The sequence below is a fragment of the Campylobacter upsaliensis genome (assembly GCF_900637395.1).
Taxonomy (GTDB): Bacteria; Campylobacterota; Campylobacteria; order Campylobacterales; family Campylobacteraceae; genus Campylobacter_D; species Campylobacter_D upsaliensis.
Genome location: NZ_LR134372.1, coordinates 979108 through 1209793 on the forward strand (window position 1 = coordinate 979108; position 230686 = coordinate 1209793).

Annotated in this window: 210 protein-coding genes, 1 tRNA gene, 2 rRNA genes and 5 pseudogenes (2 of these 218 running past the window's edge); 68 read left to right on the plus strand and 150 right to left on the minus strand. The window is 34.6% G+C overall.

The features are described 5' to 3' along the window. The 3 genes in view from hypF to EL158_RS05010 are tightly spaced (at most 13 nt apart) and all read right to left on the minus strand, a layout consistent with a single transcriptional unit that may run on beyond the window. Positions 1-1125, minus strand: the 5' portion of a protein-coding gene (gene hypF, locus EL158_RS05000; RefSeq protein WP_027303769.1) for a carbamoyltransferase HypF. Its footprint begins 1059 nt before the window's first position; 1125 of the gene's 2184 nt are visible here — the first part of the coding sequence; the start codon lies at positions 1123-1125; the stop codon falls past the left edge of the window. Next, positions 1106-2617, minus strand: a complete 1512-nt coding sequence (locus EL158_RS05005; RefSeq protein WP_027303770.1) for a hypothetical protein — start codon at positions 2615-2617, stop codon at positions 1106-1108. Before EL158_RS05005 ends, hypF begins: the two co-directional genes overlap by 20 nt. Before the next feature lie 13 nt (positions 2618-2630). Continuing rightward, positions 2631-3392: a thiazole synthase gene (locus EL158_RS05010; protein ID WP_027303771.1), complete on the minus strand. Its 762-nt coding sequence runs from the start codon at positions 3390-3392 to the stop codon at positions 2631-2633. Positions 3393-3508: 116 nt separating this feature from the next. Between EL158_RS05010 and pheS the strand changes: the two genes are divergently transcribed. From pheS to abc-f, 12 genes are all read left to right on the plus strand, one after another. After that, the gene (gene pheS, locus EL158_RS05015; RefSeq protein ID WP_027303772.1) at positions 3509-4501 is read left to right on the plus strand and encodes a phenylalanine--tRNA ligase subunit alpha; all 993 of its coding nucleotides are present in this window, start codon (positions 3509-3511) and stop codon (positions 4499-4501) included. Then, complete coding sequence (gene pheT / locus EL158_RS05020) at positions 4498-6819, plus strand: phenylalanine--tRNA ligase subunit beta (protein WP_027303773.1); 2322 nt, start codon at positions 4498-4500, stop codon at positions 6817-6819. Before pheS ends, pheT begins: the two co-directional genes overlap by 4 nt. Next, a complete protein-coding gene (gene aroA / locus EL158_RS05025) occupies positions 6816-8093 on the plus strand; it encodes a 3-phosphoshikimate 1-carboxyvinyltransferase (RefSeq protein ID WP_027303774.1) in 1278 nt (425 codons plus the stop codon). Before pheT ends, aroA begins: the two co-directional genes overlap by 4 nt. Continuing rightward, positions 8083-8937, plus strand: a complete 855-nt coding sequence (locus tag EL158_RS05030; RefSeq protein ID WP_034955725.1) for a 4-hydroxy-3-methylbut-2-enyl diphosphate reductase — start codon at positions 8083-8085, stop codon at positions 8935-8937. Before aroA ends, EL158_RS05030 begins: the two co-directional genes overlap by 11 nt. Then, positions 8928-9833, plus strand: a complete 906-nt coding sequence (locus EL158_RS05035; protein ID WP_081788086.1) for a choline kinase family protein — start codon at positions 8928-8930, stop codon at positions 9831-9833. The genes EL158_RS05030 and EL158_RS05035 overlap by 10 nt, the downstream gene beginning before the upstream one ends. Beyond that, positions 9830-10690 carry an EamA family transporter gene (locus EL158_RS05040; RefSeq protein WP_027303776.1) on the plus strand — a complete coding sequence of 287 codons (861 nt, stop codon included), beginning with the start codon at positions 9830-9832 and terminating at the stop codon, positions 10688-10690. The genes EL158_RS05035 and EL158_RS05040 overlap by 4 nt, the downstream gene beginning before the upstream one ends. Continuing rightward, positions 10687-11367, plus strand: coding sequence for an NTP transferase domain-containing protein (locus EL158_RS05045; protein ID WP_197718615.1), 681 nt, complete (start codon positions 10687-10689; stop codon positions 11365-11367). Before EL158_RS05040 ends, EL158_RS05045 begins: the two co-directional genes overlap by 4 nt. Further along, positions 11355-12140, plus strand: a complete 786-nt coding sequence (locus tag EL158_RS05050; protein ID WP_027303778.1) for a LicD family protein — start codon at positions 11355-11357, stop codon at positions 12138-12140. The genes EL158_RS05045 and EL158_RS05050 overlap by 13 nt, the downstream gene beginning before the upstream one ends. Before the next feature lie 102 nt (positions 12141-12242). Next, on the plus strand, positions 12243-13916 hold the full coding sequence (locus EL158_RS05055; RefSeq protein WP_027303779.1) for a 30S ribosomal protein S1: 1674 nt from the start codon (positions 12243-12245) through the stop codon (positions 13914-13916). Between the two features lie 4 nt (positions 13917-13920). Then, a complete protein-coding gene (locus tag EL158_RS05060) occupies positions 13921-14403 on the plus strand; it encodes a hypothetical protein (RefSeq protein ID WP_004275021.1) in 483 nt (160 codons plus the stop codon). Then, positions 14400-15983 carry a phosphoglycerate dehydrogenase gene (gene serA, locus EL158_RS05065; RefSeq protein WP_027303780.1) on the plus strand — a complete coding sequence of 528 codons (1584 nt, stop codon included), beginning with the start codon at positions 14400-14402 and terminating at the stop codon, positions 15981-15983. Before EL158_RS05060 ends, serA begins: the two co-directional genes overlap by 4 nt. 22 nt (positions 15984-16005) lie before the next feature. Continuing rightward, positions 16006-17925 carry a ribosomal protection-like ABC-F family protein gene (gene abc-f / locus EL158_RS05070; protein WP_027303781.1) on the plus strand — a complete coding sequence of 640 codons (1920 nt, stop codon included), beginning with the start codon at positions 16006-16008 and terminating at the stop codon, positions 17923-17925. Positions 17926-17941: 16 nt separating this feature from the next. Here the strand turns inward: abc-f and EL158_RS05075 are convergent, their stop codons facing one another. The 4 genes from EL158_RS05075 to pgp2 form a co-directional block, all read right to left on the minus strand. Continuing rightward, entirely contained in the window at positions 17942-19405 is a 1464-nt protein-coding gene (locus tag EL158_RS05075; RefSeq protein ID WP_034955728.1) for an alanine/glycine:cation symporter family protein, read from the minus strand. Positions 19406-19503: 98 nt separating this feature from the next. Then, entirely contained in the window at positions 19504-19968 is a 465-nt protein-coding gene (locus EL158_RS05080; RefSeq protein ID WP_027303783.1) for a tRNA (cytidine(34)-2'-O)-methyltransferase, read from the minus strand. Further along, complete coding sequence (locus EL158_RS05085; RefSeq protein WP_027303784.1) at positions 19968-20951, minus strand: alanine racemase; 984 nt, start codon at positions 20949-20951, stop codon at positions 19968-19970. Before EL158_RS05085 ends, EL158_RS05080 begins: the two co-directional genes overlap by 1 nt. Further along, complete coding sequence (pgp2, locus tag EL158_RS05090; RefSeq protein ID WP_027303785.1) at positions 20951-21901, minus strand: cell shape-determining L,D-carboxypeptidase Pgp2; 951 nt, start codon at positions 21899-21901, stop codon at positions 20951-20953. Before pgp2 ends, EL158_RS05085 begins: the two co-directional genes overlap by 1 nt. Positions 21902-22056: 155 nt before the next feature. Between pgp2 and EL158_RS05095 the strand changes: the two genes are divergently transcribed. Genes EL158_RS05095 through EL158_RS05105 form a run of 3 tightly spaced genes read left to right on the plus strand, consistent with a single transcriptional unit; the run spans position 22057 to position 23468 of the window. Continuing rightward, the gene (locus EL158_RS05095; protein WP_027303786.1) at positions 22057-22476 is read left to right on the plus strand and encodes a copper chaperone PCu(A)C; all 420 of its coding nucleotides are present in this window, start codon (positions 22057-22059) and stop codon (positions 22474-22476) included. Positions 22477-22479: 3 nt separating this feature from the next. Beyond that, a complete protein-coding gene (locus EL158_RS05100; RefSeq protein ID WP_027303787.1) occupies positions 22480-22920 on the plus strand; it encodes a hypothetical protein in 441 nt (146 codons plus the stop codon). After that, positions 22917-23468: an SCO family protein gene (locus EL158_RS05105; protein WP_027303788.1), complete on the plus strand. Its 552-nt coding sequence runs from the start codon at positions 22917-22919 to the stop codon at positions 23466-23468. Before EL158_RS05100 ends, EL158_RS05105 begins: the two co-directional genes overlap by 4 nt. A gap of 38 nt (positions 23469-23506) precedes the next feature. Here EL158_RS05105 and EL158_RS05110 read toward each other — a convergent pair whose 3' ends face one another. Next, positions 23507-23803, minus strand: a complete 297-nt coding sequence (locus tag EL158_RS05110; RefSeq protein WP_027303789.1) for an HU family DNA-binding protein — start codon at positions 23801-23803, stop codon at positions 23507-23509. A gap of 78 nt (positions 23804-23881) precedes the next feature. Then, positions 23882-25741 (minus strand): invasion protein CiaB, encoded by a 1860-nt coding sequence (ciaB, locus tag EL158_RS05115; RefSeq protein ID WP_027303790.1) that lies wholly within the window; start codon positions 25739-25741, stop codon positions 23882-23884. Positions 25742-25806: 65 nt separating this feature from the next. On the opposite strand from ciaB, the gene EL158_RS05120 reads away from it, so the two are divergent. Then, the gene (locus tag EL158_RS05120; protein ID WP_004277459.1) at positions 25807-26220 is read left to right on the plus strand and encodes an acyl-CoA thioesterase; all 414 of its coding nucleotides are present in this window, start codon (positions 25807-25809) and stop codon (positions 26218-26220) included. A 31-nt stretch (positions 26221-26251) separates the two neighbouring features. Here the strand turns inward: EL158_RS05120 and kcuS are convergent, their stop codons facing one another. Together kcuS and EL158_RS05130 are read right to left on the minus strand one after the other, a co-directional pair. Then, positions 26252-26461 carry a KCU-star family selenoprotein gene (gene kcuS / locus EL158_RS05125; RefSeq protein WP_269470920.1) on the minus strand — a complete coding sequence of 70 codons (210 nt, stop codon included), beginning with the start codon at positions 26459-26461 and terminating at the stop codon, positions 26252-26254. Then, entirely contained in the window at positions 26439-28550 is a 2112-nt protein-coding gene (locus tag EL158_RS05130; protein ID WP_027303792.1) for a carbon starvation CstA family protein, read from the minus strand. The genes kcuS and EL158_RS05130 overlap by 23 nt, the downstream gene beginning before the upstream one ends. 157 nt (positions 28551-28707) lie before the next feature. Here EL158_RS05130 and EL158_RS05135 point away from each other — a divergent pair, with 157 nt between their 5' ends. Both EL158_RS05135 and EL158_RS05140 read left to right on the plus strand, forming a co-directional pair. Beyond that, entirely contained in the window at positions 28708-29304 is a 597-nt protein-coding gene (locus EL158_RS05135) for an MBL fold metallo-hydrolase (protein WP_027303793.1), read from the plus strand. Beyond that, entirely contained in the window at positions 29304-29597 is a 294-nt protein-coding gene (locus EL158_RS05140; protein ID WP_027303794.1) for a hypothetical protein, read from the plus strand. The genes EL158_RS05135 and EL158_RS05140 overlap by 1 nt, the downstream gene beginning before the upstream one ends. Here EL158_RS05140 and EL158_RS05145 read toward each other — a convergent pair. The 9 genes and pseudogenes from EL158_RS05145 to EL158_RS05185 form a co-directional block, all read right to left on the minus strand. After that, positions 29584-30774, minus strand: a complete 1191-nt coding sequence (locus EL158_RS05145) for a DUF2920 family protein (RefSeq protein WP_126361521.1) — start codon at positions 30772-30774, stop codon at positions 29584-29586. The two genes, EL158_RS05140 and EL158_RS05145, sit on opposite strands and share 14 nt — an antisense overlap. Further along, positions 30764-32002 carry a DUF2920 family protein gene (locus tag EL158_RS05150; protein ID WP_027303796.1) on the minus strand — a complete coding sequence of 413 codons (1239 nt, stop codon included), beginning with the start codon at positions 32000-32002 and terminating at the stop codon, positions 30764-30766. Before EL158_RS05150 ends, EL158_RS05145 begins: the two co-directional genes overlap by 11 nt. Further along, entirely contained in the window at positions 31999-32511 is a 513-nt protein-coding gene (locus tag EL158_RS05155; RefSeq protein WP_027303797.1) for a prepilin-type N-terminal cleavage/methylation domain-containing protein, read from the minus strand. The genes EL158_RS05150 and EL158_RS05155 overlap by 4 nt, the downstream gene beginning before the upstream one ends. Before the next feature lie 8 nt (positions 32512-32519). Continuing rightward, positions 32520-33527: a tRNA (adenosine(37)-N6)-threonylcarbamoyltransferase complex transferase subunit TsaD gene (tsaD, locus tag EL158_RS05160; RefSeq protein WP_027303798.1), complete on the minus strand. Its 1008-nt coding sequence runs from the start codon at positions 33525-33527 to the stop codon at positions 32520-32522. Further along, positions 33524-34911: pseudogene (gene pgp1 / locus EL158_RS05165) on the minus strand (peptidoglycan D,L-carboxypeptidase Pgp1). The gene tsaD and the pseudogene pgp1 overlap by 4 nt, the downstream one beginning before the upstream one ends. Then, a complete protein-coding gene (gene dxr, locus EL158_RS05170; protein WP_027303800.1) occupies positions 34886-35971 on the minus strand; it encodes a 1-deoxy-D-xylulose-5-phosphate reductoisomerase in 1086 nt (361 codons plus the stop codon). Before dxr ends, pgp1 begins: the two are co-directional and overlap by 26 nt. Then, positions 35968-36696: a phosphatidate cytidylyltransferase gene (locus EL158_RS05175; RefSeq protein WP_027303801.1), complete on the minus strand. Its 729-nt coding sequence runs from the start codon at positions 36694-36696 to the stop codon at positions 35968-35970. Before EL158_RS05175 ends, dxr begins: the two co-directional genes overlap by 4 nt. Before the next feature lie 11 nt (positions 36697-36707). Continuing rightward, the gene (locus EL158_RS05180; protein ID WP_027303802.1) at positions 36708-37085 is read right to left on the minus strand and encodes a hypothetical protein; all 378 of its coding nucleotides are present in this window, start codon (positions 37083-37085) and stop codon (positions 36708-36710) included. Positions 37086-37087: 2 nt separating this feature from the next. Continuing rightward, on the minus strand, positions 37088-38398 hold the full coding sequence (locus tag EL158_RS05185) for an NFACT family protein (RefSeq protein ID WP_027303803.1): 1311 nt from the start codon (positions 38396-38398) through the stop codon (positions 37088-37090). A gap of 64 nt (positions 38399-38462) precedes the next feature. Between EL158_RS05185 and EL158_RS05190 the strand changes: the two genes are divergently transcribed. From EL158_RS05190 to EL158_RS05200, 3 genes are read left to right on the plus strand one after another with little or no spacing between them, the layout of a single operon-like run. After that, on the plus strand, positions 38463-39035 hold the full coding sequence (locus EL158_RS05190; protein WP_034955734.1) for a molybdenum cofactor guanylyltransferase: 573 nt from the start codon (positions 38463-38465) through the stop codon (positions 39033-39035). Further along, positions 39032-40003 carry a phospholipase A gene (locus EL158_RS05195; protein WP_027303805.1) on the plus strand — a complete coding sequence of 324 codons (972 nt, stop codon included), beginning with the start codon at positions 39032-39034 and terminating at the stop codon, positions 40001-40003. Before EL158_RS05190 ends, EL158_RS05195 begins: the two co-directional genes overlap by 4 nt. Continuing rightward, positions 40003-41802, plus strand: a complete 1800-nt coding sequence (locus EL158_RS05200) for a motility associated factor glycosyltransferase family protein (RefSeq protein ID WP_126361524.1) — start codon at positions 40003-40005, stop codon at positions 41800-41802. Before EL158_RS05195 ends, EL158_RS05200 begins: the two co-directional genes overlap by 1 nt. Here EL158_RS05200 and EL158_RS05205 read toward each other — a convergent pair. From EL158_RS05205 to EL158_RS05225, 5 genes are all read right to left on the minus strand, one after another. Continuing rightward, entirely contained in the window at positions 41791-43944 is a 2154-nt protein-coding gene (locus EL158_RS05205; RefSeq protein WP_027303806.1) for a polyribonucleotide nucleotidyltransferase, read from the minus strand. The genes EL158_RS05200 and EL158_RS05205 overlap by 12 nt on opposite strands. A 66-nt stretch (positions 43945-44010) precedes the next feature. Further along, entirely contained in the window at positions 44011-46056 is a 2046-nt protein-coding gene (locus tag EL158_RS05210; RefSeq protein WP_027303807.1) for an LPS-assembly protein LptD, read from the minus strand. After that, positions 46046-46498, minus strand: a complete 453-nt coding sequence (locus EL158_RS05215; protein ID WP_027303808.1) for an RDD family protein — start codon at positions 46496-46498, stop codon at positions 46046-46048. Before EL158_RS05215 ends, EL158_RS05210 begins: the two co-directional genes overlap by 11 nt. After that, a complete protein-coding gene (purD, locus tag EL158_RS05220) occupies positions 46498-47745 on the minus strand; it encodes a phosphoribosylamine--glycine ligase (protein WP_027303809.1) in 1248 nt (415 codons plus the stop codon). The genes EL158_RS05215 and purD overlap by 1 nt, the downstream gene beginning before the upstream one ends. Positions 47746-47975: 230 nt before the next feature. Continuing rightward, positions 47976-49391, minus strand: a complete 1416-nt coding sequence (locus EL158_RS05225) for a hypothetical protein (protein ID WP_027303810.1) — start codon at positions 49389-49391, stop codon at positions 47976-47978. Positions 49392-49548: 157 nt separating this feature from the next. Here EL158_RS05225 and EL158_RS05230 point away from each other — a divergent pair, with 157 nt between their 5' ends. Both EL158_RS05230 and EL158_RS05235 read left to right on the plus strand, forming a co-directional pair. Next, positions 49549-50478 carry a DNA adenine methylase gene (locus tag EL158_RS05230; protein ID WP_027303811.1) on the plus strand — a complete coding sequence of 310 codons (930 nt, stop codon included), beginning with the start codon at positions 49549-49551 and terminating at the stop codon, positions 50476-50478. A gap of 2 nt (positions 50479-50480) precedes the next feature. After that, a pseudogene (locus tag EL158_RS05235) lies at positions 50481-51080 on the plus strand (GIY-YIG nuclease family protein). Positions 51081-51118: 38 nt separating this feature from the next. On the opposite strand, the gene pheA reads toward EL158_RS05235, so the two are convergent. The 4 genes from pheA to gpmI are packed head-to-tail and all read right to left on the minus strand — an operon-like array spanning position 51119 to position 55215. After that, positions 51119-52180 carry a prephenate dehydratase gene (gene pheA, locus EL158_RS05240; protein ID WP_027303814.1) on the minus strand — a complete coding sequence of 354 codons (1062 nt, stop codon included), beginning with the start codon at positions 52178-52180 and terminating at the stop codon, positions 51119-51121. Continuing rightward, positions 52168-52935 (minus strand): HAD-IIA family hydrolase, encoded by a 768-nt coding sequence (locus EL158_RS05245; RefSeq protein ID WP_027303815.1) that lies wholly within the window; start codon positions 52933-52935, stop codon positions 52168-52170. The genes pheA and EL158_RS05245 overlap by 13 nt, the downstream gene beginning before the upstream one ends. 8 nt (positions 52936-52943) lie before the next feature. Continuing rightward, complete coding sequence (gene fabG / locus EL158_RS05250) at positions 52944-53687, minus strand: 3-oxoacyl-ACP reductase FabG (protein WP_027303816.1); 744 nt, start codon at positions 53685-53687, stop codon at positions 52944-52946. A gap of 49 nt (positions 53688-53736) precedes the next feature. Further along, complete coding sequence (gpmI, locus tag EL158_RS05255) at positions 53737-55215, minus strand: 2,3-bisphosphoglycerate-independent phosphoglycerate mutase (RefSeq protein ID WP_027303817.1); 1479 nt, start codon at positions 55213-55215, stop codon at positions 53737-53739. Between the two features lie 76 nt (positions 55216-55291). Between gpmI and mraY the strand changes: the two genes are divergently transcribed. Beyond that, a complete protein-coding gene (gene mraY, locus EL158_RS05260) occupies positions 55292-56353 on the plus strand; it encodes a phospho-N-acetylmuramoyl-pentapeptide-transferase (protein ID WP_027303818.1) in 1062 nt (353 codons plus the stop codon). Between the two features lie 110 nt (positions 56354-56463). Further along, complete coding sequence (locus EL158_RS05265) at positions 56464-57831, plus strand: SLC13 family permease (protein ID WP_027303819.1); 1368 nt, start codon at positions 56464-56466, stop codon at positions 57829-57831. Between the two features lie 27 nt (positions 57832-57858). On the opposite strand, the gene lepA is transcribed toward EL158_RS05265, so the two are convergent. From lepA to lgt, 10 genes are all read right to left on the minus strand, one after another. Then, the gene (lepA, locus tag EL158_RS05270) at positions 57859-59649 is read right to left on the minus strand and encodes a translation elongation factor 4 (protein ID WP_027303820.1); all 1791 of its coding nucleotides are present in this window, start codon (positions 59647-59649) and stop codon (positions 57859-57861) included. A gap of 1360 nt (positions 59650-61009) precedes the next feature. Beyond that, positions 61010-61126 (minus strand): 5S ribosomal RNA (gene rrf / locus EL158_RS05275). Between the two features lie 241 nt (positions 61127-61367). Then, positions 61368-64455 (minus strand): 23S ribosomal RNA (locus EL158_RS05280). Between the two features lie 497 nt (positions 64456-64952). Then, positions 64953-65657 carry a tetratricopeptide repeat protein gene (locus tag EL158_RS05285; RefSeq protein WP_027304588.1) on the minus strand — a complete coding sequence of 235 codons (705 nt, stop codon included), beginning with the start codon at positions 65655-65657 and terminating at the stop codon, positions 64953-64955. Further along, positions 65654-67483 (minus strand): dynamin family protein, encoded by a 1830-nt coding sequence (locus tag EL158_RS05290; protein WP_027304587.1) that lies wholly within the window; start codon positions 67481-67483, stop codon positions 65654-65656. The genes EL158_RS05285 and EL158_RS05290 overlap by 4 nt, the downstream gene beginning before the upstream one ends. Next, entirely contained in the window at positions 67473-69656 is a 2184-nt protein-coding gene (locus tag EL158_RS05295) for a dynamin family protein (RefSeq protein ID WP_027304586.1), read from the minus strand. Before EL158_RS05295 ends, EL158_RS05290 begins: the two co-directional genes overlap by 11 nt. Before the next feature lie 30 nt (positions 69657-69686). Beyond that, on the minus strand, positions 69687-70412 hold the full coding sequence (locus EL158_RS05300; RefSeq protein WP_004276551.1) for a fumarate reductase iron-sulfur subunit: 726 nt from the start codon (positions 70410-70412) through the stop codon (positions 69687-69689). Beyond that, positions 70405-72396 carry a fumarate reductase flavoprotein subunit gene (locus tag EL158_RS05305; protein WP_004276550.1) on the minus strand — a complete coding sequence of 664 codons (1992 nt, stop codon included), beginning with the start codon at positions 72394-72396 and terminating at the stop codon, positions 70405-70407. Before EL158_RS05305 ends, EL158_RS05300 begins: the two co-directional genes overlap by 8 nt. Continuing rightward, positions 72380-73159, minus strand: a complete 780-nt coding sequence (locus EL158_RS05310; protein WP_004277497.1) for a fumarate reductase cytochrome b subunit — start codon at positions 73157-73159, stop codon at positions 72380-72382. Before EL158_RS05310 ends, EL158_RS05305 begins: the two co-directional genes overlap by 17 nt. Before the next feature lie 45 nt (positions 73160-73204). After that, positions 73205-74029: a prolipoprotein diacylglyceryl transferase gene (lgt, locus tag EL158_RS05315; protein WP_027304585.1), complete on the minus strand. Its 825-nt coding sequence runs from the start codon at positions 74027-74029 to the stop codon at positions 73205-73207. 84 nt (positions 74030-74113) lie between these two features. On the opposite strand from lgt, the gene EL158_RS05320 reads away from it, so the two are divergent. Beyond that, entirely contained in the window at positions 74114-74965 is an 852-nt protein-coding gene (locus EL158_RS05320; RefSeq protein WP_027304584.1) for a hypothetical protein, read from the plus strand. A gap of 4 nt (positions 74966-74969) precedes the next feature. Here EL158_RS05320 and pyk read toward each other — a convergent pair whose 3' ends face one another. From pyk to EL158_RS05350, 6 genes are all read right to left on the minus strand, one after another. Then, on the minus strand, positions 74970-76412 hold the full coding sequence (gene pyk / locus EL158_RS05325; protein WP_027304583.1) for a pyruvate kinase: 1443 nt from the start codon (positions 76410-76412) through the stop codon (positions 74970-74972). A gap of 7 nt (positions 76413-76419) precedes the next feature. Next, on the minus strand, positions 76420-77766 hold the full coding sequence (locus tag EL158_RS05330; protein WP_027304582.1) for an FAD-dependent oxidoreductase: 1347 nt from the start codon (positions 77764-77766) through the stop codon (positions 76420-76422). Positions 77767-77879: 113 nt separating this feature from the next. Further along, positions 77880-78512: a type III pantothenate kinase gene (locus EL158_RS05335; RefSeq protein ID WP_027304581.1), complete on the minus strand. Its 633-nt coding sequence runs from the start codon at positions 78510-78512 to the stop codon at positions 77880-77882. After that, positions 78499-78753 carry a hypothetical protein gene (locus EL158_RS05340; protein WP_027304580.1) on the minus strand — a complete coding sequence of 85 codons (255 nt, stop codon included), beginning with the start codon at positions 78751-78753 and terminating at the stop codon, positions 78499-78501. Before EL158_RS05340 ends, EL158_RS05335 begins: the two co-directional genes overlap by 14 nt. A 7-nt stretch (positions 78754-78760) precedes the next feature. Continuing rightward, complete coding sequence (locus tag EL158_RS05345) at positions 78761-79765, minus strand: hypothetical protein (protein ID WP_027304579.1); 1005 nt, start codon at positions 79763-79765, stop codon at positions 78761-78763. Continuing rightward, positions 79762-80340, minus strand: a complete 579-nt coding sequence (locus tag EL158_RS05350; RefSeq protein ID WP_027304578.1) for a hypothetical protein — start codon at positions 80338-80340, stop codon at positions 79762-79764. The genes EL158_RS05345 and EL158_RS05350 overlap by 4 nt, the downstream gene beginning before the upstream one ends. A 117-nt stretch (positions 80341-80457) precedes the next feature. Between EL158_RS05350 and gatC the strand changes: the two genes are divergently transcribed. The 8 genes from gatC (at position 80458) to EL158_RS05390 (ending at position 86736) form a co-directional block, all read left to right on the plus strand. Continuing rightward, positions 80458-80745: an Asp-tRNA(Asn)/Glu-tRNA(Gln) amidotransferase subunit GatC gene (gene gatC, locus EL158_RS05355; RefSeq protein WP_027304577.1), complete on the plus strand. Its 288-nt coding sequence runs from the start codon at positions 80458-80460 to the stop codon at positions 80743-80745. 70 nt (positions 80746-80815) lie between these two features. Then, positions 80816-81379 carry a CvpA family protein gene (locus EL158_RS05360; protein WP_004277507.1) on the plus strand — a complete coding sequence of 188 codons (564 nt, stop codon included), beginning with the start codon at positions 80816-80818 and terminating at the stop codon, positions 81377-81379. Continuing rightward, positions 81380-81850 (plus strand): Fur family transcriptional regulator, encoded by a 471-nt coding sequence (locus EL158_RS05365; RefSeq protein ID WP_004276395.1) that lies wholly within the window; start codon positions 81380-81382, stop codon positions 81848-81850. Then, positions 81851-83359 (plus strand): lysine--tRNA ligase, encoded by a 1509-nt coding sequence (gene lysS / locus EL158_RS05370; RefSeq protein ID WP_027304576.1) that lies wholly within the window; start codon positions 81851-81853, stop codon positions 83357-83359. Further along, complete coding sequence (locus EL158_RS05375) at positions 83356-84600, plus strand: serine hydroxymethyltransferase (protein ID WP_027304575.1); 1245 nt, start codon at positions 83356-83358, stop codon at positions 84598-84600. Before lysS ends, EL158_RS05375 begins: the two co-directional genes overlap by 4 nt. Further along, positions 84597-85142 carry a DUF1882 domain-containing protein gene (locus EL158_RS05380; RefSeq protein ID WP_027304574.1) on the plus strand — a complete coding sequence of 182 codons (546 nt, stop codon included), beginning with the start codon at positions 84597-84599 and terminating at the stop codon, positions 85140-85142. The genes EL158_RS05375 and EL158_RS05380 overlap by 4 nt, the downstream gene beginning before the upstream one ends. A gap of 11 nt (positions 85143-85153) precedes the next feature. Next, a complete protein-coding gene (locus EL158_RS05385; protein WP_027304573.1) occupies positions 85154-85957 on the plus strand; it encodes an SPOR domain-containing protein in 804 nt (267 codons plus the stop codon). After that, entirely contained in the window at positions 85954-86736 is a 783-nt protein-coding gene (locus EL158_RS05390) for a shikimate dehydrogenase (RefSeq protein WP_027304572.1), read from the plus strand. The genes EL158_RS05385 and EL158_RS05390 overlap by 4 nt, the downstream gene beginning before the upstream one ends. On the opposite strand, the gene murC is transcribed toward EL158_RS05390, so the two are convergent. The 18 genes and pseudogenes from murC to rho form a co-directional block, all read right to left on the minus strand. Further along, on the minus strand, positions 86733-88025 hold the full coding sequence (gene murC, locus EL158_RS05395; protein ID WP_081788102.1) for a UDP-N-acetylmuramate--L-alanine ligase: 1293 nt from the start codon (positions 88023-88025) through the stop codon (positions 86733-86735). The two genes, EL158_RS05390 and murC, sit on opposite strands and share 4 nt — an antisense overlap. A gap of 95 nt (positions 88026-88120) precedes the next feature. Next, positions 88121-91063 (minus strand): type I restriction endonuclease subunit R, encoded by a 2943-nt coding sequence (locus tag EL158_RS05400; RefSeq protein WP_027304570.1) that lies wholly within the window; start codon positions 91061-91063, stop codon positions 88121-88123. Position 91064: 1 nt separating this feature from the next. After that, on the minus strand, positions 91065-92411 hold the full coding sequence (locus tag EL158_RS05405; protein WP_027304569.1) for a restriction endonuclease subunit S: 1347 nt from the start codon (positions 92409-92411) through the stop codon (positions 91065-91067). Then, positions 92411-94330: a type I restriction-modification system subunit M gene (locus EL158_RS05410; RefSeq protein ID WP_027304568.1), complete on the minus strand. Its 1920-nt coding sequence runs from the start codon at positions 94328-94330 to the stop codon at positions 92411-92413. The genes EL158_RS05405 and EL158_RS05410 overlap by 1 nt, the downstream gene beginning before the upstream one ends. A 107-nt stretch (positions 94331-94437) precedes the next feature. Further along, positions 94438-94527: transfer RNA gene (locus EL158_RS05415), tRNA-Ser, on the minus strand. Between the two features lie 58 nt (positions 94528-94585). After that, positions 94586-95158, minus strand: a complete 573-nt coding sequence (locus EL158_RS05420; protein WP_027304567.1) for a membrane protein — start codon at positions 95156-95158, stop codon at positions 94586-94588. 89 nt (positions 95159-95247) lie between these two features. Continuing rightward, on the minus strand, positions 95248-97071 hold the full coding sequence (locus EL158_RS05425; RefSeq protein WP_027304566.1) for an ammonia-forming cytochrome c nitrite reductase subunit c552: 1824 nt from the start codon (positions 97069-97071) through the stop codon (positions 95248-95250). A 14-nt stretch (positions 97072-97085) separates the two neighbouring features. Further along, complete coding sequence (gene nrfH, locus EL158_RS05430; RefSeq protein WP_027304565.1) at positions 97086-97586, minus strand: cytochrome c nitrite reductase small subunit; 501 nt, start codon at positions 97584-97586, stop codon at positions 97086-97088. Positions 97587-97844: 258 nt separating this feature from the next. Beyond that, positions 97845-98314 (minus strand): annotated as a pseudogene (locus EL158_RS08960) (TIGR00366 family protein). Beyond that, entirely contained in the window at positions 98259-98750 is a 492-nt protein-coding gene (locus EL158_RS08965; RefSeq protein WP_027304564.1) for a TIGR00366 family protein, read from the minus strand. Before EL158_RS08965 ends, EL158_RS08960 begins: the two are co-directional and overlap by 56 nt. Beyond that, complete coding sequence (locus tag EL158_RS08970) at positions 98729-98950, minus strand: TIGR00366 family protein (RefSeq protein WP_027304563.1); 222 nt, start codon at positions 98948-98950, stop codon at positions 98729-98731. The genes EL158_RS08965 and EL158_RS08970 overlap by 22 nt, the downstream gene beginning before the upstream one ends. Next, positions 98950-99565 (minus strand): annotated as a pseudogene (locus EL158_RS05440) (CoA-transferase). The gene EL158_RS08970 and the pseudogene EL158_RS05440 overlap by 1 nt, the downstream one beginning before the upstream one ends. 2 nt (positions 99566-99567) lie before the next feature. After that, positions 99568-100254, minus strand: a complete 687-nt coding sequence (locus tag EL158_RS05445; RefSeq protein WP_027304561.1) for a CoA transferase subunit A — start codon at positions 100252-100254, stop codon at positions 99568-99570. A gap of 3 nt (positions 100255-100257) precedes the next feature. Continuing rightward, entirely contained in the window at positions 100258-100668 is a 411-nt protein-coding gene (locus EL158_RS08975; protein WP_404842018.1) for a hypothetical protein, read from the minus strand. 39 nt (positions 100669-100707) lie between these two features. Then, positions 100708-101019, minus strand: a pseudogene (locus EL158_RS08980) (thiolase family protein); the annotation flags it as partial. Between the two features lie 22 nt (positions 101020-101041). Beyond that, the gene (locus EL158_RS08985; RefSeq protein WP_404842004.1) at positions 101042-101314 is read right to left on the minus strand and encodes a thiolase family protein; all 273 of its coding nucleotides are present in this window, start codon (positions 101312-101314) and stop codon (positions 101042-101044) included. A 282-nt stretch (positions 101315-101596) separates the two neighbouring features. Next, a complete protein-coding gene (locus tag EL158_RS05455) occupies positions 101597-103114 on the minus strand; it encodes a DNA polymerase III subunit gamma/tau (protein ID WP_027304560.1) in 1518 nt (505 codons plus the stop codon). Between the two features lie 3 nt (positions 103115-103117). After that, positions 103118-104413, minus strand: coding sequence for a transcription termination factor Rho (rho, locus tag EL158_RS05460; RefSeq protein ID WP_027304559.1), 1296 nt, complete (start codon positions 104411-104413; stop codon positions 103118-103120). A gap of 105 nt (positions 104414-104518) precedes the next feature. Here rho and EL158_RS05465 point away from each other — a divergent pair, with 105 nt between their 5' ends. Together EL158_RS05465 and ccoS are read left to right on the plus strand one after the other, a co-directional pair. Continuing rightward, positions 104519-106873 carry a heavy metal translocating P-type ATPase gene (locus tag EL158_RS05465; protein WP_027304558.1) on the plus strand — a complete coding sequence of 785 codons (2355 nt, stop codon included), beginning with the start codon at positions 104519-104521 and terminating at the stop codon, positions 106871-106873. Then, the gene (gene ccoS, locus EL158_RS05470; RefSeq protein ID WP_027304557.1) at positions 106870-107082 is read left to right on the plus strand and encodes a cbb3-type cytochrome oxidase assembly protein CcoS; all 213 of its coding nucleotides are present in this window, start codon (positions 106870-106872) and stop codon (positions 107080-107082) included. The genes EL158_RS05465 and ccoS overlap by 4 nt, the downstream gene beginning before the upstream one ends. Here ccoS and EL158_RS05475 read toward each other — a convergent pair whose 3' ends face one another. Then, positions 107083-107382, minus strand: a complete 300-nt coding sequence (locus tag EL158_RS05475) for a c-type cytochrome (RefSeq protein ID WP_027304556.1) — start codon at positions 107380-107382, stop codon at positions 107083-107085. Positions 107383-107479: 97 nt separating this feature from the next. Between EL158_RS05475 and EL158_RS05480 the strand changes: the two genes are divergently transcribed. Genes EL158_RS05480 through EL158_RS05495 form a run of 4 tightly spaced genes read left to right on the plus strand, consistent with a single transcriptional unit; the run spans position 107480 to position 111051 of the window. Then, the gene (locus EL158_RS05480) at positions 107480-107998 is read left to right on the plus strand and encodes a D-glycero-alpha-D-manno-heptose-1,7-bisphosphate 7-phosphatase (RefSeq protein ID WP_034956108.1); all 519 of its coding nucleotides are present in this window, start codon (positions 107480-107482) and stop codon (positions 107996-107998) included. Further along, positions 107989-108936 carry an ADP-glyceromanno-heptose 6-epimerase gene (gene rfaD / locus EL158_RS05485; RefSeq protein WP_027304554.1) on the plus strand — a complete coding sequence of 316 codons (948 nt, stop codon included), beginning with the start codon at positions 107989-107991 and terminating at the stop codon, positions 108934-108936. The genes EL158_RS05480 and rfaD overlap by 10 nt, the downstream gene beginning before the upstream one ends. Further along, on the plus strand, positions 108929-110311 hold the full coding sequence (gene rfaE1 / locus EL158_RS05490; RefSeq protein WP_027304553.1) for a D-glycero-beta-D-manno-heptose-7-phosphate kinase: 1383 nt from the start codon (positions 108929-108931) through the stop codon (positions 110309-110311). Before rfaD ends, rfaE1 begins: the two co-directional genes overlap by 8 nt. After that, positions 110308-111051 (plus strand): glycosyltransferase family 25 protein, encoded by a 744-nt coding sequence (locus tag EL158_RS05495; RefSeq protein ID WP_027304552.1) that lies wholly within the window; start codon positions 110308-110310, stop codon positions 111049-111051. Before rfaE1 ends, EL158_RS05495 begins: the two co-directional genes overlap by 4 nt. On the opposite strand, the gene lpxD is transcribed toward EL158_RS05495, so the two are convergent. The 5 genes from lpxD to EL158_RS05520 all read right to left on the minus strand — a co-directional run bounded on the left by lpxD (position 111028) and on the right by EL158_RS05520 (position 118466). Continuing rightward, on the minus strand, positions 111028-111981 hold the full coding sequence (gene lpxD / locus EL158_RS05500; protein WP_027304551.1) for a UDP-3-O-(3-hydroxymyristoyl)glucosamine N-acyltransferase: 954 nt from the start codon (positions 111979-111981) through the stop codon (positions 111028-111030). The genes EL158_RS05495 and lpxD overlap by 24 nt on opposite strands. Before the next feature lie 9 nt (positions 111982-111990). After that, positions 111991-113373 carry a replicative DNA helicase gene (locus EL158_RS05505; RefSeq protein ID WP_027304550.1) on the minus strand — a complete coding sequence of 461 codons (1383 nt, stop codon included), beginning with the start codon at positions 113371-113373 and terminating at the stop codon, positions 111991-111993. 194 nt (positions 113374-113567) lie between these two features. Then, positions 113568-116249 carry a hypothetical protein gene (locus EL158_RS05510; protein WP_126361527.1) on the minus strand — a complete coding sequence of 894 codons (2682 nt, stop codon included), beginning with the start codon at positions 116247-116249 and terminating at the stop codon, positions 113568-113570. Between the two features lie 271 nt (positions 116250-116520). Continuing rightward, on the minus strand, positions 116521-117582 hold the full coding sequence (gene ispG, locus EL158_RS05515; RefSeq protein WP_027303497.1) for a flavodoxin-dependent (E)-4-hydroxy-3-methylbut-2-enyl-diphosphate synthase: 1062 nt from the start codon (positions 117580-117582) through the stop codon (positions 116521-116523). Between the two features lie 50 nt (positions 117583-117632). Continuing rightward, the gene (locus EL158_RS05520; RefSeq protein ID WP_027303498.1) at positions 117633-118466 is read right to left on the minus strand and encodes a cysteine ABC transporter substrate-binding protein; all 834 of its coding nucleotides are present in this window, start codon (positions 118464-118466) and stop codon (positions 117633-117635) included. A 128-nt stretch (positions 118467-118594) separates the two neighbouring features. Here EL158_RS05520 and EL158_RS05525 point away from each other — a divergent pair, with 128 nt between their 5' ends. Beyond that, positions 118595-119713: a JlpA family lipoprotein adhesin gene (locus EL158_RS05525; RefSeq protein ID WP_027303499.1), complete on the plus strand. Its 1119-nt coding sequence runs from the start codon at positions 118595-118597 to the stop codon at positions 119711-119713. Further along, positions 119710-120444: a YaaA family protein gene (locus EL158_RS05530; protein WP_027303500.1), complete on the plus strand. Its 735-nt coding sequence runs from the start codon at positions 119710-119712 to the stop codon at positions 120442-120444. Before EL158_RS05525 ends, EL158_RS05530 begins: the two co-directional genes overlap by 4 nt. Here the strand turns inward: EL158_RS05530 and flhB are convergent. Beyond that, a complete protein-coding gene (gene flhB / locus EL158_RS05535; protein WP_027303501.1) occupies positions 120441-121511 on the minus strand; it encodes a flagellar biosynthesis protein FlhB in 1071 nt (356 codons plus the stop codon). The two genes, EL158_RS05530 and flhB, sit on opposite strands and share 4 nt — an antisense overlap. Positions 121512-121996: 485 nt before the next feature. Beyond that, positions 121997-122593, minus strand: a complete 597-nt coding sequence (locus EL158_RS05540) for a peroxiredoxin (protein WP_027303502.1) — start codon at positions 122591-122593, stop codon at positions 121997-121999. Between the two features lie 210 nt (positions 122594-122803). Between EL158_RS05540 and EL158_RS05545 the strand changes: the two genes are divergently transcribed. The 6 genes from EL158_RS05545 to EL158_RS05570 all read left to right on the plus strand — a co-directional run bounded on the left by EL158_RS05545 (position 122804) and on the right by EL158_RS05570 (position 126086). Continuing rightward, positions 122804-123088, plus strand: a complete 285-nt coding sequence (locus EL158_RS05545) for a DUF362 domain-containing protein (RefSeq protein ID WP_004277548.1) — start codon at positions 122804-122806, stop codon at positions 123086-123088. Between the two features lie 105 nt (positions 123089-123193). Then, the gene (gene ndk / locus EL158_RS05550) at positions 123194-123607 is read left to right on the plus strand and encodes a nucleoside-diphosphate kinase (RefSeq protein WP_027303503.1); all 414 of its coding nucleotides are present in this window, start codon (positions 123194-123196) and stop codon (positions 123605-123607) included. Beyond that, complete coding sequence (locus EL158_RS05555; protein WP_004276364.1) at positions 123607-123960, plus strand: DUF177 domain-containing protein; 354 nt, start codon at positions 123607-123609, stop codon at positions 123958-123960. Before ndk ends, EL158_RS05555 begins: the two co-directional genes overlap by 1 nt. 26 nt (positions 123961-123986) lie before the next feature. Continuing rightward, the gene (rpmF, locus tag EL158_RS05560; protein ID WP_004276400.1) at positions 123987-124133 is read left to right on the plus strand and encodes a 50S ribosomal protein L32; all 147 of its coding nucleotides are present in this window, start codon (positions 123987-123989) and stop codon (positions 124131-124133) included. Positions 124134-124138: 5 nt separating this feature from the next. Further along, positions 124139-125119 (plus strand): phosphate acyltransferase PlsX, encoded by a 981-nt coding sequence (gene plsX / locus EL158_RS05565; RefSeq protein WP_027303504.1) that lies wholly within the window; start codon positions 124139-124141, stop codon positions 125117-125119. After that, positions 125100-126086, plus strand: coding sequence for a beta-ketoacyl-ACP synthase III (locus EL158_RS05570; protein ID WP_027303505.1), 987 nt, complete (start codon positions 125100-125102; stop codon positions 126084-126086). The genes plsX and EL158_RS05570 overlap by 20 nt, the downstream gene beginning before the upstream one ends. A 27-nt stretch (positions 126087-126113) precedes the next feature. Here the strand turns inward: EL158_RS05570 and serC are convergent, their stop codons facing one another. The 10 genes from serC to hisC form a co-directional block, all read right to left on the minus strand. Further along, a complete protein-coding gene (gene serC / locus EL158_RS05575; protein ID WP_027303506.1) occupies positions 126114-127187 on the minus strand; it encodes a phosphoserine transaminase in 1074 nt (357 codons plus the stop codon). Positions 127188-127199: 12 nt separating this feature from the next. Next, the gene (xseA, locus tag EL158_RS05580; RefSeq protein ID WP_027303507.1) at positions 127200-128363 is read right to left on the minus strand and encodes an exodeoxyribonuclease VII large subunit; all 1164 of its coding nucleotides are present in this window, start codon (positions 128361-128363) and stop codon (positions 127200-127202) included. Continuing rightward, positions 128353-129066 (minus strand): bifunctional demethylmenaquinone methyltransferase/2-methoxy-6-polyprenyl-1,4-benzoquinol methylase UbiE, encoded by a 714-nt coding sequence (ubiE, locus tag EL158_RS05585; protein WP_027303508.1) that lies wholly within the window; start codon positions 129064-129066, stop codon positions 128353-128355. The genes xseA and ubiE overlap by 11 nt, the downstream gene beginning before the upstream one ends. A gap of 5 nt (positions 129067-129071) precedes the next feature. Further along, entirely contained in the window at positions 129072-130169 is a 1098-nt protein-coding gene (locus EL158_RS05590; RefSeq protein ID WP_027303509.1) for a hypothetical protein, read from the minus strand. A gap of 47 nt (positions 130170-130216) precedes the next feature. Further along, positions 130217-130627 (minus strand): peroxide-responsive transcriptional repressor PerR, encoded by a 411-nt coding sequence (perR, locus tag EL158_RS05595; RefSeq protein ID WP_004277556.1) that lies wholly within the window; start codon positions 130625-130627, stop codon positions 130217-130219. 81 nt (positions 130628-130708) lie between these two features. Continuing rightward, complete coding sequence (gene dxs / locus EL158_RS05600; protein WP_126361532.1) at positions 130709-132547, minus strand: 1-deoxy-D-xylulose-5-phosphate synthase; 1839 nt, start codon at positions 132545-132547, stop codon at positions 130709-130711. Further along, positions 132537-133352: a flagellar assembly protein FliH gene (gene fliH, locus EL158_RS05605; RefSeq protein ID WP_004277558.1), complete on the minus strand. Its 816-nt coding sequence runs from the start codon at positions 133350-133352 to the stop codon at positions 132537-132539. Before fliH ends, dxs begins: the two co-directional genes overlap by 11 nt. Before the next feature lie 8 nt (positions 133353-133360). Further along, on the minus strand, positions 133361-134389 hold the full coding sequence (gene fliG / locus EL158_RS05610) for a flagellar motor switch protein FliG (RefSeq protein ID WP_004277559.1): 1029 nt from the start codon (positions 134387-134389) through the stop codon (positions 133361-133363). Continuing rightward, a complete protein-coding gene (fliF, locus tag EL158_RS05615) occupies positions 134389-136071 on the minus strand; it encodes a flagellar basal-body MS-ring/collar protein FliF (protein ID WP_027303511.1) in 1683 nt (560 codons plus the stop codon). The genes fliG and fliF overlap by 1 nt, the downstream gene beginning before the upstream one ends. A 72-nt stretch (positions 136072-136143) precedes the next feature. Then, positions 136144-137244: a histidinol-phosphate transaminase gene (gene hisC / locus EL158_RS05620; protein ID WP_027303512.1), complete on the minus strand. Its 1101-nt coding sequence runs from the start codon at positions 137242-137244 to the stop codon at positions 136144-136146. Between the two features lie 100 nt (positions 137245-137344). On the opposite strand from hisC, the gene EL158_RS05625 reads away from it, so the two are divergent. From EL158_RS05625 to EL158_RS05635, 3 genes are read left to right on the plus strand one after another with little or no spacing between them, the layout of a single operon-like run. After that, complete coding sequence (locus EL158_RS05625) at positions 137345-137731, plus strand: HAD-IIIC family phosphatase (RefSeq protein WP_027303513.1); 387 nt, start codon at positions 137345-137347, stop codon at positions 137729-137731. Next, entirely contained in the window at positions 137722-139227 is a 1506-nt protein-coding gene (locus EL158_RS05630; protein WP_027303514.1) for a hypothetical protein, read from the plus strand. The genes EL158_RS05625 and EL158_RS05630 overlap by 10 nt, the downstream gene beginning before the upstream one ends. Further along, the gene (locus tag EL158_RS05635; RefSeq protein WP_027303515.1) at positions 139224-139967 is read left to right on the plus strand and encodes a glycosyltransferase family 2 protein; all 744 of its coding nucleotides are present in this window, start codon (positions 139224-139226) and stop codon (positions 139965-139967) included. The genes EL158_RS05630 and EL158_RS05635 overlap by 4 nt, the downstream gene beginning before the upstream one ends. Here EL158_RS05635 and EL158_RS05640 read toward each other — a convergent pair. Further along, entirely contained in the window at positions 139942-140571 is a 630-nt protein-coding gene (locus EL158_RS05640) for a MarC family protein (RefSeq protein ID WP_126361647.1), read from the minus strand. The genes EL158_RS05635 and EL158_RS05640 overlap by 26 nt on opposite strands. A gap of 11 nt (positions 140572-140582) precedes the next feature. After that, complete coding sequence (locus EL158_RS05645; RefSeq protein WP_027303517.1) at positions 140583-140930, minus strand: methionine-R-sulfoxide reductase; 348 nt, start codon at positions 140928-140930, stop codon at positions 140583-140585. Positions 140931-141185: 255 nt separating this feature from the next. Here EL158_RS05645 and EL158_RS05650 point away from each other — a divergent pair, with 255 nt between their 5' ends. Next, entirely contained in the window at positions 141186-141983 is a 798-nt protein-coding gene (locus EL158_RS05650) for a ferritin-like domain-containing protein (protein ID WP_027303518.1), read from the plus strand. On the opposite strand, the gene pssA is transcribed toward EL158_RS05650, so the two are convergent. The 14 genes from pssA to EL158_RS05720 all read right to left on the minus strand — a co-directional run bounded on the left by pssA (position 141980) and on the right by EL158_RS05720 (position 158929). Next, the gene (gene pssA / locus EL158_RS05655) at positions 141980-142702 is read right to left on the minus strand and encodes a CDP-diacylglycerol--serine O-phosphatidyltransferase (RefSeq protein ID WP_004276345.1); all 723 of its coding nucleotides are present in this window, start codon (positions 142700-142702) and stop codon (positions 141980-141982) included. The two genes, EL158_RS05650 and pssA, sit on opposite strands and share 4 nt — an antisense overlap. A gap of 9 nt (positions 142703-142711) precedes the next feature. Beyond that, positions 142712-143326: a phosphatidylserine decarboxylase gene (locus tag EL158_RS05660; protein ID WP_027303519.1), complete on the minus strand. Its 615-nt coding sequence runs from the start codon at positions 143324-143326 to the stop codon at positions 142712-142714. Next, entirely contained in the window at positions 143323-145245 is a 1923-nt protein-coding gene (gene ftsH / locus EL158_RS05665) for an ATP-dependent zinc metalloprotease FtsH (protein WP_027303520.1), read from the minus strand. Before ftsH ends, EL158_RS05660 begins: the two co-directional genes overlap by 4 nt. Beyond that, a complete protein-coding gene (locus EL158_RS05670; protein WP_027303521.1) occupies positions 145232-146077 on the minus strand; it encodes a 50S ribosomal protein L11 methyltransferase in 846 nt (281 codons plus the stop codon). Before EL158_RS05670 ends, ftsH begins: the two co-directional genes overlap by 14 nt. 17 nt (positions 146078-146094) lie before the next feature. Continuing rightward, on the minus strand, positions 146095-146484 hold the full coding sequence (locus tag EL158_RS05675) for a chemotaxis response regulator CheY (protein WP_004277573.1): 390 nt from the start codon (positions 146482-146484) through the stop codon (positions 146095-146097). 81 nt (positions 146485-146565) lie between these two features. Further along, on the minus strand, positions 146566-147471 hold the full coding sequence (locus EL158_RS05680) for a PDC sensor domain-containing protein (protein WP_027303522.1): 906 nt from the start codon (positions 147469-147471) through the stop codon (positions 146566-146568). Continuing rightward, a complete protein-coding gene (gene pglF / locus EL158_RS05685) occupies positions 147465-149252 on the minus strand; it encodes a UDP-N-acetylglucosamine 4,6-dehydratase (configuration-retaining) (protein ID WP_027303523.1) in 1788 nt (595 codons plus the stop codon). The genes EL158_RS05680 and pglF overlap by 7 nt, the downstream gene beginning before the upstream one ends. Continuing rightward, on the minus strand, positions 149249-150406 hold the full coding sequence (gene pglE, locus EL158_RS05690; RefSeq protein ID WP_027303524.1) for a UDP-N-acetylbacillosamine transaminase: 1158 nt from the start codon (positions 150404-150406) through the stop codon (positions 149249-149251). Before pglE ends, pglF begins: the two co-directional genes overlap by 4 nt. Positions 150407-150449: 43 nt before the next feature. Further along, a complete protein-coding gene (recG, locus tag EL158_RS05695) occupies positions 150450-152261 on the minus strand; it encodes an ATP-dependent DNA helicase RecG (protein ID WP_027303525.1) in 1812 nt (603 codons plus the stop codon). Continuing rightward, positions 152251-153468, minus strand: a complete 1218-nt coding sequence (locus EL158_RS05700; RefSeq protein ID WP_027303526.1) for a M16 family metallopeptidase — start codon at positions 153466-153468, stop codon at positions 152251-152253. Before EL158_RS05700 ends, recG begins: the two co-directional genes overlap by 11 nt. Next, positions 153468-154514, minus strand: a complete 1047-nt coding sequence (locus EL158_RS05705; RefSeq protein WP_027303527.1) for a dehypoxanthine futalosine cyclase — start codon at positions 154512-154514, stop codon at positions 153468-153470. Before EL158_RS05705 ends, EL158_RS05700 begins: the two co-directional genes overlap by 1 nt. Before the next feature lie 61 nt (positions 154515-154575). Then, positions 154576-155862, minus strand: a complete 1287-nt coding sequence (locus EL158_RS05710; RefSeq protein WP_027303528.1) for a restriction endonuclease subunit S — start codon at positions 155860-155862, stop codon at positions 154576-154578. Further along, positions 155855-158131 carry a type I restriction-modification system subunit M gene (locus EL158_RS05715; RefSeq protein ID WP_034955640.1) on the minus strand — a complete coding sequence of 759 codons (2277 nt, stop codon included), beginning with the start codon at positions 158129-158131 and terminating at the stop codon, positions 155855-155857. Before EL158_RS05715 ends, EL158_RS05710 begins: the two co-directional genes overlap by 8 nt. Positions 158132-158173: 42 nt before the next feature. Next, complete coding sequence (locus EL158_RS05720; RefSeq protein ID WP_027303530.1) at positions 158174-158929, minus strand: HugZ family heme oxygenase; 756 nt, start codon at positions 158927-158929, stop codon at positions 158174-158176. Between the two features lie 190 nt (positions 158930-159119). On the opposite strand from EL158_RS05720, the gene EL158_RS05725 reads away from it, so the two are divergent. The 4 genes from EL158_RS05725 to EL158_RS05740 are packed head-to-tail and all read left to right on the plus strand — an operon-like array spanning position 159120 to position 163789. Next, entirely contained in the window at positions 159120-161249 is a 2130-nt protein-coding gene (locus EL158_RS05725) for a TonB-dependent receptor (RefSeq protein WP_027303531.1), read from the plus strand. Beyond that, positions 161224-162207 (plus strand): FecCD family ABC transporter permease, encoded by a 984-nt coding sequence (locus EL158_RS05730; RefSeq protein WP_027303532.1) that lies wholly within the window; start codon positions 161224-161226, stop codon positions 162205-162207. Before EL158_RS05725 ends, EL158_RS05730 begins: the two co-directional genes overlap by 26 nt. Further along, positions 162207-162983 (plus strand): ABC transporter ATP-binding protein, encoded by a 777-nt coding sequence (locus EL158_RS05735; RefSeq protein ID WP_027303533.1) that lies wholly within the window; start codon positions 162207-162209, stop codon positions 162981-162983. Before EL158_RS05730 ends, EL158_RS05735 begins: the two co-directional genes overlap by 1 nt. Continuing rightward, positions 162980-163789 (plus strand): ABC transporter substrate-binding protein, encoded by an 810-nt coding sequence (locus tag EL158_RS05740; RefSeq protein ID WP_027303534.1) that lies wholly within the window; start codon positions 162980-162982, stop codon positions 163787-163789. The genes EL158_RS05735 and EL158_RS05740 overlap by 4 nt, the downstream gene beginning before the upstream one ends. On the opposite strand, the gene EL158_RS05745 is transcribed toward EL158_RS05740, so the two are convergent. From EL158_RS05745 to exbB, 3 genes are read right to left on the minus strand one after another with little or no spacing between them, the layout of a single operon-like run. Next, entirely contained in the window at positions 163776-164402 is a 627-nt protein-coding gene (locus EL158_RS05745) for an energy transducer TonB (RefSeq protein ID WP_027303535.1), read from the minus strand. The two genes, EL158_RS05740 and EL158_RS05745, sit on opposite strands and share 14 nt — an antisense overlap. Further along, complete coding sequence (gene exbD / locus EL158_RS05750; RefSeq protein ID WP_027303536.1) at positions 164399-164788, minus strand: TonB system transport protein ExbD; 390 nt, start codon at positions 164786-164788, stop codon at positions 164399-164401. Before exbD ends, EL158_RS05745 begins: the two co-directional genes overlap by 4 nt. Further along, positions 164781-165206: a TonB-system energizer ExbB gene (gene exbB / locus EL158_RS05755; protein ID WP_004277589.1), complete on the minus strand. Its 426-nt coding sequence runs from the start codon at positions 165204-165206 to the stop codon at positions 164781-164783. Before exbB ends, exbD begins: the two co-directional genes overlap by 8 nt. Before the next feature lie 142 nt (positions 165207-165348). Between exbB and EL158_RS05760 the strand changes: the two genes are divergently transcribed. Further along, entirely contained in the window at positions 165349-166539 is a 1191-nt protein-coding gene (locus EL158_RS05760) for an MFS transporter (protein WP_027303537.1), read from the plus strand. Here EL158_RS05760 and EL158_RS05765 read toward each other — a convergent pair. The 17 genes from EL158_RS05765 to EL158_RS05845 are packed head-to-tail and all read right to left on the minus strand — an operon-like array spanning position 166536 to position 183823. Then, entirely contained in the window at positions 166536-166826 is a 291-nt protein-coding gene (locus EL158_RS05765; RefSeq protein ID WP_004275830.1) for a FlhB-like flagellar biosynthesis protein, read from the minus strand. The two genes, EL158_RS05760 and EL158_RS05765, sit on opposite strands and share 4 nt — an antisense overlap. After that, complete coding sequence (gene fliK, locus EL158_RS05770; RefSeq protein ID WP_027303538.1) at positions 166823-169057, minus strand: flagellar hook-length control protein FliK; 2235 nt, start codon at positions 169055-169057, stop codon at positions 166823-166825. The genes EL158_RS05765 and fliK overlap by 4 nt, the downstream gene beginning before the upstream one ends. Further along, the gene (locus tag EL158_RS05775; protein ID WP_034955647.1) at positions 169050-170240 is read right to left on the minus strand and encodes an MFS transporter; all 1191 of its coding nucleotides are present in this window, start codon (positions 170238-170240) and stop codon (positions 169050-169052) included. The genes fliK and EL158_RS05775 overlap by 8 nt, the downstream gene beginning before the upstream one ends. Beyond that, complete coding sequence (locus tag EL158_RS05780; protein WP_027303540.1) at positions 170233-170715, minus strand: hypothetical protein; 483 nt, start codon at positions 170713-170715, stop codon at positions 170233-170235. Before EL158_RS05780 ends, EL158_RS05775 begins: the two co-directional genes overlap by 8 nt. Positions 170716-170717: 2 nt before the next feature. Further along, on the minus strand, positions 170718-170981 hold the full coding sequence (locus tag EL158_RS05785; protein WP_027303541.1) for an AtpZ/AtpI family protein: 264 nt from the start codon (positions 170979-170981) through the stop codon (positions 170718-170720). Next, positions 170978-172255, minus strand: coding sequence for a glutamate-1-semialdehyde 2,1-aminomutase (hemL, locus tag EL158_RS05790; protein ID WP_027303542.1), 1278 nt, complete (start codon positions 172253-172255; stop codon positions 170978-170980). The genes EL158_RS05785 and hemL overlap by 4 nt, the downstream gene beginning before the upstream one ends. Beyond that, a complete protein-coding gene (locus EL158_RS05795) occupies positions 172255-172599 on the minus strand; it encodes a c-type cytochrome (protein ID WP_027303543.1) in 345 nt (114 codons plus the stop codon). Before EL158_RS05795 ends, hemL begins: the two co-directional genes overlap by 1 nt. Further along, positions 172596-173186 carry a UDP-N-acetylbacillosamine N-acetyltransferase gene (pglD, locus tag EL158_RS05800; RefSeq protein ID WP_027303544.1) on the minus strand — a complete coding sequence of 197 codons (591 nt, stop codon included), beginning with the start codon at positions 173184-173186 and terminating at the stop codon, positions 172596-172598. The genes EL158_RS05795 and pglD overlap by 4 nt, the downstream gene beginning before the upstream one ends. Further along, positions 173173-173775, minus strand: coding sequence for an undecaprenyl phosphate N,N'-diacetylbacillosamine 1-phosphate transferase (gene pglC, locus EL158_RS05805; RefSeq protein WP_027303545.1), 603 nt, complete (start codon positions 173773-173775; stop codon positions 173173-173175). The genes pglD and pglC overlap by 14 nt, the downstream gene beginning before the upstream one ends. Further along, positions 173768-174898, minus strand: a complete 1131-nt coding sequence (pglA, locus tag EL158_RS05810; RefSeq protein ID WP_027303546.1) for a N,N'-diacetylbacillosaminyl-diphospho-undecaprenol alpha-1,3-N-acetylgalactosaminyltransferase — start codon at positions 174896-174898, stop codon at positions 173768-173770. Before pglA ends, pglC begins: the two co-directional genes overlap by 8 nt. Continuing rightward, positions 174895-177252 (minus strand): STT3 domain-containing protein, encoded by a 2358-nt coding sequence (locus EL158_RS05815; protein WP_027303547.1) that lies wholly within the window; start codon positions 177250-177252, stop codon positions 174895-174897. Before EL158_RS05815 ends, pglA begins: the two co-directional genes overlap by 4 nt. After that, on the minus strand, positions 177249-178352 hold the full coding sequence (gene pglJ, locus EL158_RS05820) for an N-acetylgalactosamine-N,N'-diacetylbacillosaminyl-diphospho-undecaprenol 4-alpha-N-acetylgalactosaminyltransferase (RefSeq protein ID WP_027303548.1): 1104 nt from the start codon (positions 178350-178352) through the stop codon (positions 177249-177251). Before pglJ ends, EL158_RS05815 begins: the two co-directional genes overlap by 4 nt. After that, positions 178340-179260: a GalNAc(5)-diNAcBac-PP-undecaprenol beta-1,3-glucosyltransferase gene (gene pglI / locus EL158_RS05825; RefSeq protein ID WP_027303549.1), complete on the minus strand. Its 921-nt coding sequence runs from the start codon at positions 179258-179260 to the stop codon at positions 178340-178342. The genes pglJ and pglI overlap by 13 nt, the downstream gene beginning before the upstream one ends. Next, positions 179257-180321, minus strand: coding sequence for a GalNAc-alpha-(1->4)-GalNAc-alpha-(1->3)-diNAcBac-PP-undecaprenol alpha-1,4-N-acetyl-D-galactosaminyltransferase (gene pglH / locus EL158_RS05830; protein ID WP_027303550.1), 1065 nt, complete (start codon positions 180319-180321; stop codon positions 179257-179259). The genes pglI and pglH overlap by 4 nt, the downstream gene beginning before the upstream one ends. Next, positions 180318-182018 (minus strand): BC-type lipopolysaccharide transporter PglK, encoded by a 1701-nt coding sequence (gene pglK, locus EL158_RS05835; protein WP_027303551.1) that lies wholly within the window; start codon positions 182016-182018, stop codon positions 180318-180320. Before pglK ends, pglH begins: the two co-directional genes overlap by 4 nt. Then, a complete protein-coding gene (galE, locus tag EL158_RS05840; RefSeq protein ID WP_027303552.1) occupies positions 182012-182998 on the minus strand; it encodes a UDP-glucose 4-epimerase GalE in 987 nt (328 codons plus the stop codon). The genes pglK and galE overlap by 7 nt, the downstream gene beginning before the upstream one ends. A 45-nt stretch (positions 182999-183043) precedes the next feature. Beyond that, a complete protein-coding gene (locus EL158_RS05845) occupies positions 183044-183823 on the minus strand; it encodes a 3'-5' exonuclease (protein WP_027303553.1) in 780 nt (259 codons plus the stop codon). A 65-nt stretch (positions 183824-183888) separates the two neighbouring features. Between EL158_RS05845 and waaC the strand changes: the two genes are divergently transcribed. Genes waaC through EL158_RS05865 form a run of 4 tightly spaced genes read left to right on the plus strand, consistent with a single transcriptional unit; the run spans position 183889 to position 188309 of the window. Further along, complete coding sequence (waaC, locus tag EL158_RS05850) at positions 183889-184911, plus strand: lipopolysaccharide heptosyltransferase I (RefSeq protein ID WP_027303554.1); 1023 nt, start codon at positions 183889-183891, stop codon at positions 184909-184911. Further along, positions 184901-185782, plus strand: coding sequence for a lipid A biosynthesis lauroyl acyltransferase (locus EL158_RS05855; RefSeq protein ID WP_027303555.1), 882 nt, complete (start codon positions 184901-184903; stop codon positions 185780-185782). The genes waaC and EL158_RS05855 overlap by 11 nt, the downstream gene beginning before the upstream one ends. After that, a complete protein-coding gene (locus EL158_RS05860; RefSeq protein WP_027303556.1) occupies positions 185779-187299 on the plus strand; it encodes a glycosyltransferase family 2 protein in 1521 nt (506 codons plus the stop codon). The genes EL158_RS05855 and EL158_RS05860 overlap by 4 nt, the downstream gene beginning before the upstream one ends. Before the next feature lie 23 nt (positions 187300-187322). Beyond that, on the plus strand, positions 187323-188309 hold the full coding sequence (locus tag EL158_RS05865; RefSeq protein WP_225532233.1) for a glycosyltransferase: 987 nt from the start codon (positions 187323-187325) through the stop codon (positions 188307-188309). A 60-nt stretch (positions 188310-188369) separates the two neighbouring features. Here EL158_RS05865 and EL158_RS05870 read toward each other — a convergent pair whose 3' ends face one another. The 5 genes from EL158_RS05870 to mapA are packed head-to-tail and all read right to left on the minus strand — an operon-like array spanning position 188370 to position 193183. Continuing rightward, complete coding sequence (locus tag EL158_RS05870; protein ID WP_027303557.1) at positions 188370-188816, minus strand: hypothetical protein; 447 nt, start codon at positions 188814-188816, stop codon at positions 188370-188372. Further along, the gene (gene flgP, locus EL158_RS05875; RefSeq protein ID WP_004275808.1) at positions 188792-189313 is read right to left on the minus strand and encodes a flagellar assembly lipoprotein FlgP; all 522 of its coding nucleotides are present in this window, start codon (positions 189311-189313) and stop codon (positions 188792-188794) included. Before flgP ends, EL158_RS05870 begins: the two co-directional genes overlap by 25 nt. 57 nt (positions 189314-189370) lie before the next feature. Beyond that, entirely contained in the window at positions 189371-191929 is a 2559-nt protein-coding gene (gene gyrA, locus EL158_RS05880; protein ID WP_027303558.1) for a DNA gyrase subunit A, read from the minus strand. A gap of 37 nt (positions 191930-191966) precedes the next feature. After that, positions 191967-192542: a ComF family protein gene (locus EL158_RS05885; RefSeq protein ID WP_027303559.1), complete on the minus strand. Its 576-nt coding sequence runs from the start codon at positions 192540-192542 to the stop codon at positions 191967-191969. Next, positions 192539-193183: an outer membrane lipoprotein MapA gene (gene mapA, locus EL158_RS05890; protein ID WP_027303560.1), complete on the minus strand. Its 645-nt coding sequence runs from the start codon at positions 193181-193183 to the stop codon at positions 192539-192541. Before mapA ends, EL158_RS05885 begins: the two co-directional genes overlap by 4 nt. A 129-nt stretch (positions 193184-193312) precedes the next feature. Between mapA and murD the strand changes: the two genes are divergently transcribed. Genes murD through EL158_RS05910 form a run of 4 tightly spaced genes read left to right on the plus strand, consistent with a single transcriptional unit; the run spans position 193313 to position 198575 of the window. Further along, entirely contained in the window at positions 193313-194521 is a 1209-nt protein-coding gene (gene murD / locus EL158_RS05895) for a UDP-N-acetylmuramoyl-L-alanine--D-glutamate ligase (RefSeq protein ID WP_027303561.1), read from the plus strand. Between the two features lie 8 nt (positions 194522-194529). Next, complete coding sequence (locus EL158_RS05900; RefSeq protein WP_027303562.1) at positions 194530-195054, plus strand: adenylyl-sulfate kinase; 525 nt, start codon at positions 194530-194532, stop codon at positions 195052-195054. Between the two features lies 1 nt (position 195055). After that, on the plus strand, positions 195056-196429 hold the full coding sequence (locus EL158_RS05905; RefSeq protein WP_027303563.1) for a DUF2972 domain-containing protein: 1374 nt from the start codon (positions 195056-195058) through the stop codon (positions 196427-196429). Between the two features lie 55 nt (positions 196430-196484). Further along, on the plus strand, positions 196485-198575 hold the full coding sequence (locus EL158_RS05910) for an RNA degradosome polyphosphate kinase (protein WP_027303564.1): 2091 nt from the start codon (positions 196485-196487) through the stop codon (positions 198573-198575). Here the strand turns inward: EL158_RS05910 and EL158_RS05915 are convergent. Continuing rightward, positions 198572-199021 carry a low molecular weight protein-tyrosine-phosphatase gene (locus EL158_RS05915; protein ID WP_027303565.1) on the minus strand — a complete coding sequence of 150 codons (450 nt, stop codon included), beginning with the start codon at positions 199019-199021 and terminating at the stop codon, positions 198572-198574. The two genes, EL158_RS05910 and EL158_RS05915, sit on opposite strands and share 4 nt — an antisense overlap. A gap of 107 nt (positions 199022-199128) precedes the next feature. Between EL158_RS05915 and EL158_RS05920 the strand changes: the two genes are divergently transcribed. Continuing rightward, positions 199129-199701 (plus strand): hypothetical protein, encoded by a 573-nt coding sequence (locus EL158_RS05920; protein ID WP_027303566.1) that lies wholly within the window; start codon positions 199129-199131, stop codon positions 199699-199701. Here the strand turns inward: EL158_RS05920 and EL158_RS05925 are convergent. Together EL158_RS05925 and EL158_RS05930 are read right to left on the minus strand one after the other, a co-directional pair. Then, positions 199687-199875 carry a hypothetical protein gene (locus EL158_RS05925; protein ID WP_004277621.1) on the minus strand — a complete coding sequence of 63 codons (189 nt, stop codon included), beginning with the start codon at positions 199873-199875 and terminating at the stop codon, positions 199687-199689. The two genes, EL158_RS05920 and EL158_RS05925, sit on opposite strands and share 15 nt — an antisense overlap. Before the next feature lie 8 nt (positions 199876-199883). After that, a complete protein-coding gene (locus EL158_RS05930) occupies positions 199884-200321 on the minus strand; it encodes a thermonuclease family protein (protein WP_232008199.1) in 438 nt (145 codons plus the stop codon). A 138-nt stretch (positions 200322-200459) separates the two neighbouring features. Between EL158_RS05930 and EL158_RS05935 the strand changes: the two genes are divergently transcribed. Then, positions 200460-201728 (plus strand): M20/M25/M40 family metallo-hydrolase, encoded by a 1269-nt coding sequence (locus tag EL158_RS05935; protein ID WP_027303568.1) that lies wholly within the window; start codon positions 200460-200462, stop codon positions 201726-201728. Positions 201729-201740: 12 nt separating this feature from the next. On the opposite strand, the gene EL158_RS05940 is transcribed toward EL158_RS05935, so the two are convergent. The 9 genes from EL158_RS05940 to EL158_RS05980 are packed head-to-tail and all read right to left on the minus strand — an operon-like array spanning position 201741 to position 212397. Further along, a complete protein-coding gene (locus EL158_RS05940) occupies positions 201741-202520 on the minus strand; it encodes an enoyl-ACP reductase (protein ID WP_027303569.1) in 780 nt (259 codons plus the stop codon). Beyond that, positions 202520-203416 (minus strand): 4-hydroxy-tetrahydrodipicolinate synthase, encoded by an 897-nt coding sequence (gene dapA / locus EL158_RS05945; protein ID WP_027303570.1) that lies wholly within the window; start codon positions 203414-203416, stop codon positions 202520-202522. Before dapA ends, EL158_RS05940 begins: the two co-directional genes overlap by 1 nt. Then, positions 203409-204659 carry a M16 family metallopeptidase gene (locus tag EL158_RS05950; protein ID WP_027303571.1) on the minus strand — a complete coding sequence of 417 codons (1251 nt, stop codon included), beginning with the start codon at positions 204657-204659 and terminating at the stop codon, positions 203409-203411. The genes dapA and EL158_RS05950 overlap by 8 nt, the downstream gene beginning before the upstream one ends. Then, the gene (locus EL158_RS05955) at positions 204656-205711 is read right to left on the minus strand and encodes a quinone-dependent dihydroorotate dehydrogenase (protein ID WP_034955653.1); all 1056 of its coding nucleotides are present in this window, start codon (positions 205709-205711) and stop codon (positions 204656-204658) included. Before EL158_RS05955 ends, EL158_RS05950 begins: the two co-directional genes overlap by 4 nt. Positions 205712-205749: 38 nt before the next feature. Further along, positions 205750-207468 carry an ABC transporter ATP-binding protein gene (locus tag EL158_RS05960; RefSeq protein WP_027303573.1) on the minus strand — a complete coding sequence of 573 codons (1719 nt, stop codon included), beginning with the start codon at positions 207466-207468 and terminating at the stop codon, positions 205750-205752. After that, the gene (gene cysS, locus EL158_RS05965; RefSeq protein WP_027303574.1) at positions 207468-208832 is read right to left on the minus strand and encodes a cysteine--tRNA ligase; all 1365 of its coding nucleotides are present in this window, start codon (positions 208830-208832) and stop codon (positions 207468-207470) included. Before cysS ends, EL158_RS05960 begins: the two co-directional genes overlap by 1 nt. Beyond that, positions 208819-210273 (minus strand): murein biosynthesis integral membrane protein MurJ, encoded by a 1455-nt coding sequence (murJ, locus tag EL158_RS05970; protein WP_027303575.1) that lies wholly within the window; start codon positions 210271-210273, stop codon positions 208819-208821. The genes cysS and murJ overlap by 14 nt, the downstream gene beginning before the upstream one ends. A gap of 57 nt (positions 210274-210330) precedes the next feature. Further along, positions 210331-211518: a glycosyltransferase family 8 protein gene (locus tag EL158_RS05975; protein ID WP_027303576.1), complete on the minus strand. Its 1188-nt coding sequence runs from the start codon at positions 211516-211518 to the stop codon at positions 210331-210333. Positions 211519-211545: 27 nt separating this feature from the next. Further along, entirely contained in the window at positions 211546-212397 is an 852-nt protein-coding gene (locus EL158_RS05980; protein ID WP_027303577.1) for a glycosyltransferase family 2 protein, read from the minus strand. Positions 212398-212446: 49 nt separating this feature from the next. On the opposite strand from EL158_RS05980, the gene EL158_RS05985 reads away from it, so the two are divergent. Then, the gene (locus EL158_RS05985; protein ID WP_027303578.1) at positions 212447-213388 is read left to right on the plus strand and encodes a glycosyltransferase family 9 protein; all 942 of its coding nucleotides are present in this window, start codon (positions 212447-212449) and stop codon (positions 213386-213388) included. Here the strand turns inward: EL158_RS05985 and EL158_RS05990 are convergent. The 16 genes from EL158_RS05990 to EL158_RS06065 all read right to left on the minus strand — a co-directional run. Then, positions 213378-213911, minus strand: a complete 534-nt coding sequence (locus EL158_RS05990; RefSeq protein ID WP_027303579.1) for a HyaD/HybD family hydrogenase maturation endopeptidase — start codon at positions 213909-213911, stop codon at positions 213378-213380. The genes EL158_RS05985 and EL158_RS05990 overlap by 11 nt on opposite strands. Beyond that, the gene (cybH, locus tag EL158_RS05995; protein ID WP_027303580.1) at positions 213908-214600 is read right to left on the minus strand and encodes a Ni/Fe-hydrogenase, b-type cytochrome subunit; all 693 of its coding nucleotides are present in this window, start codon (positions 214598-214600) and stop codon (positions 213908-213910) included. The genes EL158_RS05990 and cybH overlap by 4 nt, the downstream gene beginning before the upstream one ends. 9 nt (positions 214601-214609) lie before the next feature. Further along, positions 214610-216325, minus strand: coding sequence for a nickel-dependent hydrogenase large subunit (locus EL158_RS06000; protein ID WP_027303581.1), 1716 nt, complete (start codon positions 216323-216325; stop codon positions 214610-214612). A gap of 2 nt (positions 216326-216327) precedes the next feature. Next, positions 216328-217467, minus strand: coding sequence for a hydrogenase small subunit (locus EL158_RS06005; protein ID WP_027303582.1), 1140 nt, complete (start codon positions 217465-217467; stop codon positions 216328-216330). 104 nt (positions 217468-217571) lie between these two features. Then, positions 217572-219413 carry a bifunctional tRNA (5-methylaminomethyl-2-thiouridine)(34)-methyltransferase MnmC2/FAD-dependent 5-carboxymethylaminomethyl-2-thiouridine(34) oxidoreductase MnmC1 gene (mnmC, locus tag EL158_RS06010; protein ID WP_027303583.1) on the minus strand — a complete coding sequence of 614 codons (1842 nt, stop codon included), beginning with the start codon at positions 219411-219413 and terminating at the stop codon, positions 217572-217574. Beyond that, positions 219410-221296: an N-acetylmuramoyl-L-alanine amidase family protein gene (locus tag EL158_RS06015; RefSeq protein ID WP_027303584.1), complete on the minus strand. Its 1887-nt coding sequence runs from the start codon at positions 221294-221296 to the stop codon at positions 219410-219412. Before EL158_RS06015 ends, mnmC begins: the two co-directional genes overlap by 4 nt. Next, positions 221293-222384 carry a nitronate monooxygenase gene (locus tag EL158_RS06020; RefSeq protein ID WP_027303585.1) on the minus strand — a complete coding sequence of 364 codons (1092 nt, stop codon included), beginning with the start codon at positions 222382-222384 and terminating at the stop codon, positions 221293-221295. Before EL158_RS06020 ends, EL158_RS06015 begins: the two co-directional genes overlap by 4 nt. Next, positions 222381-223589 carry a tyrosine--tRNA ligase gene (tyrS, locus tag EL158_RS06025; protein ID WP_027303586.1) on the minus strand — a complete coding sequence of 403 codons (1209 nt, stop codon included), beginning with the start codon at positions 223587-223589 and terminating at the stop codon, positions 222381-222383. The genes EL158_RS06020 and tyrS overlap by 4 nt, the downstream gene beginning before the upstream one ends. A gap of 12 nt (positions 223590-223601) precedes the next feature. Continuing rightward, positions 223602-225794: a RelA/SpoT family protein gene (locus EL158_RS06030; RefSeq protein WP_027303587.1), complete on the minus strand. Its 2193-nt coding sequence runs from the start codon at positions 225792-225794 to the stop codon at positions 223602-223604. Beyond that, complete coding sequence (locus EL158_RS06035; protein WP_004275777.1) at positions 225778-225999, minus strand: DNA-directed RNA polymerase subunit omega; 222 nt, start codon at positions 225997-225999, stop codon at positions 225778-225780. Before EL158_RS06035 ends, EL158_RS06030 begins: the two co-directional genes overlap by 17 nt. A gap of 16 nt (positions 226000-226015) precedes the next feature. Next, the gene (gene pyrH / locus EL158_RS06040; RefSeq protein ID WP_027303588.1) at positions 226016-226732 is read right to left on the minus strand and encodes a UMP kinase; all 717 of its coding nucleotides are present in this window, start codon (positions 226730-226732) and stop codon (positions 226016-226018) included. Between the two features lie 50 nt (positions 226733-226782). Next, positions 226783-227967: a murein hydrolase activator EnvC family protein gene (locus EL158_RS06045; RefSeq protein WP_027303589.1), complete on the minus strand. Its 1185-nt coding sequence runs from the start codon at positions 227965-227967 to the stop codon at positions 226783-226785. Continuing rightward, positions 227964-228770, minus strand: a complete 807-nt coding sequence (locus EL158_RS06050; RefSeq protein ID WP_027303590.1) for an FtsX-like permease family protein — start codon at positions 228768-228770, stop codon at positions 227964-227966. Before EL158_RS06050 ends, EL158_RS06045 begins: the two co-directional genes overlap by 4 nt. Continuing rightward, a complete protein-coding gene (locus EL158_RS06055; RefSeq protein WP_004275773.1) occupies positions 228757-229422 on the minus strand; it encodes a cell division ATP-binding protein FtsE in 666 nt (221 codons plus the stop codon). The genes EL158_RS06050 and EL158_RS06055 overlap by 14 nt, the downstream gene beginning before the upstream one ends. A 48-nt stretch (positions 229423-229470) precedes the next feature. Next, positions 229471-230643, minus strand: a complete 1173-nt coding sequence (gene trmB / locus EL158_RS06060; protein ID WP_027303591.1) for a tRNA (guanosine(46)-N7)-methyltransferase TrmB — start codon at positions 230641-230643, stop codon at positions 229471-229473. After that, positions 230643-230686, minus strand: partial view of a fibronectin type III domain-containing protein gene (locus EL158_RS06065; protein WP_027303592.1) — the 3' portion only. The gene runs 1177 nt beyond the window's last position; only the last 44 of its 1221 coding nucleotides appear in the window; the start codon falls outside the window, past its right edge; it ends in the stop codon at positions 230643-230645. The genes trmB and EL158_RS06065 overlap by 1 nt, the downstream gene beginning before the upstream one ends.

The following is a 230686-nucleotide window of genomic DNA, read 5'->3' on the forward strand; positions in this document are numbered from 1 at the left end:
TGTTTTACCATTAATTACTTGCGCTATGCTATCATCGCTTGAATTTATAATCTCTCTTTCATAATCTAAATAACAATCAAAAACATCACCAAGTTTTTGTAATAAATTTTTCTCCTCATAAATAATACTTTCTCCGCTTAAATTCGCGCTTGTAGCCACTAAAATTCCATCAAAATATTCAAACAATAAAAGATGTAGGGGAGTGTAAGCTAAGAAAATGCCTATTTTATCAACATTTGGTGCGATTAAAGGAAAGTTTTTTTTAGCCTTTAAAAGCACTATGGGAGCAACTCTACTTTCAAGCAAATTTGCCTCATTTTCATCGATATAAGCCAAATTTTGAGCTTCTTCTAAATTTTTACACATTAAGGCAAAGGGCTTTAAGGGACGATTCTTCCGCATTCTTAGAGCTTTTAAGGCGTTTTCGTTTAAGGCATCACACATAAGGTGAAAGCCTCCTAAGCCCTTAATTACTATAATTTTTCCCTCTTTTAATAGCTTGGCACAAAGCTTAAAAGCCTCATTTTGATAGGCTAAAAAATTGCCATTTTTATCCTTTAAAAAAACATTAATCGCACATTTAGGACAGCTTATAGGCTGGGCGTGAAAGCGTCTATTGGACGGGTTTTCGTATTCATTTTGACAAGACGCACACATCTCAAAATGACACATTGAAGTGTTTTTTCTATCATAAGGTAAATTGTTAATTATAGAAAATCTAGGACCACAATGCGTGCAAGTGATAAAAGGATAAAGATAACGCGGATTTGTAACATCATAAAATTCTTTTTTACACTCCAAGCAAAGACTAAAATCGCTTAAAAGCGGGGATTTTTTAGGGCTTTGCTTAGAATTTATAATGCGAAATTCACTAAAATTTTCAGTATCTTGCTGACTAATTTTAAGTGTATCTATCCTAGCAAGTGGCGGTAAATCCTGCCTTAAAAGCTTCAAAAAACTCTCAAGGGTATTTTCACTGGCATTGAGTTTAATTTGCACACCAAAGCCATCATTAAAAACCTCGCCCTTAAGCCCAAGTTTAAGAGCAAGAGTGTAGATAAAAGGACGCATACCTACACCTTGAACGAGTCCTAAAAGCTCTATTTTATATGTAAAGTGGCACATCGCTTAAATTTGAGTTTTTAAGGTGTTTTAGAGTGATTTTAAGTAAGGATTTATGAGAAAAAAGCGAACCGCTAATAAGAGCTTCATCCACTTGCTTTTTATCTCTTAAATCATCGTAAGTATCGCGTAAAAAATAGCCCAAACTCTCCACAGCTCCGTAAGCAATATTATTTTTCTCAACCCCTGCTAACATAAAACTCATCGCACTTCTTAGTGTTCTTGTATAATCAAATTCCTTATTTTCCTTTAAACGATAATCTATCTTAACCCCACGCGGAATTTTAGCATTATCAGCCAAAGCTAAAAGTGCGAAAGCCGCTTCTTTTAAGTTAGAATTTAAACCCAAAATACGCCCTAAAATTCCAAAAAGTGAGAAAAAATTATTTTGTGTTTCTAAGGCTTCATCAAGCAAGGCAAATTCCTTTTGAAAATTTGTCAAAAGTCTAGCACCCGTTTCATCTTTTCTTATTTCTTCATAAAGTTCTTTAGTGTGTTTTGGCAATTTTAATTGAAGCAAATTAAGCTCCCTATTCAAAAGCAAAATATCCTCATAATCTTCACTAAGCTCTAAAATCAAAGCTCTTTCACCTCTTAAACTCGCAAGATAAGAAAGCCTTGCCATATTTTTATCTTCTTTAGAAAAAATAAGCTCTTTAGCCCTCTTAGCTATAAAATCAAAACCTCGCAAAACCACAAGCCTATCTTCGAAATTTAAAAGCTCAAATTCTTCATTAAAGCTTTGCAACTTTTTAAAACTTAAAAAGTGGCTATCCTCAAATTTAAGCCCCAAAGCATATAAAAAAAGATCATCGGCTAATTTGACCTTAAATTCATTAAAATTTAAAGCGTGTTTTTGTCTAAAAATAGCACTAATTTTAAGACTTAAAAGAGGCTTTTCCACACTTGCCAAAAGCTTTAAAATTTGGTCATTACACACAAAAATGGAGCGTAAAAAATCTGCCTTTAAGGGCATTAAAAAATCCCCATTAAATTCTCCACAAAAAGGGCTAATCTCATAAATTCCTCTATGATTTTTAAGATAAATCGCCTCATTATTTTTTAATTTTTTTAAACTTTCTTCCAAAAAGGTATTGAAATTTTCCTTAGTGATTTTGACAAAAATATCATTTATTTTTAGCTCACTTTCGCAGAAAATACCCCATTCATTTTCTATCAAAATGGAATTTTCTTGATAAGCCTTAGCATTTAAGTGCGTTAAAAGCGGATATTTTTCATATTCCCTTTCCTCACTTTTTAAAAAGTTTAAATCACTTGCTGCTTTGATCTCAAAATCCTTTAAAAACACACTATAACTCATCTTAGATAAAGTGTTGCAAAATTCCTTTAATTCCTCTTCTTCGCCACTTATTTTAAGCGTATAATTTTCCCTTTCTTTTTTAAATTCAAAATGATAATTTTTCGCATAAAAACACAAAAGATACTCAAAAATTTCATTATTTGCTAAATAAGTAAAATTAAATTCTAAAATCAAATTTTATCCTTTATCAATCTCTCAAAAATCCAGTCAGCGGTGAACTAGCCCTAGCCTCACTTTCCTTAGCCAAACCAGCCAAATATCCAGCTCTACCAGCCTCCACAGCCAAAGCAAAAGCTCTTGCCATAAGAGGTATATTTTTCGCCTCTGCTAAAGCCGTATTTAACATCACAGCCGCAACGCCCATTTGCATTGCCTCACACGCTTGAGCAGGAGTGCCAAGCCCTGCATCAATGATGATAGGTAGGTTTATTTCATTAAGCAAAATTTGGATAAATTCCCTAGCACATAAGCCCTTATTACTCCCTATGGGTGCGGCTAAAGGCATAATAGCCGCAGCTCCTGCATCACACATCGCCCTAGCTACATACAAATCCGCACTCATATAAGGTAAAGGCGTAAAGCCGTCCTTTGCTAAAAGCTCAACCGCCTTAATGCTCTCATAATTATCAGGAAGCAAATATTTACTATCTCTAATCACCTCGATTTTAATCAACTCCGCCCCGCAAAGCTCCCTAGCAAGTCTTGCTATGCGTAAAGCTTCCTCTGCGTTTCTAGCGCCTGAAGTATTAGGCAAAAGAGTGATATTTTTAGGGATAAAATCTAAAATATTTTCTATGCCATTTGCATTAACCCTACGCAAAGCAAGGGTAATCATCTCCGCCCTAGCCTCCTTAATCGCACTATTAATCAGCTCTAAAGAATATTTTCCCGAACCCAAAATAAAACGACTTTGAAATTCAAAACGACCGATTTTTAAAAAATCTTGCATTTTTAACTCCGTTTTTGTAAATCATAGCAAATTTTGACTTAATTCATAGGCTTAAAAGAAAGTTTTAAATTTACTTTTGTAAAATTAAGGCTTTAAATTGTGGTTAAGGAAAAAAATTGCAAAAATTCATCGATGAAATACAAAAGGCTAAAACGCTAAATGAACTGGAAAATCTTAGAATTTCCGTGCTTGGAAAAAAAGGTGTCCTAACGGCAGAATTTGCCAAACTTAAAGATTTAGAAGGAGAAGCAAAAAAAGAATTTGCGGCTAAAATTAACAATTTAAAGGAAGATTTTAATAAAGCTTTTGATGAAAAATTAAAAATTCTGCAAAATCTTGAAGTCAATGAAAAAATGCAAAAAGATGCCCTTCATTTTAGCTATTTTGATGAAAATACCCAAAAAGGGGCATTACATCCCGTTTTAAGCACTATGGATAAGATTATAGAATATTTTGTGGCACTGAATTTTAGCGTTGAAAAAGGACCATTGATTGAAGATGATTTTCACAATTTTGAAGCACTAAATTTACCCAAATCTCACCCCGCAAGAGATATGCAAGATACTTTTTATTTTAATGACGAAAGACTTTTACGCACACATACATCTCCTGTGCAAATTCGCACTATGCTTTCGCAAAAACCACCTATTAGAATGATAGCACCTGGGGCTGTTTTTAGAAGAGATTTTGACCTTACACATACGCCTATGTTTCACCAAATCGAAGGCTTAGTGGTAGAAAATGGTCAAAAAGTGAGTTTTGCGAATTTAAAAAGCGTTTTGGAGGATTTTTTGCGTTATATGTTTGGTGAGGTTAAAGTGCGTTTTCGTCCTAGTTTTTTTCCCTTCACTGAACCTTCTGCTGAAGTAGATATTAGCTGTGTTTTTTGTAAGGGCTGTGGATGTAGAGTATGCAAAAACACAACTTGGCTTGAAGTGATGGGCTGTGGGGTGGTCGATCCTAATGTCTATCATTTTGTTGATTATAAAAATGTTAGCGGTTATGCTTTTGGACTTGGAGTAGAGCGTTTTGCTATGCTTTTACACCAAATCCCAGATTTACGCTCTTTATATGAGGGCGACTTAAGATTATTGGAGCAATTTCGATGATAATTACAAGAACTTGGTTGAGCGAGTGGGTTAATATTGACGATAAAAACTTAGAGCTTTTAGTCAAAACCCTAAATTCCATAGGTTTAGAAGTCGATAAAGCTTATAGTCTAAAAGCTCCAAATAATGTAGTCGTGGGTCAAGTCATAGAAAAATTCAAGCACGAAAATGCCGAAAAATTAAGCGTTTGTAAGGTCGATATTGGCACAGAAATTTTACAAATCGTCTGTGGGGCGGCTAATGTCGCACAAAATCAATTTGTCGCCGTAGCTTTAAATGGTGCTAAAATGCCAAATGGCTTAGAAATTAAAAAGGCAAAATTAAGAGGCGTAGAATCTAATGGTATGCTTTGCTCTAGCGTTGAGCTTGGCTTTGGCAAAACAAATGATGGAATTTTGGTTTTAGATGAGAGCATAGGTGAGCTTGAGCTAGGTAGAGAATTAAATAGCTATGATATTTTTAACGATGAATTCATAGAAATCGAACTAACGCCAAATAGAGGCGATTGCCTTAGTGTTTATGGTGTGGCTAGAGATTTAGCCGTAGCTTTAGAACTTGACCTAAATGAAAAAAAAGAATTTAAAGAAAGCGAAAATGCACTCGGCATAGGACGCATTTTAAGACTTGGTGTAACTAGAGATCTTAATAGCCTCCTTATGTATAGAGCTTTCGAGCTTAAGGAGGAATTACATAATAAACTCTTAATCAATCTAAGGCTCGCACAAGCCGAACTTTTAAGCCAAAATTCCATAGAAAATTTACTCAATTACGCCACTCACTCAACGGGAGTTTTATTTAATGCTTATGATTTTGATAAGCTTAAGAAAAACAATGATGAGTTAAATTTCACCCTTAGCAAAGAAGAACAAGGCGAAAGTAAAATCAGCTGTCAAGAAGAGTTTTTAAGCATTAGCGGAATTTATCAAAATGCAAATTTAAAATGCGATGAAAAAACAAAAATAGTCATCCTAGAAGCACATTACACAGACCCTAGCATTATCGCACAAAGCAAAGGAAAATATCAAAAAGTCGATGAAAAAACTTTTTATAGAAGTTTTAGAGGAAGTGAGCCTAAACTAAATATTGGAATGGACTTTTTATTACAACAAATAGCAACAATCCAAGATGTTATGATTTACAGCTCTTCACAGCAAGTTTTAGACTACAAAAAAGAACAAATCATAACCATAAGTATAGAAACCATCAATAACACCATAGGACAAAATATAGATAAAGATGAAATTTTAAAAATTCTTAAGAAACTAGGCTTTGAGCTTTTGCTTTCAAATGACAGCTTAATTAATATTAAAGTGCCATTGCATCGCAATGATATTAAAAATATTTTTGATATTTGCGAAGAGATTGTGCGTATTGTAGGGATTGATAATATCATCTCAAAAGGCTTAGAATTTGTAGAAAAAAATCATCTTAATCAAACTTATAAAGACTACAAAGAACTTCTCAATTTGCGTCAAAATGCTGTTAATAATGGCTATTTTGAAAGCCTACATTATGTCTTAGATAATGAAAAAGAGCTTGAAATTTTTGGCTTTGACAAATTAGGCTTAAAACTAATCAATCCTATCACAGAAGAATTAAATACCTTACGCTCCACGCTTTTAAATCAGCTTTTAAACGCCGCAAGTCTCAATGCAAAAAATTCGCAAAAAATCATTAAACTCTTTCAAAGCGGAGCTGTTTTTAACGCTAAAAATGAAGAATTGCATCACATAGCCTTTATCCATAGCGGCTTCAAAGAAGAAGCAAAAATTTCTAATAAAGCAAAACCTGCCTTAGTCAATTTTTACGATTTTCTTTTAGATATGAGAAATATTTTGGGAGAATTTGAGCTAAAGGCTTCAAATTTTCACTTTTTAAGTCCGTATGAGCAAGCCTACATTTATAAAAATAATCAAAAAATAGGCTTCTTGGGTCGAGTGCATTTAAATCTAGAAACACAAAAAGATTTATCTAAAAGCTATGTTTGTGAGCTTGATTTAACACTCTTAAAAAACGAAGTGAAGGTCGCCAAAGCCTACTCCAAATTTCCAAAGGTTAGCAGAGATTTAAGCATACTTGTGCCTAAAAATTTCCCTTATGAAAACATCAAAGAAGCAATTCAAAAGCTCAAACTTGACCTTTTAGAGAATTTTAGACTAATCGATCTTTATAGTGATGAAAATTTGAAAGATTTATACAGCTTAACCTTAAGTTTTAACTTCAAATCTTTTGAAAAAACCTTAGAGGATAAAGAAGTCAATGCGTGTTTAGATACCATTTTAAAAGCACTCCAAGAACTAGGACTGAAACTAAGATGAAAATAAAAGCTCTTAACAAAGGCTTTAAAGCGGAGTTAGAGGACATCGCCACAGATAAGAGCATTAGCCACAGATTTGCCATTTTTGCACTTTTAAGCGATAAAACTAGTAGAGCGAAAAATTATCTTTTAGCAGAAGATACGCTAAATACACTCAAAATCATTGAAAATTTAGGCGCTAAAGTCGAAAGAAATGGCAGTGAAGTTTGCATTAGTCCTAGTGCTAAAATCAATGAACCTCCTTGCATTTTAGAGTGTGGAAATTCTGGCACAGCTATGCGTTTAATGATAGGTTTTTTAGCTGGGATTGAGGGATTTTTCGTTTTAAGTGGAGATAAGTATCTAAACAAAAGACCTATGAAACGCATTTGTGAGCCTTTAAAAAAAATAGGAGCTAAAATTATGGGAAGAGAGGAGGCAAATTTTGCTCCGCTTTGCATTGAAGGACAGAAGCTCAAAAGTTTTAATTATACTAGCGAAATTTCCTCAGCTCAAGTTAAAACAGCGATGATTTTAGCGGGCTTTAGAGCTGATAAGGTAAGTTTTTTTAAAGAAAGCTTTTTAAGTCGCAATCACAGCGAAAATATGCTGACTTTTATGGAAGCACCACTAAAAATTCAAGGGACAAGCCTTGAAATTTCTCCTCTTCAAAAGCCTTTAAAGCCACTTAATATCACCATACCAAACGATCCTTCTTCGGTATTTTATTTTATTCTTGCCGCACTTATCTTGCCTAATTCGCAAATTTGTATCAAAAATGTGCTTTTAAACCCTACAAGAATCGAGGCTTATAAGATTTTGGAAAAAATGGGAGCAAACATTTCTTACCATTTTGACGAAGAAAATTTTGAAAAAATAGGGACAATTTACGCCTCAAGTAGCAAATTACAGGCAGTGGAAGTGAGCGAAAACATCTCTTGGCTTATCGATGAAGCTCCAGCTCTTGCCATAGCTTTTGCTCTTGCAAATGGCACAAGTTTATTAAAAAATGCCAAAGAACTTCGCGTTAAAGAAAGCGATAGAATCAAAGCTATGGTTACAAATTTACAAAAATGCGGCATCAAAGCAGAAGAGCTAGAAGATGGTTTTAAAATCACAGGTGGCACACCAAAATCTGCTTACATAGAAAGCTTTGGCGATCACCGTATTGCTATGAGTTTTGCGATTTTGGGTTTAGTTTGCTCTATGGAGATAGATGATTATTCTTGCATTGCCACTTCTTTTCCTAATTTTACAACCATACTCGAAAATTTGGGGGTGCAAATTGATTATTGAATTGGCAAAAAATTATGGCTTTTGTTTTGGTGTAAAAAGAGCCATTAAAAAAGCTGAACAAATTAAAAACGCCGCTAGTATAGGTCCTCTTATTCACAATAATGAAGAAATTTCACGCTTACAAAATGATTTTAATGTCAAAACTCTTCAAAGTATCAATGACCTAAGTGATGAAAAAAAGGCTATTATAAGAACTCACGGCATTACTAAACAAGATTTAGCCCTACTTAAGAGAAAAAATATAGAAATTTATGATGCCACCTGCCCCTTTGTAACAAAACCTCAACAACTTTGCGAAAAAATGAGCGATGAGGGCTATGAGGTCGTTATTTTTGGTGATGAAAATCATCCTGAAGTTAAGGGTGTAAAAAGCTATGTTAGCACGAAAGCTTATGTGATTTTAGATGAAAAAGAATTATACAACATCAAACTACCTAATAAAATCGCTGTCGTTTCTCAAACCACAAAAAAAGTGGAAAATTTTATGAAAATCGTCAATTATTTAATGCTTAAATGCAAAGAAGTTAGGGTATTTAACACCATTTGTGATGCAACTTTTAAAAATCAAGAAGCCATTTTAGAACTCTCTCAAAAAAGTGATGTGATGGTAGTTGTAGGAGGCAAAAACTCAGCCAACACCAAGCAACTTTTTCTCATCGCTAAACAACATTGCGAAAATAGCTATTTAATCGAAACTCAAGAAGAATTAAAAGCGGAGTGGTTTAAGGACAAAAAGCATTGTGGAGTAAGTGCTGGAGCTAGCACACCTGATTGGATTATCAAAAAAGTGCTTGAAAAATTAGAAGAAATTGCTAACGAATCTAAAGGCATAAAATGTCCGTAAATACACAAAAAATAGAAAATATCTTCACTCAAATTTTTAAAATCTCAAAAAAAGAGATATTTAGCATAGAAAAAATCGGCGGTATGACAAATCAAAATTATCTAGTCAAAATTGCTAAAATGGGGGGGGGGGGGGGTATAAATAGCTATTGTATAAGGCTTACAAATGATACGACAAACAAGCTTATACAAAGAAATGATGAAAAACTTAACGACCATTTAGCAAGTAAAGCTAAATTTAGTGTGGAAAGTGTTTATTTTGATGAAAAAAGTGGGATTAAAATTACCAAATTTTTAAATAATTCTCATACGCTCAATCACAAAAATATACAAGATAAAAATATCTTACAACAAATCGCCTTAAAGCTTAAAGAACTACATCAAAGCAAATTAGAATTTAAAAACATTTTTAATATTTTTGATATTTATAAAAGATATTTTTCTTTGCTAAAACAAAAAGATATTTTTTATAAATATCACGAAAATATGGACTATATTTTAAAAGCTTTTGATAAGATTGATTTATATTTTCAACAAGAAAATATCAAGCTTTGCCCCTGTCATAACGACCTTGTTCCTGAAAACATTTTGATTAAAGATAGAATTTATTTGATTGATTGGGAGTATTCTGGTAAAAGTGATGCTTTATGGGAACTTGCTAATTTTATGATAGAAAGCAGGTTAAGTGCTGATTTAAAAGAGATATTTTTACAAAGCTATTTTAAGCGTCAAATTAGTGCAAAAGAAACATTGCATCTTAGTTATTATGCCTTTTGTTGTGATGTTTTATGGACTCTTTGGACAGCTTTAAAAGAAGAAAATGGTGAGTTTTATGGAAATTATGGCTTTATGAGAATAAATAGAGCATATAAACAATTAAAAAGCTTAAAATTATGAATAATTTAGGCTTAATTACGGGCATTTTATCAGGTCTTTTTTGGACACTTAGTGGAATTTTTTATGTTAAAATTAACGAATTTAATAATGCTTCTCATCTCATCTTTATACTACTTTTTTGTATAGAATTTACCCCTTGGCTCTTTTTAACTTTTTCACTTTTATTTTTGAAAAAATATTTCGTTTTTGACATAAAGCTTATCTTAGCTTTCATCGCGGGCTTTATCGCAGGACCTGTGGCGATGTATTGTTATCTTAATTCTATTGTGTTGATAGGATTGAGTCTTAGTGCTTCCATTACAAGTTTATATCCTATATTTGCTACCTTTTTAGCGCTTATATTCTTAAAAGAAAGGTTAAATTTATTGGGTTTTTTGGGTATATTTTTAGCTTTTGGTGCTTTATTTTTACTTTTTTTTGAAAAATTTCATTCTCATCTTTTAGGATTAAGCCTAGCTTTTATTTGTGCTTTATCTTGGGGAACAGAGCTAATTTTAAGCTCACTTGTTTTAAAAAAAATACCAACAGCAAGTGTTTATTACGCAAGGCAAAGCGGCTCTAGCTTTGGTTATATTGCATTAATCTTAATTCAAAAACCAAATTTTATTTTACAAGATTTTATTTCTTTCAATTTTTTATTTGTATTATTTTTTCTCATTTTTTTCTGGGCTATGTCGTATTTTTTATACTATTTTACCATTGCAAAAATAGGAATCATCAAGGCTATGATGCTAAATGTTTCTTATGTGATATGGCTTGTTTTATTCGAACAAGAAATTGAATTTAAGCAAATGATTTTAACTTTTTTTATTTTTATTGGCATTAATTTAGTTTTATTTTCAAAAAGGAACAAATGATGAATGCGATTATTTTGGCGGCTGGTCTTGGGAGTAGGTTTAAAGAACTTTCAAAAAAAACCCACAAAGCTTTGTTAAAAATACAAGGTATGGCTAACATAGAGCGAACCATCCTTTATCTTAGGGAAGCTAGGATTAATGAAATTTACATAGTTGTAGGACACTTAAAAGAGCAGTTTGAATATTTGAAAGAAAAATACGATGTGAAGTTAATTTTTAATGAAAATTATGAAAAATATAATAGCATTTATTCTTTTTACAAAATCAACGAATTTTTTAACGATAGCTTTGTGATTGATTGTGATGTGGTTTTAAATGAAAATATTTTTTTACAAAAGCAAAATTTTAGCACCTATTATTGCATATTAAGAAATGCTAAGGGTGAATGGTATGTAAAATTAGAAAAAAATTTCATCATAAGCATCGATACTTCTTTATCAAATGGTTTAGCCTTGCTTGGAGTTTCTTATTTTTGTATGAGCGATTGCTTAAAAATAAGAGAAAATTTAAAGAAATTTCTAAAACCCATCTACTTGCTAAACAAAAAATTGTATTGGGATAATATCATTTTAGATATGCTTTCTAGCCTAAAAATACAAGCAAAAGAGGTTAAAAATTGCTACGAAATGGATAATTTAAAAGAATATAAGGAGATTTTAAAACAATGCAAGAAATAACTTTAGACGAGTATAAAAAAGCCTTGCTTCATTTGCTTGATTATTTTGATACATTTTGCAAAAAGCATCAAATTAGCTATTCTTTAGGTGGTGGCACATTAATAGGAGCGGTAAGACACAAGGGCTTTATCCCTTGGGACGATGATATTGATATTTATATGTATCACAGCGAATATGAAAAATTTGTAAAACACTGGAAAGATACGCAAAACATTACTCTAGCGGGTTTATACGATAAAAATTATAGATGTTTTTGCTGTTTTGACAAAATTTACGATTCTAATTTTATATTTGAAGATTACACTCATCAATTTGGAAATCTCTTTTTAGATATTTTCATTTATGATTTTGTGCCTGATAATCCCAAATTTATCTACAAAAATATTCAAAAAATAAAATTTTTCAAAAAGCTTACTAGATCTTTTGTTAAACTCTCTCATAAATATGGCTTGATGAGGGGCATTTTTCTCTCTTGTGCCAAACTATTAGAAAAGAAGACCTTAAGTTTATTAGAAAAATGGCGTTTAACATACACCGATGCAAACTGCGAAAATATCGCTATTTTTATGAGTGAATATGCAAAATCAGAGCATTTTATTATGCCTAAGCAGTATTTTAGCAATGTCGTTTATCTCCCTTTTGAAGATAGAAAGTATCCTTGTATGAATAATTATGATGAGCATTTGAAAAAATATTATGGTGATTATATGAAATTACCTCCTATAAACGAAAGAGTTGCTCCCCATAGTTTCAAATATTATAAAGCAAATTGAAAAGGTGTTTAAAATTTGCGAAAAAATACGCAAAATTAACCCTTATTAACAAATTTTTAGATAAAATTTAGCATTTATTTAAATCAAAAAAAAAGGACCACGATGAACGAGGCGAACAAAAAAGTTCAAAATAATATAGAAGATCTTTTTGAGGAAGAAGAAGATTTTGGAAAGCTTTTGGATGCTTATGATAAATCCAAAGAAGAGGCGATTTTCGAAGGTAAAATAGTCGCCATTAAAAACGATGAAGTCTATGTAGATATAGGCAAAAAATCGGAAGGCTTGTTGGCTCTTGAAGAAATTCAAGATGACAAAGGAAATTTAATTTTTAATGTAGGCGATAGCATTAAGGTCGCTACTATGGGTTCTCGTGGTGGTAGAATTGTTGTTTCTCACAAAAAAGCTTTGAGAAAAGAGAAAGTTGTTGAATTCATTAAAAACTATAATGAAGAAAATGAAAACATTTTTGATGTCAAAATAATAAGCAAAAACAAAGGCGGACTTGTCGCTGTTGATAATGATGGCGTGGAATTTTTCATCCCTAAATCCCAATACGGCTTTAAAGACTCAAATAATCCTATTGGTAAAAATTTTAAAGTCAAAATAATCAAAGTTGATAAAGAAGAGCAAAGCATTGTGGCTTCTAGAAAAAGGGTTTTAGAAGATGAAAGAAAAAAACGCAAAGAAATCATTAGCGAAATTTTAGACAAAAATGAACTCATTGAAGGACTTGTGAAAAAAATCACCACTTATGGTATGTTTGTTGATGTAGGTGGTATAGACGGGCTTGTGCATTATAGTGAAATTTCATATAAGGGTCCTGTAAATCCTAGCTCTCTCTACAAAGAGGGCGATAAAGTGCCGGTTAAGATCATTAAATATGATAAGGACAAAAAACACCTCTCCTTATCGATAAAAGCAGCCTTGCCAGATCCTTGGAGCGAGATAAAAGATAGTTTGGAGGTTGGAGATACGATTAAGGTTGTCGTTTCAAATATCGAGCCTTATGGGGCTTTTGTCGATTTGGGTAATGACATTGAGGGCTTTTTGCATATTAGTGAAATTTCTTGGAATAAAAATATAAAAAATCCAAAAGATTATATTAGCAAAGGTGAAGAAATTGATGTTGAAGTCATAGAAATTAATTCAGATGAAAGAAGATTGAGGGTTTCTCTTAGAAATTTACTTTCAAAACCTTTTGATGAATTTAGTAAAACGCATAAAGTTGGTGATATGACTCAAGGAATTGTTACCTCCATTACCGCTTTTGGTGCTTTTGTAAAAATTGACAATGTTGAAGGGCTTTTACACAATGAGGATGCCTCTTGGGATAGAAACGATAAATGCAAAGAACTTTTTAAAATCGGCGATGAAATTAAAGTAAAAATTATCAAAATTGACGAAGATAATCAAAAAATTTCACTCAGCACGAAAGAATTAAAAAATAGCCCCATTCAAGAATATGCCAAAATTCACAAAGTCGGTGATGTAGTCAAAGGTATAATTCGAGACATAAAAGACTTTGGAATATTTGTGGAGCTTAGCGAAAATGTAGATGCGTTGATTCACAAAGAAGATATTAGTTCGGCTATGCTAGAAACTTTAAAAATTGACGATGAAATAGAAGCAGCTATTGCCTTTATTGATGAAAAGAAAAATAGAATTCGTCTAAGTGTCAAAAATTTATTAAGACTTAAAGAAAGAGAAGTTTTAAATGAAATCAATGGCGATGATAAAATGACTTTAGGCGATATCATCAAAGAACAGCTATCGTAAAAATATGAAAAAATACGCCCTCATAGGCATTTTAAGCGTTTTAACGCTTATTTTGCTTATTGTTATTTTTGTTTTATTGTGGAATTTTAAATCAGATTCTGATTTTTTTCCGCAATTCATAAAAGAAAATAACACCACAAAAGCCGTTTTAGACAAAACTAAAACTTGGCAACAAGAACTTGCAATGTGGCCTGTAAAGGACTTTACTCCAGCAGCGGAACAATTTCGCTTATATTTTGATGCGGATACAAGTGAGCTTAAAGAAAAAAATAAATATTATCAGCTCATTATCAATAAATACGACATTTACTCTATGTTTTGCTTAAGACAAACACTTGATTCTTTTAAGGTTAAATACTTTTTACTAAAATCCATAGAAAGCCCCGAAATTTTCTTAGATACAGACAATCAAAAACTTATAGAAGAAATCATAAATGAACTTAAAAAATATAAAATTAACACTCAAGCAAAGGAGATTTGGTTATGAAAAAAAAAATTATAGTATGCGATGCTATCTTAGATAAAGGTGTGCAACTTTTAAGAGAAGCAGAAGACATAGAGCTAATTGAAGCAGCTAAAGTTCCTAAAGATAAGCTTTTGGCTATGCTAGAAGATGTTGAAGTTGCTATTACAAGAAGCTCAACAGATGTTGATGATGCTTTTCTTAAACACGCCAAAAAGCTTAAAGCTCTCGTTCGAGCTGGTGTTGGGGTTGATAATGTCGATATTCCAAACTGCTCCAAACAAGGCGTTATAGTTATGAATGTCCCAACAGCCAACACCATAGCAGCCGTAGAGCTGACTATGGCACATCTTATCACCTCAGCAAGATCCTTTGTAAATGCACATAATTTCCTTAAAATCGAAAGAAAATGGGAGAGAGAAAAATGGTATGGCATAGAACTTAAGGGCAAAACTTTGGGCATTATAGGCTTTGGTAATATAGGCTCAAGAGTTGCTATTCGCGCTAAGGCTTTTGGTATGAAAATTTTAGCTTATGACCCTTACATTGGTGCTTCCAAAATCACAGATTTAGGTATGAAGCAAGCAAAACATTTAGATGAAATTCTTACCCAAAGTGATTTCATTACAATTCATACTCCAAAAACAAAAAAAACAAATGGTATGATAGGCAGCAAAGAAATCGCAAAAATGAAAGATAAGGTTAGATTAATCAATTGTGCAAGAGGGGGTTTATATACAGAAGATGCGTTATGCGAAGGGCTTAAAAGTGGTAAAATCGCTTGGCTTGGAATTGATGTATTTGACAAAGAGCCAGCCATAAATCACCCTCTTTTGGACTTTGAAAATGTCTCCGTTACCTCTCATCTTGGTGCAAATACCTTAGAAAGTCAAGAAAATATAGCCATAGAGGCGTGTGAACAAGCCTTAAATGCCGCTAGAGGTGTGGCTTATCCAAATGCTTTAAATTTGCCTATTAAAACGGAAGATTTGCCACCTTTTGTTGAGCCTTACATCGAGCTTATATCCAAAATGGCATTTTTAGCCGTGCAAATTGACAAAAGTCCCGTTAAATCCATAAAAATCGAAGCTGAGGGCAATATAAGTGATTATGCAAATTCTATGCTAACTTTTGCAACAGTTGGTACATTAAGTGGAATTTTGGGAGAGAATATTAATTATGTTAATGCTGAATTTGTTGCTAAAGAAAAAGGCATAGAGCTTTCTTGCGAAACCCTACCAAATAGCGGTTATAACAATAAGCTTAGCGTCAAAATAGCAACGGACAATTCAAGCATTACCGTTTCTGGCACGGTTTTTAACGAAAATGAGCAAAGAATAGTGGGCTTAAATGGCTTTAAAACAGATTTTAAGCCAAAGGGCAAAATGCTTATTTTTAAAAATAAAGATATTCCGGGAGTTATTTCAAAAATAAGCTCCACGCTCGCAGCACAAAACATTAATATAGCAGATTTTAGACTGGGACGCGATGGCTTTGGCTATGCTTTAGCTGTTGTTTTGGTCGATGAAGTGATTTCCAAAGAAGTTTTAGATGAGCTTAATAAACTCGAAGTTTGCGTCTTTGTTCAATATGTAGAAATTTAATTTATGTGCGTATAGGACGCAAATGGCACTCATTGACATTATTGAAGCGAGTAAAAAATTTGGCGAAAAGACTATTTTAGACAATGTTAGCTTTAGCGTTAATGAAAATGAGAAAATTGCTATTATAGGTAAAAATGGCGAGGGAAAATCAACCCTACTCAAAACACTTTTAGGCGTTCTCAATTTAGATAGCGGTAGAATTATAAGGCAAAATCATAAAAGCATTGCCCTACTTTCACAAAATGTGAATTTTGATAGCAATTTAAGCGTAAAAGAAGCGATAGAAAAAGCACTTGACGAAATTTATGAAGCCTTAAAAAAATATGAAAAACTGCAAAGCGTTTTAGAAAAAAGTCAAAATTCTACCTTGCTGAGAGAAATAGATGATATTATTAATTTTATAGAAAGTAAAGACGCGTGGAATATAGATCATAAAATATCGCGTTTTCTTAAAGAATTTAAATTAGACAGCTATCAAAATAGAAGCCTCTCAACACTAAGTGGCGGAGAAATACGACGCGTTGGACTTTGCATACTCTTACTGCAAAATCCAGACATCCTACTTCTTGATGAGCCTACAAATCATTTAGATGTTTATATGTGTTCTTTTTTAGAAAATTTATTAAAAAATTCCAAAATGTGCGTCATTTTCATCTCGCACGATCGATACTTTATCGACGAAGTGGCTGAAAAATGCTTAGAGATAGAAAATGGAAAAATACGCATTTTTAGAGGTGGCTATACGCATTATTTAGAGAAAAAAGCCGAACTTTTAGCTTCACTTTCTAAAAGCCACGAAACTCTACTCAAACAGCTTAAAAGCGAAGAAGAGTGGCTAAGAAGAGGGGTAAAGGCGCGTTTAAAACGCAATGAGGGTCGCAAAGAAAGACTTTTTAAAATGCGAGAACTTGCTAAGAAAAATCCAAGTGAAATAAGAAAAATAAGACTTGAAATAGAAAGAGCAAATCTAAATTTCAATCAAACTCAAAGCACAAATCGTAAAAAAATGCTTTTTGAGCTTAAAAATCTTAATTTGAGTTTTGGTGCAAAAAAGCTTTTTTCAAATTTTAGTGCAAGAATTTTACAGGGCGAAAGAATAGGAATAGTAGGACGCAATGGTAGTGGAAAATCAAGTTTTTTAAAACTTCTTTTAGGTGAGATTAAGGCTGATGCGGGAGAGCTTAAAAGGGGAGATTTACAAATAGGCTATTTTGATCAAGCTAGAAATTTAATCGATGAAAATAAAAGCTTGATGGAAATTTTTTGCCCAAATGGAGGCGATAGGGTGGAGGTAAGAGGAAAAAATATACATATCTTTGGCTACCTTAAAAGCTTTTTATTTCCTAAAGAATACTTAGATAAAAGTGTCGCTTTGCTAAGTGGAGGTGAAAAAAATCGCCTCGCTTTAGCCTTACTTTTTACTAAAGAATATGATGTTTTAATACTTGATGAACCTACAAATGACCTTGATATAGCAACAATTAATATTTTGGAAGAATATTTGCAAAATTATGAAGGGGCTATTTTGCTAGTCAGTCACGATCGCTATTTTGTTGATAAAATTTCTACAAAAATTTACGCCTTTGAAAATGAAAGCATTAATGTGCTTCATATACCTTATACGCAGTATTTAGAAAACGAGAAGGAATTAAAAGAATTTGACGAATTTTTAAAACTTAATGAGAAAAATTATGCCGCAAAAGAAAAAACAAACAAAAAACTAAGCTATAAAGAAAATGAAATTCTACAAAAACACCCCGAAAAAATAGAACAATTAGAATATGAAATTAAAGAATTACAAAACGCTCTTTCTAATCCGCAAATTTATGAAAAGCTTGGAATTGATAATCTTTACAAACAGCTTGAAGAGGTTCAAAAAACACTAGAAATTTTAGAAAATGAATACTTTCTTGTTTTGGAAAAAAGCGAAAGGGAAGCTTAAGCTCCCCTCTCTTCTATCAATCCCAACATTCAGCATTTTTAATGCCAAGTTTTGAAGCACTAAAGCTAGGATCAAGTCCTGCTCTTTTTTGTATCGTATAATCATTAAGCACTTTTGAAACAATACCACCTAAAAGTAGTAAGGATATAATATTAGTTGTAGCCATAAAAGCCATCGTTAAATCCGCCAAACTCCAAGCGAGCTTTAAGTCCATTTGTGCGCCAATGAAAATCATCGCCACAGCAGTGATTCTAAATAAATTCATTACAAATTTAGAATCTGTGAGGTATTTAACATTGGCTTGTGCGTAATAATAATTTCCTATCAAAGAAGTAATCGCAAAAAGCACAATGGCAATACTTACAAAATGAATTCCAAAACTACCATAATACTCCCTCATCGCTTCTTGCACTAAAGGCATAGCAGTAAGCAAAGGCTTTCCATCTGCTCCTACATTAAAATATGCCATAGAAAAAAGAACCAAAAAGCCTGAAGCCGTGCAGATAATAAGGTCAATTAATACAGCAAAAGCTTGAATTATCCCTTGTTTGGCAGGGTGATTTGTAAGCGCAGAGGCGGCAGCATTTGGAGCTGAACCCATACCTGCTTCATTTGAAAAAAGTCCTCTTTTAATCCCTATAACCAAAGCTGAACCTGCAAAACCACCAAAAATCGCCTTAAAATCAAAGGCACTTTCAAAAATAAGGCTCAAAACGGAAGGAATTTTCTCCAAGTTCATAAACACAGCAATTAAAGAAAGTCCTATATAAGCTAAAGCCATAAAAGGCACGATGACTGAACTTACCTTGCCTATTTTAGTGTGATGAGAAAAAAACATCCAAAGACCAAATAAAGCTAAAACTGTCCCTATAATAACGGGCCAAGAGCTTTGTGCAAAAGTTTGAGTGGCGTTTGGATTAAACATATTATAATAAATTTCAAAAGAAGAAGTCATCGTTTGACTTTGAAGACCATTAAAGCCGTAAGCATAAGTGATGATTAAAATAATGGCAAAAAACGCTCCAAGCCATTTAAGTCCTAATGCTTTTTTTATGTAATAAGCAGGACCACCCTTATAGCCTCCTCTTGAATCTTTTGATTTATAAACCTGTGCCAAAGTGCTTTCCGCAAAAGCTGAAGCTCCTCCAAAAAACGCCATAGCCCACATCCAAAATATAGCCCCAGCCCCACCTAAGGTTAGTGCAGTCGCTATACCTGCGATATTTCCTATGCCTACTCTTGAAGCCGTTGAAATCATTAGAGCTTGAAAGGGTGAGATGTGTTCTTTAGTGTGTTCGTCATTTTTTTCCGTTAAAATGCTAAAAACTGAGCCCAGCATTCTAAACTGCACGAAGCCTGTCAAAAAGCTATAATAAATCCCACATACTATCAAAATGACAACCATCATTGTGTCAGTATAAGGGATAATATGCGTTGTTGCGCTTGATAAAAAATCAAGCAAAGGCTTTAAAATATCCATTAAAACTCCTTTAATAAAGATAAAATTAATTTTAACATTAAGATTTAAAAAAATGGCTTATTTTCCAAATTTAAATAATTCGCTGTGTCAATTTGAAACTATTTGAAAATGTGAAAATTCTGCCTCAAAGCCTCATAAGCAATAATTCCAACACTTGTAGCCAAATTTAAACTTCTACCATAAGGCTTCATCGGTATGGTTATTTGATGTGCCTCATTAAGATTCATCAACTCATTTGGCAGCCCAAAACTCTCACTTCCAAAAAATAAAAAATCCCCAGCCCTAAATTTCATACTAAAATAAGGCTTTTTGCTTTTAGTTGTCGCAAAGAAAAAACGCTCTTTACATTGCAAATTTGATCCCAAAAATTCCTCCAAACTCTCCCAAATTATAGGTTCAAGCTTGTCCCAATAATCAAGCCCCGCTCTTTTCACTGCCTTCTCACTCAAATCAAAAACGCAAGGTTTAATAATGTGAAGCTTAAAGCCTGCATTAAAGCACATTCTGCCTATACTGCCAGTATTTTGCGGAATTCTAGGATGAACTAGGACGATATGAAACATTAAACAAGCACTCTTTTAATATTAGCGTTAAGCTTCACTAAAATTTCATAGTTTATAGTATGAAAAAAATCAGCCCATAAATTCGCATCATCAAGCACACAAATTTCCTCTCCACTATCTTCACAAGAAAAGCTATCCATAGACATTTTGCCCAACATTTCCTTGCCATTAGCAAGCTTTAATTGCCCTTTGCCATCGTAACGAAAAAGCCCATCCGCATAGCCCAAATCATAAGTAGCTATTTGAAGTGGCTCGTTTGCCACATAAGCTCCACCATAACCCACACTTTGCCCTTTTTCAAGCACTCTTGAGCTTAATTTGTGTGCGTAAAGTCTTAAAACTTTTTTAAGTCCCTTATCTCCGTAACCAAATTGCACAAGTCCCACTCTACACATTTCATCTTGTGGCATTTTTCCTCTAAAAAGTGCGGAGGAATTGAAAGAGTGAAAAATTAAAGTTTCTTGCGTAAAATTTTTAATGATTTTTTTAGCTTTTTGAAAATTGTATTTTTGTGTAAAATAGCTAGCATCAAGCTCGTCAGCCGACATAAAGTGCGTAAAAGCGCCCTCTAAATTCAAATGGCAAAGCTCTTTTAAAAATTTTTCCAAGCCATTTACATCTATACCATTTCTATGCATATTTGTGTCTATTTTAAGGTGAATGCGTGTATTTTTTTTAAATTTTGCAAAACTAGAAGGCTCATTTAAAGCATAAATAAAATTAAGATTTTCATTTCCTGTGGGTCTGTGTGAAAGAATTAGTATATTATCAAAATATTTTTCTAGTAAATATGCTTCATTTTCATCTTTTACAGCTACAAAATTCACCCCACAAGCTTTAGCCACAGGGGCTAAGAGACAAATTCCATGCCCATAGGCATTATCCTTAAAAACACAAATAAGTTTATCATAGCCACCAGCTCTAGTAGCTATGTAGGAGAGATTATGTTTGTAAGCATTTGAATCTAATGTGATTAAAGACATTATTGTTCTGCTAAAATTTTCATTTTACCTTTTTTATCAAGCTTAACATAAAGAATTTTATTGCCCTTAAATTGATAATTTTTTGTATAATAATCCTCGTAAAAAGAAATTCTATACATTTTTTCATCTTTCAAATTTGGATAAGGACTAATATCAATATTAGAAAATTTAATGATCTTATGCTCTTTTCTTGCAAAAATAATCTTTTTCATTGAAGCAAATTGTGAAAAACTACTTTTATCAAAACGCTTAAAATCTTTTTCATCATAAAAAGCTAAGTATGTATTGACATCACTCACTGTCCAAGCATATTTCCAAGCAAATAAATCAGCCATTAATGAGGCAATTTCTTCTTTTTTAGCTCTAACACTATCTTTTTCCTCTGTCAAAACATAGACTTTTTTACCTGCCACAACCTTAGCAAAGTCTTCTAATTTATCATTAAATAAAGCAATGCAACCTCTTGTTTTAAACTCATCTAATCTCGTCCCATCAAGAGGATAGCCGTGTATCCAAATGCCTCCTCCCGTTTTATCTTGCACTTTGTCAAGTAGATTAGGATAACTTGTAGCAAAGGCAAAAGGTCCATAATATTGATCTCCGGGGCTAAATTTCATCCCAAGCTCGTAAAAGCCCACAGGAGTCTTTAAATCGCCTTCTTTTTCCTTATCGCCCATAAGTCCAGTAATTACTTCCTTTTGCTCAAATTCCTTTTTAATCTTACCATTTGTGTAGGAAAAAACTTTTAAGATTTTATCATTTTTGTTTGTTTTAACTATCATAACATCTTGAGTATAGTAGCCAAGACTTAAATTTTTATCTCCCAATTCTTCAAGCCAAAAGTCCTTATTTCCAAGCTCTCTTTCTATCGCAGCGCCTACGGCATCCAAACCATTATTTAAATATATCTTTACCAAATCAGAAGCACTCAAGCTTGATAAAAAAGCCATAAAAACTAGCAAAAATCTCAAAATATTTCCTTAAAAATTAAATTTCAAAAGTGGAATTATAATATTTTTTTCTTAAAAAATATTAATGATTTACGACATTATAAAGCTTTTTTGCTATACTCGACACTTAAAAAACATTACATTTGGAGATGACAATGCTAAGCAAAAAAATTTTTATTTTAAGTCTTCTTGGCTTAAGCTTAAGTGCCACAGAAATCGAAATTAGCAATGCTTACATTAAACAGACTCCACCAAATTCTAAAAATACAGCCATTTTTCTTACCCTTACCAACAAAGGCGCGAAAGAAATCGCTCTCATAAATGCACAAAGTGATTTAAGTGATAAAATAGAGCTTCACACACACATCCACAAAGATAAAAAAATGTCTATGATACAAATTCCTAAAATTACAATTGAACCTAATTCTACTACCGAATTAAAACCGGGCTCTTATCATATAATGCTTTTTGATTTAAAAAATCCCATAAATGCCGATACTAAAGCAAATTTAACGCTTTATTTTGATAATAATACTAGCTTAAAAGTCGAGCAAATTCCATCTAAAAAGCTCTAAATTTTGAAAAAATTTTTTTTTATTTTTAGTCTTGCGTTTATTTTGCTAGGATCTTATCTTTACCTTAAATTTGATTTTGATAAAAATAAAAATTTCACAAATGCTATTACACCTTTGACTTGCGATTTAAATATTGAAGATTGTATTTTTGATTTTAATAATAAAAAAATTTGTATTTTTTTAAATCCAAAACCTCTACAAGCTATGCAAGAGCTTCATTTAAAGATAGAAAATTTAGATTTTTATGAAAATTTAAGCCTTAAAATTTATGGTTTAAATATGTTTATGGGAGAAATAAAACCGCGTCTTATTTACAAAAATTCACACTACGAAGCCAAAATTCTTTTAAGTGCTTGCACGCTTGACACTATGCGTTATAGAGCGCAATTTTTTAAAGACGATAAGCCTTTGGGCTTTCATTTTGATTTTGAGTTAAGACGATGAAAAAAATTATTTTTATTTTAGTTTTTTGCTTTATTTTGGGCTTTGGTTATTTTTTTTATCCTAGTCAAAATTATGATTTTTCCTTACGCTCAAGCTTCTCACATCACACAAGCTTGAAAGATTTTAGAGGTGAAAAATTGATTATATATTTTGGCTATACTTTTTGTCCGGACATTTGTCCGGGCACACTTTCTTTACTTGCTTTAGCTTTAGATAAAATGAAAAATAAACCTCATCTTCTTTTTATCAGTCTTGATATTAAAAGAGACAAAGATCCTGCCAAACTTGAAGAGTGGCTTAAATATTTTTACCCAAATTCCACCGCTCTCATCACTAAAGATGAAAAAAGTTTAAAAAAACTAACAAAAAACTATGGAGTTTTGTATGAAGAGATTGACCTTAAAGACTCTTTTATGCAATATTCCATAGCTCACAGTAACGAGCTTTACCTATTTGATGAAAAGGGACATTTTAAAGGTTCTATAAATGATCTAAGTCAAAAGGAACTTTTAAAAGCTTTAAATGAATTTTTAGAAGATAAAAAATGAAATTTGAGTGAGCTAAGGCTGAAAATTCAGCCTTATAATTATTTTTTCTTTTTTCCAGCTTTAGCAGCAACTGCTTCTTTAAGATTTTTACCTACCTTAAATTTAGCAACTCTAGTCGCAGGAACTTTAATTGTCTTACCTGTGCTTGGTACTCTAGCCTCTCTAGCAGCTCTTTCAGTGGTTGAAAATGTTCCAAAACCAATAAAACTAATGCTATCGCCCTTAGCTAAAACTTCAGTGATGGTAGAGATTACCGCATCTGTCGCAGCACCTGCATCTTTTTTTGTAAGCCCAGCATTTTGAGCAACCTGTGAAATGAAATCTGCCTTAGTCATTTAAGACTCCTTTTAAATTGATTTAAAACGCCTAATTCTAGCATACTTTAAACAAAATAGCAAGAAAAAAGGCTATTTTTAGGCTTTTATCTTCATTTTTTTATCATTTTTCCTAGTGTAGCGTTCAAATTCTCCACTTTCATCAAGCTCATTGCCGATTTTTTCATAAAGAGCATAATAAAATTTCACAAATTCCCTACACTCATTATGCTTAGGTAAAAAAACTTCATTTTCTAAAACACAAAAAATATCTAAAAATTCTTTAGCATCAAGTCTAAGTGCATAATGCTTGGCTAAAGCATGGTAAGTTTGCAAACAAAGCTTTTTAAATGCTTCGTAAGCTTGAGTGCTAAAGTCTATCTTTAAATTTTCTTGCTTAAATTCCAAAACTCCGCTTTGAAACAATAAACAAAGATGAATCAATCCCTCCGTATAATAAGCCTTAACTTCTTCAACCTTTTGCCACGCTATAAGTCCCACAGCTCTTTTAATGAGTTCGTGAAAAACGGGCATTTTAAGCTCTTCTTCCTCATGGTAGAAAAAATTCACAAGCCCACCACAAGTAGCCTTGTATTCCTCGATATTTTTGAAAAATCCACTTTGATTCATCAATTTTTCACTATCTTTTGCGATAAAAAAGATATGTCCGTATTCGTGTCCTATGGTTGAAATTTCATAAATTCTTTTCCAAAGCTTTTCATTATAAAATAAAACATCACGCCCATAAGTTAAAAATTCCTTATCGAAAATTTCACTTGCCATTTTCATAAAGGGCTTTGTTTTGCTATTTTCATACACAAAATTTAAAAAAGCAAAGATTTTTTTACCTGCTTTTGAGCTGACAAATTCATCGTTTGGCACAACTTGTGCTGAAAAAAGCCCCTTTAACTCCGCTCCATAATAAATCATCGGCAGACAAATATAAAGCTGAGTTTTGTCTATATTTTCGCACACTTCTTTTCTTAAATTTTCATCCTCAATGCCAATATTTTCATATATTCTTAAAAAAGTTTTCTTAATATTTTGTGCAAATTCTTGTCCATTGAATTCGCTAGCATCACTTAGTCTAATATCCCACTCTAACGCCACTGCGTGCGTGTATTGATCCTCGTAATACTCAAGCGGATGTCCTACTTGCAAAGGCGATTTAACCCTCATCCAAGCAAATTCAGCCTCCTGCCACGCGGCGATAACTCTCTCATCTTCCTTCTCGCAAAAGGCATTTTTAAGCTTTTCAAAATACTCTATATAGGCAAATTCTTCTTCATTTTGTGCGAAAACTCGCAATTTTTCAATCATACTTTCAAAAGCAAATTCTAAGCGTAAAATTTCATTTTCAAAAAATCTAGCATAAGGAACAAAACGCCACAAAGAGCCTATTTTAACAATAACCCCATAACTTCTTTCGCAAATTTCACCAAAATTATCCACTTGATAAAGTTTATTTTTACGCAAAAATTCAAGCGCATCTTCTAAATTTGCGAAACTTGATTTTAGCATTTTATTATTTTTTTCTATAATTTCTTTAGTCCAAACAATTTCAAAGTCATTTATCACAAGTCCCACACTATGAACGCCTTCAACTAAGGCTTGATAAAAATCATTTAAAAGCCTTTTTTCCTTTACTTCTTCTATGAATTCTTTATGTTCTCGCTCATAAAATTTTCTCACCTCTTCATAAAGAGCGTGCTTAATCTTTGTAATTTTCTCTTCTTTGACTCCTCTTTTTTCCAATTCTTTTACCAAATTTTCTTCTTTTAAATCAACCAAACGCCGCAAAATAGCTAGCAAGGCACTTTTTTCATATTCTAAACCGCTACTTTTTAAAAGTCCCTCCAAAAATTCGTTTTTTTCTTCGCTTTCTAAAAAATGATAAAATCCATTGATTTTATCTCTACGCTTTTTGGCAAGTTTTGCGATTTCTTTAAAATCATTCATTTAATTCTCCTAAGCCTATTAACTTTTTTAATTATAATTTTCTTTTTAAAACAAGGAGTAATCATATGAAAGATATGGGAGAGCCAAAGCTTAAAATAGTCGCTATGCCAAGCGATACTAATCCAGAGGGCAATATTTTTGGCGGGTGGATTTTATCGCAAATCGATTTAGCCGGAGCAATTACAGCTAGAGAGCTTTCTCCTGAGCGTGTTGTAACTATTTCTATGGATAAGGTGATTTTCAAAGAGCCTGTGTATGTAGGCGATATACTTTCTTGCTATGCCAAGATAGAAAAGGTCGGTAATACTTCCATAGGCGTTAAAATCGAAGTTGTCGTGCAAAGGGTTGATGACTTAGGCTGCACCTCTTGCATTAATGTAACTTCCGCTTTTGCAACTTACATTAGTGTGGATAAAAGGGGTAGAAAAAAGCCCATAAGCAAAGAGCTTAAAAAAATTCACGGCTTTTTAGCTGAGTGATTGTCTAGCAAAACCTTTGCTCTAAATTTTATCAGCACTTATTTAAGCCGCCTTGATTATATTTTTTATCAAGGCATTCTTTAAAAAATTCTCCTCTGCTTTTAGGCGGAGTTTCTGGGTGATTCTCCCTCATATGTTCTAAATACTTATCATAACTTGAAAGCCCCACTAAGGGGTGAAAAAACCTCTCGGCTTTTTCGTAATAAAACTTAATTTTTTTAAACAATTTGCTTACTATCAAGCTTTATATAAGGGCTTTCTTTGAGTGGAATTCTTATCTTACCAAAGCAAATTCCAGCACAAGAGATGATGACAAGTAAGGTTGTAATCATAAAGAACATACATAAAATAGCGTTTAAGATGTTAGCAAATTTAGCCTGAGTGGCGACAGAAATTTCTTTTTGAATTTTCGCTTTTTCTGCCTCGTCTGTTATAGTGGATAATTTAGCCTCCAAAACGATAATTTTATCATTTTGAATTTTTGCTGTGGCGACATGACTTACGGCATTACGCACCTTATTACCCTCTTCATAAGGTAGGATTTTTTGAACGCCCCCGTAAAGTGTGGCGATTAAAACAAAGGTCGCTGGTGCTAGGGTTACCCAAGTATATTTCGCCTTGCCCATTTTGACTAAAATCGCTGTTACTAAAAGTAAAGCCATACCTGCTAACATTTGATTGCTTACGCCAAATAAAGGCCAAAGTGTGTAAATTCCGCCCTTAGGGTCAATCGCCCCTTGATAGAGAAAATAACCCCAGCCAGCCACACTCAAAGCAGTCGCAAAAATCCCCGCAGGAATGCTGTGTATATTTCCTAAAGGCTTATAAACATTACCCAAAATATCTTGCACCATAAAACGACACGCCCTAGTGCCAGCATCAACTGCCGTTAAAATAAACAAAGCTTCAAATAAAATGGCAAAGTGATACCAAAACGCCATTAAATCCACCCCACTAAATAGCTCGTGCAAAATCAAAGCCACACCGATAGCAAAAGTCGGCGCACCACCCGTTCTTGAAAGTATAGTTTCCTCACCTATGCTTTTTGTAAGACTCATAATCTCTTCAGGACTTACACTAAAGCCCCAGCTAGAAATAGTCGCCGCAACACCAGCTAAATCCGTGCCTATTAAAGCACTTGAAGAATTAATAGCAAAATAAATTCCTGGATGCAAAATGCAAGCACAAATCAAAGCCATAATAGCCACGGCACTTTCCATAAGCATAGAACCATAACCCACCGCTAAAGCGTGTGTTTCATTTTCAAGCATTTTAGGAGTCGTGCCACTTGAAATTAAAGCGTGAAAACCACTAATCGCCCCACAAGCTATGGTAATAAACAAGAAAGGAAAAATAGCTCCCGCAAAAACAGGACCAGTTCCGTCAAAATACTGCGTATTTGCCTTAGGCATTTGCAAATCCGGAGCGACTATCACAATAGCCACAGCCATCAAAACTATGACGCCGATTTTTAAAAAAGTCGAAAGATAATCCCTAGGAGCGAGTAAAAACCACACAGGCAAAACCGCCGCTACAAAGCCATAAATCATCATCACAATAGCCAAAGTCGGTGCGTCAAGGGTGAAAAATTCTTTCCAATACGCATCAGCAGTTACAACGCTACCATAATGAATCGCAAGGATTAAAAGCACAAAACCTATAATAGAAGCCTCTCCTACTCTACCCGGACGCAAAAATCTCATATAAATTCCCATAAAAATCGCAATAGGAATCGTCATCGCAATGGTAAATAAACCCCAAGGAGACTCCGCTAAAGCCTTAACGACAACCATAGCCAAAATAGCAATAATAATAAGCATAATGCCAAAAATCGCCACCATAGCTACGCCGCCTGTAAAATTTCCCATTTCACCTTTAATCATCTCGCCCAAAGAACGACCATTACGCCTTGTAGAGATGAAAAGCACGACAAAATCATGCACAGCACCCGCTAAAACACCACCGACTAAAATCCAAAGCATAGAAGGCAAGTAGCCCATTTGAGCCGCCAAAATAGGACCTACCAAAGGACCCGCTCCAGCAATCGCTGCAAAATGGTGCCCAAAAAGAACGACTTTATTTGTAGGGACAAAATCGCGTCCGTCATTTTGTGTAAGGGCTGGAGTGGCACGCGTTTTATCAAGCTCTAAAACCTTATAAGCCACAAAACGCCCATAAAATCTATATCCTATCATATAGATACACACCGCCGCAACGACCAAATAAATCGCTGAAACACTTTCTCCATTTTGCAAGGCTAAGTAGCCAAAACAAACAGCACCCAAAGTTGCTACAAAAAGCCATAAAATTTTTGTAGTCAAGGAATTCATAGCTCTCCTTTCAAACTTAAAATGTTTTATGATAGCAAAAAAGGCTAAAAAACAACCGATAATAAACAAAAGTTAGTCATAAAGTAACAAATTTACGCACTCAAATTTAATTTTATAAAGAAAAAAGGCTATAATTTTAAATAAAAAAAGGATAAAAATGCAAATTTATAAACAAGCTTGTGGGGCTTATGAGACAAATTGTTACATTTTAAGCACACAAAGAGGAGAATTTATCATTGATCCGGGAGTTGGAGCTTTGGAATTTGTGAAAAAACATACGAAAAATCCCTTAGCCATACTAAATACCCACGGACATTTTGACCACATTTGGGATAATGCGGCAGTAAAAAAAGAATTTAATGTCCCTCTTTATATCCATAAAAACGATGCCTTTTTTTTAGAAGACCCCTTCAATCAAGGCTTTGAAAAGCATAAAGCCGATGTCTTGATTGAAAGTGAAGAGCCGCTAGAGCTTTTTGATAGCATTTTTAAATTTCACTTTCTTCCCGGTCATACGCCGGGCTGTTGTATGATAGAAATTGTTGGAGAGGGCGTGATGTTTAGTGGGGATTTTTTATTTTATAGAAGTATAGGGAGGTGGGATTTCCCTTACTCTGATGCCACTTTAATGAAACAAAGTTTAGAAAAAATTTTAAATTATAAAGAAAATTATAAGCTTTTACCGGGACACGGAGAGCATACCTTTCTTAAAGATGAGCAAGAGCATTTGCCGACTTGGTTAAGGTATTTTTAATGGATATTTTACTGATTTATTATTTTGCCTTTTTGATTATTTTTGGGCTTTTAGGCTTGAAATTTCAAAAAAAATCCCAAACTAACAATGAAAAATTCTACCATTTTTGTCCTTGTAAAAAAATGGCTGAAAATGGCTCTTTGAGTATGATTTGTATGTATAGTGCTATGGGAGGCTTTTTATATAGCGCAACCTCTTTAAGCTTTATAGGCTTTGTCAATTTGGAACTTAATGCACTTTTTGCGTTATCTTTACTCTGTGCTTATGTGGGCTGGAGGCTTAAGAAGGAATGATTTTAAGCTCGTATTTGTCTCCTATATCCTCAAAATGATACACCGCTTCATCGCTTGGATAGCTTAAAATTCTCGGCTCTCTTTGAAAGCTTTTTCCCTCAAGCTTGTCTAAAATGAGTGGCAATTCTTTTTTAAGCACCCTTTCATTTGAAATTCCTGCGTGGCTTAAATTTCTTATAAGCTTTCCATCAATCTCACTTTCATTTTTGATTAAATGCAAGGTCGCATCAAAACCCAAATTTGCGTAAGTTTGATATAATTTCTCCTTATCTTTTGCTGTTTTAAATTCATCTTTGTTAGAGTGATAGCTCACAAAAATGCAATTTTTATCATAAGCTTTTTGAATTTCTAGATGTTTATAATTTAAAAGATTTCTTATATCAAAGGCTGCTTTTGTAAAATTATTCTTCGTCCAAAAACTTTTTGTATGACAAGAAATTTCTAAATGCTCGGTGTAAAAATAAAATTCCCCCTCCGCCGTTCGCATAAACATTTGCTCTCTTGGTAAAACAGCACAAGCGACATCAATCACACCCTGCGTATAGTGCGGAGCGATTTTAGCGATTAAATAAGCGATTTGTGAGCCATAACACCCACCCGCATAAATGATAGGTAAGTTACCCCCCCCCCCCCCGAGAGTTTTAAATAAATGCTTAAGGGCGTTAATATGGTCAAGTGCTGGCATTAAAAGATAATTTTGATATTCCTCATTTGGCGGTAAAATGGTATAGCTAAGTCCTTTTAAAAGAGCATTTTGCGCGTAAATTCCAGCCTCTTTTTGCTTTTTCATCATATCTTCAAGCAAAAAATAATAAGCATTATGTGGCAAATTTGAGTGATAGGGTAAATTTAATTTTGCAAGTGTTTTTTTGATATTTTCAACATCTTCTTTTTCTATGCTATACTCAGCACTATAAGCCTCTTCATTTGAAACACGACAACAAAAGCCGTGATAAAAAACATTCATCGCCAAAATGCCAAAACGCGAGGCAAATTGACGCCTTGTAAAATCAAGCATCCTAGTATCCACACTAGAGCCAAAGCCTCCTACTATCACAAAAATCGCCCTTATAGGCTTACTCTCATCGTAGCTAATGCGGTATTCTAGCTTTGAGTTTCTTTTAATGCCAAGCTCCACATCATCACAAGAATCAATAAAAAAACTTTTATCTATCATAATGCTCAATTTCTAGTTTCATTTTGTGATTTTTCTCGCTAAAATGATAAATTAAATCATAGCAAGTATAGCTAATACTTTTTTTGCAAGGCTTTTTCTTTTGCTTTTTGATTTTTTCTAAAAGCGGCGGGAATTCTTTATTAATCAAGGCTTTAAAAGGAATTCCTAATCCGTGTTCTAAATTTTTAACAAATTTACCATCAACCTCACTTTCATCTTGTATCAAATGCAAATGTGCGTCAAATTTAAGCTTTTTTAAAAGCTCAAAAAGCTCGACTTTTTCAGTATAAGGGGCTAAAAAAGTATCATTTTTAGAATGATAGCTTACAAAGATAATATGATTAAATTTAGCCAAAGTTTCTAAGTGCGTAGGATTAAGGATATATCTTATATCGCTTCTTGATTGTGAGAAAAAATAAAGAGAATGCGCATCAAGAGTCCAAAAAGTCTTATCGCTCAATAAAAAATGCACATCGCCTATCCTAGCACCGCAACCACAATATGTTTTAAAATCAAGCTCCTTGCCAAAGCCTATCATTCTCCACGAAAATAGCCCAGAGCCTGAATTATCAATCACTCCATCAATGAGCCAAGGAGCGATTTTAGCACACATTAACGCCAAATAGCCCCCATAAGAACCCCCAGATACCACGACACGCAAACTCCCCCCCCCTGTCTTAAAGGGCGGATTTTTCTTAAGATGTAAAATAGCATTAATAATATCCATAGCAGGCATAATGCCCCAGTTTTGATACTCACCATTTAAAGGGTCTAAACTACAATGTATAATCGCCGCATAATCTTGCTTTAAATCACCTTTTGACTTTTTATAGGCTATGTGGATATTAAGCTTTTCTAAAATTTTTTCAGGGGGATTTGAGCTAAAAATTTCCTCATCTAAAGCGATATTAAGACTTTCACAAAGCTCATACATAATCTTTTTATCAAGCTCGTCAAAATAGGGCTTTGCACCTGTTTGAGGGCGGTTATGAATCCCAAAATAATTTGGACTAATGATAGCAGCATTATACTTTTTAGCTAGGCTTTGCATAATAATCTTTAAGAAAGAATTATTTGCATCATCTCCCGTGCCTTGTATCAGCACTAAAATCGCCTCAATCTCCTTTTCATCATCATAACTTAGCTTAAATTCCAGCTTAGATTTTCTTTTGATATTAAGCTCTATATCATCAGTAGAGTCTATTTCAATGCTTTTAAAAACTATCATCTCGTGCCTAGTAATAAATAAGTTTTATTTGCCAAAGCCTTAAAATTTTCACTTTTGCTTAAAGCCACACAAGCTTTATTTTGAGAGGGGCTTGTAAAATCAGCATTACCCAAAACGCTCTCATCGGCTCCATTTGCTACCGCTTTAATGGCATTTTTAACATTATCATTAGTCGAAAGCCCCATTAAAACAAAACTAGCTCCTTGCACGAAGACAAATTCCACGCACCTTTCATCCTCACCCACCTTAAACGCCACATCACTCAAATTTCTAGACAAATCCACCTCCTCCACGCCACTAACATTGCTAAGAAGTTTAGTATTTGCAAGTTTGTCATTTTTAAGAGCATAAATACTTACATCATTGATAAAAGTTCTAAGATTATTTAAAGCCTTGCTAATTTCCGCTTCATCTTTGCTAGAGCTAAGTTTTGGCAGGGCAATAGCTGCTAAAATTCCAAGTATTATAATCACAAAAACAAGTTCTAAAATCGTAAAAGCCTTTTTCACACTCTCTCCTAAAGTCTCGTCAAATTTGTGTTTTTAGGGCTTAAAATATCCTCATTTATATTTACAAATTCGCCTCTTTCATAGGCACTTATCGCCGCTCTTGCTATCATTAAAGCATTATCCGCACAAAATTCAAACGGAGCAAGTTTTAATTCGCACTCAAATTCCTCGCAAAGCTTTTGCAAACGCCCCCTTAAATTCAAATTTGCACTAGCCCCTCCCACAACTCCAAATTTTTTAAAACGATGTTTGGTAAAAATTTTACGACACTTATCAATAATGTGCAAACAAGCCGCTTCCTCAAAGGCATAAGCTATCTCGCTTTTAATGCCCTCATCTAAATGTTGGTGTTTTGTAAGCTCAAGTCTTGTTTGATTTTTAAGCCCTGAAAAAGAAAAGTTAAGCTCTTTTGAGCGAAGCATAGGCACAGAGAAATGGAGCTTTTTTATCTTTGCTTTTTTTGCTAAATTTTCTATGATAAGTCCTCCTGGATAGCCTAGATTCATCATCTTAGCCACCTTGTCAAAACTCTCGCCAAAGCTATCATCATTACTTTTTGCTAAGATTTCTAAAAAACCTTTTTCATCGACTTTTAAAACCATACTATGCCCACCACTAACTAACAAAATTCCCATATCATACTCTTCTTTTTGCTTCAAAAAAAGAGAGTAAATATGCCCCTTGAGATGATTGACGGCGATGAGTGGTAAATCAAGCGTTAAAGCCAAGCTTTTAGCCATAGCTATACCTCCTACCAAACTCACGCTAAGACCGGGCTCATTTGTAACGGCTATGGCACAAAGCTTTTTAAAATAGTTTTGACACTGCTCCAAAATTTTAGGCAAAGCCTCGCTATGAAGTCTAGCAGCAAGTTCAGGCACGACTCCGCCATAATTTGCGTGTGCGTTCTCTTGTGAAATTTTTTTATGAAAAAGGCAATTAAAATTATCCTTATTAATGATAGCTATGGAGCTATCATCGCATGAGCTTTCTATCGCTAAAATGCAATTTTTCATTGAAATTCCACAAGCACAGAGCCTAAAAATTTATCTTTTCTCGCTGCTTCTTTAAATATGCTAATATCCGGCATTTTAGCATTTTAATGACCTTAGTGCCTTTTTGATATTCAAGGAGCTGCTGTAAATTTGCTCCTCTTAATTCATAAAATTCCACTCTATAAATTTTACCTGCATCATCTAAGGCGTATTGAGCTTTCATCTTATCTTTTGTTATGATAATATTGCTTTCATCTTTTGAGTGATCAAATCCTATAATATTCACACGCACATTTTGAATTTTTGGGATCATAAATTCTTTTTTAACTTTAACTCTAGTTGCAAAAGGCACGGAAGTCTCATTACCATCGATGATAAAATCAACCTCCTCAAAGGCATCGCTAAATTCTAAATATTCTGGGTAAATTCGACTTTGAAAGCGATTACCATACTGGATAAAGAAATGATTATTCTCCGCTACAACGGCGGTTAGCTCATTGCTTGTTTGATAATTTAGCTCCTTATTGACAGGAAAGGGGATATAATTCATACTTTTTCTAGGATTTTTAAGATAAAGCAAAATTTTATCATCAAAAAGCTTAACTTCAATCTCCCTATTAATCGCCCCATACACACCCTCAGGACTTAGCTCAAAGCTTCTTTCCCACTCAAGTCCAGCTGTTTTAAGATAATTTTCCACCGCTAAAAGATGATAATAAGCTCTTAAATGCACGGGTAAATTCTTACTTGCCTCATTTGCAAAAGCGGCTTTTTGATTAGAAATGACAAAATAAGTCAAGGCTTTAAGCATTTCCGTATCGTTTAGTTCTTCTGTTTTGGTATTTTTAAGGAAATATTTATGTTTAGGATCAGCCAAAGAAGCATTAACGCTCTCAACCGTTTGAAGTGCTATATTTTCTAAATTATTATAAGCAGTAGCATTAATTTCTTTTGTATCGATGACGCTAGAATTTCCCCAACGCTTAGGATTTTTAAGTGCATTTTCATAAGTAGGGCGGTAAAAACCCCAGCCATCGTGAAGGTTAATTACCATACTCACTTCAGGCTTTAAAATAAGGCTTTTTATCCTTTGCACTGTCTCAAAATCTGGGTCTTTAGGATTAATCTCTGCAAATTTGCGGTTTAAGTCTCCACTTACTCCCCTACTTCGCTTAATAATGCTCTCAAAAGCCAAATTGGGCGCTACGATAATCTTACCCTTAGTGATATTATAATCACTAAGGAGCAAACTCGCCGCGTGAAAGCCGCCCGGCTCATCGCCTTGCATACCACCAAAAATTAAAATAGTATTATTATTTTCGCTACTTGTGCCATTTTCTCCTACGCTAAAATCAAGAGCAAAAATACTCACAACAAAACTAAACAATAAAGCTAAAATTTTCACAATATTCCCTTACCTTTCTATCATATTCAAAAATTTCTTCAAGCTTCGTTATTTTAGGCTCTCCAAAATGCTCCAAAGTCTTAAAAACACCCTTTGAAATGTCTAAAAATTTACATTTTTGTTTTAAAAATTTCTCAACCATTACTTCATTTGCCGCATTGATGATGACCCCTAAATTTGGATTTTTCAAAAGGGCATTTTTAAGAGCAAAAAGTGGATATTTTTTAAGATTAATTTTATGAAATTTTAAACTAGAAAGTTTAACAAAATCAAGCGGAGGTAAAATTTCAAGCTCGTGCGTGTCAAAAATAGCCTCCGCAATCGCTAATTTCATATCAGGCTTAGAAAAATAGGCACTTGTAGCACCATTTTGAAATTCACAAAGAGCGTGAAGTAAAGATTTAGGCTCGATAAAAGCGTCAATTTCCCTAATGTTAAAAAGATGATAAGCCTCGATAATTTCAAAAAGCTTATTTGCCATAGTAGCACTATCTATGGTAATTTTAGCACCCATAGACCAGTTAGGGTGCTTTAGAGCATCACTTGGCTTGACGCTTTTTAAATCCTTTGTTTTTAATTTAAAAAATGCCCCTCCACTTGCACAAATATAAAGCTTTTTAATATTTTGCCTCTCTTTAAGCAAAGCATTTAAAGCGGAATGTTCGCTATCCACAGGGATAAGATTTGCTCCCTTTAAAAATTCCCCAGCCACAACTAAACTTTCTTTATTTGCTAGGGCGATTTTTTTATGAAGTTTATGAGCTTTTAGTGTGCTTTTAAGCCCTGCAAAACCGACAATAGCATTAAGCAAGAGTGAATCATCACTAAGTTCTAAAATTCTCTCAAGTCCCTCTTGACCCACAAAAACATTTTTATGTTTAACTAAATGCCTATCTTTTGCCTCTTTTATGCAAACAAATTCAGGCTTAAAACGCTCGATTTGTTGATTTAAAAGCTTAATATTGCTACCACACGCTAAAGCACTAATGCGTAGATTTTTCAAAACAGCAAGTTTAAGGGCATTGACTCCTATACTTCCCGTGCTTCCAAAAACTATCATAAAAACACAACCATAGCAAAAGAAGCGATGATAACAGCATCAATTCTATCTAAAATGCCTCCGTGTCCGGGGATTAAATCTCCGCTATCTTTTAAATTTGCCACTCTTTTAAAATAACTCTCTATCAGGTCTCCTATCACAGCCAAAACAGCCACAAAAAAGCCAAGTGTAACCCACAGCCAAAATTCCCCCATAATAATGCCTACTAATCCCCCACCCACAACAGCACAAAGCACACCGCCAACTACGCCCTCTAAGGTTTTATTAGGGCTAGTTTGTGAAAAAGGAGTTTTACCTAGCATTTTACCGATAAAATACGCTCCACTATCACACAATGCAACAAGTAAAATGAGTAAAAAAAGCGTAATCATACCCTCGTCTAAATACACCTGCCAAAGTGCTAAAATAGGCAAGGTAGGATAAAGATAAATTAGACTTAATCTTAAATTTTCCGCCTTTTTATAAGATAAATACCCCACAACCAAAATCACAAGCAAAAGTCCAAAAAACAAGGCTTTTTCATAATAGCTTCCTAGTAAAAAGGCTAAAAAGGCAGGGATAAAAGAAGCATTAGGCACACTAAAAAGCTTTTTTGCCTCATCAAAAGCAAAATAAAGCAAAAGTCCAAACACTACAAAATTAATCCAAAAAACATCAATCAAAGCGATGATGATAACAGCCACTATCATCACAAAGCCAGATATTATCCTCGTCATATCAAACATAGATTTTCCTTTTAAATACTAATATCAATGTGAGGGATTTTTTGCGCGTTTTTAAACAATGCTTCTTCCTCATCTAATTTTTCTAAATCCCCACTCTCCTCCGCTTCCTCCAAATCCTGCTCTTCGCCGTTTTCCTCGTCCTCTTCTTCATTTTCTTCGCGTTTTTTCTTCTTTTCTTCCTCGTCAGCTTTTTCTTTAATCTCCTCATCGACCTCGTGGCTTTTAGCGACTTTTTCTAATTTTTCTATTGTTTTTTCTTTTTCGCTAAATTCGCTTAAATTCAAATTTGCAGCAAAGCCCTCTTTGGCAAGCTCATTACTCATTTGAGTCGCCGGATAAGCCATATTTTGATTGATGTAATTCATATTTCCTATGGGACTTACGGGCATTTTCACTCCTTTAAAACGCTAAGGGTTTTATAATTTGTATAATTAACAAAAGCCTTTTCTCTTACTTTGACAAAATTCCTTGTTGTATAATCGACCAAAACACTCCCTGGATTTAGCTTAGAAAAACTTACGCAAAGTTTTGCGGCAAATTCTAGCACTTCTTGGCTAATATTTTGTTTATTATGTATAATGAAAGTGTGTGAGCTTGGCACATCTTTGATATGTAACCACATATCGTTTTTTTTGGTATTTTTAAGTAAATAAATATTACCCTTTTCATTTTTACCTACACAAATTTTAAATTCTTTATAATAAAAATTTGCAATTCCTAGTTCATTTTCATCTTTTTTTGTAAGCTCTTTTTTGCTTTTTTTAGGGAGTAAAATTTCAAGCTCAAATAGACTTTGACAATTTTGAATTAAATTTTTTAAAGCAGATAAAAATTCTAATTTTTCCTCTAAATTTTCTCTTTGCAAGCAGATATTTTTAGCCTTTTGCTTTAGTTTTTTGGCATTTTTATAAAAGGCATTAGCACTCATTTTAGGACTATTTTCAAGCACAAATTCCACTTCTTTTCCCTCAAAATCTAAAAGCGTAAATTTCCTCTCATATTCTTTTAAAAAACTCAAATTTGCAAATAAAATATCCGCTTTTTGACTGAGCTTCATCGCCTTTAAAAATAAATCTTCTTCACTTTCTAAGGTGTTTAAATAATTCTTTAATTTTTCAATTTTACCCTGCAAAAAAATTAATTTTGCTCCTTGAATTTGCAAAAATTTTTTGGAATATAGGGCGTGAAATTTTTCCTCAAAATACGCCTTAAAATCGTCAATTTTAATAAAATTTGTATCCATTTTAAAAGGCTTTAGCTCTAAAAGCATTAAATTAGGCTTTACTTGACGATAGCTTTTATCTATATGCCTTAAAGCCTCTAAAATCAAGCCTTTTCTATCTGTTATAACCGCATTTGTATTTTTACCTGTAAATTCAAAATAAATCACACTTTCATAACTTTTATAAGCTTTGTTAAGCTCCACTTTTAAACATAAAATGCGGTTATTTTCAAGCACTTTCAATTCTTTAATCAAGGCATTGCTAAAATATTTTTTAAGCGCATAATCAAAGGGAGCATTGTAGCTTTTCATCTTTACATTTGCCGTGTAAATTCCGCTTTCACTTTTATTTAAATCAAAAATATAATGCTCTTTATCAAAACTAAGACACAAAACATTATCATCAATTCTTTTAATAAAATCAAGCCTTCGATACTGCTTTAAAAATTCGCAAATTTGCACTAATTCTGTATATTTCATAATCAAATTATAAGATATTTTGGAAATTTATGCTAGAATTCGCCATTTTTCATTAAGGATTAAGATGAGTTCGCTTTTAAATGCGGTGATTTTATGCGGAGGTAGGTCTTCTCGTATGGGACAGGACAAAAGCCTACTTCAAATAGGACAAAAAAGCCTCGCTCAAAACGCTTATGAAAAGCTTACTCCACTTTTTAAAAGGGTCTATCTCTCCAGCAAAGATGAAAAATTCGACTTTAAAGCAGATCTTATCAAAGATGATAAAAGCTTTCAAATTTACTCCCCTATGCTTGCACTTTATTCTATTTTAAGACATTTTAAAAATGAATTTGTGTTTATTTTAGCTGTGGATTTTGTGCGTTTTTCTGGGGAAGAATTAGAAAAATTGACCCCTTTTTTAAAGCAAAATTATAAAATCATTATTCCACAAACCAAACTTTACAAACATAGCCTATGTGGCTTTTACCACTCATCTTTAGCACCCTTATGTAAAGAAATGCTTGAAAAAAATGAGCAAAAAATAGGGCTATTATTTGATAAAGTTCCAAGCAAATTTGTGCCTTTTGAAAGCGAAGAAGCCTTTTTAAATTTAAATTATTATGATGAATTTTTAAAATATCAAAGCGAATGCTTATGAAAAAAATTTTTCTTATTTTCAGCCTTTTTCTCTTATGCTTTGCAGATGATTTAAGTAAGGCTTTAGAATATGAAAAAAAGGGCGATTACAAAAGAGCTATGCAAATTTATAAAAAACTAGCTCTTAAAAATCAAACGCCAAATTCCACCGAAATTTTAAATGAGACAAAAAGCACTCAAGCCCCAAAAGAACAAAAACGCCAAAAGGATAATTTTTCTAAAATCGCTTTAGCAAATTATTTAGGAGATGAAAATTCCTTTAATCCACTTGGCATTAACTCTTATAAGATGAATTATTTTTTACCCTTTTCACACACTAATCACGACTTAAGCGGCTCTAAAAATGAAGTCAAATTTCAAATCAGCATTAAAAAACGCCTTTTTGAAAATTTATTAGGACTTGACGAAAAATACTATCTAGGCTATACGCAAACTTCGTGGTGGCAGCTTTATAAGCACTCTTCTCCTTTTAGAGAAAATAGCTATCAGCCTGAATTTTTTGTCGATTTTCCTATCCATTTTGACGGATACGATTATTTTAATAATCTTAGGCTAGGATTTTTACACGAAAGCAACGGCAGAGATGACGATCACGAGCAGTCTCGCTCTTGGAACAGGCTTTACGCCTCCACGACCTTTTTATACAAAAGATTTTTAATTGTTCCTAGAATTTGGTATAGAATTAACGAGGACGGCGGAAGTGATGATAATCCTGCTATGGAACATTATATGGGAAATTTTGATATTAATTTGGGCTATTTGGGCAATGATTTTTTCATCAATACTATGCTAAGAAATAATCTCAATTTTTCGCGTAACAAAGGCGCTGTGCAAGTGGATATTGGCTATGATGTGTTTAACAATGGCATTTATTATTATGTGCAGTATTTTAACGGCTATGGCGATAGTCTCATCGACTATAACAAACGCTTAGAGCGTATTTCTACGGGCTTTTTAATCTCTTACTGATGTTTTTAGAAAAAAATTTATCCGCCATAAATTCTAGTGTTTTTAGCGAATTAAGCCACAAAATTATCTCCTACCTTCAAAGCGGTGAAAAAAGCCAATTAAGTAAAAACGGGGGGGGTCTTGCGTATGAAGAGGGTGAAAAAGAGCGGCTTTTTGATGAAATTCGAGCGCAAAGTTTGCGTTATCCTTTCATCTGCCTTTTTGGCATAGGAGATGGCGAGCTTTTAAAAAGGCTTATCCCCTCATACCCTCTTATTATCGTCTTTGAAGAGAATTTAGACTTTTTCATTTCGGCTTTTTCACGCTTTGATTTTAGTGAGGATTTTAGGCAAGGTAGGGTCATTTTTGTCGATACTAGTAGTGAAAAATTAGAGCTTTATCTTTCTATGCTTTTTTCGACTAAGCCCTATTATCAATACCTTAGCCTTTTTGAGCTTTTTATGAACGGGAACTTTTATCATCGCTTTTATTTGGAAAAAGCAAAAGCCGTGCATAGACTTTGCGAAAGCGTTATTTTTACGACCTTAAGCGCACTTGGAGTATGGGCTAAGGATATTTTATTTAGCGTTTATGAAAATTTTCTTTCCAATGTGCCTTTAATGCTTGAAAATATCCCCATAGCAAGACTTATTGAGGAGAGAAAAAACAAATTTGAAAATGCCATTGTCATTTCAGCAGGTCCAAGCCTAAGCAAACAACTTCCCCTTTTAAAAAAGGTGCAAGAAAACGCCGTGCTTTTTTGTGCGGACGGGGCTTTAAATATCGTCTTAGAGCAAGGCATAGAGCCTGATTATATTTTAAATACAGATATTAGCGACTTCGCAAAGACTTTTTTACATCAAATTCCAGCTAAAAGCCTCATCATTAATGGCTACTCCACTCACCCCAAAACCCTAGAAAGCCTTAAGGGTAAAAATTTAAGCGTGGTGCTAGGCACGAAAGACGGCGTTTGTCAATATAATTTCTTTAAAGACTTTGGCTTTGTCGAGCTTGGGGGCAATGTGAGCCATTTTGCTTACGCATTAGCCTTAGAGCTTGGCTTTAAAAATATCATTATGCTAGGACAGGATTTAAGCCTTGACTTTAATGGAAATTCACACGCCAAAGGCTATGCTTTAGGGGAAAATTTCGAAACAGAGGCAGACATAAAGTATTTTAAAGTCAAGGCTTATAAGGGCTTGGGTGAGGTTACAACGCATATTACTTGGGATTATTATAGAAAAGATTTAGAAAGGCTTTTTCTTTTAAATCAAGACAAAGCGACTTTCATCAATTCAACAGAGGGCGGAGCTTTCATCAAATTTAGCAAGGAACTTAGCTTTGAAGAAAGTGCTAAAATGCTTACCACCAAAAAGCCAAATTTTAGTCTTACAAAGCCCATTACTCAAAATAAAGCAAAGAAAATCCTAAGCAAATTTAGCACTAAAGTCAAAGCAGATCTTAGAAAAAGTCAAGGTATGCTAGAGGGAGCAAAAGAGCTTTTAAACGCTTTAAATACCATACTTGAAAGTAAAAAAACTCTCCCGCTTAACTTCTTACAAAAAGTCAAAAAGATGATTGATGAATTTGACGGGAAATTAGAAGAGGACGAGTTCTTAAATGACGGGAAATTAGGCTTTGTTTTTTATAAAAAAGGAGAGCTCATTTGTGAAGTTTTAAAAGCAAAAATAGAAGATGAAAGCCTATTTCATCTTTACTACATCAATGCTTATAAAGAGTGGCTAGGCTTTTTCATAGAAAATTTAAACCGCAAAATAGACATTTTAAGAAATGGCTTAGAAAACTCTCTAAGAGAGTAAATCCACTGAAATTTTGCCGTTTTTAATCTCACTGATTTTTACATCAACCTTATCATTTTCACTCAATTTAGTCTTCATTTTAGAGCTATGAAGCAAACCATCGACCCCGTCTTTTAAAGCGATGAAAGCCCCAAAAGGTGCTACTTTTTTAACTTCTGCTTCGAAAAATTCTTCGCCTACTTTAAATTGCGTTAAATCCTTAGAAAATTTCTTACCCTTGCTTGTAATGCTGATAATATAATCTTTTGCGGCTTTGATTTGCTCACTTTGATTTCCTGCGATTTTAACCTCACCCTTTTCGCGGTCAAGGTCGATAGAAACGCCAAATTTTTCAATAATCTCTTTAATCGTCTTACCCGCTTGTCCTATAATATCAACAATCTTACTAGGCTCTACGCTAAAAAGCTCTAATTTTGGCAAAACCTCCTCATTAACGACAATGTGCGAATTTGCCTCCTCCATTAAGTCTAAAATGTGAAGCCTAGCCTCTCTTGCTTGATAAAGAGCGTTTTTGAGAATATTCTCATCAATTCCGCCTAATTTAATATCCATTTGAAGAGCGGTAATTCCATCCTTAGTTCCAGCGACTTTAAAATCCATATCTCCATCGTGATCCTCAAGTCCCATAATATCAGTCAAAATAGCATACTCATCACCCTCTAAAACAAGCCCCATAGCCACACCTGCCACAAGCTTAATGCTAGGCACTCCAGCCGCCCTTAAAGCAAGTGAGCCACCGCACACACTCGCCATAGAGCTAGAGCCATTACTTTCTAAAATTTCACTCACTAAACGCACCACATAAGGATAATTTTCATCGACACTTGGATAAAGCGCTCTTTTAGCTAAATTTCCGTGTCCAAGCTCTCTTCTACCCGGCGCCTTAATAGGACTTGCCTCGCCCACAGAAAAGCCTGGAAAATTGTAATTAACCATAAAGCGTTCGCTAATAGGATTTTTCTCATTAAGCAAATCGACCATTTGCGCATCATTTTCCCCGCCCAAAGTCGCTACAACTAAGGCTTGCGTTTGCCCCCTTGTAAAAAGGCAAGAGCCGTGTGCGTTTGGTAAAATATTTGTTTCAATTTCTATGGCTCTCACCTCGTTTAAGGCGCGTCCGTCAGCCCTTTTTCTCTCTTTTAAAATTTGCGCTCTCACAAGCTCTTTTTTGACCTTAGAAAGAGCGTTAAAAACATCTTCTTGACTATATTTATCTATGATATTTTCAAGCTTCATAAGTTCTTTAACGATTTTTTCTAGCTCACTTGCCCTTTCACTTTTTGCCATTTGATTGATAGCGAATTTAACTTCATTTGTGTAATTTTGCTTAATAAATTCAAAAAGCTCCCTATTTTCAAGCTCTTCTTTTAATTCTAATTCTTCTTTTTTGCGATGTTTGAAAAAAGCCTCTTCATAGGCATTTGAGCCATTTAGTATCGCTTTTTTAGCCACACTTAAAGCCTGTAAAATTTCATCTTCGCTTAATTCATTCATAACCTGCTCATAAATGCTAGTCCCAGCTAAAGCCTCCGCAAAGCTAGTTTCTACCATAGCCTCACCTTCACTCTCACTTGGCAAAGCTCTCATTTCTATCATCAAAAGCTCATCTTTAACCCCAGCCACATAAAGATCTAGTGTGCTTTCTTTAAGTTTAGAATTGCTTGGATTTAATACAAACTCATCATTAATCCTAGCGATTCTCACCCCACAAACAGGTGCTTTAATAGGAATTCCACTCAAATATAAAGCCACGCTTGCCGCATTTAAGCTCATCATCTGTAAATCCACCTCATCATCAGCTGAAAGAACCATAACTACAATTTGCGTAGGATAAGCATAACCCTTAGGAAAAAGCGGTCTTAAACTCCTATCAATAATCCTTGCCGTAAGGGTTTCATTATCTCCGGGCTTAGTTTCTCTTTTGATATAGCCTCCCGGAATGCGTCCCACGGCATAAGCTTTTTCGATGTATTGCACGGTAAGGGGCAAAAAGTCTTCTTCTACTTGCTTATCTTCTCTTGCTACGGCTGCTAAAACGACACTTTTACCCACTCGCATTAAAACAGAGCCGGCTGCTTGTTTAGCGACCTTATCAACATCAAAAATTTCTAAATTTTGATTCACTTCTATGCTATATTGCATTATATTTCCTTTATTGTTTGATAGTAATTTTTTAAAATTTTTAAATAAATTAAACACGCTTTTTCCTTAAATTTTGTTTTCATTTTCTTGCAAGGCAAAATCATAACCCACGCCTCCAAGCGGATAAAAATTAAATACAAGATAAAATCCGCTTTGATTTCTAGCGCTAATACCGGCACTTGTAAGCTTTGGATCTATCCTTTCTCTATACATTAAAGAATAATTCCAACACTTACGCTGATAAGTATAACCTAGCTCCCACATATTCGCGTGCGCTCTTTGAGTGTCAAGCCAAATTCCACTAAAAAAATTATAATTTGCGTTAAGATAATAATTTGCCCTTGTTCCTATGAAGCTGTATTTTCCATACTCATCATTTTGATAAGCGTGGGAAAATTCCCAGTTTAATTCAGGATTTAAGCCTAATTCAATTTGACTTAAAACATTACTAAAACGCGTATCAAGATGAGAATAGGTTGCTTCATTATTAAAACTAATATTTTCATTATAATAATAAGTGATGAGATTTTTACTCTCTTCAAATTCATCGCGTCTGCTTAAATAGCTCATCTCGATGCGATTTTTAAGCTTTTTTTCTCCATTTTCATTGTAAAAATATTGCACCAAATAAGGACTTAATTTTTCATCGATTTTCTCTAAATTTAAATAATCCTCACTAATGCCGCCCGATTTACCCCCAGGCAAAATATAACTAACCCCCAAATTTAAAGTGTGAAAGAAATGATCATAAGCCTTAGAAAGGTCGGTATAAAAATCAAATTCGTGTGTAGCCCTATAAAAATGCTCGTGTTTTTTTTGTGGGTCGTGGGTGTAATTGACAAAAGAGGCATCTAGTCTTTCTGTAAAAGCAAAATGTAAGAAATCGTCAAAAAAGGCATTGTGGTATGATAAGGGTAGGCTTACATTGACATTATTTGCGTAAGATCCTACGCGTCTATAATAATTATTAAAACTCGCATCAAAAGAATAGCGTATCCTCTCATCAAGCAAGGAATTTAAAAAACGATGATATTGAAATGACGGATATTCTTGCAAGGTGTCTTTATTATGCGTTTTAGAAGTATCAATATAGTATTTTCCATAAGCTCCGTAAAAATTATTTTCATCGGCGAGAAAATAATTAATCTTTGAAGTGATTAAAGAATTCACATCTTTATAATCGCGTCTTCCCAAATTTAAATAATCCACATCATTAAGATAAGTCGCATCAACCCACAATCCTTCTTGAAAATTATCTCCAAGCAAAGATTTAATCAAATCCGTTCTTAAATATTTAAGCTCAACACCCATATGGGTTTGATTTTTTAAATTTTCTTCCTTAAAATAAGTCGAATTTTCTCTAAAAGCTCCAAAATTCCACTCTCCCATAGAAGAAGCAGAATCGATAAATCTCAAAGTCGAATAAAGTCCATAACCTCTATCCGTTCTTACTTGAGGATTAAACTGCAAGTCCCAATTTTCCTGCATAGTGAAATAAATAGGCTGCTCGTAAAAAAAGCCCTCATCACCCTTTATGCTAAATTTAGGCACTAAAAGTCCCGTGCGTCTTTGCGTATCCGTGCTAAAACCAAAATAAGGCATATAAAACACAGGGACATCTCTAACATACAAACGCGCATTATAAAGATGAACAAAATTTGTTTCTCGATCTAATTTACCTTCGCTAAATCTAATCTCCCAATCTGGATTTTCCACATTACAGCTTGAAACGGAAGAAAGCGTGGTCTTAAAACTCTTATCATCTAAACAGCTCTTATCGCTTTTAAACCATACTTCGAGTTGATTATTTGCAAAGAAAAATTTTTCAAACTTTGCTTCATTTGTGTCAAGTTTTATTTTAGCGTAATTTGAATGCGACCTTTCATTTTGCCCTCTTAGAATATTGACATCGCCAAAAAGCTCAACTTCGGAGGTTTTTTCATTATAAATCGCTCTATTTGCTGTAATGAAATAAAAATCAGAAAATATAACTACATCTTGATTTACAATAAGCCTATCCCCCTCCTTTCTCGCATCTGTGGCATAAATATCCACCTGTGCAGCATTTAAAACTAAGGAAGAAGTTAAAATAAAAGAAAACTTACGCCACATCAACAACCACAGTCCTAGCCAAATAATCCTGCCAAGTTTTACGCAAATTATTCCCCAAAGCCCACGCAAAACCAAGCATAAAAGCCATACCGCTAAACTGCCTAATTAAAGCTCTAAGGCAGCTTTGTCCCCAATTTGGCTTATCTAAAATTCCCTCATCAATCACAATAATTTTACATATCATTTTTCCCAAACTTGCTCCATAAAGTGCCGTAAAAATAGCGTGATAACTAAATTGAAGCACAAACAAACCCAAAGAAAAATTCCCTAAAATTCTTACCGCCTCAAGTGGGTCGCTCATTTTTTGAAATTCATTAAAAAAAATCACAAAAACTATACAAGAAAGCAAAAATTCATCAATAGTATAAGCCAAAGCTCTTTTAAAAAAACTAGCGACTTTTAAACCCTCTCTGTCTAATTTATCTTGCAAATTTTCACCCATTAATCCACCTGATAACCTATATCTTTTCTAAAATGCTTTCCCTCGTAATTTACATTTTCACAAAGCTCATAAGCTCTTTTTTTTGCTTCTTGCATCGTTTTACCCGTGCCAACACACACTAAAATTCTTCCCCCATCAGCGATTAAGTCATCTTTTTCTAAACTTACACCAGCATAAGAAATATGTGAGTTTTCAGGTATTTTTAAAATTTCTATCTTGCTTTTTGGTGAAGCTTTAAAAGGATAATTTTTCCCCGCACAAACGACTCCCACAGCCACCTCATCTTTTAAATCAAGCTTGAAATTTTTAAGTCTTTTTTCACTTGCCGCCATAAAAAGCTCAAGCGGATTATTAATTAAAGGCATTAAAACTTCACACTCAGGATCGCCAAAACGCACATTAAATTCCAAAACAAAAGGCTCATTTTTCACAACCATAAGTCCTACAAAAAGCACTCCACAAAAGGCGTTATTTTCCTCTTTCATACCCTTAAGTGTCGGCTTGATAATCTCATCTTTCACACGCTCTAAAAGCTCCTTATTTGCCAAAGAGCTTGGAGCGTAAGCCCCCATACCGCCTGTATTTGGACCCTCATCATTATCATACAATTTTTTATGGTCTTGTGCGGCAGGTAAAAGCACAAAATCCTCCCCATCACAAAGAGCAAAAATGCTTAATTCAAAGCCGTCTAAAAATTCCTCCACTACGATTTTACGCCCAGCCTCTCCAAAGCTCTCTCCACTTAACATTTTAGCAGCGACTTGCGTAGCTTCTTCTCTGCTTTTAGCGATAATCACACCCTTACCAGCACATAAGCCATCCGCTTTCACAACAATGGGCGGCGTCAAATTATCAATAAATTCTTTTGCCTTTTCCAAATTACTTGTATTGATAAATCTTGCCGTTTTAATTTTGTGCCTTTGTAAGAATTCCTTCATAAAAGCCTTAGAGCTTTCAAGCATAGCCGCATTTTTTGTCGGTCCAAAAATGCTAAGTTTAAGCTTTAAAAACTCATCAACAACACCCTGCTCTAAAAAGCTCTCACTCCCTACTATACAAAGCTCTACGCCCTCATTTTTCGCATAAAGAGCTAATTCCTTCATATCTTTAATGTCAATATTTTTACCAAGTTTCGCACTAGCACCATTTCCGGGGATAAAAATAAATTCTAAATTTTCTCTCTCTTTTTTCAAGGCTAAAGCTATGGAATACTCCCTAGCACCCGCCCCTAAAATCATAATCTTCATCATTTCTCCTTAAAACCCAAGTAGCCGTTTTACAAAGATTGACCCCAAAAAGTCAAAAAAGTCGCTAGGCAATTTTTAAAGGCTGCAACTTCTCGCCTCTTTCGAAACTCAAACGACGCCACAGACACGGTAAATCGCACACTCGCAACTAATAATAATGTGTTGGATCACTTTAAATAGCACAAACTACTCAGGCGAGTGAAATTATAGTCTTATTTAGCTTAAAATTCTTATATTAACTTAAATTTCGTCTTTCCCGTCTTATCAAAATGCTTTCCTTGCAAAATGATATCCGCCGCACTATCCCAAATATGTGCCTCGTCAATATAAACAATGTCAAAATTATTATCTCTCATTAAAGACTGGTAATTGACCTTTTTTGGAGCATATTTAACGATATAGTAAGGATTTAACGCAAAAACCTCCACCTTAACCTTACAAAGCAAGTCCAAATCAGAAGTTACGACAAGAAATTTCTTTCTTTGCTCTTTTGTAATTTTTTCTATATAAACCAAAAGCTTTTGGTCAAATGGATTTAATGCAGATTTATTAAGCCTGCTTAAATAATGCTCCGCAAAGGCTAAAGAGCAAAAAGAATTTTCTATATTACTTCTTGTAAAATAAGAATTTTTAACCCCTGATGATTTTAAAGACAGCTTCCAAATTTTCATATCCATAATAGTCGCACAAAGGTTTAAACCTGTAACGATTTTATTAAAAAGCTTTTCTCTTGAAAGCTTAAAAGCGTTTTCAAAAATGCTAAAATTTTTCTTATAAAAATCATCGCGAATTGCCTCCAAACGCTTCAAAGAAGTGCGGTAATAAGTCGCCTCTTTAGCAAGTTTATCGAAACGCTCTTGTTTAGCTTGCATTTTGGCAGGGTCCATAGTCGCCGCTCTTGCGTTCATTTCTAAAGTTAAAGTTTTCATTTGAGCTTCTAGAGATTGAGCGCGATTTTTCCTTGTATCTATGGTAGAAATAAGAGCTTGATAATGGCATTGTAAAGATAAAAAAGTCTCGTTAAAAATTTTCGTTACATTAATCATCTTATGTTTATCTTTCATATCATTATAGGAATTTTCTAGGTGCATAATGATACTTTTTAAAGAGCTAAATTGCGTTTGATCGGTCGAGTGATCCATAAAAATAAGCGTATCTAAAGACTTAGTCAAAAAGCGTTTTAAAATGAAATAATCCAAAACACAAGGAATTTCCTCCTCATCATCAACATTTTGTTTTAAAGCCTCCACAGAAAGAATTTCCCCTGCGAAATACTTTTGAATCGCTTGCGGTATAGTAAAAGAAAGCGGAATTTTCTCTATGGTATCATAATCTGTCCCCCTATAAAGCTCGGTAATATAAGCACTACGCCTTGAGCCTTGTAAGTCCTCTAACGCCTCATCACTCTCCGTCCGCCAAAAGTCATTTTCGGTGATGAAATCTCCCTCTTTAAATTCTTGATAACGCGAGGGACGAACACTTGTGATCGTTTTACCCTCAGCACGAAATTCTACAAGCATACCCACACTAGGCATACTTCTTTTGTCGCTCCACGACTGGCGGTTAAATTCAAAAAAAAGCTTCGCCGAATTTGTAACCGTCCCTCTACCAGTAGAATCCATATAAATCGCTATTTTGCCGTGCATTATTTCTTCCTTGAACTTTCATAAGTCAAAAATTTAGCACAATTAAACTTATTTTTTAATTTTTCTTGCAAATTTTAAACTACAAAACAAAGAAGTCAATTTAAATTAAAATGCTAAACTTTTACATTTATAAATTTGATAAGGATTATTCAACACGGTGAAAAAAGAAACTTTTTTACATCATCTCAAAGGCAAAAATCTTACTTATAAACGCTATACAAAAAGCCCTTTGCGTTATGGTGGGGGAAAGTCTTTAGCGGTGGGGTTAATTTTAGAGCAAATTCCTAGCGATACAAAAAGACTTATTAGCCCATTTATCGGCGGTGGGAGCGTGGAAGTAGCAGCAGCTTTAGAGCTTAATATTGAAGTTTTAGCTTTTGATATATTTGATATTTTGGTGAATTTTTGGCAAATTTTATGTAAAGATTCTAACGCACTTTATAATGAGCTTGTAAAGCTTAAACCCACAAAAGAAAATTACGCAAAAATCAAAAATGAGCTAGGTTTATTTTGGAATGAAAGACATAAAAACCCTAACAATAAACCTAAGATAGAGCTAGATTCTCTAACCCTTGCAAGAGATTATTATTTTAATTTTAATCTAAGTTATGGACCCGGATTTTTAGGCTGGATGAGCAAAATCTATGAAGACAAAAATCGCTATTTAAAAGCCTTAGAAAAAATTAGAGCTTTTAAAACGCATAATCTTAAAGTAGAAATGGCGAGTTTTGAAGCGGTGTTTGAAAAATATCCTACTGATTTTTTCTATTGCGACCCACCATATTTTTTAGAGGGAGATTCTAAAATGTTTAAAGGAATCTATCCTATGCGAAATTTCCCTATTCATCACAATAGCTTTAATCACGAGCTTTTAGCAATTTGTCTTAAAAACCATAAAGGCAAGTTTATTTTAAGTTATAATGATTGCGAGTTTGTCAGGGAAGCCTATAAGGATTTTAAAATCTTAGAGCCAAAATGGCAATACACAATGGGGCAAGGCGAAACAAGAATGGGTAAAAATCGCATTGAAAGGGGCGATACAGACAACACCAAACAAAGCCACGAACTTTTGATTATAAAGGAGTGAAAATGAAAATAGAGCAAGTCAAAACGGCATTTAAAATCGCTGATGTGGAATTTGTAAGTGATAGCACAAAGCTTAATTTTAATTACTTAAAAGATTTAAAAGATGAAAATGGCAAGGCACTATCACAAAAAATTTTAAGAGAAAATGTAGCTAGAGTATATCTCATTGTGGTAGATGGTGAGATTAAAAAAATCGGTGGAAGTGGGGCAACAGGTGGAATCAAAAGCACTTTAGAAATTTATAGAGACGGTGGAGTAAATGGGTGACCAGCCGTAAGAAGCTTTGGCGTGTGGTATTTTCTCTAATTTTACAGGATAAAAAAATAGAATTTTATATGAAATACCTGCGAGAATTTTGAAAAAGAAGTGAAAGGATTATTTGGCTTAAAAAAGGTCAAAAATGTTTCCATTTCTTATAAATTTATAGAGCAGTGTTGCGTGGAAGATTATTTAAGTGTGGAAAGCGAACACCCAGAATGGAATGTGCAAGAACAAGGAGCGGACTGGCCACTTGAAATAAAAAACCAACACGCAGAACTTCAAGCCAACGCACAGAGTAGAGAAAAGAAAAGGAGTCGCAAGGAAGTGAGACTAAACAAATAAATACAGCAATTTAAAATGGCAAGGGTATATATAAAATACTAATTCTCTTTCAAATAAGAGCCAAGCCAAACAATATCCTCATTGCCCTTTAAGGCTCTTTTGACATTTTCATCTTCTATATGCCCTTCAAAATCGATGTAAAAGCTATGAAGAAATTCTTTTGCTTTCACAGGACGCGATTCTAGCTTAGTGAGATTAATATTTTCTTTTTTAAAATTTTCTAGCAAGGCACTAAGCCCACCCGGCTTATGTGCTGTGTGTGCTAAAATAGAAGTTTTACAATGCTCCATTTTAGGCGTTATCATATCGCTTAAAATCAAAAATCGCGTTCTATTTGCTGCGTTATCTTCGATTTTATCAAAAAGTAGCGGCACATTATAAATTTTTGCTGCGATTTTAGAACAAATGGCAGCGGACTTTTTATCCTGTGAGGCTAGATAAGCGGCGTTTGCGGTCGATTTGGCGGGGATAAATTCCACAGCATTTAAGTCGTGGCTTTCTAGGAATTTTCTACACTGATTATAACCTTGCGGATGAGAGTAAATTCTCTCTATCTCCTTGATATTTTCATTAATTCCTACAAAAGAATGATGAATATCCATATAAATTTCGCCAAAAATTTTAAGTCCCTCATACGCTCCTAAGCAATCAAGAGTTACACCAACAGCACCTTCAGTATTATTTTCTATCGGCACGACTCCAAATTTCGCTTCTTTATTCGCAAGCTCTTTAAAAACATCTTCAATGGTCGCTAAGGGGATATAGCGACTCATCGCACCAAAACGCATTCTAGCGGCTTGATGTGTGTAAGTTCCCTCTGGTCCAAAATACGCCACCGCTTGAGGCAATTCCAAATTCCTAGAAACCGCAAAAATCTCCCCATAAATCGCCTCAATAGCATTTTGATCTAACAACCCTAAATTCTCACTTTTCAAGCGATTTATAATCGCTCTTTCTCTTTCAGGTCTATAAATCGCTGTGCCTAAGCTTTGCTTAAGCTCCCCTATACGCTTAACATAGCTCATTCTTTCATTTAAAAGCTTTAAAAGCTTATCATCAATGGCGTCAATTTTTAATCTAAATTCCTCTAAATTCGGCACAAAAACTCCTCTTTAAATTCTAAAACGCTTTCATAAACCCCGCTTAAAATCTCACTATCTAAACCCTCAAGGCTCTTAATTTTCCCACTTAAAACTAAAATAGGACGCATTTTAAGCGTATAAGCCTTTAGTAAATCGCCCTTAAAATCATCGCTTATTATAGTTATATCGCTAAATTTAAGTCCATTTTTTTGCAAATTAATCAGCCTTAAAGCCTCTTCGTAAAAGGCTTTGCTTGGCTTTCCTACGACTTCATAGCTTAAATTTGTCGCGTTTTTAAGCATAGCCATCACGCTTCCTACGCCTGGATATAAAAAACCATCTTTTTTATAAAGGCTCGTTTCGTGCATAGCGATGAATTTTACGCCCTTTTGTGCCAATTCTATCATTTTGGCAAAGTCTTTAAATTTAAAATCATCATAACTCGCCACCAACAAAGCTTCAGGTGTTTCAAAATCAAGCTCAAAACCTAAATTTTCAAGACTTTTTATAAATTCACTCGCACCAAAAGCTGCCACCTTACAAGGCTTAAGATAAGAGTTTAAAACACAAAATGGGTCTAAATACGCCCCATCTTTTATCTCAAGTCCCTTTTGACGCAAATTTTCTAAAAAATTTAAATCTTTAGTGTTGTTTGTGATGATGACATAGGGGATATTTTTACGATTTAAAAGGCTTAAAAGCTCTTTCGCTCCAGTGATTAAAGACTTATCTTTATCGCTAATTAAGGTTCCTTGCACATCTAAAAATAGCATTTTATCCCTTACATATATAATCCGCCATTAATTTTAAGCACATCACCCGTAACATAAGAAGCATAATCACTTAGCAAAAATGCTACGCAGTTTGCCACCTCACAAGGCTTTGCAAAACGCTTAAGAGGGATATTTTCTTCATAGTTTTTTTTCACTTCTTCGCTTAAATTTTCAGTCATATCGCTTAAGATAAAACCCGGCGTTACGCAGTTAAAACGCAAATTCCTACTCGCTCCTTCTTTTGCAAAAGACTTAGTCATTGCTATCATACCGCCTTTACTTGCGCTATAATTAACCTGTCCCATATTTCCCATTTCTCCAACAATAGAAGCGATATTTACCACAGCGCCAAAACGCTTCTTACTCATCACTTTTAATGCCTCCTTACAGCCTAAAAATGCGGAATTTAAATTTGTATCAACGACAAAATTAAAGTCCTCAAGGCTCATTCTAAGAGCCAGTTTATCATTTGTAATGCCAGCATTATTAACCAAATAGCTAAGCTCCCCATCGCTTTCCACGATGAGTTTTACAGCATTTACAAACTCCTCTTCCTTACTTGCATCAAATTTAATCAAAGCAGCCACACCGCCCTCTTTTTCAATCTCCTCTTTTAAAGCATCGGCAAGTTCAGGCTTAGAGCGGTAATTAATCCACACTTTTAAGCCAAATTTCGCCAAAACCCTAGCGATTTCAGCACCTATACCCTTACTAGCACCTGTAATTAAAACATTTTTTCCGCTAAATTGCATAATTTTCCTTTTTTTAAAATGATAAATTTTACCTTAAATTTATAAACGCTTAAAATAAAGCCTCGTTCATTTCTTTTGGAATTTCAAGGTTTAGAATTTTAAGCACACTCGAAGCGACATTGCTTAAGCCCATATTAGGCTTAATTTGCTTGCAAATTTGTGCTTCGATAAAAACAAACACATCAAAAATTGTATGATTTGTCAGCAAATTGCCCTTTTCATCTTGCATAGCCTCACAATTTCCGTGATCACTTGTGATGATAAAAGCGTAATTTTGCTTTCTTGTCTCCTTTATGATCTCTCCTAAGCACCTATCCACAGCCTCCACAGCACTCACAGCCGCATTAAAATCGCCCGTATGCCCGACCATATCGCCATTTGCAAAATTCACCACGATGAAATCCTCGCCCTTTTTTATCCCCTCCTTTACCACCTCACATACCTCAAAGGCACTCATTTGCGGCTTTTCATCGTAAGTTTTTATCTTAGGGCTTGGGATTAGCACCCTTGTTTCATTTTCTAGCAAATCTTCTTTTCCACCATTAAAAAAGAAAGTTACATGAGCGTATTTTTCCGTTTCTGCCGTGTGAAGTTGGCTAAGACCTGCATTTGAGATAACTTCTGCAAGGGTATTTTTAAGCTCTTCTTTTTCAAATAGCACGGGGATATTAAATTTATCATCATAAACACTCATTGTTAAAAGTTTTTCAAAACGCTTTTTTCGCTTTAAAGGCGTGAAATTTTCAGCACTTAAAAGCTCGACTAATTGCTTCATTCTATCATTTCTAAAATTGATGAAAATTAAGCCATCTTCCTCATTTAAGCCCTCAAAATCCTCACTTATCACAGGCTCAATAAATTCATCAAAAATATTTTTTTGATAATTTTCCTCCACATAGGCACTCATCTTTTTAACTCTTTTTGCCTCCCCTAAAAGTGCCTTATAATACGCCTCCACACGCTCCCAGCGTTTATCTCTATCCATAGCGTAAAATCGCCCAGCCAAACTTGCTAAATGCACCCCCTTAGCATCGCAAAACTCTTCTAAATCCTTAATGAAATTTAGCCCACTTTTTGGCGAAACATCACGCCCATCGCTAATAGCGTGCGCGAAAACCTCCTTACCCTCATTTTTACAAATTGAAAGCAAGGCATTAAAATGCGTATGTAAAGAATGCACCCCCCCATCGCTATAAAGCCCTATAATATGCACTCTTTTACATTTTTGCAACAAGGCTTTTAAATTAGCATTATTTTTAAGTATATCTTTTTCTATGGCTTGATTAATTTTGACTAAATTTTGATAGATAATACGCCCACTTCCTATACACATATGCCCTACCTCACTATTTCCCATTTGCCCTTCAGGAAGTCCCACAGCTAAACCACTCGTTTTTAAAAGCGAATTAGGCACTTCTTTGAAAAGTTTGTCATAAGTGGGCTTTTTAGCGGCGTTAAAGGCGTTAAATTTTGCGTTTGGATTGTATCCTATGCCGTCTGTTATGATTAAAATACATTTTTGTTTCATTTTTGCTCTTTTATAAGAATATTTTTGGGAAAATTCTACTAAAATTAAGCTTTTAAAAAGCAAATAAAAGGCTAAAATGTATTATTTTTCCGAATTAAGCTCCTATGCTTTCTTTACTTATATTAGCGTCCGTGCGGGTTTTGCGTTTTTCATCGCTTTAATTTTAAGTTTATTTTTAATGCCTAAATTTATCAACTGGGCTAAGAAAAAAAATGCTTCCCAGCCTATTTACGAACACGCTCCGCAAAATCATCAAATTAAATCTCACACTCCAACTATGGGAGGGGTTATTTTTATATTTTGTGCGATTTTTGCTAGTTTGCTTTGCATTAAATTTGATAATTTATTTGCACTTATGGGACTTTTGTGCTTAGTGAGCTTTTGCTTTATCGGTGTAATTGATGATTTAGGTAAAATTCTTAAAAAAAATAATCATTCAGGTTTAAGCCCTAAGGCTAAAATGTTTGGCTTAATTTTCGCTTCATTTTTGTGCCTAGCTCCTTTATATTTTAGCGGGATTTTAAGTGCTGATTTTTACATACCTTTTTACAAATATCCCCTTTTTAATATGTATATTTTCGCTCTTTTCTTTTGGATTTTAGTGCTAATCTCAAGCTCAAATGCTGTCAATTTAACGGACGGCTTAGACGGACTTGCTACAGTGCCTTCTATTTTTTCTTTAGCAACTTTGGGCGTGTTTTTGTATTTAAGCGGAAATTTAATTTATAGCGAATATCTCTTTCTACCGAAAATCAATGGCTTAGGTGAGTTAGTCGTCATTTGTGCCGCTTTAATCGGTGCTTTAATGGGCTTTTTATGGTATAACTGCTACCCCGCACAAATTTTTATGGGAGATAGCGGCAGTCTCGCACTTGGTGGCTTTATAGGCTTTTTAGCCATAGTAAGTAAAAATGAAATTTTGCTTTTGCTCATAGGTTTTGTTTTTGTTTTAGAGACCATTTCTGTCATTTTGCAGGTGGGAAGCTTTAAAATTTGGGGGAAAAGAGTATTTAAAATGGCACCTATTCATCATCATTTTGAAAAAGTCGGCTGGGTAGAAAATAAAATCATCGTTCGTTTTTGGATGATAGCTCTACTTTCTAATCTCCTCGCCTTAGCCTCTCTTAAGTTGAGATGAGTGAGTAAATTTGTAAGGCTTCATTGTAAATTTCGTTAGATTTAAAACAAAATTTCACCATTTTAATGTTATACTTCTCACTTAAAACAACTTTTAAAGGAGAACTTGTAATGTCAAATTCTACAAAAACTTTTATTATTGTAGGTGATATTATTTTATTTATCGCGCTGCTTGCTTTGTTACCTTTTGAAACAAAAGCTAATCAAGGCTTGGCTATTTTAGCGTTTATCGCAGTCTTGTGGCTTAGTGAAGCCTTGCATGTTACCATCACTGCGATTTTAATTCCCATTTTAGCCGTTATATTGGGAATAATGCCGACAGCAACTGCTCTAAAAAATATTGCCGATCCGAACATTTTCTTATTTTTCGGCGCTTTTGCTCTAGCTGCAACAATGCATTTTCAAGAACTTGACAAAATTATATCTCAAAGAATTTTATCGCTAACAAAAGGAAATTTTGCATTGATTGTTTTTTCTATGTTTTTTGTGTCTGCGTTTTTATCGATGTGGATATCAAATACCGCCACAACGGCAATGATGGTATCTTTAGCTTTTTTTATACTTTCACAACTTGATTATGAAGAAAATAAAAATACCTATGTTTTCGTGCTTTTAGGCATAGCCTTTAGTGCAAATATAGGCGGTATAGGCACACTCGTAGGAACTCCACCAAATGCCATAGTGGCAACAAATTTAGACATTACTTTTACCGAATGGCTTAAATATGGAATTCCTGTAGTTCTCATTCTTTTACCTTTAGCCATACTCATTCTTTATATCATCCTTAAACCAAATTTGAAATTTCAAATCGATATGAATCTCGAAAAAGAAATCCCTATGGATACACAAAAATATATTACCCTAATTCTTTTTATCCTTATAATAAACTGTTGGGTTTTCGGTTCTTATATCAATCCTTTCATTTCAAAATTGTTAAAGCTTGAAGAGGAAATTGCTTATTTTGATAGTCTCATATCTCTACTTGGCATCGTCTTATTATGTGCCTTTAGAACAGTAAGTTGGAGAAAGGTGCAAGAAGGCACTGACTGGGGGCTTTTAATACTTTTTGGTTCAGGGATTTTATTGAGCATTATTTTAAAAGATAGTGGTGCGAGTCAAATCATATCCCAATATTTTCTTAACCTTCTTGTGGATTCAAATTTATTTTTAATTGTGCTTTTAATTTCTCTTTTTATAATTTTTTTAACGGAATTTACTTCAAATATAGCAGTTGCGGCACTTTTTGTGCCACTTTTCATCTCCGTAGCTGAGTCTTTAGGAATGTTACCGCTTGGTTTAGCACTCATCATAGGCATAGGAGCGAGTTGTGCCTTTATGCTACCTGTCGCAACTCCGCCAAATGCCATAGTCTTTGGCACGGGCTACATTAAGCAGTCTCAAATGGTGCGTGTAGGAATTTACCTTAATATTCTTTGCTCTATCATCATCGCTTTAATGGCATATTTCTTCTGGCTTTAAGCATCTTGTTTTTACAAGATGCTTACCTTAATCGATCTTAAGCACACTTAAAAAGGCTTCTTGCGGTAAATGCACCTTACCTATGGCTTTCATACGCTTTTTGCCTTCTTTTTGTTTTTCTAAAAGCTTTCTTTTACGCGTTATATCTCCACCATAACATTTAGCCGTTACATTTTTGCCCATAGATTTGACATTTTCACGCGCTATGATTTTATTGCCTATACTAGCTTGAATTGCCACTTCAAAAAGCTGTCTTGGCACTATTTCCTTCATCGCTTTGACAAGTTCCCTACCCTTACTCAAAGCCTTAGAATTTGGCACAATAATGCTTAAAGCATCGACATTTTCACCAGCGACCTTAATATCAAGCCTTACCAAATCTCCTTGTCTATATTCAATAGGCTCATAATCAAAACTCGCATAGCCTTTAGTAAGACTTTTAAGCTTGTCATAAAAATCCATCACAATTTCATTTAAAGGCACATCATATTCTAGCAAAACCCTATCTTGCGTAATGTAGTCCATTTTAACCTGTAAGCCTCTTTTATGATTTAAAAGCGTGATTAAATTTCCCAAAAATTCACTAGGTGTGATAATAGTCGCTCTCACATAAGGCTCTTTTATCATCTCAATTTTATTAACGGGAGGTAGTTCGCTAGGATTTTGAATTTTTAAAAGCTCTCCATCTGTTTGATAAATTTCATAAGTTACAGTGGGGGCTGTGGCGATTAATTCTAAATTAAACTCACGCTCCAAACGCTCCTTAATCACCTCCATATGTAAAAGTCCCAAAAAACCCACGCGAAAACCAAAACCCAAAGCCAAAGAAGTTTCAGGCTCATAGCTTATAGAGCTATCGTTTAATTTTAACTTATCCAAAGCGTCTCTTAAATCCTCAAATTTATCCGTTTCAATAGGATAAAGTCCCGCAAAAACGAAAGCCTTAGCCTTTTCAAAGCCACCTATGGCTTCTTTTGCTTTATTTTTGCTTAAAGTTATCGTATCGCCGACTTGTAAATCACCGATATTTTTAAGCCCAAGCACGACAACGCCCACTTCTCCACTTTCTAATTTTTGTGTTTTTTTAGGATTTAAGGGATGAGGATAAAATAAATCCTGAACTAGATGTTTTTTATCTGTGCTCATCACCAAAATTTCATCATTTTTAGCAATACCACCCTCATAAATTCGCACTAAAGCTAAAGCACCCAAATAATTATCAAACCAAGAATCATAAATTAAAGCCTTAGTCGCCGCCGTGTCGTCTGTTTTAGGGGCTGGGATTTTTGTGATGATAGCCTCAAGCAGCTCCTTAATTCCCTCACCCGTTTTTGCACTTACGCAAATAGCTTCTTTACAATCTATGCCTATAATATGCTCGATTTCGTGCCTTACTTTTTCAATGTCTGCTGAAGGAAGGTCAATTTTGTTAATTACTGGGATAATTTCTAAATTATTTTCTAAGGCTATATAAACATTAGCTATGGTCTGTGCTTCCACGCCTTGTGAAGCATCGACAACTAGCAAAGCCCCCTCACAACTCGCCAAAGAACGACTCACTTCATAGCTAAAATCCACATGTCCGGGAGTATCAATAAGATTAAGAATAAAAGGCGTATTATTTAAAGTATATTCAAGCCTTACAGACTGCGCTTTAATGGTAATACCTCTCTCTTTTTCTATATCCATAGTGTCCATTACTTGATGACTCATTTGCCTCGCACTAATCGCCCCACACTCGCTAATAATCCTATCCGCCAAAGTGCTTTTGCCGTGGTCAATGTGTGCTATAATGGAGAAATTTCTAATATTTTTCATAAAAAATCCGTCAGTAATAATATAAAAAATTATAACAAAATTATGTAAAGCTGAGAAAACTTTTAGGTGTTTATACAAAATTCCATATTGTCATTATAGTGCAACAATTTTTATTGCTCTTAACTTCATACTTAAAATGGCTTTAATAAACAAAGGAAAATAGCTTTAATGTAGAATTTTAAGCAAAACAAAGGTGGTATTTTATTTTAAGGATTTTGGAATTTTTCTACATTAGGGCTTTAAAGGTAACTTTGATTTAGATAAGAGCTTTATTATATATATCGTGGCATTTTTTATGCTGACTTCTTGACACTTCCACCAATTTTGCTTCACATATAAAAGGAAAAATAGACAATAAATAAAATTGACAAACTTAATAATTAAAATAGTTTAAAGAATATAAAAATGAATTTTTGTAATATTTTGTGTTTGATAAATTTATTTTCGACAATTATTCGCTTATGTCTTGTTTAAAATAAGTATTTTAAAGAATAAAATGAGCCTCTAAACCATTTAATTTTTTTATATCATTTTTGAGTATTAAAGGCTAAAAAATTTGATTTAGATTTCTTAATTTTCCTTATAAAAGAGAATTTTAACTAGACCCTTATACCAAACCCTCACAACAATTAAACATCAAAAACTTAATTTCAACTTTTTGATACTAAATTTTCAACAATTAAATTTCAAAAATCAAACAAAAAATTTTTAATATGACTTTGTAGGGTTTTTTAAGAGACTTTAAAAAAATTTAAAACAATAAAAACTAAGTTCTTATTAAAGCTTTCATAAAGAATTCAACAGCAAGGAGGCATTATGATAAAAATGATAGACTTAAAAAAGAGCTTTTTAATAGCTCATTTATATTATGCAAAGTAGTCAAATGCAAGATAGCAATAGTCCCAAATTTATCAATTTTCATAGTTTAAAAATCAATACTTAGAAAAATTAGCAAATGAGTTATACGGCATTTAATGTTGTTTTATTTTGCAAATTATTTTATCTATACTAAAAAATTTAATTTTGCGTTTTCTAAATTCATTAAAACTAATTAAGGAGCATTCAAACAAAAAATGCTTAAAATAACGGCGTTTATTTATCGGTGGAGCTTAGTTAAACGGGCTTTTAATAGCCTGTAAAAAGGGGCTTTAAAACTAACTTTCTAAGCAATGCTTTAAAAGCTTCAGTGCGGTTTCTTTGATAGAGCTTTAAGGGCGTTATATAGCAAACTTATGGTTTCAAAAAATACTTATGACACCATATTCAAAGGCTATGTATTTTATGGCTTTGTTCATAAACGCTTCAAAGGCATTTCTTAGGCTATAAAAGAGCTATGAAGGTATCTAAAAAAGAATTAACAAGTCCGCAATGAGCTACTTTCCCCCTGCCAGTAAGGCGTAGTATCATCACCCACGATGTGCTTAGCTTCTTGGTTCGGGATGGAGCAAGGCGTTTCCACATCTGTATAATCACGGACATTGTTATTTAAATATTCTTTGAAAGATTGAATTTAAGAATAAAACTTAATCTTTTATTTCTTTACTTTTTTCTTTATTCTCTTTCTTCTTTTCTTATCTTTTATCTTAGATAAGTTTTTATATAGAATACTTAAAAAACAATGTTAAGAGCAAGTTTTATTAAACTCTTTACACTTTATTAAGGTTAAACCTTAACAAGGAAGTGATGCTTTATTAACTTAAAAGATAAGTTAATATTTATAAGATAAGCCAAACGCTCTATTAGTACTGGTCAGCTAAAGGACTTTCATCCATTACACACCCAGCCTATCAAACTAGTAGTCTTCTAGAGAGCTTAGAGAAGATTCATCTTAGAGTTGGCTTCACGCTTAGATGCTTTCAGCGTTTATCCTTTCCAAACTTAGCTACGCTGCGATGCTCTTGGCAGAACAACAGCTACACCAGTGGTTTGTTCAACCCGGTCCTCTCGTACTAGGGTCAAATCTCTTCAATCTTCTTACGCCCACGGCAGATAGGGACCGAACTGTCTCACGACGTTCTGAACCCAGCTCGCGTACCGCTTTAAATGGCGAACAGCCATACCCTTGGGACCTGCTCCAGCCCCAGGATGCGATGAGCCGACATCGAGGTGCCAAACCTCCCCGTCGATGTGAGCTCTTGGGGGAGATCAGCCTGTTATCCCCGGGGTACCTTTTATCCTTTGAGCGATGGCCCTTCCACACAGAACCACCGGATCACTAAGACCGACTTTCGTCTCTGCTTGACTTGTATGTCTTGCAGTTAAGCTGGCTTATACCTTTATACTCTACTAGCGATTTCCAACCGCTATGAGCCAACCTTTGTAAGCCTCCGTTATTATTTGGGAGGCGACCGCCCCAGTCAAACTACCCACCAGACATTGTCCCACTTGAGGATAACTCAAGCTGGTTAGCTACCCAAATAAGAAAGAGTGGTATCTCAACAATGGCTCATATACAACTGGCGTCATATACTCAAAGCCTCCCACCTATCCTGCACATTCTTATCCAAATAGCAGTGTCAAGCTGTAGTAAAGGTCCACGGGGTCTTTCCGTCTTGCCGCGGGTAGGAGGAATTTTCACCTCCACTACAATTTCACTGGATCCCTCTTTGAGACAGCTCCCATCTCGTTACGCCATTCATGCAGGTCGGTATTTAACCGACAAGGAATTTCGCTACCTTAGGACCGTTATAGTTACGGCCGCCGTTTACTCGGGCTTCGATCAAGAGCTTCGCTAATGCTAACCCCATCAATTAACCTTCGAGCACCGGGCAGGCGTCACACCCTATACATCCTCTTACGAGTTAGCAGAGTGCTGTGTTTTTGGTAAACAGTCGGGAGGGACTCTTTGTTGTAACCTTCTTTGCTTTCGGAGTAAATCCTAATACAAAGGGAGGCACACCTTATACCGAAGATACGGTGCTATTTTGCAGAGTTCCTTAAAGAGAGTTCTTCCACGCGCCTTAGAATACTCATCCCACCCACCTGTGTCGGTTTACGGTACGGGCAACATTAGCTAAACTTAGAAACTTTTCTTGGCTCGACGGCATCAGGGGTTCTTCTTTCCATCCGAAGACTTCAAAAAGCCTTTCAGTTCTCGGAGTATTCTTATACGGATTTTCCTGTATAAGCTCCTACGACCTTAGACTAGCACTTCCATCCGCTAGCCCCCTTAGCCCTAAGCGTCCTTCCATCGCACACTAATGTTGGTATAGGAATATTAACCTATTTGCCATCGCTTACCCCTTTCGGACTCAGCTTAGGACCCGACTAACCCTACGATGACGAGCATCGCGTAGGAAACCTTGGGTTTACGGCGTTAATGATTCTCACATTAATTATCGCTACTCATGCCTGCATGCTCACTTCTATTCGCTCCAGCACTCCTTGTCGGTATACCTTCGACGCAAATAGAACGCTCTCCTACCACATTGCACACAACTTAAACGACTTAACTCTTTTAATCTAAGAATATTTTTATTGTTTTTTACTATATTTTATTATTTTTACGAAGTTTTTGTTTTTATCTTTACTCTATAAAAATGAATAAAGATAAGCAAAAAATAAATAAAAATAAATTTAGTTTCTCATATTTTAAATTTAAATCATCTAAGTTGTGTGCAAGTCTAAAGCTTCGGTACTTACTTTAGCCCCGTTATATTTTCCGCGCAAAATCACTAGACCAGTGAGCTATTACGCTTTCTTTAAAGGATGGCTGCTTCTAAGCCAACCTCCTGGTTGTTTAAGTAACTTCACATCGTTTTCCACTTAAGTAAGATTTGGGGACCTTAGCTGTTAGTCTGGGTTGTTTCCCTCTTGACGACGGATTTTATCACTCGCCGCCTGACTGCTGTGATTACACTAAAGGTATTCGGAGTTTGATAGGGTTTGGTACATTGGTGTATGCCCTAGCCCATTCAGTGCTCTACCCCCTTATATTACGACACAACGCTATACCTAAATATATTTCGGAGAGAACCAGCTATCACGAAGTTTGATTGGCCTTTCACCCCTATCCACAAGTCATCCCATAGCTTTTCAACGCTAGCGGGTTCGGTCCTCCACTAGTTCTTACACTAGCTTCAACCTGCTCATGGATAGATCACTTCGTTTCGGGTCTGCAGCATCTGACTTAGCGCCCTATTCAGACTCGCTTTCGCTACGGCTTCGCGTTAGCTTAACCTTGCCAGACACCACAACTCGCAGGCTCATTATGCAAAAGGCAGTCCATCACACTGTATTGCTACATAGTGCTCTGAATGATTGTAAGCAAATGGTTTCAGGTTCTATTTCACTCGGCTCACCGCCGTTCTTTTCACCTTTCCCTCACGGTACTTGTTCGCTATCGATCTGGTAGGAGTATTTAGGGTTGGATAGTGGTCTACCCAGCTTCAGACAGGATTTCTCGTGTCCCGCCCTACTCAGGATACTGCTAGCTAAGGTTAGGTTTTTGCATACGGGACTATCACCCTCTATGGCTACACTTTCCAGAGTGTTCTGCTAACCTTTCCTCTTGCACATTGCAGTCCTACAACCCCCAGTGCAAGCACTGGGTTTGCCCTCTTACGCTTTCGCTCGCCGCTACTGACGCAATCTCGTTTGATTTCTTTTCCTGAGGGTACTAAGATGTTTCAATTCCCCTCGTTCGCTCCATTATGGTAGTATATATCTCTATATACTGGGTTGCCCCATTCGGAAATCTAGGCATCAAAGCTTCTTGACAGCTCCACCTAGCTTATCGCAGTCTAGTACGTCCTTCATCGCCTCTACCAGTCAAGGCATCCACCATTCGCTCTTAGTAGCTTACCTTTTAATGTTCTTTTAGTAAAGAACCAAAGCTAAAGATTACCCCGCCAAGCCTTAAGGAAATTCCTTAAGCTTAAGGGCTTGTCTAAAAAGCTCTAGTTCTACTAAAAAAACAATGACATAAAAGCCAAAATTAGCTTTTTTGATTCTAAAACGCATCACTTCCTTGCTAAAGTTTAATGATAAAAGAGCTATATTATAAATTGAAACTATATATTTAAAGATAGGTTCATTACATATATAAAGACGGAAAGTGTTTAATCTTTAGTTCATATAAACGCAAAGTCAATGTGAAGCTAAAGCGTGTATTAAACTTTATTTCTTTTATCCTTTAACAAGGTTCAGTAAAATTGTTTATTAAAACTTGCTTGTGACTCTTAACAATGATAAGTTAAAGAACGGCTTTCTAAAGGAGTTAAAATGTTGTATTTAGACTTTTTTAGAAAGTGAAAGTCGAAATTATACATAAAGAAGCTTAAGGGAAGATGAAAGTGGGAAGATTAATAAATATCAATCCCCCTATCATTTAACTCTCTATATGCCACACAAGCTTCTTTATGTTTTTTATCACAAGCTATGCCAAAATAGCGTTTTGCCCTTTTCATATCCTTTTTTTCAAGCTGATTATAACGCCCTAAAATATAACAGCTTTCTCCTAATCCAAAAGTGCAAGATTGAGAATAAAAATGTAAAGCGGTGTTTAAATTTTGCCTAACTTTTTCACCCTTCTCATAAAGTAAACCAAGCTTATAGCAGGCATTAGCGTCCTTTAACTCGCAAGATTTTTTATAAAAATAAAGACTCAATTCACTATCTTTTTCTTCTTCATAAAATAAAGCTATATTGTTGCAACTTCTCGCATCTCCCAATTTGCAAGCTCTATTATAGGCTAAAATCGCCTCATTTTTATAGCCATTTTCCTCTAAACTTAAAGCCAAATTTGAACACCCCTTAGAATAGCCGAATTTGCAAGCCTTATCATAAAATCGATGGGCTTTTTTCAAGTCTTTTGAAACACCTTGTGCTTTTTCATTCATATAGCCTAAAGAAAAGCAAGCTCTTGGATTATCTTTTTCACACAAATCTTCAAAAAGCTTATAAGCTTTGGCAAATTTATTAGCCTCATAAAGCTTTAAAGCCTTTTCTATGTCTTGTGCTAAAAGCCCACTAAGTCCTAAAAATAGTAACAAAATGAATCTTTTCATAAAGCCTTAATCCTTTCCTCTAAAGCTAGAATATAATTTAAACGCTTATTGTTTTCCTCTTTTTTAGTTAAAATCAATGCTCTTTTTTGCACAATTAGATCTAAATTCTGCTCAAAAAATATATTAATAACCTTTAAAATAACAGGCTTTGCAATCAATAAATTTTCAAATTCATACACATTAAGCTCATTTAAAACTCTTTCATAAATTTCGCTTTTTTTAGGATAATATAAAGAAAATTGTGAGCTGTCAAGCTCGTAAAATGTGCGACTTTCATTAATTTTACGACTAAAAAAACTTAAGCTTAATTTACAAGCGTTTTCATAGTTTGCAAAAGCTTTAAGATTTAATTTTTCAAAAAAAAGTTCTAAATCCAAATTATTTTTAAATAAAATATTTTCAAAATCGCGTAAAAAATACTCCTCACTCGCACTAGCAAAGGCTCTAAGGTCGGCAAAATTTTTCTCACTTTGCAAAAAATCATCTTTTTGAATATTGGAAATTCGCGCCTTAAAAAGCAAAATTTCTTTTTTTAAAGTTTCAAAACTCTCTTTTAAATGCCATTTTAAATCTTCAAAAGAAATTTCAAATTCCTTTTTAATACGCTTAAATTCCCTATTCATCACATCAGAATGGTAAAACATCGCCAAAAAGGCATCATCGCTGGAAATAAAAGGAGTTTTGTAGCTGTATTTATGATATAAATTTTTCTTAAAAAAACCTTGAGTTTCCTTATAAAAAAAAGCCTCCTTTTCTCTAACAAAACTAAAAATTTCTATACTCAAACGCTCAGCAATACTTTTAAGTTGTTCTAAAATTTGGTGATTTAAAAGTTTAATTTTCTCTCTTAAATCGGCAAAATAAGCTCTTAAATAATTTTCATAGGCTTCAAATTTAAGCTCAAGTTCATTAAAAATAGTATCAAAAAGAATATTTTCTTCCTTAGTGATTTGGCAAAATTCAAGCAATTTTCTCTTGCTAAATTCACGCTTTAAATTTTTTGTGTCAATGTTTTCTAGATATTTTAATAGAGTATTAAAGTTAGATTTATCATATTTATCTTTTTCTTTAGCTTCCTTGCAAGAAATGGCGATAATTTGCTTAAAATATTTTCCAAAAACACTTCCTGCATACTCAAGGACTCTTTCAAGTTCTACCTGATTTAATTTATCCTTTTGATTTAAGACGCACAAGCTATTTTTACCAAGAAGTTTTAAATTTGCTTTAATAGCATCCTCTTCGCTTTTTTTGCCCGCATTATCAATTAGACTTAACCAAATCACACAGTGAATATTCTCAAGCTCCCTAAAAGTCGTTAGCGTATCGCTTTCATTTGCATTAAGTCCGGGAGTATCCACAAGACTTAAATGCTTTAAAAGTGGCACAGGCGCATAAATATGTATGCTTTTAGCTTCTTTTAAGCTTTTTCTTTGATCTGTATAAAATTCAAGCTCACTAAGCTCTGCGATAACATCGCTTCCATCTTCAAATTCTACACGCAAAATATAATCTTTTCCATAATGTAAAAAAGTGGGTTTAAAGGTAACAGGCACAACACCAGTCGGCAAATATTCACGCCCTAAAATCAAATTTAAAAGACTTGATTTTCCACTAGAAAATTGACCTATAATGGCTATTTGTATATTTTTCTCCAAAGAAAAAATGAGGCTTTTTAAACGCTCTTTTAAGCCTAAACTAAGATGCATAAAAGGTTCATCAAAATCTTTACAAAGCTTTTTTATCTTTCCTTCAAAACTCTCATCAAATTCTTTTTTATAAGCGTTTTCATAGGCATCAATAAATTGTTTTAAAAACTCAATTTGCATTTAAAAGATCCTTTTGAAGTTCTTTTAGCTCGGCAATTTTTTCTAAATTTGCTTCATAATTTTGCGTAAAATCAAAATGTTCTTTTTCTAAATTTTGAAGTAAATTTGTGAGATTTCTTAATTTTTCTTTCACATTTTTTTCAAAATACGCTAATTTTTCATTTAGAAAATTTAAAAAGTTTCCATTTATATCTAAATTTTCCAAAATCTTATCAAGCTCAAACCCCATAAAAGCTTCCGTTATAAGCTTGTCTAATTTTTTTTCCATAGTAAAAATATCGCTTTTTTCTTGTATCATTTGACCAAGTTCTAGCTTTAAAAACGCAAATTGATCTGTCGCAAAAATATCCTCTATCGCCCTTGAAATGCCCTCTTTAAAGTCTTCAAAACCACTATCAAATTCTGCTTGCAAGAAATCATATTTTAAGCTTAAATTTTTCTTAATATCATCAATTTTCTTCAAATTCTCAAATTTTACCTCTCTTAAAATGTCATTAATCCCATCTCTTGTCGTAATATCAACCATATTTAAAACTCGATTTAAATCAAGTTTTTTAGCATTATTATTAAGATATTTTAATTCATCAATTAAGCGTTCCTTAAGCTTTTTGGCTAAAAGCAGGACAAGTTGATTAATATCATTTTGAGAATTTCTAAGCTTTGAAATGGAATTTTTAATATCATCTTTGGCATTTAAAAGTTCTCTTTCTTGTTTTTTAAATTCCGCTAAAAATTGCATATTTTCATCTTGAGTGGCATGTGAGCTTTCTTTAAAAAGCTTATTTTGCATTTCATACTCGCTTAAGATTTGCACAAGCTCTAAACCAAGCTCTTTTTTATAGGCATTTAAAGCCGTTTTACTTTTCTCTCCAGAATAGAGCGCATTTAATAAATATCTTTCAAATTCCTCCATTCCGCTTTGCCCAAATTCCTCTTTGCCTACCAAATTTTTATAAAAGTCATTTGCTTTTTTTGCGCTCACACAGAGAAAATCAATTTTTTCAATCAACATTTCCTCTCCCTTAAGTCTCTCTTTTAACGAATTTTTCGTATAAGCAATAACCTCTTTTAAATCCTCCTCACTCAATAAATCCGCCTTAGTCAAAACGACCAAAAATTTACCAAGACGCGAATTTAATAAACAAGAAACTAAAAATTCCATATCCTTTTGTGTCAAGCTTTGAGAAGCATTCATTAAGTGAATCAAAAAATCACTTTGTTTCAAATAAGTTTTCGTCAATAATTCTCTTTGAATAACTACATCATCAAGCCCCGGAGTATCAACTATGGAAATATTATTTTGCAAAAATTTCAAATCTGCCTCAAGTTCAATTTTTTTAATAAAGGCTGAAATTTGATTTTTTGCGCTGCTAAATTCTTTAAGTTCTTCTTGTGAAATTTCTTTTATTATGCCGTCTTCTTGGATAAAATCAGCAATATTATATGTATTAGAAAGTTCACGCACAAAGCTTTCAAGTTCAGTATTAAATTTAGAATTTGAAAGGATATGTTCCCACTCTTTTTTATTCCAAAAATATAGTTTTGCTTTTTTAGATTTTCCATATTTTAACACGCTTAAATTTGCAGTTTCTGGTATATTTGAAACACCCAAAAATTCTTCTTTTAATAAAGCATTTAAAAGGCTTGATTTACCAGCGTTCATCACGCCTGTAACGGCGACATTAAATTCTAAATTTTTAAATTTTTCTAAAGCTTCTTGTAAATTTTCTTTACTAGTTTGACTAAGAGCTAGGGACTGAAGCTTGAAGTTAATAGCATCTAACTCATTAAAAGAAGTTTCAAAAAGGGCTTTTTTATCTTTTTCTTCTAGTTTAGTCTTTTCTATAAATTTTATTATCAAATCATTGTTAGTTATCTTTTCTAAAATCCTCAAAGCTTTTAACAAATCTTTTTGATTTAAAAAACCTTTTTGCAAAAGATTTAAAGTGCAAATTTGTGCATATTGAATACTAAAAATATCCACTCTTAAAGCAATTTTTTTCATAATATTTGCAAATTCTTTTAAGAGAAAATACCTTTCATAATTTGTTTCATCAACACTTAAAATAATAGCAAATTCACTAAGATCAAGTTGGATTGAATGGTCAAAAATCGAGTTAAAATCTAAAAATTGTAATTTATTTTGCCAAAGTTGCTGAAGAATATTTTGCATTAAAATCCCCCTTTAAAAAGGGGGAAATATTTATTTACATTTTTGTGCAACAAGTTGTCTTCTCATATAGGCTATTTTACTTTGTAAAGGCAATTCCTTAGGGCAATTATCCTCACAAGCAAGCAAAGACATACAGCCAAAAACTCCATCATCATCACCCACAAGCTCGTAAAAATCCTCTACGCTTCTGTGATCGTGTGGATCTTGCAAGTATCTTGCAGTGCGAAGAAGCCCTGTCGCTGCGATGAAATTAGGACGCATTAATTTAGTCGCACACGAAGCTACACAAATTCCACACTCAATACAACGATCTAGCTCAAAAGTCTCATCAGCTACTTCAGGCTCAATGCGTTCTTCAATTTTGGAAATATCAGTTTCTTTTTCATTATGCACCCAACTTTCCACTCTTTTACACATATCCTCAAACCACTCGCCCGTATTGACACTTAAATCCTTAATGTGTCTAAACGCTGGCATAGGCATAAGCTCAATTACGCCATCTGGATAATCCTTAGTTAAAGTTTTGCAAGCAAGTTTTGGAACTCCATTAATCATCATCGCGCAACTTCCACAAATCCCTGCACGACAAACAAAGTCAAAGCTCAAATCCGCATCCATTTTTTCGCGTATTTGTGTCAAGCATACAAAAACCGTCATAAAAGGAGTTTCCTCAAGCTCATAAGTTACAAAATGCGGCTTTGAAATTTTGCTTAAAGGGTTATATTTAAACGCCTTTATTGTTAATTTCCTACTCATAATCCACTCCTATTCTTTGATTTGGTGCTTTATATTTGGCTTGAAGCTCATAAGGCATTAAAGCATTTTGAATTTCATAACGACCCTTACCCTCGCTTTCCATTTTTTCGCGAATCGCATCAACTTCAGCTTGACGCTTTTCACTCAATGGATTTTCGATGATATTACCTTTAGCCCCATATCCCCTAAAGGCTGGTGGCATTTCCATTTTCATAATGTCAAGCTCATCATACTCTACTTTTGGTAAGGTTTCACCATCAACCCAGTAAGTCAGCGTTCTTTTCATCCAATTTAAATCATCTCTTTTTGGATAATCTTCTCTATAATGCGCTCCACGACTTTCCGTTCTTAAAAGCGCACCATAAGCAACGCAAAGAGCGATTTTAAGCATTCTAGGCACCCTATAAGCTTCTTCAAGCTCAGGATTTGCCGCATTTAATTCTTTACAATGCACTTTAACATTTAAAGATTTTTTATAAAGCTCTTCAAGCTCATTAACGGCTTCTTTTAAGCCCTCGCCCGTTCTAAAAATGGCAACCTTATCCCACATTACCTCTTTCATTCTATTTTTAATTTCAAAAACATCATTTTGTCCCTCTTTATCCACTAAAGATTTAAGATATTGATATTCTTTACTTAAAAAATCTTTTACAACATTAGTATCTACAACTTCACCATTATTTTTACAATAATCCGCAAAATAATCGCCCACTATCATACCTGCTACAACGGTTTCAGCACAAGAATTTCCGCCCAAACGATTAAAACCATGCATATCCCAGCAAGCTGCTTCACCACAAGCAAAAAGTCCATCTAGCCACTGACTTTCTCCTGTTGGCTTAGTGCGAATCCCGCCCATTGAATAGTGTTGCATAGGAAGCACAGGCGCCCATCCTTTAGGACCCTCATCAGCTGGGTCGATACCATTGAAAGTTTTGCAAATATCTTGCACATCACGCAAATTCTTTTCAACATGTGCTCTACCCAAAATAGAAATATCAAGCCACAAATGATCTCCATAAGGACTTTTCACACCCTTACCCTTACGAATATGCTCCATCATTCTACGACTCACAACATCACGGCTAGCAAGTTCTTTTTTTTCTGGCTCATAATCAGGCATAAAGCGGTAACCATCCACATCACGCAAAATCCCACCATCACCACGACAACCTTCAGTCAGCAAAATTCCGCTTGGCACAATAGGAGTTGGGTGAAACTGCACGGCTTCCATATTAGAAAGTCTGCAAAGTCCAGTTTCAAGGGCGATAGCAGCACCTGTTCCCTCACAAATGACCGCATTGGTTGTTTGTTTATAAATTCGACCATAACCTCCCGTGGCTATCATCGTTCCTCTCGCTATATAAGCGATAAGTTGCCCATTTGTTAAATCTCTAGCAATCACGCCTAAACATTTTTTACCATCGTGAATGATACGCACTGCTTCCATTCTATCAATAACTTTAACTTGATGCTTAATCGCTTCATTTGCTACACCATAAAGCATACAATGCCCTGTCGCATCGGCGATATAACAGGTTCGCCATTTTTTCGTTCCCCCAAAATCCCTTGCGTTAATAAGTCCGTGTGCCTCTTCTTTTTCTTCAATCACGGTTTTTTGTGCGTTGATAACTACCGTTCTAGGACCCTTAGTAACTCTAGTCCAAGGCACACCCCAAGCCGCAAGTTCCCTAACAGCCTTTGGTGCAGTTTGAGCAAACATTCTTGCAACCTCTTGATCGCACCCCCAATCAGAGCCTTTTACGGTATCTGCAAAGTGTAAATCCTCATTATCTCCCTCACCCTTAGCACCATTTCCAAGACTTGCTTGCATACCACCTTGCACGGCTGCTGAGTGGGAACGCTTCACAGGACAAATACTTAAAAGCGTAACGCTTTGCCCACTTTTTGCCACTTCAATGGCTGCCCTAAGTCCTGCTAGACCGCCGCCTATTACTAAAGCATCACTATATTGTATATTCATAATTTGCTCCATTATAAGTTTTAATCATTGCACTTTGTGCTTGATTTTGATAATTTTCAAATCCAATTTTTGCAAATGCGGCAAGAGATAGCACACCTAAAACTAAGAAAAATACGCTAATAACCCATTTTGCCATTTTGAGCTTTTTGCGACTTTCTTTAGCGTTTTTACCCTCAAACCAACCCCATTTAACACAAAGCCTATAAAGTCCTATACTTCCGTGAAGTTCCACGCAAATAAGTAAAACAATATAAAAAAGCCACATGAAATGGTTAATTACTCTTTCGCCTGACATATCGCCACTGATTTTATCGGCATTTGTAATAATGAAGATAAGATGAGCTGAACCTAAGAAAAACATTACAAAACCTGTGAAAGCTTGCACCCACCAAAGTGTCGTATCTTCGTGCTTCATTTTTTTTGTATGCGTTCTTAAAAGTTGATATTGACGAAAATTAATAGGAAATTTTCTCATCGCTAAACCAGCATGCACAATGAAAATAATCAAAACACAGGCTGCAAGAAATGAAGTGATGTAACTCATAATAGGGTTATCATAAACAAATTTTAACTCTAGAAAATGGACAACAGAGTTAAAAAAATCTTCGCTCACCAAAATTGTAGATACAAAAAGCATATGTAGCCACATAAAAAGTCCCAAAAAAAGCCCTGAAGCGCTTTGGATAAAGTCAAGTCTCGCAGGCATTTTGCTTTTTTTGCCCTCAATGCTCTTACCCAAATAACCTTCGATAAGATCACTCATCTTTTCTCCTTAGAATAAATTTAAAAACTATTAATTATAATTTTATTAGCCTTTAAGATACATTAAATTTTTTTTAAAAAAAAGATAAAAAAGCAAAGCAGCCGCAAACATTATTAAACTTAAAATTTGTCCCATACTTAGTCCAAAAACAACGAAGCCGATCCCAAAATCAGGCTCTCTATAAAACTCGCACACAAAACGCGCCAAAGAATAAGCTCCAGCATAAATAATAATAAGCTCTCCCTCAAATTTTTGTCTCAATTTAAACAAATAAACAACAATAAAAACAACAACGCCTTCCAAAAATGCTTCGTAAAGCTGAGAAGGGTGTCTTAATAAGCCATCAACATAAATTCCCCAAGCTACATCACTAACGCGTCCAAAAAGCTCTTGATTGAGGAAATTTCCTACACGACCAAAAACATAAGCCAAAGGAACACTTAAAGCCACGACATCAAGATAAAGCCAAAGTCTTTGTTTATATTTCTTACAAAAAAGAAAGGTTGCTAACAAAAATCCCATAATAGCACCATGATAGCTCATACCACGAATACCTACAAATTCGCCATTTATATCAAAGGGATTAAAAATTTGCCAAGGATGCGTAAGATAATAAAGAGTATGGGAATCATAAATCAAAATATAGCCAAGTCTAGCACCCAAAATTACGCCAAGTTCAACCCAAATAAAATAATTATCCAAATGTTTATTATCTATATCTAAATTGAATTTCTTAACAAAAAATTTCGCCAAATATAAGGCTAAAAGTAAGGCTATTACATACATAATGCCATACCAATGCACCTTAAAACCAAAAAACTCAAAGGCTACAACATCAAAATTTGCATAAATATTTTGCCAAAATTTCATTTTAAATCCAAATTTTTTAAGGAAAATATAGCAAAAAAACTTTAACTTGTTATAATTGCATTTAAAAAAATAAAAGGTTAAATAATGAAAAAAGCTTTTTTACTTAGCACAGCCTTATTCTTTGCAGCTTGCTCAAATACAAGCTCAAATTTCGTCCATGTTTCTATGCCCAATTTCAAGCCCCAAACTCCCACTCAAATTCAAGCTATAAATTCTGGCATTAAAATCGCTTTAGAGCCTTTAGTTTTAGAGCAAAATAATAATTATTCGGATAATTTTGAAAATTCTGTGCTTAAAATTCGCATCGATAAAGAAAATGAGCTTTTAAAACAAAATTTAGAAGAGCAAATCAAAACAATCGCAAAACTTAAAGGCTATGAATTAGATAATACAAATCCCGATTACAAACTTAAAGGTATAATTAAAATTTTCATCGATGAAAAAGAAATTCAAAAAACAAGCGAATGGCTTAGTGGAGATTCTATAGACTCAAAACTTGGTTTAAAATTTGAAGGGAAAATCGAATTTGTCGATGCTTATAATCCACAAAATAAAACTAAAATCTCAAGCGATACTAAACTTGATTCTTTTATCGATTTAACCTATCCTATTAAAAGTAGTGATGGTGTGGGTATGTTTAAAACGACACTTAGTAATGTCCCAACCCAACTTAACAAAGGCTTAGAGCGTCCAGCTTTTGAAATAGACAAAGCCTATTTAGCTTTTTACAAAAACACTCTAAATTCTCTTCACGCAAATCTTCCAAAAGCTCTAGATTTGGGCAAAAGTGAGCCGCAAAATACTAAAGAATATAATGAATTTATAAATGAAGGCTTTAGCGAAGAAAATCCTACTCAGCAAAGGCATAAGAAAGAAAGCCAAATGCAAGAAACTCCAACAAATAACGAAGAAAATGGGGTGATTATCTTTGAATAATCTTTTATCTAAGATAATAAGCGATTTGCTCTTTCTTTAAAATGCGTATAAGATTACTCGTTCCCTCCACACCCGTTGGAAAACCAGCGCTTAAAATATAGCATTTATCTTCACTCATAAAGCCTCTTTCTACGCTAGATCTTACAGCATCTTTGAGCAATTTTGTTAATTCATCACTTTTATTAACTAAAATAGCAGGATTAACTCCCCAAACTATACTAAGAAAATTAAGCGTTTTTTCACTATGTGCTATGGCTATAATCTCTATATCAGGACGATAGCGAGCAATTTTAATGGCGGATTTACCGCTACTTGTGAGAGCGAAAATGGCATCCGCATTTAAATCTGCCGCTAAATGAGTGCTTGATTGCATGATTTTATCCGTATCATCTAAATAATCAAAACGATTAAATTTATTGTAAGGATAATTTTTCTCCACTTCCACTATGGTCTTACACATCACATCAACGGCATTAGCAGGGTCTATCCCTACGGCACTTTCTTCGCTTAACATTACCGCATCCGTTCCATCTAATACAGCATTTGCCACATCTGAAATTTCGGCTCTTGTCGCAGTTTTAGCCTTGGCAAGAGAAAAAAGCATTTGCGTCGCTGTAATAACAGGCTTTGAAGCATTGTTTGCCTTTTGAATAATGCTTTTTTGTATATTTGGAACCTTATAATAAGGCACTTCAATACCCAAATCTCCACGAGCTACCATTATGCCATCACTTGAAGCGATAATTTCATCAATATTTTCCACCGCATCAAATTTCTCAATCTTAGCAAAAATAGCAATCTTCGCTCCATTTTGTGCCAAAATTTCCCTCACCTCATCAATATCGTGAGCGTTTTGCACGAAAGAAATGGCAAGAAAATCAACACCATTTTCAATACCCCAAAGCAAATCTCGCTTATCCTTTTGCGTAATCACATCGATATTAATACGCGTATTTGGAAAATTAATGCCCTTGTTAGAATTTAAAAAGCCATCATTTTCTACCACACTTTGGATAAAATTTTCATTAACGCTCACTATTTTTGCACGAATGCTACCATCATAAAGATAGACATATTCCCCTATTTTTAGCATATTTAAAATATCGCTTTGATTAATGCTTAATTTATAATGTGCCCCATCAACCCTTTCTCCAAGAATTTTACTACGGTAAAAATCTAATCTATCACCCTTTTTAAGATCGAAAGGCTCTTTAAGCTCACCTGTGCGAATTTTAGGACCACTAATATCTTGAAGTATCCCTATTCTTACATTTAGCTCACTTGCTACCTTACGAATTTTTTCTAAATTTTGCTTATGATACTCGTGAGTTCCGTGAGAAAAATTTAATCTAAAAACATTAACGCCATTAATGATCATTTGGCGTAAAACTTCCTCACTTTCACTAGCTGGACCAACTGTGGCAACTATTTTAGTTTTTTTAAGCATTTTTACCTCACAATAATTCTGTGCTAAATTTATCCTCATCAAATTTAGCACCCAAATAATCACAAACCATTTTTGCATCTCTTTCGGCATTGCCAAGACAGCTTGTAGCACCCGGACTTGGTGTCATATTGAAAATAATACCATCAACCTCATTAATGCTGGCTTCACCTAGCATAAGCTCTCTTTTTGTTTTATCAATCACTTGCGGACGCACCCCACCAAAACCCTTAGCATAATAAATATCATCAGCCTTTAAGCTTGGGACAATCTTTCTAGCATTTCTAACAAATAAGTTTTTATTAATAAAAGGCAATTCATATAAATAATTATAGAGAATATAATTTCGAATCGTAGCATCTTTAAACATGCCTAAACTCACACTTAATACAACCCTATCAAGCTTCAAAGCCTCAAAAAATTCTGGCACAGATTTCAAGCCTTTATAACGCTCAAGCTTAGGAATTACTAAAGCTGTTGGACCAAAACGCGTATTCATATCTGCCATTAAATCAGGATCTCCGTGAAGTGCTGCAAATGGGAGTTTAGGATTTTGCACCATATAAACTTTGCCATTTAAAAGTTTTTGTTTTGTAAGATAAAAACTTCCTGCCACAGGCCAACAAGATTTATCAAGCCCCAAGCCCATTTTGTGTGCGAGATACAAAGAATGTGCGCCAGCATTTACCACAACAGCCTTAGCCTTATACTCTTTAAAATTTGCAGTCCTTATAGTAAAACCCCCATTTTCTTTAGAAATATGCACAACCTCCTCATTAAAAGCTACCAAAGTGTTTTTACCCTGCTTTTGTCCTTCTTCAATCAAACTTTCACTCATCTTAGCAAAATCAACGGTCGTAAAAACTTCCCCCGCTTCAACACCCATAGCGACAATATTTTCCCTCCTATCGCTTACGCCGTCCTCCCCAAGTGCGACCTTAGGTTCTATCTGTTTAATTTTATTTTTATCAAAAAATTTAATATAAGGGTAAAGTTCTTTAAATTCCTCATAGCGACCCTTCATATACTCACATTCTGTATCATCTACAGCTAAAGCCATTTTTTGATGAGAAAACATAAACTTGTTTTGTGCATTTTGTAAAAGTCCATATTTAACTATCATATCGGCAGTGCGTTTGACTTTTTGTGCCTTTTCCAAAGTGTAGTTTGTCTCTATATCGCCACAATGTATAGTTTGTGAATTACTTGTGCTTTTGCTGTTTATAGTTGCTGGAGCGTGATATTTTTCTATTAAAGCGATATTTTTAATATCTGTATATCTAGAAAGCTCATAAAATAAAGCTGCTCCAGAAATTCCAGCTCCTATAACTAAGACATCAAATTCTTGCCGGCTCATTGATTTTCCTTAAAATAATTTATTTCTTTACAAAATAAAAGTGTAATTCATTTTATTTTATAAAAAAATAAAAGCTATAAAAGCTTAAATTTTATGAGTAAAATAGTAACATTTTAAAGCTTTAAAATGCGAGGATTTTCACTGATAAGCTTTTTCATTCCTCTAAAAATTAACAATTTATCATAAATAGCATTGTCAAAAAAATTTGCTAAAAACTGACCATCTCCTCCTGTAAAATATAATTTTTCATTTTTTGCCACATCTTTGATAAGTAAATAAATTCCTTTAAAAACAGCATAGCTTAAGGCATCGCTTGTTTTTTGTGGAAAGGCATCAAAGCTAATTTGTGTGTTAAATTCACTTTTTAAGCGTGGGGATATATGAGCGTAAATTTTTTTATAATTAGCAATTCCGGGCAAAATGAATCCTCCCAAATGAATAAAATTCGACACCAAATCCACAGTAATTGCGCTTCCAGCATCAACAACCACTCCATCGCTTATAGTATAACAAGCCGCGATTCTATCCACGCCAAGCCCCTGATAAATCGTATCAAAAGCAAAATAAGGCTCAAGATTGATAAAATGATTTTGTGTGGATAAATAATTTTTAAGTCTTTCATTGACATTAATATAATAAATTTTTTGCTCACTTTTAAATTCTAAAAACTGCTCTATGTTTAAAGTAAAATATTTATTATCATCTAAAAAATTGGCACTAGAATTACCTATATCACATAGAAGCATTAATACTAAAGCCTTTCATTTGCAAATAAGTCTTAGCCTTAGAACAAAGCGTTGAGTGTGAAATGAAAGAAAAATTAGCATTTTTAATATTATATTTTTCCAAAACATCAAGACATAAGCGTTCTAAAAATACTGCATCTTTTAATACAAATCTCGACTTGCCCGTATAAGAAAAAACCAAATTCTTCCCACTCAAAACACAAGAATAGCTTCGCTTCTTGGTAAATTCACTCAAATCCACATCAATCCTATAAAACTTTATCTAAATCCAAAATACGATTATCGTAATAAAACTTATTTCCATCCATAAAAGATTTTTTATCTATGGCTCCTTCGAGTTTAAAAATTTCTATATTTTCAAGTTTAGTATCACACTTAATTAAAAAACCCATTTTTTCAAAAATATACAAATGATTTCCATAAATGCTTGCTTTATTAAAAATAGCAAATTCAAATTTCTTTTCATCAAGCTTTTTTAACTCAAAATCCGTCTTTATCACACTTCCATCTTTTCCTAAAATAAAAATAGCATTATCATCAACAAGCACTTCTTTAATATCTAAATCTAAATAAAAAGTCTTTACAGGAGTAACAACTATAATCTTTTTTCCACTTGCAGCTATCATTTTATCACCTAAAACGCTTAAATGAATAATATTATTAAAAAAGTCTTGCGATGAAACAATCACATCTTTTATAATTTGAGAACTAAGTCTTGAAAAAACAACAAGCTTTCCATCCAAGGTAGGATAAATAATTAACTCTCCTAAAAATACAGGAGCAGCAAAACGATAATCTTGTGCTACGGCTTGCGTGAAAGTCTTAGAAAATTTCACGCCTAAACTACGATTTGCCAAAACAATAGTATTATTTGCCAAAATTAAAGCAATATCATCTCCATCTAAAGCTACACTTAAAACACTCGCATCAAATTGATATGCGTAAAGCTCCTCCTTATCCGCATTTAAAATTTTCAAATTACCCCTATTATCCGCGACAACAAATTCGCCATTTTGATAATGTAAAAGAGTATAATTTTTCTCTAGTTTAAAATCTAAAATGCCGTCATTTTTGAAGATTGTTTTGCTATTATTTAGTTTAGCTGAAGCAATATTATAATCAATAATTTTAGCTCCCAAACTTCCATTAGAATTTAAAACTCCATCCTCATAGCTAGGTGTAAAATACTGCCTTTTTGTGCCACAAGCACAAAGCAAAAAAAGACAAAAAAGAGTTACTATAATATGTTTCATTGTGATATACCTTGATAATGTTTAAGATTTTTAGCAATTTTCTCTAGAGGCGTATTTGGCTTAATTTGTGCAAGAAGAACATTTGCTTCTTCGATTTTCTTTTGCTCTAAAAGAACATAAGCTTCCAAAATTTTAGCATAATCTTTTAAAAATATGGATTTATTATTGTTAGTCAAAGCTATAATATTGCGAAATAAAGGGTCGATTTTTTCACTCTCACTCAATGTGTTAAGTTCTTGCAAAATTTGCGTATTTGTTGGATTTTGAGTCAATTTCTGCATTAAAAAAATGGCATATAAATTAAGATTTTTATTTTTTAATTTATCTAAAAGAATTTTGTCGTCATTTTTTACGAGCAAATTGGCGTAAATTTCATTACTTTCCCTTACATTACTCTCTTTTATAGTATCCATAATAAAACTGACTATCAACCATAAAACAAAAATAATGACAAAACTGACAAGATAAAGTTTATATTTGCGTATAAATCTCTCACCTTTGATGAAATTTTCCAAAAATTGCTCTTCTGTATTCATCTCTGTTTTTATCGCTTTTAAATTCTCTTTTAATGCCAAAATAATTCCTTATTTAAATTTTTGCAAAATTGTATCATAATAAACGCAAAATATTCTAAACAATTAAGCCTTTTATGTTATAATTCGCTCGAAATTTTGAAAAATTTAGGATTACAAATGCAAATTGATGAAAAACTTTTAAATAAGCTTGAGAAACTTAGTGCTCTAAAGATTAATGAAGAAAAAAGACAAAGTGTAATTAACGAATTGAGTGAAATTGTCAATTTTGTCGATAAGCTTAACACGCTAGATTTAAGTCAAAACAAAGTTACCATTAGCACACTAAAAGGTGGCACACCTTTAAGAGCCGATGATGAAAAAACATCTGAAGTGATAGAAAATGTATTAAAAAATTCACCTAGCCACGAGGAAAGATTTTTCTCTGTGCCAAAAATCATAGAGTGATTTACTCATCATTTTTGGATTTAAAGTAAAATGTGTTTTATAGATTTTTATTTTTAAGGGTAAGATTAAAATGAATTTTTATTGGTTTGATGCTTTTATTATTGGCTTCACTTTATTACTAGGACTTAAAGGAATTTTAAATGGACTATTTAGGGAAATTTTTGGACTTTTAGGTATAGTGGGTGGAGTTTTTGTTGCTTCAAAATATGCCAATGATGGTGCTTCCTTCATACAAAATACTTTCTATAGGATAGAAAATGAATCTTTAGCTTCTTTTGCGGGCTTTTTGGCGATCTTAATTGTTTTTTGGATTGCTTGTTTATTACTTGGAAATTTTTTAGCAAAACTTGTTAAACTTAGTGGCTTAGGCTTTCTAGATAAAATTGGTGGCTTTTTGTTTGGCGGAGCTAAGGTTTTTTTAATTTTTGCAATTTTAATCTTTTGTGTCGCTAGAATAGACTTTTTAAACGATAAATTAGAAAATTTCGCCAAAGATAGCTACACCTTAAATTTACTTAAAAACACCGGTGCATTTATAATGAATCAGCCTTTAGCGAAACAAAACCTAGAAGAGGCGCAACAAAATTTAAAAGAAAGTGTAGAAAATATATCCAATGAAGCTCAAGGACAATAAATGCTAATGGAAAATTTAGAATATGATGTTTTACTTGAAAAATTTAAAAAAATTTTGCGTGAGGGTGGGCTCAAATACACAAAACAAAGAGAAGTTTTACTTAAAACGCTTTACCATAGCGACACACACTACACTCCAGAAAGCTTATATATGGAAATCAAACAAGCCGAACCAGACTCTAACGTCGGCATAGCCACAGTGTATAGAACGCTTAATTTACTTGAAGAAGCTGAAATGGTAACCTCCTTATCCTTTGGCTCTGCGGGCAAAAAATACGAACTTGCAAACAAGCCTCACCACGACCATATGATTTGCAAAGTCTGTGGAAAAATTATAGAATTTGAAAACCCTATCATCGAAAGACAGCAATCTTTAATCGCCAATGAGCATCATTTTAAACTCACGGGACATTTAATGCAACTTTATGGAATTTGTAGCGATTGCAATCATAAAACAAAGGTAAAAATATAAATGTTTGATAATATTTTAGAACAGCAAAGAATCGCCAAAATAGCAGAACTTAAAACAGCAGGGATCAATCCTTACCCACATTTTTTACAAAAAGAATTAAGCATTAAGGAATTTAAAAATAAATTTGCTTACATTACACAAAAAGATGAAAAAAGAGATGAAAAAGTCTTAGTAAGCATAGCAGGACGCGTTAAGCTTTTAAGAATAGCCGGAAAATCTATCTTTGCAAATATAGAAGATGAAAGTGAAAATGTCCAAATTTATTTTTCTAAAGACAGCATAGGGGAAGAACAATTTAATCTCTTTAAGAAAAATTTAGAAGTGGGCGACATTATTCTAGCTAAAGGCTATCCTTTTTTAACGAAAATGGGAGAATTTAGTCTGCACATTAGCGAATTAATTCTTGCGACAAAAAGTATAGTGCCTTTACCTGAAAAATTTCACGGACTCACAGATATAGAGCAAAGATATCGCAAACGCTATGTGGATATGATTATGAACGCAGATGTTAGAAAAGATTTTTTCACGCGCTCTAAAATTGTGAGTTTGATTAGACATTTTTTTGAAAATAAAGGCTTTTTAGAAGTAGAAACCCCTATGATGCACCCCATTGCAGGTGGAGCAAATGCCAAGCCTTTTGTAACCTTCCATAATGCACTAGGCGTAGAAAGATTTTTAAGAATTGCTCCAGAACTTCATTTAAAAAGGTTAATTGTAGGGGGATTTGAAGCTGTTTTTGAGATTAATCGCTGTTTTAGAAATGAAGGTATGGATCTAACGCATAATCCAGAATTTACAACCATTGAATTCTATTGGGCTTATCACAATTATAGGGATTTGATGGATTTAACAGAGAAACTTTTCGCCCTACTTTTGAAAGAATTAAATTTAGAAACGAAAATCACATTTGACGATAAAATCATCGACTTTTCTAAACCTTTTGAAAGGATTAGCTATAAAGAAGCCTTAAAAAAATATGGAAATTTAGACAAAGAACTAATTGAAAACAAAGAACAAATTCTAAATAAACTCAAAAATGACGGTTTTGAAGCAAATGAAAAATTAGATTTAGGACATTTACAAGCAGAACTTTTTGATCATTATGTCGAAGATAAGCTTATTAATCCCACTTTCATTATAGACTTTCCTATATCTATAAGCCCTCTTTCAAGGCGTAGTGAAAAAGATGAAAATATAGCCGAGCGTTTTGAGCTTTTTATCGCAGGTAAAGAGATAGCTAATGGTTTTAATGAATTAAACGATCCGCTTGATCAATATGAAAGATTTTTAAAGCAAATCGAAGCCAAAAATGCTGGAGATGAAGAAGCGTGTGAAATGGACGAAGACTTTGTTAATGCTCTAGGCTATGGTATGCCACCAACTGCTGGTGAGGGTATAGGCATTGATAGGCTTGTAATGCTTTTAACCGGAAAAAAATCTATCCGCGATGTGATTTTATTTCCAGCGATGCGTCCGTTAAAATCAGAACTTAAGGAGGATAAAGAATGAGTTTAGAGCAATTTGATAAAGAAATTTACGATCTTACCACTGCAGAATTAAAGCGTCAATGCGATGGACTTGAAATGATAGCAAGTGAAAATTTTACTCTGCCTGAAGTGATGGAGGTAATGGGTAGTGTTTTGACAAATAAATATGCCGAAGGTTATCCGGGGAAAAGATATTATGGTGGCTGTGAGATTGTTGATGAAATTGAAACTCTTGCTATCCAAAGATGCAAAAAACTCTTTAATTGTGCCTTTGCTAATGTCCAGCCAAATTCAGGCTCACAAGCAAATCAAGGCGTTTATGCTGCCTTGCTTAATGCAGGAGATAGAATTTTAGGTATGGATTTAAGCCACGGAGGACATCTTACACACGGAGCTAAGGTTAGTAGCTCGGGTAAAATGTATGAAAGCTTTTTTTATGGAGTTGAGCTTGATGGGCGTATTAATTATGAAAAAGTAAGAGAAATAGCACACATCGTTAAGCCAAAACTCATTGTATGCGGGGCAAGTGCTTATGCTAGGATTATTGATTTTGCTAAATTTAGAGAGATAGCCGATGAAGTGGGGGCTTATCTTTTTGCAGATATTGCTCACATTGCTGGACTTGTCGTAGCTGGTGAGCATCCTAGTCCTTTCCCTCACGCACACATCGTAAGCTCAACCACACACAAAACCCTAAGAGGTCCTAGAGGTGGAATTATTATGTGTAATGATGAAGAAATTGCTAAAAAAATTAATTCTGCGATTTTTCCTGGAATTCAAGGCGGTCCTTTAATGCATATCATTGCCGCTAAGGCTGTGGGCTTTAAATTTAATTTAAGTCCAGAGTGGAAAAACTATGCCAAGCAAGTTGTACAAAATGCTAAAGTTTTAGCAACAATTTTAATGGAAAGAAAATTCAAACTTGTAAGTGATGGCACAGACAATCATCTTGTTTTAATGAGTTTTTTAGATAAAGAATTTAGCGGTAAAGATGCGGATTTAGCTTTAGGAAATGCAGGCATTACTGCCAATAAAAACACGGTCCCTGGTGAAACGCGTAGCCCTTTTATAACAAGTGGCTTAAGACTTGGCACACCAGCACTTACTGCAAGAGGCTTTAAGGAAAAAGAGATTGAAATAGTAGCACACTCCATTGCGGATATTTTAGATGATATCAACAATACAAATTTACAAATCAACACAAAAGAAAAGCTTAAAAAACTTGCGAGCAATTTTATCATTTATCCAAAGGCTATGTTTTGATTTCCGCTATGGATATGTCGCTTATAAAAATGATAAGCGATCATTATTATATTAAACGAGATAAGATTGTCAGCAAATGCGAACATAGAGGTAGATATTTTTTTAATAAATTTGAAAGGATTGATGCTCCTCTTAACGCAAATATTTTAAGAGAACACGCTAATAAAAAAATCATTGTTGCTCACGACCTTATCACAAAAGATAATAAGGTCGAAAATATCGTTTTTGACTATAATGGCTTTAACGCTGAGAGGTTTTGGCATAGAGCACAGCTTATCCTACGCGAAGAGGGTTTTATTAATTTTACAGCCTACAAAACTAAAACGCCAGGACATTTGCATCTTTATATCCATAAAGGACACACGGCTTTAAATGAGGGCTATTCTCTAGCCTCTAAACTTTCTATGATGTTTGCTAGTAAAATGCCTATTGAATGGAAGGTTTTTCCTAGTATGGATATGCCAAGGGATTTTAATATTTTAGTGGTGCCTTATGAGGTTTATCAAAAAGAACGCGGTAGTTCGTGGTCTAAACATATGTAAAAAGGAAAATTATGGAAAACAATAAAAAAAATGAATTTGATGACATCATCTTAGAAAAAAGTAATAAAAATGAGAAAATTAAGAAAATTCTCCTTAGAGCTATCGCTCTTATCATACTTTTTTTAGTCGTTATGATAGTTATGAAGCTTATCAATAGCGATGAAAGCACGGAGCAATTAACCCCACCAAGCGAACCAATCACTCAAACCCCAACAGAATCCAACAATGGTTTTGAAAATATGCCAATCACAGAAAATAGCCCTGAAGATCAATTTGATCTTTTAAGAAAACAACTTCAAAGCGAAGAGAGTAACGAAAGCTCTCAAGCTCAAATAGAGCCTAGCGTCAATAACGAAACACAAACGCCTCCACCTGCCATCCAAGAGCCAACAGAGATAGAAGAGCAAACGCCTCCACCTGTCGCTAAACAAGAATCAAACCCGGTAAAGCAAAACATAGCTAAACCAAAACAAGAAGCTCCAGTCAAAGAAAACTCTAAGAAAGAAACTCCTAAAAAAGAAGCTAACCCTAAGGACTTATTTAAAAATGTCGAAGCTGTCCCAACACACTCAAGCGGTCTTGCTATGGGTATGTATGTGCAAATTTTTTCGGTTAGTAATTTAGACCAAAAATCTAAAGAACTTGCCAATGTCAAAGCTAAAGGTTATGATTATAAACTCTTTAAAACGACGGTTAATGGCAAGGAAATTACTAAGGTTTTAATCGGTCCTTTTGAAAAAGATAAAATTGCAAATGAACTTGCAAAAATTCGCCAAGAAATAGCAAAAGACGCCTTTTCTTTCACGCTAAAATGAAATTTTTTTGTGTCATAGGCGATCCTATTTCGCATTCTAAATCGCCTAGAATTCACAATAATGCCATTAAACTCTTAGGGCTTAATGGCATCTATACTCGCTTCCACCTTAAAGATAAAGAAAAGCTTAAAGAAAGCCTTTTTAAGCTTGAATTAAATGGTGCAAACATTACCCTACCCTTTAAAGAAGAAGCCCTTAAAATAGCCGATTTTAAAGATTATTTAGCCGAGCAAATAGGCTCTGCCAATACTCTTATTTTAAAAGAAAATCAAATTTATGCTTACAATACAGACGCACCGGGCTTTTTAAAGGCTATTGAGGAATTTAAAGATGTAAAAAAAGCCTTAATTTTAGGTGCGGGAGGCACGGCTAGAGCTATCGCTTATGCCTTAAAACAAAAAAATATTACAAGCCTTATAGCAAATAGAAGTGAGAAAAATTTCGCCCATTTTAAGGATTTTAATTGTGTGCTTTATGAGGATTTAAAGGACTTTAATTTCGATCTTATCATTAATAGCACTTCAGCAGGTTTAAGCGATGATTACTTGCCTTGCGATGTCAATTTATTGAAAAAAATACAAACAAAATACGCTTTTGAAGTGATTTATGGTAAAAAAACGCCTTTTATAAAATTTTATGAAGAAAAACATATCAAACATAAAGATGGGCTTGATATGCTTTTATGGCAGGGCGTTTTTGCTTTTGAGCTTTTTTTTGACTTAAAAAATCAGCAAAAACAAATTCAAAAAGCTATGTTAGAGGCTCTAAATTTAAGCTAATTAGCTCTCAATTTTACGCTAATATCTCCCGCACCAAAGCCTATAATAAGCCCCTCGTCAAAAAGTTCTCCTTTATTTGCCACTAAAAATTTACCCTCTCTTTTAATATCATCTATAAACAAAGCCTTAGGAAAATGTGTCCTTAAATCAATCTCAATTTCATCTTCTCCAGCCGCATAAACAGGCAAAATAACAAGAGCATCCACCTCACTAAAAGCCTCCTTAAAATGCTCCAAATTTGCCACCAAACGCGTATAACGATGTGGCTCAAAAATGGCTGTGATTTTAGAATAATTTGCAAGTTTTGCATACTCTTTTGCGGCACTTAAAGTTGCCTTAATCTCCGTTGGATGATGTCCATAATCATCAATAATAGCCAAATCTTCATCTGCATATAAAATATCAAAACGCTTTTTAATGCCTTGGTAATTTTTAAGCTTTAAACGCACCTGCTCCACATCTTCAAATTCCAAAGCTGCCATTACCGCTAAAGCCGCATCAAGAGCTAAATGATAACCCATACCAAAAACACTAAATTGCCCCAAATCTTTAAATTCAAAACGCGTAAGTGGCTTATAATCTTCAATTTGCATAGAAACATTTTTAATATCCAAACTTGGATAAAGCCTTAAAGCTTCGCCTTTATAGTTTCTTAAAAAATGATCTTCAGCATTAATCACTCGTATTTTAGCTGCATTTAAAAAATCCGCATAAGCATTATGGAGCTTAGAAAGGTCGTTATTATAATGCTCCAAATGTTCAGCTTCTACATTTGTAACAATCGCCAAATAAGGATTTGAATTTAAAAAAGAGCTATCACTCTCATCTGCCTCAAAAACAAGCCTTTCGCTCTCTTTATAAATCATATTTGAACCAAATTCCTTAAGCACCGCCCCGATAATCACGCTCGCATCATCAAACAAAGAAGCCAAAATGCTAGAAGTCGTGCTTTTGCCGTGTGCTCCAGCCACTGCAAAGACCTTTTTATCTTTTAAAATTAAGGGTAAAGCTTCTTTTCTTGAAAGACATTTAATGCCAAGGGCTTTAGCGTGTTTAAATTCTTTATTTTCCTCCTTAATCGCCGCAGAGTAAATGACTAAATCCTTACCACACACATTTTCTTCACTATGCGGGATAAATACTCTCACACCCTCGCTTTCAAGCTCTTTTGTAATTTTACTAGGCTTTAAATCACTCCCGCTAATCTCATAGCCCTTTTCTTTTAAAAATCTAGCCAAAGCAGAAATTCCTATGCCGCCTATACCTATAAAATGAATTTTACGCATCATAAACCCTCTTTATAAAAGGGAGAATTCTAACAGCCTATGTTGAATGCTTGATTAAGAAAAATTTAAAATTGTAATTTATAAGGCGGTTTAAATTTTTAAAAGCTTTTAAAAGCATTATATTGATAACCCTCATCAATCATCTCATATATCACATTAGAAACTCTTTCTTTAAATTCTTCTTTATTATCAAGCTGTGTAAAAAAATCCTTGTTTCTCTTAAAAAATTGTAAATATTGAATTTTAAAAATATCCGCAAATAACCTGCGTGCATTTTGCTCATCGCCTAGAGAATCTCTAAAAGTCTGCTCCTTTGCAATATCATCTTTTAAATCCATAAGTTCTTTTGCTATCTTTTCATTTGTCCCAAAATCCACGCTACCAAATTTAGTGTTAAATTCCCTAACGATGTTTAATAAGCGTTCAAGCTCTACTTTCTTCTTGCTAGAGCCATCGGCACTTGATGGTTTAACCCCGCCTTTATCCTCCTCTAGCTCTATATCCTTTTTGCTCTCAAGTATTATGCGTATGCTATTTAAATCTACATTATTTAATATCCCCTTTGCTAAATCCTCCGTGCGTGGTGGGGCAATCTTTGTGATAAGCATTTTTAGCAAAATAGATAATTTTTCAAGTTCTATATCATTAAAGGGTAAAATTTGTGCTAGAAAAGAATATTCCCTTAAATACACCCTTGCCTTTGTGTAAAATTCTGTCTTTTTATCATCATTTTTTGCGTTATATTCTTTTATCATATTATCAAGTTTAGAGTGGATTTTATCCTCGCTTTGCTCATCTAAAATAGCTTTTGCAAAGTCATCTAACTCATATTGCGTATAAATTCCATAGTCAAATAACTCGCTTTTAAGCGTGTAAATATTATCGATATTTGTCGGCTCTTTAAGATAAGTTTGCCCATAAAAAGCGCTAAAAGATTTGCCAATCTCCTCGTGTGTGTTTGCAAAGTCTAGCACACAAGTATCCTCTTTATTTTTACAGATTCTATTCAGGCGTGAGAGTGTTTGCACCGCACTTATGCCCTCCAAGCGTTTATCCACATACATTGTATGTAAAAGCGGCTCATCAAAGCCTGTTTGATACTTCTCTGCGACAATTAAAAAGCGATAATTATCCTTTTTAAATTCATCTTTTAGCATAGCTTCACTAAAGCCATTTAGCTCTGCTTCGCTATAACTTTCCCCATTTATTTCCTTATCCCCTGAAAATGCCACTAAAGCTTGATACTCTGGGTAATTCTCTTGTAAATACTTTTTAAAGAAAAGATAATATTTAACCGCATTTTCCCTAGAGCTTGTAACGACCATTGCCTTTGCCTTTTCGCCGATTTTTTTATAAATATTTTGAAAAAAATGCTCTATCATTATTGTTGCTTTCTTTTCAATCGTTGCGATATGATTTGTTACATAAGCTCTTAATTTTGCATTTGCCTTTTTCTTATCGTATTCCCTATTATCATTTTTAGATACGATTTTATAATAACTTGCATAAGTGATATAGCCCTTTAACACATCAAGGATAAAGCCCTCTTCTATGGCTTGTTTCATAGAGTAAAGATGAAAGGGGATAAATTTTTTCTCCCCATTTATCTCACAAGCACTTCCAAACATTTCTAGCGTTTTTGGCTTAGGCGTAGCAGTGAAGGCAAAATAACTTGCATTTTTTTGAAATTTCTTATTTTTGATGATTTTTATCAGCTCTTCTTCTAAGTCCATTTCGCCCGTTTCTTTATCATCTTTATTGCCTATGGCTTTTCCCATTTCTTCTGCGTTTTTACCACTTTGGCTTGAATGTGCTTCATCGATGATAATAGCAAAGCTTTTATCTTGTAAATGCGTGATTTCATCGGCGATATAGGGGAATTTTTGTATGGTTGTAACGATGATTTTTTTACTCCCTTCTATGGCGGCTTTTAGCTGTTTGCTTCCCTCTGTGATAGCTTCTACAAGACTTCTATTTTCCGTGAAAGACTTGACATTTTCTCGTATCTGTCTATCAAGCACCCTTCTATCCGTTACGACTAAAATGCTATCAAAAACCTCTTTTTCTTTATGATTTTCCACTCTATGCAAACTTACTAAATTATGCGCTAACCACGCTATGGAGTTGCTTTTCCCACTTCCTGCACTATGCTGGATAAGATACCTTTGTCCCACGCCTTTTTCTTTTACATCTTTTAAAAGCTTACTTACGACATCAAATTGATGAAATCTAGGAAATATCACAAATTCCGCCTTATCTTTTTTCACAATTTGTGCGAAGTTAAAAAGCAGATTTGCTAAAGTATCCTTTTGCAAAAGCTCTTCCCAAAAATAGCTCGTTTTCATCTTATCTTTTACCGCAGGATTGCCTCCACCACATTCACACCCTATCGCCCCACTTCCATTATTTAGCCCACGGTTAAAGGGTAAGAATCTCGTCCCCACTCCCTCTAGCTTTGTGCTCATATAAATTAAATCACTATCTAGGGCAAAATGCACCACACTTTGCTTAAATATACTCTCTCTAGGGTCTCTATCTTTTTTGTATTGTTCTATGGCATTATAGACATTTTGACCTGTGAAAGGGTTCTTAAGCTCCATAGTGATAAGTGGCAGTCCATTTAAGAAAATCACCATATCTAAAGACTTATTATTTTTTTCACTAAAATAAAGCTGTCTAGTGATAGAAAAGATATTTTTCTCATAATTTTCTAGGGCTTGTGGATTGTCGCTTGAAATTGGCTTAGAGTATGCTAGAGAGAGTTTAACGCCCATTATTTCTATATGCGATTGCAGGGCTTTTAGAATTCCTCTCCGCCTTATTTGTGAAGACACTTCTTTTAGGAGTTCTTGCTCTCCTATGTTTTTTTGCTCTAGCTTTTCTAGGCTATCTTTTTGACTAGATTCTAAAAAGTGTAAAAACAATTCTTTATCTACACATAAATTTTTATCATAGTCTTTACTTACTCTTTTGATATAGCCATTTTCTAATAAAGAAGATTCTATCAAGCTTTCTAAGTCTTTTTCTGTGTAATTTCTCATTTTACTTCCTTTCTAAATTTATCCTACCACAAACGGCTTCGTTTATGAGTGTGTTTTTGTATTCCTTCACAAGTTCTATTTGCTTTTTTGTTTTCTCTATGACTGAATTGATTTTTTCACATTTTTCATCTAAAAAATTTGCGATTTGCTTTTGCTCTTGGAGTGGGGGTAAGGGGATTTTGAAGTTTTTGATAATATCTTGACTAATATTGGGTTGTCCGCCACCATATGCCATTGAAATAAGGTCTTGTCTTTTTGCAATAAAATAATAAAAAACAAATCTTGTATTCAAATATTTACTTTCACATAAAACACAACACGCCTGATTTGTGCAAGCATCAATTCCTAAAATAGATACTTTCCCTATTGTTGCTCCATACATAGCTATAATCAAAGAGCCTTTGGGGGAAATTTTTAACGCAGAGTATGCCATCATTGCCTTTTGTGTAATTTTATTTTTGCTATTTGTTAATACAGAATCGTTTAAATCCCCAGAGTTAATCCAAAAAATATTACCATTTTTATAATACTCATCATTGTCGCTTTGCGGTGTCGTTCCACTGCTAATATTTTTATAAATTAATCCGCTTCTTGCCACTTCCCAGTGGTGTGGAATAAGCCCGAGATATTCTATACCGCTAGGTTTATAGGCGGTTGTAGATACTTCGCTACGCTCAGTATGACAAGCTACCCTGCCGCAAACGGCTTCATTAATTAGGGCTTGTTTTTTCTCTTGTAAAAGTGTGATGAGCTTTTGCTTTTTGTTGATGTAATTTTGAATTTTTTCACATTTTTTATCTAAAAATTCCGCAATCTCTTTTTGCTCTTGGAGTGGGGGCAAAATTAAAGGAATATCTAAAAAATGCTCTTGCCTTAAATTAATTCTTGTAAATCCACTACAAACAGACATAAAATATCTTTTATAGCTTAAACTAGATAAAAGATAATTGAGATACATAGGATACGCTTCTCGCTCTATTCTAAAGCCCTTGCAAAAGGTATTTAAATATACTTCATCATCATTTAAATATATTGCACTTTTTCCTACATCTTCAAAAGTTTCGCTACTTTGCAAAAATAAAATATCATTTTTTAAAACTTTATTTTGCTTTTCTTTGCTATCTATAAATACATATTCCATTAAATCTGGATTGATAACTGCGTTGTTGCAAACATTTGTAAAAGTAATATAAGGTTTAAAATTTAGTTTGTATTCCTTGCTAAAATCTTTGATTGTTTTTCCTGTAACCCCACCAAAAATTTCCCCAATATATTTTAATTTTTTAATTTCCCAACCTTGCGGAATCTCCCCAAGCCATTCTATACCGCTAGGTTTATAAACACGCATTATAGAATCTCCCTTAATAAATCCTGCGTTTCTTGCTCTAAGTCTTGTAAATCTTTATTGATAGATTCTAGGCTTCGTGGGGCTGTGTAGGTATAGAAATATTTGTTAAACAAAATCTCATAGCCTACCACTTTGCTTTCCCACGCTATCCAAGAGTTTGGCACATAGGGCTTTACTTCGTTTTCATAGTAGCTTTGTATATCTTGTGTGAGGGGGATTTTCTCCGTGTTGTTTGTCTTATCAGAATCTATGAGTAAATTTTCCTCTGCTTTTTTGAGTTTGACATCAAGGAAGTTTATAAAGTCTTCTTTGCTTGTGAAATCTTGCGGATTTGCCTCTAGCTCCTTAAGCTTTGATACAAGCTCATCTTTTTGCTCTAGGGCTTGAAATTTCTCATCGTTTAGTAAAATTTCTATGCTTTTTGGTCTCTCAATGATGATTTTAGCATAACCAAACTCGGTGTTATCATAAATCTTGCAGTCATCATTTTGTATATTTGCTAAGAAAAGATTTGTAATCTTGTCTATATGTTCTTTTGTCATATTATTTTGCTTTTGCCCTAGGGACTTTTTCATCTTTGTGTAATATGTCTCTTTTGTGGCATTTATGAGCTGGACTTTGCCTTTTTTAGATTCTATTTTGTTGTTAGTTAGAATCCATATAAAAGTAGGAATGCCTGTGTTATAAAACATATTTGTAGGCAAGGCGATGATGGCTTCTAGGAGGTCGTTTTCTATGATGTATTTGCGGATAGCTACCATACCGCTATCGCTATTAAAAAGTGAGCTGCCATTATGCACGGAGGCTATGCGAGAGCCTACGCCATTATTCTCGCTTGGCTTTTTCATCTTGCTTAGCATATTTAGCAAAAACATCATCTGCCCATCGCTTTTACTTGTAATGCCTACCTGAAATCTTGGGTCATTGCAAGTGGTGATTCCGCCTTTTTTGCTGACATCTAATTCTTTTTGGTCTTTTTCCCACGATTTGCCATAAGGGGGATTTGTCAGCATAAAGTCAAATTTTTCGCCGCTTAGTTTGTCTTCGCTTAGGGTTGAGCCGTATTTGATATTGTCGGGATTTTCGCCCTTTATCAGCATATCGGCTTTACAAATGGCGTAGGTTTCTGGGTTTATCTCCTGCCCGTAGAGATAAATTGTAGCTTTAGATTGGATAAGCCCTTTTTCATCTGTGATAAAGTCTTTAGATTCTGTAAGCATACCGCCGCTTCCACAAGCATTATCATAGATAGTAAAAGTGCCTTTTTGGATTCTATCTTTTATAGGCAAAAAGACTAAATGTGTCATAAGCTCTATAAGCTCTCTGGGTGTAAAATGCTCTCCAGCTTCTTCATTATTCTCTTCATTAAATCTTCTTATAAGCTCTTCAAAGACATAGCCCATACCGAGGTTGCTTAAGCCCTTATGGATAACTTCGCCTTTATCGTCTTTAATATCGTGCATAGAGAGATTGATTTTAGGAGAGCAAAATCGCTCTATAACGCCATAAAGGATTTTTGCTTCATCAAGTGTATCAAGCTGATTTTTGAATTTAAACTTTGTGATAATGTCTTTGATATTTTCACTAAAGCCTTCAAGGTAGTTTTCAAAATTGATTCTAATGTTTTTGGGGTCATTTAAGAGCTTTTTAAGTGTGAAATTTGAGTGGTTGTAGAATGTGGTCTCACTTGCATTGCATAGTAAATCTTTTAGAGTATCTTCATCTGCTATATCTTTGTCTTCGTTGTAAGTCTCTAAAACTTTATCTTTTGTCGGCTCTAAGATAGCATCTAGCCTCCTTAAAATCGTCATAGGCAGGATAACATCGCGGTATTTACCCTTTACATACACATCACGCAGTAAATCATCTGCCACACTCCAAATAAAACTAATAATAGGCTGAAATTGATGGATTTGCATAGATACTCCTTTTTTGACGAATTATAACACCATTACAAATTTAAAGCAAAGTTTCAACGATTATCAAATTTAAAAATGCTACAAAAAAACGATAAATTTAAAAGAAGTGGCGGACAGAGAGGGATTTGAACCCTCGAGACCCGTTAAGATCTGCACCCTTAGCAGGGGTGTGGTTTCAGCCACTCACCCATCTGTCCGTAAAAAGAAAGTGTGATTATAATAAAATTTAAATAATACTCAGCTTAAAGCCGAGCATTATAAACTTAAATAAGCTAAAAGTATCGTTACTAAAAGCCCGATAGCAAAAGTCGTAAGCTGTTTAGCCCTATCCTTTTTACTTGCAAAAAATGTTATCATAAGCCCAGAAAGATAAAGTAAAAATAGCACCACCCCAAAGCCCACAGAAAGCACGGAAAAATACCACGCCGCTTTATCTTTATGCAGCATTATCATATCTCCTAAAATGCTTCTAGTTTTAAGCGTAATCTCATAATGATTTGCCACAGGTTTCATTTCTACACTATAATGCGTCCCTCCCATTAACATCACATTAGCCGAATTTCCATTACCTTTACCCTTACCAATGCGAAGTTCGGTATTACTTGGAATTTTTAAATGATTTTCTTTTAAAAATTCTAAAAGCGTCTCGCGTTCCTTACCCGCCTCTATATTTTTTTGCAAAATATAATTTTGCGTTTTAAGTCCCACATCTTGATTGAAACCAAAAATATAAGCCATACCAGTAAAAGCAAAAAGCACAGCACAGGGTAAGAAAAAAAGACTAGTGTAAATGTGAATTTGCCTAAAAAGCTTATTTTTGTTAATCATATTTCACTCCTTGAAAGATTTAGCGTATTATAAATATAATCTGTGAAGTGAAAGTGAAATGAAGATAAGCCCGACTTTGCGGGCTTAAATTATTGCTTATCAATGACTTGATGATTGTAAGGCTTGAGATTTTTATCCCTTTCGATTAGGGCATTTGATGGGCTACCATTGACATTATCGTGCTTATAATAGCGTTCTCCCTCCTTATGTCCGTTAAGCTCGACTTTGTAGCGTATCTCGCCCGGATTTAGCTTTTGCATATCTTCAAAGCCTAAATTTGAGGTTTTAAAATCTGCTATGCCATTTGCGTTAGCGATTTCTACAAGCTTAGTTTGACCCATTCTAGCCATATCCACAGCTTGTAAAAGCATTCTAGAACTTTCTCTTGGATTATGAAAGCCTGTTGAATTTTCCGCACCGATGAAATCAGCTCTCATTTGTGCTTTTCTATGAAGCTCTAAAACTTCATTTAACTCTTCATTAATCTTCTTCACATCTGCCTTACCTTCGCTTTGATAAGATTCTAAAGCACCAAGTGCATCACGCATTGTTTTAATGTCTGTGATAAGACTAACGATTGCATATTCTGCTGTTCTTAGATTATGTGCGGTTGAGTTTTGAATATCTTTAATTTGAGCTTTAAGATAATCCTCACTTTGATTATGACAAGTTTTACAAGCAGCGTTAATGTCTGCTAAAGGTGAAGTGATATTATGCTGAGTCATTTTCTTCGCACCTTTTCTAATATAAGGCATATGACAATCCGCACAACTTACACCATTTGCCGCATGCACACCACCACTATAAAGCTCACTTTCAGGGTGTTGAATTTTAATCATAGGCGCACCGCTGATTTTATGCGCCCAGTCTTTGTCAAAAACTTTACGCACTTTTTCATAATATTCGTCAAACATTTCTATTCTAAATGGCTCACCTTTTTTCCACTCACTCCAAGGGAAAACAAGCTCTATCCCAGCTACTTCGATTTCGGTAGGCTTGTTACCATCTCTCCAAGTGTCAAATTCATCGTAAGTTTTTTGTGTGCCGTTCCACCATTTTTTGCTTGTATCATTTGCTATACTTTCGCCCATAACCTTAACTTTTTCGCCTGTTGGTTTGAAATAATACTCCACATGGCACTGCGAGCAAACTAAAGTTCTCATTTCTTCTCTAGTCGCTTTCACGCCCTGCTCCGCATCTCTTTCATAACCTCTAGCCACTAAGGCATTGATAGCGGCTGGGCGTGTAAGTCTTAAGCTCATATTATTTGGAGTATGGCAGTCCGCACAGGTTACGCCCATTCTCTTACCTCCGTGTGGTCCGCTATGCTCTACTGAGCCTTCTTCATAGCCATTAACCGCTGGGATATTTTTAATCATAGTCCAGTATTTAGTCGAGTTAAACGCTACCCAGTCATCTTTAGCGACATTTTTCAAAAGCCAAGGAGTCCAACCACTATGGCAATTCATACAGGCTGTTGGCTGTCCGCCAAAACCTGCAAAGCCGTGAGCGTTAAGAAAATCTTTGTTATTTCTAGCTGTGTCCATTTGATCAACTTGTATCCAAAAATGTCCCCTTTCTTCATTTGCGTCAATAGAAAAGGGATACCCCGCCCAAAGCACAGTAAGCTGCGGATAGCGGATAAGTTTAGAATAAGCCAAATTTCCACCAAAATCCGTCTCAAAAGGCTTTTCCTTCTCCACAGTCAAATACATATCTAAATAATCAGGGAAATTTTTACCCCACTCATCAAAGGTAGGATTATCATCACTCATCTCCACGAAATTTTTACTGACGATACCTCCTACGCTTTCTTGTTGCTTTTGATTCACATCATTATTAAGCCATAACACTCCGCCGATTAAAGCGATAACTACGATTATACCGAAGTATAAAGGACCCTTCTTATTCATTAAAACCTCCTAATTTAAAATCCGCGTTTATGACCGACACCACTATGGCACGATACACAGCTTAAAGAATTATCTTTATGTGGGTTACTTGTCGCATTGATAGCTGCCCCAGCGTAATCACCGTGGCAACGAATGCAATTATCCTGCACCATTTCTTTACTTTTTTGTGTCGCACTCAAATTTGTCGGCAACTCATCAAGCTTAAAGGTAAAAGCGTAAGCGTGAGATAAGCCACTCTCAGCCTTTGCAACCCATTTTTTAACACCTTGATGTGGCAAATGACAATCCACACAACTAGCTCTTGGCTCTCCTTTGACCTTTTTAGAATGAGAAGCCGCCAAATAGTCGTTATAAACCTCATTCATAATATGGCAATTATTACAAGACTCGCTAGCATTACTAAAATAAGAAATGCCCTTTGCATTATAAAAGGTATAAAAACCCACAGCAAACAAAGCAAAAAGCAAGAGTAAAAAAATGCCAAAAAGATTCGTAAAAGCTCTTTTTTGCCCCAAAATCCCCTCCTTGTAAAATAATTTACAATCGTAATGGAAAATTATAACAAGAAATATTTAATTTTTATTTAAGGATAAAATAAGTCTTTAATATACATTTATATTAATATAACTTGCGGCATTATAGTTATTTGAAGACAAAAAATTATGAAATTTTATTCATAATTTATTTAATTTTAAATCGTTTTAAAATAATTTATCATAAAACCTCGCTCTATCAATAAAAGCGAGGCTTAAAATCTTAAATTAAGCTATTAATTAAACCAAAAATAAAAATTCAAGACTAATCACCAAACCCGTAAATAAAAGCGTGATGACACAATAGCCCATAATATCTTTTGCACCAAGCCCTGCGATAGCAAGTGCTGGTAAAGCCCAAAATGGCTGTATCATATTTGTCCAAGCGTCCCCCCAAGCTCTAGTCATAGAAGTTACCGCAGGACTTATCCCAAGCTCTAGTCCGACAGGTATCATAATACAGCCCACTGCCCTCCACCTGATGGCACAAAGATATTTACAAAACCTGCACTCCAAAAAGCAAAAAGAGCGAAAGTGTTAGAATTTGAAATGCTAATAAAAAATTGCGATAGCACACTTGCAAGGCTATGTTCCCCACCAGCGACCATCATACCGATAATCCCCGCCGCATTTTTTGCGGCTATGTTAATGGCTTTAATATATAAAACAGGCTTTTTGTGAAGTAAAATTTCCAAAAATAAAAAAATCATATTTAAAACATTTAAATTTAAATCTCCACCCTTTATAAAATGTGAGATAATATAAATAAAACCCATAATGGAAATTAAAAAAACTCACCAAAAAACTATTCTCAAGCCAAACGGCTAAACTTTTATTTTGACTATAATTAATGACTTCTAAATCTTTATTTTCCCGCTCTAAAATCTTTTTATCAATCTCTAAAGTATTTTCTTTAGTAGGGTGGATAGAAGCAAGTAAAAAAGGCAAATACACTACAATAATAGTAAGATTAAAACTTGAAAATATAGTCATAGAGCTAGGTATGCTCTGGCTTAAAATTCCAGCCGTGCTTTTCGCTAAAGCTTCACCTCCGCTTGAGAGAGTCAAAGGTATAGAGCCTGAAAGTCCTGTGTGCCACACTATAAAGCCAGAATAAGCCGCTGCTATAAGCAAACGATAATCCACACCTTTATAACCTTTTTTGCAATTTCTTTTGCAAAAATCGCCGATATAACCAGCTCAAAACCCCAATTTTGCACGATTTGCAAAGGATCTTGACTTGTAAAACCCCACACAGATAAAAAACAAAAAGGGTTAAAATTGCCACCAAAACAAAAGAATCTGGAAGCCATATTAACACAAATTTGCGTAAAAGCTCTTAACATCAAGCACCTCCAAATCTCACTTTAAATTCTGCTTCCGTTTTAGCTTTAATATCTTCTAAGCTAACTCCTTGCATTAATTCCACCAAAAACATTTCACTACTTTCAAATTCAAAAACTCCAAGCTCGGTAATGAGCTTATGAACCACTGCTTTTCCCATTAGCGGTAGGGTGCATTCTTTTTTAAGCTTAGTTTCTCCGTGTTTATTTGTATGTTCCATTACCACTATGATTTTTTTGCACCGCCATAGCACCCCCTATACCTTTAACGAGCTTACCGGGTATCATATAATTAGCCAAATCGCCATTTTGAGAAACCTCCATCCCTCCTAAAATAGCTAAATCAATATGTCCACCGCAAAGCTCTCGGCACTATCAAAAAAGCTAGCCCCTTTAACTGCTATAACCGTTTCTTTGCCTGCATTGATTAAATCCGCATCCACTTGCTCTTTTGTAGGATACGCACCTATATCCAAAAGTCCATTTTCAGACTGCAAAAAGACCTTTAGATTGAGTTTTTCTATCTCATATTAGGGTTGAGATACCTATGCCAAGGTTAATATACATTTCATTTTGAATTTCTTTCACCGCTCTTTTAACAATAAGTTCTTTTGACATAATTATCCTTTCGTAATGACTTTTTTTATGCGTTTTTCATAATTTTCCCCACAATAGACAAAATAGACATAAATTCCACTCAAATGGACGCTATCAGGCTCGATTTCATCGACAATTTCCTCAACTTCGACTAGGGTTATTTGACCTGCCATAGCACAAAGTGGATTAAAATTTCTAGCCGTTTTATTAAAGATAAGATTGCCAAATCGATCCGCTTTTTGAGCCTTAACTAAGGCAAAATCGCCCCTAATCGCTCTTTCTAAAATATAAGTTTTCCCATCAAATTCCTTATGCTCCTTACCCTCTGCAATCAAAGTGCTAACGCCTGTTTGCGTGTAAAATCCAGCTATACCGACTCCACCCGCTCGAAGCTGCTCGGCTAATGTGCCTTGCGGTGTGAGAACGACTTCAAGCTCACCATTGATAAATTGCTGTTTAAAAGTCTTATTTTCTCCCACATAAGAAGCGATGATTTTTTGTATCTGTCTATTTTGAAGTAAGAGACCTAAGCCAAAATCATCTACGCCACAATTATTACTCACTATGGTTAAATTTTTAACCCCAAGTTCTTTAATTTTTGCAATGGCATATTCAGGGATTTTACACAGACCAAATCCTCCAACCAAAAGCGTTACGCCATCTTTTATATCTTTAAAAGCCTCATTTAAATTTATAATAATTTTATTCATTTTTTACATTTCTATCTCAAGCACAGCGGAGATTCCTTGTCCGTCACCCACACACAAAGTCGCCAAGCCTAAATTTTTACCCCTAGCTCTTAAAGCATAAATGAGACTGGTTAATATCCTCGCCCCACTTGCACTTATGAGATGTCCAAGAGCGATAGCACCACCATTTATATTAACCCTATTTGCATTAGCCTTAAGCGTGGCTAAACTTTGTGCCACAAAAGCTTCATTTGCTTCAATTAAATCCATATCATCGATGCTAAAGTGTGTTTTTTCAAGTACCTTTTTCGCCGCAAAAGCCGCACCTATACCCATAATGCTAGGCTCTACACTCACACTAGCAAAGCCCTTTAAAGTCGCTAAAATGGGTAAATTTAACTCAAGGGCTTTTTCTTTAGAGCTTAATAAAAGCATAGCCGCTCCGTCATTAACACCAGAAGAGTTACCAGCGGTAACAGTGCCATTTTTATCAAAGGCTGGTTTTAAACGCGATAAGGCTTCCAAACTTGCATCCTTACGCACAAATTCATCTTCACTAAAGAAAAATTCCCTTTTTTATCTTGAATTTTTAATGGCAAAATTTCTGTTTCAAAAGCTTTATTTTCAATAGCTTTTGCGGCTTTTAATTGAAAATTGAGTGCAAATTCATCTTGCTCTTCGCGTGAAATTTGCTAAATTTTCTGCCATAATACCCATATGACAATCACTCAAAGTGCACCAAATTCCATCTTTTATCATACTATCAACTAAATTTTGATCTCCCATTTTATAGCCGAGTCTAGCATTTTTAAGTAAAAAGGGGTGCTAAAGACATATTTTCAACGCCCCCACATAAAAGCAAATCCGCCCTATTTAAACTAATCGCATCATAACCAAGCCCTATAGAACCACAAAGCATATTAACAATAAAAGCCGTTTTTTCAACGCTTAAGCCACTATTTATCAAGGCTTGTCTTGCGACATTTTGCTCACAGCCAGCTCCTAAAACCTGACCTAAAATAAGCTCATCAATCAAGCTCTTATCAACACCCGCTTCATCAAGCAAAGATTTAGTTAGCATACTTACAATCTGTTTGTTTTAAGCTACCCAAAAAAAGAACCAATAGCTGTTTTTTTCGCAGCCACCACAACAACTTCTTGCATTTTCATCTTTTCTTCTTTTTACTAATAAGATTAAAATAGCCTTATTAATAAATATAGGCAAAGAAATATTTTTAAAGAAAATTTAAGGTAAAAGTTACTTTTAGTAATATTTATTTGTAGAATTTGAGAGTTAATAAAATTTTTAATTCTTAGAAAAAGTTACAAAAAGTAATATTTTGCAAGATTATAAAATCAATTTTTACTCCACTTGAGGATCGCCAAAACATTGCCTTAAGGCTTCTTTAGTTTCACCTTGAGAGTCTGCTTTTTTAGCATTTTTACGCAATTCATCAAATTGCGAATTTAAATCATTTTCACTAATATTTTGCTTAAGACTTTGCAATTTACTTTCGTCTATAACAACTTCTTTTCTCACTTCTATCTTAGCATTTGTGCCAAAATTTTCTCTTAGTAATTCTTGAATTAATTTAAAGCCTTGATTTAACAAAGTGCGATTTTGCCCCTGTGCATTAGAGCTAATAATTAAAACCTCGTTTTCATAAGCTATAAATTTCGTGCTTTTCTTAAAACATTCAGCAAGCTCATAATCTCTATCATAAATTTTTTCAAGCAAAAGCTCATAAGCGTTTTGATTTGTTTGAGACTTTATCGCCTTTTCTATTTTAATATTTTCTTTTGCTTTACTTTGCTCTAAAGGCTCTTTAATTTGACTTTGAAGATCGCTAATTTGCATATCGATTTCCTTAAGATAGCTTGCCTCCATCATCATAAAAGCCATCACGCAAAGCGTAAATCCATCATCGTCACAAAGCAAATTCTTAGCTCTTGAAAGTATCCTAAAAAATCTTTCGTAAATCAGAGTTGAAAATTCCTCGCTTCTTGCAAAAAAACTTTCTTTGAGATAAAAAAGCATTTCATCTATCACACTACTTGCTTCATAATCTTGAAGCTCTTCTAAAAATTCAAACACCCTTTCTCTGTCTTTATGTAAAATAGCGTGGTAAAATTCCTTAATTTTGGACGGGTCTAAAAAGCCTAGCATCTCTGTAATTTTAGCAGTGCTAATATGATTTTCACTAAAAATAATGGCTTGGTCTAAAAGCGTAAGAGTATCGCGTAAAGAGCCACTTCCACTTCTTGCTATAAATTTTAAAGCCTCTTCTTCAAATTTCACACCTTCTTTATTTAAGATATCTTTAAGATGTGTCAAAATTTCACTTTGAGCAATTTGCTTAAAGCGAAAATGTTGAGTTCGCGAAAGAACGGTCGCTGGAAGCTTTAAGGGGTCGGTCGTAGCAAGTATAAATTTCACATAGCTTGGTGGCTCTTCAAGGGTCTTAAGCAGGGCATTTGCTGCTTGTGGGGTGAGCATATGCACCTCATCAATGATGAAAATTTTAAAACGCGCCATTGAGGGAGCGTATTTTGTCTGTTCTATAAGGCTTTGTATATCTTCAAGCCCCCTATTGCTCGCTGCATCCATTTCTATAATGTCGATGTGCTTACCTTCAAGTGCGGCGATACACTGCTTACAAGTGCCGCAAGGTGTGGCATTTGGTCCTTCATCGCACACAAGGGCACGAGAGAAAATTCTAGCACTTGAAGTTTTCCCGCTACCACGAAGCCCTGAAAAAAGATAGGCGTGAGCAAGGCGTTTGGAATTTAGGGCGTATCTTAAACTCGCACTAACAGCTTTTTGTCCAATTAATTCATCGAAGGTTTTAGGGCGGTATTTAATCGCTAAGGCTTGAAGCATATTCTACTCATTCATTATAGATAAAAGCTCGGTATTGTCTTTTGTTTTAAGCATTTTAGAATATAAAAATTTAAGCGCTTCCACATCGTCCATTTGTGAAATAGCAGAGCGAATCGCCCAAATTTTTTGCAGATTTGTAACTCCTTGCAAAAGCTCTTCTTTTCTTGTGCCTGATTTGATGATATTAATAGCCGGATAAATGCGGCGATCGGAAATATTTCTATCTAGCACGATTTCGCTATTTCCAGTGCCTTTAAATTCTTCGAAAATCACCTCGTCCATTCTTGATCCTGTGTCGATAAGAGCGGTGGCGATGATGGTTAAAGAGCCGCCATTTTCTATATTTCTAGCTGCTCCAAAAAAGCGTTTTGGCTTATGCAAAGCATTTGCATCCACACCCCCGCTTAAAACCTTGCCAGAGCTTGGAGTCGCAGTATTATAAGCTCTTGCAAGACGCGTGATGCTATCTAGCAAGATGATGACATCTTTACCCATTTCTACCATTCTTTTTGCTTTTTCTATAACAAGCTCAGCCACACGCACATGGTTATAAGCAGGTAAATCAAAAGTCGAGCTAAATACCTCACCCTTAACACATCGTTGCATATCAGTAACTTCTTCAGGTCTTTCATCGACTAAAAGCACGATTAAATGCATTTCTGGGTGATTTTTAGCTATGGCTGTGGCTAATTCCTTCATCAGTTCTGTTTTACCCGTGCGAGGCGGTGCGACTATGAGACCTCTTTGCCCCTTACCTATGGGAGTGAAAAGATCTAGCACCCTACCCGTGAGTTTCATCGCATCGTATTCAAGCCTAATTTTTTCTGTGGGAAAAATGGGAGTAAGATTATCAAAAAGAGGTCTTTCTTTCGCCTCTTTTAAAGGAAGGTAATTAATCGCTTCGATTTTTAAAAGTGCATAATATTTCTCTTGGTCCTTTGGCTCTCTAACCTGCCCAGTAACGATATCGCCTATCCTTAAAGCAAATTTGCGAATTTGCGAATTTGAAACATAAGCATCATTTACACTATCGCTTAAATTAGCATCCATTCCCCTTAAAAAGCCATACCCTTCGGGACTAAGCTCTAAAATCCCCGTGAAAAGGATAAAGCCACCTTTTTTAGTTTGTGCTTTTAAAATTTCAAAAATTAATTCTTGTCTGCGAAATTCTCTAGGATTTTCTATCTCGCACTCATTTGCGATTTTAACTAAATTTTCTAAGTCAAGTAGCTTTAAATCTTCTATTTTATAGCCCTCAACGGGAACATGCGTTCTTTGATGTTTTTTTTCTTTTTCCATAAGTCCTCTGTAAGATATAGCAGTAATCAAAAATGTGATTTTAGTAAAAAATTCTTATTTTTGTCAAATTTAGTTTATACTTACAAAAAAATTCAAAGTCAAAAAATGAAGTGCGAACATTGTAAATTAAATTTCAAACAAGAACAAATGCGTGAAAAAAATGGCTTATTTTTTTGCTGTAAGGGCTGCGAAAGCGTGTATGAAATCTTGCAAGATAATGGACTTGATGAGTTTTATCAAAGACTTGGTAATCAAAGTCTAAAGCCTGTTAATTTAAGCAAAGAATTTAAAAATTATGATGAATTTATCCATATGAGTCAAGACGGCTTTAGCGAAATTCATCTTCTCATACACGGCATAGAATGTGCCGCTTGTATCTGGCTCAATGAAAAAATTTTAATCCGTCAAAAAGGCATTTTAGAACTTGAAATTAATCATCTTAACCATAAAGCTAGAATTGTATTTAACCAAAAAGAAATAAGCCTTAAAGAAATTTTAACCCTCATTGAAAGCATAGGCTATAAAGCAAGTGCTTATGATGTGAGCAAAAACGAAAAAAAGGCAGAAAGATTAAAACGCGAATTTTACTCTAAAATGATAGTTGCCATTGCTTGCGTGATGAATATAATGTGGATTGCCGTGGCAAAATATGCAGGCTTTTTTAGTGGTATGGAAAGAGACATTAAGGATATTTTAAATTTCTTCGAATTTGTACTAGCCACTCCTGTGCTTTTTTACACAGGTTCAAGTTTTTATAAAAATGCTTTTAAAGCCTTAAAATACAAGAATTTAAATATGGACACTCTTGTCATTAGCGGGGCGAGTTTGGCTTATATTTATTCTTTATGGGCGATGTTTTTTAGAGTTGGGGAAGTCTATTTTGACTCTGTGGCTATGATTATTTGCTTTGTTTTTGTGGGTAAATATTTGGAAGTTTTTAGCAAAAAACGCGCCCTTGACACCATAGATGGCTTAAATGACTTTTTACAAAATGAAATTTTAGTCTTTAATGGAAATGAATTTAAGCCAAAAGAAGTGCAAAAAGTAGAATTGGGCGACATCATCTTGCTAAGAGCTGGAGATAAAATTTTAATCGATGGAATTTGCGTAAAGGGTGAGGGCAGTATCGATCGCTCCTCTTTAAATGGAGAAAACGCTCCACAATTTGTCCAAAAAGGAGATGTATTACAATCAGCTTGTGTTTTAATAGATGGAAATATAGAATACAAAGCCACCAAACTTTACAAAGACTCTACACTCTCTAAAATCATCAAACTTTTAGAATTTGCAGGCTCTAAAAAGACAAAATTGGCTAATCTTGTAAGTCAAATTAGCGGCTATTTTTCAAGGACGATTTTAACTCTAGCTTTGCTTTGTTTTTGCTTTTGGTTTTTTTATCTCAATGAGAGCGTGGAAAAATCGCTTATTAACGCCATTTCTGTTTTAATCATCGCCTGTCCTTGTGCCCTAGCCCTTGCAACTCCTGTGAGTAATTTAATCGCTTTAAGCAAGGCTTTTAGACATCATATTCTTTTTAAAGATTCTAGTGTGATTGAGAATTTAAGCAAGTGCGATTTTGCCGTTTTTGATAAAACGGGCATTTTGACAAAGGCGGAACTTCAAGTCGAGCAATTTTACCTTAGCGAAAAACTTGATCCTAATGAGCTTTATACCTTTTTAAGTCTTTCAAAACACCCCATAGCAAAAAGCGTTGGAGAGTTTTTAAAGCAAAGGGGTGCTAAAAAGCTCAATTTAGATTTCAAAGAGCTTCAAAATATCAGTGCTAGAGGATTAAAAGCGAATTTAAATGGAAAGCTTTTTTTAGGGGGCAATGAAGTTTTTCTAAGAGAAAATCACATCAAAATAGAAAAAAAAATAGAAAATTCACATTTTTTCTTTGCTAAAAATAATGAAATTTTAGCCTTTTTTGAGCTAGAAAGCATTTTAAGAGAAGGGGCTAAAGACTTAATCACATATTTACAAAAAGAAAAAAAACAAGTGATGATTTTAAGTGGAGATAATGAATTTAGCGTGCAAAAAATAGCCAAACAACTTGGAATTTCAAACTATAAAGCTTCGTGTTTGCCAGAAGATAAAATGAGAGAATTAGAAAAGCTTTCACAACGCCATAAAGTTTTGTTTGTGGGTGATGGGATTAATGACGCTTTGGCTTTAAAATTTGCTGCGGTGGCTATTACTTTAAGAGAGGGGAGTGATTTGGCGATTGAAAATAGTGACATTTTGCTTTTAAAAAATGATTTAAAATCCTTACAAACAGCCTTCGAGCTTTCTCAATTTACCTTTAAAATTATCAAGCAAAATTTAGCCTTTTCACTTTTTTACAATGCTTTAAGCCTACCTCTAGCCTTTTTAGGTCTTATTAATCCTCTCATCGCAGCCTTATCTATGTCTTTTAGTAGTATAATAGTCGTTTTAAATGCATTAAGGATTAAAAAATGAATTGGGTGATTATGATGATGATGGGGGTTTCTATCATCGTTTTTTTTATCATACTTGCGACCTTGCTTTGGGGGGTTAAAAATAAGCAATTTGACGATGATTATAAATTTACAACACTAAATGATGATGAAGAAAGCCTAAAAGAAGCGGTAGAATTAGAGCGTAGAAAAAAAGAAGCCTTAGCAAAAAAGGCTCAAAAAGAGCCTTAATTATAGAGTTTCGATATAAGCTTCAATAGCTTTAAAATCTTCCTCCGTTAAACCTTTAAGGTTGATTTTCATAATTGCACCCTGTCCATAAGCATTTCTTTTACCCTCTGAATATTCCTTCATATATTGAAGTCTTTCAGCAGTCGAAATGCTTTTAAGTGCTGGGACCTTATTAAGATACACCTTATCAGCCTTTGGTCCGTGGCAAACTGCACATTTTTTATAAAGCGTAGCACCATCTGCCGCATAAGCTGAGATAGCCAAACAGGCTAAAGCTGAAATTGCAACAAACTTTTTCATTTTATCTCCTTTTTACAAAATCTCGTTATTATATCCTTAAAAATTTAATACTTCTTAAATTTCTCAATCATTTAAAAAATTTAATTATAATGATTTTATGAAAAAGGCTTTATTTTTAGACAGAGACGGCGTAATCAATGTCGACAAAAAATATGTTCACAAGATAGAAGATTTTGAATTTTGCGAGGGGATTTTTAAGCTTTGCCGAATTTTCACACAAAAAAATTATCTTATTTTTGTCATCACTAATCAATCAGGCATTGCAAGAGGCTATTATAATGAGAAAGATTTTGCGACATTAAGTGCTTTTATGTGTGAAGAATTTGCCAAAAAAGGAATTTTAATAAATAAAATTTATCATTGTCCGCATTTGGAGGGTTGTGAGTGTAGAAAGCCAAAGCCCGGTATGTTTTTTAAAGCTTATGAAGAATTTGACATCGATAGAGAAAATTCCTTTTTTATAGGCGATAATCTCACAGATATGCAAGCAGGATTTAATGCAGGACTTAAAAAACTTTATCTCATAAACTCTACTCAAAAGGGCGATTTTTATCAAAATTATACTAATTTAAATGCACTTTTAAAAGACATCGAAAAGGGGGAAATATGCGTATAATTATCACAGGAGGAGCAGGCTTTATAGGCTCGAATTTAGCTCTTGCTTTACAAGAAAAGCACGAGGTTTTAATTATCGATAAAATGCGAAGTGATAAAAGACTTGATAATGGAAATTTGGAGAGTTTTGGGCATTTTAAAAATTTACTTGAATTTAAAGGGGAGCTTTTTGTGGGTGATATTTGCGAGGCTAAAAGCTTTGATGTAATGCGTGAGTTTAAACCGGATATAATCTTTCATCAAGCAGCCATTTCGGACACCACAGCCTATAATCAAACCCAAGTTTTAAGCGTGAATTTAAATAGCTTTAAGGACTTCATTAAGCTTGCTATTAAATGCGACTCTAAGCTTATCTACGCAAGCTCTGCTAGCGTGTATGGAGATATGCCAAGTCCTCAAAAAGTAGGCTATGAAGAGCCTAAAAACCCTTACGCTTTTTCAAAATTAATGATGGATAAACTTGCACAAAAATATTTTAACGAGCTTCATATCGTGGGGCTACGCTATTTTAATATTTATGGGAAAAATGAATTTTTTAAAGGCAAAACCGCCTCGATGATTTTACAATTTGGCTTACAAATTTTAAGTGGGAAAAATCCGCGTTTATTTGAAGGAAGTGAAAAAATTTATAGAGATTTTACCTATATAAAAGATGTTGTAAATGCAAATTTAAAAGCCTTAGAAACAAAAAGTGGAATTTATAATGTAGGCAGTGGCAAGGCAAGAACTTTTAAGGATATTGTAGATATTTTACAAAAAGAACTTGGCACAAATTTAGACTATGAGTGGATTAAAAATCCCTATGAAAAAGCCTATCAATTTCACACCCAGGCACATTTAGACGAGAATTTTTACAAAGGCGAATTTGAGCTTGAGACTGGGATTAGAGACTATTTGCCTGAAATTAAACGCATTTTTGAAAAGGAATATAATGCTTGAAAATTTAAGCAAACAAAGCCCTAAAATTCTTGTTGTGGGTGATTTTATGGTGGATAATTACATTTGGAGTGCGTGTGAAAGAATAAGCCCTGAAGCCCCCGTTTTAATCGCAAAATCCCTCAAACAAGAAAAAAGATTGGGCGGAGCGGCAAATGTGTATGCTAATTTGGCTAATCTTAATGCACAAGTTTTCGCACTTGGGGTCGTGGGAGATGATGAAGCCGGAGAGTTTTTAAAGCGTCATTTAAAAGGTGTTATTCTCACACAAAAAGGACGCAAAACTCCTCTTAAAAACCGCATTTTAGCACATAATCAACAAGTTTTAAGACTTGATGAGGAAGATAGCTCTAAAATCGAATTAGAAGAGGAGCTAATCTCAAATTTTAACACAATAACAAAAGATTTTGAGGCAATTATCTTGAGCGATTATGGAAAGGGGGTTTTGAGTGAAAAAGTGTGTCAAGCTCTTATTTGTAGGGCAAATGAGCTTAATATCCCTATTTTAATCGACCCAAAGGGAAATGATTATAGCAAATATCAAAACGCCACTCTCTTAACGCCCAATAAAAAAGAAGCTTTGGAGGCTTTGAAATTTAAAGATTTAGAGGGGGAAAATCTAAAACTTGCCATTAAAAAGCTTAAAAATGACTTTCATTTAAAATACTCTATCATCACGCTTTCAGAAGACGGCATAGCCTTGTTTGATGAGGATTTACACCTAATCAGTGCTAGAGCTTTGGAGGTTTATGATGTAACTGGGGCTGGAGATAGTGTCATTGCTGTTTTAGCCTTTTGTCTAGCTTGTAAAGTGCCTATTTTAAAGGCTTGTGAATTAGCCAACGAGGCAGCGGCTGTGGTTGTAAGTAAGATAGGCAGTGTGAGCGTGAGTTTTGACGAGATAAAAAGTCTAAATTTAAGCACTTTTGAAAAGAAAATTAAAAGCAAAAATGAACTTGTAAGCCTACTTTCAAATTTAAAAGATAAAAAAATCGTTTTTACAAATGGCTGTTTTGACATCGTGCATTTTGGGCATTTAAGCTATTTAGAGCAGGCGAAAAAACTAGGCGATATTTTAATCGTAGGGCTTAATTCAGACGCTAGCATCAAAAGACTAAAAGGAGAAAAACGCCCTATCAATAAGGCATACGAAAGGGCTTGTATGCTGGGGGCTTTTTATTTTGTCGATTTTGTGTGTATATTTGAGGAGGATACGCCCATTGAGTTAATTAAGGCTTTAAAGCCTGATGTTTTGGTAAAGGGGGCAGATTATGAGGGCAAAGAGGTCGTGGGGAGTGAGCTTGTCAAAGAAGTGAGATTACTTGAATTTCGGCAAGGCTTTAGCACGACAGGCATTATAGAAAGGATGCGAAAATGAAAATTTTCATCATTAATCTCTTACGCTCTACGCACAGAAAAAAGGCTATGCAGAAGCAAATTTCTAAGCTTTTTAGCGAAAATTCCTCCCTTAAAGATCGCTTAGAATTTATCTTTTTTGAAGCTGTTGATGGAGATGGGGGAGAAGAATTTGCCAAATTTCACCCAACTTGGACGAAATATCTCAATGGTAGAAAGTTAAGTTCGGGTGAAAAAGGCTGTTTTGCAAGTCATTATAAATTATGGCAAAAGTGCTTAGAGCTTAATGAGAGCATTTTTGTGCTTGAGGACGATGTGGAATTTACTCAGGCTTTTAACGCAAACAATTTAGAAAAAATTTTAAAAAGTCCTTATGAGTATGTGAGAATTCACTACATAAAAGAAAAGAGTTCTTACGCTCTTAATAATCATTTTAATATCACTTTTTCAAATGTAGCGGGAACGAGAGGCTATTTCATCAAGCCTAGTGCGGCTAAAAAATTCATAAAACACACGCGAATTTTAATCAATCCTATTGATGATAGTATGGATTATAGCACTGTTTCAAACATCATCTTTAAACCTCTTTTTCTGCAAGATTTTGACACAGCAAGTGATATAGCCGCTACAAGAGAGAGAGAGAGAGAGAGAGAGAACAACTACAAATTCACGCGTGAGCTTTACCGCCTATATCGCAACGCAAAACACTTTCTTCTCACACTCAAAGCAAGACTTCGTTTAATCTTTCTCCTTAAAACTTAAAGCAATTTTAGCCTGCATTTTAAGCCAGTCTTTTTGCAGCATTATAGGAAAGCCCCCATACACACGCCCACCTTCTAAGCTTTTACTCACGCCCCCTCTTGCTGCTATGGTGCTAAAATCGCCTATTTTAAGATGTCCGCTTGTTGCACTTTGTCCGCCCATTACAACATTACGCCCCAATTCGCTTGAGCCTGAAATTCCTGTTTGAGCGACTATAATGCAATTTTGCCCAATTTGACAATTATGCCCCACTTGTACCAAATTATCCACCTTAGTCCCAGCTTTAATAATCGTGCTTCCAAACACAGCCCTATCAATAGTCGTGCAAGCACCTATTTCGACAAAATCTTCCAAAATCACATTACCATTGTGATAAATTTTATAATGCTCTCCATTTTTATTATGCGCATAGCCAAAGCCATCACTTCCCATCACGCAATTTGCTAATAAATGGCATTTTTTGCCTATTTTAGTGTCATTATAAATGACGACATTAGGGTGAATCACACTTTCATCGCCTATACTGACATTATCCCCCACAAAAGCCCCCGCCATAATCACCACATTTTCGCCTATGTTAATATTATTTCCCAAATAAACATTAGGCATAATCTTCGCACTTTTTGCGATATTTTGCGACTTAACCTCGCTAAAAAGAGGTTTAGCAAAAATTTTACTTAAAAAAGCAAAGCTAAGATGAGGATTAGGAGAAATGAGAGCCTTAGTATCTTTTGGAACTAAATTTTCATACTCTTTAGCGACTATGATAGCCGCAGCACCTGTATTTGGGATATCTTTAGCATTTTTCTCCCCATCACAATATGTTAGCTCCGTAAAACTAGCCCTTAATAAAGAATTAAGCGCACTGATTTCTAAATCCTCGCCCTCATATTCTAAACTTAAAAATTCCGCTATCTCTCTTAATTTCATTTTTTATCCTTATCCATTAAAAGTTGTTTCTATCATACCGCTTGGCTTATCCACAAAACGCGAATTTTCCTTTTGAAATTCCACTTCAGCTGTGCCAACGGGACCATTTCTATTTTTACCGATGATAATCTCGGCAAGTTCTTGCCTTGGATTAGGGATAAATTTAGGGTGGTATTCCTTCCCCTCTGCCTTTGCCTTATTTTCCCTTTCCTTTTCCTCTTGTTCCCTATACACTTCATCACGATAAACAAATAAAATCGTATCCGCATCTTGCTCGATGGCTCCACTTTCACGCAAATCACTTAACATTGGGCGTTTATTGGACCTATTTTCCAAAGAGCGATTAAGCTGAGAAAGTGCGATTATAGGCATATCAAGCTCTCTTGCTAAAAGCTTGAGTCCCCGTGAAATTTCACTCACTTGCAAATGTCTATCGCTAAAATTTGAATGACTCATCATAAGCCCTATATAATCGACCACACACAAAGAAATATCATCTTCTTGAGCCTTAAGTCTTCTTAAAATCGCCCTTATATCCGTAATGCTAGCATAACCGCTATCATAAAGAAAAAATTGAGTCTTAGCATAATAATTACACGCATCACTCACCCTATCCCACTCATCATCATTTAAATCAGCGGTAATAATTTTTTGCAAGGGGATAGAAGTTTTAGAAGCGAGCAGTCTTTGCATAATTTGAATTCCGGGCATTTCAAGTGAAAACATTACCACACCTTTATTTTGCCTTAAAACATTATCGATAAAATTTAAGCATAGAGTTGTCTTACCCATACCAGGTCTAGCCGCAACGATAATAAGCTCACCCCCCTTAAAGCCTTTAGTTTTATCATCAAGCTCACTAAAACCACTTTCAAGCCCTATGATGTGCTTATTTTCCAAACTTTTCTGCCTTTTAAATTCCTCTAAAAGCTCACCTAAAACCTCATTGACATTTTTAATATCAGCAGAATTAACACGGCTAATAATGGTAAAAATATCCTTACTAAGCTCATCAGAAATTTCACTCACAGCCCTATTTGCACTGATGCGACTTGGTAAAAGATGAGCGAAACTTAAAAGCTGTCTTTTGATAGACTTCTCTCTCAACTCTTTAGCATAAGCACTAATATTAATCATCGAGGGGGTGGCGATAATTTCATTTAAAATTTGCTCATCTAATTTGCCATATTTTTTCAAAAAACTAAGCCCAATTGGCTCTCCAGCATTCACACAAGAGACAATGGCTTTAAAAATATCTTGATGTGCTTTTAGGCTAAAGTCCTTGATTTCAATATCTCCAGCGATATTTGCATAAACTTCCCCACCGCCTAACAAACAAGAGCTTAATATCATACGCTCTAAATCTAAATCATAATGCTCTTCATTATTCATCAATTGACTCCATTTTGAAAAGCAAATTTTAACAAAACTATGTAAATTAAAGTTCTTTAATTTTATATGCAAAATGGCTCCAACACATCATTTTCACTCATTATTGCAAAGAAAGTCAATAAAAATAAAAGAAGTCAAAAAGCAAATAAAAACTCATAAGGACACAAGCCTTAGCTTATATCCTTTAAAAAGTCTTAAAAAGTCTTATGCAGTCTTAAACTAGCAGTATGTGATGTTGCACTTTCTCCAAAGAGGAATTTATAGCCTAAGCTTACATCTACTCCATAAGGATTTATCCACATAAAAGCTCCCCCTAATTGTGAATAGTATTTTGATGTTTCAAAATGATTGGTAAAGTTTTGACCATTGATTCTAGTTTGGGTATCTATTTCATTATTAAGATTGACCCTTACACCTCCATCAAGCTGAATAGCAACATTATCTTTTCTTTTAAACCAATTCAAACTTGCTGTTGCATAAGTGATACCATAAGTCATATCATCTAAGCTTTCTTTATAGGCTAATTTATTCCCTTTCATATCAAAGCCTTTTAACTTAGCTCCTGTATGACCTATGCCTATTTGAGGAGTGAGATATTGGCTATGATCTTGTAAGTTATAATAAATAATAGAAGCTAAAAATACTCTAGCATCATAAGCATAGTTTTTTGCATCTCCTTGAGATTTAAAACCACTTACTGGTTCTCTTTCAAGATCTGCTTTAGTATAAGAGCCTCTTATATCCACTCCACCAAAAAGTTGTCCTATATGACTTTGAGCTAGTTCTATGCTATATTTTGAACCAAGTAAGAAAGTATCACTATCAAAATTAAAGACATCATCAGCTAAATGAGTCTTATTTTTCTCTACTGCTCCATAAAGCATTAATAAGCTATTATCAAAATATGTATGTCCTCCTGCTAAGATACCAGAGCTTGTTCCATCTGCTTTTTCTGGTATATCTGCTAAGTCTGTTTTAATCTTAGAATAATAAGGACGCACAAAGATATCAAAATTTGTATCAGGTTGGGTTCTTTTATATCTTAAAGAAGCACGACTTGCTTCATTTAAGAAAGAATCAAATAATAAAGAACGACGCCCTAATTGATTGATAAAGGCTTGAGAGAATAAACCTGCCGCACCAAGATTAGCATTAAAACGGGTGTCTATGGTTTGAGTTTGTGCATTAAATTTCCCATAAAAGCCACTTTGTTTAAGATCTTGTGAAAAGTCTGCACTTTTAACATAAACATTTCCAACTCCAGTATTAGCAGCACCTGATACTGAATTAGCTAAAGAAACACTTTTACCAATTTGTGTATCCTCACTCACTAAGGCTATGGTAAGTTTATCTATGGCTACTCTTGCTTGAGTGGTATTAGCATTACTTGTGCTATCTACAAGCTTAACAGTTGCATAGGTTTCTTGTGCTGTGGTGGCTGTTCTTACTTCACCAAAATTTAAAGTAGGAGCAGCACCATTTGCTATTCTAAAGGTAGAAATTCCATTATTATAGCCTATATTCATATTATCATTAATATTAATCTTACCATTTCCACCTATTTCTATATTAGCAATTCTACCTTGCTGCATATTATTTAGTTCAAAATCACCTGAAGTAATTTTAAGATTTTCAATAGTGCCTTGTATGTTGTTTAGGGAGCCACCTTGAGTGGTAAAGAGGCTAATGTTTTGTTGAAGGTTATTAAAGCTTCCGCCTTCTTGTTTTAAAGAGCCTATCGTTCCACCTTGATAAGTAAAGTTTCCTCCTTTTTGAGTAAGAGTTTGTATAGTGCCTCCACTTTGCATTGTGTTTCCACTTTCTTGAGTGTAGGTTTGGATAGAGCCTGTGTTTGTTAGATTTCCTCCATCATTTGTAAAGGTGGTAATAGTGCCTGTGTTAGTAATACTATCTGTGCTAGCCTTTGTTTGGATAGCTTTTGTAGTAGGGGCTGCTTTGTAGGTTAGGGAAGTGATAGTTCCTGCGTTGGTGATGTTACCATTTGTGCTAGTGATAGTGTTGATAGAGGAATTTGCCATATTAGCAATATTACCATTGGTATTAGTGATAGTGCCAGTTACACTTCCTTTAGCTTTGGTAAAGGTGCCATTATCAATGGTAAGATTGGTAATGGTGCCTCCGTCTCCGTCACTATTTATCGTTCCGTTATCTTTTAAGCCTTGACGGAATTCCGTGCCATTTTTTATATGAAGCGTATTGATTGTGCCTGCGTATTGATAAAATTTACCTGCTGTAAGATTAACCGTTTGTATGCTTACGCCGTTAAAAAGCTGAGTGTCACCATTTGTGGAGTCTTGGTTGAGGGTGGTGATGGTTAGGGTGCCGCCACTTCCACCATTGATTTTAAAATTTATTCTTTTGGCATTATGATTGAGAGTAGTGATAGAGTTAGAGCCTGTTTTAATTTGAAATTCGATTTGTGTATTACCCTTCATATTAGCTTCTTTGATATTTACGGTATGAAGTCCAAAATTTTGCCATTTGATAGAACCAATACTTTCTATTGTAAGCTTATTCCAATCGGTTGTCCTATAATTCCAATTCAAAGCGCTAGAATTTTCGGCAAAATTAACCTTTGTGTATTCTTGGTCATATTTACAGATTGAATAGGAGCAACCTATCGAATCTCTTGGATTAATTCTTTGACTGTATTCTCTCTCTCGACTTTCACTTTGATAACTATAATGTGATTTTAAAAAATTGCTTTGTGGATTTTCCGGTTCTGTAACCTCTGCATCTGCTTGTAGGTTAGTAGCACAAGCTAAAGCAAAAATGCAGGCTAAAGATAAAAGAGGCTTTTTTAAGTCATACTCCCCCCCCCCCCCCGTGTGTGAGTTTGGTTGAAATTTTTGCATATTAAACCTTTCATAAATGAGATAAAAATAATCGTAATTATAAGGAAAAATTAACAAAAAGTAAAGAGAAATTCGAAAAATCGTTTTTTTTTTTTTTGTAAAAGCCTAGAAAATAGGAGTTTTGGGAAAGGCTAAGGGGTATTGTAGGCTTATGATAGTGTATGAGGTCTTTTAGTTGAGAGTTTAAGGGCTAGATTTTGGCTTTTTAGAAGCAAAAAAAGGGTGGGGGGGGGGGGAGTATTTATGGTTTTATAGCAATTTCAAGTAAGTTTTATTCCCCTCTTAGTCTCACTTCGTCCTCAACTTCCTCCAAAAAGCGTTCTACAAGCTTATCTTCTTTAAGTTTTGCCACCACTTCGCCAGCTCTTATCACTAGTCCTTGACCCTTACCAAAGGCTATGGCGACATCAGCACCTTTTGCCTCGCCAAGAGCATTGACCACGCAGCCCATAACGCTGATATTCAAAGGGGTTTTAATATGCTTAGTTTTCTCTTCTACAAGCTTAATCGCAGAAAGCAAGTCGCTTTGGATACGCCCACAAGTAGGACAGGATATGATATTTACCCCGCTTTTTTGCACACCGCTATCTTGTAAAATAGCCCTTGCTACGCGAATTTCTTCCTCAAGCTCCCCAGTCATAGAAACCCTCATCGTGTCGCCTATGCCCTTTAAAAGCAAAGAACCTAAAGCAATAGAGCTTTTAATAGTGCTGTGAAATTTCGTCCCAGCTTCCGTTACGCCTAAATGAAAAGGATAATCGCAAAGCGGACGCAATCTCTCATAAGCCTCAATGGTCGTTTGCGTGTGAGAAGTTTTCATAGAAATTTTAATATCTGTAAAGTCCAAATCCTCCAAAAGTCTTATATTATACTTCGCACTCTCAAGCATAGCATCAACTCCATAGCCAAATTTATCGCTAAATTGCTTTTCTATCGAGCCGTGATTAATGCCTATTCTTATGGGAATTTGCCGTTCTTTACACGCTTTTACTACTTCTTTGACATTATCTTTAGAGCCTATATTACCCGGATTAATCCGCACTCCGTCTATAAATTCCGCACAAAAAAGAGCAAGTTTGTAATTAAAATGAATATCTACGATTAAAGGTAGGGGGCTTTTTGCTTTAATTTCTTTTAAGGCTCTAGCATCTGCCATATCCAAACAAGCAAGGCGGACAATATCCGCTCCCGCAAAATAAAGACGGTTAAGCTGCTCCAAACAGCCCTCAATGTCTCTTGTTTTTGTAAAAAGCATAGATTGCACCGAAATAGGTGCGTCCCCACCGATAGCCACTTTACCGACTTTAATTTGTCTTGTTTTAAATCTTTGCATAGAAACTCTTTTCGCCATTATTGGGCAATTTAAGCAAATTGCCCTTAAATTTAAAGCTTTCCACCCTCAATGACGACATCATCAGCTTTAATATCTGCTCCAAAATGTGCCTTTAAGCTTTCATCATAAGCTTTATGGAAAAACTGCTCTGCGGCTAAAGAAATGATTAAATTATCGATAAATTCTTTCAATTCTTTATCACCTTTTTTAACTGCTGGAGCGATAACATCTTGATTTCCAAGCTCCTTAATCACAACCTTATAATCAGGTCTTTCTTTAACCCAAGCAAAAAGCAAAGTATTATCGTGTGCTAAAGCATCGCCTCTTTTATCCATTAAGGCTGCAAATGTTTCAGTATTTTGGTCGAATTTCAAAGTTTTAATATCGGCGTGGTTTTTTGTAAAATACGCATCTGCTGTTGTGCCTTTATTTAAAATTAAAGTTTTATCCTTTAAATCCTCCACACTTTTAATTTCACTATTTTTAGGCACTGCTACGCCTAAAGCTACTTTCATATAAGGTAGAGCAAAATCGACCTGCTCCGCTCTTTCTGGAGTTTGAGTAAAATTTGCTAGGATAATATCGACCTTGTTAGACTTTAAAAACTCAACACGATTTGCCGCTTCGACAAGCACAAATTCTACCTTATTTTCATCGCCCAAAAGCTCCTTAGCTATGCGTTTAGCTAAAATGATGTCATAGCCTTGATTTGCACCTTTTTCATCAACATAGCCAAAAGGAGGCTTATCGCCAAAAACGCCGATTTTAACTACTCCTGCATTTTTAATTCTCTCAATGGAATTTACTCCACTCTCACTACTACCACAAGCGGCTAAAAACACCGCAATAAAAGCTGTAAAAATACTTAAAAGAATTTTTTTCATCTTTGTCCCTTTCATTAAATTTGCATTTATTTTAATACAAAAAAATTAATTAGGATAAAAATTATCGAAAAAAAGTTAAGAAAAAATTGCTATAATTTCGCCCTATTAAATGGTAAAGGAAAAAAATAATGAAAAAGAATTTAGCCCTACTTGGTGGTGCTTTGGCATTTTTTTTAAATGCTTGCTCGTCAAATGATCTTAGCGATGAAGTTGTTAAAAAATATGAAAAATCACTTAATGATTCCACACAAAAAATTATACAAGAGCAAATGAGTGCTTTTCCAAATTTTAAGATCGATTTTAAAAACTTCACTTGTAAAGCTGATAAAGCTTTTGTAGAGTGTCAAAGCCCTAATTTTTCGTTAAGTAATGAAAAGACAAAAATTTTTGATATTCAAAACATCAAATTTCGCTCAAATGAAATTTACACAGAAAATAATATTTCAGGTTTGATTTCCTACAAAGATTATTACACGCACCTTTTTGCTAAACGCGATAAGCTAGAAGCAAATTTAATATTTGAAAATCTAAAATTAAGCGATGAAAGCATTAAAGCAGTGGAAAATGCAAGCAAACAACTTATAAATGATGAAAAAATCGCTAAATTAATGCAAGATCTTAGCAAAGATACTTACAATTTCACATACACATCGCTAACAACTAAAAATGACAAAAAGTTAAATTACGCTTTTTCCTACAAGCTTGACAATAATAAAGAAAATGTCATTTCTACAAATCTAAAAGGCAGTTTCAAAGAAGAGATTTTCACCTTACTAGACAATTTAAATGTGAAATTTGACACCAATCAATTAGCCGTTAATCTAACAAATTCGCCTCAAAAATTTGAAGAAGATTTCAATAATAATTTTGAAGAATTTTTAAAACAAGGCACACTTAAAGAATTTAACTTTAATTTCAATCTTCAAACAAATAACGCCTTTAGCCCTTACATCAATATGGCAAAAGCTTCCTTAGAGGCACTTCAAAACCAAAGCTCTAATGAAGAGCAAAATTTGCTTTATTCTCAAGTGCTTGAGCTCATCAATGATGTTAGCAAAGACCCGCTTTATAAGCTAAATCTTGCGCTTGGCTTTAAGGATATCCCAGTGAGTGATTTTATCAATTTAAAAGAAGAAAGTATTGCAAAAATTATTATTAATGGTAAGGATTTTAGTGCCATACTTAAAACTATCAATCAGCTTTCGCAAATTGGAAATAGCAATCCTTTAGACGAGATCTATCCTTGAAAATTCTATTTTCTCCAAGTGAAAGTAAGGATTTAAATTGCTCTTTAAGTCCTTTTGATGAAAGCTCCTTTATCTTTAGGGAGCTTTTTAAATTTAGACTTGAGGCACTTAAAAATTATGAAAATTATATCAAAAATGCTACACAAGAAGATTTGCAAAAGCTTTTTGGCGTGAAAAATCCTCCGCAAGAATTTTTGCAAGATCTTAAAAACGCACCCACAAAATACGCCATAGAACTTTACACAGGCGTGAGTTATGAATTTTTAGCTTATCAAAACTTGGAACAAAAAGCTAAAAATTACATCTTAGAAAATACGCTCATCTTTTCTAATCTTTTTGGAGTGGTAAGAGCAAATGATACCCTGCCCTTTTACAAATTTAAACAGGGTGCAAAGCTAAAGGATTTTAATGTCGAATATTTTTACAAAAAGCACTTTAGCAAGGCTTTAGATAAATTTTTAAATGAGGAAGAGGTGCTTGACTTAAGGGCTGGATTTTATGATAAATTTTACACGCCCAAAAAGAAAGTAAGCACTTACAAATTCCTTAAAAATGGCAAAATAGTCAGCCATTATGCTAAGGCTTATCGGGGCATTTTGCTAAGAATAGCCGCACAAAATCAAGTTAAGTCTAACGAAGAATTACTCTCAAAACTCCCAAATAACTTAAAATTAAAAGACATTAAAGAATTTAAATTAAAAGAAGAAATCACCTTAGAAATTGTAGATTAAGATTTGAGAAAGTTCTTTTTATTTGCCTGATAAACAAATTTAAACACCTCACTTACAGCCTTAAAAAGCTCTCTAGGGATAAGTTGATCAAGATCGCAGTCCTTATAAAGCTGCCTTGCAAGAGGAGGATTTTCATAGACGATAACATTGTGTTTATACGCCATCTCTTTAATGCGTAAGGCTAGAAAATCGACCCCCTTAGCCACAACTCTTGGAGCGTTTTCCTTAGTCGTATCATAACGCAAAGCCACAGCATAGTGCGTAGGGTTAGTGATGACCACATCAGCACCCGCGACATCTTGCACCATTCTACGCCTTGCAGCTTCCATTTGCAAACGCCTAATTCTACTTTTAACCTGCGGATCTCCTTCCATTTGCTTATATTCATCTTTGATTTCTTGCTTACTCATTTTAAGCCCCTGAAAATATTGAAAACGCACCAAAAAAACATCTAAAATAGCAATAATCAAAAAGGCAATAATCACAATAGCCGCTAAAATCAAAGCCTTATCCCTTAGCCAAACCATTTGTGCGGCAAGGCTATAAAGCTCGACTTTAGGAAGTTCTTTGACAAATTGAAGTAAGACAATAAAAGCTATAGTAAAAACTACGCTTACTTTAAGAATAATTTTGACACTTTCGATAAGTTTTTTGAGAGAAAAAAGATTTTTAAGTCCTTTAAGAGGATTGATTTTACTTAAATTTGGCATAATGGGCTTAGTTGTAAAAATAAAGCCAAATTGCATTACATTACCAATAATTCCTGCAACCATAATGCTTAAAACTATGGGGGCAAGTATGATTAAAACCTCAAAAATGCTCTTCATCATAATAGCTTGAATAATGCGTAAGTCAAATTCCGTCCCGATAAAACTTTGATAATAACGATACAAATTCGCCACTCTTTCGCCCATAAAACCCAACAAAAACAAAAGCAAAGTAATCGCCACGATGAGCGTAACCACAGCGGCAGCATCTTGACTTTTAGGGACATTGCCCTCTTGTCTAGCGTCTTCTATCTTTTTGGAGGTGGGTTCTTCCGTTTTTTCTTGGTCTTCGCCTGCCATATTTTACCTTTAAATTTAAAGCTAAATTATAATGAAAAAATATAAATTTGTAGAGTTTTATCCAAGAAAGTGTGGTCTAAAACAAAAGTTTAGACCAAGAATTTTAATTTTTGTTTTTTTAAAGCTTCAAGCATCTCTTGATGATTTTTCTTGCTACTATTTTGCAAAATAGCTATAATGCCCCAAATTGAAGCAATAAAACAAAGAAAACCTCCAAATAAGAGCATTATCGTAAAATAGCCTATCACACAAAGGATAAAATTCAATATTGCCTGTATCTAAAGTCCTCTAACAAATAAGATAAGAAAAACGCTAAAATGTAAATCATAATGACTCCTACAAAATAAAAGCCGTTATCATACCCCATCCCCTTAAAATTTGCTTAATTTTATCTTAAATTTTAAAGTGTGGAAATTTGGTAAAGATTAAAAATGAGAATAATAAAGTAAAATGAAGATAAAAAGCCTCAAAAAGAGGCTTTGAGATTAAAGTTTGTTTTCGTTTTTGCCAAGATATTCAGCTACGCCCTTAGGATCAGCCTTCATACCTTCATCGCCCTTATTCCAACCAGCAGGGCAAACTTCGCCGTGCTCATTTGTAAAGAGCATAGTATCGACCATTCTTAGCATTTCATCAATATTTCTACCAAGTGGCAAATCATTAATCACAGCGTGGCGAACTGTGCCATCAGCATCAAGTAAAAATGACCCACGAAGTGCGACAGCTTCAGCAAAAAGCACATCGAAATTTCTAGCAATTTGCTTAGTTAAATCGGCAACAAGTGGAAATTTTACTTGACCGATACCACCTTGATTAATAGGAGTATTTTTCCAAGCAAAATGAGAGAATTCATTATCGCCTGAAATTCCTATTACTTCAATGCCTCTTTTCTTAAATTCATCATATCTTTTATCAAAAGCGATGATTTCTGATGGGCATACGAAAGTGAAATCTTTTGGGTAAAAGAAAACGACAGCACCTTTTGGACCTATATTTTTGTAAAGATTAAAATCATTTACAATTTCATTATTGCCTAATACTGCTGGAGCAGTAAAGTCTAAAGCTTTTTTTGTAACAATCATTGTGTTCTCCTAAATAATAAAATTTATTGATAGCAAAATTATATCATTTAAAACTTTAAAAAGATTTAAAAGCATAATAGAAAATATAAAAAACAATAATTATTATCAAAAATAAAGCCTTTTTGATTATCAAAAAACAATAAAATTATATTCCTTTAAGATTTTGTCGATAAAATATTCAGCAAATATCAAAATTTTAAAGGAGTTGAAATGGCTGTGAAAATCACAGATAGCTGCATTGCTTGTGGATCTTGCATTGATGAATGCCCAGTTAGTGCTATTGTAGATGATGCAAATAATCCTGAGGGCGAAGATAGATACTATGTTTATTCAAACAAATGTGTCGAGTGTGTCGGACATAATGACCAGCCAGCCTGTGCTAGTGCTTGCCCTACTGATGGCTGTATAGTATGGAGCGAAGTTGCTTCGGGGCAACCAAGCAGAGAAAATATATCAAGCGATATGAGAAGTGGCGATACTCCTGTATTTGCTTAAAATGTTAAAGCTAGTTTTTACTAGCTTTTCTTTCGTTTAATTTTCTTATAAACAAATTTAAGTATAATTCCAAGTTTTATTTACTAAAATTGTTAAGGAGTGATTATGGAAAAAACTTTATCTATCATCAAGCCAGATGCCGTTAAAAGGGGTGTTATAGGTAAAATTTTGGACCGCTTTGAAAGCAATGGCTTAAGAATAGCAGCGATGAAAAAACTACAATTAAGCAAAGAGCAGGCTGAAGGATTTTACGCCGTGCATAAAGAAAGACCATTTTTTAAGGATTTGGTGGAATTTATGATTAGTGGTCCTGTGGTTGTCTCCGTTTTGGAAGGCGAAAATGCTGTGTTTAAAAATAGAGAATTAATGGGTGCAACAAATCCTAAAGAAGCTAAAGCTGGAACCATTAGAGCAGATTTTGCTGAAAATATTGACGCGAATGCTGTTCACGGAAGCGATAGCTTAGAAAATGCAAAAATCGAAATTGATTTCTTTTTCAAATCTAATGAAATTTGCTGATGAAAATCGCTTTTTCTAGAATTAATTCTACCGCTTATCCCTTTAGATTAAATTTAGAAAATATAGTCTTTGAAGGGAATTTAAGTAGAATTAATTCCCAGCTTGTAAAAATTCAAGCAAAAATGCAGGGTTTTGTTTATAGACCTTGCGATAGATGTGGAGCCGAAATGGAACTTCATATCGATGAAAAACTAGATCTCTTAGCAAGCGATGGTCTTTATAAGGATTCTAAAAATGAGCTAAGTGATACAATAGAATTTTTTGATTCTCATATCGATTTATTAGAAATTGCTATGGGCGAATTAGAAGCTTATTTGAGCGACTATTTTTACTGCGATTCTTGCAGTAAGTAAAGATTAAATTTTAAAAAGGAGAAAAAATGGCAGTCCCTAAGAGAAGAGTGAGTAAAACTCGTGCAGCTAAACGCAGAACGCACTATAAAGTTAGCCTCCCTAAGCCTATAAAAGATAAAGATGGAAGCTACAAAATGCCTCACCGTGCCAATCCTCTAACTAAGGAATATTGAGAATTATGATAAGCATTGCCATTGATGCAATGGGAGGCGACTTCGGTGAAAAACCTATTGTAGAAGGTGTTATTAAGGCTTTAAATATCAAACCTTTTAACGCCATCTTAGTGGGCAAAAGTGAAGTTTTAAAACCGCTTATTCCAAAAAATTTGGAACATTTTGTGCAATATGAAGAAGCTGAGGAGGTTTTTTCTATGGAAGAAAATGCCACCGATGCCTTAAAACGCAAAGATACAAGCATATATAAGGCTATCGAACTTGTCAAAAATGGCAAAGCTCAAGCCGTAGTTTCAGCTGGACATAGTGGAGCTAGTATGTCTCTAGCAACACTTAGACTTGGAAGATTACAAAATGTTTTAAGACCAGCAATAGCAACATTAATGCCAAATATTACCGGAACAACCCTACTTTTAGATGTAGGTGCAAATACAGATTGTAAAAGTGAAAATTTATTTCAATTTGCCATTATGGGTGGGGTTTATGCAAAAGAAATTATGCAAATTGCAAAACCAAGAATTGCCCTACTTTCAAACGGAGAAGAAGAGTGTAAGGGCAATGAACTTACCAAAGAAACCCACCAATTAATGAAAAAACTTCCAAATTTCATTGGTAACGCTGAAGGGCGTGATATTTTTAATGCAAATGTTGATGTTTTAGTTTGCGATGGTTTTAGTGGTAATGTCATTTTAAAATCTTGCGAGGGTGTGGCTGGAGCGATTTTTAAAATCCTAAAGGAAGATATTAAAACAAACTTAATATCCAAATTGGGAGCAGTGCTAATGAAACCATCTTTTATGCGTCTTAAAAAGAAAATTGACTGGCAAGAATACGGCGGCGCACCCTTACTTGGCGTAAAAGGTTGCGTGATTATCAGCCATGGAAAAAGCGATGCAAGAGCTATTCAAAATGCTATTTTTCAAGCACTTCATTTTAGTGAAGCTAACATTAATAAAGCTATAGAAAATGAACTCTCCAAATTTTAAAGCCTCTCTTAAAAGCATAGCATCTTATGTACCCAAACAAATTCTTAATAATAAAGATCTTGAAAAAATGGTTGATACAAGCGATGAGTGGATAATGCGTCGCACAGGTATTAAAGAGAGAAGAATAGCGGAAAGTGATGAAAATACCAGCGATTTAGGCACAAAAGCAGCCATAAAAGCCATAGAGAGAGCAAATTTAAAACCAAGCGACATTGATGCAATTCTTGTAGCGACTTTAAGTCCCGATTATTTCACTATGCCCTCAACAGCCTGTAAAATCGCCGCAAATTTAGGGCTTTATAATATCACAGCCTTTGATATATCCGCAGCTTGCTCGGGCTTTATCTATCTTTTAGAACTTGCCAAAAGCTTGGTTGAAAGTGGTGCTAAAAAAAATATCCTCATCATAGGTGCAGAAAAAGCAAGTTCCATAATGGACTATAAAGATAGAAGTATTTGCATTCTCTTTGGTGATGGAGCTGGAGCTGGGATCATCAGCCTTGATAAAGAAAATCCCATCATTGATGTGCATACAGCAAGCAACGGAACTTATGGCGATTTACTTATGACAGAGCGTTCTAAAAGTGTGGAAATTTGCTCTCCTTTGGCAATGAAAATGAAAGGCAATGAAGTTTTTAAAATAGCCGTGCAAACCCTAAGTAACGATGTTGTAGAACTTTTAGAAAAAAATCATATACACTCATCACAAATTGACTTATTTATCCCACACCAAGCAAATCTTAGAATTATCAAAGCTGTGCAAGAAAAGCTCGGCTTAGAAGATGAAAAATGTATCATTACCGTGCAAAAATATGGCAATACTTCCGCTGCCTCCATACCTATGGCGATGAATGATGCCTATGAAGAAAAACGCCTAAAAAAAGGCTCTTTAATCTTGCTTGATGCTTTTGGTGGTGGTTTTACTTGGGGGTCAGCTTTGCTTCATTTTGGAGGAGAAAATTTTTAAGAAAGTCGAAAAGACTTTCTTAAACTACTAAGCATATTTATGACGAAATTCCTTCATAAATTCACATAGAATTTTTACTTGTTCTAAAGTTATAGCATTATAAATACTCGCACGAATTCCACCCAAAATTCTATGTCCTTTAAGTCCTATCATACCAGCGTCCTCAGCCTCTTTAATGAAGACACTTTCAAGCTCATTCTTTACTATATTAAAACTTACATTCATTAAAGATCTATCTTCTTTTTTGGCATGTCCTTTATAAAAGCCCTCACTTTGATCTATCATTTCATATAAAAGATGTGCTTTTTGCATATTTTTTTGATGAATTGCATCTAAACCACCCAACTTTAAAAGCCACTCCATTTCAAGATTAAACATATAAATTGCAAAGGTTGCAGGAGTGTTAAAGAGAGAATTATTTTCTGCGTGGATAGCGTATTTTAACATACTTGGGATATTTTTTTCCCCACTTCTTTCAAGCATATCTTTGCGTATGAAAAGACAAGAAAGCCCTGAAATTCCAGCATTTTTTTGCACACCACCATAAAAAAGAGCAATATTGCTAAAATCCACCTTCCTAGAGAAAAAATCACTCGAAGCATCGACAATTAAAGGCGATTTAGACTTAGGATAATGATGATACTGAGTGCCGTAAATTGTATTATTTGAGCATACATAAGCATAATCAGCCTTATCGCTAAATTCTACCTTAGGAATATAGGAAAATTTTTCCTCTTCACTACTAGCTACGACCTTGACATTGACTCCAAGAATTTGTGCTTCTTTAATCGCCTTTTTAGTCCAAACGCCTGTATTGGCATATTCACAAACCCCTCCCATAGCCAAATTCATCGGTATCATAGCAAATTGCAAACTAGCTCCCCCCTGCAAAAATAGCACCTCATACTCATCATTTAAGCCATAAAGTTCTTTAGCCTTTTGCATAGCACCAAAATGCACTTCCTCAAAAATCTTAGTCCTATGGCTAATCTCCATAATAGAATAACCCAAACCCTTATAATCACAAAGCTCTTCTTGCGCCTCTTTTAAAAGTTCTAATGGTAGAGTTGAAGGACCTGCACTAAAATTAATCTTTCTCATATTTTCTCCTCATCATAAAATTTTAGCTTTTTTTTCTACATTTTGTGAGCTAAGAAGTAGGGTATCGCCACTTTTTAACTCTTCTAAACACACTATTTTACCATTTTTTCTAAGCGAAACTAGATGTTTGCTTTTTTCAAAGAAATTTTCGTGTTGCAAGTAGGCATTTTTTAGCTTTTCAAATTCTAAAAAACTGATTTGAATTTTATTTTTAATTAATAAATCCAATTGTTTTTTAAGGCTTTCTAAATGTTTTATTTTCTGCTCTATCATCAAAGGTAAGGAATTTGCTTTGAAAATTTTTTCTAAATTTGAAAGTTTATTTTCTAAATTTTTACAAATTATCATAAAGCTTGTTTTTAATTTATCCTCTATAAAATCAAGTTTTTGCTCCAAATCCTCTTTTGAAGGTAGCAAGATGTTAATGGCAGCACTTGGAGTAGGCGCTCTTAAATCCGCCACAAAATCACTAATCACATAATCAATCTCGTGTCCTATGGCTGAAATTATAGGCGTTTTAGCGGCAAAAATTTCTCTTGCTAAAACCTCATCATTAAAGCAAAATAAATCCTCCCTACTCCCTCCCCCTCTTGCCATAATCAAAACATCAAGCCCTATTGCATCAGCTTTTTTTAAAGCTTTTATTAAAGAAAATGGAGCATTTTGTCCTTGCGTAAGGGCATTAAAAACATAAATTTTTGCTAAAAAATAAGCCTTTTGGGTGATGATTTTAAGCATATCCTCTAAAGCGGCTGAAGTAAAAGAGGCAATAATTCCAATCTTTAAAGGAAATTTTGGAAGATTTTTTTTATGAATTTCATCAAATAAACCCTCCTTTTGCAAACTTTCCTTAAGTGCCAAAAAACGCGCTTCTAAATCTCCAAAACCTTCTTTTTTCATACTCTTAGCGATAAATTGATAACGCCCATTTTCAGTATATAAGCTTAAATTTCCCTCAAGTTCTAAAAAATCACCAATTTTTGGCTCAAAACCAAGCTTAAAATTATTCCCTTTAAACATCACGCAAGCTATGCTTGAACACTGATCTTTTAATTCAAAATACCAATGTCCCGAGCTGTGCATTGTGATCTTAGAAAGCTCTCCGCTCACAAATATGTTCTCAAAATGCGATTCTAATAAAGCTTTAGCACTTAAATTTAGCTCACTAACGGTCATTTTTTCTCGCTATAAACATGGAGCTTACTCCAAAGCTAAAGCTTTTAAAATCTACATTTTTAAAGCCTACGCTTTGAAGTTCTGTGCTAAATTCCTCCTTGCTTAAAAACTCTTCAATGGAATTTGGCAAATAAGCGTAAGCTTCTTTATTTTTACTAATAAAGCCTCCTAAATTTGGCAAAATATTTTTAAGATAAAAATCCCTAAAAAACGCTATAAAACCACCTTGCTCTCTTTTAGTAAATTCCAAAACGAGTAAAATGCCACCCCTTTTTAACACTCTAGCAAATTCACCCAAAGCCCTTTGTCTTTCAACTACATTACGAATTCCATAACTAATGCTTAAAATATCCACACTCTCGCTTTCCAAAGGTAGATCCTGTGCTCCAGCTTCGATAAATTCAACATTTTTAAATTTCTTTCTCGCTTCTCTTAGCATCTGTGAGCTTGGGTCTATGCCTCGTATATGCTTTATATTTTTATGGGCTTTTTGCGCACTTTCTTGCCAAATTTCTATCATATCTCCCGTGCCACAAGCCACATCAACTATATCTAAAGTATTTTCTTCACATAGCTCTAAAACCCTCTTGCACGCTTTTTTACGCCAACTTACATCTACACCAAAACTCAAAATGCGATTTGCTTTATCATAAGTTGGGGCGATTTGATTAAACATTTCTATAATTTTTTCTTGTTTTTGCATAGTTTTTATCCTTTATAAATTTTTAAATGCTTATTTGTTTTTTGAATTAGCTTTAAAATTTTTTCTCTTTTTTTAATAAATTGAATAAAAATATCCTCATTGAAAAAATTTTGTAATTTTTGCAAATTTTTCTCCCTAAAGAGAAAGGAAAAATGCTCGAGAAAAATGCGAATTTCTAGGCATTTTAGCCTAAATTCCTCATAAGAAAAATTTTCATAAAATCTCTTAAATTCTATCAATTTTAAGCGTAAAATTCGTGCTACAAAAACTTTTAAAAAAACTTCTTCCTTTGCACTTTTATAAAATTCTCCCTCTCTTAAAAATAATTCAAAATCACTCAATAAATTCCTATAAGGTCTAATATTAAAGCGTTTATTTAAATTTTGCCTAAGTTTTTCTTCTAATTTTTCAAATCCCTTTAGCAATTTTTGTGCCATTTTATCATCAAAAAGCTCTATTGCATTTTTTAAAAAGACACAAATTTTCAAAATACAAAAATGCAATTTTACCCCATCATTTCCTTTTTTCGCTTGACTCTTAAAACTATAAAGTAGATAAAATAAAAGCACTCTAAAACCATCATTTGCATGCAAAGATTGAGGAAAATTAAGTGTAAAATTTTGATTTTTTTCTATAATGTTAAAACAAGTGCGGAGGTCAAAAAAAGCTTTTTTATACTTATAAAGTATTAAATTTTTAGAATTAAATTTTTCATCAAGCTCCCTTAAAAGCCTTATTTTTTCATCAGGTTTGAATTGACGAGCCTCTTCTTCGCTTTTAAATAAAACCTTTAAAACAAAGAGTCTTTCTTCTTTATAAATTTGAAAAAGGCATTTTCTATCTCCTTCTAAAAATTCGTAACTTTTTTTAGAAAGCGTTCCAAGTATAGCTTTCTTTTTTGCCTTTTCAAAATCTTTTTTAGAAATTTCCTCTCTCAAATTATTTCTTAATAAAAAGTATCTCTCATCGACACTTTGAAATTTTAAAGTTTCTTTAGAAGAAATTTTTGTGTAAAAAGTCGTTATGGATACGCCTTTTGACATTTGCCTCGCGTTTAAATCAAAAGAGTGGAGTAAAAAAAATCTTTGAAATAAATTATTCACAATAAGCCCCTGTTAAAACGCTTATTGTAGCCTCTTAAGTTTAATATTTATTGACATTTTTTGCAATTTTTCACATAAGCACAAACGGACAAATGCTCAATTAAATTTGAAATCTTTTTTTCAAGCTTTTCTTGATATTCGTTTAATTCTATTTCATCAAAATTTTTATCCTCGATACTTCCACACCCATTGCAAATAATGTGAATATGCTCTTTTTCATAAATGTCATAGCAGGATTTTTGATTTGCGATGTTAATTTCTACAACTAAACCTTGACTTTGAAGCGTGTTAATATTTTTATACACAGTCGCTAAAGAAATGGAAGGATATTCTCGTTTAATCTCAGCATAAAGCTCATCGATATTAGGATGTTCGTGTCTTTTTAAAATTTTTAACACACAAAGTCTTTGCGGAGTTGCTTTTAAATCATATTTTTTAAGCATTTGCAACAATTCCATAATCTCACCTTAAATTTAGTTTCAAGCGAAATCATATAAAAAATTTATTTAAAAAATGTTTATATCAAAAAATATTTTTTATTAAATAATATCAAGTATTTTTTGACTTAGCTTTTTTACATCTAAATTCAAACTTGCTTCAACTTCATTTAAATTTCCATGCGTTATAAACGCATCTTCATACTCAAAGCTCACAACTTTCACATTTAAGTCATATCGATCCACAAATTCCCTAAGCAAACTTGCCACTCCGCCGATTTTAACATTTTCGCTAAAAACAAACCATATTTTAGTTTGACTAGCCAATTCTTTTAGCAAAAGCTCATCTAAAGGCTTAATAAAAATCAAATCGATCAAATTCGCAAAATCATTTCCCAAATTTTGTAAAACTTTCCACGCCTTACCAACACCCTGCCCAAAGCCTAAAAACGCCACTTCGTTCGTATTTTTAATAAGCCATTGAGACTTGGCTAAAGAAAGTTTGCACGGAGCAAATTCTTCCTCCAAAATAAAACTACCACGCGGATAACGAAAGGCTAAAGGACCTTGATGAAAATACGCATACTCCATACATTTTTCCATCATTTTAGAATCTCTTGGTGCTATAAGAGTTAAATTTGGCACAGCACTTAAAAAACTCACATCAAAAACACCCTGATGCGTCTCACCATCTTCGCCTACAATACCAGCTCTATCCATAGCAAAAACAACATTTAAATTCATAATTGCACAATCGTGAATAACTTGATCATAAGCACGCTGCAAAAAGGTGCTGTAAATCGCTATAAAAGGCTTAAAACCCTCTTTTGCCATAGCTGCCATTGAGGTAACGGCGTGCTGTTCGGCTATGGCGACATCCCAAAAACGCTCAGGATAAGCCTCTATCAAAAGATCAAGCCCCGTCCCACTAGGCATAGCTGCTGTAACGCCGACTATATTTTCATATTTTTGCGCTAAATGAAGTAAATTTTGACTAAAAATTTCTGTCGCACTAGACTTAGAATTTGATTTTTTGAGACTTTCACCACTATGAATATCAAAAGCGCCTACGCCGTGCCATTTTGCGTGCTTACCCTCAGCTAAGGTATAGCCCTTACCCTTTATGGTTTGGGCGTGGATAATGCAAGGCTTTTGCATCATTTTAGCCTGCTTTAAAGCGTTAATCATTTCATTAATATTATGCCCATCAATAGGACCAATATATTCAAGCCCAAGCTCCTCAAATAAAAGCCCAGGCGTGATAAGCTTAAAGCCCTCCTCAAAACGCTTCGCCATATAAGTCGCACTATCTGGCAAGAAATCTAGCATTTTTTCTACTCGTTTTTTAAATTTTTGATAAAACTGCGTTGCCATCGCTTGGGAGAGGTATTTTGAAATCGCACCTATGGGCTTGGAAATACTCATTTCATTGTCATTTAAAATAATAACACAAGGATATTTTCTATCTCCTAATTCATTTAAAGCCTCATAAGCCATACCCGCACTCAACGCCCCATCGCCTATTAAAACCACAGGCGTTCTCTCCTCCTTTTTGAGTCTTATAGCCTTACAAGCTCCTATAGCTAAAGAAATGGAAGTGCTAGAATGTCCGGCGATAAAATAATCCCCCTCCTCATCTTTCGTATAGCCACTTAGACCCCCAAAGGTTCTTAGCGTATGAAAACGCTCCTCCCTTCCGCTTAAAAGCTTATGTGCGTAAGATTGATGGGAAACATCGAAAATGAAAGGATCTTTTGTGCTATCAAACACATAATGCATCGCTATACTAAGCTCGACAACGCCCAAATTTGAGCTTAAATGTCCTCCGTTTTGACTTACAACCTCTATGATTTTTCGTCTTAAATTATCAGCAAGCGTTTTAAGCTCTTCTTCACTTAAAGCACACAATTCTAAATTTGTATGAGCCAACTTAGTCATTATGAATCATTTTTTTGATTTTATTTAAGCGTGAGTTAAGATTAGACTCTATGTTACCTGCATTGCTTAAAATCACAACGCTTCCTTTGCTAATAGCATCATCTAAACTCACCTTAATATGACTATCCTGATTAAAATGCTCTTTTAAATATTCAAAATCCTCCGCATTAACTCTTAATTCAAGCTCACTAGCACCCTTAAGCTCTTCCATTAAGTCCTTAGCCAAAGCATAAGCGATTTTTCTAGAATCCTCCTCAAGCTCTTTTAAAATCACTTCTTTGGCAATATCCACAGCTGTATCGGCTAATTCTTTTTCATTTTTAATCACAAAATCATCTAAATTCGCACAAGCTTCCTCAAGCTTAGAAATGCTTTTTAAATATTTATCTTTTAGGGCATTAAGCTCTTTTTCAAATTCATTTTTTGCTTCTTCAAAACCCTCTTTTGTGTATTTTTCTTTAGCATTTTCAAGCTCACTTGCAAGGCGGTTATTAAATTCATTTTCTTGACTTTCAATTTGCATTTGGAGCTTGATGATATTATTAGACATTTCGTCCGTTTTTTTAAGCAAATCCTCCACAAAACTAGGCTGAAAAGCCACTCCTTGTTCTTCAGCTTTGTCTTCTTTTGGCTCTTCGATTTTATCCTCTTTTATGGGTGCTTGAGGCATTGGAATTTCGTGGTGCGTTTGCTCATTTTGGGCTTTTTCTTGCTCACTTGTAAATTCGGAAATGACCTTAAAGCGATAGCCCTCAATGACATGTTGTTTTGAAGTTTCATTAGAAATTACATTACTGCGGTTAATCATATTTTAGCCTATTCTATCATCTCATCAGCATCGCCTGTTTGGACTAAACCCTGCTCTGCTAGCTTTTGCACTACTTCTACGACCTTTCTTTGTGCCTCTTCGACATCTTTTACTCTCACAGCACCCAAAAAGCCCATCTCCTCCAAAAAAGCCTCGCTAGCACGCGTGGACATATTTGCAAGAAATTTTTGCTTCAGCTCCTCACTTGCACCCTTTAAACCTACCATTAAATCACGCTTATCGGCAACTTTAAGAATTTCTCTAATGGCTGGAGTGCTAAGCTTTTGAATATCATCAAAGGTAAACATAAGCTCCTTAATCGTTTCAGCCAAACGCTCATCGCTTTGCTCGATATAAGTAATGGTCGATTTAGACGCCTTTTGACCTAAGCGGTTAAGCACTTCTGCCACAGCCCTAGGACCACCCACTTCGACCTTATAAGATGTAAGACTTTCAAGCTTACTTTCAAGCACAGCAGAAACTCTTTTGATAATGCTTGGAGAAATATCGCCCAAATTTGCCATTCTTATCACAACTTCCGCTCTTAATTCATCGCTAAAATATTCCAAAGTTTCCGCCGCTTGGATACTATCCATATGTGCCAAAATCAAAGCTATGGTTTGTGGGTGTTCTTTGGTAATAAAATCGGCTAATTGCTGCGGTTTAATCTGTGCCAAGTATGCAAAATTTTGATTATTTTCCATACTTTTTGTAAGTTTTTCTAAAATTTTATTAGCAATTTCAGGTCCAAAAGTGCGGAAAAGAATTTCTTTAGCATACTCAAGACCGCCCGTTTTGATAAATTGATTTGATTGAAGTAGAGTATAAAATTCCTCCAAAACAGCCGTAGCCACAGAGCGATCGACATTTTTAGCCATAGCGATATAGCGAGAAATTTCAGTAATGACATCGATTTCCATATGAGAAAAAACCGAAGTTGTAGAATCTTCACCTAGCTGTATGAGAAATATCGCCACCTTTTCAGGCATAGATAAATCATCATAAATCATTTTTTGTTCTTCACTCAGCTTTATCATTATATATCCTTATTTTCGCTAAAATCAGAGTCATTTTGAATAAGATTTTGCAAAAGTGCCGCTATCTCTTCACTCTTATCACTCACCAAAGCCCTTAATTTTTCAAGTAAAACATCGTATTGTATCGAATCCTCATTGAAATTCTCACCAAAGCCAAGCTGCTCTTCGACCTTTTTCCTCGCTGCGTTAAATTTCTCCAATGCATCCTCTGCATCATCAATGATAGCATTTGGTCCTTGCTGTGCCTCTTCTTGAGCGGCAACATCCTCGAGCATTTTTTGCGTAAAAGGAGCGATAACTTTCTTGTAAAAGAAGAAAAGTAAAATCGCCGCAATGAAGTATTTAACAGGAGGGATAAAAGGCTCGATAAAGCGTCCGTAAAAGGTTTTAACCTTACTTTCGACCTTAATGGACTCTCTATAAAATGGTAAATTTTGCACCACGACACTATCGCCTCTTGCCGCATTGAAATTAATCGTGTTTCTAACAATACTTTCAACTCCATTAAGTTGAGCTTGTGGCAAAGGCACATATTCGCTTTTAACCTCGCCATTTTCATCGACAACATCTTCATATTTGCCATCAATAGTAACAGCAGCTGAAATGCGTAAAGGCACACCGAAAGATTTTTGTGTATTTGTAATAGTTTTCGAAATTTCGTTATTTGTTGTAACTTGATTTTTCTTATAAGAGTCTATTACGCCATTATTTGCCAAGCCCTCAACAGGACCTATATTAGAAACAGCACCCGGAACGCCTTGAATTTCTGGATCTTTTCTGCCTGTTTTTTCTTCATTGAGCGTTTGCTCACTTCTAACAACCGTATTGGGATCATAAATTTCGCTTTTTGATTCTTGTTTAGAAAAATCGTATTCTATATTAACGCTAACTTGGAGCTTATCGCGTCCTCCTGCAAAGGGTGCAAGAGAGTTGATGATTTTCTCTTCAAGCTCTCTTTCACTATCTCTTTTGTAGCGAATTTGCATAGCCAAAACCTCGCCAGATTCTAACTGCTGCTCGTCTAAAGTATTGCCATTTTGATCACTAATTTTGACATTTTCTTTAGTGAGTCTTGGCACAGAAGCGGCGACTATATTTTTAACTCCATCAATTTGCTTTCTTGTGAGTCTAAAGCCGTCTTTAATATTAATAGTAACTGAAGCCGTTGGAGGAATTTGTCTTTCTGTAAAAACACTTTCTTTAGGTAAGGCTAAGATAACTGAAGCACTGCGAATCGGCTCTAAAGTTTCTATAATCCTTGCAATTTCTCCCTGTAAAGCTCTTTGGGCTCTAACCTTTTCCTCCGCACTTGTCGCACCAAAAATTTGCTTATCAAAAACCTCAAAACCAACGCGATTATCCTTTATCAAGCCCTCACTAGCAATAAACATTTTTTGACGATTGACTTGATCTTGAGGGACTAAAATGGTGCTTTCATTTTCTAAACGATAAGGAACTCCATTTTGCTCAAGTCTTGTAACAATAGCTCCCGCTGTGCTTGGATTCGCATTTTCTATTAAAGGAACATAGCCATTTGACCCTGCTGGACCATTACGAAAAAGAGCTAAAAAAACCAAAAATCCCACAACAACAACAATGGAAGCGGCTATAACAATACGCTGTTTTCGCGTTAAATTTTGATACAGCTGTCCAATTTGCAGCAACATATTTTTAAAATCCATAGACTCTCTCATACCTTAATTTGCCATTATTTTATAATCAAAAAATTAATTATTTTTTAATCAAAATAAAATTTAATTTTTCTTTAAAATGCTTTCAAATTCCTCAAAAAAGCGTGTGTTTTCATAAGGCTTACCTATGCTAATGCGTATAGCATTTAAACCATAGCTTCTTAAATCTCTCACAATTATACCCTTTTTAAGTAATTTTTCACTCAAATCACTGCTATTTTTTTCCTCAAAAAAATAGGTAATGAAATTTGTGTAAGAAGGGATAAAATCAAGCTGATTTTCTCTTGCAAATTTTTCAAATTCTTGCATTTGAGAAAAATTATTTTCTAGGCTATTTTTGACAAATTCTTCATCATCAAGTGCGGCAGTAGCAGCTTTTAGGGCTAAGATATTGACATTAAAAGGCGCTCTTAATTTATACAAGGCATTGATAAGCTCTTCATCTGCCATACCATAGCCCACACGCAAACCCCCAAGCCCATAAAGCTTTGAAAAAGTGCCAAGATAAAGCACATTGGGGAAGCTTTTGATTAATTTGGCAGGGTCGATGCGCTTTTCCATATCTTTAAAACTTGCAAATTCATTATAAGCTGCATCAATAACAACCAAACAATCTTCATCAATATCCTTTAAAAATTCCTCCACACTAAAGGCGTCTAAACACTCACCTAAAGGGTTATTTGGTAGGCAAAGATAAAGAATTTTTATCTCGCTTTTATGCTTTTCATAAAGGCTTTTAAGTGCGTTTAAATCGTGTGTTATACTTTTAGTTTTATAGGCTTTAGCTCCCACTTGCTTGGCATAAATTTCATACATAGCAAAGCTTACGCCACATTGTAAAAAGGCATTTTGGTGGTTTAATTTAGCATGCGTAGCAAGCTCGATAATCTGGTCGCTTCCCGCTCCTATAATGACATTTTGCATTTTGAGTCCAAATTTTAAAGCTAATGCGTTTCTTAATTCGCTCATACTATCATCAGGATATAAATGTGCCTTTGAAGCGTTTTGGATAATGGCATTTAAAGCTTTTTGAGAAACTCCAAGCGGATTTTCATTACTCGCTAGTTTTATCACTTCTTTCACGCCGTATTCTTTGGCGATTAATTCTATATCCTTACCCGGCTCGTAAGTTTTAAGCTGATTTAAAATTTCGTTAAATTGCATATTTTCTCCTTTAAAGCTTATTATCTTAGTCAATTCTTACTTAAGCTTTGATTTACAAGCTTAAGTTATAATCAAACTCATTTAAATTTTAAGGAAAATTGTGAAAAATCTTATCGTTGATCTTGATGGCACTTTAACCCTAGATGAAAAAAATATCCCCTATGAAGATAAAAAGCCGAATTTAGCCCTCATTAAACAATTACAAAAATATCAAAAAATAGGCTTTAAAATCACCATTTTCACCAGTCGTTCTATGCGAAGCTTTAATAATGATATTGAAAAGATCAAAACGCACACTTATCCTAAAATTTTACAATGGCTTCACAAGCACAAAGTGCCTTTTGATGAGCTTATTGTCGGTAAAGCTTGGTGTGGAGATGAGGGCTTTTATGTCGATGATAGGGCTATTAGACCGAGTGAATTTGTAACTTTAAGCTATGAAGAAATTCAAAAGCTCCTCGCAAAAGAAAGTTCACAATGCTCTTAATCACTTCGGCTAAGTATTCTTCTGCGGACTTTACCCTTGAATTTGGCAAGATAGTGCCGTCTTTTTTGCCACTTGGAAATAAAAGACTTTACGAATATCAAGCAAAATTATCAAAAGAAAAAGTCGCATTATCTTTACCAAACAATTTTAAAGTCAATCACTGCGACCTAGAAAAACTTGAAAAATTAAACATTAAGCTTATTTTTGTCGAGCCAAATTTAAGCCTTGGAGAGTCCATTTTGTATTGCATAAACGCTTTAAATATTAATGGAAATTTAAGCATACTCCACGGCGATACCTTCTTTTCAAATTTAGATTTAAAAGAAGATAGCTTATGCGTAAGTGCTGTTAGGGAAAATTATGAGTGGGCTTATTTAGACAAGGAATTTAATATTGTAAATGAGGGGGGGGGGGGGGGTAAAATCCTCACCGGTGCTTTTTGTTTTAGCGATGCGAGGACATTAGCCAAACACTTAGTTGCAAATCATTATGATTTTGTAAAAAGTGTAAAAAGCTATTCTAAAGAAAAAATAATGTGGGCAATTGAAAATGAAACTTGGCTTGATTTTGGCTTAATGACAAATTATTTTCACTCCAAAAAAATCATATCTACACAAAGAAGCTTTAATGAGATGCAAATTTCACAAAATTACATTATTAAAAATTCTTCTTGGACTGAAAAAATAAAAGCCGAAAAGGCGTGGTTTGAAAATTTACCCTCCACACTTTTAATCTACACGCCAAAATATTTCACACAAAAAAGTGGCTATGCTTTAGAATATCTTTATCATAATACCTTGAGTGAGCTTTTTGTATTTGGATCTTTGCCTGATTTTATTTGGAGAAAAATTTTTCTCTCTATTAAGGATTTTTTAAACATTTGCGACACTTTTAAGAGTGAAGATAAACTCAATTTTAACTATCAAGAAAAAACTTTATCAAGACTTAAAGAATTTGCCAAGCAAAGAAATATAGACCTTGATAAGCCCTTTATTCTAAATCACACCCCACAGCCCTCTCTTAATGAACTTATCAAGCAAACTAGCGAATTTTTGCCAAGCATAAAAGAATTTAGCCTCATACACGGCGATTTTTGCTTTTCTAATATCATGTATGATTTTAGAGGCAGCTTAATTAAAACTTATGATCCAAGAGGATTGGATTTTGATGGGAAAATTAGCATTTTTGGAGATAAAAATTACGATTTAGCCAAGCTAACCCACTCTGTTTTAGGGCTTTATGATTTTATAATAGCTGGCTTTTATGAGTGTGAATTAAAAGATTATAATCTTAGTTTTAAGCTTGAAATTAATGAGAATATTATAGCGATTCAAAATGCTTTCAAAGAAATTTTTAAGATCGATAAAGCCCTTATGACGCTTACTTTACATCTTTTTTTGTCAATGTTACCACTTCACAATGATGATGCAAAAAGGCAAAATGCTTTCTTAGCAAATGCTTATCGAATTTATGATTTATTAAAGGAAGAAAGATGACTATTATTTTTCCTATGGCTGGGCTTAGCTCACGCTTTAGTAAGATGGGTTATACCCTACCTAAATATATGCTAAATTTAGAAGAAAGAAGCGTGTTTTCGTGGGTTTTAGAAGGCTTTAGAGCGTATTTTAAGACAAGTCATTTTTTATTCATTTATAGAGATATTCATCATACAAAAGAATTTATCAAACAAGAGTGTCAAAAACTTAATCTTAAAAATTATCAAAGCCTAAAGCTTGATAGCCTCACACTAGGACAGGCACATACAGTCGCACTTGGACTTGAAAAAATGAGCATTAAAGATAATATTTTGATTTTTAATATCGACACCCTACGCCCCAATTTTCGCCTTCCACAAAATTTTGATTTAGATAAGATTGATGGCTATTTGGAGGTTTTTAAGGGTGAGGGAGAGCAGTGGAGCTTCGTAAAAACTAGCGATGAAAAACTTTGCAAAGTCGCTAAAACAGCAGAAAAAGAACGCATTTCATCATTGTGTAGTAGTGGGCTTTATTATTTTAGAAAAAGTGAAGAATTTTTAAGCATTTTTAAGACAATGCAAGAAAAAAATAAACTTGAAAAGGGCGAATTTTACATCGCTCCTATGTATAATACTTTAATTTCTCAAAATGCCGATATAAGATATGAATTAATCGATTTAAATCAAATTTTATTTTGCGGGACTCCAAGCGAGTATGAGAATTTAAAAAAATTTAACTTAAACCAAAAATTCCTTTAATCCCAACTATCATCATTTTAACGCCCATAGCCACGATGAAAACTTGAGCAATGCGTGAAAATACATGCAAGATAAGCTTTCCTACGATTTTTTCAATTGTCGCCGCATAATAAAATAAAATCGCCATAAATAAAAAAGCCATCAAAACAGCACCCAAAGCAACTTTAACTCCACCATCTTCAGCGATTACAACTACACTAGCCAAAGTCCCCGGACCCACTAGCATAGGAAAAGCCATAGGGATAAGACTGCGTCTTAAAAGCTCTTTTTCGTCAAATTCTTGATAATGTGAGAAATCTTGCGTTGCCAATTTAGTCGAAAAAAGTAAATTTTTAACTGCCATTATAATAAGTATCAAACCCCCAGCAATTCGTAAATCGTTCAAATCCACACGAAAAACATAGCTCATAAAAAAAGAGCCTGAAAACAAAAAAACTAAGACAATAATAAAAGCAGTATAGAGTATAGTCGCAAAAAGCTTTTTTCTAAGTTTGATGGGCAAACCCTCACTCATAGCCAAAAACTGCGTCAAATTTCCAAAAGGATTTAGTACGGCAAGTATAGTAATGGCTGCGAAAAACATAAGGTAAAATTCGTTTTCTATATTCGCAAATATCATTTTTTCACAAATTTCAGCGATAAAGAATTGACACAATGCCTCACATTTTTAGATGTAAAACCCTCATTTTTGAAAATATGTCCCAAATGTGCATTGCAATTCGCACACAAAATTTCAGTTCTAACTCCATCTTTATCAGGTTCTTTTTTAATAGCACCATTAATCTCATCATCAAAACTAGGCCAACCACAATGCGACTTAAATTTATGCGTAGATTCATAAAGTTTTGCTCCACACTGCTTACAAAGATACACGCCCTCTTCAAAAAAATCATTATACTCCCCACTAAAAGGCGCTTCCGTTCCTTTGTCTATGATAATTCTTTTTTCTTCTTCACTTAGCATTATTTATCCTTTTGCAAAAATTTCAAGGATAAATTCTAGCACAAATATGAAAATAAGTTTCTTTTTTTTTACAATATTTTGAGTATTTCACTAATCTTTTTATTCATTTAAACTCGTCATTAAAATAATTTCAACAAATAAATGTAAAGCCAAATTTACCTATTTTAAGCAGAAAATATCTCTTTCTCAAAGCCTTTTTTAACGAAATTAGGACTAAACTTATCTATGAAAAAAAGATTTTAAAAAGAAGCAAAGATGAAAAAAGAATTTTTTAGTGAATTAGAAAAAATTTTATATGAAAAAAATTTAAAGCTTAAATTTGAACTTTTTGATAATTTTTACGAAGAATTTCAAAAAGAAAACTTGATCTTTAATCACGAACATTTTGCTATTTTTCAAAATAATACTTATGAAAAAATCAAAATTTTACATCCCACTCGCATACGCCGCCCCAAAAGCACAAATAGCACACAGGCTTTAGCAAAGATTGTCCACTCGATCGCACATATAGAATTTAGCGCTATTAATTTGGCTTTAGACGCAAGCTATCGTTTTAAAAATTTACCCTTGAAATTTTATAAAGACTGGCTTGAAGTCGCAAAAGATGAAATGAGGCATTTTAAACTTTTAAATAGGGCTTTAGAGGAGCTTAACTTTGAATATGGCTCTTTTGAAGCTCACGAGAATTTAGAAGATGCTTTAAAAGCGACTAAAAATTCACTCAAATATAGAATGGGCGTGGTGCATAGAGGTCTTGAGGCTAAGGGGCTTGACGCAAATCCCTTTGTCCTTAAAAAAATTCAAAATTCAAATCATAGCATTAAGCCCTTTTTGGAAGAAATTTTACAAATCATTTTAGAAGAAGAAATTATACATGTTAAAAAAGGCGATTTTTGGTGGAATTTTGCTAAAGATGAGAGAGATGATTATTTAAGTCTTTGTAGGCAATTTAAGGAATTTAACCTAGCTGGTAAAAAGCTCAATGACGAAGCAAGACTTAAAGCTGGTTTTAGCAAACAAGAGCTTGAAGAACTTAAAGATTTTTACTCCTAGCCTTTAGTTTTTTTTCTCACTCCAAAAAAGGTCAAAAAAAAGCGTAAAATTCCATACATCACATATAAACTAGCCAAAATTACCAAGCTTTCTAAAGGATACAGATATAAAAAAGAAAAAAGTATCATTAAGAAAACTAGCACTTTTAAAACGCTGGAGCGGTTGAAATTAAGTTTTTTAAAGCTTGGGTAGCGTATATTACTTACCATTAAAATTCCCAAAATCGCTTGCAAAATCACAAATAAAAGCCCATAAGCCTTCAAAAAATCATAACTTAAATAAGTATAAGTATAAATCGCACTTACAATCGCTGCCGTTGGTATGGGAAGTCCTATAAAAACGGAAGGCTCATAAGTGCCTGTGGTTACATTAAAACGCGCCAATCTAATTGCTCCAAAAACGACAAAAAACGCCGCAACCAAAGAGCCAAATTTGCCATAATAAACCCCTATACTCGTATAAAAAAGCACAGCAGGGGCGACTCCAAACGCCACCAAATCAGCTAAAGAATCAAACTCTACTCCAAATTTAGAAGTTGTATTGGTAAGTCTTGCTATGCGTCCGTCAAGCCCATCGAAAAGTAGAGATAAAATAATATAAATCAAAGCCTTTTCAAAATCACCGTGTATCGAAGAAATAATCGAAATAACACCTAAAAAAGCCGAAGCCGCAGTGAAAAGATTAGGCAAGATGTAAATGAGTTGGGGTTTATGATTCATTTTTAAACCTTAGGAAAGATAAGCAAGAAGCGAACCTGCTTTAATCTCATCATTTAAGCCCACATGCACTCTTGTATCTTTTGGCAAAAGTAAGCTTACAGAACCATTGAGTAAAAAGCCCATTTTATCACCCGCATTTAGATGATGTGAATTATTTATAAGTTTTAATTTTCTATCCAAAGAACCCGCACAAATTCGCATTATAATATTTTTATCTCCTGCAAAAGCACGGATTATCATTCTTTCATTCATCTTTTTAGCGACCTCAAGCTCACTGCATAAAAAAAGTCCATGCCTTAAAGTTAGTTTTTCAAGTCGCATTTTTATCGGCGTATTTAAATTTCCACAATGATAGAAAGCATTTTTAATATTGATTTCTAAGCACTCACCAAAATCTTCATAATATACATTTTCAATACGCGTAATTCTCCCATCAATCGGTGCTAAAATAGCTTTTTCATCAACACATACTAAATTTAGTTTCGAAGCCCTAAATAAAAATAAAAGTGCCAAAAGAAACAAAAAAATGATAAAAGAAAAATGCCAAAATGCCCAAAGCAATAATAATGAAAGTAAGGTAATAAAAATAATTACCCAACCTTCCCTTGCTACAAAACGACTCATTGCTCTTCTTTTTTTTCTTCTATCTGCAAGCGTGTCGGTAGAGCATTTTGCTCTTCAAATTCTTTAATAATCTCACGCACCTTAGCACCCTCTATGGTCTCCTCCTCATACAAAGCACTCACCATAGTTTCAATAGCACCTTTGTAGATATTTAGCGTTTGCTTCACATCAGCATAACGCTCGTCTAAAGTCTTTTTCACATAGTCATCTAAAGATTCTGCCATTTTTTCAGAATAGTCTTTAATGCTTTGACCGCCTGTTAAAAAGGTATTTCTTTGCTTTTCAAGCACCATAAGTCCAGCAATTTCACTCATACCATACATAGAAATCATAGCTTTAATGATATCAGTCGCTCTTTCTAAGTCATTGCTAGCACCTGTGGAAATTTCGCCTATGAAAACCTCTTCAGCAGCTCGCCCACCCAAAAGCACATCAACTTCAGCGATTAATTCGTGTCTTTGCATAAGGAATTTGTTTTCTTCAGGAGTATTAAGCGTATAACCAAGTGCCGCCAAACCCCTAGGGATGACTGAAACCTTACTAACTCTTTTTGCACCCTTTGTCGTTTCTGCAATAAGGGCGTGTCCGCATTCGTGGTAAGTTACGATTTTTTTCTCCTTATCATTAATGCGGCGTGATTTTTTCTCAAGTCCCGCAATAGCCCTTTCCACTGCCTCAACTAAATCATCTTGCTCAACAAATTTTTTCCCATCGCGTCCTGCTAAAAGAGCTGCTTCGTTAATAATATTTGCCAAATCAGCTCCAGCCAAACCAGCCGTAAGTCTTCCCACCTCTTCGACTTTGACCTTAGGTGAAATTTTCACATCTTTCATATGCACTTTTAATATTTCACAACGCCCCTTAAAATCAGGCTTATCTACTAAAACTTGCCTATCAAAACGACCCGGTCTAAGTAAAGCCGCATCTAAAACTTCAGGGCGATTAGTCGCTGCTAGGACAATAACAGGAGAGCTTTCTGTGCCAAAGCCGTCCATTTCTGCTAAGAGTTGATTAAGCGTTTGTTCCCTTTCATCATTACCGCCCATTAAGCCATTTGCCGCACGACTTTTTCCTATGGCATCAATTTCATCGATGAAAACTATAGCCGGCGCTTCTTTTTTTGCATTTTCAAACAAATCTCTTACCCTAGAAGCACCCACTCCCACAAACATTTCTATAAAAGAAGAGCCAGAAACGCTAAAAAACGGCACATCAGCTTCACCCGCTACAGCCTTAGCTAAAAGCGTCTTACCCGTTCCGGGAGGTCCCACAAGTAAAAGTCCTTTTGGAATTTTTGCTCCAAGCTTAATATAACGCTCAGGATATTTGAGAAAATCTACTATTTCCTTAACCTCCTCTTTAGCTTCCTCAACTCCAGCAACATCGGCAAATTTAACCTTAGGCTTTTCAGAATTAACAAGCTTTTTTGAACTTCCTATACCTAAAATTGAACTTCCCATATTCTTTTGCATTCTAGACGCTAAAAACATCCAAATCGCAAAAAAGATAAAAACAGGCAAAACCCAAGAAAAAATCATATCTGTAAACCAATTTGTTTCAGAATAAGCTCCATAAGCAATATTTTTACTATCGAGCAATTTGACCAATTCGGCGTCATTGACCTTTTTTGCATTGTAAATGGTATTATTTGCACTAGAAACAGCTTTAATAGTGCTCTGCCCTATACTAACTTGACTAATTTGACCGCTCTCAATCAGCTTTTTAAGCTCGGAATAAGGCACATTTTTACTTACCTCACTACCGCTTAAATTTCCACCAAAAGAACTAGTTCCTCCATCAAAAAAACTTTTAAATACAATCACCATAACTATCGCAAAGATAGCAAAAACAAAGATGGGATTTTTGTTAAAAAAATTATTATTTTGCGGAGCATTATTATTTTTATTATTTTCGTTCATTTTTTTCCTTTTTATAAACTAAGCTTAACCATTCATTTTTTCTAAGCTCACAAATGAGGCTTAAATCTTTAAATTTATCCTTAATTCTAGCTTCATATTTGTCTAAAATCCCAGATAAAATAAGTATAGCATTTTCCTTTAAACAATTTTTCATATCCTTTTCCAAAATTAAAATAACATCAGCTATAATATTTGCTACAATGAAATCATATTTTTCTTTAGCCTTATCTAAGGAGCCTTGCCAAGCATTACAAAAGCTCACATTGTTAAGCTTTGCATTGTTTAAAGCACTTTTTAAGGCTAACTCATCTGTATCGCAAATATCAACTCTTAAACCAAATTTAGCCAAGATAATAGCCAAAATTCCGCTTCCGCACCCTAAATCTAAAGCTTTCATATCCTTTTTCGCAAATTTTTGCAAAAGCTCTATGCAAGAATGGGTGCTTTCGTGATGTCCAGAACCAAAGGCTAGAGCAGGATTAATTTGTATGTTTAAAAAACCTTTTTTAGCCTTTTGCCAAGTAGTATGGATATAAATTTGATCAATCAAAATAGGCTCAATGCCCTTTTTATATTCTTCTATCCAATTTTTATTTTCTCTTTTTTCAAGAGTAAAATCAAAATTCAAAGAATGATTTTTTAAATGCGAAAGCTTTTCGCAAAAAAGTTCTAAAGCCCAAGCTATCTCGTCTAACTCTTCGCTTGAGCGTATATAAAAGCCTTTATCTTTTTCTTCTACCGCCTCAACTCCCAAATCAAAAACAAAGTCAAGCACTAAATCCTTATAAGGCTCATCTATCTTAAAAAACAACTCGTAGTAAAATTTTTCCATCTTCAAAAAAATGAAATTTACTCAGCCGCAGTATCACTTCCTACACCCAAAACATCCTCAAGCTTTTCTTTTAAAACTTGAGGTGTAAAAGGCTTAACGATGTAGTTATTTACCCCAGCCTTTAAAGCTGTGATAACTTCAGCCTTGCCACCTTCAGTCGTTACCATAATAATAGGCATATCTTCATATTTTTTCTCAGCTCTTACTTTTTTAACAAGGTCAAGTCCATTCATCTCTGGCATATTCCAATCCGTAATTAAGACCTTAACATCGTCATTTTTCTCAAGTAAGTCCCAAGCTTCAACTCCGTGTTCAGCTTCAAGAACATCATTATGCCCCAATCTTGTCAAGGTGTTTTTAATAATCCTTCTCATAGTAGAGCTATCATCGACAACAAGTAATTTCACGGCTTCTTCCTTTCAAAGTTCTCATATTTATAAACCAAAAATGTAAAGCGAAATTATACCATTATTTGCTTATATTTTTATTTAATCTGTCTCTAAAACATTATTATTTTTATATTTTACAGCAAAAATATACACACTAAGCCCAGCTAAGAGCAAAGTAACCCCACAAATAAGATAAATCACATAAACCATTTGCGATAAATCCCCAACCGCAAGTTTAAATACCAACATCAAAGCTTCAATAGCTAAAGCAATGATAATGCTTCCTAAAAACCTTACCATAGTTTTTTGGATGCCTGTTTTTTCCTTGCGACTTCGTCCTAAAACCTCCTCCTCGATAATCGTCTTAGCCAAATCAAAAATAGCCAAAGCTAGGGTAATGGCTATCGTGCTTTCAAAGATTTTTTGTATATCGACACTGTGATAATAAAAAAGACTTAAAAAGCCCTTTTGAAACAAAAAGCAAGTGATGACAAAAAGCACACTCGCAAAGCAAAAATACACAAGACGACTAAATTGCAAAAAGCCAAATTCAAAATTACTCGCTTGAATAAGCTTTAAAATATCCCTTAATTTAATATCAATACAAACGACAAAAAGCAAATTTTCCTTATCATCGTAAATAGGCATAGAAGCAGTAACGCAAAGCTCATTATTTAAAATAGACGGGTAAGGATCGCTTAAAATGCAACGCTTAAGCTTCACTGCTCTATAAAAATAAGCCTTAGAACTCCTATCCTCTCCCGCTCCTTGCTCATATTTTTTTTCTAAAGTTATGGCATTTTCTATTTGTGTTCCTGAATTATCCAAAATATACAAAGCATCAAAGGCAGAAACATCGTGAGCGATTTTATCTAGTGCCTCTCTAACGCTTTCTAGATGGATATTTGGCAGCCTATCAGGCAAATTTCTTATGAGTATATAACTCATATAAGCCCTTGCTTTATAGCGATTGTCTTCAAATTTTTGAATATCTTTAATTAGCATAGATTTCCTTCTTTATTATGCTTAAATTCAGGCACGATTTCTTGTAAAATCTTAGCGATTTCTTCAGGTTCTTCGCTTTTGATGAGTTTGGCAATTTGCTCTTTTAAAAGACTTAAATTCACTTTTTCATTTTTGGCTACAAAAATGCTTTCATACTGCGTTTTAGCATCATTTTCATCAATAAGCAATTCTTCAAAAAGCTTTTCGCCCTTTCTAAGTCCCGTGATTTTAATCTCTAAATCCGTTCGGTTAGATAATAAAAGCATCTTTTTAGCTAAATCCATAATCTTCACAGGCTCACCCATATCTAAAACAAAAAGCTCCCCACCTTTAGCAATAGCTCCTGCTTGCAAAACAAGCTGCACCGCCTCATCTACAAGCATAAAATACCGCACTATATCAGGATGGGTCAAGCTTAAAGGCTCATTGGCAGCAATTTGTGCTTTAAATTTAGGGATAACGCTCCCACTTGAGCCTAAAACATTGCCAAAACGCACACAAGCCACTTCAAATTCCTCACTAGAAAGCCCCAAAGTATAAAGCTCACAAACTCTTTTCGAACAGCCCATAATACTAGTCGGTCGAACGGCTTTATCTGTGCTTATCATCACAAATTTTTTCACGCCATTTTTCTTAGCACAATCAACTAAAATTTGTGTGCCTAAAATATTATTGATGACAGCAGAGTGAGGATTTTGCTCACAAAGTGGGACATGCTTGTAGGCTGCGGCGTGTAAAATAAGATCTGGCTTCATCTGTCTTAAAAGCTCATCAAGTGCCTTTTGGTCTAAAATGCTTAATAAAATCGGTGTGATTTTTTCTTTATATTTGCTTAAATTTTCATTAATTTGATAAAGATTATATTCACTATGATCAAGCATAATTAAATGCTTCGCACCAAATTTAATGCACTGCCTACAAAGCTCACTTCCTATCGTGCCTCCCGCACCACTGACCAAAACAACCTTATCTTTTAAAAATTCCGCCACGACTACATTGTCTAAATCTTTAGGTTTTCTAGCAAGTAAATCTTCTATACTAATGTCTCTTGCTTCATTATTGGTAAAAGAAAAGATTTTCACATCGCTAATGCCATAGCCAACAAGCTCTTCAAAAAGCTCTTTAAGCTCCTCTCTTTCAAGCTTTAAAGCAATAATAGCCGTTTTAACGCCCTCATCTACAAATTTTTTAATTTCGCTTTTTTCTTTAACGACAAATTTATCGCAATAAGTTCCTATAAGCTCTTTTCTACCATCGACAACAGCCACAGGAAAAAGTCCCAAACTTCCCTCTTTAGCTCCCTTTAAAAGATGCAGTGCCTTAGAAGTCGCACCTACGACTATACAAGGACTAAGTTCATCTTTAAGGCGTGAGGGTTTAAAGTCTATAAGCATTCTTTTTGAAATTCGCAAAGTGCCGATAAACATATAAGAAAGCACAAAATCAATCCCTACAACACTTCTTGGAAAAGGATTAAAAAAACTAGGATAAAAATAAAATATCATTAAAAAAACAAGTTCAGCCAAGGCAAGTGCGAAAAAAATCTTTCTCGCCTCCCCTAAAGAAAAAAATCTCCAAGCCACCTTATAAATTCGAAAGGCAAATAAAAAAACTATCTTAAGCACCAAAAGCAAAAGTCCAGCTTTTATCATACCCATATAAAAACTTTTAGGAATTTCGCCGCTAAATCTCAATTCAAAAGCTAAAAAAATGCTTAAAGCAATTAAAACAATGTCGCAGCTTAAAAAGAAAATAAGGCGTTTATTTTTAGCTAAATTCATCGCACACTCTTTAAAATAAGCTCTGCCACTTCACGCACTTCGTCCTTAGTCATAGCCGTGCCACTTGGAAGACAAATGCCCTTTTTGAAAAAAAGCTCGGCATTGCCATTTAAATACGCCTTTTCGCCCTTAAAAACTCCTTGCGCGTGCATAGCCTTCCATAAAGGACGCGTTTCGATTTGTGCGACTTGCAAATCCTTAATAAGCTTTGCAATTTTAGGGTGTAAAGGCAGTTCTTTCGCACCGCTTTTAACGCATTGCTTTTCTTTAAAAAGCTCATTTTGGTTAAAGTCGATTAAAGCCGTGCTAAGCCACCTATTAGATCTTGAGTTTTCAAGCTCATCTAAAAAGCTAAATTTTTCTGCTAAAAATTCCTTATACCACTCATAAATTTCACGCTTTTTAAGCACTCTTTGCTCTAAAACTTCCATTTGTGCTACGCCAATAGCACCTAAAACATTACTAAGCCTATAATTATACCCGTAGTCTAAATGCTCATAATGTAGGCAATTTTCCCTCGCCTGTGTGCTGTAAAATCTCGCTTTTTCCATTAAAACCTTGTCTTTACCCACAAGCATACCGCCACCTGAAGTTGTGATGATTTTATTGCCATTAAAAGAATAGACCCCAAAATCCCCAAAAGTCCCTAAAGCCTGCCCCTCATAAAAGCTTCCTAAAGCCTCTGCGGCGTCTTCGATTAAGATGATATTATTTTCCTTGCAAATTTGTGCGATTTGCTTAATTTTTGCCGCATTTCCATAAAGATGTGTCAAAACAAGGGCTTTAGGCTTTTTCTCGCTCTCTTGTATCGCTTGTTTTAATAGCTTGGTATCCAAATTTAAAGTCTCATCACAATCAATAAAAACAGGCTTTGCCTTAAGATAATAAATCGGTGCAACCGAAGCGATAAAGGTAAAAGAAGAGGCTAAAACCACATCGCCTTGCCCCACTCCCGCCACTCTTAAGGCTAAATGTAAAGCCGATGAGCCCGAATTTAGTGCAAGAGCGTAAGGAGCTTTAGTATAGTCTTTAATGCTTTCTTCAAAACGATTCACAAATTCGCCCAAAGGCGCTATATAATTACTCTTAAAAACCTCATCGATATATTTTAGCTCATTACCTCCCATATGCGGAGGAGAAAGAAAAAATCTCATTTTTTATCCTTTTCTTAAAGTGAAAAATTATAACGCAAATTATTTAACCTAAATCCTCTTTCACTCTAGCCAAAATCGCCTCATCGTTTGCAAAGTCAAAGAATTTAAACTCATTGCCGTGCTGGATATAGCCGTCTAGTAAATCTCCACTTAGGCGGTTTTTTAAATCAAGCTCGGCAATTTCAAAGCCGTCCAAAGTTTTCGCAAATTCGCTTAATCTTTGTGGAATTTCTTTAAGCTTAGTGTAAAGATAACAATAGCTCTTAAGCCCTACCCTCCCCACTCTACCTCTAAGCTGGTGCAAGGTCGCTAGTCCTAGTCTTTCCGCACCTACGATGACTATGGTGCTAAGGCGAGGCAGGGAAATGCCTACTTCCACAACGGTCGTGCTAAGTAAAATATCGCCCTTTTCTTTAAATTCCTGCAAAATCTTATCTTTTTCTTTATCTTTTCCGTGCGTTACAAAGACATTTTTATAATGCTTTTGCCAGTAAAATTTTGCTTCATCAAGCGAGAGGTAGGGGATTTTCTCGCTTTCACTCACAAGAGGATAGATGATAATTATTTGATGATTTTGAGCGATTTCTTCGTCAATTTTAGCCTTGATTTTAGCAAAGTCCTCATTTTGAACGCAATAAGTGCTAATCTCCTTTTTAAAAGGCATTTGCTTAATAAAGCTGAAATTTAAAAGCTCTGATTGTATCATACTTAAAGTGCGTGGTATGGGCGTGGCGGAAAATTGTATAAAGTGAGGATTTAAGCCCTCCTTACTTGCAAGGGTGCTGATTTTTTGCCTTTGATTTGAGCCAAAGCGGTGTTGCTCATCTATCATCACCAAAACCGCTTCAAAACCCTCTTCATAAATGAGTGCGTGTGTGCCTATAATTAAATGAGCGTTTTGAATTTGCTCTTTTAAATTTTTTTCCTTTTTACCTCCCTTTATAAAAAGAATTTGTAAAAAATCAGGCAATAATTTTTGTGCCTCCTCAAAAAGCTGCCCCGCTAAAATGCTAGTAGGTGCCATTAATAAGGCTTGTTTAGGATACACACTTAAAGCCGCCGCAAGTAAAACAAGAGTTTTCCCACAGCCCACATCGCCCATTATCACGCGTCTTTTAGCCACTTCCTTGCTTAAATCCTCCCTAATATCACAAATGGCTTGAAGTTGGTCTTTTGTTGGGCTAAAAGGCAAGGTTTTAAGCCATTTTTCAATGTCAAAAAGCTTGATTTTATAGGCTTTTGATGGATTTTTTTTATTTTTAAGCCTTTTCAAAAAATTATAAATTTCAATATATTTTAAATCCTCCAAAAAATGCTCCAAATTCTTAAACAGCTCAAAACTTTTTGCATTATAAGCGTGTAAATTTAAAAGTAAAAAGATAAATTTGTCCGCTATGCCACTTTCTTTTAAATTTTCATAATTTACATAGTCATTTATAAGAGCTTGAATTTTACTATCTTTGATACCAGAAATTTGATACTTAGGCTCGAAAATTCCTGCTTTTTTGATGATTTTAGGATTATAAAATTGCCAAGACTGATTAAAAAAGCCAAGTTTTCCACTCAAAAGTAAAGTCGCACCTACCTTAAAAATTCCCATATGCCATTTATTAAAATGAAAAAAAACTAAGCTAACATTAACCCCCCAAGCCTCACAATAAGCCTTTATTAAAAGGGTATTTGCTCTAAAATTCTGTGATACAATGCGTAATTCTTGCACACAATTTTCATTTTCTAAAGGCTGTGGAGTGAGATTTAAATTTTCTATCTTCTTCGGTAAAATAAGAGCTAAATCAATGGCACTTTTGATTTTCAATTTTTTAAAAAGCTCTAAATCACTTTCTTTAACTTTCATTTTGCACGCTTACAAAGCTTAAATTTAAAATTTCATTATGCTTTTTAATGTAGGCGTTAAGCTCCTTTAAATTTGCCTTTTCGATTTTGTCAAGCTCCTCTTTAAAAGCACCGATTTTTAAACCTTGATAAAATTCCGCAAAGGCGATAGAAAGCCTTTTGCTAAGACTTTCATAACGCAAAGGTGTGCTTCCAAGTATGAAATTTTTAGCCTGTTTTAATTCTTCTTCACTCACACCCTTTTGAATAAAATCGCTAAAAATTTGCCTAACAACCTCTTTAGCCTCTTTTGCGTTTTCATTTTGCGTTTGCAAATAGCCAAAAACACGGCTATAAGAATTACACATATCTAAACTCGCATAAGCTGAATAAGCCAAGCCTCTTTTGACGCGAATTTCCTCCATAATCCTCGAGCCAAATCCCCCCTGCCCTAAGATAAAAAGGGCGATTTTAGCCAAGTGCAAATCCTCATCTTTAAAACTAGCCTTAAAAGGCGTAGCAAAATAAATATAGGCTTGCTCACTAGGTTTTTGCAAAATTTCATCTTGAATTTTGCTCTTAAGCTCGTAGCGTTTTTGTAGGCTTTGCTTACCTTTTTCTAAGTTTTTGAGTAAAGTTAAGCTTAAATTTCGTGCCTCTTCCTCCTCTAAAGCCCCTCCCAAAACCACCGCTGCATTATTAAGATGAAAAAAATCCTTATAAAAAGCTCTTAAATGCTCTAAATTTATGGCTTTAATGCTTGTTTCATCGCCCTCATTAGCACTTTGAAATTCTTTTTCCTTAAAAATTGTGCGATTAAGAAGCTTTTTAGCTACATCATCATAGTCATTTTGCAAATTTGCAAGCTCTCCAAGTGCGTTAATTTTAAGTCTTTGCAGGGTTTTTTCCTCAAAACGAGGATTTTGAAGTAAATTTGCAAGAGCTTTAAAGGCATAGTTTTTATGCTCCTTCAAACAAGAAAAGCTTAATTCTAAATTCTCAAAAGCACTATGTGCTTCCAAGCTAATCGCCCTAAATTCCAAATCCTTAAAAAAACGATCATTCACGCCCTCATTTAAAAGCCTAGCAAACATACTAGCCACGCCGGCTAATTCATCAAAGCTTCTACCGCAATTTCTAAAAATAAGACGAAAATAAATAATGGGAAAATCGTCATTTTTCTCAAAGATAAAAGGGATTTTAACGCCCTTAGTCTCTAAATATCTCATTAAAATCTCTCCAAAATTTCATAAGCTGTATTTCTTTTCGCAGGTTTTTCGCCAAGACTTCTAATAAGCCTTATCATCTCATCTTGATTCATTTTATAACTTGCCCCAGCAGCCGAGACGACATTTTCCTCCATCATCGTAGAGCCTAAGTCATTTGCGCCAAATTTAAGTGCGAGTTGTCCTATGAGTGAACCTTGCGTTACCCAAGAGCTTTGTAAATTTTTAAAATTATCCAAATAAAGCCGTGCAAGTGCGAGTAATCTTAAATATTTATTAGAACTTTGCTTTAAAATTTCAGGGTGCTTAAGCTTTAATTTCGTATTTTCACTTTGAAAACTCCATAAAATAAAAGCCCTAAAACCGCCCGTTTCATCTTGCAGCTTTCTTAAATGCTCGAAATGCTCGATTAATTCCTCATCATTTTCCACCGTGCCAAACATCATCGTAGCCGTGCTTTTCATACCTATTTGATGAGCGTTTCTATGCACTTCAAGCCAAGTTTGCGTGTCGCATTTATGTGGAGCTATCTCATCTCGCACCCTATCGCTTAGCACTTCAGCCCCCGCTCCGGGTATGGAGAAAAGCCCTTTTGCTTGAAGTCTCTTTAAAACCTCTTTTATACTTATCTTAGAAATTTTAGCAATATATGCTATCTCAACAGCCGAAAAGCCGTGAACCGTGATATTAGGATAATGCTTACTTATCCACTCGACCAAGTTTTCATACCACTCGATTTTAAGCTTAGGATGCACACCGCCTTGAAAGAGAATTTGCGTCCCGCCGATAGCTTCTAATTCCTCTATCTTTTTGCCTATTTCTTCATAGCTTAAGATATAAGCGTCCTTTTCCTTAGCGTGTCTATAAAAGGCACAAAAATCGCAATCAATACAGCAAACATTGGTATAATTGATATTTCTATCCACGACAAAGGTGGTGATTTTTTCAGGGTGAAGTTCTAATTTTCTCTCATAAGCTAAAGCCCCAAGCTCCGCTAAAGAGGCATTTTGAAGTAAGTCAAGCGCTTCTTTTTTGTCTATTCTTTTCACTTTGTAAGCCTTAAAATTTTTTATTATTGTAGTTAAAAAAATCTAACAAATAATATTAAGCCTACAACAAACCTTCAATCATTTCATTTTTTAAATCACTAAATTCTTTTGATAAATTTTCTATTTTTTCATCAACTTCAGTAAGCTTTAACATAAGCTCATTTTGAATTTTAAGCGGAGGAAGTGAGATGCAAAGGTTTGAAAACTTTTGCTCATTTATTCTTTTACGCCCTGTTGTTCCACTGCTTAATGAATTTAATTGCTCCATATAATAAGGCGTTTTTAAAACTGCAATTAAAAATTTATCATTGATGATATTTTTGTCTATATCATAATTTAAAAAATCCGCCATTATTACCGCTTTATCTAAATCATTTATTGCGATACCAAAAGCCCCGTTTCTAGCATCTATTTTTGAGATTAAAAACTGCCCTTGTTTGATTAAAAACTGATTTTTTGTTTTTATCAAATTTCCTTTTAAAGTGTCTCTTAGATGACAGCCCTGCGCCTTTGTTTTAATGGTAACCCTTTTATAAAATGTATTTTCATCTATCTTAATTTTATCTAGCCTTCTTGTAAGAAAATCGCTAAATTGATACCGCTTATAAGTGCTTTTAAGCTCACTTTTTTCAAGCGCATTGCTTTTATAATCAAAGAGCTTTAAGTCTTTATAACGCACAATTTTAACGCCCGTTTGATTTAAAATTTGCCCCCTTTTCTCTAAGCCTAAAGCTATATATATATATTCATTGATTTCATTTTCAAGCTTTGCTTTTTCTTCTTGCAGGGCTTTTATTTTATCCTCTAGTGCTTTTAATTTATTAATAATTTCGTTTTGAATTTCAAGCGGAGGGAGAGGGATTTGTAAATTTAAAATTTCCTCTATTTTATAAGTTTCTCTTTTTACACTGTCAAATTTCATAAGTCTAGAAAGAGTAGGTTTTAATAACACAAATAAAAAATTTGGATTTATCAATTTGTCTTTAATTTGAAATGGAACAAAAGTAGTTGTAGAGGCAAATTCTTGCTTTGCAAATGCAAATAATCCATTTTGAGTGTGCATTTTAGAAATCACCAAATCACCTTCTAAAATTTTTATCCTTGATTTTACTTTAAAAATCTTTCCTAAACCCTGCCTAGAAACTGAAATTTCATTTGTTTTTGACGATATTGTAGGCTCTGCATAAAAAGCATTATCATCTATAATAAATTTTCGCTCATTTGTTAAATTGATTAGCACCTCTTTTAATGTAGATAATTGATATTTACTTGAAATAGCCCTACTTTCTTGCAGCGCAAAAGACCACAAACTCAAATCTTTAAATCGAACAATTTTCACACTACTCATCAAAATTACTCCACGCGATTTTTTCCTCTTTAACAAATTCTTTAAAAAGTGTTGCTATGCCTTTTTTATCTGCACTATCTACCAAGTCATTTGCCACGCCCTCGCCTGTTTCGCCTGTGCTTGTGATGCCTGTGTTTTCAGCGTGAGCTAAAAAGATAGGATAGTCAAAGTCCTCTTTAGCTCTCTGCCAAGCCTGCGTTTTGATTTGCTTTTCTAAGGTGCTTAAATCTTTTTTCGCCTTTGCCTTGTCAAATTTATCATACTTAACTTCCTCTCCCTTTTTCGCTTTGTAACTTGAAATAGCCTTTAAATTTGAGATTTTTTCAGCGTTTTGTTTTGTTAAATCCATCTCGTGTTTTGTTAGTAAATTTTCCCATTTTTCCTTGTCTGCTTCGCTAAATTTTTGCAAAAATAAAATGGAGGTTTTAACGCTTGCTTTGCTAGACTTAAAAGTCGCCTCTCCAAGAGAAACCACAGCCCTTATAAAAGCCCTGCCTTCGACAAAATGACGCACATATTGCGAATCGTTTGAATTTAAAATTGTTTCTGGTAAAACAATACCAAGCCTACCACCTGGCTTAAGCAAATCCAAACAACGATTAATAAATAAATGCTCGGTTTTATCTCCCACTAAATTCGGCTTTAGTTCAAATAAAGAAGCTATGGGCTTACCTACATTTTCTAAAATCTTTAGCTGGGCTTTTTGATAAACTTCTTTGCCATATTTTTGATAATACTCCTTAGCATACTCCCTAAATTCATCTTTTGGGACTATTTTATCCTTAGGATTTTCTTTTAACTCCTCTTCATTTGCATAACGCATTATGCTATGCTCTTGCAAGATAATATCTTCTTTGCTTACTTGTGAGCCAAAAGGTGGGTTAGTAAGGATAACATCAAAACGCTCTTCAAAAATACCATTGACATTTAAAAGCCCATCGTACTCGTGAATGCCGCCGTGTCCATCGCCGTGCATTATCATATTCATTTTAGAAGTTTGTGCCATTCTAGGCGAGGCGTCCGTGCCGAAAATGCAAAGATTTGAAAGCTTGTGAAGTCTTGCATTTGACTTTGTGTTATCTAGCTCTTTTTGTAAATTTTCATACTCTTTTTTTAAAATTTTTGCCTCTTCTTTTGTAATTTTTTCTTCATCTTTGCCTTTTAATAAAGCTTTTTTAAAATCCTCATATTTCGCTACGATGTCTTTTTGTATGTCGTGCCTGATTTTGTTAAAAATATTGATTAAAAAACCTCCACTTCCGCTACTTGGATCACAACAAATTTCATTTTCACAAGGATTGATAAGCTCAACCATAAAATCCACCACGCTCCTAGGCGTGAAAAACTGCCCAAGCTCCCCGCGAAAAGTCGTGCCTAAAAATCTCTCATAAGCAATGCCCTTAATATCGGCTGAAGTAAGGGAGAGATTATAAATTTCAAGCTCTTTAATAAGCCTTTTAGTCGTGCTTTCTTTGAGTTTAATCTCATCTTTTTTATTAAAAATCAAATCCTTAGCAAATTCCTTTTTAGTATTTTCAAAAAGCGTTTTTATAGCAGTAGAATTTGGAGCTACTATGGGACTATTTTGCATATCTTCTATATAGCCAGTGGTAAAAACATTTTGATTGATATTTTGTTTTAAAAGGACCCTTTCAACATAAACTTTCATAAAAAGCACCTTTGAAATTTCATCAAAAGCATCGGCAGGGTCGAGCTTATCGCCGTTTCTTATGATATTATGACATTTATGAAGCACCTTAGCGAATTCGTCCTCTTTGAAAACAACTAGGGATTTTAGTAAATTTTGCACCTCTTTATCATTATCGCCGTTTTTAGGGATATTTGAAATTTCAATGATATGCCCGGGCATTTTGTCTTTTATCACTTTAAAAAAGCGTGTTTCTTTAGAATTGTGCGTTACAAAAAAAGGAGCGTTTGTGTATCTTGCGTAATTTTCACCTTGATAATAATCACTAGCACTAATGCTAATGTAATCAGCCTTACACTCTACAATGATAAAAGGCGGCTTTTTGCCTATTTTATCATCGACACTACGCCATATAGCGATGTCAGCTCTTGCATTCCCACCTCCTCTCAAATTTTTGGATACAGATAGTTCTTCTTGCATTTGATTTAAATCGTAGCCATATTCACTCACAAGCTTACAAACGAAATTTTGACGGACGATTTCTTCAGGAGTTGCAACCAACCATTTTTGCCTAATATAACTATAAATTTGACTTTTATCATTCATTTTAACTTCCAGCATTTAAGCTCCTTGTTTTAATGCTGGAAGTATGCTATAAATTTATTAATGCTTATGCGGGAATTTGTGGGGGTTAGACTTAGCACCTACTTGCTTGATAGTGCCATTTTCTATATCATAAGCCGCACCAAAGCCTTTTACAAAACGCCCTTTGCCAAATTCAAGTTTTACTAAGTGAAAATCAAGCATTTTGCGTATAGTCTTAATGCCGCCCTCGCCTCCTGTTTGTTTCTCAAATTCATCATAAATCCTATCAAAGTCCTCCCCTCGTTCTATAAAACTCGCCCTCACTCTATAACGAAGCCTTTTTCTAAGTATCACTGAAGCGGCTTTGCTCTCATCTTCTAAAAACATTATTTCTATATTATTAGGGTTTGCTTTGATATTTTCAAAATGCTCACTCACCTCGCTAATATAAATGAAATTCCCCCACTGCGTGCTAACAAAAGGTGCGTAAGAGCAAACTACCTCGCCATTTTTATTTAAGGTCGCTAAACAAACAGAATTAAAACTAAGCATAAATTCCTTTAGCTCCTTTTCCACTCCACTAGTATTCCCCGTGCTTTTTGCACCCATACAAAGTGCGATGATAGTGTCTTTTATCGTGCTTTCATCGGCTTTTTTAGGAAATTCTACGCGTAAATTTTCGTCCCCATTATAAACAATGTCCAAGCCGTTAAAATCCACACTTTTTAAAAAAACTTCTTTAACATCTTCCACGCCGCCAAATTTTTTACACAAATCCACCAAATTTGACCGGTGATGCTCGTTCATATGAGAAATAATACTTTCGTAATTCATTTTTTTCCTTTCTTTTTGCAAAATAAAATAGCTTAGAAAATAATATCAATTATCAAATTAAAAAGGACTTAAAAAATTTTAAATTCCTATTTTTTCGTAAATTTATCAAATATTAAGTAAAGAAATATTAAATTTTTGCCTCTTTTATTATGATATACATTATCATTATTTATTTTATTTAGGAGTAAAAATGCAAGAATCAAAAATCATCAAACTTTCCTTACTCACAGCACTTTTTTTAGCCAATTTAGAAGCTAAAGAGCTAAGTGAAGATGTGAATTTACAAAAAATCGTTGTCAGTGCTTCGGGCTTTGAGCAAGAGGCGGACTCCAATTTACGCAATGTCATTAGCATAGAGGGTAAAGACTTACAAAATAAGGGCTACACTTCGCTAGAACAAGCTTTAGAAAGGGTCGCTGGGATAAACTTTGTAAATTTTGGCTTAGGTCGCAACATCGACTTAAGAGGTCAAGGAACTAAGTCAAATATAGCTGTAAAGGTGATGATAGACGGACGCTCTATTAATGTGCTTGACAATTCTCACGGAGTAACCCCACTTCAAAGCGTGAATTTGGATAATATCGAGCGTATAGAAATCGTGCCCGGCGGAGGCTCTGTGCTATATGGAAATGGCACAAGAGGTGGTGCGATTAACATCATCACTAAAAAGCAAAAAGAAGATGCTCTTGCCTTTAGCGTGAGTGGTGGAGGCTTTGACGGGGGACATCTTGGCGGGAATTTGGGACTTAATGCGGCTAAAAAAATCGATGAAAATTTAGCCTTTAGCTTTGACTTGCAAGGCTTTAACAAAGACGGCTATCAAGAAGGCTATAATCAAAAGGGCTATTATCTTAATACCAAAACCTACATTAATGTAAATGATGATAGCGATTTAACCCTAAGTTATAATTATTTTAGAACTCTTAATACAAGCAGCGGCTATCTTACCAAAGAACAAGCGCAAAATAATCCTAGTCAAAAAGGAAATAGTGAAAACATTACGCAGATTAACCGCCCTGAACTTGCTTTAAATTATCATCATTATTTTAACGATTTTTATGAATTTAGCCTTGAAACTTTTTGGCAAAATCAAAAAATACACTATCTCAAAGATGTCTCCACTATGACTAGTAGAGGAATGAGTGTGCCTGTGTATCAAAGTGGTAGTGGCTTTGAAGATACACTTATGGGAGTGAATTTTAAAAATAAACTAAATTACGCTAATAATTCTTATTTTGTCTTTGGCTATGAATTTGCCAATCAGGACGCAAAAAGAAAAAGCATAGTGCATTATAATGTGAAAGCCTCTATGCCTCCTGGCTTTTCGATGAGCCACACAATGACAACGCTTATGGATATGGATAAGCAAAGCCACTCCTTTTTTATGCTCGACTCACACGAATTTAACGACTTTTTTACTCTTTCAGGTGGGACAAGATATGAATTTAGCCTTTATGATACCAATAGAAATTACAATTCAAATATGATAATGAACCCTCGCCCTCCTACAAATACTAAAGAATTTTTTAATACCGATGACACGAGCCATAATCTAGCCTTTGAACTTACGCCAAATTTCACATACTCAAACACAGGAAAAATTTACGCAAAATATGAAAGAGGCTTCATCTCGCCAAGCCCATCGCAACTTGTCAATAAAGACCAAAAAAGTCAAAAATACTACTCAGCAAACTTAGACCCTGAAATTTTTCACACCTTTGAACTTGGGATTGACGATTTTTGGTGGGATTTTTACGGCTTTAATTTAAGCGTTTTTTATACTCTAAGTAAAGATGAAATTTCATATCTTGGTAACCCACACGCAACGGGTGGTGCTTTTTGGAAGTATTATAATATCGATGAGACACGCCGTTTGGGAGCGGAGCTAAATCTTAGCCAAAATTTTTTAGATGAAAGCTTGATTTTAAAACAAAGCTTGACTTATTTAGACGCTAAAATTTCAAAGGGTATTAATGACGGACTTGAGATTCCTTATGTCTCTAAAATCAAAGCCTTAGCAGGGGTGGAATTTGCTTTTAATTCAAATTTCTCAAGCTTTATTGATTTGACCTATTTTTCAAGAGCTAAGGATGGTGGTAAAATCGATGAAACAACGGGTAAAATGAGCCAAAATGCTTGGATAAAAGATTATTTTCTAAGCGATGTGGGCGTGAATTATCATTACAAAAAATTACAAGTTTTAGCAGGAATTCGTAATCTTTTTGACCGAAAATACTACACCTATCAAGACAGCGTTAATAACCAATACCTAGTAGGAAATGGCAGAAATTACTATGTGGAATTTAAATATCTCTTTTAAAAATTTAAGCCTAGCACTTTGCGTAGCTTATGTGCTTGTTTGTCTTAGCTCTCTTTGTTTGGGAGATGAGAATTTAAGCCCTGCTAGGCTTTATCATTATCTTTTTAGCGAAGAAGAAATCATGCGTCAAATCATCATCGATGGGCGTTTGCCTCGCATTATTATGGCGATTTTAATCGGTATGCTTTTAGCAAGTAGCGGGGCGATTACGCAAACTATCTTTGCAAATCCCATAGCAGATCCTTACATCATAGGCATAGCTTCTGCGGCGACCTTTGGGGCGGTTTTGGCGTATTTGCTAAACTTGCCTGATTATTATTATGGAATTTTGGGCTTTGTTTGCTCGGCTTTTTTTGCTTTAGCTATATTTAAAATTTCTGCTAAAGCCTCCATAGCCACCTTGCTTATCATAGGTATAGCCACTTCGTCTTTTTTGGGAGCTTTTACTTCGTTTTTTACCTATCTCATCGGTGAAGATTCTTTTAAAATAGTCGCTTGGCTTATGGGAAATATAGGCTCTGCTTCGTGGCTTAGGGTGGGAATTTTAACCCTGCCTTTAATCTTTTGCTTATTTTATTTTTATGCGCATAAAAATGAGCTAAATATCCTTTTAAGTGGCGATGAAGAGGCTAGAAATTTAGGCGTTAATGCTAGAAAATTAAAAATCAAACTTCTCATCGTCTCTTCTTTAGCTGTATCTTTTGCAGTCGCTTTTACAGGACTTATCGCCTTTGTAGGGCTTATCGTGCCACACATCATAAGACTTTTGATAAAAAATTATAACAACGCCCTTGTTGTCCCACTTTGCACGGCACTTGGAGGACTTTTCTTACTCATTTGCGATACTTTAGCAAGAAGTCTTTTAGCCCCCGTTCAAATTCCCATAGGAGTTTTAACCGCTTTTTTTGGAGCGCCGATGTTTTTATGCTTAGCTTTAAAAGCAAGGAGGTTTTTATAATGCTAAAAATTAGTCATTTAAACTTTTCCTATCATCAAAAAGCCCTGCTTAAAAATGTCAATTTAGCACTTGAAAATAACGCTTTTATAGGCATTTTAGGACCTAATGGCTCTGGCAAAAGCACACTTTTAAACCTTATCCTTAAAAATTTGGAATTTAAAGAGGGAGAAATCGCCCTTTTTAACACAAATATTAAGCATTTTAGTCTTAAAGAATTTGCTAAAATTTGCGGTTTTGTCCCACAAAACTCAAAATTAAACGCCCCGCTCAAAGTTATCGATGTGCTTTTAATGAGTAAATATATCACTCTTAATCACAGCTTTAGCTCTTATTCTAAAAAAGATATTTTAGAGTTAGAAACACTTGCTAAAGAATTGAAGATAGAAAATTTTTTGCAAAGAAGCGTTTTGTCCTTAAGCGGAGGGGAATTTCAAAAAGTGCTTTTAGCTAGAGCCTTGCTTAAAAAGCCCAAAATTCTGTTCTTAGATGAGCCTACCTCCGCACTTGATCTTAATCACGCCATAGAGCTTTTAAGCCTATGCGAAAGGCTTATAAAACGCAATAATATCGGCGTTATAGCTATTTTACACGATTTAAATTTAGCTTCTTTATTTTGCGATAAAATCATTTTTTTAAAAAATGGAGAAATCAAGCATTTTGGAACAAGTAAAGAGCTTTTTACTAAGGAGATTTTAAAAGAAATTTATGGTTTAAATTGCGAATTAATCTATAAAAATTCCAAACCTTACATCTTAGCTTTAAAGGAGACACAATGAAAAAATTTTTACTTATTTTGGTTTTGCTTTTTGCAATATCAAACGCAAAAGAACGCCTAGTCGTGCTTGATCCTGCTAGCGTTGAAACGCTTTTTATGCTTGGTGCTGGAGAGCAAATCGTAGGCATTGCGAACTTACAGCACTCAAACATTTATCCAAGTGATAAAAGCTCAAAACTCACAAGCGTAGGCACTTTTTCAAACCCGTCCTTAGAAAAAATCATTTCTTTAAAACCTAGCTTAGTCATTTTAAGTTCTTATTCTTTAAATTTGGAAGAGGGACTTAAAAATTTTGGCGTTAAAAGCCTTTATTTAAAAGCCGATCGCTTTGATGATATTAAGAAAAATATCCAAATTCTTGCTCAAATCACCCATAAAAATGAAGAGGGCAAAAGGCTTATAAAAGAATTTGAAAAAGGACTTGAAAGCTTAAAAAATGAGCCTTTAAATCAAAGTGCTATTTATCTTTACTCAAATAATCCTCTTATGGCTTTTAACGACAATTCTTTAATGGCAGAAATTTTAACCCTCATAGGCATTAAAAATCTAAGCCCAAAAAGTCAAATAGAACGCCCCATTATCTCGGCTGAGTTTATCCTTAAGCAAAATCCCGACTTGCTTATACTTGGCATTAATGCAAATCAAGCTTTTTTAACGCAAAATGCACTTTTAAGCCAAACAAAAGCCCTTAAAACAGGACAAATTTACACAAATGAAAAAACGCATATTTTATTACGCTTAAGCCCTAAAATCATCGAAAGAATAGCAGAATTTAAACAAGCCTTAAAAAGCTTTAAAGACTCTTAATTTCATAAGATATAGGCAGGGTAATTTTTAAATTTCTCTCATAACTTGGGAAATTTAAAGACGCCTTGCGTATGCTTTCTAAGGCACTTTTATCAAGTAGAGTATAGCCTGAGCTTTGGATAATTTTTAAATCTGCTAAAGTTTTATCATTCATCCACATAAACTCCACTTTTACCACACCACTCATACGCTTTTTTTGTGCGATTAGTGGATAAATTTGAGCTTTTTGTATGGCTTCTTGTATTTTATTAAGAGCGACTTCTTCGCTTTGCTTAGAACTTAAAATTGAACTTTTGGTGCTTTCATTAGATTTTAAATTTGAGTTTTCAATTCTTTCATTAAGTGGCTTTGCCGAAGTTTTAGCTGAAGTTTTGCTTTGTGATTTTTTAGGAGCTATTTTGGAGCTTTGTTTGGGGGTTAAAGCTTGTTTTTCTGGTGCTAAATAAGACTCGTTTTGAATAAAATATTTCATCGCCAATTCCAAACTTTCTTCCTTATTTATTTGAGTTTTAAAAAGACTATGTGTATAAATTAAGGTAAAAAGCAAGGGTAAAAAAGCCAAAAAAGTGATATAAGAAGCTTGAACTTTGGTGTTTAATAGTGCGTTTTTCATCTATTTTTCTCCGTAATGATTTGAATTTTTTCGTGTTCTTTAGCTTTTAAAAGATCGATGACTTTAACAAAGCTTTCAAATTTGGCAAATTTGTCGCTTTTTAGTGCGACCATAGTGTCTTTATCAAGTGCTAAAATGGCATTTTTAAGCTGATTTAAATTCACCTTTTCATCATTTAAAAAAAATTCATCTCTCTCATTAATGACTATGAAAAATTTATTTTGACTTTCATTAAAACTTGTCGAATTCTCACTTACTGGGAGTTTAAGCTCTATTTTGCTATGTGCGATGAAGCTTGAAAGACTTAATACTATGGCAAGTAAAACAAGCATAATATCTATAAATGGGACTATGTTTAAACCTTCATTTTTTGGGAGTTTAAGCATTTTTACTTCCCTTATAAGCACTGCTTAAAAGAGTAATTTTGCGCAGCAAAGCATTATAAGCCATTAAAGAGGGAATTGCCACCAAAAGTCCTAAAGCTGTGGCTTTTAACGCTAAAGATAAGCCTATAACTATGGATTTTACATCGATATCCCCTACCACGCCCATTTCGTAAAAGGTCATCATAATGCCAATAACCGTGCCCAAAAGCCCTATATATGGGGCGTTAGAATAAATAATATAAAGGGTGGTTAAATTCTCACTGATTGCATTGTCAAATTGCTCTTGATTTTTATAAGCCTTAAAATCAAGCTTTCTAAAAAATAAAATTCTTTCAACCACACACCAAAACGCCACAAAAGCCATAATTCCAAGTATTGAAAAGATGATAAAATCGACATAATTTTTCAAAAATTCCACAAAGCACACTCCAAATTGATTTTTATTATTATAAACTATATAATTTAATATTAATATTAATTATCAAAATTTTAAAACAAAATTTGACAAATCGCACCGCTTTCTTTGGTTAATTTGTATAAATTTTTGCTACAATTTCGCAATGAAACATTTAATCTTATTAAAAACCAATCAAAATATCCGTATCTTAGCCATAGCTCAGTTTATCGTCTATTTTGGTGCTTTATTTTCACAAATAGGCGTTTTTACCCTCTTAGTTCAGCTCAATGCCCCTACTTGGGTAACCGCCACTAGTGCGATGTTAGCTTTTTTACCCGGTGTGCTTTTTGCGCCTTTAAATGGCGTTATCGTGGAGAAAAATAAGCCTAAAAATTTACTCATCGGCACGATTAGCATAGAATTAATTTCCGTTTTTTTACTCATTTTTGTAACAAGCTTAAATGATCTTTGGCTTTTGTTTATCCTCATCTTTTCGCGTCTTTGTGTGGCTATGATTTATGGACAAGCTGAAATGAGTCTTATGGCAAAGCTCTTAAATCAAGAGGATTTAAAACTCGCTAATGAAATTTACAGCATTAACTGGTCAGTTTCTTATACGCTTGGTATGGCAAGTGCTGGCTTTTTTATCCATTTTTTCGGGGTTAAAGCTGCCTTTTTATTTGACACTTTTTTATTGCTTATAGGCATACTCATTTTACTCAAACTTTCTCTACCAAATTTCGTCCAAAAAGTCGAAGGGCATTTTTTTGCTATGATAAAGGAAGGTTTTTACTATGTTTTGAAAAATAAAATTGTCCTACACCTCATCATACTGCACGCTTTTATAGGATTTACAGCTTATGAGATCTTAGTTACACTTTTAGCACAGCACGAATATAAAGAAATCCTATCCGCTGGGCTTGTTATGGGCTTTTTAAACACCGTTCGTGCCCTTTCTTTAATCATAGGACCTTTTATTTTAAGTCGCTTTTTAAAAGATAGTGTCATAAGCTTTCTATATGTAGGACAAGGACTTGGAATTTTACTTTGGGCTTTCACGCAATTTAATTTTTATATTAGTTTCATAGGGCTTATTGGGGCTGGGTTTTTCACAACCTCGCTTTGGTCTTATACTTACACAAGCATACAAAAACACTGCGATGAGAAATTTTACGGACGCGTTTTAGCTTATACAGATATGGTTTTTTTAGCGTTTTCTGCCTTCATCTCGCAATTTATGGGCTTTTTATTTGAAGCTAAAATGAGTCTAATGAATATCACAGCCCTACTTGGTATAATTTTCATCTTGGCAGGACTTTACTGGCATCTTTTTTACAAAAAATATCTTTGCTAATTTTTTTGCGGCAGGGTTTTATTTGCCATTTGATAAATAAAGGCAAAAACCTCCGCCACAGCTTTATACATATTAGGCGGAATTTCATCACCCAAATCAAGTTTGCTTAAAATTTCTATCAAATCCTCATCTTCTTTAATCGGCACACCGTGTTCTTTAGCTAAAGATATAATCTTCGCCGCACTTTCACCCTTACCACTTGCTAAGACCTTAGGGGCGGATTCTTTTTTTTCCCTTTGATAGCCAAGCGCTACGGCTTTTTTAATAGATCTTTTAATCTTACTCATACCTTTTTATCCATACCCATTTGCAAGTCATAATTTCTCAAATCTCTAGGATCAAAATGAGAACGGATAATGTCCCCCACAAAGAAATTTGAGCTTAAAAGCCCAGCTTTATTGATATTTCGTTTAAGCTCGTGAGCATTTTCATAAATCGTTTTTCTAAATTCTTTATTTTCCGCCATTATATTAATGTCAATATACTTTTCATTATTTAAAGAAACAAGAATTTCTAAATCGCCCAACTTTGCGAATTCAAGCTTGATTTGTGCGAAAAATTTATCCTTTTTTCCGCGTCTAAAAATGATCTTAGATTCATTTAAATCCTCCCACGAAAAAGGCAAATAGGTATTAATAGAGTCATTTGCTAAAGATATTAGCTGATTCATCTCAATTTGTGCTAAAAGGCGGTTTGCTTGATTATAAATGGCGTCATTATTTTCAGCTTTAGCTTGACTTGCCACTTGAAGTAGGGTTGATTTAATGTCATTTTGAATTTCATAACTCACATCTTGCACATTTTTAAGCCTGATATTTTGCAAGTCTTTAACCGCACCTATTAATTTATTTTCCAAGCCTTTAAGCTCGTTTAGATTAAGCTTTGCATTTTGTGCTAAGGGGTCAAGCTGCTTTAAATTTTCATTAATTTTTCTATTAAGAGTTGTAATATCCTTACTCAAGTTTTCAAGCCCCTCTAAATTCTGTCCTTGCGGGGCTTTAAAGGCTAGATTTTTAAACACCTCTTTAGTAAATTCTTGCTGTTTGAAAATGCTTTCTTGAGCTTTATTTTGCGGAATTTGAACTCTATCCTCTTGTTTAACCGCACCTTTTAAAGCCTCTTTTGGATACTCTCTTACCTGCTCTTTTACTATCTCTTTTGCCTGATGTTTTTGCTCCTTAGGCTCTTCTTTAATGTCAGCTTGTTTTTTAACGACTTCTTTATCTAAATTTTCTGCGTTTTTTTCCGTGTCTTTTTCTAAATTTTCCCCCACATTTTTCTCTGCATTTTTCTCTGCATTTTCTAGCTTTTCATCTTTGCTAAAATTTTCTTTTTGCACCTCTTCTTTTTCAAATTCTCTCTCAATTTCCTCTTCATTTTCGATTTTTTCGTTTTCGCTTTCGTTTTCGTTTTTAAATTCCTCTTTGCGATCTTTTATTTGTTCTTCTGGCTCATCTTGCGTTTTTAATTCCCCTTTTGTTTTCAAAGACTCATCTTGCGTTTTTAATTCCCCTTTTGTTTTCAAAGATTCATCTTGATTTTCTAATAATTCTTTTAATAAATCTTCATTTTCTATCTTAACGCCACTTTCTGCTTTTTGAATGATTTTATCCAAATGATTTTGTAATTTTTCAAAGCTTTGCATAGCCTGCTTTAAAAGGACAGGGTCTTTAACGAGTAAATTTTCAGGCTTAGATAAAATTTTTATAAAATCATCTTTAATCTTGGCTAATTCCTTTGCAAAATTTTGTGCTAAAGAGCCTATTTTACTTTCTGCAAGTTGGGGATTTTTATTAATATATTTTTTAAAATTGTCTAATTTTTGAGAAAGCTCAAGCAAGGGCTTAAAAGTGCTATGACTCACAATGTTTTTATTTTCATTTTTATTTTGAATTATAATGCTAGCTAACTCCTTAAAAGAGTCTTTAGCACTCAAGCTCTTATCCGCTAAAGTGGCTATTTGTGTGGCTATTTTCTCGCTGCTTAAAGACTTTATAGCATTGATGAGCTTATAAAAACTTTTTGGCAAAAGCTCTTCATTTAAAGCATTTTTAAGTTTAGCTTCAAAAAAAACACCCGAATTTTTAAGAAGAGGGGCAAGGTCTTTAGCCTTTATTTCGCTTGCTGGCTTTAAAAGTATTTCTATCTTATTAAGCAAGGGTACAAAATTCTCATTTTTACTAAGCTCTTTACTTAAAAGCTTAAGTTCATTGACAAAATTAGGTGCGAAATTAAGCAAATTTGCCTGTTTTAAAATGGGCGAATTTGGATTTTTATGAGTGCTAATTTGATTTAATAATTTATTGACAATTTCTTGTAATTTTTGATTAAGCTCATTTTGTGCGAATTTTTGCAAAGCCTCATTGGGAGGAGGCATTTGCTTACTAAGTCCTAATTTCTGCCTTAAATTTTGCGTTAAAAGCTCGTTTGGACTTAATTTTTCTTTATCTAATTTTAAATCGTTTTTTAAATCCGTTCTTTGCGTAGCAACTTGTGAGTTTAGCTTAGTATTAATCATTAAAAATCACCGCGTTGCCAAGATTTTTCTTAAATTTCTTATTTAAAATATTAGGCTTATTAATGGCAAAAAGGATTAATGCCCCAAGCAAGATAACATAAAACCACACAAAGCCCCTAAAACCATAATGCTCCATCAAAACCCCCAAAATAAGAGGAGCAAGCAAAGAGCCTAGAGAATAACAAAAAAGCACCCCTCTACCAAGCTCCACCGCCCTACCCTTATCTTGTAGCATATCATTAGCCCTTGCTAAAGCCAAAGCATAAAGACAAAAAATTCCCATACCTAAAAAAATGGCAAGGACATATTGCAAATAAAGATGTGGTGTGAAAAAAGCATAGCAAAGCATAGTCGCAAAACCTATACTAGCACAAAAAATAATGGCTATTTTACGCCCCATTTTATCGCTTATCGTGCCGATAAACATTTGTGCGATAAATCCTCCCATAATCGCACAAAACATAAAATAAGAAACGACCTTAGCATCATAATTTTGTAAGAGTATAAACAAAGACGCCATAGAAAAAAAACCATTAATCAAAAGTCCCGCAACAAAACTTGTCATAATCGCCAAAGGAGCAATGTCAAAAACCTTAGGGATAGAAACCTCACTCGCCTTTGGCAAAAGCGGCTCTTTAATTTTAATTAAATTGAGTGGCAAAGAAGAAAATAAAATCAAAGCCGCCGAAACAATGAAAACATTGTGAGGACTTAAATCAAAAGCGATGATTAAAATCCCCACTCCAAAAGAAAGATAAAAAACAAGCTCATAAAAGGCTAAAATACGCGACCTAACGGCATTTTTAGCCTTTTCATTTAGCCAAGATTCTATAATCATTAGCAAACTATAATAACAAATTCCTATCAAAAAGCGTAAAAAAGCCCAAAATATCAAATTTTCACTCAAGCTATGCAGCATCGCAGAGATGCCAAAAATAGCCCCAAAAAGCCCAAAAGAGCGTATGTGTCCTATGCGTGAAATGATTTTTTGCGAAAAAATCGTCCCACACATCGCCCCTATAAAAAAGCAAGCACTCACAACGCCCACAGCAAAGGAGCTTACACCATTATGCTTTAAAATAACGCCTATGGAGCTTATAATTAAAGCATTTCCGGCAAATAAAAAACCCATACCGAAAAAAAGGGCTGTCATTGATTTAATAATTCTTTTTGCACTACTCATTTTTCACACACAACATATACGCAAAAATTCCCACCAAAAAGGCAGAAATTCCGCCCAAATATCCAGCTATAAAAAGTAAATTTTGCCTTTGTAAAAACAAAAATCCACCCACCAAAATCCCATAAGCTAAAAGCTTAAATAAAGAAAAAAACAAAGAAAAATTTTTAAATTTATCTTTAAATTTTATCACTAAATCGTCATTGTAGTGTTTAAAATTTATAATTTTGGAATTTTTTGGAATTTTTTTAATAAAAAGTGCCAAAGGCTTAGGTTCGTAATTGAATTTAGAGCTTTTAATTAAAATGTTTTTCTTATAATGCAAATAAGAGCTTAAAATCACAAGTAAAGTGCTAAAAAAAGCCACTTCATAACTTAAAATCAAAGCCCAACTTAAGCCCTTAAAAGCAAAAAAAGCACACAAAAAAAGCACATTAACAATGCAAAGGACGCAAAAAAGAGCCTTTTTTTGAGTCATTATCACTCTTTTTTAAGGCTTTCTTGTATCAAAGCATCGCGTTTTTCAAATTCCTCATAACTTTTCATTTGTGCCTTATAAGCCTTATAGACATTTAAAATCGCCGCCGCAACGCCTATAAAAACACCCACCCAAAACAGCCAAGGCGTGATATTTTTAAGCAAAAAACCAAGCCCAACGCCCAGAAAAACAGCTACAACCATAGAAATGCCAAGACTCAATCCATCGGCTGCCTCTAAACCTTTGCGAATAAAAACTTTTCTCATAAGGCTTTAAAACTCTTTCTAGCGGCTTCTAGAGTTTTTACCATCATCTTCTCATTCATTTTATCGCAAATAAAACCTGTTTCAAATTGAGAGGGAGCTAAATAAATTCCTTGTTTTAGCATATTTTGATGAAATTTTGCAAAAAGTTTCAAATTTGATTTTAAAGCGTCTTGATAATTTCGAACAGGATCTTCTGTAAAAAAATAGCCAAACATCGATCCCACAAAAGTCGCATTAAAAGGCACTCCTTTTTCTTTAGCTAGCTCACTTAAGCCTTGCGTTAAAATTTTAGCAAGTCTTGCGAGTTTTTTATAAAGCTCTTTGTCCTTTTTCGCTTTTGAAATGCTTGCTATTCCTGCTGCCATAGCTAGAGGATTACCACTTAAAGTTCCTGCTTGATACACGCCTCCTAAAGGGCTTAAAATGTCCATTATTTCAGCCCTTGCAGCAAAAGCCGCCGCAGGTAAGCCCCCACCCATAACCTTACCAAAGGTTACAATGTCCGCTTTAATTTTATTGACCCCAAAAGAGCCTAAAAACGAAGCTCTAAAGCCACTCATTACCTCATCAAAAATCAACAAAGTGCCATTTTGCCTACAAAGCCTAGCAAGTTCTTCTAAAAATTCCTGCTCCCCTAAAACAAGTCCCATATTACCAGCAATAGGCTCGATAATCACACAAGAAATTTCCTCTTTATGCTTTTTGAAAAGCTCCCTAACGCTTTCTATATCATTATATCTTGCGACTAAAGTTTGCTTGGCGACTTCATTTAAAACGCCCAAAGAACTAGGAGCATTAAAAGTCGCCGCCCCACTTCCAGCACTCACGAGTAAAGAATCGCTATGTCCGTGATAACACCCCTCAAATTTAAGGATTTTCTCCCTTTTTGTAAAGCCTCTTGCTAGGCGAATCGCACTCATAGTCGCTTCTGTGCCGCTATTTACAAAGCGAATTTTGTCCAAATGCGGAAAATTTTCAAGCACAAGTTTAGCCAAAACACTCTCACTCAAAGTCGGTGCTCCAAAGCTTGTGCCTTTTTTTAAAGCCTTTTTGCAAGCCTTAACGATGTCCTTATCACAATGCCCAAAAAGCAGAGGTCCCCAGCTTTGCACGAAGTCTATATAACGCTTACCCTCAATGTCTTTGATATAAGCACCCTCACCCTCCGCGATAAAACAAGGCTCACCCCCCACACTAGCAAAAGCCCTCACAGGTGAATTCACCCCACCAGCTATCACTTTAAAAGCCTCTTTAAATGCCGCTTTATTTGTCATTATTTCTCCTTGCTAACTTGTTTGATATAATTATATAAAGTTATTATCTCATCATTAGTTAATGAGTAAGTTGGCATTATGGACTTAACATCTTGCTCCTTAGTCAAAGCCTCCTTAAAACGCTCAAAGCTTAAATTTTGAATATTTGGAATTTCATAAGCCTTTTTTTTATCTTTATGCGTGTAATAGCCCAAAATTTGCCCACTTCCATCGGCTCCGTGGCATTTTTTACAGCTAATGCCTCTTGGATTTTCATAAAGCATTTTTGCATATTCTTTTGGGGTGATAAAATCCGCACAAAAACCTAAATTTAAGCTCAAAAAAACAAATAAAATACCCCTCATACTTCCCTCATCTTCGCAGGAACACCCACATAAATGCCTTGTTTTAGAGCATTTTTAGCTAAAAGTGCGCCTCCACCTAAAACACTCCCCTCACACAAGCTTAAATTCGGCAAAATGGCAGAATTGATCCCCATAAAGCAAAGCTTTCCTACCTTGACATTTCCAGCACACTTCGCCCCCACGCTAATATGAGAAAAATCTCCTATCTCACACTCGTGCTCAATCACACAAGCCGTATTTAAAATTACGCCTTTTCCTATGTTAGCCTTAGCATTAATCACAACTTTTGGCATAATCAAAACCCCGCTTTTTGCTATTTTAGCACTAGGGCTAATAATGGCACTTTTATGGATTAAATTCACTATATTAAAGCCGTATTGTTCGACTTTTTGACTAATTTTTGCACGAATTTCATTAGTGCCTATACTAATAAAAATATCAAATTTCTCAAGCTCTTTACTAAATGCCAAGCCTTTATAATCGTCCAAAAATATTACTTCCTCATAGCCCATATTAAAAGCGACATCCGCGCACACAAGCCCGTGTCCGCCTGCTCCATAAATGTAAATTTTCTTAGTTCTTTCCATTAAATTTCTCCGTTGTGGCTTGTCCTTCTTTATTAATCCCGCTTCGTTTTAGCACCTTAAAGGCAGTTAAAAAAAGAATTTTTAAATCCAAAAAAAAGGAGATATTTTCCACATAATACACATCAAGTTCGAATTTTTTCTCCCAAGAGATATTATTACGCCCATTGACCTGTGCCCAGCCTGTAATGCCCGGTCTTACCCTATGTCTTAATTTTTGCCTTGCATTATAAAGACTTAAATACTCCATTAATAAAGGTCTAGGTCCTACAAAACTCATATCCCCTTTTAGCACATTAAAAAGTTGTAAAAGCTCATCTAAACTAAGGCTTCTTACAAGCTTACCAAAGGACTTTAAGCGTAATTCATCGGGTAAAAGCTCACCCCTTTCATCTCTTTCATCACTCATCGTTTTAAATTTATAAATCACAAAGGGCTTTTCATCTTTTCCCGGTCTAAGCTGCGTGAAAATCACGCTTTTTTGTGTGATTTTAAGAAGTAAAGCTGTCAGTAAAATAAGAGGAGAAAAAAGTATCAAAAGCACTAAGGCTAAACTAAAATCAAACGCCCTTTTTATCACATTTTCATACATTTTTTACACTTTCATCATAAAGTTTTAGATACTTCCTAGCTATCTCATTTTCATCGTATTTTAAGGCTTCTTTGGCGGCATTTTGTGCTAAATTCGCTCTTAATTTTTCATCATCTAAAAGTAGGCTAATTTTTTCGCTTAAATCTATCGCATCGCCTGTTTTTGCCCAAAGCCCATCATAAGCGTTAGAAACAGCCTCCACGCACCCCTCGCAATCACTCACCACACAAGCCTTAGCACAAGCCTTAGCCTCCATAATAGTAACAGGAAAGCCCTCCTTATAACTTGGCAAAACAAACACATCGCAAAGCCTTATTAAATCAACCACATCACTCCTAGCACCCAAGTAAAACACCGCTTTATTTTTAAGAAATTCCATACTCGCACAAGAGATATTATCATCACGCCCTCCCACAAAGATAAAATTCGCTCTTTCTTTTAAAAGTTCTGCCGCTTCGTAAAATTCTCTCACGCCCTTATGCCACAAAGCTCTAGCTACCATTAAAACTAGAGGTTTATCAGGCATTTTGTGCGTGTTTAAAAAGGTGTGTTTTTGCTCTTTTGAGATAGGCAAGGGAAAGAATTTTTTAAGATTAATGCCAACAGACTTAATCACGCAAATTTTTTCCTCTTTTAAACCTAAATCTCTCATAAATTTAGCATTGCTTTCATTAACAAAGATAAATTTGCTCGCAATTTTAAAGGCTAGTTTATAAAGAAAATTAATATTTAAACGCACTAAAGCACTCTTAAAACTCGTATCGATATAAAAAGAGCCAAGTCCCTCAACAAGTGCGAATTTATAGGGGATTTTAGCAAAATGTGCGGCGAAAATTCCAAAGGTATTACTTTTATGCGCACTTGTTTGCAAGAGATCTAGCTTTAAGCCTTGAAGCACTTTTTTAAGGTGTAAGAAATTTTTTATCACCACGAAAGGATTAAGGCTTGAGCGTTTTAAATCATAAAAGATAATGGGACATTCAAGCTCTTCAAGCCTCTTAGCATACTCATCATTTGGCACCAAGATAAACACCTCATCACCCCTAGCCTTTAAAGCCTTGATAATAGGTGCTCTAAAATGATACACGCTAGCACCCGCGTGGCTTAAAAATCCTACTCTCATAATTTTAATTTATACACCTTTGCTTCTTTACTATCAACGATTAATTCATACAAACTCTCATCATACTTACCAAAGAAAAACATTTGCACGAAAGCACTCTCATACATCGCCTTATCCATTAGGATAAATTGCACATTAGGGATATTAGCGTCTTTGATGTGAAAGAGATAATATTTAGCATTTTTATCAATCTCTACGACACTATAATATTTTTGCTGCACCGAAGTAAATTCAACCAAAGAATTAATCGCATAATTCTTGCCATTTAGCTCAAAGCTTCTAAAATCACTATGAAGGAGCATATTATTACTTAAGACGAGTTTGCCGTCCTCATTTCCCAAATAATACGCCACACTATAAACAAAGGGATTTTCAAGCTCACCCGTTTCTAAACTCATATAAGAAAAACTTGCCACCGTGCCAAAAATCGCCGCCATACGAGAAGGCATATAGATGTAAATATCTCTAGTTTTAGGCGTTTGAATAGTAAAATCCTCCTTAGAAAGTGCCGCTAAAAATAAATTTACATTATTAAAATTATAATCCTTCATCATTGCTTCTAAAAGGTCATTATAAGGCGTTTTAAAACTCTTTTCTGTGTATTCTACGCTAAGTCTTGCCATATTTGCCGCTGCGCGTGGATTTTGACTTAAAACAAAAGAAGGGAAAAAATTATCCTTACCCAAATGCTTACCCCCATCAGCTAAGGTTTTCACATCGCTATAATAACGAATAGGATAGCCATAATCCCACCAAGCCACAATATAATCTTCCCTAGAAACATTAGCTTTAAGATTATCTAAAATACTCGCTTCATTGTAATTAAAAACGGTGTGCGCTCTATAATTATAAATATGACTTAAATTCGCCCACAAAGAAAAAAGCAAAACCCCCACAATATAAAAGCTACACACAAAGCGAATATCCTTTTTTCTCCATAAAAGCTCAAAAATTAAAGGCGTAAAAAGAGCTAAAACAAGCAAAGAAAAAAGCAAAGTATCTTCTACAAAAAAGCTCACAAAGCTCTTTTGAAATTCCACTCCCATACTCTCATAAATAGCACTTTGACTAAAATAAAAATAAGCCCCCAAAACAAGCACAAAAAGCGGAAAGATTCCATAAAAAAATATTCTTAATTTTCTAGTCTCTTGTAAAGGACGCATTTTTTGGATTAAGCTTAAAAGTTGAACGCTTAAAAAGCCAAAGCCAAGTGCCATAATAGGCACAGCATAAATAGTAAATCTAAGTCCTCCTCTAAGTGCTAAAAAACCGAGCAAAAGCATAGGTAGGGTTAAAAGCATTATTTTATGCTTTTTTAAAAGCCATAAAAAGCCAAAAAGAGAAAGTAAAAACACAAGCTCACTTCCGCTAATTCTTTGCATAAAAGTGCTTAAATCGATACTTTCAACCTCTTGTATGGTTAAATTTACATTAAAATACGCAAAACCACGCGCTAAACTTGCACTCTCATCACTTCTTAAAAGATAGAATTTAAGCTGATACAAAATAGGGTCTATCCCCCCACTTAAAACTAAAAAGACTAAAACTCCTAAGGCTAAAAGTGCGATAAATTTAAAATTAAAAAGCGAATTTTTAAGCATAAAAAAGGCAAAAAACAAGACAACAATAGCACTTTGATAAAACCAAGCAATATTTGAAAGGGTAATGGCACACAAAAGCGCTGCCATATAAAAAGACCTTTCTTTTCTATGATAAATCAAAACATAAAGGGTAAAAAGTGCGATAAAAGCGACATTTAGAGTATAGCTTGAGGGATACCACCAAAGATAAAGTCCCATAAAAAACGGCAAGGCAAGTAAAGAAAAATCATCTTTTCTTAAAACAAGCCTGATGAAAAAATATAAAATAAACATAGGAAGCACAATGGCTAACATATCTGTATCATAATATCCTGCCATAGTGCGGTTATAATAACTTTTTGCAATGCTTGCTAAAAACGCCGCAAAAAGTCCCATTAAAGGGCGTTTAAGCTCATTAGCAATTAAAATAAGCGGCACAACTATAAGCGAAGAAAAAAACACACTCATATATAAAATAATGCTTTCAAAGCTAAAAGGCGTGATTTTATAAAGCACATAAGTCAAAATAGAAAGAGAGGAATTAATAAAGCTTAAATCATTTTCTTGATGAAAGCCCGCTATCTTATCTCTAGCACCCTCTGCGAAAGTGTAGCCGTCATTTGAGCTTATCATAAGCTGATTATTAAAAAAATATTCGTTAAAATCACTCGCCCAATAAATCCAATAAAAGCGACATAAAACACTAAAACCAAAAGCTAGTAAGATAAAAAATACTAGCCTCAAATTTGCATTTTTCACAGCCTCATTTTTCATTTTGTCCCCATTAAGTATTTTAAAGCCACTCTTGCGATTTTGACCTTATCAAATTCTAAAGCTCTCATTTTAGCCTTTTTTTTATAAGCCGCTCTTAATGTGTCATTTTCTAGCATCGTTTTTAAGCCTTGCAACATAGAATTTTCACTACCCACCTCGACCAAAAGTCCAAATTCATCACGACCAAAAAGCTCTAAAGCCCCACTTTGATGCTCGGTACAAACCACAGCACAGCCACAAGCTAAAGCTTCAATTAATACATTAGAAAAACCCTCAAATACGGAAGCAAAAGCGAAAAATTCACATTTTGCCATATATTTGTAAGGATTATTATCAAAACCTAAAAGCAAAACCCTATCTTCTAAACCAAGCTTTAAAATAAGGCTTTCAAGCTCCTCCCTTAAAACGCCCTCACCCAAAATCACAAGTTTTAAATTTGTCTTAAGTTTAGAAAAGGCACGGATTAAAAGAGTGTGATTTTTCCCCTTATCAAGTCTCCCCACGCTTAAGATAAAGGGCTCTTTTAAAGCAATTTCTTCTTTTGCTTTTAACTCAATAGCCTCTAAATCCACAGCATTATAAAGCAATTCGCATTTTTCCAAAGCTATGTTAAAATGACTAACTAAATCCTCCCTATTTCCCTTAGAATTGGGTAAAATCAAATCCGCCTTAGGATATAAAAGTCTTATCAAAAACTTATTTGCAAAAGAATTAAAGTTATTTTTCGCATACATTACGCTAGGTGTCGTGCATTCATTGATAATTAAACGCGTTTTAGAGCCAAATAAACGCGCCATTAAAGCGATATAATTAGGACGATTTAAAAAAACAAATTCCGTATCTATACCTAAATTTTTACAAAGTTTTTTATATTTTAAAGCTAAAAAGGGCAGTTTAAGAAATTTCATCAAAGGATTTTCACTTGGACTTGAATTTTCTAAAAAATGAATTTGAACATTTTCAAGCTCGTAAGAAATTTTCTTATTCATTAAAATAATATGCACATCAAAATGTAGTTTTAAAAGCGGAGTCAAAGTCGCCACAACCCTTTCAGCCCCGCCACTACCTAAGGAATAGATAAAAATCGCTAATTTTTGCATAAAGCCACCCTTAATTTTGATAAATTCGCCACCACACTACTTGGCACTATGCTTAAAAATAATAAAATCAAAGCGGGGGCGTTAAACTTAATTCTTAAGCTTTTCAATAAACACGCATACATTTTTTGATACTCATTTGCAAATTTCGCATAATACGCCGCCATTTTGTAATAATTCGCACATACAGCCCTATAATCCTCGTCATTTTTAAGTTCATTTTCTAAAATTTTTGCAAGTTCTAAATAACCCAAATACACCCTAAAAGCGTGTTTTTGCGCTCCTAAGGTAACGCTATCTTCTCGCTTAATGCGATAAATGCGTAAAGCCTTATGGATATAAAAGCTCTTTTCATCATACAAATGCACCCAAAGCGTAGCCTCATTACCATAAAATTCCTCATTAAAACGCTGATTTTTAAGCAAAGATTTTTTAAAAATGCTTAAAAATTCGCCGTGGAATTTTTGCATTAAAAATTCTTTCTTACTTACCTCACAATCTTCATTTAAGCCTTTGCCGCTAAACTCCTCACTCAAAATCCCATCTTTTTCTATCACGCAATTGCCAAAAATATGTGAATAACCCTCATTTGCTTTTTGCATTAAAAGACTAAGCGTTCCCTCAAGCATTTCATCATCATCATCTAAAAAGCCTATAAATTCGCCACTTGCATAATCAAGTCCATTATTTTTATTCCCATTAGGACCTTGTTTGTAGCGAGTGTTTAGCACATATTTAATGCGACTATCCTCTTTTTGTAAATCCTCCACAAGCTCTTTTGTGCCGTCATTTGAATGATCATCGCTAATGATGATTTCATACTCTTTAAAATCCTGCCTTAAAACGCTTTCAACTGCCTTTTTTAAAAGTTCTGCCCTATTATAAGTGGCGATGATGATAGAAAGTTTCATACAAGCTCCCTAATTAAATCAAGCCATTGTTTTTTGATATGAGAAAGCTCATAATCTTTTTGCCTTTTTCTTGCATTTTCCACCAAATTTTTTCTCAACTCCTCATCGCTTAAAACTCTCTCAAGTGCTAAAGCAAGGGCTTTTTCATCATTTTGTGGGACAATTAACCCATCTTTTTCATTAGCTATTAAGTCCTTAACGCCATTATAATACGCACTTGAAATCCTACACACATCAAAATATAAAGCCTCAATCAAAACGGTCGGTAAGCCCTCAACAAAAGAACAAAGGCAAAGCACCTTAGCCCTTTCATAAAGCCCAGCCATATCCTCCACTTTGCCTAAAAACTCTACCCTAGCCCTTAAATTTCTAGCCTCATTTTCTAAATTCTTTCTTAACTCCCCATCGCCTACTATACAAAAGCGGTATTGCGTAAGTAAATCAGCCCTTAAAGTCGCCACCGCCTTAATAAACATCGAAGCATTTTTATTTCTATCCAAACGCCCCACAAAAAGCACCAAATTTTCCTTTTGAAAATGCGTTTTGACATTGAAAGAAAAATGGCAAGGATTATTTAAAATCACGACTTTTTTCACAAATTTTTCATAAAAAGCCTTATCACTTGAGCCAAGCACACTTAAAAGCTGTGCGTAAGGGTAAGTAAGTCTTCTTAAAATTCTCCAAAATTTAGACTTTAAATAAGCCTCATTGCTATGCTCACAAATCACCAAAGGCGTTTTAAGCCCTATTTTAGCGACTATACAGGCTATATTTGTCGTGTCTAAAAAGGAGATAAAAATATCGCTTTGATTTTCTCTTAATGCCTTTCTTAAAGCAACAATTTTCTTAATACGACTTGCGATTTTATGGTAAAGATTATGAAAGCTAAACTGCGGAAGAGTTTTAACAAGCACTTCTTTTTCAAGCTTATAAAAAGAGTCTTCAGCGTGAAATTTGATAATTTTTACCTCGTGTTCTTTACAAAGGGCATTAGCTAGGGTTACCAAAACCCTCTCCGCTCCACCAGAATTAAGAGTGGCTATAATGAAAGTGATTTTCATACGCCCTGCTCCAAACTTATTGTGCCATTTTGCACTCTATAAATTTTATCGCAATTTTTAATTGTAGAAAGGCGGTGTGCGATGATGATGAGAGTTTTATCCTGTGAAATTTTATAAATTTCGTCCATAATCTTTGCCTCGCTTTCATTATCAAGTGCCGAAGTAGCTTCATCTAAAATAAGAATTTCAGGCTTAGTGTAAAGCGCTCTTGCTATGGCTATTCTTTGTCTTTGCCCTCCACTTAAATGACTTCCGCCATCGCCTACCTTAGTATAAACGCCCTCCTTTAAGCTTTTAATAAAATCCTCCAAATTTGCTTGCCTTAAGACCTCTTTAAGTAAATTTTCATCGATCTCATCGCCAAAGCTGATGTTTTTAGCTATGCTATCATTAAAAAGATAAATTTGCTGAGGGATATAGCCTATTTTCTTGCGATAACTTTTGATATTTTTCTCACAAAGCAAGATATCATCGACATAAATTTGCCCCTCCACAGGCTTTAAAAGTGAGCTTAAAATATCCACAAAAGTGCTTTTTCCACTCCCACTTTCGCCTACAAAGGCTATTTTCTCGCCTTTTTTAAGGGTAAAGCAAATATTTTCAAAAAGCATAGGTTTATTTTCATAATGAAAACTAAGCTTTTCAAGGCGTAATTCCTTAGTGAATTTTAAGCTCTCTTCGCCATTTTGCTCTTCTTTTTCTTGTAAAATGTCAAAAAGTATATCCAAAGAGGAACGATAATAAATTAAATCGTGATAAGAGCTTATGATGCGATTTGCACTTGGCATTAAGCGGTAAAGCGCCAAAACAAAAATGGAAATAGTCGCCAAAATATTTGAAATATCACTTTCATATTTAAAAACTAAAAACACCACGATCAAAACAAGCACACAAAAGCCTACAGCCTCAAGATAAATTCTAGGTAGGGCGTTAATGCTTTCATTTGTGATATTTGCCTTAGAAAAAGCCTCACTTTGCTCTTTAAAAAGCCTTGCTATACTTTCTTCTTTTGTTTTGAGCTTTATGAATTTAAAATTATTTAAATTTGTATTTAAAGTTTCAAAAAAACTCTTCATCGCTTTTTCTCTTTTAACGCCAGCTTTTTTAATGATAGGACTTAAAATTTTGACTAAAATAAGGGCATTAACAAACATAAAAAGACTTAAAAAAATTGTAATTTTATAATCAATAAAAAGCATTAAAGTATAAAGCAAAAGCACTACAAAAATTTCGCTCATCATTAATAAAAATGAGGAAAGCATAGTGGTGAGATTAAAAACCTCTCCTGTGGTCGCCTTTAAAATGGCGGATTGATTTTTTTGGGTAAATTTTTCATAAGGAAGGCGTAAAAATTTAGCAAAAATTTTAAAAGAAAGTGCGTGATAACGCCCCTTAGAAAAGCGTGCTAAAAGATGAAAATAAAGGGCATTTAGCACGGCTCTTAAAAGATAAAAAGCGACCATTATAAGCCCTAGATAAACGATGATTTCAAAGGCTTTTAAATTTAAACTCTGCTTAATATTTAGCAAAATTTCATTACTTTCAAAATAAGAAAAATTGCTCGCCAAAGTGATAAAAGGCATTATCAAAGATATGGCAAAAGTTTCTATAAAAGAAATGAGTATAGAAAAGGCTAATAAGGAGAATAAAAAGCGTTTATCCTCCCTAGAAAGTATGAAAAAAAGCTTATTTAACACTGCTTTTCCCACTCATACGAAGACTTGCAAATCAATTTTAAATCATCATATTTGGGCTTCCACGAAGTGAGTTTGCGAATTTTTTCTGCGTTTGAGATTAAAACGGACGGATCTCCCGCCCTTCTAGGTGCTAACTCGACCTTAAAATCCACTCCACTTACTTCTTTCATCGCTTCGATGACTTCTTTAACTGAAAAGCCGTGTCCATAACCCACATTAAAAACATTACTTTCATTGTTGTCTAAGTATTCAAGAGCTGCTAAATGCGCACTTGAAATATCATCAATGTGGATAAAATCTCTAATGCAAGTGCCATCCTTAGTCTCATAATCATCGCCGAAAATGTAAAGCTTCTCTCTTTTTCCAGCAGCCACTTCCGCCGCCACTTTAATTAGCAAAGTTGCCTTAGGATAGCGTTGCCCTAGTTTAAAATCCATACAAGCACCAGCAACATTAAAATAACGCAAAATGCAGTGTTTAAATTGAGGATTTGCCCTACTTGCATCGCGTAAAACTTCCTCGCTCATCAATTTTGACCTACCATAAGGATTGATAGGCTCAAGAGGACTTGTTTCGCTTACCACAGGACTTTTAGGCTCTCCATAAGTCGCAGCCGTAGAAGAAAAGATAAATTTATTGACATTATTTTCTAAGCAAGTTTGGATTAAATTTGAAGTATTAGCCGTGTTATTCATATAATATTTTAAAGGATCTTGCATGCTCTCAAAGACCTCAATACTCGCTGCAAAATGTACCACGGCGTCAAATTTTTCTCTCCTAAATAAGTCCTTAACGCCCTTAAAATCACTCAAATCTTGCTCAAAAAAGCTAAAATCCCTTATCGTTTTTAAATCCTCAAGAGCGATTTTAGAACCCTTGCTAAGATTATCTAGCACACAAATTTCGTGCTTAGTATTTAAAAATTGTCTAAGCGTATGAGAGCCGATGTAGCCAGCACCGCCTGTGATTAAAATTTTCATTATTTTCCTTTATTATTAAACTTTATAGCATTTTATAATAATTCTTTAAATGCTTAATTTCAAAAACTCCTCCTCACAAGCTTTTATAAAATATGGCACATAAGAGCGATTTGCCTTTTTTTCCTTTAAATATTCTGCCATCAAATTTAAATAAAGCCCATAATCCTCCTCTGCCAAATTCCCCTTAATCAGCTCATATTTCAAAAAAAGCATATAGGTGTTTAAAACATCACTTTCGCAGTATTCGTGAATTTTTTCCATTTGATTTTGATAATAAAGGCTCATCACCTCAGCCCCACTTACATCATATTTCCCCGGCAATCCAGCCATAGCACAAACGCTATCAAGCCTAAGGCGTCCCCCTAAACTCTCAAGCAAATCGCAATGCTTAAGCTCTGAAAATCTTGTCTTATAATTATTCCATTTATCTTGCGTATCTAAATAGGCACTTGCCCTAATATTATATTTTAAAGCTCTTAAAACAAACAAAGGGCAATCATAATTTTTCCCATTAAAGCTCACAAGCTTAGGCTCACTTTTATCAATAAAGGCGAAAAAATTTCTTAACATCTCTTTTTCATTTTCACCCTCGATTTTATTAACCTTAATAAATTTACCAAAATGATCCGCTATCACCGCACAAATACTGACGATTTTATGAAAAGGCAGGGGTAAAAACTCGCTTCCGTTTTGCTCTTTTTGCCACGCAAGTGCCTGTAAGCTTACCTCCTCATCGCTTCCTTCAAAACCTAAATTTTTTCTTATTAGCTCTACATCTGGCACACTTTCACAATCAAATATGCAAATATAACCCTCATTTTTCATCTTATTTAACCTTTTTTTAAACAACTTCGCTACAATCATAACAAAAAAATTAAAACTAGGTTTAAATGAAAATAGCAATTGTCCGCCTCTCTGCGCTTGGAGACATCATACAAAGTGCCATTGTTTTGCAATTTATCAAACAATTTCGCCAAGATATTGAAATTCACTGGTTTATCGATGAAAAATTTAAAGAAATTTTAGAAAATCACCCACACATCGATAAGCTTTACGCCCTACCCTTAAAGGATAAAAAATTTTTCTCTAGCCTTAAAATCGCCCTTGAAGCTAGGAAAAATCACTATGATTTTGTTTTAGACCTGCAAGGCTTGATAAAATCCGCTCTAGTTAGTCGCATTTTAAGTCGTAATAATTTCGGCTTTGATAAAGACAGCCTTAAGGAAAGCTTTGCGCATAATTTTTATAATCAAAAACTTAGCATTGACTACGCAGAAAATGTTTTTGTGCGTTATCTAGCCTTAGCGGCTTTTACGCTTAATGCACCTTTTGAGCCTAAGGATATTCGTTTTAAACAGCCCATTTTTAAAGCCGATGAAGAGCTTAAAAATTCCTTAAAACAAAGACTAAATTTAAGCAAAAAAAACATTTTAATCCATGTCGGCTCAAGTGCGCAAAATAAAATCTACCCAATGACAAAGCTTGCCATACTTTGCAAACTTTTACTCCACTACGATGAAAAGCTTAAAATTTACCTTGCTTGGGGCAATGAAAAGGAAAAAATTCTAGCCAAAAGAGTGCTTTCTCTCAGCAAAATCGACAAAGAAAGCCTTATTTTACTTGATAAACTAAGCCTTAAAGAGCTCATCGCCATCACAGGACTTTCAAGCCTTGTGATAGGAAATGATAGCGGTCCTACTCATCTAGCCTTTGCTATGAATAAGCCCTCCATTACTATCTTTGGAGCGACTCCACATTACCGCAATGCCTTTGTTACGGATATTAATAAAACCATAAGCACTCATAAAAAAATTGCCAATGTTAAGCATATTGACAAAAGCGATTTTTGCATTAGAAATATTGACGAAGAAGATATTTTCTCCTTAGCAAAGGAACTTTTAGATGAGAGATAGGCTTTATCTTTTTTTATATTATTTACTTAGATTTTTAACGGCGATTTTACCCGAATTTCTCTTACAAAAACTAGGCTTAATGGTCGCTAAAATCACCTTTCATCTCAATCAAAAGCACCGCAGAATCATCGACATTAATCTTCAAATTTGCTTCCCCCAAAAAGATCTAAAAGAAAGAGAGCAAATCGCCTTAAAAATCTATCAAAATTTCGCCAAATTTGGCTTAGACTGCATCCAAAATCGCTCCAGCACCAAAGAAAAAATTCTTCAAAAAGTGCATTTTGACAATGAAGAAATTTTAACACAGGCTTTAAAAAGTCAAAAAGCCCTTATCTTAACCACAGCACATTATGGTAACTGGGAGCTCGCTTCTTTGGCATATGCTGCGAAATTTGGCAAAATGGCTATTGTGGGTAGGAATTTAGACAGCAAGGAGATGAATAGGCTTTTAGGTCAAAATAGAACGCAATTTGACATCGAGCTCATTGATAAAAAAGGCGGACTTAAAAAAATGCTCAAAGCCCTTAAAGAACGCCGCACTTTAGGCATACTTACAGATCAAGATTGTGCGTTAAATGAAAGCTTAAGGCTTAAGTTTTTTGACAAGGAGGTCAATTACCAAATGGGTGCTAGCGTGATCGCTAAAAAGACAAATGCTCTAATAATCCCCGCTTTTATCTATCAAAAGGCTGGAATTTTCCACATCAAATGTTTTGAAGCTATGGACGCTACGCTAAAAAGCATAGAGGAGCTAACGCATTATCAAGCACATTGCACGGAAGAGATGATTAAATTTAAGCCTGATGAGTATTTTTTCTTTCATAAAAGATTTCGTAGCTTTAATGCTAACATTTACAAGGAGAAGAGATGAAACTTAAGGAAATTAGTGCGGTTTTAATCGTCAAAAACGCTGCCAAAACACTAAAAGAGTGCTTAAATTCCCTCAAAGAATTTGGTGAAATCGTGCTTTTAGATAATCAAAGCGATGATGATACACTTCAAATCGCAAAAGATTTCGCAAAAGATTTCCCTAATATACGCGTAGAACAAAGCGAATTTATAGGCTTTGGAGCACTTAAAAATAAGGCGATTAGCTATGCTTCAAAAGAGTGGATTTTTAGCATTGATGCTGATGAAGTGCTAGAATACGAAGCCTTAAAAGAGCTTGAAAAGCTTGATCTAAAAACGCATCACATCGTAGCCTTTGCTAGGAAAAATTTATACCGCGGAGAGTGGATTAAGGCTTGTGGGTGGCATCCTGATTTTGTTTTGCGTTTATTTCACAAAAGCTACACAAAATTTAACGATAATTTAGTCCATGAAAGCCTTATTTTGCCTCCAAATGCAGAAAAAATTTATCTCAAAAATGCTCTTAGACATTATGCTTATAACGGAATTTACGACTTGCTTGAAAAATGCCAACGCTACTCCCAACTTTACGCCCAGCAAAACTTACACAAAAAAAGCTCTATATTTAAAGCAATTACGCACGGGGCGTGGAAATTTCATAGGGATTATTTTCTTAAAAAAGGCATTTTTTATGGCTATAAGGGCTTTATCATTAGCCTTTGTAATGGGCTTGGAGCCTTTTTTAAATATGCTAAACTTTATGAGTTTCAAAACAAAAAACCTAGCATTGCTTTAATCATCACGACCTATAATAGCCCCACCTACCTAAAAGCCGTGCTTGAAAGCGTAATGAAACAAAACACTATGCCAAATGAAATTTTAATCGCTGATGATGGAAGCACGGAGGAAACGGCAAATTTAATTAAAGAATTTCAAAACAAATTTAGTATGCCCCTAAAACACATTTGGCAAGAAGATAAGGGCTACCGCCTTGCTAAAAGCCGTAATAATGCCGTTAAAAAGGCGATGAGTGAGTATATCATCATCATAGACGGGGATATGGTTTTAGAAGAAAATTTCATCAAAGACCACTTAGATTTTGCGAAAAAAGGTGTGCTGTTACAAGGCTCAAGAGTGATTTTAGATACAACTAAGAGTCAAAACATACTAAGGGGGGGGTATTGTAATAAACTTAAAAGAAGCTTTATCCTTTCAAAAATTTATTTTCATTTTTCTAAAATTAGGGCTGATTTTTTTGACAAAAAAGACTTTATTAAGGGTGTTCGTGGGTGCAATATGAGTTTTTTTAAGAGTGATTTTGACGCCATTTGTGGCTTTAATGAAAAATTTAGTGGCTGGGGTAGGGAGGATAGCGAATTTGTCGCAAGGTTTTTATTTAAGGGCGGAGAGTTTAGAAGAGTGAAATTTAAGGCTTTGGCATATCATCTTTACCATAAAGAAAACGATAAAGCCTGTTTAGATGAAAATCATCAGCTTTATTTAAAAACCATAAAAGAAAAAAGAATAACTTGGAGTTAAAATGAAAATAATCTTGCTAATAGGTGATATCACTACCGGAGGGGGGTGTTGAAAGAGTTGTTAGCAATCTAGCTAATGTTTTTTGCGAATTTTACGAAGTGGAGCTTTTAAGTCTATATAAAACAAATAAAACTTCCGCTTTTTCCCTTAATAGCAAAATTAAACTTAGCTTTTTGCACCATAAAGAACGCACAGCTGTAAGGACAAAATTTTATAAACTTATCGACAAATTTTACGAAAGCTATCTTTTAAAGAAAAGGTATCAAAATTGCATCATAATTTATAATAATATGCCTCATTACCCCATATTTAAAAATAAAAATACGCATTATTTACATATAATTCACATTTGGCAAAACAAGTATAGAAAAAAATTTAACACTTATGATACACTCATCGTCATTAGCAAACAGCAAAAAGAACTTTTAGATTGTCATCATAAAGATGTGACTTATATCCCAAATTTTCTCCCACAAATTCCAAATCAAAACACAAATTCAAATCACAAATTCGTTCTAAGCATAGGACGCTTTATACAAGACAAAGGCTTTTTAAGACTCATTGATATTTGGAAAAGAGTGCAGGAAAATGCGGAATTTAAAGATTGGAAACTCATTATCGTAGGCGAAGGGGTGCAAAAAGAACAAATAGAGGATAAAATCAAAGCGTTGCATTTAAGCACTTCTATCATCATCAAACCTTTTACAAAAGAAGTGGAAAAAGAGTATTTAAGTGCTAGCATTTATACGATGACAAGCCATAAAGAAGGGCTTCCTATGGTGCTTTTAGAATCTTGCTCTTATGGCTTACCTAGCGTAGCCTTTGACATTGCTGGATTAAGCGACATTATAGAAAATGAAAAAAGTGGCTTTTTAATCGAAGATGGAAATTTGGAAGATTACGCCGATAAACTTCAAGTTTTAATGCGTGATGAAAAGTTAAGAAAAACAATGGGAGAAAACGCAAAAGAACTTGTAAAAAAAACGCTTTTCAAAAGAAATCGTTCTTAAAAAATGGCAGGATTTATTTGCTTCTTTAAAATGAAAAGTTAAAATCAATGCAAATTTAGCCTAATCTTTCTTTTTAAGATAATAAATTAAGGCTGAATTCTCACCAAAATCTACGCTAAATCTCAAAGGTAGAATTTTCACATAAGTCTCGCTTTTTGCTTTAAGCAAGTCCGTTTTAACTATATCTTTGACACTGATTTTAGCACTGATAAAACACTCACCAAGCTCATCTTTATGGGAATTTAAAAAGGCAAGTTGTTCCATTTTGCTTGGTTCGATTAAGCCTAACTCATTTCGCGCGAAATTGCTTAAATCTTTTTGTGTATAGGGAATTTCGCAAGCATACTCACTTACCCTATTCTTACTTTTAGTCATTGCTAAAGAGATATTTTGACTTTGATGAAAGAGAACGAAGTTTTTACTTGAAAGCTCCGCCCAGAAGATAAATTCCTCTAAAGCAAAGCATTTCAAGCTAAGAAATATCAATAAGCAAACAATTCTTTCCACTTGTCTGCATCGATTTTAAGTTCTAAATTTACCCTATAAAGTCCTTGATTAAAATTCTCATCAATGATACTAGCATTTTTGATAAGTCCATTAACCTGTGCTGTGATAGTTGAACTTCTTAACATAGCGTCTTTAACTGTATCTTTACCATTGACTTTCACACCATAAAGCTTACTCGCAAGCTGTCTATAACCATCTGTAATCGCCGCTCTTTTAGCTAAAGCTAAAGCTTGAGCAGAAGAAACAGTGTTTAAAGGAGCTATCCCCTCACCAACCGCCGTAAAGCTTAATTCACTCTCGCTTGCATCATAAGGTGCTAGCATTTTTTCTTCTCTAATAATATCACGCACATCGTCCTTATCGACTTTTTGCACGACTACATCAGAGCTTCCACCACTTGTATCTGCGGTTTTATTAGTCTTCGCAGTGCTTGTTGCACTTGGGACACAGCCACCAAAAATTGCTGCTACAAGGAGCATAAAAAACAAATTCTTCATATTTACACCTTCAAAATATTGTAATATGACTATGAGAAAGCAATAAGCGTTCCAAGTCTATTCTAAGCTTAGATTAACATCTTCTTCAATGTCCTCTTCTTCACTTTCCTTAGGACATTTAGCTATGCTAACCACCTCATCATTTTCGACATTAACGACAATCACACCACTCGTATTACGCCCTGCTTTTCTTATGCTGTGCATATCTACGCGTATCATTTTGCCACTACTTGTAAGTGCCATTAAATCCATACTTTCATCGACAATCACTACGCTAATAAGCTCTTTTGTTTTATCGGTAAGCTTCATACAAATCACACCCTTACCACCGCGACTTTGAAGTCTATACTCCCCAGCATTTGTGCGTTTGCCTATACCTTTTGCACTTACACTTAAGACTTCTTGTTCGTCGTTTTCTATAACAACCGCACCGACTAGCTCGTCATTTTTCTCTTTAAATTTAATCGCCGTTACCCCACGACTCACGCGACCGATTTCACGCACTTTAGCAAGAGGGAATTTAATGCACATACCTCTTTTAGTAACGGCAAAAAGCATTTTACCGCCGGCATTTTCTAAATTTTCTTCGCCCATTTCTTCGTTTAAATTCTCATCTTGTGAGGCTTGACTTAGCTCGATCAAATCCCTTTCTACGATAATAGCCGTTACAAGCTCGTCATTTTCGTCCAAATTAATCGCCCTAACGCCAACGCTTCTTATATTTTGATATTCGCTTAAATTAGTGCGTTTAACTATACCATTTTTTGTAAAGAAACATAAAGACTTACTTTCAGCAAAATCACTCGTAGGGATAATCGCCATAATCTTTTCTTCCGCTTGCAAATTGATAAGATTAACCACAGCTTTACCCTTAGCTGTGCGTGAGCCTTCAGGGATTTTATAGACCTTTAGCCAGTAAAGCTGCCCCTTATCCGTTACAAACATCAGTGTATCGTGCGTGTTTGCCGTAAAAAAGCTTTCGATAAAGTCATCATCATAAGTCGTAACGGCTAATTTTCCTTTACCACCTCTTTTTTGCTTTTCATACTGCTTACTTGGCACTCTTTTAATATAGCCACGATGGGTGATAGTTACGACCATATTTTCATTAGGAATTAAATCCTCCACATCAATATCATCATAATCATCTTCAATCTGCGTAATACGCGGCACATCAAATTTAGCCCTAATTTCTTTTAATTCTTCGCGGATTAAGTCCTCAAGCAAGGCTTCGCTTTTTAAAATTTCATCAAGTCTTGCAATTTCTTTGAGTAATTCTGCCAATTCATTTTCTATCTTTTCACGCTCAAGTCCTGTCAAACGCCCTAATTTCATATCTAAAATGGCATTTGCTTGCAATTCACTCAAGCCAAATTTAGCCACTAAACCTTCACGCGCGGCGTTATTATCCGCACTATTTTTAATTAAAGCTATCACTTCATCTATGTTATCTAAGGCGATTTTAAGCCCCTCTAAAATATGTGCTCTAGCTCTTGCTTTTTGAAGTTCATAAATGGTGCGGCGTATGATGACCGTTTTTCTATGGGTTAAAAATAAATTTAAAAGCTCAATAAGTGAGAAAATTTTCGGTTCTTTATTATGAATCGCAAGCATTATCACGCCAAAGGTGCTTTCCATAGTGGTAGATTTAAAAAGATTATTCAGCACAATTTCACTCATCGCATCGCGTTTAAGCTCAATAACAACACGAATCCCCTCCCTATCACTCTCATCTCTTACCTCAGCTATGCCCTCGATTTGTTTTTCTTTGACAAGCTCGGCAATTTGCTCTATAAGTCTTGCCTTATTTGTTTGATAAGGCAACTCGTCGATGACTATAATGTCTTTATTTGCCCTTTTTTCAATGTGAGTTTTTGCACGAATTTTTATCCTACCGCGTCCTGTGCGATAAGCGTCAATAATGCCCTTTTTGCCATAAATAATCCCAGCCGTTGGAAAATCAGGTCCCTTGATAAATTGCATAAGCTCTTCTAAACTTGCTTCTTTATTATCAAGCAAATATAAAAGCCCATCGACAAGCTCATTAAGACTATGCGGAGGGATATTTGTCGCCATACCCACAGCAATCCCACTAGAGCCATTTAAAAGCAAATTTGGAACACGACTTGGCAAAACATCAGGCTCTTGCATAGAATCGTCATAATTTGGGACAAAATCCACCGTGTCCTTATCAATATCTCTTAAAAGCTCTTCAGCCAAAATGGTCATTCTAGCTTCAGTATAACGCATAGCCGCCGCGCCATCTCCGTCAATCGAGCCAAAATTCCCCTGCCCATCGACACTTGGATAACGCATAGAAAAGCTTTGAGCCATTCTCACAAGAGCATCATAAACAGCCGTATCGCCGTGAGGGTGGTATTTACCGATGACATCACCTACAATACGCGCGGACTTTTTGTAAGCACTGCGACTTCCCACGCCCAAATCGTTCATCGCATAAAGTATGCGTCGATGCACGGGCTTTAAACCATCTCTAGCATCAGGCAAGGCACGCCCGATAATCACACTCATAGAATAATCTAAATAGCTACTCTTTATCGAATCTTCAATATCGATGATTTGAGTATCGGAGTCTTTGTTAAAAAGATTTTCCATAAAATTCCTTTTGTTATAAAAAAATTATTGTAGCAAATTAATCTTTCGCATCAGCTAAAACTAAAGCAAAAAGCACAGAAATTTTGTTTTTTTCTAAAATTTTTTTAGCTTCAAGTATGCTAGAGCCAGTCGTTACAATATCATCGACTAAAATCACAGGATATTTAATCTCTTTTAAAAGCTTAAAATTTCTTTTATTTTTGCGTCTAAAATCTAAGCTTTTGCCACTATATTTAATCTTATTTTGTGCTTGTAAGGCGTGAAAAAGTGGCTGAATAAAAGGAGATTTTAAAGCCTTTGCCAAAATAGCTGCGTGAGAATAAAGTCCCTTTTCTACCCTATCATCAAGCGCTATGGCGTTTAGCTTAGTTTGAGGCTTAAAAATTTGATGAAAATTCGCAAAAGTTAATTTTGCAAGAAATTTAAAGACAAAATAGCCATAAAATTGATGTTTAGAATAAAGTAAATGTTTAATGTCGCTATATTTATAAAAATAATAAACCTTAAAGTCGTTTTCTAGCTTTCTCACTCCCCAGCTTTGCTCACTTAGCTCTTTTAAGCAGTTATCGCAAAAGGCTAGAAGAGTGAAAGAGTGGCAGTTAATGCACCTCACAGAGAAGAGATTAAACTCGCGGCTTTATTTGCCATTTGTTTAATTAATAAATGCGTATAAAAAGATAAATCACTCAAATTTTCAAAGCCTTTCACATCTTGCTTGGTTCTTAGTGTGAATTTTTTATCGCGATTAATGTCATTTAAGCTCAACACGCCGACCAATCTTGAGTGAAGCCCTAAACTATCTTGCTTAGAAGTAAATCCAGAAAAAGATAAATTAACCTTAGTTACATAAGGAGAGTTTTTATCATTACTATCAAGCACCACAATGCCCCTTGCCTCAAGCTCTTGCTTAAGATAAGTGTAAAAAATGGCATTGAAATTTAAGTCGATGTAATATTTTTGATTTTTAATATAAACTACTTTTTGCTCTTCTTTTAAGTCATAAAAGCGGTGCAAATACACTTTTTTCAAAGCCACGCCCGTATCAAGCGTCCTTTTATCCGCACAACAATTTATCCCCACATCGCTAATATATAAAAGTCCTTTAATCTTCGCTTCAAAACCTTGTGCGCTATCACAAGGATAACATTTGGTATTTTTAGAGATTTGATTGACCTGAGCGAAAGTATCTTGCTTTGCCGAACAACCTACAAAGATGAAAAGCGTAAATAAAGCCAATAAGCAACTTTTTACCATTTTTTATCCTTTTAAAATTCAAATTTTCAAATTGTATTTAAAAAGTTAGCAAATTTCAAGGTTTTTTATAATCGATTTAAAAAATTTAATTAAAATTTGTGCTTTTAAGTTTGATTATAAAGATATAAAATGAAAAAATCACTTTTTGGATATGGAAAAACAACAAAGGCTATCGCTCAAACCTTAGCACAAAAAATGGGAACTTTTAGCATTTATGATGATAGCTTTAAAGAAAAAAGCCTAGACGCATTTGGCAATGAGCTTTTACCCGTGAGTGCTTTTGAACCTGAAAAAAGTGAGCTTGAGATCCCAAGTCCGGGCTTTCCCCCTACGCATAAACTCATTAAAGAAGCGAGGAATTTACAAAGCGAGTATGATTTTTTCTACGATATTATGCCTAAAAGCGTATGGATAAGTGGGACAAATGGCAAAACGACCACTACGCAAATGGCGACGCATCTTCTTGCAAAAATAAACGCGCAAATGGGCGGAAATGTCGGCACACCCTTAGCTTCGCTTGATCCTTTTGCAAAAATTTGGATTTTAGAAACCTCCTCTTTTACCTTGCACTATACTAAGACCTCAAAGCCTGAAATTTACGCACTTTTGCCTATAAATAAAGACCATTTATCGTGGCACGGGAGCTTTGAAAATTATGTCAAGGCAAAACTAAGCGTCTTAGAAAGAATGAATGAAAATAATGTCGCCATTTTGCCAAAAATGTATGCAAATACCCCTACAAAAGCCCATATTATAAGCTATGAAGATGAAGTTGAGCTGGCTAAAAAAATGGAGATTGATTTAAGTCAAATTGCCTTTAAACCGCCCTTTTTACTTGACGCACTCATCGCTTTAAGCATAGAAAAAATTTTGCTTGATAGCCTAAGTTATGAGCTTTTAAATGGCTTTGTAATGGAAAAAAACAAGCTTGAAGAGCTACTTGATACGCAAAATAGACTTTGGGTTAATGACACTAAAGCCACAAACCAAGCAGCGGTTATGGAGGCACTTAAACGCTATCAAAATCAAAAAATCCATCTCATCATAGGTGGCGATGATAAGGGAGTGGATTTAAGCGACTTATTTTCCTTTATGCAGGGTTTAAACATTGAGCTTTACGCCATAGGTGTAAGCTGTGAAACAATGATGGCTTACGCAAAAAAATTTAAATTAAACGCTACAAAATGTGAGTTTTTACCAAAGGCTGTGGAGGAAATTTCAAAAAAACTTAAAGTGGGTGAAGTGGCTCTTTTAAGTCCTGCTTGTGCGAGTTTGGACCAGTTTAGCTCCTATTTAGAAAGGGGCGAGTGCTTTAAAAAAAGCATAGCAAATTTGTAAGGAATAAAATGGAAAAGTTAGAAAAAGGTGGGGTGATTTGGTTTAGCGGTTTAGCAGGAAGTGGGAAAAGCTTTTTAGCGGAGGCACTTTGTGAAAAATTACGCACAAAACTTCACAATGTCATTTATTTAGACGGCGATGAATTAAGAGAGCTTTTAGGGCATTTTGGCTATGACAAGGCTTCAAGACTTGAGGTTTCTTTTAAGCGTTCTAAATTCGCACATTTTTTAAGTGAGCAAAATATGCTAGTCATTGTCAGCGCTATTTCAATGTGGGACGAAATTTATGAATTTAACCGCAAACATTTAAAAAATTATTTTGAAATTTATATTAAATGCGATTTTGAAGAGCTAAAAAGACGCGATAAAAAGGGGCTTTATAGTGGTGCTTTAAGCGGAGAAATTCAAAATGTCGTGGGCGTGGATATCCCCTTTGAAGAGCCAAAACCTCATTTAATCATAGATAATAGTGAGCTAAATAAAGCAGATGAAAAGATAAAACTTATCTTAAATACACTAGATTTTAAGGATTAAAATGCAAAATTTACTCTCAACCTTCAAGTCAAAACAAGCTGGAATTTTACTAAACGCCCTTCAAAAGGCTAATGATGAGGAATTTTCTCGTTTTGTTTTAGAAAATATAGACGCCATTAGCGCGTGGCTTCATAGTGAGGAATTTGAAAAAGAACATTTGCAAAAACCCTTTCCTCCACTTTTAAATCCTAAATTTTTAGAACTTGAATCTTCAAGGTATTGTGCGAATTTAGCGTGGAATTTAAATTTGCCTCTTAGTATTGCTGGGGGGGGGGGGGGCGAACGCCTCAAACTCATTTATATCTCGCCTCACGGAGTAGGAGCGGCGGCTTTTGTTGGCTATCTTTATTTCTGCGATGTTTTTTGCCAACCTTCTTGGAATATGCCGCTTGATTCAAAAGAGCGTTATATCGAGTATTTCACTTATTTAAGCGAGGGGAAATATCAATACTATGGGGTTAATATTAGTGAATTTGGTGTTAAAGATATGGAAAAATATCTGCATTTATTAGGCGAGGATACGCCAGTAATCATTGGCACAAGGGATAGCATAGGCATTTTAAAGCATTGCATAGGGCGTAACTGGGATAAGCATATTGTAAGTTTTAACCAAGAATTTAATCTTAGCCACGATTTTAGAGACTATACTAGACATATCACCCATAAAGATATGGAGATAAAGATCGATTTTAAAGATCTTGAAAACTCTTTCACTAGCACGAAAATCCTGCCTTTTTTTCACAATATCACACCTATTGATTGTGAGGAAATTCTGCCTCATAAAGCCCTTGAAACGATGCAAAAATTAGCGGCTAAATTTCATTTTAATCCACCCAAAAATAAAACATATTTTCAAAATTATGAATTTAAGGGCTATTTGCGTTATATTCTGCCACTAATCCTTTATGCCAATGAGAAAGACCCTATTTTTAGCCTTGGAAAAAGTGTGAAAGAAACGCCACTTGATAGGGAAAATAGCTTTGTTTTTATCATTAATCAAAACTCAGAAACTTATGAGGAATATGAAAATATCTTTAAAGAACTAAGTGATGACCCCATTTCTCAAAATTTGGGAGTCTATGTAAAAAAAGAGGATTTAAAACGCATCGATAAAGAATTTTACGCAAAAATTAAGGAGTATTTGAGTGAATTTATCGCAGAAATTATTAGAGTTACAAAAGAGGCGGAGGAGAAAATTTTAAAAGAAAAAGATGTTTTAGCCTTTTTGAAAGAGCATAGGGAGATTAGCTTAAAATTTAAAAAAATGTGTGATGAAGAACTAAAATATTTTAAGCAAAATCACCCTGATTTAGTGAATTCTTGGCATTATTATAAGGAATTTGAAAAGCTTTGCGAAACTTTTGCTATTAACTAAAAATTGACTAAATATTAATAAAAAATGCTAAAATACAAGGAAAAAAGGACTGCCTATGCAAACTCAACCTAGTATGTTTTTAAACAGAGAGCTTTCTTGGCTTCGCTTTAATTCTCGTGTTTTAGATCAATGTAGCAGAGATTTACCTGTGCTTGAAAGGCTTAAATTTATAGCCATTTACTGCACAAATTTAGATGAGTTTTATATGATAAGAGTGGCGGGACTTAAGCAACTTTTTAGTGCGGGAGTCAATGCAAGCAGCAGTGATGAAATGTCTCCTTTAACGCAGCTTAAAGAAATTCGTAAATATCTGCACGAAGAAAAAAAGCTTTTGGAAAAATATTTTCATCAAATTATTAATGAACTTTCAAGTGAGAATTTGTTTATCAAATCTTACGAAGAACTTAGTGGCGAACTAAAAGCTAAATGCGATGAGTATTTTTTCTCAAATATCTTCCCCGTTATCGTGCCTATCGCCGTGGATGCGACTCACCCCTTTCCGCACCTTAACAATCTTTCTTTTTCTTTGGCGGTTAAAATTTGTGATAAATCTAATCCTGAGCTGATTAAATTCGGCATGATACGCATTCCTAGAATTTTACCTCGCTTTTATGAGGTCAATTCCAACACCTATGTCCCCATAGAAAGCATAGTTAAACAACACGCACAAGAAATTTTCCCGGGCTTTAAGCTTCTTGCTTCGACTGCCTTTAGGGTTACAAGAAATGCTGACATTATCATAGAGGAAGAAGAGGCTGATGATTTTATGCTTATTTTAGAGCAAGGACTTAAACTGCGTAGAAAAGGGGCTTTTGTGCGTCTTCAAATCGAAGAAAACGCCGATACACAGATTTTAGAATTTCTTCACACTCACACGAAAATTTTTCATAAAGATGTGTATGAATACTCCACCTTGCTTAATCTCCCATCCCTTTGGCAAATCGTAGGAAATAAGGCTTTTGCGCATCTTTTAAGCCCTCTTTACACGCCAAAAACCTTGCCGCCTTTTGATGAGAATTTATCCATTTTTGAAGCCATTGATAAAGAAGATGTTTTGATAATCCAACCTTTTGAAAGCTTTGATCCTGTTTATAAATTCATAAAAGAGGCAAGTGATGATCCTGATGTGATTTCTATAAGAATCACCCTTTATAGAGTAGAAAAAAATTCAAACATCGTCCAAGCTCTAATAGACGCCGCTAGTGAGGGTAAGCAAGTAACCGTAATGGTCGAGCTAAAAGCACGCTTTGATGAAGAAAATAACCTCCACTGGGCTAAAGCCTTAGAAAATGCTGGTGCGCATGTCATTTATGGAATCACAGGTTTTAAGGTGCATGCTAAGGTTTCTCAAGTGATTCGAAAAAATGGGGATAAGCTTAAATTTTATATGCATCTTAGCACAGGTAATTATAATGCCTCAAGTGCAAAAATTTACACCGATGTGAGCTATTTTACCTCAAGAACGGAATTTGCTAAAGATACGACAAGCTTTTTTCACATACTTTCAGGCTTTAGTAAAAATCGCCGTCTAGAAAGCCTTGCAATGAGTCCCAATCAAATCAAAGAACAAATTTTAAAAATGATAAAGCTTGAAAGCGAGAAGGGGAGTGAAGGAGTTATCATCGCTAAAATGAATTCGCTAGTTGATGCTGATGTCATCGGTGCCTTATATGAAGCCTCTTGTAAAGGAGTGCAAATCGATCTAATCGTGCGTGGAATTTGCTGCCTTCGTCCCCATACAGAATATAGCAAAAATATACGCGTTAGAAGCATAGTGGGTAAATATTTAGAGCATGCTAGAATTTTTTATTTTAAACATAGTAGTCCAAATTATTTTATCTCAAGTGCAGATTGGATGCCTAGAAATTTGGAAAGAAGACTTGAGCTTATGACGCCTATTTATGATGAGCGTTCCAAAACCAAACTTGCACAATTTTTAAAGCTAGAGCTTAATGACAATGCCCTAACCTACGAGCTTAAAGAAGATGGAGAATATCACAAACTTACGCCAAAAGAAAAAGATAAAATCATCGATTCTCAACAAACCCTAGAAGAAATTGTGAGTAAAATTTACAAAACCATACAAAAAGAAAATGATGAAAGTAGAGCAACTCACCTAGCTTCCAAACTTTTCAAGGAGAATTAAAGCTCCTTGATTAAATTTTTACAAGCACAAGAAATGATCTCATAAGTTTCGTCAAAATCCCCACTATACCAAGGGTCAGGCACCTCATCATAGCCTAAATTTTTAGCAAAATCTGTCATTTTTTTGAGTTTCAATTCCACATTTTGATAACAACGCTTCACATTTCGCAAATTCATACTATCCATAACGATAATTAGCTCATTTTCATCGCACATTTTTTGCGTTAATTTTTTGCTAGTGAAATTCTTGGCTTTGATATTTTTAGCATTAAGCTTATTTTTCGTGCCTTGATGCATATTCTCGCCATTATGCTCCCCCGAAGTGCCAGCACTCGAAATTTTAAATTCGCCCTCCCTGCCCTCTTTTTCTAACAAATCCTTCATCACAAATTCAGCCATAGGGGAACGACAAATATTTCCCAAGCATACAAAAATAATTTTTTTCATCTCAAACTCCTTTAAAAACTCTATCTTACAACAAATCCCTAAATTGAAAACAAAAGCGTATTAAAAAAAATCTTTTTTAGTCGATATAGTAGCTAGAAAGGTTTGCTATGAAAAAAGATAATTTTGATGAGGGAACTCAACTAGAGGAATTTGTATCTCAAGAGGATATGGCGCACATTAAAACAGAGCTTGTAAGCTGTCCTGAGGCAAATAATTCTTTAGTAGGGACGATTACTGCTTTATCTAAAAATTATGCCAAATCTGTGCTAATCACAAATTCGGAAATGATTATAGATGAGCAAGGCTTGATTATGGACGCTTTTGTCTTTGCTGCAGCAAATTATGTCGCACAAGCCGCTGTCAATAAGGAATTTTCCGTCCTTATAAGCTCAAAGTCCTATTTTTACGCTCCCTTAAAGATGGGCGATATACTAGAGTTAGAAGCACACGCTCTTTTTGATGAAAGTTCAAAAAAAAGAAGTGTTAAAGTTGTAGGTAGGGTTAAAGAAATTAAAATGTTTGAATCAAGCATACAAATCATTTGCACCGATGATCACATCTTTAAACTTAAACGCCCACCAACTCAAGCCGTCAAGCAAGAAGAAGCTCCGCAAACTCCAGCCTCCAACATCAATCCAGAAACTATGGCAGCCTCCCTACTTGCCTCAATGGGAAAATGACTCTGGCGTCATAGGCACATCAATCCAATTTTTGGGGCATTCTTTATGATATGTCCCACTAGCATCATAATACTCCTTACAATCATCATAGTAGCGATTTGAAATGCCTCTTTCATTAACAAAACAGCCCGTTAAATTGAAAAGTACGCCTAAAATTATCATATATCGTTTCATTTTTATCCTTATTGATTTGCCTTACGCCATTTAGATGGCTCTTTAGGATTTTTAGCTTTCCAAAGACCCTTTTTTTGCTCTTTGGCTTTTATTTGCTCTAATTCATAATTCTTAGTCCAATAAGCCCAAGCATAGCCCTCACTTACCAAACGCCTCCCCACATCTTCGCCTTTTAGTGTGATACGAGCGACTATTCTATCATATCTATCTTTATCTTTATAAAAAATTGTAAGGTTTTGATTTAAAACAAGTTGTTGCAAATAAGCTTTTGACTTAGAGCCAAATTCCTGCTTTAATTCAGGTGCGTCAATACCATAAATTCGCACCCTCTCTTGTCCCCTAATGCTTAAAATATCTAAAGTATCCCCATCAATTACCCTCACAACTCTAGCTTCAAAGCTTTCATCATTTTGAGTTAAATTTTGCAAAAAAAGTGCAAATAGCACAAAAATTAAAGCTAAAAATAATTTCTTAGGACTACTTGCAAACTTTCTTAGATTTAAAATTTGTCTTATTTTCCTTCTCAAAATTTACCCTACAAATAAAAAATAATGGCATAATTTTAACAAAATTAAGGAGTAAATATGCAAGAGGTTATCGAAAATTTTAAAAAAATCTGTGCAATTCCTCATTGTAGTTTTGAAACAGAACAATTAAAAAATTTTTTAGCAAATTATGCTAAAGAAAGCGGTTTTAAGGTGCAAATTGACAAGGTTGGCAATATCCACTGCATTAAAGGAGAGCCAAAAATTTGCTTACAAAGTCATTATGATATGGTTTGTATGGGTGATGCACCTATGCTTGAGCTTTACGAGGAAAATGGCTTTTTAAAAGCTAAAAATGCCTCTTTGGGTGCAGACAATGGCATAGGCGTAGCGATAATGATGGAGGCGATGAAACGCTTTTCAAATTTAGAATGTCTCTTTACTAACGATGAAGAGGTGGGACTTTTAGGTGCTAATGGCTTAGAGTGCGAAATCAAAGCCAAAAAACTTTTAAATTTAGACCACGAGGGCGAAGATGAGATTATGATAGGTTGTGCTGGAGGGGTGGATATAAAAGCAAGTCATCATTTTAGCACACAAAAAGCATGTGGAAAGGTTTATGAGCTAGAAGCGAGAAATTTCAAGGGAGGGCATTCTGGTATTGACATCATTAAAAACCAAAAAAATGCTCTCAAAGAAATGGCAAAATTTATCACTCAAAATGAGGGTAAAATCATTTCTTTTGAGGGAGGTGAAAGAATTAATTCCATACCAAAACACGCTAAAGCTCTAATCCTTTGCGAAAAAGATTTAAGAGAAAATAAATGGATAAAATGCACTTTTAAGGGTGAGCAAGAAGTTCAAATTTGTGAGCAAAGTGAGCTTTTACTAAGTGCGATAAACGCCTTTGCTAATGGCATTAGAAATTATGATACTAAACTCAATATTGTAAAAACAAGCATTAATCTTTCTCTTTTAAAAATGCAAGGAGAACAAATTATTTTTGAACTTTTTGCGCGCTCAAATGTGCTTGATGAATTGCAAAATATAGAATTTGAAACTTTGGAATTTTTTAAAGGTTATGATTTTAAGGTGGAAAGTTTTAATTTTTATCCACCTTGGGAGGGCAAGGAAAGTGCCCTAAGCGAAGAGGTTTTCAAAGCTCTTAGTCAATTTGTCAAAGATGTCAAAATTTCAGCTATTCACGCGGGACTTGAGTGTGGCATTATAGAGAAAAAATTCCCCCTAATGTGTGCCTCCATAGGTCCAAATATCTATAATCCTCACTCAACAGATGAAAGATGTGAATTAAGCTCGGTAGAGAAAATTTCTAAAGCCGTGTTTGAAGTGCTAAAAAACAATCAATAAGGCTTTTTAGCCTTATTTGAAAGTCGTGCCGCCATCGACTATAAAGGTATGTCCGGTAACCCAACTAGCCTTACTAGAACAAAGAAATAAACAAGCCCCAGCCAAATCTTCAGGCTGCCCCATACGATTTAAGGGACTTAGATTAATAGTCGCTTGCTTAACCTCCTCATAATTTGTAAAAGCCCTTAAGGCATCTGTTTTAATAGGTCCTCCACTCACAACATTAACGCGTATATTTTTATCACCAAGCTCTGTGGCAGCGTATCTTGCCATAGCTTCCACCGCCGCTTTTGCTGTGCCGTGTCCTGCATAATTTTCTATATGCACCAAATTTCCCGTTGATGAGATAGAAACGATGCTTCCTCCACCCACCCTTTCCATTCTTTTAGCCGCTTCTTGAGAGCCTACGACAAAAGCATTAACTGTGGCTGTAAAAATATTATTAATCCCCCTAGGCTTTAGCTTCATAAATTTCGTATAACCACCCACAACGGCACGCCCGGAAATAATGGCATTTGAGATAAAAAAATCAATGCGTTCAAAATCCACATCTATTTTTTCAAAAAGCTCCTTATAAGTTTCAGGCTCTAGGATATTAAATTCATAAGCCCTTGCTTTAATTTTATAATTTTGTTCTAAATCTTTTACCATATCATCAGCTATTTGGGCGTTAGAATTATAAGTAAAAGCAATATTTACGCCCACTTTCGCAAATTCATAAACGATAGCCTTACCAATGCCCCTCGTGCCACCGCTAATGACTAAAGTTTTTCCTTGAAATTCCTTATCCATCAAAATCCTTTAATCTCATAATTTTTCATCACAGCTTCTATTTTAGCAAAATTTTCCTTACTAGGAGGGCAAAGTGGAAGCCTAAATTCTAAATTTTCAATCAAACCTGCTATAAACATCGCCGCTTTTATCGGAATGGGATTACTTTCACAAAAAAGAATTTTATTGATATTATAAAGCTCATCATTGATTTTCTTAGCCGCCTTAAAATCCTCATTTAAAGCCTTTTTTGTTAGCTCACTTAGTCTATCAGGAAGCAAATTTGAACTTACCGAAATAATGCCCTTGCCGCCGTTTGAAAGTATAGGATAATTAATTGCATCATCACCAGAAATTAAAACAAGGCGTGGTTCGTGTGCGAGTAAATCCACGCATTTATCAATATTCCCACTTGCTTCTTTAATGCCATAAATATTTTCACAAGCTCTAAAAAGTTTAATCGCTGTATCCGTAGCGATCTCACAGCTCGTTCTTCCTGGGACATTATACAAAAGCACAGGAATTTCAACACTTGAAGCTATGGCTTTATAATGCTGGTAAAGTCCTTCTTGTGTAGGCTTATTGTAATAAGGCGTAACGCTTAAAATCCCATCCGCTCCACACTTTTGTGCAAATTGTGCCAAGCCCACAGCCTCGTGAGTAGCATTACTTCCCGCTCCTGCTAAGACCTTGACTTTTGAGTCTTTACAAATATCTACGGCGATTTCTATGCAAGTTCTATGCTCCTCGTGCGTTAAAGTCGCACTTTCTCCAGTTGTTCCCACAGGAACGACAGCATCGATACCATTTTGAATTTGTCTTTTGATAAGTTTAGCATAGCCTTGCTCGTCTAATTTTCCATTTTTAAAAGGCGTTATGAGTGCGCTCATCGCTCCTATAATGCAATTTTTATCCATTATTTTCCTTTCTTAAAATTAAAGTGGTTGAATTTTCTCTTATAAAATACTTTGTCGCCACTTCTACTAAATCTTCAAGCTCAAGGGCAGCTATATTTTTTTCATAATTTAATAAAGGCTTCAAATCTCCTCTTGCCAAATAACTTCCGCAGATGTTAGATAAAGCACTGGCATTATTTAAAGAAAAGATAAAATCGCTTCTTGTATTATTTTTCACCCTTTGTAAGGATCTTTTTGAAATTTTACCCTGTTTAATGGAGTGTAAAATTGTAAGAAGTTTTTTTTCGACTTCTTCGGCTTTAACGCCCGGATTACAATTTAAAATAAACACAAATAAATTTTCATCAACACTATCACTGACAAAGGCGTAAAATTCATTTACAAGACTTAATTTATCCACTAAAATTTCATTGATAATCGCACTCTTACCATTTCCCAAAAGCTCCGCTAAAGCACTAAGTGCTGGGATATCTTTATGCTTGAAATTTGGAATTTTAAAAGCAAGAGCTAAAAATTCCGTTTGTGTTTCTTTTGTAAGCTCTGCCCTTCTTGCTCCATCTTGTTTTGGCTCTTTGGTGTGAATTTTTGGAATTTTGCCTGTATTTTTAATCTTTTCAAAATGCTTACTAGCTTTTTCAAAAAGCTCCTTTGGCTCGACATCGCCACTTACAAGTAAAATCGCATTTTGTGGCTGATAAAAGCTTTTATGAAAGCTCTTAATGTCCTCAATACTCCAATTTTCAATATCCTTATAAAAACCTATGGGCGTCCAGTGATAAGGATGATATAAAAAAGCGTGATTATAAAGTCTAAAATACAAATAGCCAAGCGGATTATTATCTGTTCGCCAACGCCTCTCCTCTAAAACAACCTGCCTTTCAGGCTGAAATTCCTCATCTTTTAAACTTAAATTCTGCATAAGTTCTGCAAATAAGCCTAAAGATTGCTCCAAATTCTGCTTAGAACATTTAATGTAATAATGCGTATAATCAAAGCCCGTGCTAGCATTATCCACTCCACCAAAGCCCTTAACAATAGTATCAAATTCCCCAGCGTTTAAATTTTTCGTGCTTTTAAAATTAAGATGTTCAAGCATATGTGCTATGCCGCTTTTCCCCATAGTTTCATTTCTTGAGCCAACTTTATAAAAAATATCTACGCTGATGACTCCGCTATTTTTATTCACGGGCAAGGCATAAACTTCAAGCTTATTTTTCAAAACTTTTTTTTCATAAGTTATCATTTTAGCTCCACTCCAACCGCCTCGCTAATATGCAAAAAGCCGTCTTTTTTCAAAAGCTCCACCAAGCCCTCATTAATATTTTTAACAAGACTAGGTCCTTTAAAAATCAATCCCGTAAAAACTTGCACCAAATTCGCCCCTTTTTTAATCCTATCATAAGCCACCTCCGCACTATCTATCCCTCCACTTGCTATAAGTAAGGTTTTGCCAAAAAGCTCTTTTGAAAGAGCGTGAAAGAATTCTCCGCTTTTTTGCGTGATGAGTTTGCCGCTAATGCCTCCGAAAGTGCGGTTATTGCTTAATAGACTATAATCTGTGCTTGTATTTGCTATAATAAAGCCACTCACACCTTTAGCAATGCCACTTTCACAAAGGCTCAAAGCCTCTTTAAATTCCATATCTGGAGCGATTTTAATCAAAATAGGCTTCGTTGTGATTTGCTTTGCTTCCTTCAATAAGGCATTTAAAAATTCCTCATTTTGCAAGTCTCTTAAATTTTTAGTATTAGGCGAAGAGATATTGATGATGAAGTAATCACACAAATCCTTAAAGCTTTTAAGTAAGGAAAAATAGTCATTTAAGGCATTTTCATTGCTCGTAAGCTTATTTTTACCGATATTTGCCCCAAGAGGCAAAACAAAAGGGTAATTTTGCGTCATTCTTTTTGAGATAAGATCAGCCCCGTCATTATTAAAACCCATAGCATTTTGCAAACTTTCTTGCTCAATTAGACGAAAAAGTCGAGGCTTTTCATTACCCTCTTGAGCTTTTGGTGTGAAAGTGCCAAATTCCAAAAAACCAAAACCAAGCGCACTTAAAGGGCGTATCATTGTGGCATTTTTATCAAAGCCACCTGCCAAACCTACGGGATTGTTAAATTCTAGTCCTAGTAATTTTTGTCTTAAAATTTCATTATCAACGATATATTTATAAGCTAAAAAGCTCAACGCCCCCGGAAAAATGACATTTAAAGCTCTTAACGAATGCTCCACTAAACTATGTGCATTTTCAGGGTCTAGCTTAAAAAGTAAGGGTTTGAAAAAATCATACATTATTATCCTTTCAGGTGTGAAATTCTAGCAAAAATTGCTTACAATTTAGCTTCATCGCTTTTTATTTTTAGCCTACGATAAGCCTCACAATGTTCCAAAAGCACAGCATCACTTCCACACGCTACAACTTTGCCTTGATCAATTAGGGCGATTTTATCGGCATTTTCTACCGTGCTTAAGCGATGTGCTATAAGCAAAATCAGCCTATCTTTTTTCAAATTTTCTATGGTTTTTACAATAGCTCTTTCGCTTTCATTATCAAGTGCTGAAGTTGCCTCATCAAAAATAAGCAAATCAGGATCTTTATATAAGGCTCTAGCTATGGCTATTCTTTGCTTTTGACCACCACTTAAATTCTTACCATTTTCAAAAAGCACAGCATTAATCCCACCCATTTTCTCTACAAATTCATAAGCGTTTGCAAGCTTTAAGCTTTTAATGATTTTTGCCTCATCAAGCTCCTCGCTATAAGCGACATTTTCAGCTATACTATCGTTAAAAATGTAAATATCTTGCGTAACTAAAGCCATTTTTAAGCGTAAAGATTTTAGGCTAAATTCATCTATGCTTTCATTATTAAGCAAAATTTTCCCACTCTTTCTTTTAAAAAAGTGAAGTAAAAGTCCTACGATAGATGATTTCCCTCCCCCACTTGCTCCCACAAGAGCTAAAATTTCGCCTTTTTTAAAGCTTAAATTAAGTCCATTTAGCACATTTTTTTCCTCATAGGCAAAATGCACATCCTTAAATTCCACTTCATTAATACCCTTAAGCTCTCTTTCTCCGCCCTTAATTTCAGGTTTTAAATCAAGTAAATAAAAGGTCCTTTCACTCGCCACTATAGCAATTTGTAATCTTCCATACAAATTTGTAAGCTTTTTAATGGGCTGATAAAGTGCAAAAAGAGCCGACACAAAGGCTATGAAAGAGCCAGCACTCATACGCCCTGCTATGACCTCCTTACCACCTATAATAATCACCAAAGCCACACCCAAAGAGCCGATAAGCTCCATTATAGGCGAGATTAGAGCATCAACCCTGCTTGTTTTAAGTGTAACCTTGCAAAGCTTTTCATTATGCTTATTAAATTTATCACTTTCTTTTTGCTCCGTGCTATTTGCCTTAATCAGCTCGATATTTTTAAAAATTTCTCCCAAACTAGAAAGTAAATCCGCCCCCGTTTCTTGTGTGTTTTTAGCATATTTTTTAAGCTTTTTAGCAAACCACACTAAGGGCAAAATCGCACAAGGAAGCACGATAAGCGCGAAAAAAGCAAGACGCGGACTATGATAGATCACCACGCTTAAAAGCCCTATGGCTGTCATTACCTCGCGTAAAAGCTCAGGGATTAGAGTCGAAACTATGCTTTGCAACGCACCTATATCGTTTGTGCAACGACTCATTAGCTCTCCACTTCTATAACGCTTAAAAAAGTCCATATCAAGACGCAAAAGATTATCAAGCACATTTTTTCGTAAGGTTTTTAAAATATTTGTGCCAATATATGCGACATAATAGCTTTGCATATAAAGCCCCGCGTTTTTAATCAAATAGGCAAAAACGACAAAAAATGGCACGATGTAAAGTAAATCCACTCTTTTTTCTATGAAAACATAATCTAAAATGGGTTGTAAAGAGTGAAAACTAGCCGCCGTGCCTAAGGCTGCCATCATCATACCTAAAAAAGCGAGTAAAAAATACTTAAAATAAGCGATATAAAAGGGCTTAAACCGCCTTAAAACCTCCCTTAAGCTCATCAAGCCCTCTCCCAAATCGTGCCTTGTGCTGTATCTAAAAGCACAACGCCAAACTCGGCTAAATCTTGCCTTAATTTATCAGCCAAAGCGTAATCTTTTGCTTTTTTAGCCTCGCTTCGTTTTGCGATTTGTGTTTCAATCCACGCAATTTGCTCCTCGCTAAATCCTTGTTGAAAATATAAAATCACATCTTCAAAGCCTACACCAAAAATAAAAGCAAGTTCTTTAAAATCCTCCCTTAAATCCTCTTTTAAAGCCTTATTTTCGTCAAGTTTTAAATTGGCATTTGCGATAAATTCATCAAGCAAAGCTAAAGCCTTAGAGATATTTAAATCATCTTGCAAAGCTTGTAAAATAGCAGTTGAAGTTTCTCTTTCACACTTTTTAGGCTTATCTTCTAATTCGTTTAAATCAAGGCGTTTTTTAAGGCGGTAAAGCTTATCTAAACGCTTTTTACACAGGGATAAATCCTCCAAAGAATAATTAAAATGTGCCCTATAATGCACGCTCATTAAATAAAACCTCAAAGCCTCGCCGCTAAATTCTTTTAAAGCGTCCTTAATGAAAAAGCTATTATTAAGGCTTTTACTCATCTTTTCGCCATTTATATTCACAAAGCCATTATGAAGCCAGTGCGAAGCTAAATTTTTATTAAAAGCACAACGGCACTGTGCAGCTTCATTTTCGTGATGAGGGAAAAATAAATCCACCCCCCCAGCGTGTATATCAAGTCCGTCCTTAAATAAAGCCTCTATCATCGCCACGCACTCGCTATGCCAGCCCGGACGCCCCTTACCAAAGGGTGCAGCATAAAAGCCCTCGTCAAATTTCCATAGCACAAAATCGCTCTCGTTTTTCTTTTCTTTTTGTGCGATTAGTCTTGTTTGATTATCCATAAAACCTCGTTTTGAAAGGCTTAAATAATCCTTATCTTTGCTTGTGTCAAAATAAATTCCATCTTCTAAAGTATAAGTAAAACCCTGCTTTTGCAAGCGTAAAATAAGCTCTATCATCTGCTTAATATATTCGGTCGCCTTAGGCTTTAAGTCAGGCTCTAAAACACGCAAATTTTTCATATCTCTTTCATAATGGGCGATGTATTTTTGTGTGATTTGCTCTAAATTTTCGCCACTTTCTTGCATTTTTTTCAAAATTTTATCATCGATATCCGTGTAATTTCTCGCAAAGCAAAGCTCTCTTCCAAGAGCGAGTAAAGTCCTACGCAACATATCAAAACAAATGCTACTTCTAGCGTGTCCTAAATGTGCATCATCATACACTGTGGGACCGCACAAATACATATTAACAACGCCCCCTTTTTTTAAGGCTAATTTCTCCCTTTTCACACTATCAAATAAAAGCATTAAAGCCTCCTTTAATCCACTCAAAAAACTCTATTAAAACGCTAATTATCATCATTTTACTTTCTAAAAGCAAATAAGAAAAACAAGCTAAAAAAACTAAGGCTAAAAGGCTTTTCTTCCAAGAAATTAAGCTCCAAAAACGCCTAAAACCAAATTCCTTAATATTAGCCAAAAGTAAGTAAAAGGCACTTAAAGAACTAGCAAATGCCACCGCTAAAACCTTTAAATTCTCATCTTTAATCAAAAAAATTAAAACGATAGAAACAAAAGCACTTAAAATAAGGGATTTTATAGCGATAATGGCGGCAATTTTTTGCTTAAATTCTGCATAAAGCCACAAAGAAAAGAGTTTTTGTAAGCCAAAGGGTAAAAGACCTAGCAAATAAGCCATTAAAACATAAGCACTTAAAAGGCTATCTTTTTGCGTGAAATTTCCCCTTTCAAACAAAAGCTGACAAATCTCTTTCGCAAAAATAATCCCTACTATACTCGAAACAACAAGCAAAAAGCTAAGTCCTGCTAAAGCCTTACGCATAAAGTCTAAAGCCTCTTTTTCTTGACTGCTTTTTAAAAGTCTTAAAATTTTAGGAAAGGCAACTTGAGTAAGAGCGATAGCAAAAAGTGCAAGGGGAAGTTGAAAAACACGATTAGCATAATAAAGATAAGAAATGCTACCTGTAATTAAAAAACTTGCGATTGTCGTGTCTAAAAGAGAGCTTATTTGAGTCGCTGAAGAGCCTAAAACTCCGTGCGAAAAAGTGGTGTAAAAACCCTTTAAATTTGCCTTATAACGCTTTAATTTAATGCTTAAGCCCATAGCCCTAACCGCCGCATTATTTTTCAAAGCAAAAAGATGCAAAACAAGCTGTGCCACCCCACTTAAAAGCGTGGCGTAAGAGAAGTAATAAAGCGTTTGATGAGAGTCATTTTTATCCACGAAAAAAGCGGCGATAACTATGCTAAGATTAAACAAAGAAGCGGAAAAAGAAGTGAGGAAAAATTTGTGCTTATAATTTAATAAGGCACCAAAAAAAGTTACTACAAAGATGAAAAATAAATACCAAAAATTAATAGCCACCAAAGGAGAGGCTAAGGCTATGGTCTTTGCATCAAAGCCAAAGGCAAAAATTTTAGTAAAAAAAGACGCGAAAAAACTCACCAAAAGGCAAAATAAAAACACAATGAAGCCAAATTGTAAAAGCACACTTACGCAAAATGCACCCTTTTTCCTTGCTTTGACAAAATTTGGCAAAAAACTCTGCCCAAAAGCACCTTCAGCAAAAATGCGTCTAAAAAAAGCAGGCATTTTAAGTGCGACAAAAAAAATATCGCTATAAAGCCCAGCCCCTAAAAAAAGGGCAATTAAAACATCTCTAGCTAGTCCTAAAATGCGTGAAAATAAAATACCAAGAGCATTGATTATATAATTTTTAAATACCAAATTTTCTACTCTAAATTAAAATAAGCAACAATTCTAACAAGCTTATTTTAACGCTTTTTAACGCCTTGCGTATTTTTCATAAGAACTGATATATTTTAAAGCTTTTAAAAATACACTAAAAGCACCCTTTTTCTTAGCTCTTGCGTGAAGGACAAATTCACCCAAAAGCAAAAAGGAAGCGAAATCTTTATCACTGAAATTTTGAGCATTTTGTGCGATTTTTAAATCCTCATTTTGATATTTTATCAAGCGTGAAATTTTAAGCAAATTAAAATTCTTTGTGTAGCGGTATAATAACGCACCAAGCCCTGCATAAAGCAAATGGTCTTTAATGTGGCTTTTAAGCTCTAAAAGCTCGGTATTAAAAGCAGGAGTTTTAGCCGCTTCCTCCCACCATAGCTCGTTGACATTACGCCCCTTACTATCATTAAAAGAGCGTAAAAATTTCCAAGGCTTAAAGCATAGATGAAGGATTTTAGGATTTTCAAGGCTGCGGTTAAATTCCTCTTTTGTGTAGTTTAAATAGCCCTTTTTATCGTCTTTTGTGATGACATAAGCATAGGCATTAATAAAAAAATTCCAAGCAAAATCAAGTTTTAGCCTCTTTTTTGGCTCTATGCAAGCATTTAGCAAATCTTGGTTGGCACTTTTGATATAAAAACATTTTGAAGCTAGCTCCTCGCAACGCTCCTCAATGTATGCTTTTTGATATTCTTTAACATTGATAAGCAAAAAACCTGCATTAAAATAATTTTCATCAAAATAAAAAGTTTTTTTCTCATTATTTTCTTTAAATTTAATCTTAGCCCTCTTGCTCCCCATATCACCCACCACAGCGACAATCTTATCTTTTAAATCAAGAGCAAAAAGCTCCCTTAAATCGCTCAAAACAAGCATATCAGAATCCAAATAAAGACATTTATCCTCATCATCATCTAAAAAAGACATAAATTTAAGACGATAATAGGATAATTTATTATTTTGTGCGGCACCTGAGCTTGGATATTTTTCAAATTGAGCATCATCTTGGATATGAATTTTGATCTCACAAGGATAAATTTCGCTTAAGCTTTTTTGTAAAATTTTAAGCTTTTCTTTTGTCGTATCGCTTATGAAATCACTTAAAATATGAAAACAAAATGGACACCTTTCATAATCTTGTGTCGCATTTTTAATAATGCTACTCATCAAAACACTCGAAAATTTCACATATTTTTCATCAGCGGTTAAAAAAATATGATACATCAAAACCCTTTAAAATTGTTAATTAAATCAGCCCTTTACTAATTCTATTTTTTCTTTCTTAATCAACTTTAAATATCTCTTTTTTAAATCTAAAGTCTCTTTTTCTAGGTGCATAAAAAGCTTTTCATTTAAAGAATTTGGCGGAAAATTTTTAGCAATACTTTTGATAAACTTAAGGCTTTTTTTCTTATCTTCATAATTTTGCCTTAAAATCATCTCATCTTTGCTCTCATAACGCCCAAAAGCGTTAAATTCGTAGCGGTAAATACTATGCTTAAAAATAGCTATACTTTCACAAAACATAAAATAAATATAGCAAAAAAGCACATCTTCCCCGTAACACAAACACGCCTTTTTATCGACAAATTCAAAACATTTTAAAGCCAAATCTTTGCGGAAAATTTTAGCCCAAAGCGACCAGCAAAAATGTCTTTGTTTGCCTAGAAACTGAAAAAATTCATTTTGAGTTAAAATTTCATCTTGCTTAAAGCGGTAAAAAAACTTAGTCTTAACCCTATGCACAAAAGCGTCAAATAATACAAGATCAGCCTTTAAACTTAAACTCTCAAAAGCCCTTTTTAAAGCTCCCTCACACAAAAAATCATCCGCATCTAAAAACATCAAAAAAGGCGAATTCGCCCTTATAATACCCTCATTTCTACTTGCAAAAGTTCCCAAATGTGAAGCATTTTGAAAAAGCTTAAAACGCTGATCTTTTTTGGCAAATTCTAAAGCTATCTTCGCACTCTTATCTTCACTTTTATCATCGATAATTATCACTTCATATTTTTCAAAATCCTGATTTTGACAGCTTTTCAAAGCTCTATCAATCAAATTTTCACAATTATAAAGCGGGATAATAATAGAAAATATTGTCATTTTTAGCCTATTTTGTTAAAATTGAAATTTTATCACATAAGGGCAAAATATGAAAATTTTTATCAATCTTCCCACTTGGCTAGGCGATTGTGTTATGGCTAGTGCGGCGATTTATGGCATTAAAGAGCGGTTTAAAGAAGCGGAATTTGTCTTTTTTGGCTCTTTTGTAGCGACAACACTTTTTAAAGATTTTTCTAATTCTAGCTTCATAGTGGAGGATAAAAAAAGGCGTTATTTTCAAGCTCTTTCCTTGCGTAAAAATCATCATTTTAATCTCGCTTTTTCCTTTCGCTCTGCCCTTTCAGCTAGGCTCATTTTAAAAATCATCAAAGCTAAGAAAAAATTTTGTTTTGATAAAACTATCATTAAAGAAGAACATCAGGTTTTAAAATACTTAAATTTCGTTCAAAAATCCCTTGATTTCCAAGCTTCGCAAGAGTTAAAGCTCCCTCTTAATGTCAAATTTAAAACGCCTCTAACTCTTAAAAATGGCAAAAAAATTCTAGCCTTAAATCCGGGTGCTAACTATGGAAGTGCGAAACGCTGGAGTGAGGAGTATTTTGCCAAAGTGGGACTTTATTTTGCTAAAGATTATGAAATTATCATTTTAGGAGCAGGTAAAGAAGAGGCTAAAATTTGTGCTAAAATCTGCGAAATTCTTGCACAAAATGGCATTAAAGCTAAGAATTTATGCAATAAAACAAGTATTCATACCCTTACGCAAAATATCGCTCTAAGCGATCTTTTTCTCACAAATGACAGCGGTGCTATGCATTTAGGTGCAGCTTTAAAAGTCAAAATGCTCGTGCTATTTGGACCAACCAAATTCACACAAACTTCTCCTTGGCAAAGTAAAAATGCCAAAATTATCCATCTTAATCTAGCCTGTATGCCCTGCATGAAGCGTGTTTGTCCGCTAAAGCATCACAAATGTATGCAGGATTTAACACCACAAATGGTTATAGAAAAATTAAAAGAATTTAAGGCTTAAAAGAAATTCGTGCCAAATCTTGCAGGGTAAAATCTCCCACCTTTTCATAATTAAAGCCCTTTTTAGCTAGATAATCAAGTAAAATTTTTTCCATCACGCTAGCAGCTTTAATAATCTCACCTGAAAGCTCAAAACTCATAGGCTCAATGCGTCTTGGCACGGCTGCTAAAATTTGCGTGTGAGGCAAATCGCCCATTAGCTCCATATATTGCAAAGTTTGAAGCATTTCCACCTCGTGGGCACTCCCACTCCAATTCACCCTCTTTGGCATAGCCTCATAAGGAAAGAAAAATACCTCTCCCACTTCAGCATCATCAGCGTCAATACAGTCAAGCACAATCATCTCATCATACTCTGCCATAATATAGCTTAACTGCAAGGCTAAAGTGCCACCATCAATGAAGCTTAAAGTGTGATTTGGGTGGTTAAATTTGTAGTTTTTTTCAAGCTGTTTGCAAAGATGAACGCCTAAGCCCTCATCTGCAAACATAATATTTCCTATGCCAAGCACAAGAAAATTCAATTTTTCTCTTCCTTGATAAATTTATAACCGCTAATAATAGCGTCTAAAGCACCGTCTCTGCCCTTGACCGCATTAAAAATAGCCATATAAATATGCACAGGCACGAAAATCAAAATCACCCACATTAAAATTCTATGATAAGTCCTAACCTCAGCCAAGCCCCCCATCATAGCCTCAAGTGGTCTTAGCATATCATAAAGCATACCGCCCAAGCCCTCGTGGTAAGTGTGCGTATAAAGAATAAGTCCTGTAAGGATAATGCCTATCATCACAAGATAAAAGAAAAGGTAAGTTACATATTGTAAGGGATTATAAACGCCTTTTAAAGGGGGATGCTTTCCTAAAAAAAGGTAAAATTTAATCTGCTCTACCCAAATTTTAAGGCTAAAAATATCAGCGATACTTGCCCTTTCTTTACGACTCCACTTGTCAAAAAAGAACAAATAGCCCTTAAAAATAATGCACCCTATCAAAACAAAACCCACAGCCTGATGCACTAAGCGATATTTTGCTTGCATAAAATTACTAGGATCGCTTGGCAAATTTGGGCTTTGAAAAACATAAGAAATATAATATCCAGTCCCCACTAAAATCACAATCGCTACAGCCCTTATCCAGTGGGTTAAACGCAAACCTATGCTAAATTCATATTCTGCTTTTCTTTGCAATTTTTCCTCTTGTTTTTGCATAAAGTCTCCTTATAAATTCACATTGACTTTATATTCACTTAAATTATTTCCCTTAGTATCCATAACATGCACAGCACAAGCAATGCAAGGATCATAGGAGTGAATTTTGCGTATAATTTCAAGAGGCTGCTTTACATCGGCGATTTTAAGTCCGATTAAACATTGCTCGTAGCTTCCACCTACACCCTTTGCGTCTTTTGGAGAGGCGTTCCAAGTGCTAGGGACAACAGCTTGCCAATTTTCGATCACGCCGTTTTTAATCCTACACCAATGACTCAAAGTCCCACGCGGCACATGCCCCATATAACGCCCTTTATATTCTTTATTTTTATCAATCACATAAGGCGAACAAGTGCTTTCATCGACCTTTAAATTTGCAACCAAATTATCAAAAGCTTTTAGAGTATTATCAGCGATAATCTTAGCCTCTAAACAGCGAGTAGCCGTTCTTCCCAAAGTGCTAAATACCGCCGTTAAAGGAAGATTTGTTTCTTTTAAAAAGGTATCGACAACAGGAACTACATATTGATTATTTTTGGCATAATTTACGACAATATTAGCCAAAGGTCCCACTTGCATAGGCTCACCCTCATAACGAGGAGCCTTAATCCAGCTATATTTACCCTTAGTATCGAAATTTTTAGTATGAGCTATTTTGCCGTGATGATCGATACTTTCGCCATCGACAAGCCCTGTGTAATTAGGATTTGTTTTGCCATCATAAGGATGTAAAGGCTCATTATCCGCATACCAAGAATGAGTCGCCTCTTCGGTAATCTTATCTTCTTCTACCTCATAAACCTTACTTAAATCGCCATTTTTAATAATGCCACTTTCAAAAAGCCACTCATCGCGACCCACTTGAAATTCTTTAAAAGTGTAAAGATTTGCCACACCGACATCATTTAACACACTAGCCTCATTTGCATAAGCTTTTCCAGCCATAACTAAGTCAGGATAATAGGCACGGTTCACAAAATCTGCCACCTCTTTAAATTTCTCCATATACTCACCCATTCTAGAAGGACTTAAAAGATCCATAACGCAAGTAACTCCGCCCACAGTCAAGCTTTGTGGGTGAGGATTTTTAGAACCAAAAATCGCCATACATTGCGCGATAATTCTTTGAATTCTTAAGCACTCTAAATAATGCGAAAGAGCAATAAGATTTTGCTCTGGGTTAAAGCGGTAAGTGCTGTGCCCATAATAAGCATTAGCAAAAGGTCCCAAATTCCCCTTATCGACAAAGGCTTTAAGTCTTTGCTGCACTTCCAAAAGCTTATCCGCACCTGTAGCGTAAGGATTTGAAGTATAATTAAAGGCTAAATCACTTGCCTTTTTCACATCAGCACTTAAAGCACTCACTACATCAACCCAATCTAGTGCGTGAAGCTGATAAAAATGCACAATATGATCGTGTAAAAATAAAGCCGCATTCATCAAAGTTCTAGTTAGTAAGGCATTAAGTGGAGGAGTGATACCCAAAGCATTTTCCACAGCGACAATTCCAGCTTTATAATGCGAAAAGGTGCAAACTCCGCAAATTCTTTGCGTCATAAAGCCTGCATCTCTTGGGTCGCGACCCTTAACAATAGTTTCAATCCCACGCCAAAGCGTAGAACCAGCATAAGCCTCCTTGACAACATTATCATCATCAACAACAACTTCAACCCTCAAATGCCCCTCAATTCTTGTGATAGGATCAACGATAATTTTTTGACTCATTTTTACTCCTCATTTTTCTTCATAGAAGCGATTACTGCGTGTGCAGCTATGGCAACTCCTGTGAGCGTTAAAACGCCTATGCCTATTTTATCCGACACATTATCTGCCCCAAGTCCCAAAACAGGGTCAAATTGACGACTTGCCAAAGGCTCTTCAAAAGGTCCCATAGTATCCCAGAAATTTGGCTCCGAGCAACCTATACAGCCGTGTCCTGCTTGAATAGGCCAAGAAGTATGCTGATTAAACCTTTCTCTAGAACAATTATTAAAAGTATAAGGACCCTTACAGCCCACTTTATAAAGGCAATAGCCCTGCTTTGCACCCTCATCACCAAAGCTATGGACAAATTCACCCGCATCAAAACGCCCTCTTCTTTCACACAAATCGTGAATTCTCAAGCCATAAGCCCATTTAGGTCTATTATACACATCAAGACTAGGAAGCTCTTTAAAAAGAAGAAGTTGAAGGACATTACCCACGATATTTTTTTCGCTAGGAGGACAGCCCGGAACATTGATAATAGTTTTATTTGTTACCTTGCTTAAGGGCTGAGAATTGCTTGGATTAGGGCGCGCTGCTTGAATTCCTCCAAAGCTAGAACAAGTGCCAATAGCCAAAATCGCATAAGCATTTTCACAGGCTAATTTTGAAATTTCATAACCAGTTTTTCCGTGAGGTCCTATGGTAAGATAGCTTTCTGTATCGCCCATAGGGATACCACCTTCGACCATTAGGACATACTTACCCTTATGTTTTTCAATAGCATTTTCTAAATTTTCTTCCGCTTGCCAGCCTGAAGCTGCCATTACCGTTTCGTGATATTCTAAAGAAATATAATCAAATATAAGACTATCAATAGTCGGCGTATCGCTTCTTAATAAGCTTTCGCTACACCCAGTGCATTCAGCCATATGAAGCCACACAACAGGAAGCCTATCGGCTAATTCCACTGCCCTTGCTACCATAGGTGCAAAACTTGCAGGAAGTGCCAAAAAAGCCGTCATAGCCCCAGCCCATTTCATAAAATCTCTTCTTGAAAAACCCGCCTTTTCTAAAGCCTTAGGGATAGAGCCATTGGACTTTAAAGAAGGAAGCTTTTCAAGTGTCGCTAAGCGTTCTTTGATTTGCTCTAGATCAACCATCACTTTTCCTTTTTAAATTTTTATTCTTTAAAATAATAAAATAAAGCTTTTTAAACTTAAATTAAAAATTTAACAATCTTAAAAAAAATATTTAGAAATTAAGGTTATCCCAGCAAACCTTTTTTGAGTTTTCTTATTAGAAATCTAGCGGGGTGAATATGAGGGATAAAGTCCGCATAAAAGCCCAATGGCTCATCATTTATCAAGGCACAAAGATAACGAGCACAAAGCACACTTGAGCTAAAAGCTCTTGAACCTTGAGCAAGACTAAGATAAAGATTGGGGATATTTTGCGGAGAAATTTGAGGCTTATTTTTATGCCATAATAAGGCTTTATAATTTTGTTTATAAAATTCCTCATCATAAGCCGCACCCGCTATGCAAAATCTATCACTAGAATAAGAGCGAAATCCCACCCTAGAGCCTAAAATTTCAATCTCCTTATCGCCTTTTAAAAATTCCTTAATCTTTTCTAAATTTTCTTCATCATCTTTTCTTTGACCTTTTGGATTTGTATTAAGTCTGTCATAAGTTGCACCAATAACTTGTAAATTAGACTTTGGAGGACAAATATAAGCCTTAGATGAGAGAGGAAATTCCGTCTTAAAAAAGGGCTTTAGGTGCGTTAGCTGTCCTCTTACTCGGCTCAAAAGCATAGCTTCATAATGCAAAAAATCCTTAGCATCTGCTCCTAAAGCATAGATTAAAATCCCAAATTTACATCTTTTAGAAGCGTTTTTAAAGATAAGATTAAAGGTTTCATTTTCACGCTCATAATGACTAAAATGATGATTAAAATAAATCTTTACTCCAGCTTTTTCAAAGAGGCTTGATAGAATTTCTTTAGGATAAATATGCCCTCCATAATCCAAAAAAGCCTTATTTTGTGCAATTTGAAAATAGGCATTGTCTTTTTGCGTAAAAAATCTTTGCTGCATTTGCAAAGTATAAGCAAATTCATAAACTCCCTTTAATTTTAAGTCTAAAATTTGTCTATAAAAGCGACTCGCCTCCACAAAGGCATTTAAAGAAAAATTTCCTAAAGCACTTTGAGGATTTAAAATCAAAGAGCTTAAAATCCCGCTTTCATTAGAGCTAGCACCCTCATAAAGTGTGGCGTTTTTTTCAAAAATTTCGACCTCAAAACCCCTAAGACTAAGCTCATAAGCCAAAAGTGCGCCGCTGATACCAGCGCCTATAATGGCGACTTTTTTATTTTCAAATTTGGCAGAAACTTTTTGAAAATAAGCCTCCTTGTTTGTCATTTGCTTCTTATGTTTTAAAAAAGCCCTTACCATCTCTCTTTTTCTAAAACCCTTCACTTTTGCGACATCAAAACCACAATGTTTAAGATTTTTCTGTAAAAAAGAAGATGATGAAAAACTCAAAATTGTCGCATTAAGCTTAGATAATCTTGCGATTTCAAAAAGGGTATTTTCATCAAACATAAGAGAATTTTTACTGGGAGAAAAGCCGTCTAAATACCAAATATTTGCCTCAAATTCCAAACGCTTCAAAACACTTATATCATCAAAAACAAGGTCTAAAAAGCAGTCTTTAAAATAAAAACGATAAATCCCCTTAGCACATTTAGGATAAAAAAGTAAAAATTGCTCCAAAAGATCTTTAATTTCTTCGTAAATTCCAAGTCTTTTATAAGCCTCACGCAAAAAGCTAGGCTCTAAATAAAAACCCTCTACGCTCACATAAAAAAGCCTTTTAGGTCGCTTTTTAGTCTTTAAAAAATTTTGTAAAGTTAAAAAGAAATTAAGCCCTATGCCAAAGCCCGTTTCAGCGATGATAAAGCTTTCGCACTCTTCCCACTCAAATGCCTCCGTATAAACAAAGCGACTTTCTTCTACGCCTTCTTGCGAATTAAAATAAAAATCTTCAAAATCTAAAGAATAAGGCGTATTATCCTTAAAAATAACTCTAGCTTTTTTCATCGATTATGATAAAAATAATTTTCCACCCCATCAGCAATGCCCTTGGCTAATAAATCTTGAAAGTTTTTATTTGCAATTCTCTCGCCCTCGCTAGGATGTGTGATGTAGCCAATTTCAAGTAAAATAGCTGGCATTGAAGCACCAACTAAGACCCAAAAAGGCGCTTCTCTTACCCCACCATCAACCACCTTATAGCGCGTCCTAGTCTTAGCCAAAACGCCTTTTTGTATATCAATGGCAAGTTTGTTAGAAGCGACAATTTTTTCTCTATTTAAGAAATTTAAAATGCTTTGCTTGGAAAAATAATTCATCTCTTCAAAGTCGCCTTGATTCTCTTTTTCAGCGGCTTTTTTACTACGCTCACTTCTTGCTGGACTTAAAAAGAAGGTTTCTAAGCCTTCAGAGCTTTTGGCTCTAGAGGTGTTAGGAGCAGCATTAGCGTGTATGGATAAAAATAAATCAGCCTTTCTATCATTAGCGATTTTAGTTCTATCTCTAAGATTGATAAATTTATCCGTCGTTCTTGTATAATAAACCTTAAAGCCCCTTTTTTTAAGCTCATTGCCTATCTTTAGCGTTGTGCTTAAAACAATATCCTTTTCTTTTAAACGCTTATTTTTACTTAAAGCTCCACTATCCTTACCGCCGTGTCCTGCATCTAGGACTATGATTTTACCTGCCTTATAATTTTTATTAAGCGTATTCTTACTAGGGCTTATTTTGACTGGACTAAAGCTTTGATTTTTAGGCTCATTAAAAGCCAAAACTAAGCTTTTATCATCAATATCCTTATAAAGCCCAAATTCTTTCGCGGAGCTTAAGACCACACGAACGACCTTTGGATTATACTGGGTTACAGTAATGGCGTTTTTACCATAAGTATAGCTTTTTCTATCCCCTCCTAAAACGCCCTTAAAGCTGACGATTTGCCTATAAAATTTAGAATCTTTTGTGTTGGAAATTTCAAAATCTTCCTCATCAAGCTCCTCATCAAATTTCAAAACAACCCCATTTTCATTCTTATCCACATCAACGATATAAAGAGATTTTTTTTCACTTTTTTGAATTTTTAAATTGTTTTCTTGCTTCTCAGGCTTTTTTTCGACCTTTTGCGTTTTGATGCTTTGATTTTCCTTCGGGACATCTTTTAACTCAGTCATCAAAATGCTTACTTTTTTTTCTTCCTTTTTCAAATTTAAACTTATTTTCTCCTTAGCTCTAAGGACTATACGAACGACTTTTGGATTATATTGAGAAAGAATAATATTATAATTTTTAAATTGAAATTCCTTCCTGCCCCCCTCCAAGATCGCTTCAAAATCGATAATATGGCGGTAATTCCCCTTTTCATCTAAAACAAAGTCTTTAAATTCACTCAAATTTGCACTTAAATTAAGCTCCACTCCATTTGCTAACTTTTTGGAATTTAAGATATAAATTTTTTCCTCTTTTTTTGTCGTATCACTTTTCTTTAATTCTTCTTTTTTTACGACTTCTTTTTTGGAATTTTCCTTCACATTTTCAAATGCAGGTTTTTCCGTAGGCTTTTTATTCTCAAGTTTCACATCTTTGATAACGACTCTTCTTAAAGATTCAATATTTGCTTTTTTTATGCCACTTTCTTCAAGCTCCTTAGCATAAGATGTATCATCAAGCTTTAATGTATTGGAGCTAATGATAAGGCGTTTTAAAATTTCAACCTTTGTTTTTTCATCGTCATTAATCACGCTTTGTATATAAAGGCTTTTAAGCTGCTGATGCAACTTTACCTGCAAGTCATTTGTAGAGCCTATAAAATTTTTATCAAATTCTTCTATTTGCTTTTCAAAAGCCCCAAAACAAAAGCAAAATAATAAAAAAAGTGCGAGTAAGCTTCGCATTATTCGCCATTTACAAGTTTGTCAATAAGCTCTTTAACGCTAATGAGCTTATCTAGTCTATAACCATTTGCCCCCGTGAAAAATAGTCCCGTATCTTTCTTACCAGACCAAGCATCAAAAAGCCTATCTGCGATACAATAGCCCACCTTAGTCGCCTCCTTACCTCTACCACAAGGGCTGACACAATTGCTAATACAATTAATTTTTGGACCCATTTTTTTAGCGACTAAATCAAGCAAATTTGTCTGCACACCTCTTGCAGGGTATCCTACGGGCGATTTTATAAGCTTGATGTCTTCCTCCTTGGAGGCTAATAAAACTTCTTTAAAATTATCACTTGCATCACATTCAAAAGTGCCGATAAACCTTGTCCCCATTTGCACTCCGCTAGCACCCAAACTTAACATTTTTTCAATATCATTTTTATCCCACACGCCCCCCGCTGCTATAATAGGAAAAGAACCCCAATTTTTCGCCTCTTCAACAACAGGGGCAATTAAATTTTCTAAAGCAAAATTTGGATCTAAACATTGCTCATAAGTAAAGCCTTGATGTCCGCCACTTTTCGGACCTTCTAAAACCACAGCATCGGGCAAACGATTATAACGCCCCTGCCATCTTTTACAAATAATCTTTAAAGCCTTAACCGAAGAGATAATCGGCACTAAAGCCACATCGGGAAAATCCGCCGTAAATTCAGGTAAATTTGTGGGCAAACCAGCTCCAGAAACGATGACATTAAAGCCCACTTCACAAGCATCGTGAGCAATCCTAGCATAGTCATTACTCGCACAAAGTATATTGCAACCCAAAGGTGCGTCCCCACAAACCTTTCTAGCATTTGTAATTAAGGCTTTCAAACCCTCTTTAGAATAAAAATTTTCACTCCCATAAGGTTTAGCATTTAATTCTTTGCTAATGTGCGTTCTTTCTTCATAATAGCCCGTTCCCACAGAAGAGATAATGCCAAGCCCTCCATTTAAGGACACTGCCGAAGCAAGTTTATCCCAACTAATGCCAAGCCCCATTCCTCCTTGAAAAATGGGATATTTAATCGTATGTTTTCCTATTTTAAGGGGTTTAAAACTCATTTTTTAACCTTTAATCTAGCAAATTTTCTTTTTCCTATTTGTAAAATATACTCACCCAATTCTAGTTGCATTTGCTCGTCCTTGATTTTTTGAGAATTAACGCTTACGCTATTTGCCACTATGGCTCTTCTCGCTGCTGAAGTGGAATTTTCCAAACCACATTCAACCAAAGCCTTAGCCAGCCACACACTACCACCACTTAGCTCAAATTCGGCTATCTCACTTGGCAGGGCATTTGCACTATGCACTCTATCAAATTCAGCCTTTGCTTCATTTGCAAGCTCTTTAGAGTGAAATCTCTCCACAAGCTCTAAAGCTAAATTTTCCTTGACAATTTTAGGATGCAAAGAGCCATTTTGAATATTTTCTTTAATCATTTCAATTTCTTTTAAACTTTTTTTGCTTAATAATTCATAATATCTAAACATAAGCTCATCGCTAATGCTTAAAATTTTAGCATAAATATCCTTAGCATTTTCGGTTACACCGATGTAATTATTGAGGCTCTTACTCATTTTATTAACCCCATCAAGTCCCTCCAAAAGAGGCATCATAATGATGGCTTGTTCTTTTTTTACATCATAAATTCTTTGTAAGGTTCTACCCATTAAAAGATTAAATTTTTGATCCGTTCCACCCATTTCTATATCACTTTTTAAAGCTACACTATCATAACCTTGCAACAAGGGATATAAAAACTCACAAATGCTAATCGAGCTTTGCTCCCTAAAACGCTTCGTAAAGTCCTCTCTTTCAAGCATTCTAGCCACGCTAAAAGTCGAAGTTAGCTCCACAATCCCAGCCGCACCAAGTTCATTGAGCCATTTAGAATTAAAAACAATGTCTGTTTTGTTTTTATCTAAAATTTTAAAAACTTGACTTTCATAAGTTTTGGCGTTTTTTAACACTTCCTCTTGACTCAATTTTTTACGCGTAGCGTTTTTACCGCTTGGGTCGCCTATTTGCCCCGTAAAATCACCGATTAAAAACTGCACCCTTGCGCCGTGCTTTTGCAAAAAAGCCATTTTGCTTAAAACCACGCTATGTCCCAAATGCAAATCAGGAGCTGTTGGGTCAAACCCCGCCTTAACATAAAAATTCTCACCCTTTTCGTAATAATTTTTAATCAAATCTTCAATTCTAGCTTCATCAATAATCTCCGCACAGCCTCTTTTCACTTCTGCTAAAATTTCTTTTATATCCATAAAAACCTTTCTTTAACCCTCTTTATACGCATCATCAAGCGAAGTAAAATCTAAAAGCTTACAATTATCCTTCAACCTGTCTTTGACTCGATCCGGATTGATATTATCAGGAATTTCTATAAGCATTTCAAAATAATCTACCGAAGAATTTAAATTGCTTGATAAATTAATTGTTAATAAATTTATCTGCATTTTAGCAAGTAAAGATAAAAATTCAGCCAAAATTCCCTTTTTATTTTCCAAAGTAAGAAGCATTTTGTAAGATTTTGGCATATGAGAATCCCAAGCGATGAAAACCATATCTTTATTTTCCAACATCTTATCCGCCCTATCGCAAAGCTTATGATGCACGACTACATTACCAGCCTCCACAAAAGCCATAACCTCATCGCCCCTTTTTGGATGGCAGCAAATGTCAAATTCTACACTCGCAATTTTATGATTAGAATAAAATAAAAAATTCCCTATTTTTTGCTCTTTAATTTCATATTTATCAAACCAATACGATTTTTTACCATATTTTTTCAGCCCATTCACAGCATCCTTAAAATAAATGCTATCCTTAGCAACTTTACGAATATGACGCATTAAATTTTCTTTTTCTATCCAAGAAAGGATTTTTTCTTTTCTTTCATTAAAAACAAAACAAAGGATATTAATCGCACTAAGATAATGAATTTCTCGCATTTTTTGCTTACAAAATTCTCTAATGCTCGCTTTAGCCTTACCCGTTTTAACACTATCTATCCAAGAACAACGATAAAATTTATCATTACTTGTAACCACACGCACAATATCGCCATTTTTAAGCTCCGTTAAAAGTGAAACTTTAATACGATTAACATAAGCTGTCTTAGCGTGAAGCCCTACCTTAGTATGTACTTCATAGGCAAAATCAAGCACAGTAGCACCACGCGGCAGGGTAAAAATTTCTCCTTTAGGAGAATAAACAGCCACATCTTCAACATACAAGCTATCTTTAGCATACTCATAAAGCTCGATGGCATTATAATCTTCGGCGTTTTCTAAGTTATTTGCACTTTGCATAGAAATATCGCTAATCCAATCTAACTTCGGTGCGACCACACTGCCATCTTCTTTATATTTCCAATGTGCAGCTACGCCAAATTCGGCGATTTTGTGCATATCAAAGGTGCGAATTTGTGCCTCAATGATATTTTTTGTGTCAAAAATAGTTGTATGTATGGTCTGGTAGCCATTTTGCTTAGGCAAAGCAATATAATCTTTAAAACGCGAAACCAGAGGATTGAAATTTGTATGTAAAATTCCAAGTGCAAGATAGCAATCGCTCACTTTTTCCACTAAAATTCTTACCCCAAGTAAGTCAAGAACCTCTTCAATACCAACGCCTTTTCTTTGCATTTTAAGATAAATAGAATAGCTATGCTTAATGCGTTTTTGAATTTCAAAAGTGCCTTGTCTAAAGCCATTGTTTAAAAATAAAAGCTCGATTTTAGAGATAAATTCATTAAGCCCAAGTTGCATTTGCTGGTCGTTAGAATTGATGTAATTAAAAATTTGCTGATATTCTTCTGGCATTAAATAGCGAAAGCTCAAATCCTCCAAATAATTTTTAATGCTAGAAATTCCAAGCCTATGTGCTATGGGCGCATAAACGACTAGGGTCTCCTCACTAATGCGTTTTTGCTTATCCTCCCTTAAAGCATCAAGGGTGAGCATATTATGCAGTCTATCGCAAAGCTTAACGATTAAAACGCCTATATCCTCGATACTTGCTAAAAGCATATTGCGAAAAGTAAGGGCGGATTTGGTGAGGGATTTTTTAGACTTAGAAGAAATAAGATTATCCTCTCTTATTTCTATGATTTTAGTTAGTCCTAAAACAAGCCTTAAAACCTCTGTGCCAAATTGCTCCCTTAACTCTTCCTCCGTGCAAACGGTATCTTCTATCACATCGTGAAGTAAGGCAGCTAAAATCGTAGCCCTATTTTCACTCAAAAAAGCGACCAAACTAGCCACTAAAATAGGATGCACAGCATAAGGCTCACCACTTTTTCTAAGTTGTCCTTCGTGATATTTAATGCAACACTCAACCGCTTTTTCTAAAATCGCATCTTTTTCACAAACACTATATAAAAGTGCTTTAGCACCTTCTAAATCTTTGCAATTTTTTGTATTTTCGATTAATTCTTCAAGAAATAATTCCTCATCGAGTGCTTTCAATGAAACCCTCTAAAGCAATTTTATCTTCCGCTATCTCAAAAAGTGCTATGTCGGCAAATTTGATTTTATTTTTATCAAGGCTGACTAGGGGAACTGCTCCATTTGCTAACTGCTCGGCTCTTTGTGCCACAACCAAGGCAAGGCGGTAGCGGTCGTTGCCCATTTTTTCTAAAGCTTTTGCTGTAACTTCTTCTATTCTTTGCATACTTTCTCCTTCAAATTTAATTTTTCACAATCGAGCAAAGGCTCGTATCGCCCCGTATGATTTTAAGCAAATTTCCACTCTCAAACATATTACAAACTACGATAGGTAGAGCATTGTCCTTAGCTAAAGCTATGGCTGTATCATCCATAACCTTAATACTATCTTTCATCGCATCATCATAGCTTAGTGTGCTTAAAAACACCGCATCGTCATATTTTTTAGGATCTTTATCATAAACACCATTGACCTTAGTCGCCTTAATGACCATTTGCGCATCAATCTCTACCGCTCTTAAAATCGCCGTAGTATCTGTGGTAAAATAAGGATTACCCGTGCCAGCAGCAAAAATAACCACACGCCCCTTTTCTAAATGCCTTTGCGCCCTTCGCATAATATAAGTTTCACAAAAAGCTTCCATTTGTATGGCACTTTGCACCCTTACATCAAGCCCATAACTCTCAAGTGCTTCTTGAATAGCAATAGCATTAATCACCGTAGCAAGCATACCCATATGATCGCCACTTGTTCGTTTTATAAGTCCTCCCTTAGCCGCCAAAGCCCCTCGCATAATGTTTCCCCCGCCTATAACTATGCCAACTTCTATATCGTTTAAAATTAATTCTTTAATCTCGCAAGCAATGAATTTAAGGATAGAGTCCTCAATCCCAAAGCCCGTTTCTCCAGCCAAAGCCTCACCAGAAAATTTAACTAAAACTCTCTCCCTACTTTGCATTTTTTCTCCTTATTAATGGCTAATTATAATGAATTTTGCTTTAAAACTAGCTAATTTAAGCTAATCAATTCCAAAGGATTAATATGAAAATTCTTTTGCGTTACCTCAAAAGTCAAATCATCTTTAATTCTACCCACAACAGCACCTTTTTTAACCCTCTTTCCCACTTTAATATTAGGAGCGATTTTATCCAAATGCGCATAAATGGTATGAATTCCATCATTATGCTCGATAATAACAACTCTTTGAAGCATAGTGGTATTTTTTGCAAAAACAACCCTACCATCTAACACACTTTTAACGGTCGCATCGGCTTTTTTACTTCTTAAAACGACATTTTCATTAAAAATTTTAATATTATAAATAGGATCAACATAATTACCAAATTTTTGCTTAATGGTAAAAGAGTCAAGTGGCGCTATGGTCTTTTTCCCCGTATATCGCTTCACGGAGCTTCCCTGATAGCTTGAGCCGATTTGCCTTATTTTTTGATTATTATTAGCAAGCTTGCTGGTTTCTTCTTTTTGTTTTTTGACTTGCTCTTTTTTATCAATGATTTTAAGCTCATCTAGAGTCGCTCTTAATTCTTCTTGCTGTGCCTTTAAATTATCAAGTTTTTTTGCGTAAATTTGTCGGTCTGTTTTTTGCTGATTAATTTCTCTTATCTGTCTATTTTTAAGGCTTTGAAGTTCTTTTAATTGTTCATTATAATTTTTAAGATTAAGTCTAATTTGCTCAATTTGCTTTTGCTTATTTTCTATTAATAAATTCACACCCTCATAGTCCTTAGAAAGCTTTGAAATTTCTTCGCTTAATACCTTATCCAAGCTTCCTAAAAGCTCAAAAGCCATAAAGCTTTCCTCTCCTTCAATATAACCCTCAGGTATAGGCAAATCATAAGCAAAATCTTTAGCCATTAAACTTATAAGTTTGCTTTCCATTAAAGATTTAATTCTCAAAAGTTCTTTATTTTGATTATTTAAAGTGCTAAGTTCTTTATTTTGAACCTTAATATTGGCTTCCAATTTGCTTGTTTGAGAAGAAAGGATGTTAATTTGCTCACTTAAATTTTTAAGATTTTTCTCTCCACTTAAAATATCTTGTGCTAAATCTTCAAGCTTTTTACTAAGCTGTTGTTGTATGCGTTCATTTTCCTTTAAATCTTTCGTTTTTTCAGCTATACCATTTGCAAAAAGCAGAAGAGAAAACAAAGAAAAAAGGAATAATTTCCTCATTTTTTAACCTTAAACATCACAAAATTCACACAAAGCAAACAAACAGACAAAGTGCCTAAGAAAATCAAGCTTAAATGCAAGGCGAAATTAATCTCAGGCAAACTAATATCCACAGCCCTTAAGCTTTCTTGTATCAAAGAAAAGTGATAAATTTGTGTAAAAAAGACAAGCAAAATAATAAAAGCAATCAAACAATCCACAATTACAATCCTATAAAGCATAAAGGAGCGAAACCAAAAAGGTGCGCCAAAAAGACACATTATCTCGACCCTTTGTGTATGCTCATAAAGCCAAATTCGCATTTGCTTTAAGAAAAGTATGAAACTTAGCAAAATAATGATGAAAAGAAAAAACCAGAAAATAAATTTCATTAAAACAAGAAGAGAATAGACCTTATTATGCGTTTTAGCGAAGGTTTCGACCTTACTAATGCCCTTGATGCTTAAAAGCTGATTTTCCATCTCGTTTAATTCACTTTGAGTTGGCAAATAATCAAGCTTAATGCTATAAAATTTCGGCAAAGAATCGCGTAAAAGTTTTAAATTCTTATCTGAAATGTCATTTTTAAGCCTTTCGATCAAATTTTTAGGATCTAAAAGCTCAAAAGAAACAAAGCTATTAAGCTTTGTTTTAAGTGTATTTTCATCAAGACTTACACTACTTGTAACGATGATATTATAGTCCTTATTGACAATTTTTTCATAATGCTTTAGCGTTGCGTTAGAAAACAAAATAAACTCAAAAGCAAACATCATAAAAAGCAAGGGCAAAATCAAAGATAAATGTGTTCTAAAAAATTTCATTCATTTTTCCATTTTCTATATTAAATCTTCTGTAATTTAGTCTTAAATTACTAGGAATTCTATGCGTTACAACCACAACGCAAGTGCCTAAAAGCTCACGAGCGGACTTTAAAAGCGTCCAAATAATATCAGAAGAATACTCGTCCAAATTCCCCGTTGGCTCATCACAAAGTAAGAGCTTTGGATTATGCGCTAAAGCTCTTGCCATAGCCACTCTTTGCTGCTCACCACCTGAAAGCTGATCGGGCTTTTTATCAGCTTTGAAGGTCAAATTCACATGCTTTAAAAGCTTAGCTGCTTGCTCTTGGCAAATTTTTTTAGAATAGCCCTTAATCATTAAGGGAAGCATTACATTTTTTTCTATGCTATATTCTTGTATGAGCTTATAATCTTGAAAGATAATTCCTATCCTTTGACGCAGCTTTAAAAGTTCTAAATTTCCTATTTTTCTCATACTTGCTCCACACACTTCAAGCTGTCCTGAAAGCAATTCTAAATCTCCATAAAAAGACTTTAAAAGTGTGCTTTTACCACTTCCGCTCTTGCCCGTGATAAAAATGAAATCATCATTTTTAAAAGCAAAGCTCACTTCTTTTAATACCAACTCATCATAACCCAAAGAAAGCTTTTTTGCCTCTATAAGATTTGCCATTTTTCACCTTTTCTTTTTTTGCAATTTTGCTTTAATTTTGCTTAAAACTTAAGAAAATTGTTCAATTTTGCACTTTAATTCTCCTAATGCTTTTAAATTTTCTTGTGTTTTTAAAGGATTTTTAAAAAGAAATTCTGTCTTTTTGCCAAATAAAATATAAGCGTGTGATGGGGCATTAAAAGCTCCAAAAGCACATTTTAAAATAAAACCCTTTTCACTCTCATAAAGATTTCTAAAGCTTAAAAAATAATCTTCCCCTCTTATACTTTTCTTTTCAAACTGCTCCCAAAAAGTTCTCATTTGACTTGCATTTAAATGCAAATTTGTCAAATCAAGCTTTTCTTCGTTTTGATTTTCTTCCGGCATATCAAGTCCCCAAACGATTAAATCATAAATGTCTTTTTTCTGCTTTTTCCATCTATCTTCATATTTGCTTGAAATTTCCAATTTCTCATTTTTTTTCAGCAAAAACTGCGGCTTAGAAAAAATCAAAAATTCCTTTAAGGCAAAATCAAAATACGCATAACTATCTGTCCTAAGCTCAAATTCTCCCCTTAAAACCCTCGCACACTCCTTGCAAAACGCCTCACTTATAACCCTTCTGTGTGGCTTATCTTCCCAAGGCACGGGAAAATGTAAGAAAATTTTTTCAATGGATTTAGTCTTTAAAATACTTAATAAAAGTCTCGCATCACTTTGGATTAAAAGGACATTATTTAAATTTTGTGCCTTAGCTAATTTTGCCACTTGAGTGAGAGCTGGAGTGTAAATTTCTACTCCAAGCATTAAAATTTGAGGATTTTGCTTCGCCTTAAAGAGCAAATGTCTGCCCGAACCAAAACCGATTTCTATATAAATTTTTTCTTCTTTTTCGAGTCTTATTGAAAGCTCTTCCAAATCTCTAGCGATTAAGGGAGTTTGCTCCACTAAGGCATTATTTTTTAAGCCAAAAGCCTCATTTAAAATTCCCTCGCAAAAATTCTCCTTAAAGACCTTCAAAGCTTTTTGTAAATAGCCTATTTTAGAAGGTTTAGAGTGTTTATCTGCTTTGATAATAAAAGCGTTTTTTTCTTTTTTAATTTGCAAAAAAAAGCTTTGCTCTAAAAGCTGTATAAAAATCAGCGTAACGCTCGCATTTTCCGCCTTAAAAAGAAAGCTTACTCCGTCTTTTTCAAAAGGTAGAGTAAGCTTCTTTATACTTTTGGTTTTAAAATTTGGCATTATTGTGCTGCTTTGACCTTAGATGAGGGTGCTGAGCGTTGCC

Excerpts from the sequence above, each read along its gene's own strand:
- EL158_RS05010 (WP_027303771.1), bottom strand. The coding sequence starts at position 3,392 with ATGCAAGATTTTTTAAAAATCGGTCGTTTTGAATTTCAAAGTCGTTTT.
- pheT (WP_027303773.1), top strand. The coding sequence starts at position 4,498 with ATGATAATTACAAGAACTTGGTTGAGCGAGTGGGTTAATATTGACGAT.
- aroA (WP_027303774.1), top strand. The coding sequence starts at position 6,816 with ATGAAAATAAAAGCTCTTAACAAAGGCTTTAAAGCGGAGTTAGAGGAC.
- EL158_RS05035 (WP_081788086.1), top strand. The coding sequence starts at position 8,928 with ATGTCCGTAAATACACAAAAAATAGAAAATATCTTCACTCAAATTTTT.
- EL158_RS05040 (WP_027303776.1), top strand. The coding sequence starts at position 9,830 with ATGAATAATTTAGGCTTAATTACGGGCATTTTATCAGGTCTTTTTTGG.
- EL158_RS05045 (WP_197718615.1), top strand. The coding sequence starts at position 10,687 with ATGATGAATGCGATTATTTTGGCGGCTGGTCTTGGGAGTAGGTTTAAA.
- EL158_RS05050 (WP_027303778.1), top strand. The coding sequence starts at position 11,355 with ATGCAAGAAATAACTTTAGACGAGTATAAAAAAGCCTTGCTTCATTTG.
- EL158_RS05055 (WP_027303779.1), top strand. The coding sequence starts at position 12,243 with ATGAACGAGGCGAACAAAAAAGTTCAAAATAATATAGAAGATCTTTTT.
- EL158_RS05060 (WP_004275021.1), top strand. The coding sequence starts at position 13,921 with ATGAAAAAATACGCCCTCATAGGCATTTTAAGCGTTTTAACGCTTATT.
- serA (WP_027303780.1), top strand. The coding sequence starts at position 14,400 with ATGAAAAAAAAAATTATAGTATGCGATGCTATCTTAGATAAAGGTGTG.
- abc-f (WP_027303781.1), top strand. The coding sequence starts at position 16,006 with ATGGCACTCATTGACATTATTGAAGCGAGTAAAAAATTTGGCGAAAAG.
- EL158_RS05075 (WP_034955728.1), bottom strand. The coding sequence starts at position 19,405 with ATGGATATTTTAAAGCCTTTGCTTGATTTTTTATCAAGCGCAACAACG.
- EL158_RS05080 (WP_027303783.1), bottom strand. The coding sequence starts at position 19,968 with ATGTTTCATATCGTCCTAGTTCATCCTAGAATTCCGCAAAATACTGGC.
- EL158_RS05085 (WP_027303784.1), bottom strand. The coding sequence starts at position 20,951 with ATGTCTTTAATCACATTAGATTCAAATGCTTACAAACATAATCTCTCC.
- pgp2 (WP_027303785.1), bottom strand. The coding sequence starts at position 21,901 with ATGGCTTTTTTATCAAGCTTGAGTGCTTCTGATTTGGTAAAGATATAT.
- EL158_RS05095 (WP_027303786.1), top strand. The coding sequence starts at position 22,057 with ATGCTAAGCAAAAAAATTTTTATTTTAAGTCTTCTTGGCTTAAGCTTA.
- EL158_RS05105 (WP_027303788.1), top strand. The coding sequence starts at position 22,917 with ATGAAAAAAATTATTTTTATTTTAGTTTTTTGCTTTATTTTGGGCTTT.
- EL158_RS05110 (WP_027303789.1), bottom strand. The coding sequence starts at position 23,803 with ATGACTAAGGCAGATTTCATTTCACAGGTTGCTCAAAATGCTGGGCTT.
- ciaB (WP_027303790.1), bottom strand. The coding sequence starts at position 25,741 with ATGAATGATTTTAAAGAAATCGCAAAACTTGCCAAAAAGCGTAGAGAT.
- EL158_RS05120 (WP_004277459.1), top strand. The coding sequence starts at position 25,807 with ATGAAAGATATGGGAGAGCCAAAGCTTAAAATAGTCGCTATGCCAAGC.
- EL158_RS05130 (WP_027303792.1), bottom strand. The coding sequence starts at position 28,550 with ATGAATTCCTTGACTACAAAAATTTTATGGCTTTTTGTAGCAACTTTG.
- EL158_RS05135 (WP_027303793.1), top strand. The coding sequence starts at position 28,708 with ATGCAAATTTATAAACAAGCTTGTGGGGCTTATGAGACAAATTGTTAC.
- EL158_RS05140 (WP_027303794.1), top strand. The coding sequence starts at position 29,304 with ATGGATATTTTACTGATTTATTATTTTGCCTTTTTGATTATTTTTGGG.
- EL158_RS05145 (WP_126361521.1), bottom strand. The coding sequence starts at position 30,774 with ATGATAGATAAAAGTTTTTTTATTGATTCTTGTGATGATGTGGAGCTT.
- EL158_RS05150 (WP_027303796.1), bottom strand. The coding sequence starts at position 32,002 with ATGATAGTTTTTAAAAGCATTGAAATAGACTCTACTGATGATATAGAG.
- tsaD (WP_027303798.1), bottom strand. The coding sequence starts at position 33,527 with ATGAAAAATTGCATTTTAGCGATAGAAAGCTCATGCGATGATAGCTCC.
- dxr (WP_027303800.1), bottom strand. The coding sequence starts at position 35,971 with ATGATAGTTTTTGGAAGCACGGGAAGTATAGGAGTCAATGCCCTTAAA.
- EL158_RS05175 (WP_027303801.1), bottom strand. The coding sequence starts at position 36,696 with ATGTTTGATATGACGAGGATAATATCTGGCTTTGTGATGATAGTGGCT.
- EL158_RS05180 (WP_027303802.1), bottom strand. The coding sequence starts at position 37,085 with ATGCCCGTAAGTCCCATAGGAAATATGAATTACATCAATCAAAATATG.
- EL158_RS05185 (WP_027303803.1), bottom strand. The coding sequence starts at position 38,398 with ATGAAATATACAGAATTAGTGCAAATTTGCGAATTTTTAAAGCAGTAT.
- EL158_RS05190 (WP_034955734.1), top strand. The coding sequence starts at position 38,463 with ATGAGTTCGCTTTTAAATGCGGTGATTTTATGCGGAGGTAGGTCTTCT.
- EL158_RS05195 (WP_027303805.1), top strand. The coding sequence starts at position 39,032 with ATGAAAAAAATTTTTCTTATTTTCAGCCTTTTTCTCTTATGCTTTGCA.
- EL158_RS05200 (WP_126361524.1), top strand. The coding sequence starts at position 40,003 with ATGTTTTTAGAAAAAAATTTATCCGCCATAAATTCTAGTGTTTTTAGC.
- EL158_RS05205 (WP_027303806.1), bottom strand. The coding sequence starts at position 43,944 with ATGCAATATAGCATAGAAGTGAATCAAAATTTAGAAATTTTTGATGTT.
- EL158_RS05210 (WP_027303807.1), bottom strand. The coding sequence starts at position 46,056 with ATGTGGCGTAAGTTTTCTTTTATTTTAACTTCTTCCTTAGTTTTAAAT.
- EL158_RS05215 (WP_027303808.1), bottom strand. The coding sequence starts at position 46,498 with ATGGGTGAAAATTTGCAAGATAAATTAGACAGAGAGGGTTTAAAAGTC.
- purD (WP_027303809.1), bottom strand. The coding sequence starts at position 47,745 with ATGAAGATTATGATTTTAGGGGCGGGTGCTAGGGAGTATTCCATAGCT.
- EL158_RS05225 (WP_027303810.1), bottom strand. The coding sequence starts at position 49,391 with ATGCACGGCAAAATAGCGATTTATATGGATTCTACTGGTAGAGGGACG.
- EL158_RS05245 (WP_027303815.1), bottom strand. The coding sequence starts at position 52,935 with ATGCTATTTTTAGATGTGCAAGGAACCTTAATTAGCGATAAAGATAAG.
- fabG (WP_027303816.1), bottom strand. The coding sequence starts at position 53,687 with ATGCAATTTAGCGGAAAAAATGTTTTAATTACAGGTGCTAGTAAGGGT.
- gpmI (WP_027303817.1), bottom strand. The coding sequence starts at position 55,215 with ATGAAACAAAAATGTATTTTAATCATAACAGACGGCATAGGATACAAT.
- mraY (WP_027303818.1), top strand. The coding sequence starts at position 55,292 with ATGTATTATTTTTCCGAATTAAGCTCCTATGCTTTCTTTACTTATATT.
- EL158_RS05265 (WP_027303819.1), top strand. The coding sequence starts at position 56,464 with ATGTCAAATTCTACAAAAACTTTTATTATTGTAGGTGATATTATTTTA.
- lepA (WP_027303820.1), bottom strand. The coding sequence starts at position 59,649 with ATGAAAAATATTAGAAATTTCTCCATTATAGCACACATTGACCACGGC.
- EL158_RS05285 (WP_027304588.1), bottom strand. The coding sequence starts at position 65,657 with ATGAAAAGATTCATTTTGTTACTATTTTTAGGACTTAGTGGGCTTTTA.
- EL158_RS05290 (WP_027304587.1), bottom strand. The coding sequence starts at position 67,483 with ATGCAAATTGAGTTTTTAAAACAATTTATTGATGCCTATGAAAACGCT.
- EL158_RS05295 (WP_027304586.1), bottom strand. The coding sequence starts at position 69,656 with ATGCAAAATATTCTTCAGCAACTTTGGCAAAATAAATTACAATTTTTA.
- EL158_RS05300 (WP_004276551.1), bottom strand. The coding sequence starts at position 70,412 with ATGAGTAGGAAATTAACAATAAAGGCGTTTAAATATAACCCTTTAAGC.
- EL158_RS05305 (WP_004276550.1), bottom strand. The coding sequence starts at position 72,396 with ATGAATATACAATATAGTGATGCTTTAGTAATAGGCGGCGGTCTAGCA.
- EL158_RS05310 (WP_004277497.1), bottom strand. The coding sequence starts at position 73,159 with ATGAGTGATCTTATCGAAGGTTATTTGGGTAAGAGCATTGAGGGCAAA.
- lgt (WP_027304585.1), bottom strand. The coding sequence starts at position 74,029 with ATGAAATTTTGGCAAAATATTTATGCAAATTTTGATGTTGTAGCCTTT.
- EL158_RS05320 (WP_027304584.1), top strand. The coding sequence starts at position 74,114 with ATGAAAAAAGCTTTTTTACTTAGCACAGCCTTATTCTTTGCAGCTTGC.
- pyk (WP_027304583.1), bottom strand. The coding sequence starts at position 76,412 with ATGCTTAAAAAAACTAAAATAGTTGCCACAGTTGGTCCAGCTAGTGAA.
- EL158_RS05330 (WP_027304582.1), bottom strand. The coding sequence starts at position 77,766 with ATGAGCCGGCAAGAATTTGATGTCTTAGTTATAGGAGCTGGAATTTCT.
- EL158_RS05335 (WP_027304581.1), bottom strand. The coding sequence starts at position 78,512 with ATGCTTCTATGTGATATAGGTAATTCTAGTGCCAATTTTTTAGATGAT.
- EL158_RS05345 (WP_027304579.1), bottom strand. The coding sequence starts at position 79,765 with ATGAAACATATTATAGTAACTCTTTTTTGTCTTTTTTTGCTTTGTGCT.
- gatC (WP_027304577.1), top strand. The coding sequence starts at position 80,458 with ATGCAAATTGATGAAAAACTTTTAAATAAGCTTGAGAAACTTAGTGCT.
- EL158_RS05360 (WP_004277507.1), top strand. The coding sequence starts at position 80,816 with ATGAATTTTTATTGGTTTGATGCTTTTATTATTGGCTTCACTTTATTA.
- EL158_RS05365 (WP_004276395.1), top strand. The coding sequence starts at position 81,380 with ATGCTAATGGAAAATTTAGAATATGATGTTTTACTTGAAAAATTTAAA.
- lysS (WP_027304576.1), top strand. The coding sequence starts at position 81,851 with ATGTTTGATAATATTTTAGAACAGCAAAGAATCGCCAAAATAGCAGAA.
- EL158_RS05375 (WP_027304575.1), top strand. The coding sequence starts at position 83,356 with ATGAGTTTAGAGCAATTTGATAAAGAAATTTACGATCTTACCACTGCA.
- EL158_RS05385 (WP_027304573.1), top strand. The coding sequence starts at position 85,154 with ATGGAAAACAATAAAAAAAATGAATTTGATGACATCATCTTAGAAAAA.
- EL158_RS05390 (WP_027304572.1), top strand. The coding sequence starts at position 85,954 with ATGAAATTTTTTTGTGTCATAGGCGATCCTATTTCGCATTCTAAATCG.
- murC (WP_081788102.1), bottom strand. The coding sequence starts at position 88,025 with ATGATGCGTAAAATTCATTTTATAGGTATAGGCGGCATAGGAATTTCT.
- EL158_RS05400 (WP_027304570.1), bottom strand. The coding sequence starts at position 91,063 with ATGAGAAATTACACAGAAAAAGACTTAGAAAGCTTGATAGAATCTTCT.
- EL158_RS05405 (WP_027304569.1), bottom strand. The coding sequence starts at position 92,411 with ATGCGTGTTTATAAACCTAGCGGTATAGAATGGCTTGGGGAGATTCCG.
- EL158_RS05410 (WP_027304568.1), bottom strand. The coding sequence starts at position 94,330 with ATGCAAATCCATCAATTTCAGCCTATTATTAGTTTTATTTGGAGTGTG.
- EL158_RS05420 (WP_027304567.1), bottom strand. The coding sequence starts at position 95,158 with ATGATTAACAAAAATAAGCTTTTTAGGCAAATTCACATTTACACTAGT.
- EL158_RS05425 (WP_027304566.1), bottom strand. The coding sequence starts at position 97,071 with ATGAATAAGAAGGGTCCTTTATACTTCGGTATAATCGTAGTTATCGCT.
- EL158_RS08970 (WP_027304563.1), bottom strand. The coding sequence starts at position 98,950 with ATGTTAAGAGCTTTTACGCAAATTTGTGTTAATATGGCTTCCAGATTC.
- EL158_RS05445 (WP_027304561.1), bottom strand. The coding sequence starts at position 100,254 with ATGAATAAAATTATTATAAATTTAAATGAGGCTTTTAAAGATATAAAA.
- EL158_RS08975 (WP_404842018.1), bottom strand. The coding sequence starts at position 100,668 with ATGCTTTTATTAAGCTCTAAAGAAAAAGCCCTTGAGTTAAATTTACCC.
- EL158_RS08985 (WP_404842004.1), bottom strand. The coding sequence starts at position 101,314 with ATGCTAACTAAATCTTTGCTTGATGAAGCGGGTGTTGATAAGAGCTTG.
- EL158_RS05455 (WP_027304560.1), bottom strand. The coding sequence starts at position 103,114 with ATGCTTCAAGCCTTAGCGATTAAATACCGCCCTAAAACCTTCGATGAA.
- rho (WP_027304559.1), bottom strand. The coding sequence starts at position 104,413 with ATGGAAAAAGAAAAAAAACATCAAAGAACGCATGTTCCCGTTGAGGGC.
- EL158_RS05465 (WP_027304558.1), top strand. The coding sequence starts at position 104,519 with ATGAAGTGCGAACATTGTAAATTAAATTTCAAACAAGAACAAATGCGT.
- ccoS (WP_027304557.1), top strand. The coding sequence starts at position 106,870 with ATGAATTGGGTGATTATGATGATGATGGGGGTTTCTATCATCGTTTTT.
- EL158_RS05475 (WP_027304556.1), bottom strand. The coding sequence starts at position 107,382 with ATGAAAAAGTTTGTTGCAATTTCAGCTTTAGCCTGTTTGGCTATCTCA.
- EL158_RS05480 (WP_034956108.1), top strand. The coding sequence starts at position 107,480 with ATGAAAAAGGCTTTATTTTTAGACAGAGACGGCGTAATCAATGTCGAC.
- rfaD (WP_027304554.1), top strand. The coding sequence starts at position 107,989 with ATGCGTATAATTATCACAGGAGGAGCAGGCTTTATAGGCTCGAATTTA.
- rfaE1 (WP_027304553.1), top strand. The coding sequence starts at position 108,929 with ATGCTTGAAAATTTAAGCAAACAAAGCCCTAAAATTCTTGTTGTGGGT.
- EL158_RS05495 (WP_027304552.1), top strand. The coding sequence starts at position 110,308 with ATGAAAATTTTCATCATTAATCTCTTACGCTCTACGCACAGAAAAAAG.
- lpxD (WP_027304551.1), bottom strand. The coding sequence starts at position 111,981 with ATGAAATTAAGAGAGATAGCGGAATTTTTAAGTTTAGAATATGAGGGC.
- EL158_RS05505 (WP_027304550.1), bottom strand. The coding sequence starts at position 113,373 with ATGAATAATGAAGAGCATTATGATTTAGATTTAGAGCGTATGATATTA.
- EL158_RS05510 (WP_126361527.1), bottom strand. The coding sequence starts at position 116,249 with ATGCAAAAATTTCAACCAAACTCACACACGGGGGGGGGGGGGGAGTAT.
- ispG (WP_027303497.1), bottom strand. The coding sequence starts at position 117,582 with ATGCAAAGATTTAAAACAAGACAAATTAAAGTCGGTAAAGTGGCTATC.
- EL158_RS05520 (WP_027303498.1), bottom strand. The coding sequence starts at position 118,466 with ATGAAAAAAATTCTTTTAAGTATTTTTACAGCTTTTATTGCGGTGTTT.
- EL158_RS05525 (WP_027303499.1), top strand. The coding sequence starts at position 118,595 with ATGAAAAAGAATTTAGCCCTACTTGGTGGTGCTTTGGCATTTTTTTTA.
- flhB (WP_027303501.1), bottom strand. The coding sequence starts at position 121,511 with ATGGCAGGCGAAGACCAAGAAAAAACGGAAGAACCCACCTCCAAAAAG.
- EL158_RS05540 (WP_027303502.1), bottom strand. The coding sequence starts at position 122,593 with ATGATTGTTACAAAAAAAGCTTTAGACTTTACTGCTCCAGCAGTATTA.
- EL158_RS05545 (WP_004277548.1), top strand. The coding sequence starts at position 122,804 with ATGGCTGTGAAAATCACAGATAGCTGCATTGCTTGTGGATCTTGCATT.
- ndk (WP_027303503.1), top strand. The coding sequence starts at position 123,194 with ATGGAAAAAACTTTATCTATCATCAAGCCAGATGCCGTTAAAAGGGGT.
- EL158_RS05555 (WP_004276364.1), top strand. The coding sequence starts at position 123,607 with ATGAAAATCGCTTTTTCTAGAATTAATTCTACCGCTTATCCCTTTAGA.
- rpmF (WP_004276400.1), top strand. The coding sequence starts at position 123,987 with ATGGCAGTCCCTAAGAGAAGAGTGAGTAAAACTCGTGCAGCTAAACGC.
- plsX (WP_027303504.1), top strand. The coding sequence starts at position 124,139 with ATGATAAGCATTGCCATTGATGCAATGGGAGGCGACTTCGGTGAAAAA.
- EL158_RS05570 (WP_027303505.1), top strand. The coding sequence starts at position 125,100 with ATGAACTCTCCAAATTTTAAAGCCTCTCTTAAAAGCATAGCATCTTAT.
- serC (WP_027303506.1), bottom strand. The coding sequence starts at position 127,187 with ATGAGAAAGATTAATTTTAGTGCAGGTCCTTCAACTCTACCATTAGAA.
- xseA (WP_027303507.1), bottom strand. The coding sequence starts at position 128,363 with ATGACCGTTAGTGAGCTAAATTTAAGTGCTAAAGCTTTATTAGAATCG.
- ubiE (WP_027303508.1), bottom strand. The coding sequence starts at position 129,066 with ATGCAAAAACAAGAAAAAATTATAGAAATGTTTAATCAAATCGCCCCA.
- perR (WP_004277556.1), bottom strand. The coding sequence starts at position 130,627 with ATGGAATTGTTGCAAATGCTTAAAAAATATGATTTAAAAGCAACTCCG.
- fliH (WP_004277558.1), bottom strand. The coding sequence starts at position 133,352 with ATGATTAACCGCAGTAATGTAATTTCTAATGAAACTTCAAAACAACAT.
- fliG (WP_004277559.1), bottom strand. The coding sequence starts at position 134,389 with ATGATAAAGCTGAGTGAAGAACAAAAAATGATTTATGATGATTTATCT.
- fliF (WP_027303511.1), bottom strand. The coding sequence starts at position 136,071 with ATGGATTTTAAAAATATGTTGCTGCAAATTGGACAGCTGTATCAAAAT.
- hisC (WP_027303512.1), bottom strand. The coding sequence starts at position 137,244 with ATGCAATTTAACGAAATTTTAAATCAGCTTAAAACTTACGAGCCGGGT.
- EL158_RS05630 (WP_027303514.1), top strand. The coding sequence starts at position 137,722 with ATGCTCTTAATCACTTCGGCTAAGTATTCTTCTGCGGACTTTACCCTT.
- EL158_RS05635 (WP_027303515.1), top strand. The coding sequence starts at position 139,224 with ATGACTATTATTTTTCCTATGGCTGGGCTTAGCTCACGCTTTAGTAAG.
- EL158_RS05645 (WP_027303517.1), bottom strand. The coding sequence starts at position 140,930 with ATGCTAAGTGAAGAAGAAAAAAGAATTATCATAGACAAAGGAACGGAA.
- EL158_RS05650 (WP_027303518.1), top strand. The coding sequence starts at position 141,186 with ATGAAAAAAGAATTTTTTAGTGAATTAGAAAAAATTTTATATGAAAAA.
- pssA (WP_004276345.1), bottom strand. The coding sequence starts at position 142,702 with ATGAATCATAAACCCCAACTCATTTACATCTTGCCTAATCTTTTCACT.
- EL158_RS05660 (WP_027303519.1), bottom strand. The coding sequence starts at position 143,326 with ATGAGTCGTTTTGTAGCAAGGGAAGGTTGGGTAATTATTTTTATTACC.
- ftsH (WP_027303520.1), bottom strand. The coding sequence starts at position 145,245 with ATGAACGAAAATAATAAAAATAATAATGCTCCGCAAAATAATAATTTT.
- EL158_RS05670 (WP_027303521.1), bottom strand. The coding sequence starts at position 146,077 with ATGGAAAAATTTTACTACGAGTTGTTTTTTAAGATAGATGAGCCTTAT.
- EL158_RS05680 (WP_027303522.1), bottom strand. The coding sequence starts at position 147,471 with ATGCTAATTAAAGATATTCAAAAATTTGAAGACAATCGCTATAAAGCA.
- pglF (WP_027303523.1), bottom strand. The coding sequence starts at position 149,252 with ATGAATTTAGCTAAAAATAAACGCCTTATTTTCTTTTTAAGCTGCGAC.
- pglE (WP_027303524.1), bottom strand. The coding sequence starts at position 150,406 with ATGAGATTTTTTCTTTCTCCTCCGCATATGGGAGGTAATGAGCTAAAA.
- recG (WP_027303525.1), bottom strand. The coding sequence starts at position 152,261 with ATGAAAGTTAAAGAAAGTGATTTAGAGCTTTTTAAAAAATTGAAAATC.
- EL158_RS05700 (WP_027303526.1), bottom strand. The coding sequence starts at position 153,468 with ATGAGATATTTAGAGACTAAGGGCGTTAAAATCCCTTTTATCTTTGAG.
- EL158_RS05710 (WP_027303528.1), bottom strand. The coding sequence starts at position 155,862 with ATGAGTAGTGTGAAAATTGTTCGATTTAAAGATTTGAGTTTGTGGTCT.
- EL158_RS05715 (WP_034955640.1), bottom strand. The coding sequence starts at position 158,131 with ATGCTGGAAGTTAAAATGAATGATAAAAGTCAAATTTATAGTTATATT.
- EL158_RS05720 (WP_027303530.1), bottom strand. The coding sequence starts at position 158,929 with ATGAATTACGAAAGTATTATTTCTCATATGAACGAGCATCACCGGTCA.
- EL158_RS05725 (WP_027303531.1), top strand. The coding sequence starts at position 159,120 with ATGCAAGAATCAAAAATCATCAAACTTTCCTTACTCACAGCACTTTTT.
- EL158_RS05730 (WP_027303532.1), top strand. The coding sequence starts at position 161,224 with ATGTGGAATTTAAATATCTCTTTTAAAAATTTAAGCCTAGCACTTTGC.
- EL158_RS05735 (WP_027303533.1), top strand. The coding sequence starts at position 162,207 with ATGCTAAAAATTAGTCATTTAAACTTTTCCTATCATCAAAAAGCCCTG.
- EL158_RS05740 (WP_027303534.1), top strand. The coding sequence starts at position 162,980 with ATGAAAAAATTTTTACTTATTTTGGTTTTGCTTTTTGCAATATCAAAC.
- EL158_RS05745 (WP_027303535.1), bottom strand. The coding sequence starts at position 164,402 with ATGAAAAACGCACTATTAAACACCAAAGTTCAAGCTTCTTATATCACT.
- exbD (WP_027303536.1), bottom strand. The coding sequence starts at position 164,788 with ATGCTTAAACTCCCAAAAAATGAAGGTTTAAACATAGTCCCATTTATA.
- EL158_RS05760 (WP_027303537.1), top strand. The coding sequence starts at position 165,349 with ATGAAACATTTAATCTTATTAAAAACCAATCAAAATATCCGTATCTTA.
- EL158_RS05765 (WP_004275830.1), bottom strand. The coding sequence starts at position 166,826 with ATGAGTAAGATTAAAAGATCTATTAAAAAAGCCGTAGCGCTTGGCTAT.
- fliK (WP_027303538.1), bottom strand. The coding sequence starts at position 169,057 with ATGATTAATACTAAGCTAAACTCACAAGTTGCTACGCAAAGAACGGAT.
- EL158_RS05775 (WP_034955647.1), bottom strand. The coding sequence starts at position 170,240 with ATGAGTAGTGCAAAAAGAATTATTAAATCAATGACAGCCCTTTTTTTC.
- EL158_RS05780 (WP_027303540.1), bottom strand. The coding sequence starts at position 170,715 with ATGACTCAAAAAAAGGCTCTTTTTTGCGTCCTTTGCATTGTTAATGTG.
- EL158_RS05785 (WP_027303541.1), bottom strand. The coding sequence starts at position 170,981 with ATGAGAAAAGTTTTTATTCGCAAAGGTTTAGAGGCAGCCGATGGATTG.
- hemL (WP_027303542.1), bottom strand. The coding sequence starts at position 172,255 with ATGACAAATAAAGCGGCATTTAAAGAGGCTTTTAAAGTGATAGCTGGT.
- EL158_RS05795 (WP_027303543.1), bottom strand. The coding sequence starts at position 172,599 with ATGAGGGGTATTTTATTTGTTTTTTTGAGCTTAAATTTAGGTTTTTGT.
- pglD (WP_027303544.1), bottom strand. The coding sequence starts at position 173,186 with ATGGAAAGAACTAAGAAAATTTACATTTATGGAGCAGGCGGACACGGG.
- pglC (WP_027303545.1), bottom strand. The coding sequence starts at position 173,775 with ATGTATGAAAATGTGATAAAAAGGGCGTTTGATTTTAGTTTAGCCTTA.
- pglA (WP_027303546.1), bottom strand. The coding sequence starts at position 174,898 with ATGAGAGTAGGATTTTTAAGCCACGCGGGTGCTAGCGTGTATCATTTT.
- EL158_RS05815 (WP_027303547.1), bottom strand. The coding sequence starts at position 177,252 with ATGAAAAATGAGGCTGTGAAAAATGCAAATTTGAGGCTAGTATTTTTT.
- pglJ (WP_027303548.1), bottom strand. The coding sequence starts at position 178,352 with ATGCAAAAATTAGCGATTTTTATCTATTCCTTAGGTAGTGGCGGGGCT.
- pglI (WP_027303549.1), bottom strand. The coding sequence starts at position 179,260 with ATGAAACTTTCTATCATCATCGCCACTTATAATAGGGCAGAACTTTTA.
- pglH (WP_027303550.1), bottom strand. The coding sequence starts at position 180,321 with ATGAAAATCACTTTCATTATAGCCACTCTTAATTCTGGTGGAGCGGAG.
- galE (WP_027303552.1), bottom strand. The coding sequence starts at position 182,998 with ATGAAAATTTTAATCACAGGCGGTGCTGGCTACATCGGCTCTCATACG.
- EL158_RS05845 (WP_027303553.1), bottom strand. The coding sequence starts at position 183,823 with ATGAAAAATGAGGGTTATATTTGCATATTTGATTGTGAAAGTGTGCCA.
- waaC (WP_027303554.1), top strand. The coding sequence starts at position 183,889 with ATGAAAATAGCAATTGTCCGCCTCTCTGCGCTTGGAGACATCATACAA.
- EL158_RS05855 (WP_027303555.1), top strand. The coding sequence starts at position 184,901 with ATGAGAGATAGGCTTTATCTTTTTTTATATTATTTACTTAGATTTTTA.
- EL158_RS05860 (WP_027303556.1), top strand. The coding sequence starts at position 185,779 with ATGAAACTTAAGGAAATTAGTGCGGTTTTAATCGTCAAAAACGCTGCC.
- flgP (WP_004275808.1), bottom strand. The coding sequence starts at position 189,313 with ATGAAGAATTTGTTTTTTATGCTCCTTGTAGCAGCAATTTTTGGTGGC.
- gyrA (WP_027303558.1), bottom strand. The coding sequence starts at position 191,929 with ATGGAAAATCTTTTTAACAAAGACTCCGATACTCAAATCATCGATATT.
- mapA (WP_027303560.1), bottom strand. The coding sequence starts at position 193,183 with ATGGTAAAAAGTTGCTTATTGGCTTTATTTACGCTTTTCATCTTTGTA.
- murD (WP_027303561.1), top strand. The coding sequence starts at position 193,313 with ATGAAAAAATCACTTTTTGGATATGGAAAAACAACAAAGGCTATCGCT.
- EL158_RS05900 (WP_027303562.1), top strand. The coding sequence starts at position 194,530 with ATGGAAAAGTTAGAAAAAGGTGGGGTGATTTGGTTTAGCGGTTTAGCA.
- EL158_RS05905 (WP_027303563.1), top strand. The coding sequence starts at position 195,056 with ATGCAAAATTTACTCTCAACCTTCAAGTCAAAACAAGCTGGAATTTTA.
- EL158_RS05910 (WP_027303564.1), top strand. The coding sequence starts at position 196,485 with ATGCAAACTCAACCTAGTATGTTTTTAAACAGAGAGCTTTCTTGGCTT.
- EL158_RS05915 (WP_027303565.1), bottom strand. The coding sequence starts at position 199,021 with ATGAAAAAAATTATTTTTGTATGCTTGGGAAATATTTGTCGTTCCCCT.
- EL158_RS05920 (WP_027303566.1), top strand. The coding sequence starts at position 199,129 with ATGAAAAAAGATAATTTTGATGAGGGAACTCAACTAGAGGAATTTGTA.
- EL158_RS05925 (WP_004277621.1), bottom strand. The coding sequence starts at position 199,875 with ATGAAACGATATATGATAATTTTAGGCGTACTTTTCAATTTAACGGGC.
- EL158_RS05935 (WP_027303568.1), top strand. The coding sequence starts at position 200,460 with ATGCAAGAGGTTATCGAAAATTTTAAAAAAATCTGTGCAATTCCTCAT.
- EL158_RS05940 (WP_027303569.1), bottom strand. The coding sequence starts at position 202,520 with ATGGATAAGGAATTTCAAGGAAAAACTTTAGTCATTAGCGGTGGCACG.
- dapA (WP_027303570.1), bottom strand. The coding sequence starts at position 203,416 with ATGGATAAAAATTGCATTATAGGAGCGATGAGCGCACTCATAACGCCT.
- EL158_RS05950 (WP_027303571.1), bottom strand. The coding sequence starts at position 204,659 with ATGATAACTTATGAAAAAAAAGTTTTGAAAAATAAGCTTGAAGTTTAT.
- EL158_RS05955 (WP_034955653.1), bottom strand. The coding sequence starts at position 205,711 with ATGTATGATTTTTTCAAACCCTTACTTTTTAAGCTAGACCCTGAAAAT.
- EL158_RS05960 (WP_027303573.1), bottom strand. The coding sequence starts at position 207,468 with ATGAGCTTAAGGGAGGTTTTAAGGCGGTTTAAGCCCTTTTATATCGCT.
- cysS (WP_027303574.1), bottom strand. The coding sequence starts at position 208,832 with ATGCTTTTATTTGATAGTGTGAAAAGGGAGAAATTAGCCTTAAAAAAA.
- EL158_RS05975 (WP_027303576.1), bottom strand. The coding sequence starts at position 211,518 with ATGTATCATATTTTTTTAACCGCTGATGAAAAATATGTGAAATTTTCG.
- EL158_RS05980 (WP_027303577.1), bottom strand. The coding sequence starts at position 212,397 with ATGACAATATTTTCTATTATTATCCCGCTTTATAATTGTGAAAATTTG.
- EL158_RS05985 (WP_027303578.1), top strand. The coding sequence starts at position 212,447 with ATGAAAATTTTTATCAATCTTCCCACTTGGCTAGGCGATTGTGTTATG.
- cybH (WP_027303580.1), bottom strand. The coding sequence starts at position 214,600 with ATGCAAAAACAAGAGGAAAAATTGCAAAGAAAAGCAGAATATGAATTT.
- EL158_RS06000 (WP_027303581.1), bottom strand. The coding sequence starts at position 216,325 with ATGAGTCAAAAAATTATCGTTGATCCTATCACAAGAATTGAGGGGCAT.
- EL158_RS06005 (WP_027303582.1), bottom strand. The coding sequence starts at position 217,467 with ATGGTTGATCTAGAGCAAATCAAAGAACGCTTAGCGACACTTGAAAAG.
- mnmC (WP_027303583.1), bottom strand. The coding sequence starts at position 219,413 with ATGAAAAAAGCTAGAGTTATTTTTAAGGATAATACGCCTTATTCTTTA.
- EL158_RS06020 (WP_027303585.1), bottom strand. The coding sequence starts at position 222,384 with ATGAGTTTTAAACCCCTTAAAATAGGAAAACATACGATTAAATATCCC.
- tyrS (WP_027303586.1), bottom strand. The coding sequence starts at position 223,589 with ATGGATATAAAAGAAATTTTAGCAGAAGTGAAAAGAGGCTGTGCGGAG.
- EL158_RS06035 (WP_004275777.1), bottom strand. The coding sequence starts at position 225,999 with ATGCAAAGAATAGAAGAAGTTACAGCAAAAGCTTTAGAAAAAATGGGC.
- pyrH (WP_027303588.1), bottom strand. The coding sequence starts at position 226,732 with ATGCAAAGTAGGGAGAGAGTTTTAGTTAAATTTTCTGGTGAGGCTTTG.
- EL158_RS06045 (WP_027303589.1), bottom strand. The coding sequence starts at position 227,967 with ATGAGGAAATTATTCCTTTTTTCTTTGTTTTCTCTTCTGCTTTTTGCA.
- EL158_RS06050 (WP_027303590.1), bottom strand. The coding sequence starts at position 228,770 with ATGAAATTTTTTAGAACACATTTATCTTTGATTTTGCCCTTGCTTTTT.
- EL158_RS06055 (WP_004275773.1), bottom strand. The coding sequence starts at position 229,422 with ATGGCAAATCTTATAGAGGCAAAAAAGCTTTCTTTGGGTTATGATGAG.
- trmB (WP_027303591.1), bottom strand. The coding sequence starts at position 230,643 with ATGCCAAATTTTAAAACCAAAAGTATAAAGAAGCTTACTCTACCTTTT.